At 67.7% G+C, this 221026-nt stretch carries 231 protein-coding genes, 1 tRNA gene and 1 pseudogene (1 of these 233 cut by a window edge); 97 read left to right on the top strand and 136 right to left on the bottom strand.

Annotation, left to right across the window (positions count from 1 at the left end; translation table 11 throughout):
* Both C474_RS20875 and C474_RS20870 read left to right on the top strand, forming a co-directional pair.
* Window positions 1-289: the 3' portion of a redoxin domain-containing protein gene (locus C474_RS20875; protein WP_008390375.1), read on the top strand. 191 nt of this gene lie to the left of the window's left edge; the window shows 289 of its 480 coding nt (coding positions 192-480); its start codon lies off the left edge, out of view; it ends in the stop codon at window positions 287-289.
* Between the two features lie 87 nt (window positions 290-376).
* On the top strand, window positions 377-1183 hold the full coding sequence (locus C474_RS20870) for an HD domain-containing protein (RefSeq protein WP_008390372.1): 807 nt from the start codon (window positions 377-379) through the stop codon (window positions 1181-1183).
* A gap of 22 nt (window positions 1184-1205) precedes the next feature.
* On the opposite strand, the gene C474_RS20865 is transcribed toward C474_RS20870, so the two are convergent.
* The 3 genes from C474_RS20865 to C474_RS20855 form a co-directional block, all read right to left on the bottom strand.
* Window positions 1206-2159, bottom strand: coding sequence for a mechanosensitive ion channel family protein (locus tag C474_RS20865; protein ID WP_008390370.1), 954 nt, complete (start codon window positions 2157-2159; stop codon window positions 1206-1208).
* Complete coding sequence (locus C474_RS20860; RefSeq protein ID WP_008390368.1) at window positions 2156-2404, bottom strand: YhbY family RNA-binding protein; 249 nt, start codon at window positions 2402-2404, stop codon at window positions 2156-2158. The genes C474_RS20865 and C474_RS20860 overlap by 4 nt, the downstream gene beginning before the upstream one ends.
* 81 nt (window positions 2405-2485) lie before the next feature.
* Window positions 2486-2764, bottom strand: a complete 279-nt coding sequence (locus C474_RS20855) for a ribonuclease P protein component 4 (RefSeq protein ID WP_008390366.1) — start codon at window positions 2762-2764, stop codon at window positions 2486-2488.
* A 121-nt stretch (window positions 2765-2885) separates the two neighbouring features.
* Here C474_RS20855 and C474_RS20850 point away from each other — a divergent pair, with 121 nt between their 5' ends.
* Together C474_RS20850 and C474_RS20845 are read left to right on the top strand one after the other, a co-directional pair.
* On the top strand, window positions 2886-3956 hold the full coding sequence (locus C474_RS20850) for a glycosyltransferase family 4 protein (RefSeq protein WP_008390364.1): 1071 nt from the start codon (window positions 2886-2888) through the stop codon (window positions 3954-3956).
* Between the two features lie 77 nt (window positions 3957-4033).
* A complete protein-coding gene (locus tag C474_RS20845) occupies window positions 4034-5155 on the top strand; it encodes a glycosyltransferase (protein WP_008390363.1) in 1122 nt (373 codons plus the stop codon).
* Between the two features lie 49 nt (window positions 5156-5204).
* Here the strand turns inward: C474_RS20845 and C474_RS20840 are convergent, their stop codons facing one another.
* The 4 genes from C474_RS20840 to C474_RS20825 form a co-directional block, all read right to left on the bottom strand.
* On the bottom strand, window positions 5205-5681 hold the full coding sequence (locus C474_RS20840; RefSeq protein WP_008390361.1) for a hypothetical protein: 477 nt from the start codon (window positions 5679-5681) through the stop codon (window positions 5205-5207).
* A 48-nt stretch (window positions 5682-5729) separates the two neighbouring features.
* On the bottom strand, window positions 5730-6476 hold the full coding sequence (locus C474_RS20835; RefSeq protein WP_008390359.1) for a DUF2797 domain-containing protein: 747 nt from the start codon (window positions 6474-6476) through the stop codon (window positions 5730-5732).
* 93 nt (window positions 6477-6569) lie between these two features.
* Complete coding sequence (locus C474_RS20830; protein WP_008390357.1) at window positions 6570-7520, bottom strand: NAD-dependent epimerase/dehydratase family protein; 951 nt, start codon at window positions 7518-7520, stop codon at window positions 6570-6572.
* Between the two features lie 46 nt (window positions 7521-7566).
* Entirely contained in the window at window positions 7567-8544 is a 978-nt protein-coding gene (locus C474_RS20825) for an SDR family NAD(P)-dependent oxidoreductase (protein ID WP_008390355.1), read from the bottom strand.
* 114 nt (window positions 8545-8658) lie between these two features.
* Between C474_RS20825 and C474_RS20820 the strand changes: the two genes are divergently transcribed.
* Window positions 8659-9231 (top strand): tRNA (cytidine(56)-2'-O)-methyltransferase, encoded by a 573-nt coding sequence (locus C474_RS20820; RefSeq protein WP_008390353.1) that lies wholly within the window; start codon window positions 8659-8661, stop codon window positions 9229-9231.
* A 48-nt stretch (window positions 9232-9279) separates the two neighbouring features.
* Here C474_RS20820 and C474_RS20815 read toward each other — a convergent pair whose 3' ends face one another.
* On the bottom strand, window positions 9280-9639 hold the full coding sequence (locus C474_RS20815; protein WP_008390350.1) for a hypothetical protein: 360 nt from the start codon (window positions 9637-9639) through the stop codon (window positions 9280-9282).
* Window positions 9640-9730: 91 nt separating this feature from the next.
* On the opposite strand from C474_RS20815, the gene C474_RS20810 reads away from it, so the two are divergent.
* From C474_RS20810 to C474_RS20800, 3 genes are read left to right on the top strand one after another with little or no spacing between them, the layout of a single operon-like run.
* Window positions 9731-10258 carry a transcription factor TFIIE subunit alpha gene (locus C474_RS20810; RefSeq protein ID WP_008390348.1) on the top strand — a complete coding sequence of 176 codons (528 nt, stop codon included), beginning with the start codon at window positions 9731-9733 and terminating at the stop codon, window positions 10256-10258.
* Entirely contained in the window at window positions 10258-10941 is a 684-nt protein-coding gene (locus tag C474_RS20805) for a DUF2110 family protein (protein ID WP_008390345.1), read from the top strand. Before C474_RS20810 ends, C474_RS20805 begins: the two co-directional genes overlap by 1 nt.
* Before the next feature lie 10 nt (window positions 10942-10951).
* Entirely contained in the window at window positions 10952-11758 is an 807-nt protein-coding gene (locus tag C474_RS20800) for a DUF5803 family protein (RefSeq protein WP_008390343.1), read from the top strand.
* A gap of 6 nt (window positions 11759-11764) precedes the next feature.
* Here C474_RS20800 and C474_RS20795 read toward each other — a convergent pair whose 3' ends face one another.
* A complete protein-coding gene (locus tag C474_RS20795; RefSeq protein ID WP_008390341.1) occupies window positions 11765-12955 on the bottom strand; it encodes a glycerophosphodiester phosphodiesterase in 1191 nt (396 codons plus the stop codon).
* Between the two features lie 227 nt (window positions 12956-13182).
* On the opposite strand from C474_RS20795, the gene C474_RS20790 reads away from it, so the two are divergent.
* From C474_RS20790 to C474_RS20780, 3 genes are all read left to right on the top strand, one after another.
* Window positions 13183-13881 (top strand): competence/damage-inducible protein A, encoded by a 699-nt coding sequence (locus C474_RS20790; protein ID WP_008390339.1) that lies wholly within the window; start codon window positions 13183-13185, stop codon window positions 13879-13881.
* Window positions 13882-14126: 245 nt separating this feature from the next.
* Complete coding sequence (locus C474_RS20785) at window positions 14127-15203, top strand: ATP-NAD kinase family protein (RefSeq protein ID WP_008390337.1); 1077 nt, start codon at window positions 14127-14129, stop codon at window positions 15201-15203.
* Between the two features lie 130 nt (window positions 15204-15333).
* Entirely contained in the window at window positions 15334-16365 is a 1032-nt protein-coding gene (locus tag C474_RS20780) for a phosphate signaling complex PhoU family protein (protein ID WP_008390336.1), read from the top strand.
* A 192-nt stretch (window positions 16366-16557) separates the two neighbouring features.
* Here the strand turns inward: C474_RS20780 and C474_RS20775 are convergent, their stop codons facing one another.
* Window positions 16558-17748 carry an LEA type 2 family protein gene (locus tag C474_RS20775; RefSeq protein WP_008390335.1) on the bottom strand — a complete coding sequence of 397 codons (1191 nt, stop codon included), beginning with the start codon at window positions 17746-17748 and terminating at the stop codon, window positions 16558-16560.
* A gap of 129 nt (window positions 17749-17877) precedes the next feature.
* On the opposite strand from C474_RS20775, the gene C474_RS20770 reads away from it, so the two are divergent.
* The 3 genes from C474_RS20770 (at window position 17878) to C474_RS20760 (ending at window position 18816) form a co-directional block, all read left to right on the top strand.
* On the top strand, window positions 17878-18060 hold the full coding sequence (locus tag C474_RS20770) for a DUF7525 family protein (RefSeq protein WP_008390334.1): 183 nt from the start codon (window positions 17878-17880) through the stop codon (window positions 18058-18060).
* A gap of 68 nt (window positions 18061-18128) precedes the next feature.
* Window positions 18129-18353, top strand: coding sequence for a DUF7123 family protein (locus C474_RS20765; RefSeq protein WP_008390333.1), 225 nt, complete (start codon window positions 18129-18131; stop codon window positions 18351-18353).
* A gap of 40 nt (window positions 18354-18393) precedes the next feature.
* Window positions 18394-18816, top strand: a complete 423-nt coding sequence (locus tag C474_RS20760; protein WP_008390332.1) for a CoxG family protein — start codon at window positions 18394-18396, stop codon at window positions 18814-18816.
* Window positions 18817-19316: 500 nt separating this feature from the next.
* Here C474_RS20760 and C474_RS20755 read toward each other — a convergent pair whose 3' ends face one another.
* A complete protein-coding gene (locus C474_RS20755) occupies window positions 19317-20846 on the bottom strand; it encodes an aldehyde dehydrogenase family protein (RefSeq protein ID WP_008390331.1) in 1530 nt (509 codons plus the stop codon).
* 150 nt (window positions 20847-20996) lie between these two features.
* Between C474_RS20755 and C474_RS20750 the strand changes: the two genes are divergently transcribed.
* Window positions 20997-21737: a helix-turn-helix domain-containing protein gene (locus C474_RS20750; RefSeq protein WP_008390330.1), complete on the top strand. Its 741-nt coding sequence runs from the start codon at window positions 20997-20999 to the stop codon at window positions 21735-21737.
* A 45-nt stretch (window positions 21738-21782) separates the two neighbouring features.
* Here C474_RS20750 and C474_RS20745 read toward each other — a convergent pair whose 3' ends face one another.
* Window positions 21783-22613 (bottom strand): proline dehydrogenase family protein, encoded by an 831-nt coding sequence (locus tag C474_RS20745; RefSeq protein WP_008390329.1) that lies wholly within the window; start codon window positions 22611-22613, stop codon window positions 21783-21785.
* A gap of 75 nt (window positions 22614-22688) precedes the next feature.
* Window positions 22689-23006, bottom strand: a complete 318-nt coding sequence (locus C474_RS20740; RefSeq protein WP_008390327.1) for a hypothetical protein — start codon at window positions 23004-23006, stop codon at window positions 22689-22691.
* Between the two features lie 151 nt (window positions 23007-23157).
* Here C474_RS20740 and C474_RS20735 point away from each other — a divergent pair, with 151 nt between their 5' ends.
* The gene (locus C474_RS20735; RefSeq protein ID WP_049917228.1) at window positions 23158-23517 is read left to right on the top strand and encodes a DUF4112 domain-containing protein; all 360 of its coding nucleotides are present in this window, start codon (window positions 23158-23160) and stop codon (window positions 23515-23517) included.
* Window positions 23518-23668: 151 nt separating this feature from the next.
* On the opposite strand, the gene C474_RS20730 is transcribed toward C474_RS20735, so the two are convergent.
* Window positions 23669-24466 carry an RIO1 family regulatory kinase/ATPase domain-containing protein gene (locus C474_RS20730; RefSeq protein WP_008390324.1) on the bottom strand — a complete coding sequence of 266 codons (798 nt, stop codon included), beginning with the start codon at window positions 24464-24466 and terminating at the stop codon, window positions 23669-23671.
* 62 nt (window positions 24467-24528) lie between these two features.
* Window positions 24529-24969 (bottom strand): universal stress protein, encoded by a 441-nt coding sequence (locus C474_RS20725; RefSeq protein ID WP_008390321.1) that lies wholly within the window; start codon window positions 24967-24969, stop codon window positions 24529-24531.
* Between the two features lie 114 nt (window positions 24970-25083).
* On the opposite strand from C474_RS20725, the gene C474_RS20720 reads away from it, so the two are divergent.
* The gene (locus C474_RS20720) at window positions 25084-26226 is read left to right on the top strand and encodes an acyl-CoA dehydrogenase family protein (RefSeq protein WP_008390319.1); all 1143 of its coding nucleotides are present in this window, start codon (window positions 25084-25086) and stop codon (window positions 26224-26226) included.
* On the opposite strand, the gene C474_RS20715 is transcribed toward C474_RS20720, so the two are convergent.
* Together C474_RS20715 and C474_RS20710 are read right to left on the bottom strand one after the other, a co-directional pair.
* Window positions 26201-26665: a DUF7500 family protein gene (locus tag C474_RS20715; RefSeq protein WP_008390317.1), complete on the bottom strand. Its 465-nt coding sequence runs from the start codon at window positions 26663-26665 to the stop codon at window positions 26201-26203. The genes C474_RS20720 and C474_RS20715 overlap by 26 nt on opposite strands.
* A 154-nt stretch (window positions 26666-26819) precedes the next feature.
* Window positions 26820-27218, bottom strand: coding sequence for a hypothetical protein (locus C474_RS20710; protein ID WP_008390315.1), 399 nt, complete (start codon window positions 27216-27218; stop codon window positions 26820-26822).
* Between the two features lie 98 nt (window positions 27219-27316).
* Here C474_RS20710 and C474_RS20705 point away from each other — a divergent pair, with 98 nt between their 5' ends.
* Window positions 27317-28312 (top strand): carbohydrate kinase family protein, encoded by a 996-nt coding sequence (locus C474_RS20705; RefSeq protein ID WP_008390313.1) that lies wholly within the window; start codon window positions 27317-27319, stop codon window positions 28310-28312.
* 5 nt (window positions 28313-28317) lie between these two features.
* Here C474_RS20705 and C474_RS20700 read toward each other — a convergent pair whose 3' ends face one another.
* From C474_RS20700 to C474_RS20670, 7 genes are all read right to left on the bottom strand, one after another.
* Window positions 28318-29388, bottom strand: a complete 1071-nt coding sequence (locus C474_RS20700; RefSeq protein ID WP_008390312.1) for an acetate and sugar kinases/Hsc70/actin family protein — start codon at window positions 29386-29388, stop codon at window positions 28318-28320.
* Between the two features lie 87 nt (window positions 29389-29475).
* The gene (locus tag C474_RS20695) at window positions 29476-30408 is read right to left on the bottom strand and encodes a FlaD/FlaE family flagellar protein (protein ID WP_008390310.1); all 933 of its coding nucleotides are present in this window, start codon (window positions 30406-30408) and stop codon (window positions 29476-29478) included.
* A 153-nt stretch (window positions 30409-30561) separates the two neighbouring features.
* Window positions 30562-31905, bottom strand: coding sequence for a HAMP domain-containing protein (locus C474_RS20690; protein ID WP_008390309.1), 1344 nt, complete (start codon window positions 31903-31905; stop codon window positions 30562-30564).
* An 80-nt stretch (window positions 31906-31985) separates the two neighbouring features.
* The gene (locus C474_RS20685; protein WP_008390307.1) at window positions 31986-32495 is read right to left on the bottom strand and encodes a chemotaxis protein CheD; all 510 of its coding nucleotides are present in this window, start codon (window positions 32493-32495) and stop codon (window positions 31986-31988) included.
* A 40-nt stretch (window positions 32496-32535) separates the two neighbouring features.
* Window positions 32536-33741, bottom strand: coding sequence for a chemotaxis protein CheC (locus tag C474_RS20680; RefSeq protein WP_008390305.1), 1206 nt, complete (start codon window positions 33739-33741; stop codon window positions 32536-32538).
* The gene (cheY, locus tag C474_RS20675; RefSeq protein ID WP_008390303.1) at window positions 33738-34106 is read right to left on the bottom strand and encodes a chemotaxis protein CheY; all 369 of its coding nucleotides are present in this window, start codon (window positions 34104-34106) and stop codon (window positions 33738-33740) included. The genes C474_RS20680 and cheY overlap by 4 nt, the downstream gene beginning before the upstream one ends.
* A 102-nt stretch (window positions 34107-34208) precedes the next feature.
* Entirely contained in the window at window positions 34209-34772 is a 564-nt protein-coding gene (locus tag C474_RS20670) for a DUF7500 family protein (protein WP_008390302.1), read from the bottom strand.
* A gap of 175 nt (window positions 34773-34947) precedes the next feature.
* On the opposite strand from C474_RS20670, the gene C474_RS20665 reads away from it, so the two are divergent.
* The 3 genes from C474_RS20665 (at window position 34948) to C474_RS20655 (ending at window position 36851) form a co-directional block, all read left to right on the top strand.
* A complete protein-coding gene (locus C474_RS20665; protein WP_008390300.1) occupies window positions 34948-35286 on the top strand; it encodes an ArsR/SmtB family transcription factor in 339 nt (112 codons plus the stop codon).
* 233 nt (window positions 35287-35519) lie between these two features.
* Window positions 35520-36194, top strand: a complete 675-nt coding sequence (locus tag C474_RS20660) for an archaellin/type IV pilin N-terminal domain-containing protein (protein ID WP_008390298.1) — start codon at window positions 35520-35522, stop codon at window positions 36192-36194.
* 12 nt (window positions 36195-36206) lie between these two features.
* Window positions 36207-36851 carry an archaellin/type IV pilin N-terminal domain-containing protein gene (locus C474_RS20655; protein ID WP_008390296.1) on the top strand — a complete coding sequence of 215 codons (645 nt, stop codon included), beginning with the start codon at window positions 36207-36209 and terminating at the stop codon, window positions 36849-36851.
* A gap of 124 nt (window positions 36852-36975) precedes the next feature.
* On the opposite strand, the gene C474_RS20650 is transcribed toward C474_RS20655, so the two are convergent.
* Window positions 36976-37722 carry an RAD55 family ATPase gene (locus C474_RS20650; protein ID WP_008390294.1) on the bottom strand — a complete coding sequence of 249 codons (747 nt, stop codon included), beginning with the start codon at window positions 37720-37722 and terminating at the stop codon, window positions 36976-36978.
* A gap of 307 nt (window positions 37723-38029) precedes the next feature.
* Between C474_RS20650 and C474_RS20645 the strand changes: the two genes are divergently transcribed.
* From C474_RS20645 to C474_RS20615, 7 genes are read left to right on the top strand one after another with little or no spacing between them, the layout of a single operon-like run.
* Window positions 38030-39424 (top strand): FlaD/FlaE family flagellar protein, encoded by a 1395-nt coding sequence (locus C474_RS20645; RefSeq protein WP_008390292.1) that lies wholly within the window; start codon window positions 38030-38032, stop codon window positions 39422-39424.
* Window positions 39408-39863, top strand: coding sequence for a flagellar protein f (locus C474_RS20640; protein WP_008390289.1), 456 nt, complete (start codon window positions 39408-39410; stop codon window positions 39861-39863). The genes C474_RS20645 and C474_RS20640 overlap by 17 nt, the downstream gene beginning before the upstream one ends.
* Complete coding sequence (locus C474_RS20635) at window positions 39864-40313, top strand: flagellar protein g (protein ID WP_008390287.1); 450 nt, start codon at window positions 39864-39866, stop codon at window positions 40311-40313. It abuts the gene before it with no gap.
* The gene (locus C474_RS20630; RefSeq protein ID WP_008390285.1) at window positions 40314-41063 is read left to right on the top strand and encodes an ATPase domain-containing protein; all 750 of its coding nucleotides are present in this window, start codon (window positions 40314-40316) and stop codon (window positions 41061-41063) included. It abuts the gene before it with no gap.
* Window positions 41063-42730, top strand: a complete 1668-nt coding sequence (locus C474_RS20625) for a type II/IV secretion system ATPase subunit (RefSeq protein ID WP_008390283.1) — start codon at window positions 41063-41065, stop codon at window positions 42728-42730. Before C474_RS20630 ends, C474_RS20625 begins: the two co-directional genes overlap by 1 nt.
* Window positions 42731-42732: 2 nt before the next feature.
* On the top strand, window positions 42733-44490 hold the full coding sequence (gene flaJ, locus C474_RS20620; RefSeq protein WP_008390281.1) for an archaellar assembly protein FlaJ: 1758 nt from the start codon (window positions 42733-42735) through the stop codon (window positions 44488-44490).
* The gene (locus C474_RS20615) at window positions 44487-45590 is read left to right on the top strand and encodes a CheF family chemotaxis protein (RefSeq protein WP_008390280.1); all 1104 of its coding nucleotides are present in this window, start codon (window positions 44487-44489) and stop codon (window positions 45588-45590) included. Before flaJ ends, C474_RS20615 begins: the two co-directional genes overlap by 4 nt.
* A 76-nt stretch (window positions 45591-45666) precedes the next feature.
* On the opposite strand, the gene C474_RS23460 is transcribed toward C474_RS20615, so the two are convergent.
* The 6 genes from C474_RS23460 to cheB form a co-directional block, all read right to left on the bottom strand.
* The gene (locus tag C474_RS23460; RefSeq protein ID WP_049917227.1) at window positions 45667-45936 is read right to left on the bottom strand and encodes a cation transporter dimerization domain-containing protein; all 270 of its coding nucleotides are present in this window, start codon (window positions 45934-45936) and stop codon (window positions 45667-45669) included.
* Complete coding sequence (locus C474_RS23455) at window positions 45933-46373, bottom strand: cation transporter (protein ID WP_049917226.1); 441 nt, start codon at window positions 46371-46373, stop codon at window positions 45933-45935. Before C474_RS23455 ends, C474_RS23460 begins: the two co-directional genes overlap by 4 nt.
* An 86-nt stretch (window positions 46374-46459) precedes the next feature.
* Window positions 46460-47344 carry a CheF family chemotaxis protein gene (locus C474_RS20600; RefSeq protein ID WP_008390277.1) on the bottom strand — a complete coding sequence of 295 codons (885 nt, stop codon included), beginning with the start codon at window positions 47342-47344 and terminating at the stop codon, window positions 46460-46462.
* A gap of 8 nt (window positions 47345-47352) precedes the next feature.
* Window positions 47353-48186 carry a CheR family methyltransferase gene (locus C474_RS20595; protein WP_008390276.1) on the bottom strand — a complete coding sequence of 278 codons (834 nt, stop codon included), beginning with the start codon at window positions 48184-48186 and terminating at the stop codon, window positions 47353-47355.
* Entirely contained in the window at window positions 48186-50735 is a 2550-nt protein-coding gene (locus C474_RS20590; protein WP_008390274.1) for a chemotaxis protein CheA, read from the bottom strand. The genes C474_RS20595 and C474_RS20590 overlap by 1 nt, the downstream gene beginning before the upstream one ends.
* Window positions 50736-50738: 3 nt before the next feature.
* Window positions 50739-51872: a chemotaxis-specific protein-glutamate methyltransferase CheB gene (cheB, locus tag C474_RS20585; RefSeq protein ID WP_008390272.1), complete on the bottom strand. Its 1134-nt coding sequence runs from the start codon at window positions 51870-51872 to the stop codon at window positions 50739-50741.
* A 300-nt stretch (window positions 51873-52172) separates the two neighbouring features.
* Here cheB and C474_RS20575 point away from each other — a divergent pair, with 300 nt between their 5' ends.
* Window positions 52173-52649 carry a chemotaxis protein CheW gene (locus C474_RS20575; protein WP_008390268.1) on the top strand — a complete coding sequence of 159 codons (477 nt, stop codon included), beginning with the start codon at window positions 52173-52175 and terminating at the stop codon, window positions 52647-52649.
* A 54-nt stretch (window positions 52650-52703) separates the two neighbouring features.
* Here the strand turns inward: C474_RS20575 and C474_RS20570 are convergent, their stop codons facing one another.
* Window positions 52704-54038 carry an MFS transporter gene (locus C474_RS20570; protein WP_008390267.1) on the bottom strand — a complete coding sequence of 445 codons (1335 nt, stop codon included), beginning with the start codon at window positions 54036-54038 and terminating at the stop codon, window positions 52704-52706.
* Between the two features lie 129 nt (window positions 54039-54167).
* Between C474_RS20570 and C474_RS20565 the strand changes: the two genes are divergently transcribed.
* Entirely contained in the window at window positions 54168-55745 is a 1578-nt protein-coding gene (locus tag C474_RS20565) for a uracil-xanthine permease family protein (protein WP_008390264.1), read from the top strand.
* A gap of 102 nt (window positions 55746-55847) precedes the next feature.
* Window positions 55848-56651, top strand: a complete 804-nt coding sequence (locus C474_RS20560; RefSeq protein ID WP_008390263.1) for an aldo/keto reductase — start codon at window positions 55848-55850, stop codon at window positions 56649-56651.
* A gap of 4 nt (window positions 56652-56655) precedes the next feature.
* Here C474_RS20560 and C474_RS20555 read toward each other — a convergent pair whose 3' ends face one another.
* The gene (locus C474_RS20555; RefSeq protein ID WP_008390262.1) at window positions 56656-56889 is read right to left on the bottom strand and encodes a hypothetical protein; all 234 of its coding nucleotides are present in this window, start codon (window positions 56887-56889) and stop codon (window positions 56656-56658) included.
* 24 nt (window positions 56890-56913) lie between these two features.
* Window positions 56914-58202: pseudogene (locus C474_RS20550) on the bottom strand (mechanosensitive ion channel family protein).
* A gap of 122 nt (window positions 58203-58324) precedes the next feature.
* Between C474_RS20550 and C474_RS20545 the strand changes: the two are divergent.
* Window positions 58325-58837, top strand: a complete 513-nt coding sequence (locus C474_RS20545) for a metal-dependent hydrolase (RefSeq protein ID WP_049917225.1) — start codon at window positions 58325-58327, stop codon at window positions 58835-58837.
* Window positions 58838-58864: 27 nt separating this feature from the next.
* Here C474_RS20545 and C474_RS20540 read toward each other — a convergent pair whose 3' ends face one another.
* Window positions 58865-59734, bottom strand: a complete 870-nt coding sequence (locus tag C474_RS20540) for a universal stress protein (protein ID WP_008390260.1) — start codon at window positions 59732-59734, stop codon at window positions 58865-58867.
* A gap of 147 nt (window positions 59735-59881) precedes the next feature.
* Between C474_RS20540 and C474_RS20535 the strand changes: the two genes are divergently transcribed.
* On the top strand, window positions 59882-60460 hold the full coding sequence (locus C474_RS20535; protein WP_193363669.1) for a peroxidase-related enzyme: 579 nt from the start codon (window positions 59882-59884) through the stop codon (window positions 60458-60460).
* Window positions 60461-60464: 4 nt separating this feature from the next.
* On the opposite strand, the gene C474_RS20530 is transcribed toward C474_RS20535, so the two are convergent.
* Window positions 60465-61325, bottom strand: a complete 861-nt coding sequence (locus C474_RS20530) for a hypothetical protein (protein ID WP_008390258.1) — start codon at window positions 61323-61325, stop codon at window positions 60465-60467.
* Window positions 61326-61438: 113 nt separating this feature from the next.
* Here C474_RS20530 and C474_RS20525 point away from each other — a divergent pair, with 113 nt between their 5' ends.
* Together C474_RS20525 and C474_RS20520 are read left to right on the top strand one after the other, a co-directional pair.
* The gene (locus tag C474_RS20525) at window positions 61439-61834 is read left to right on the top strand and encodes a CopG family ribbon-helix-helix protein (protein ID WP_008390257.1); all 396 of its coding nucleotides are present in this window, start codon (window positions 61439-61441) and stop codon (window positions 61832-61834) included.
* Window positions 61835-61897: 63 nt separating this feature from the next.
* Window positions 61898-62092 (top strand): cold-shock protein, encoded by a 195-nt coding sequence (locus C474_RS20520; protein ID WP_008390256.1) that lies wholly within the window; start codon window positions 61898-61900, stop codon window positions 62090-62092.
* Window positions 62093-62339: 247 nt separating this feature from the next.
* Here C474_RS20520 and C474_RS20515 read toward each other — a convergent pair whose 3' ends face one another.
* The 3 genes from C474_RS20515 to C474_RS20505 all read right to left on the bottom strand — a co-directional run bounded on the left by C474_RS20515 (window position 62340) and on the right by C474_RS20505 (window position 66153).
* Window positions 62340-63137, bottom strand: coding sequence for a creatininase family protein (locus C474_RS20515; protein WP_008390255.1), 798 nt, complete (start codon window positions 63135-63137; stop codon window positions 62340-62342).
* Window positions 63138-63216: 79 nt separating this feature from the next.
* Window positions 63217-64914 carry an acyl-CoA synthetase gene (locus C474_RS20510; protein ID WP_008390254.1) on the bottom strand — a complete coding sequence of 566 codons (1698 nt, stop codon included), beginning with the start codon at window positions 64912-64914 and terminating at the stop codon, window positions 63217-63219.
* Between the two features lie 129 nt (window positions 64915-65043).
* Window positions 65044-66153 carry a bactofilin family protein gene (locus tag C474_RS20505; protein ID WP_008390252.1) on the bottom strand — a complete coding sequence of 370 codons (1110 nt, stop codon included), beginning with the start codon at window positions 66151-66153 and terminating at the stop codon, window positions 65044-65046.
* A gap of 244 nt (window positions 66154-66397) precedes the next feature.
* Here C474_RS20505 and C474_RS20500 point away from each other — a divergent pair, with 244 nt between their 5' ends.
* Window positions 66398-67372: an aldo/keto reductase gene (locus C474_RS20500; protein WP_008390250.1), complete on the top strand. Its 975-nt coding sequence runs from the start codon at window positions 66398-66400 to the stop codon at window positions 67370-67372.
* A 37-nt stretch (window positions 67373-67409) separates the two neighbouring features.
* Here the strand turns inward: C474_RS20500 and C474_RS20495 are convergent, their stop codons facing one another.
* Window positions 67410-68612: an MFS transporter gene (locus C474_RS20495; protein ID WP_008390248.1), complete on the bottom strand. Its 1203-nt coding sequence runs from the start codon at window positions 68610-68612 to the stop codon at window positions 67410-67412.
* Window positions 68613-68659: 47 nt separating this feature from the next.
* Window positions 68660-69349 carry an SCO family protein gene (locus C474_RS20490; RefSeq protein ID WP_008390247.1) on the bottom strand — a complete coding sequence of 230 codons (690 nt, stop codon included), beginning with the start codon at window positions 69347-69349 and terminating at the stop codon, window positions 68660-68662.
* 132 nt (window positions 69350-69481) lie between these two features.
* Here C474_RS20490 and C474_RS20485 point away from each other — a divergent pair, with 132 nt between their 5' ends.
* Window positions 69482-70768: a DUF7405 family protein gene (locus tag C474_RS20485; protein ID WP_008390246.1), complete on the top strand. Its 1287-nt coding sequence runs from the start codon at window positions 69482-69484 to the stop codon at window positions 70766-70768.
* A 62-nt stretch (window positions 70769-70830) separates the two neighbouring features.
* Window positions 70831-71223: a CBS domain-containing protein gene (locus tag C474_RS20480; RefSeq protein ID WP_008390245.1), complete on the top strand. Its 393-nt coding sequence runs from the start codon at window positions 70831-70833 to the stop codon at window positions 71221-71223.
* 76 nt (window positions 71224-71299) lie between these two features.
* On the opposite strand, the gene C474_RS20475 is transcribed toward C474_RS20480, so the two are convergent.
* The 5 genes from C474_RS20475 to C474_RS20455 form a co-directional block, all read right to left on the bottom strand.
* Window positions 71300-71962: a cytochrome c biogenesis CcdA family protein gene (locus tag C474_RS20475; RefSeq protein ID WP_008390244.1), complete on the bottom strand. Its 663-nt coding sequence runs from the start codon at window positions 71960-71962 to the stop codon at window positions 71300-71302.
* Between the two features lies 1 nt (window position 71963).
* A complete protein-coding gene (locus C474_RS20470; protein WP_008390243.1) occupies window positions 71964-72479 on the bottom strand; it encodes a TlpA family protein disulfide reductase in 516 nt (171 codons plus the stop codon).
* A 3-nt stretch (window positions 72480-72482) separates the two neighbouring features.
* Window positions 72483-73160 carry a thioredoxin domain-containing protein gene (locus C474_RS20465; RefSeq protein WP_008390242.1) on the bottom strand — a complete coding sequence of 226 codons (678 nt, stop codon included), beginning with the start codon at window positions 73158-73160 and terminating at the stop codon, window positions 72483-72485.
* 125 nt (window positions 73161-73285) lie between these two features.
* Window positions 73286-73477 (bottom strand): hypothetical protein, encoded by a 192-nt coding sequence (locus C474_RS20460; protein WP_008390241.1) that lies wholly within the window; start codon window positions 73475-73477, stop codon window positions 73286-73288.
* A gap of 63 nt (window positions 73478-73540) precedes the next feature.
* Window positions 73541-74104 carry an NUDIX domain-containing protein gene (locus C474_RS20455; RefSeq protein ID WP_008390239.1) on the bottom strand — a complete coding sequence of 188 codons (564 nt, stop codon included), beginning with the start codon at window positions 74102-74104 and terminating at the stop codon, window positions 73541-73543.
* 150 nt (window positions 74105-74254) lie between these two features.
* Here C474_RS20455 and C474_RS20450 point away from each other — a divergent pair, with 150 nt between their 5' ends.
* Both C474_RS20450 and C474_RS20445 read left to right on the top strand, forming a co-directional pair.
* On the top strand, window positions 74255-74461 hold the full coding sequence (locus tag C474_RS20450; protein ID WP_008390237.1) for a DUF1918 domain-containing protein: 207 nt from the start codon (window positions 74255-74257) through the stop codon (window positions 74459-74461).
* A 40-nt stretch (window positions 74462-74501) separates the two neighbouring features.
* Entirely contained in the window at window positions 74502-74948 is a 447-nt protein-coding gene (locus tag C474_RS20445; RefSeq protein WP_008390236.1) for an RNA-binding protein, read from the top strand.
* Window positions 74949-74966: 18 nt separating this feature from the next.
* On the opposite strand, the gene C474_RS20440 is transcribed toward C474_RS20445, so the two are convergent.
* From C474_RS20440 to C474_RS20430, 3 genes are read right to left on the bottom strand one after another with little or no spacing between them, the layout of a single operon-like run.
* Window positions 74967-75530, bottom strand: a complete 564-nt coding sequence (locus C474_RS20440; protein WP_008390234.1) for a thioredoxin family protein — start codon at window positions 75528-75530, stop codon at window positions 74967-74969.
* A gap of 35 nt (window positions 75531-75565) precedes the next feature.
* A complete protein-coding gene (locus C474_RS20435) occupies window positions 75566-75991 on the bottom strand; it encodes an EamA family transporter (protein WP_008390232.1) in 426 nt (141 codons plus the stop codon).
* A 52-nt stretch (window positions 75992-76043) separates the two neighbouring features.
* Entirely contained in the window at window positions 76044-77417 is a 1374-nt protein-coding gene (locus C474_RS20430) for a TIGR00341 family protein (RefSeq protein WP_008390230.1), read from the bottom strand.
* Window positions 77418-77603: 186 nt separating this feature from the next.
* Between C474_RS20430 and C474_RS20425 the strand changes: the two genes are divergently transcribed.
* Window positions 77604-77801: a DUF7501 family protein gene (locus tag C474_RS20425; RefSeq protein WP_049917224.1), complete on the top strand. Its 198-nt coding sequence runs from the start codon at window positions 77604-77606 to the stop codon at window positions 77799-77801.
* 29 nt (window positions 77802-77830) lie between these two features.
* Here C474_RS20425 and C474_RS20420 read toward each other — a convergent pair whose 3' ends face one another.
* The 6 genes from C474_RS20420 to C474_RS20395 are packed head-to-tail and all read right to left on the bottom strand — an operon-like array spanning window position 77831 to window position 85457.
* A complete protein-coding gene (locus C474_RS20420) occupies window positions 77831-78691 on the bottom strand; it encodes a DUF58 domain-containing protein (RefSeq protein WP_008390225.1) in 861 nt (286 codons plus the stop codon).
* A gap of 24 nt (window positions 78692-78715) precedes the next feature.
* On the bottom strand, window positions 78716-79660 hold the full coding sequence (locus C474_RS20415) for an AAA family ATPase (RefSeq protein WP_008390223.1): 945 nt from the start codon (window positions 79658-79660) through the stop codon (window positions 78716-78718).
* Window positions 79661-79688: 28 nt separating this feature from the next.
* Window positions 79689-80708: a DUF7502 family protein gene (locus C474_RS20410; RefSeq protein ID WP_008390221.1), complete on the bottom strand. Its 1020-nt coding sequence runs from the start codon at window positions 80706-80708 to the stop codon at window positions 79689-79691.
* A complete protein-coding gene (locus tag C474_RS20405) occupies window positions 80708-81310 on the bottom strand; it encodes a hypothetical protein (protein WP_008390219.1) in 603 nt (200 codons plus the stop codon). The genes C474_RS20410 and C474_RS20405 overlap by 1 nt, the downstream gene beginning before the upstream one ends.
* Window positions 81307-83661, bottom strand: a complete 2355-nt coding sequence (locus C474_RS20400; RefSeq protein WP_008390218.1) for a vWA domain-containing protein — start codon at window positions 83659-83661, stop codon at window positions 81307-81309. Before C474_RS20400 ends, C474_RS20405 begins: the two co-directional genes overlap by 4 nt.
* Window positions 83661-85457 (bottom strand): vWA domain-containing protein, encoded by a 1797-nt coding sequence (locus C474_RS20395; RefSeq protein ID WP_008390216.1) that lies wholly within the window; start codon window positions 85455-85457, stop codon window positions 83661-83663. The genes C474_RS20400 and C474_RS20395 overlap by 1 nt, the downstream gene beginning before the upstream one ends.
* A gap of 140 nt (window positions 85458-85597) precedes the next feature.
* On the opposite strand from C474_RS20395, the gene C474_RS20390 reads away from it, so the two are divergent.
* From C474_RS20390 to C474_RS20375, 4 genes are all read left to right on the top strand, one after another.
* Window positions 85598-86107, top strand: coding sequence for a cupin domain-containing protein (locus C474_RS20390; RefSeq protein WP_152421722.1), 510 nt, complete (start codon window positions 85598-85600; stop codon window positions 86105-86107).
* Between the two features lie 66 nt (window positions 86108-86173).
* Window positions 86174-86674, top strand: a complete 501-nt coding sequence (locus C474_RS20385; protein WP_008390214.1) for a pyridoxamine 5'-phosphate oxidase family protein — start codon at window positions 86174-86176, stop codon at window positions 86672-86674.
* 102 nt (window positions 86675-86776) lie between these two features.
* A complete protein-coding gene (locus C474_RS20380; protein WP_049917223.1) occupies window positions 86777-87193 on the top strand; it encodes a methylated-DNA--[protein]-cysteine S-methyltransferase in 417 nt (138 codons plus the stop codon).
* Between the two features lie 146 nt (window positions 87194-87339).
* A complete protein-coding gene (locus C474_RS20375) occupies window positions 87340-88032 on the top strand; it encodes a NosD domain-containing protein (RefSeq protein WP_008390212.1) in 693 nt (230 codons plus the stop codon).
* Window positions 88033-88108: 76 nt separating this feature from the next.
* On the opposite strand, the gene C474_RS20370 is transcribed toward C474_RS20375, so the two are convergent.
* The 3 genes from C474_RS20370 to C474_RS20365 all read right to left on the bottom strand — a co-directional run bounded on the left by C474_RS20370 (window position 88109) and on the right by C474_RS20365 (window position 91123).
* Window positions 88109-89353, bottom strand: coding sequence for a glycoside hydrolase 5 family protein (locus tag C474_RS20370; RefSeq protein ID WP_193363666.1), 1245 nt, complete (start codon window positions 89351-89353; stop codon window positions 88109-88111).
* A 107-nt stretch (window positions 89354-89460) separates the two neighbouring features.
* Complete coding sequence (locus tag C474_RS22455; RefSeq protein ID WP_160166854.1) at window positions 89461-89619, bottom strand: hypothetical protein; 159 nt, start codon at window positions 89617-89619, stop codon at window positions 89461-89463.
* Window positions 89620-89725: 106 nt separating this feature from the next.
* Window positions 89726-91123 (bottom strand): arylsulfotransferase family protein, encoded by a 1398-nt coding sequence (locus C474_RS20365; RefSeq protein WP_008390210.1) that lies wholly within the window; start codon window positions 91121-91123, stop codon window positions 89726-89728.
* A 798-nt stretch (window positions 91124-91921) separates the two neighbouring features.
* Here C474_RS20365 and C474_RS20360 point away from each other — a divergent pair.
* Window positions 91922-92410: an Lrp/AsnC family transcriptional regulator gene (locus C474_RS20360; RefSeq protein ID WP_008390209.1), complete on the top strand. Its 489-nt coding sequence runs from the start codon at window positions 91922-91924 to the stop codon at window positions 92408-92410.
* Window positions 92407-93558, top strand: a complete 1152-nt coding sequence (locus C474_RS20355; RefSeq protein WP_008390208.1) for a pyridoxal phosphate-dependent aminotransferase — start codon at window positions 92407-92409, stop codon at window positions 93556-93558. The genes C474_RS20360 and C474_RS20355 overlap by 4 nt, the downstream gene beginning before the upstream one ends.
* Before the next feature lie 155 nt (window positions 93559-93713).
* Here C474_RS20355 and C474_RS20350 read toward each other — a convergent pair whose 3' ends face one another.
* Entirely contained in the window at window positions 93714-95192 is a 1479-nt protein-coding gene (locus C474_RS20350; protein ID WP_008390206.1) for a GntP family permease, read from the bottom strand.
* A gap of 171 nt (window positions 95193-95363) precedes the next feature.
* Between C474_RS20350 and C474_RS20345 the strand changes: the two genes are divergently transcribed.
* The 3 genes from C474_RS20345 (at window position 95364) to C474_RS20335 (ending at window position 98933) form a co-directional block, all read left to right on the top strand.
* Window positions 95364-95810 carry a universal stress protein gene (locus C474_RS20345; protein WP_049917250.1) on the top strand — a complete coding sequence of 149 codons (447 nt, stop codon included), beginning with the start codon at window positions 95364-95366 and terminating at the stop codon, window positions 95808-95810.
* Window positions 95811-95917: 107 nt separating this feature from the next.
* The gene (locus C474_RS20340; RefSeq protein WP_008390202.1) at window positions 95918-96700 is read left to right on the top strand and encodes a DUF7504 family protein; all 783 of its coding nucleotides are present in this window, start codon (window positions 95918-95920) and stop codon (window positions 96698-96700) included.
* 67 nt (window positions 96701-96767) lie between these two features.
* Window positions 96768-98933 (top strand): hypothetical protein, encoded by a 2166-nt coding sequence (locus C474_RS20335; protein ID WP_008390201.1) that lies wholly within the window; start codon window positions 96768-96770, stop codon window positions 98931-98933.
* On the opposite strand, the gene C474_RS22795 is transcribed toward C474_RS20335, so the two are convergent.
* The 4 genes from C474_RS22795 to guaB form a co-directional block, all read right to left on the bottom strand.
* Window positions 98934-99077: a DUF7503 family protein gene (locus C474_RS22795; RefSeq protein WP_169330575.1), complete on the bottom strand. Its 144-nt coding sequence runs from the start codon at window positions 99075-99077 to the stop codon at window positions 98934-98936.
* A gap of 202 nt (window positions 99078-99279) precedes the next feature.
* Window positions 99280-99882: a HalX domain-containing protein gene (locus C474_RS20325; protein ID WP_008390196.1), complete on the bottom strand. Its 603-nt coding sequence runs from the start codon at window positions 99880-99882 to the stop codon at window positions 99280-99282.
* Between the two features lie 194 nt (window positions 99883-100076).
* Window positions 100077-101153, bottom strand: coding sequence for a TrmB family transcriptional regulator (locus C474_RS20320; RefSeq protein ID WP_008390195.1), 1077 nt, complete (start codon window positions 101151-101153; stop codon window positions 100077-100079).
* A gap of 201 nt (window positions 101154-101354) precedes the next feature.
* On the bottom strand, window positions 101355-102854 hold the full coding sequence (gene guaB / locus C474_RS20315) for an IMP dehydrogenase (RefSeq protein ID WP_008390193.1): 1500 nt from the start codon (window positions 102852-102854) through the stop codon (window positions 101355-101357).
* Between the two features lie 329 nt (window positions 102855-103183).
* Here guaB and C474_RS20310 point away from each other — a divergent pair, with 329 nt between their 5' ends.
* The 5 genes from C474_RS20310 (at window position 103184) to C474_RS20290 (ending at window position 105392) form a co-directional block, all read left to right on the top strand.
* Complete coding sequence (locus C474_RS20310; RefSeq protein WP_008390191.1) at window positions 103184-103396, top strand: hypothetical protein; 213 nt, start codon at window positions 103184-103186, stop codon at window positions 103394-103396.
* 6 nt (window positions 103397-103402) lie between these two features.
* Window positions 103403-104338, top strand: a complete 936-nt coding sequence (locus C474_RS20305) for a DUF5794 domain-containing protein (RefSeq protein ID WP_008390189.1) — start codon at window positions 103403-103405, stop codon at window positions 104336-104338.
* A 99-nt stretch (window positions 104339-104437) separates the two neighbouring features.
* Window positions 104438-104662: a DUF5795 family protein gene (locus C474_RS20300; protein ID WP_008390177.1), complete on the top strand. Its 225-nt coding sequence runs from the start codon at window positions 104438-104440 to the stop codon at window positions 104660-104662.
* Window positions 104663-104719: 57 nt separating this feature from the next.
* A tRNA-Trp gene (locus tag C474_RS22255) sits at window positions 104720-104897 on the top strand.
* A gap of 195 nt (window positions 104898-105092) precedes the next feature.
* The gene (locus C474_RS20290; protein WP_008390175.1) at window positions 105093-105392 is read left to right on the top strand and encodes a HalOD1 output domain-containing protein; all 300 of its coding nucleotides are present in this window, start codon (window positions 105093-105095) and stop codon (window positions 105390-105392) included.
* 95 nt (window positions 105393-105487) lie between these two features.
* On the opposite strand, the gene C474_RS20285 is transcribed toward C474_RS20290, so the two are convergent.
* Together C474_RS20285 and C474_RS20280 are read right to left on the bottom strand one after the other, a co-directional pair.
* Window positions 105488-106270: a GTP cyclohydrolase III gene (locus C474_RS20285; RefSeq protein WP_008390173.1), complete on the bottom strand. Its 783-nt coding sequence runs from the start codon at window positions 106268-106270 to the stop codon at window positions 105488-105490.
* Window positions 106271-106355: 85 nt separating this feature from the next.
* Window positions 106356-106634 carry a hypothetical protein gene (locus tag C474_RS20280; RefSeq protein ID WP_008390171.1) on the bottom strand — a complete coding sequence of 93 codons (279 nt, stop codon included), beginning with the start codon at window positions 106632-106634 and terminating at the stop codon, window positions 106356-106358.
* 116 nt (window positions 106635-106750) lie between these two features.
* Here C474_RS20280 and C474_RS20275 point away from each other — a divergent pair, with 116 nt between their 5' ends.
* The 3 genes from C474_RS20275 to C474_RS22790 all read left to right on the top strand — a co-directional run bounded on the left by C474_RS20275 (window position 106751) and on the right by C474_RS22790 (window position 108622).
* Window positions 106751-107545 (top strand): HAD-IIA family hydrolase, encoded by a 795-nt coding sequence (locus C474_RS20275; RefSeq protein ID WP_008390169.1) that lies wholly within the window; start codon window positions 106751-106753, stop codon window positions 107543-107545.
* A 118-nt stretch (window positions 107546-107663) separates the two neighbouring features.
* Window positions 107664-108254, top strand: a complete 591-nt coding sequence (locus tag C474_RS20270; RefSeq protein ID WP_008390166.1) for a DJ-1/PfpI family protein — start codon at window positions 107664-107666, stop codon at window positions 108252-108254.
* A 197-nt stretch (window positions 108255-108451) separates the two neighbouring features.
* On the top strand, window positions 108452-108622 hold the full coding sequence (locus tag C474_RS22790; RefSeq protein WP_008390164.1) for a hypothetical protein: 171 nt from the start codon (window positions 108452-108454) through the stop codon (window positions 108620-108622).
* Between the two features lie 100 nt (window positions 108623-108722).
* Here the strand turns inward: C474_RS22790 and C474_RS20265 are convergent, their stop codons facing one another.
* Window positions 108723-109121: an OsmC family protein gene (locus C474_RS20265; protein WP_008390162.1), complete on the bottom strand. Its 399-nt coding sequence runs from the start codon at window positions 109119-109121 to the stop codon at window positions 108723-108725.
* A 146-nt stretch (window positions 109122-109267) separates the two neighbouring features.
* Between C474_RS20265 and C474_RS20260 the strand changes: the two genes are divergently transcribed.
* Complete coding sequence (locus C474_RS20260) at window positions 109268-110731, top strand: PGF-pre-PGF domain-containing protein (protein ID WP_008390159.1); 1464 nt, start codon at window positions 109268-109270, stop codon at window positions 110729-110731.
* Window positions 110732-111122: 391 nt separating this feature from the next.
* Here the strand turns inward: C474_RS20260 and C474_RS20255 are convergent, their stop codons facing one another.
* Both C474_RS20255 and C474_RS20250 read right to left on the bottom strand, forming a co-directional pair.
* Window positions 111123-112793 carry a sensor histidine kinase gene (locus C474_RS20255; RefSeq protein WP_008390158.1) on the bottom strand — a complete coding sequence of 557 codons (1671 nt, stop codon included), beginning with the start codon at window positions 112791-112793 and terminating at the stop codon, window positions 111123-111125.
* Window positions 112794-112936: 143 nt separating this feature from the next.
* Window positions 112937-113653 (bottom strand): metal-dependent hydrolase, encoded by a 717-nt coding sequence (locus C474_RS20250; RefSeq protein ID WP_008390156.1) that lies wholly within the window; start codon window positions 113651-113653, stop codon window positions 112937-112939.
* Window positions 113654-113806: 153 nt separating this feature from the next.
* Here C474_RS20250 and C474_RS20245 point away from each other — a divergent pair, with 153 nt between their 5' ends.
* On the top strand, window positions 113807-114487 hold the full coding sequence (locus C474_RS20245) for a TIGR00266 family protein (RefSeq protein ID WP_008390154.1): 681 nt from the start codon (window positions 113807-113809) through the stop codon (window positions 114485-114487).
* 72 nt (window positions 114488-114559) lie between these two features.
* Window positions 114560-115291 carry a fumarylacetoacetate hydrolase family protein gene (locus tag C474_RS20240; protein ID WP_008390152.1) on the top strand — a complete coding sequence of 244 codons (732 nt, stop codon included), beginning with the start codon at window positions 114560-114562 and terminating at the stop codon, window positions 115289-115291.
* A 387-nt stretch (window positions 115292-115678) separates the two neighbouring features.
* Here C474_RS20240 and C474_RS20235 read toward each other — a convergent pair whose 3' ends face one another.
* Both C474_RS20235 and C474_RS20230 read right to left on the bottom strand, forming a co-directional pair.
* A complete protein-coding gene (locus C474_RS20235; RefSeq protein ID WP_008390150.1) occupies window positions 115679-116371 on the bottom strand; it encodes a hypothetical protein in 693 nt (230 codons plus the stop codon).
* Window positions 116372-116455: 84 nt separating this feature from the next.
* A complete protein-coding gene (locus C474_RS20230) occupies window positions 116456-116812 on the bottom strand; it encodes a restriction endonuclease (RefSeq protein ID WP_008390148.1) in 357 nt (118 codons plus the stop codon).
* Between the two features lie 227 nt (window positions 116813-117039).
* Here C474_RS20230 and hisC point away from each other — a divergent pair, with 227 nt between their 5' ends.
* From hisC to C474_RS20210, 4 genes are all read left to right on the top strand, one after another.
* Window positions 117040-118137 (top strand): histidinol-phosphate transaminase, encoded by a 1098-nt coding sequence (gene hisC, locus C474_RS20225; protein WP_008390146.1) that lies wholly within the window; start codon window positions 117040-117042, stop codon window positions 118135-118137.
* Window positions 118134-118649 carry an adenylate kinase family protein gene (locus tag C474_RS20220; RefSeq protein WP_008390144.1) on the top strand — a complete coding sequence of 172 codons (516 nt, stop codon included), beginning with the start codon at window positions 118134-118136 and terminating at the stop codon, window positions 118647-118649. Before hisC ends, C474_RS20220 begins: the two co-directional genes overlap by 4 nt.
* A gap of 10 nt (window positions 118650-118659) precedes the next feature.
* Window positions 118660-119262: a CDP-alcohol phosphatidyltransferase family protein gene (locus tag C474_RS20215; protein ID WP_008390143.1), complete on the top strand. Its 603-nt coding sequence runs from the start codon at window positions 118660-118662 to the stop codon at window positions 119260-119262.
* 120 nt (window positions 119263-119382) lie between these two features.
* On the top strand, window positions 119383-119916 hold the full coding sequence (locus C474_RS20210; RefSeq protein WP_008390140.1) for a multiprotein bridging factor aMBF1: 534 nt from the start codon (window positions 119383-119385) through the stop codon (window positions 119914-119916).
* Between the two features lie 12 nt (window positions 119917-119928).
* Here C474_RS20210 and C474_RS20205 read toward each other — a convergent pair whose 3' ends face one another.
* Entirely contained in the window at window positions 119929-120384 is a 456-nt protein-coding gene (locus C474_RS20205; RefSeq protein ID WP_008390139.1) for a hypothetical protein, read from the bottom strand.
* A 78-nt stretch (window positions 120385-120462) separates the two neighbouring features.
* Between C474_RS20205 and tpiA the strand changes: the two genes are divergently transcribed.
* Entirely contained in the window at window positions 120463-121107 is a 645-nt protein-coding gene (tpiA, locus tag C474_RS20200) for a triose-phosphate isomerase (RefSeq protein WP_008390137.1), read from the top strand.
* A 23-nt stretch (window positions 121108-121130) separates the two neighbouring features.
* On the opposite strand, the gene C474_RS20195 is transcribed toward tpiA, so the two are convergent.
* From C474_RS20195 to aroC, 6 genes are all read right to left on the bottom strand, one after another.
* The gene (locus C474_RS20195) at window positions 121131-122966 is read right to left on the bottom strand and encodes an ATP-binding protein (RefSeq protein WP_008390135.1); all 1836 of its coding nucleotides are present in this window, start codon (window positions 122964-122966) and stop codon (window positions 121131-121133) included.
* A 90-nt stretch (window positions 122967-123056) separates the two neighbouring features.
* Complete coding sequence (gene dinB, locus C474_RS20190; RefSeq protein WP_008390133.1) at window positions 123057-124349, bottom strand: DNA polymerase IV; 1293 nt, start codon at window positions 124347-124349, stop codon at window positions 123057-123059.
* Between the two features lie 158 nt (window positions 124350-124507).
* Window positions 124508-124936, bottom strand: coding sequence for an HTH-type transcriptional regulator LrpA1 (gene lrpA1, locus C474_RS20185; RefSeq protein WP_008390132.1), 429 nt, complete (start codon window positions 124934-124936; stop codon window positions 124508-124510).
* Between the two features lie 94 nt (window positions 124937-125030).
* Window positions 125031-125969, bottom strand: a complete 939-nt coding sequence (locus C474_RS20180) for a thiamine pyrophosphate-dependent enzyme (protein ID WP_008390131.1) — start codon at window positions 125967-125969, stop codon at window positions 125031-125033.
* Between the two features lie 3 nt (window positions 125970-125972).
* Entirely contained in the window at window positions 125973-127871 is a 1899-nt protein-coding gene (locus C474_RS20175; RefSeq protein ID WP_008390130.1) for a 2-oxoacid:acceptor oxidoreductase subunit alpha, read from the bottom strand.
* A gap of 207 nt (window positions 127872-128078) precedes the next feature.
* Window positions 128079-129230, bottom strand: coding sequence for a chorismate synthase (aroC, locus tag C474_RS20170; protein ID WP_008390129.1), 1152 nt, complete (start codon window positions 129228-129230; stop codon window positions 128079-128081).
* Window positions 129231-129324: 94 nt separating this feature from the next.
* Between aroC and C474_RS20165 the strand changes: the two genes are divergently transcribed.
* Window positions 129325-129816, top strand: a complete 492-nt coding sequence (locus C474_RS20165) for a DUF6653 family protein (RefSeq protein ID WP_008390128.1) — start codon at window positions 129325-129327, stop codon at window positions 129814-129816.
* Window positions 129817-129819: 3 nt separating this feature from the next.
* On the opposite strand, the gene aroA is transcribed toward C474_RS20165, so the two are convergent.
* Window positions 129820-131121, bottom strand: a complete 1302-nt coding sequence (aroA, locus tag C474_RS20160) for a 3-phosphoshikimate 1-carboxyvinyltransferase (protein ID WP_008390127.1) — start codon at window positions 131119-131121, stop codon at window positions 129820-129822.
* A 142-nt stretch (window positions 131122-131263) separates the two neighbouring features.
* On the opposite strand from aroA, the gene C474_RS20155 reads away from it, so the two are divergent.
* The gene (locus C474_RS20155) at window positions 131264-132436 is read left to right on the top strand and encodes a M24 family metallopeptidase (RefSeq protein WP_008390126.1); all 1173 of its coding nucleotides are present in this window, start codon (window positions 131264-131266) and stop codon (window positions 132434-132436) included.
* A gap of 36 nt (window positions 132437-132472) precedes the next feature.
* Here C474_RS20155 and C474_RS20150 read toward each other — a convergent pair whose 3' ends face one another.
* Both C474_RS20150 and C474_RS20145 read right to left on the bottom strand, forming a co-directional pair.
* The gene (locus C474_RS20150) at window positions 132473-132985 is read right to left on the bottom strand and encodes a hypothetical protein (RefSeq protein ID WP_049917248.1); all 513 of its coding nucleotides are present in this window, start codon (window positions 132983-132985) and stop codon (window positions 132473-132475) included.
* 271 nt (window positions 132986-133256) lie between these two features.
* Window positions 133257-134102, bottom strand: a complete 846-nt coding sequence (locus tag C474_RS20145; protein ID WP_008390124.1) for an SDR family oxidoreductase — start codon at window positions 134100-134102, stop codon at window positions 133257-133259.
* Between the two features lie 190 nt (window positions 134103-134292).
* Here C474_RS20145 and C474_RS20140 point away from each other — a divergent pair, with 190 nt between their 5' ends.
* Genes C474_RS20140 through surE form a run of 3 tightly spaced genes read left to right on the top strand, consistent with a single transcriptional unit; the run spans window position 134293 to window position 137389 of the window.
* A complete protein-coding gene (locus C474_RS20140) occupies window positions 134293-135090 on the top strand; it encodes a prephenate dehydrogenase/arogenate dehydrogenase family protein (protein WP_008390123.1) in 798 nt (265 codons plus the stop codon).
* Window positions 135087-136526, top strand: a complete 1440-nt coding sequence (locus C474_RS20135; protein WP_008390121.1) for a small ribosomal subunit Rsm22 family protein — start codon at window positions 135087-135089, stop codon at window positions 136524-136526. The genes C474_RS20140 and C474_RS20135 overlap by 4 nt, the downstream gene beginning before the upstream one ends.
* Before the next feature lie 59 nt (window positions 136527-136585).
* Window positions 136586-137389, top strand: coding sequence for a 5'/3'-nucleotidase SurE (gene surE, locus C474_RS20130; protein WP_008390119.1), 804 nt, complete (start codon window positions 136586-136588; stop codon window positions 137387-137389).
* Window positions 137390-137438: 49 nt separating this feature from the next.
* On the opposite strand, the gene C474_RS20125 is transcribed toward surE, so the two are convergent.
* The 9 genes from C474_RS20125 to C474_RS20090 form a co-directional block, all read right to left on the bottom strand.
* On the bottom strand, window positions 137439-138782 hold the full coding sequence (locus tag C474_RS20125) for an ABC transporter ATP-binding protein (RefSeq protein WP_008390117.1): 1344 nt from the start codon (window positions 138780-138782) through the stop codon (window positions 137439-137441).
* 4 nt (window positions 138783-138786) lie between these two features.
* Window positions 138787-139713, bottom strand: coding sequence for a carbohydrate ABC transporter permease (locus tag C474_RS20120; RefSeq protein ID WP_008390115.1), 927 nt, complete (start codon window positions 139711-139713; stop codon window positions 138787-138789).
* A 1-nt stretch (window position 139714) separates the two neighbouring features.
* Window positions 139715-140710 carry a carbohydrate ABC transporter permease gene (locus C474_RS20115; RefSeq protein WP_008390113.1) on the bottom strand — a complete coding sequence of 332 codons (996 nt, stop codon included), beginning with the start codon at window positions 140708-140710 and terminating at the stop codon, window positions 139715-139717.
* A gap of 6 nt (window positions 140711-140716) precedes the next feature.
* The gene (locus C474_RS20110; protein ID WP_008390111.1) at window positions 140717-142192 is read right to left on the bottom strand and encodes an extracellular solute-binding protein; all 1476 of its coding nucleotides are present in this window, start codon (window positions 142190-142192) and stop codon (window positions 140717-140719) included.
* Window positions 142193-142482: 290 nt separating this feature from the next.
* Window positions 142483-142656 (bottom strand): hypothetical protein, encoded by a 174-nt coding sequence (locus C474_RS22785; RefSeq protein WP_008390109.1) that lies wholly within the window; start codon window positions 142654-142656, stop codon window positions 142483-142485.
* Between the two features lie 139 nt (window positions 142657-142795).
* Window positions 142796-143815: a DUF7544 domain-containing protein gene (locus tag C474_RS20105; protein ID WP_008390107.1), complete on the bottom strand. Its 1020-nt coding sequence runs from the start codon at window positions 143813-143815 to the stop codon at window positions 142796-142798.
* A gap of 200 nt (window positions 143816-144015) precedes the next feature.
* Window positions 144016-144915, bottom strand: coding sequence for an alpha/beta fold hydrolase (locus C474_RS20100; protein ID WP_008390105.1), 900 nt, complete (start codon window positions 144913-144915; stop codon window positions 144016-144018).
* A gap of 70 nt (window positions 144916-144985) precedes the next feature.
* On the bottom strand, window positions 144986-146011 hold the full coding sequence (locus C474_RS20095) for an SDR family oxidoreductase (protein ID WP_008390104.1): 1026 nt from the start codon (window positions 146009-146011) through the stop codon (window positions 144986-144988).
* A gap of 219 nt (window positions 146012-146230) precedes the next feature.
* Window positions 146231-146914, bottom strand: coding sequence for a haloacid dehalogenase type II (locus C474_RS20090; protein ID WP_049917221.1), 684 nt, complete (start codon window positions 146912-146914; stop codon window positions 146231-146233).
* Window positions 146915-147290: 376 nt separating this feature from the next.
* Between C474_RS20090 and C474_RS20085 the strand changes: the two genes are divergently transcribed.
* Entirely contained in the window at window positions 147291-148091 is an 801-nt protein-coding gene (locus C474_RS20085) for a helix-turn-helix transcriptional regulator (protein WP_008390100.1), read from the top strand.
* Between the two features lie 163 nt (window positions 148092-148254).
* Window positions 148255-149331 carry a class I SAM-dependent methyltransferase gene (locus tag C474_RS20080; protein ID WP_008390098.1) on the top strand — a complete coding sequence of 359 codons (1077 nt, stop codon included), beginning with the start codon at window positions 148255-148257 and terminating at the stop codon, window positions 149329-149331.
* A 473-nt stretch (window positions 149332-149804) separates the two neighbouring features.
* On the opposite strand, the gene C474_RS20075 is transcribed toward C474_RS20080, so the two are convergent.
* Together C474_RS20075 and C474_RS20070 are read right to left on the bottom strand one after the other, a co-directional pair.
* Complete coding sequence (locus C474_RS20075) at window positions 149805-150149, bottom strand: chorismate mutase (protein WP_008390097.1); 345 nt, start codon at window positions 150147-150149, stop codon at window positions 149805-149807.
* On the bottom strand, window positions 150146-151015 hold the full coding sequence (locus C474_RS20070; RefSeq protein ID WP_008390094.1) for a shikimate kinase: 870 nt from the start codon (window positions 151013-151015) through the stop codon (window positions 150146-150148). Before C474_RS20070 ends, C474_RS20075 begins: the two co-directional genes overlap by 4 nt.
* A gap of 112 nt (window positions 151016-151127) precedes the next feature.
* Here C474_RS20070 and C474_RS20065 point away from each other — a divergent pair, with 112 nt between their 5' ends.
* Together C474_RS20065 and C474_RS20060 are read left to right on the top strand one after the other, a co-directional pair.
* Window positions 151128-151568: a DUF5796 family protein gene (locus C474_RS20065; protein WP_008390092.1), complete on the top strand. Its 441-nt coding sequence runs from the start codon at window positions 151128-151130 to the stop codon at window positions 151566-151568.
* Window positions 151568-151798: a DUF7508 domain-containing protein gene (locus C474_RS20060; RefSeq protein ID WP_008390090.1), complete on the top strand. Its 231-nt coding sequence runs from the start codon at window positions 151568-151570 to the stop codon at window positions 151796-151798. The genes C474_RS20065 and C474_RS20060 overlap by 1 nt, the downstream gene beginning before the upstream one ends.
* 11 nt (window positions 151799-151809) lie before the next feature.
* On the opposite strand, the gene C474_RS22780 is transcribed toward C474_RS20060, so the two are convergent.
* Window positions 151810-151950, bottom strand: a complete 141-nt coding sequence (locus tag C474_RS22780) for a DUF7128 family protein (RefSeq protein ID WP_008390088.1) — start codon at window positions 151948-151950, stop codon at window positions 151810-151812.
* Between the two features lie 125 nt (window positions 151951-152075).
* Between C474_RS22780 and C474_RS20050 the strand changes: the two genes are divergently transcribed.
* Window positions 152076-154241, top strand: coding sequence for a CDC48 family AAA ATPase (locus tag C474_RS20050; RefSeq protein WP_008390086.1), 2166 nt, complete (start codon window positions 152076-152078; stop codon window positions 154239-154241).
* 19 nt (window positions 154242-154260) lie between these two features.
* Here the strand turns inward: C474_RS20050 and C474_RS20045 are convergent, their stop codons facing one another.
* Both C474_RS20045 and C474_RS20040 read right to left on the bottom strand, forming a co-directional pair.
* Window positions 154261-154971 carry a class I SAM-dependent methyltransferase gene (locus C474_RS20045; protein WP_008390084.1) on the bottom strand — a complete coding sequence of 237 codons (711 nt, stop codon included), beginning with the start codon at window positions 154969-154971 and terminating at the stop codon, window positions 154261-154263.
* A gap of 76 nt (window positions 154972-155047) precedes the next feature.
* Window positions 155048-157894 (bottom strand): DEAD/DEAH box helicase, encoded by a 2847-nt coding sequence (locus C474_RS20040; RefSeq protein WP_049917220.1) that lies wholly within the window; start codon window positions 157892-157894, stop codon window positions 155048-155050.
* Between the two features lie 244 nt (window positions 157895-158138).
* Here C474_RS20040 and C474_RS20035 point away from each other — a divergent pair, with 244 nt between their 5' ends.
* Window positions 158139-158621, top strand: coding sequence for a DUF7342 family protein (locus tag C474_RS20035; RefSeq protein WP_152421721.1), 483 nt, complete (start codon window positions 158139-158141; stop codon window positions 158619-158621).
* A gap of 28 nt (window positions 158622-158649) precedes the next feature.
* Here C474_RS20035 and C474_RS20030 read toward each other — a convergent pair whose 3' ends face one another.
* Genes C474_RS20030 through C474_RS20020 form a run of 3 tightly spaced genes read right to left on the bottom strand, consistent with a single transcriptional unit; the run spans window position 158650 to window position 162804 of the window.
* Entirely contained in the window at window positions 158650-159444 is a 795-nt protein-coding gene (locus tag C474_RS20030) for a metallophosphoesterase (RefSeq protein ID WP_008390078.1), read from the bottom strand.
* Window positions 159445-159448: 4 nt separating this feature from the next.
* Window positions 159449-161536 (bottom strand): hypothetical protein, encoded by a 2088-nt coding sequence (locus C474_RS20025; RefSeq protein WP_008390076.1) that lies wholly within the window; start codon window positions 161534-161536, stop codon window positions 159449-159451.
* Window positions 161533-162804, bottom strand: a complete 1272-nt coding sequence (locus tag C474_RS20020; RefSeq protein ID WP_008390074.1) for a Single-stranded DNA binding protein — start codon at window positions 162802-162804, stop codon at window positions 161533-161535. The genes C474_RS20025 and C474_RS20020 overlap by 4 nt, the downstream gene beginning before the upstream one ends.
* A 175-nt stretch (window positions 162805-162979) precedes the next feature.
* Between C474_RS20020 and C474_RS20015 the strand changes: the two genes are divergently transcribed.
* Complete coding sequence (locus C474_RS20015; protein WP_008390072.1) at window positions 162980-163357, top strand: DUF7510 family protein; 378 nt, start codon at window positions 162980-162982, stop codon at window positions 163355-163357.
* A gap of 79 nt (window positions 163358-163436) precedes the next feature.
* On the opposite strand, the gene C474_RS20010 is transcribed toward C474_RS20015, so the two are convergent.
* Window positions 163437-164468, bottom strand: a complete 1032-nt coding sequence (locus C474_RS20010) for a glycosyltransferase family 4 protein (protein WP_008390070.1) — start codon at window positions 164466-164468, stop codon at window positions 163437-163439.
* A 139-nt stretch (window positions 164469-164607) separates the two neighbouring features.
* On the opposite strand from C474_RS20010, the gene C474_RS20005 reads away from it, so the two are divergent.
* Together C474_RS20005 and trxA are read left to right on the top strand one after the other, a co-directional pair.
* Window positions 164608-165270 (top strand): 2,5-diamino-6-(ribosylamino)-4(3H)-pyrimidinone 5'-phosphate reductase, encoded by a 663-nt coding sequence (locus C474_RS20005; RefSeq protein WP_008390068.1) that lies wholly within the window; start codon window positions 164608-164610, stop codon window positions 165268-165270.
* A gap of 98 nt (window positions 165271-165368) precedes the next feature.
* Entirely contained in the window at window positions 165369-165707 is a 339-nt protein-coding gene (trxA, locus tag C474_RS20000; RefSeq protein WP_008390066.1) for a thioredoxin, read from the top strand.
* Between the two features lie 27 nt (window positions 165708-165734).
* On the opposite strand, the gene C474_RS22775 is transcribed toward trxA, so the two are convergent.
* Together C474_RS22775 and C474_RS19995 are read right to left on the bottom strand one after the other, a co-directional pair.
* Window positions 165735-165905 (bottom strand): hypothetical protein, encoded by a 171-nt coding sequence (locus C474_RS22775; RefSeq protein ID WP_008390064.1) that lies wholly within the window; start codon window positions 165903-165905, stop codon window positions 165735-165737.
* A gap of 134 nt (window positions 165906-166039) precedes the next feature.
* The gene (locus tag C474_RS19995) at window positions 166040-166363 is read right to left on the bottom strand and encodes a NifU family protein (RefSeq protein WP_008390062.1); all 324 of its coding nucleotides are present in this window, start codon (window positions 166361-166363) and stop codon (window positions 166040-166042) included.
* A 100-nt stretch (window positions 166364-166463) separates the two neighbouring features.
* On the opposite strand from C474_RS19995, the gene C474_RS19990 reads away from it, so the two are divergent.
* Window positions 166464-167189: a ribosome assembly factor SBDS gene (locus C474_RS19990; protein ID WP_008390059.1), complete on the top strand. Its 726-nt coding sequence runs from the start codon at window positions 166464-166466 to the stop codon at window positions 167187-167189.
* Between the two features lie 90 nt (window positions 167190-167279).
* Here the strand turns inward: C474_RS19990 and C474_RS19985 are convergent, their stop codons facing one another.
* Window positions 167280-167612 carry an FUN14 domain-containing protein gene (locus tag C474_RS19985; RefSeq protein WP_049917219.1) on the bottom strand — a complete coding sequence of 111 codons (333 nt, stop codon included), beginning with the start codon at window positions 167610-167612 and terminating at the stop codon, window positions 167280-167282.
* Between the two features lie 279 nt (window positions 167613-167891).
* Between C474_RS19985 and hflX the strand changes: the two genes are divergently transcribed.
* Window positions 167892-169235: a GTPase HflX gene (gene hflX, locus C474_RS19980; RefSeq protein ID WP_008390055.1), complete on the top strand. Its 1344-nt coding sequence runs from the start codon at window positions 167892-167894 to the stop codon at window positions 169233-169235.
* A 63-nt stretch (window positions 169236-169298) separates the two neighbouring features.
* Here the strand turns inward: hflX and C474_RS19975 are convergent, their stop codons facing one another.
* The 3 genes from C474_RS19975 to C474_RS19965 form a co-directional block, all read right to left on the bottom strand.
* Window positions 169299-171011: a PGF-CTERM sorting domain-containing protein gene (locus tag C474_RS19975; RefSeq protein ID WP_160166853.1), complete on the bottom strand. Its 1713-nt coding sequence runs from the start codon at window positions 171009-171011 to the stop codon at window positions 169299-169301.
* Between the two features lie 155 nt (window positions 171012-171166).
* Entirely contained in the window at window positions 171167-171682 is a 516-nt protein-coding gene (gene moaC / locus C474_RS19970) for a cyclic pyranopterin monophosphate synthase MoaC (RefSeq protein WP_008390052.1), read from the bottom strand.
* Window positions 171679-173112: a bifunctional ADP-dependent NAD(P)H-hydrate dehydratase/NAD(P)H-hydrate epimerase gene (locus tag C474_RS19965; RefSeq protein WP_008390050.1), complete on the bottom strand. Its 1434-nt coding sequence runs from the start codon at window positions 173110-173112 to the stop codon at window positions 171679-171681. Before C474_RS19965 ends, moaC begins: the two co-directional genes overlap by 4 nt.
* Window positions 173113-173271: 159 nt before the next feature.
* On the opposite strand from C474_RS19965, the gene C474_RS19960 reads away from it, so the two are divergent.
* Both C474_RS19960 and C474_RS19955 read left to right on the top strand, forming a co-directional pair.
* Entirely contained in the window at window positions 173272-174453 is a 1182-nt protein-coding gene (locus tag C474_RS19960; protein WP_049917243.1) for an MFS transporter, read from the top strand.
* A gap of 58 nt (window positions 174454-174511) precedes the next feature.
* Window positions 174512-176860 carry an ATP-dependent DNA helicase gene (locus C474_RS19955; RefSeq protein WP_008390046.1) on the top strand — a complete coding sequence of 783 codons (2349 nt, stop codon included), beginning with the start codon at window positions 174512-174514 and terminating at the stop codon, window positions 176858-176860.
* Here the strand turns inward: C474_RS19955 and C474_RS19950 are convergent, their stop codons facing one another.
* Together C474_RS19950 and C474_RS19945 are read right to left on the bottom strand one after the other, a co-directional pair.
* Complete coding sequence (locus C474_RS19950; protein WP_008390043.1) at window positions 176861-177043, bottom strand: DUF7576 family protein; 183 nt, start codon at window positions 177041-177043, stop codon at window positions 176861-176863. It lies immediately after the preceding gene.
* 73 nt (window positions 177044-177116) lie between these two features.
* Window positions 177117-178496: a CRTAC1 family protein gene (locus C474_RS19945; RefSeq protein ID WP_008390042.1), complete on the bottom strand. Its 1380-nt coding sequence runs from the start codon at window positions 178494-178496 to the stop codon at window positions 177117-177119.
* A 202-nt stretch (window positions 178497-178698) separates the two neighbouring features.
* Between C474_RS19945 and C474_RS19940 the strand changes: the two genes are divergently transcribed.
* Complete coding sequence (locus C474_RS19940) at window positions 178699-178941, top strand: DUF7511 domain-containing protein (RefSeq protein WP_008390041.1); 243 nt, start codon at window positions 178699-178701, stop codon at window positions 178939-178941.
* Window position 178942: 1 nt separating this feature from the next.
* On the opposite strand, the gene C474_RS19935 is transcribed toward C474_RS19940, so the two are convergent.
* The 3 genes from C474_RS19935 to C474_RS22770 all read right to left on the bottom strand — a co-directional run bounded on the left by C474_RS19935 (window position 178943) and on the right by C474_RS22770 (window position 181324).
* Complete coding sequence (locus C474_RS19935) at window positions 178943-180679, bottom strand: MutS-related protein (protein ID WP_008390039.1); 1737 nt, start codon at window positions 180677-180679, stop codon at window positions 178943-178945.
* Between the two features lie 108 nt (window positions 180680-180787).
* Window positions 180788-181039 carry a UPF0058 family protein gene (locus tag C474_RS19930; RefSeq protein ID WP_008390037.1) on the bottom strand — a complete coding sequence of 84 codons (252 nt, stop codon included), beginning with the start codon at window positions 181037-181039 and terminating at the stop codon, window positions 180788-180790.
* A gap of 123 nt (window positions 181040-181162) precedes the next feature.
* The gene (locus C474_RS22770; RefSeq protein ID WP_008390035.1) at window positions 181163-181324 is read right to left on the bottom strand and encodes a DUF7563 family protein; all 162 of its coding nucleotides are present in this window, start codon (window positions 181322-181324) and stop codon (window positions 181163-181165) included.
* A 232-nt stretch (window positions 181325-181556) separates the two neighbouring features.
* On the opposite strand from C474_RS22770, the gene C474_RS19925 reads away from it, so the two are divergent.
* Window positions 181557-183908 (top strand): PAS domain S-box protein, encoded by a 2352-nt coding sequence (locus tag C474_RS19925; RefSeq protein ID WP_008390034.1) that lies wholly within the window; start codon window positions 181557-181559, stop codon window positions 183906-183908.
* Between the two features lie 108 nt (window positions 183909-184016).
* Window positions 184017-185813 carry a bacterio-opsin activator domain-containing protein gene (locus tag C474_RS19920; protein WP_008390032.1) on the top strand — a complete coding sequence of 599 codons (1797 nt, stop codon included), beginning with the start codon at window positions 184017-184019 and terminating at the stop codon, window positions 185811-185813.
* A 196-nt stretch (window positions 185814-186009) separates the two neighbouring features.
* On the opposite strand, the gene C474_RS19915 is transcribed toward C474_RS19920, so the two are convergent.
* From C474_RS19915 to C474_RS19905, 3 genes are all read right to left on the bottom strand, one after another.
* Complete coding sequence (locus C474_RS19915; protein WP_049917218.1) at window positions 186010-186423, bottom strand: response regulator transcription factor; 414 nt, start codon at window positions 186421-186423, stop codon at window positions 186010-186012.
* A 106-nt stretch (window positions 186424-186529) separates the two neighbouring features.
* Complete coding sequence (locus C474_RS19910; RefSeq protein WP_008390029.1) at window positions 186530-186730, bottom strand: DUF7835 family putative zinc beta-ribbon protein; 201 nt, start codon at window positions 186728-186730, stop codon at window positions 186530-186532.
* A 232-nt stretch (window positions 186731-186962) separates the two neighbouring features.
* Window positions 186963-187766 (bottom strand): N-acyl homoserine lactonase family protein, encoded by an 804-nt coding sequence (locus C474_RS19905; protein WP_049917217.1) that lies wholly within the window; start codon window positions 187764-187766, stop codon window positions 186963-186965.
* A gap of 111 nt (window positions 187767-187877) precedes the next feature.
* Here C474_RS19905 and C474_RS19900 point away from each other — a divergent pair, with 111 nt between their 5' ends.
* Window positions 187878-189137, top strand: a complete 1260-nt coding sequence (locus C474_RS19900) for an MFS transporter (protein ID WP_008390025.1) — start codon at window positions 187878-187880, stop codon at window positions 189135-189137.
* Between the two features lie 55 nt (window positions 189138-189192).
* On the opposite strand, the gene C474_RS19895 is transcribed toward C474_RS19900, so the two are convergent.
* The 6 genes from C474_RS19895 to C474_RS19870 all read right to left on the bottom strand — a co-directional run bounded on the left by C474_RS19895 (window position 189193) and on the right by C474_RS19870 (window position 196746).
* Window positions 189193-190341 carry an acyl-CoA dehydrogenase family protein gene (locus C474_RS19895; RefSeq protein WP_008390023.1) on the bottom strand — a complete coding sequence of 383 codons (1149 nt, stop codon included), beginning with the start codon at window positions 190339-190341 and terminating at the stop codon, window positions 189193-189195.
* Between the two features lie 79 nt (window positions 190342-190420).
* The gene (locus C474_RS19890) at window positions 190421-192082 is read right to left on the bottom strand and encodes a long-chain fatty acid--CoA ligase (protein ID WP_008390021.1); all 1662 of its coding nucleotides are present in this window, start codon (window positions 192080-192082) and stop codon (window positions 190421-190423) included.
* Between the two features lie 79 nt (window positions 192083-192161).
* The gene (gene menE / locus C474_RS19885; protein WP_049917216.1) at window positions 192162-193901 is read right to left on the bottom strand and encodes an o-succinylbenzoate--CoA ligase; all 1740 of its coding nucleotides are present in this window, start codon (window positions 193899-193901) and stop codon (window positions 192162-192164) included.
* A gap of 113 nt (window positions 193902-194014) precedes the next feature.
* Entirely contained in the window at window positions 194015-194398 is a 384-nt protein-coding gene (gene mce, locus C474_RS19880; protein WP_008390017.1) for a methylmalonyl-CoA epimerase, read from the bottom strand.
* A gap of 93 nt (window positions 194399-194491) precedes the next feature.
* Window positions 194492-194806: a hypothetical protein gene (locus C474_RS19875; protein ID WP_008390016.1), complete on the bottom strand. Its 315-nt coding sequence runs from the start codon at window positions 194804-194806 to the stop codon at window positions 194492-194494.
* A 263-nt stretch (window positions 194807-195069) separates the two neighbouring features.
* The gene (locus C474_RS19870) at window positions 195070-196746 is read right to left on the bottom strand and encodes an acyl-CoA mutase large subunit family protein (RefSeq protein WP_008390015.1); all 1677 of its coding nucleotides are present in this window, start codon (window positions 196744-196746) and stop codon (window positions 195070-195072) included.
* Between the two features lie 98 nt (window positions 196747-196844).
* On the opposite strand from C474_RS19870, the gene C474_RS19865 reads away from it, so the two are divergent.
* The 3 genes from C474_RS19865 (at window position 196845) to C474_RS19855 (ending at window position 198809) form a co-directional block, all read left to right on the top strand.
* The gene (locus C474_RS19865; RefSeq protein ID WP_008390014.1) at window positions 196845-197501 is read left to right on the top strand and encodes an O-methyltransferase; all 657 of its coding nucleotides are present in this window, start codon (window positions 196845-196847) and stop codon (window positions 197499-197501) included.
* Window positions 197502-197657: 156 nt separating this feature from the next.
* Window positions 197658-198074, top strand: coding sequence for a nascent polypeptide-associated complex protein (locus C474_RS19860; protein WP_008390013.1), 417 nt, complete (start codon window positions 197658-197660; stop codon window positions 198072-198074).
* Complete coding sequence (locus C474_RS19855; RefSeq protein WP_008390012.1) at window positions 198075-198809, top strand: methyltransferase domain-containing protein; 735 nt, start codon at window positions 198075-198077, stop codon at window positions 198807-198809. It abuts the gene before it with no gap.
* A 51-nt stretch (window positions 198810-198860) separates the two neighbouring features.
* Here the strand turns inward: C474_RS19855 and C474_RS19850 are convergent, their stop codons facing one another.
* The 3 genes from C474_RS19850 to C474_RS19840 all read right to left on the bottom strand — a co-directional run bounded on the left by C474_RS19850 (window position 198861) and on the right by C474_RS19840 (window position 200281).
* Complete coding sequence (locus C474_RS19850) at window positions 198861-199472, bottom strand: hypothetical protein (RefSeq protein WP_008390011.1); 612 nt, start codon at window positions 199470-199472, stop codon at window positions 198861-198863.
* A 150-nt stretch (window positions 199473-199622) separates the two neighbouring features.
* Window positions 199623-199946, bottom strand: coding sequence for a transcription factor S (locus tag C474_RS19845; protein ID WP_008390010.1), 324 nt, complete (start codon window positions 199944-199946; stop codon window positions 199623-199625).
* A gap of 77 nt (window positions 199947-200023) precedes the next feature.
* Window positions 200024-200281, bottom strand: a complete 258-nt coding sequence (locus C474_RS19840) for a DUF5789 family protein (RefSeq protein WP_008390009.1) — start codon at window positions 200279-200281, stop codon at window positions 200024-200026.
* 156 nt (window positions 200282-200437) lie between these two features.
* Between C474_RS19840 and C474_RS19835 the strand changes: the two genes are divergently transcribed.
* The gene (locus tag C474_RS19835) at window positions 200438-201979 is read left to right on the top strand and encodes a methyl-accepting chemotaxis protein (protein WP_083862095.1); all 1542 of its coding nucleotides are present in this window, start codon (window positions 200438-200440) and stop codon (window positions 201977-201979) included.
* A gap of 60 nt (window positions 201980-202039) precedes the next feature.
* On the opposite strand, the gene C474_RS19830 is transcribed toward C474_RS19835, so the two are convergent.
* Window positions 202040-202813: an enoyl-CoA hydratase/isomerase family protein gene (locus C474_RS19830; protein WP_008390006.1), complete on the bottom strand. Its 774-nt coding sequence runs from the start codon at window positions 202811-202813 to the stop codon at window positions 202040-202042.
* A 132-nt stretch (window positions 202814-202945) separates the two neighbouring features.
* On the opposite strand from C474_RS19830, the gene C474_RS19825 reads away from it, so the two are divergent.
* Entirely contained in the window at window positions 202946-203452 is a 507-nt protein-coding gene (locus tag C474_RS19825) for a DUF5797 family protein (RefSeq protein WP_008390005.1), read from the top strand.
* On the opposite strand, the gene C474_RS19820 is transcribed toward C474_RS19825, so the two are convergent.
* Window positions 203442-204482 carry a DUF5787 family protein gene (locus tag C474_RS19820; RefSeq protein WP_049917241.1) on the bottom strand — a complete coding sequence of 347 codons (1041 nt, stop codon included), beginning with the start codon at window positions 204480-204482 and terminating at the stop codon, window positions 203442-203444. The genes C474_RS19825 and C474_RS19820 overlap by 11 nt on opposite strands.
* A gap of 143 nt (window positions 204483-204625) precedes the next feature.
* Window positions 204626-205099: a bis(5'-nucleosyl)-tetraphosphatase gene (locus C474_RS19815; RefSeq protein WP_049917215.1), complete on the bottom strand. Its 474-nt coding sequence runs from the start codon at window positions 205097-205099 to the stop codon at window positions 204626-204628.
* 160 nt (window positions 205100-205259) lie between these two features.
* On the opposite strand from C474_RS19815, the gene C474_RS19810 reads away from it, so the two are divergent.
* Window positions 205260-205592, top strand: coding sequence for an uS10/mL48 family ribosomal protein (locus C474_RS19810; protein ID WP_008389999.1), 333 nt, complete (start codon window positions 205260-205262; stop codon window positions 205590-205592).
* Between the two features lie 50 nt (window positions 205593-205642).
* On the opposite strand, the gene C474_RS19805 is transcribed toward C474_RS19810, so the two are convergent.
* Both C474_RS19805 and C474_RS19800 read right to left on the bottom strand, forming a co-directional pair.
* Complete coding sequence (locus tag C474_RS19805) at window positions 205643-205906, bottom strand: DUF7513 family protein (protein WP_008389997.1); 264 nt, start codon at window positions 205904-205906, stop codon at window positions 205643-205645.
* The gene (locus tag C474_RS19800; protein WP_008389994.1) at window positions 205903-207423 is read right to left on the bottom strand and encodes a Na+/H+ antiporter NhaC family protein; all 1521 of its coding nucleotides are present in this window, start codon (window positions 207421-207423) and stop codon (window positions 205903-205905) included. The genes C474_RS19805 and C474_RS19800 overlap by 4 nt, the downstream gene beginning before the upstream one ends.
* 191 nt (window positions 207424-207614) lie before the next feature.
* Here C474_RS19800 and C474_RS19795 point away from each other — a divergent pair, with 191 nt between their 5' ends.
* Window positions 207615-208886: an amidohydrolase gene (locus C474_RS19795; RefSeq protein ID WP_008389989.1), complete on the top strand. Its 1272-nt coding sequence runs from the start codon at window positions 207615-207617 to the stop codon at window positions 208884-208886.
* Between the two features lie 31 nt (window positions 208887-208917).
* On the opposite strand, the gene C474_RS19790 is transcribed toward C474_RS19795, so the two are convergent.
* The 8 genes from C474_RS19790 to C474_RS19760 form a co-directional block, all read right to left on the bottom strand.
* Window positions 208918-210291 carry a geranylgeranyl reductase family protein gene (locus tag C474_RS19790; protein WP_008389988.1) on the bottom strand — a complete coding sequence of 458 codons (1374 nt, stop codon included), beginning with the start codon at window positions 210289-210291 and terminating at the stop codon, window positions 208918-208920.
* A 113-nt stretch (window positions 210292-210404) separates the two neighbouring features.
* The gene (locus tag C474_RS22765) at window positions 210405-210563 is read right to left on the bottom strand and encodes a hypothetical protein (RefSeq protein WP_008389986.1); all 159 of its coding nucleotides are present in this window, start codon (window positions 210561-210563) and stop codon (window positions 210405-210407) included.
* A gap of 37 nt (window positions 210564-210600) precedes the next feature.
* Window positions 210601-211440 carry a hypothetical protein gene (locus C474_RS19785; protein WP_008389984.1) on the bottom strand — a complete coding sequence of 280 codons (840 nt, stop codon included), beginning with the start codon at window positions 211438-211440 and terminating at the stop codon, window positions 210601-210603.
* A 76-nt stretch (window positions 211441-211516) separates the two neighbouring features.
* Window positions 211517-212569, bottom strand: a complete 1053-nt coding sequence (locus C474_RS19780; RefSeq protein WP_008389983.1) for an ABC transporter permease — start codon at window positions 212567-212569, stop codon at window positions 211517-211519.
* Window positions 212562-213779 carry an ABC transporter permease gene (locus C474_RS19775; RefSeq protein ID WP_008389980.1) on the bottom strand — a complete coding sequence of 406 codons (1218 nt, stop codon included), beginning with the start codon at window positions 213777-213779 and terminating at the stop codon, window positions 212562-212564. The genes C474_RS19780 and C474_RS19775 overlap by 8 nt, the downstream gene beginning before the upstream one ends.
* On the bottom strand, window positions 213776-215371 hold the full coding sequence (locus C474_RS19770; protein WP_008389978.1) for an ABC transporter ATP-binding protein: 1596 nt from the start codon (window positions 215369-215371) through the stop codon (window positions 213776-213778). The genes C474_RS19775 and C474_RS19770 overlap by 4 nt, the downstream gene beginning before the upstream one ends.
* A gap of 45 nt (window positions 215372-215416) precedes the next feature.
* Window positions 215417-216562 (bottom strand): BMP family lipoprotein, encoded by a 1146-nt coding sequence (locus C474_RS19765; RefSeq protein ID WP_049917214.1) that lies wholly within the window; start codon window positions 216560-216562, stop codon window positions 215417-215419.
* Between the two features lie 133 nt (window positions 216563-216695).
* Window positions 216696-218078, bottom strand: coding sequence for a phosphohexomutase domain-containing protein (locus C474_RS19760; protein WP_049917213.1), 1383 nt, complete (start codon window positions 218076-218078; stop codon window positions 216696-216698).
* Window positions 218079-218174: 96 nt separating this feature from the next.
* On the opposite strand from C474_RS19760, the gene C474_RS19755 reads away from it, so the two are divergent.
* Both C474_RS19755 and C474_RS19750 read left to right on the top strand, forming a co-directional pair.
* Entirely contained in the window at window positions 218175-218456 is a 282-nt protein-coding gene (locus tag C474_RS19755; RefSeq protein WP_049917212.1) for an acylphosphatase, read from the top strand.
* 41 nt (window positions 218457-218497) lie between these two features.
* Window positions 218498-218740 (top strand): hypothetical protein, encoded by a 243-nt coding sequence (locus tag C474_RS19750; protein WP_008389972.1) that lies wholly within the window; start codon window positions 218498-218500, stop codon window positions 218738-218740.
* A gap of 9 nt (window positions 218741-218749) precedes the next feature.
* On the opposite strand, the gene C474_RS19745 is transcribed toward C474_RS19750, so the two are convergent.
* Together C474_RS19745 and C474_RS19740 are read right to left on the bottom strand one after the other, a co-directional pair.
* Complete coding sequence (locus C474_RS19745; protein WP_008389971.1) at window positions 218750-219526, bottom strand: inositol monophosphatase family protein; 777 nt, start codon at window positions 219524-219526, stop codon at window positions 218750-218752.
* A gap of 66 nt (window positions 219527-219592) precedes the next feature.
* Window positions 219593-221026: efflux RND transporter permease subunit (locus tag C474_RS19740; RefSeq protein WP_008389970.1), on the bottom strand; the 1434-nt coding region annotated here is incomplete at its 5' end.

The following is a 221026-nucleotide window of genomic DNA, read 5'->3' as shown; positions in this document are numbered from 1 at the left end:
GGACGCGACGGTGTACGGTGTCAGCATCGACACTCCGTTCACCCTCAACGAGTTCCGGCGGCAGAACGACCTCAACTTCCCTCTCCTGAGCGACACCAACCGCGAACTCGTCCACGAGTACGACGTGGCGATGGACTTCTCGGACGCCGGCGTCCGGAACGTCGCGAAGCGCGCGGTGTTCGTCGTCGACGCCGACGGCGAGGTGACGTACAAGTGGGTCAGCGACGACCCGGGCGCCGAACCCGATTACGAAGCGGTCGCGGCGGCCGCCGAGTCCGCCCGCGCCTGAAGCGACGGCCGGTCGAAAGCGCTCCCGAGGCGTGCGAACGTATCACGACCGCAGGTACTTTCACCTCCCGGACGTACTACGGGTGAAATGGCTCACGTAACCGACGACGTCGGTCGACAGTACGACCCCGATGCGAACCACAGTTTTCCCGACGAGAAGCTCAACGAGGTCCTCCCCTCCCTTCTCGACGACCCCGAGGTGAAGACGTACCTGAAGGCGCAGAACGTCAACGCGGTCACCCGGAAGGGGTACAACGACCACGGCGAGAAGCACATCGAAATCGTTCGCAACCGCGCGCTCCGTCTCTACGACCTCCTGAAGGACGGCGACGTCGAGTTCAACGGCGCCTCCCAACAGGGACTCGAAGAGGAAGACGAAGCCGTCATCGTCGCCCTCGCCGCGACGCTGCACGACATCGGCCACGTGGTCCACCGCGACGAGCACGCGTACTACTCGATTCCGCTCGCGGCGGACCTCTTAGATCGTTTTCTCCCCCAGTTCTACGACACCTCCGAGGTCGTCCGGATGAAGGCGGAGGTGCTCCACGCCATCCTCTGTCACCACACGGAGGAGGACCCCCTGACGACCGAGGCGGGCGTCATCCGCGTCTCGGACGCCTTGGACATGGAGCGCGGTCGGTCGCGCATCCCCTACGAGAAGGGCGGGCGCGGCATCAACACGCTGTCGAGTCAGGCGATAGACAGCGTAACGCTGAAATCCGGCGATAACAAGCCCGTTCTCGTCGAGATAGAGATGGTGAACGCCGCGGGCGTCTACCAAGTCGACAACCTCCTGAAATCGAAGCTCCACAAGTCCCTCCTCGAGGACTACATTCGCATAGTCGCCGTCAACACGAAGGCGGAGGACCAACTCGTCGAGCGCATCGAACTGTAAACGGCGGACCGCGAAGTTCGCGTCAGTCGCTGACCGACCCGGCGGATTCCGACTGTCCGGACGGCTCCGATACCTCTCGCAGACCGGACATCGTGAGTTCGCCGCCGAGCGTCCGGTTCGGGTACGGGATGTCGATACCCCGCTCGTCGAACCCCTGTTTGACGCGCTTGACGTACTCCGCTTTCGTCTTCACGAAGTCGGCGCGGCTCGGATTCGATATCCAGAAGCGCGACGTGAGGACGACGGAGGAGTCGCCCAGTTCCGTCAGACGGACCGACGGCGCGGGGTCGTCGAGGATGTCCGAATGGGACTCCGCCTCCGCGACGATGACTTCGGTCGCGGCCTCGATGTCGTCGTCGTAGCCGATGCCGAACGGCACCTGCAGGCGTAGCGTGTCCTTGGCGACGGGGTTCTTGATGACGCCGTCGGTGAGTTGGGAGTTCGGCACGGTGAGCAGTTCGTTGTCGAACGTCCGGACGCGGGTGACGCGGAAGCTGATGTCCTCGACGATGCCGGAGTGACTCTCCCACTCGATCCAATCGCCGATGCGGAACGGCCTGTCGGTGTAGATGAACACCCCGGCGACGAAGTTCTGCAGCACGTCCTGCATGGCGAACCCGATGGCGAGCGTCGCCGCCGCGGCGATGGTCGCGAGCGACTGCAGGAAGTTCGGGAGCCTCGCGGCGCCGAACGCGACGGTGACGGCGATGAAGACGATAACCACGCTGAGCAGCCGTCGGAGGGGCTTCTGCGCGTGCGCTTCGAGTTCCCGCGAGTCCATCACCCGGTTGACGATGGGAAAGAGGAAGACTCGGCCGAGGAGGTAGACGACGAGGAAGGCGACGAGGAAGGCGATGGCCCGCGTGAGCGGTTCGGCCACCCCGTTGGGGATGCCGAGGCTCTGGAGGACTCCGCCGATGAATTCGTACAGCCCCATCTCCGCGGTCTGCAGGACGCCGACCGCCCCGGCGCTCATCTGTGAACGACGCCGGTGTTACCTCTCGTTTCGACGACGTCCGCGTCCACGCGCGCCGCGAGTTCCTCGGTCAGTTCCTCCACCGTCGTCCCCCCGCGCGCCGACCGGAGGAACTTCAGCTTCACGAGGTTCCGCTCCCGCAGTTGGTCCGATAGCTCCTCTTCGACGGCGCCGATTCCGCTCTTGCCGACCCAGACGGTCACGTCGAGATCGTGCGCCTCCTTTCGGAGGTCTTGATTACCCATACGACACTCTATCAGGTCGAACGATTTGAACGTTGATGGTCCGCACCGACGGGAGAGGGGCGACCGGACCCGAACGGTCGCTCAGTCGACCGGGTGGCGCTTCGTCGCGCCGCAGTCGTGACAGCGGACGACGACGCGCCCCCGGTGTACTCGGACGCGCGCGTTCCGTCCGGGTCGGAGGTAGACGTCGCAGGCGTCGCAGGCCGACCGCTGGAGCCCCTTCGGGAGCCCGCACCGGTTCCGCTCGGCGAGGCGGCGCGCGAGGCGGACGTACTCCCGCGAGCGGTCGAACTCGCCGTCGGCCGCGGCCTCTCGCGCGAGGCCGTGCAGGCGGTCGATACGCTCCTCCGCGATGTTCATGCCCGGAGGGGCGGGGCGGGTCCGGAAAGACGTTCCGAACCGCGCGCGGCGCGGTCGGCGCCGCGGGCGTGCCCGCGAGTCGGTAGCGTCAAACCGCCGGCGGCGAAACTCGGGCGCCACCGTGAGTCTCCGCGCGCTGAACTACCTCGAACTCGAATCGCAACTGGAGCGCAGCGGTATCGGCACCGCGGCGAGACAGCAGCGCGCCGCCCTCTCGCGCACCGACGTGGAGGTCGTCACCTCCCCGTGGCGCGGCGGGAGTCTCCCCCGGGCGACGCTGTCGGCGGCGACGGGCCGCGGCGCGTTCGCCGACTTCGACGTCGCCCACTGCAACCTCATCGGCCCCGGCACCGTCGCCGTCGCCCGGCACGCGACGGCCGAGGGGATTCCGCTCGTCCTGCACACGCACGTCACGCGCGAGGACTTCGCGGAGTCCTTCCGGGGGTCGAGCGCCGTCGCACCCGCGCTCGGGCGCTACCTGCGGTGGTTCTACTCGCAGGCGGACCTCGTGCTCTGCCCCTCCGAGTACACGCGGTCGGTGCTCGAATCGTACCCCGTCGACGCGCCGATTCGCTCGATGACGAACGGCGTCGACGTCGACGCGCTGGCCGGGTTCGAGGACCTGCGCGGGGAGTACCGCGAGCGGTACGACCTGGGGGGGATGGTCGTCTTCGCCGTCGGCAACGTCTTCGAGCGGAAGGGGCTGACGACGTTCTGCGAACTCGCCGCGGAGACCGAGTACGACTTCGCGTGGTTCGGACCGTACGACACCGGCCCGCACGCCTCGAAGACGGTCCGGCGCTGGGTGTCTGACCCCCCGGAGAACGTCACGTTCACCGGGTGGGTAGACGACATCCGCGGGGCGTTCGGCGCGGGCGACGTCTACCTGTTCCCGACGAAAAACGAGAACCAGGGCATCGCCGTCCTCGAAGCGATGGCCTGCGGGAAGGCCGTCGTGCTCCGCGACATCCCCGTCTTCGAGGAGTTCTACACGCACGGCGAGGACTGCCTGAAGTGTTCGACCCGCGCGGAGTTCCGTCGGGCACTGGAACTGCTCGAACGGAACCCGGCGCTCCGGCGTCGACTCGGCGAGAACGCGCGGGCGACGGCCGCGGAACACGGTCTGGACCGCGTCGGCGAGCGGCTCGAAGCGACCTACGAGGCGCTGCTCGACGGTCGGGTGCCGGAGTGACGGGGCGCCGCCGCCGAGCGAGTCCCCGCGGGCCGAAGTCACAACCGTTTACAGGTCCGCCCGCACACGACAAACGAATGCAGTCGGTCGCAGCGTTCACGGACACGTATCTCCCCACCGTCAACGGCGTCTCCTACACCGTGCAGACGTGGCGGGACCGCTGGCGAGAGCGCGGCGGCCGGATGGACGTGGTGTACCCCGGCACCGACGACTACGTCCCGACGGACGGCGAGTACCCCGTCCGCAGCGTCTCGTTTCCCTTCTACGACGGGTTCCGCCTCGGCGTCCCGCGCGTGCCGAATCGCGTCGAGGACGTGGACGTGGTCCACGCGCACACCCCGTTCGCACTCGGTCTCTCGGGACTCCGCCTCGCCCGGCGCGAGGACCGCCCGTTCGTCGTCTCCTACCACACGCCGACCGGCGAGTACGCCGACTACCTCACCTCCCGGGAGCCGTTCGAGCGCGGAATCGAGTCGCTCTCGGAGCGCTACGAGCGGTGGTTCTTCGGCCGCGCCGACGCCGTCCTCTGCCCCAGCACGGACGCGCGCGACCACCTCCGAGACGAAGTGGGCGTCGAAGGGGACCTGACCGTCCTCTCGAACGGCGTCGACACCGAGCGGTTCGCCCCCGTCGACGCCGCCGCGGCCGCCGACTTCCGCGAGGCGTACGACCTGCCGGACGGCACGCTCGTCGGCTACACCGGCCGCCACGGCTTCGAGAAGAACTTACGGGAGTTCGTCCGCGCGGCCGAGGGCGTCGACGCGACGGTGGTCGTCGGCGGCGACGGCCCCGCCCGCGGGGAGTTGGAGTCGCTGGCGACGGAGTTGGGCCTCGACGCGCGCTTCCTCGGCTTCCTCCCGCGCGAGGACCTGTCGGCGTTCTACTCGGTGCTGGACGCGTTCGTGTTCCCGAGTCCCGTCGAGACGCAGGGGCTCGTCGCCTTAGAGGCGAACGCCTGCGGGACGCCCGTCGTCGGCGTCGACGAGGGAGCGCTCTCGGACACCGTCGTCGACGGCGTGACGGGCTATCACTACCCGCTCGGCGACGTGGACGCCTGCCGAAAGACGATACGGCGCGTGCTCGACGAACGCGAGACGCTGTCCGCGTCCTGCCTCGCCCGCCGCGAGGAACTCGGCGTCGACCGCGCCGTCGACGAACTCGCGTCGCTGTACGAGCGGGTCGTCGCCGAAAAAGGGTAAGGGTCGGGCCGTCGGGCGGACCGAACGCCCGTTCTTCGAGGCGTCTGCCTCAGTCGTCGATGTCTTCGACGGCCTGCGCGATGCGCTGGAGTTGACGGGTCGCGTCGCGCACCTCGTCGCGGAGCTGTCGCACCTCGCGGACGAGTTCCTCGTTGCCGGCCGACTCGGACTCGCCGCGGCCGCCCGCGCCCGGCGGGCCGCCGCCCATACCGCCCGGACCGCCGCCGCCGCCCATGCCGCCGGGGCCGCCGCCGCCGCCCATCATACCGCTCATCATCTGCGCGAAGGGGTTGCCGCCGCCGCCCATGCCGCCGGGGCCGCCCTCGCCGCCGCCCATCATGTCGTCGGGGGCCGGTCGCTCGCCCTCCTCGCGTTCCTCCTCGCGGCGCTTTCGGATCTCCTCGACTCGCTCCCGGAAGGACATCTCTTCGTCGTCCTCGCCGTCGGGTCCGTTCTCGCCGGCGTCCGGCGATTCGTCGACGTTCTCCGCCGGGTCGTCGGCGGGTTCGTCTGGTTTCTCGGGCATATTCAGCCCCTTCTCGGTCCGACTGGAAAGGATTGTTGGTAGAGACGATTAGCCCCACGCGCCGAGACTCGACTGCAGGTCGCGCGTCGTCGCCCCCGCGGTCACCTCGTGGCCCACGAGGTCCCGGAGGTCGACGGCGTAGGTGCTCCCCGCGCGGTCGAGGACGAGCAGTCGGCCCTTGACGCCGCGGACGGTCCCGGTGGCGACCGTCTCCGCGACCGGTCGGGCGTCGAGGTGGAGGCCGTAGTCGAAGTCGTAGCGGTCGAGCACGTCGAACTCGGCGATGAGCGATTCCCAGGCGTCGTCGTCGACGGCGAGGTGGAGGCCGTCGCGCTTCGTCGGCACCCGAATCCGGTCGGAGATATCCTCGGCGAGTCCGGACTCTATCTCGCGCGCGATGCGGCCGTTGGCGACGGTTCGGACGTGCGCCCCGCGGTCGGCGCCCTGTTCGCGCAGGCGCGTCTCCAGTCGCCACTCCTTCGTCACGCCCACCTTGAACACGTCGGGCGCGAACGCCGCGAGGTAGACGGCGTGGGGGTCGTGGCAGTCCATCTCGTCTTTGAGGCAGGTGCCGGTGCACTTCGCGCACACCCACGTCGACCGGTGGTCGCGGCAGTACGGCGCGGCGTCGTTGCCGCAGGCCGCGTGTCCGTCGTCGGTCGTCACGCCCGCGCAGTGTCGCTCGCCGAGGGTGTAGGCGAGATCGGTGCCCGGGTCGAGGGCGACGTACTCCACGTCGCCGTCGCTGGCGAGGTACAGGCCCGGTCCGGAGGTGTCGTAGGCGACGAACTGCACGTTGTCCGGTAGGAGACGGTCCGGTAAAAGCCGTGTCGCTCGGGGCGCCGCGCGGGTCCGCCGGCCCGCTTCACGAGAGGAGACCGCGGCCGTTCAAGCGTCGTCGCCGTACTCCGCACGGAGTTCCTCGGTCAGTTCGCGCGCCGCCCGCCGCACCGCCTCGTCGCTGGACCCGTCAGCCTCCCAGCCGAGGGCGGACAGTTTCTCGACGGAGAGGCGCATCCGCGGCACGTCGCCCTCCCAGCCCCTATCGCCGCCGGTGTACTCGTACTCGGGGTCGAGGTCCATCACGTCGGCGACGATGTCGGCGATGGCGGTCACGGAGGTGGTCGTCCGCGTGCCGAGGTTGTACGTGTTCATCGACGCTTCGGCGTTCTCGACGACGTGGGAGATGGCGCGCACGCAGTCCTCGACGTGGAGGTAGGACTTCTCCTGTCGGCCGTCGCCGAGGATGGTGAGCGCGTCGGGATTTTCCAGGAGTTTCTCGATGAAGTCGGGGATGACGTTCCCCCGCTGTTTGGGCCCGACGATGTTGGCGAAGCGGAACAGCCAGACGGTGAAGTCCTTCGAGTGGGCGTACGTCGAGAGCAGACCCTCGTCGGCGAGTTTCGAGGCGCCGTAGACGCTGATGGGTTCGAGGGGGGCGTAGTCCTCGGGCGTCGGTCGCGGCGCCTCGCCGTACACCGTCGACGAGGAGGTGAAGGCGAGATTCGAGACGCCGACCTCCTCCATTCGTTCGAGGACGTTGTACGTCATCTCGGTGTTCTCCTCGAACAGTTGCCGGGGGTGGGCGTAGTTCGTGTCCGTGTAGGCGGCGAAGTGGAAGACGACGTCCACGTCCTCGGTGATGGCCTCGGCCACCTCGTCGGCGTCGGTCAGGTCGGCCCGCACGAACTCGACGCCGTCCGGGACGCGTTCGCGCGTGCCCTTCGAGAGGTCGTCGACGACGATCACGTCGTTGTCGTCGCGGAGGTGCTTCGCGAGGTGAGAACCGACGAGTCCCGCGCCGCCGGTGACGACGACTCGCTTCCCTGAGAGATCCATGCGATGGCTCTCTCGCGGGCGAGTAAGTTCGTTCTGGTCCCCGCACCTACTGCGAGCGGTTCCCGCCCGCCGTCCCCGCGTCGTCGTCGGGGCGCGGCGGAATCTGCTCGGCGGGCGAGAGGGCGGTCAGGTCCGCGCTGACCGTCCAGAGTCGCCGCCGGGTTCGCTCGTCCCGCGCCGTCGCCGACGGCCGTTCGACCGCGCGGTCGACGAAGTACTCGCCCGTGACGCCCTCGACTTCGGGCGAGGCGGCGAGGTAGACGGGGGTGTCGGCCCCCTCCGAGACGGTCTTGGCGAACCGCGAGGTGAACGAGTCGGGCAGGGTGTCGAGCACCGAGACGGCCGCGCGGACGGCGCCGCCGTACTCCCGCGAGAGCGACGTGCCCAGCACCGCCCCGGGGTGGAGGCAGTTGGCCGTCACGCCCGTCCCGCGCAGTCGCTCCGCGGCCTCGAAGGTGAACAGCACGTTCGCCAGTTTCGACCGGGCGTACGCGCCGCGTCCGGTGACCTCGTGGACCGAGCGGAGTTTGCGGAACTCCATGCGCGCGTTTCGGTGCAGTTCCGAGGAGACGACGACGACGCGCGCCTCGCCCGCCTCGGCGGCCGTCTCGCGCAGGCGGTCGGACAGGAGGTTCACGAGGAGGAACGGTGCGAGGTGGTTCACCGCGAACGTCGCCTCGACGCCGTCGTCGGTCAGTTCCGGGTCGGCGAACCACGCGCCGGCGTTGCTCACGAAGACGTCGAGTCGGTCCACCTCCCGGTCGACACGCGCCGCGAGGTCTCTGACCTCGGCCTGCGAGGCGAAGTCGGCCGAGAGGAACGAGGCGCCGCCGTCGCCGGTCGCCGCCTCGCGCAGGGCGGCGGCGGCCCGGCCGCCCTTCGCCGGGTCGCGACCGGTCACGACCACGCGGGCGCCGCGGGCGGCGAGTCGGCGCGCCGTCTCGAAGCCGATGCCGTCGGTTCCGCCGGTGACGACGGCCGTCCGCCCGTCGAGTCGCGGCGTCCCGGCGCGCGTCGAGGACATATCCGTAGCGAGGGCCGCGACCGGGTTAACCCTCGCGCACGTCGGGTCGAGGTCGTCCGAACCGGGCCGCCCCGAAGCGAAGCGACTTAGCGCGCGGACCGACTCGCTCGGCGTATGGATGCAGAACCCGAGGTCGCCGTCCTCCGGTACGGCCACAGACCGGGGCGCGACGACCGGATGACGACGCACGTCGGCCTCACGGCCCGCGCCCTCGGCGCGGACCGCGTCGTCTTCCCCGACAACGCGGGCCAATCGAAGGAGACGGTCGAGGACATCACGGGCCGGTTCGGCGGCCCGTTCGGGGTCGAGACGACGGACGCGCTGAACGGCTTCATCCGGAGCTGGGAGGGAGTCGTCGTCCACCTCACGATGTACGGCGAACGCGTGCAGGACGTCCAAGAGGAGGTTCGGGCGGTCCACCGCGAGGAACCGGTGCTCGTCGTCGTCGGCGGCGAGAAGGTGCCGTTCGAGGTGTACGAGGCGGCGGAGTTCAACGTCGGCGTGACGAACCAACCGCACTCGGAGGTGGCCGGCCTCGCGGTGTTCTTAGACCGCCTGTTCGACGGGCGCGAACTCGACCGCGAGTGGTCCGACGCCGACCAGACCGTGATTCCGATGGAGACCGGTAAGCGCGTCGTCGACCCGAGCGAGGCGGAGTCGGCGGCGGACGCCGACGGAGACTCCTAAGCGGAGTCCGGCGCCGCTTCCGGCGGCCGTTCGGGCGTTCCGTGGGCGTCACTCGGCGGTCGACGCCGCGGCGTCGTCGCCGTACCGTTCGCTCGCCTCGTCCCGGCGCACGTCGGCGGCGACCACCTCCGGCACCGCTCGCCGGGCCCGCAGGATGTCGACGCCGACGAGGACGTGAACGAGTCCGGCGCCGAAGAGGCCGAGCACCACCCGCCCTGCGACGACGGCCGCGTACCCGGCCGAAACGAGGACGACGAACCACTTCAGCGCCCGCAAAATCCGCACGCGCCTGCACCGTTCGCGCTCGCGCGTCGCGACGACGCGCGCCCCCTCGCCGGCCGGCACCGCCACGTACCGGTCGGGTTCGCCGGCGCGGGAGAACCGGAGCACGTCGACCAGTTCGGTCATACCGTCTACGAGGTCGGAACCGCCATGAAGATTCGCCCGCACCTCCCCGTATTCGGTGCTTTTAAACTGCTTAGCGACGGAAAGATACCCAATGGCTTTTGAAGGGCTGCTGAACGACCCTGTCATCCAGAAGTACCTCCACGAGTTGGTAGGACCGACGGGGATGCCGGTCGCGGCCGCGCCGCCGGACGGCGAGGTCACCGACGAGGAGTTGGCCGAGGAGTTGGGCCTCGAACTGAACGACGTTCGCCGAGCGCTCTTCATCCTGTACGAGAACGACCTCGCGTCGTACCGCCGCGTGCGCGACGAGGACTCGGGGTGGCTCACCTACCTGTGGACGTTCCACTACGAGAACATCCCGGAGAACCTCGAAGAGGAGATGTACCGACTCCTCGAAGCGCTCGAAGACCGACTGGAGTACGAGCGGACCCACGAGTTCTACCTCTCGGAACCGGCGGGCATCCGCTTCGAGTTCTCCGAGGCGATGGAACTCGGCTTCCAGTGCCCCGAGACGGGCGCGCCGTTGGAACCGATGGAGAACGACGACATGGTCGAGGGGATGGAGCGACGCATCGAGGAGTTGCGGGACGAACTGAACGTCGAGGCGAAGTCGCACTAATGGTCGTTCTCGCCACAAAGTGCTACGTCGAAGGGGACGCGCGGGAACGCGCCCTCGACAGCCTCGACTCGCTCATCCGCAACGACGTGGGCGAGTTGGACGTGACGTGGGATATCGGCGTCCGCGACGACGACTTCGTCTCCGTCACCGTGACGGGCGACGACGCCACGGCCGCGCGGAACCTCCTCGGCGAGGAGTGGGGCGAGGTGACCCCGCACCTGACCGAGGGCGAGACGTACGTCGGCACCCTCGACCAGTGGGACGAAGACGGGTTCGTCCTCGACGTCGGCTTTCAGAACCGCGTCCGCATCTCGACGGACGACCTCGGCCTCGGAACGGGGTCGCCGACGCAGATTCGGGACCGCTTCGGCATCGTCCAGCACACGCCGCTGGCGTTCGTCTACGACGAGGACGGCTCGCGCCTCGCCGACGAGACGCGGGACCGCCTGTACGGATGGACCCGCGAGGAGCGTCGGAGCGGGCGCGTGAACGTCAACAGCGCCACCCGCGGTGAGGTCCGCGCGACGGTCAACCGCGCGGGGCACGCCGAGGACATCGTCACCGTCGAGCGCCTCGGCCTCCTCGAACAGAGCATCGTCTGCCCCGAGGGGACGGACCCGCCGGGACTCCTCGCCAGCATCGGGACGTACCTCCCCTCCGAACTCAAGTGCGTCCTCACCTGAGCCCGCACGAATGAACCGACGACTGCTTCTCGCGTTCGCCGCGCTCGTCCTCCTGGCCGCCACGTCCGGTTGTCTCGGCCTGTTCGGCTCCAACGACGTCCCGGCCGAGCGTCTCGACTCGCAACCGCCCGTCGAGGGCGGCTACGCGTGGGATTCGAACGCGACGGTTCACATCGAGATTCTGGAGAGCACGAAGTTCACCGCGGTGTACGAGCTGAATCAATCGGAGATAGAGCTCTACCGGCGCGACGGCGTCGGCGGCCGGAACCCCCTGTCCGTCGAGTCGGTGCGCTACCGCTACCCGAACGGCACCGTCATCAACGGATCGGAGATTCGGAACCGCGGCGGCGCGGTGCAGCAGAACCGCGACGTGACGACGGTCGTCCTGCCGAACGGAACGAGCGGCGGCCACCTCGCGTTCGCCAGCGGCGGGTCGCCGAAGCGCTTCTCGCTGCCGACGTACGTGCGGGGTTCCTACGAAATCGTCCTCCCGCCGGACCGCAGCATCGACGCACCCATCATCGGACAGGCGAACCCGAGCGGCTACGAGCGTCTGACCACCGACGACGGCCGGAGCCTCCTGCGGTGGCAGAACATCGGGGAGAACGCAGACACCGTCTCCGTGCAGTTCTTCCTCGAACGCGACCTGTACGTGTTCGGCGGCGTGTTCGCCCTGTTCGCCCTCATCGGCGTCGGCGGCCTGCTGTACTACCGCCAGAAGATAGAGGCGCTGCGGGAACAGCGCGAGGAGATGGGTCTGAACGTCGACACCGAGGGCGACGAGTTCGACGACGACCCGCCGCCGGGGATGCGCTGACGGGAGTCAGTTCCCGCCGTCGGTCCCGGTGCCCGTCGACGCGGGAGCGGTCGTCCCCGTTTCTATTTCTGTTCCGTTCGCCGTTCCGGTCGTAGTTTCCGTTTCCGTCTCCGTCCCGGTGGCTGTCTCGGCCTCGGCCTCGGTACTCGTTTCCGTTCCCGTCTCGGTTGCCTCGCCGTCCCCGGAATCGGGGTCGTCCCACTCCATCTCGTCGTTGCCGGACCACAGCAGGTTCGGGTAGTCGGCGATGAGGCCGTCGACGCCGGCGGCGGTCAGTTGTTCGGCTTGATACCACGTTCCGATGGTCCACACGTTCACGGCGCGGCCCTCCTCGTGGGCGACCTTCACGAGGTCGACGTCCGCGAACGGCCCCGACAGATAGTACTCGTCGCCGAAGAACGGCGTCCCCTTGACCATGTTGTACGGCGGGTGGATGGCCTCACAGTCGTACTCCCGCGTGATTTCCAGTCCCGTCTCGATGGAGTCCCAGAACAGGTACGCCACCGGGACGTCGGGGTCGATGTCGCGGACGACGGCGATGGCCGCCTCGGCGAACGACGAGACGAGCACGTCGTTCTCGTAATTCCCGGCGATATCAAGCGCCTTCTCGGCCATCGGCCGCCACACCTCCATCTGCTGGGAGAGTCGCTCCTCGGAGAGTTTCTGGGAGGTGTAGGTATCGGTCGTGTCCGGGTTCTTGAACTCGATGTTGACGCCGACGGAGTCGGGGATGAGGTCGAACACCTCGCCGAGCGTCGGAACCGACTCGCCGCTCTGAAGCACGTCCGCCTCCCGGAGTTCGTCCGCCGTGTACTCCCAGACGTAGCCGTCGAGGTCCGTCAGTCCCCGCGTCCCCTCGTCGCGGCTACTCAGGTCGGGGTCGTGAATGACCATGACCTCGCCGTCCGCCGAGGGGATGATATCCAGTTCTATCATGTCGGCGTCGTCGCCCCACGTCGCCCGGCCGAACGCGCCGAGGGTGTTCTCGGGGTAGACGCCGGCGAATCCGCGGTGTGCGATTATCTCCGGCTCCGAGTGCCCGCCGGACCAGTGTTCGTTCCCGTGGTTCTCCGACTCGGTCCCGTTCGCGTCCTCGTGCGTCGCCGCGGCGACTCCGCCGAGCGACGACGCGCCGAGCAGCGCACCGGTTCCCGCGACGAACGACCGTCGACCGACTTCGTGTTCATCTGATGACATCGTTTTCGAATCTCCCGTCGGTGGGTAAAATGTTTATATTAAGATTATGTATGTGTGGGTTACGGATTGGTCGGAATGAACGAACGGGAGCGCTCGGGAGCGCTCCGGAGTCCGCGAAGACGACAGGTACGGGGCCGACGGTGCCCCGAGTCGATGGCGCGTCGGACGAACGGGTAGCCCTCGCCGCGGGCCGCGCCCTTTTACCCGGCCTGCGCCTACGGGCGGCCATGCGAGTTGCAGTCGTCACCGTCGGGGACGAACTCCTCGCGGGTGACACCGTGAACACGAACGCCTCGTGGCTGTGCGAACGGCTCGCGGCCCGCGGCGCGCGCGTCGAACGCGTGACGACGGTGCCGGACCGCGTCTCGGACATCGCCCGCGTGGTCAACGAGTACCGCGCCGAATACGACGCCGTCGTCGTCACCGGCGGCCTCGGCCCGACGCACGACGACCTGACGATGGCCGGCGTCGCCGCCGCCGTCGGACGGGAGTTGGTAGAGCACGAGGAGGCGCTGGCGTGGTTGACAGAGCACGGCGGCTACATCGCCGACGAACTGGCCGAGGGGACGGCCCACCTGCCCGCGCGGGCGCGGATGCTCCCGAACGAGGAGGGCGTCGCGCCCGGCGCCGTCGTCGAGGGCATCTACGTGCTCCCGGGCGTCCCCGACGAGATGAAGGCGATGTTCGAACTCGTCGCCGAGGAGTTCGACGGCGAGGAGACGTTCACGCGGGCGGTGGTGACGAGCGAACCCGAGAGCGGACTGTTAGACCGCCTCCGCGACGTGCAGGCGGCGTTCGACGTGACCGTCGGGAGCTACCCCGGCGAGAACGTCCGACTGAAGCTCTCCGGCACCGACGAGACGGAAGTCGAGGAGGCGGCGGCGTGGCTTCGCGAACACGTCGACGTCGTCCCGGCGGAGGAGTAGGCCGCGGCGGCTACCGGTACAGATAGAGGAGCCAACCCACGGTCATCAGAATGCCCACGATGAGAATCGTCGCCCCCGTCTCCATAATGGGGAACGGTTCGGCGCTCGCCTGAAGCAGCAACATCATTATTGCCCGACTGTTACCGCGGACCGTTCTTAAACGTTCGAGTTCCGACGCCGCCCGCCTCCGCCGGACCGGCGCGCCGACCGGCGGGCTTTTGCGCCGGCCTCCGCTCCACTCGCCTATGCGAATCGGCGTCGTCGTGAACCCCATCGCGGGGATGGGCGGACGAGTCGGACTGAAGGGAACCGACGGGAAAGTCGCGGAGGCGCGCGCCCGCGGCGCCGACCCGCGCGCCCCCGACCGGGCGCGTCGGATGTTCGAGGCGCTTCGGGACACTGACGCGATTGTCCTCGCGTGGGGCGGCGAGATGGGCGAGTCCGCGGCCCGGGAAGCGGGCCTCTCGCCCGAGGTGCCGGGCCGCCCGTCGGGCGAAGAGACCACCGCGGAGGACACCGGACGCGCCGTCAGGGCGTTCCTCGACGCGGGCGTCGACCTGGTTCTCTTCGTCGGGGGCGACGGCACCGCCGCGGACGTGGCCGAGGCGCTGGCGGAGGCGGACGGAGGCGGCAAGGTGCCGATGCTGGGCGCGCCCGCGGGCGTGAAGGTGTACTCGTCGGTGTTCGCCGTCTCGCCCGAGGACGCGGCCGTCGTGGCGACGACGTTCGACCGGACGGAACGCCGCGAGGTGATGGACATCGACGAGGACGACTACCGCGAGGGCGAGGTGCACCCCGAACTCCGCGCCGTCGCGTCCGTCCCCGTCGCCGACGACATGCAATCCTCGAAGCAACTCGGCGGCGGCACGGTGGACGCACTCGCCGCTGGCGTCGCAGAAGACATCCGGGCGGCGTCCGGGAAGACGTTCGTCCTCGGACCGGGGAGCACCGTCGGCGCGGTGAAGGCCGAACTCGGGTTCGAGGGCTCGCCCATCGGCGTCGACGTCTGGCGGGACGGGGAGGTGCTCGTCCGCGACGCCGCGGAACGGGAGATTCTGGATAGTTTGGGCCCCGACGGCGAGAACGTCGTCGTCGTCTCGCCCATCGGCGGGCAGGGGTTCGTCTTCGGGCGCGGCAACCCGCAACTGTCGCCCGACGTGATCCGCCGGTGCGAGGTGGAGATAGTCGCCTCGCGGTCGAAACTCGACGGTATCGGGAAACTGCGCGTCGACACCGACGACCCCGAACTCGACGCGGAACTCCGCGGGTGGACTCGCGTCCGCGTCGGCCGGTTCGAGCGGCGGATGATGGAGATAGTCTAATCTTCAATACCCTCTCTCTTACTGACAGTGACTAGTGATAGCAATGACCAATCATATGCGTACCCCTTCTGAGTGTACGTATAATCGCCATATAGTGAGGATTAAGGTCATCCCCAACCAGGGGAGTGGTATGGAGACGCGTAAGGTCCAGCGACTGGGTCCGTCGACGCTGGCCATGACGTTACCGGCGGAGTGGGCGAAGGAGCACAACGTGAACAAGGGCGACGAGGTATCCCTCCGGATGGGCGGAAAGGGGACGCTTACCGTCTTGCCCGAGTCGGCGAGTCAGGAGGACGCGCTGGCGACCATCCGAGCGGACGCCCTCAACGCCGACGCCCTCGAACGCGCCATCGTCGCGCAGTACGTGCTCGGCCGGCGGGTCATCCACATCGAGAAGAGCGAGGGGGCCCTCGACTCCGAACACATCAACGCCGTCTACCGCGCGGAGACGCAACTGATGGGTCTCGGCGTCATCGAGGAGACGCCCGAACGCATCGCCATCCGCTGTTCGGTCGACCCCGAGGACTTCACCCTCGACAACCTCCTCGAACGGTTGGAGAACACGGGCAGCACGATGAGAGGGGAGGCCATAAAGGCGCTCGCGCACGGGAACGCGGACTTGGCTCAGCGAGCGCTCAACCGCGAACGGCAGGCGAACAAGATATTCGTCCTCCTGCTCCGTCTCATCTTTACGGCCTATCAGAACCCCAACCTCTGCCGGGCCGTCGGCCTCGAATCCGGTTTCCCCCTCATCGGCTACCGCTCGGTGGCGAAGAACCTCGAACTGACCGCCGACAACGCCGAGGACATCGCCGAAATCGTGATGGATGCCGAGGGACACACCCTCGACGTGGACTCGACGACGATGCGCCGCATCCGCGATTTCACGGATCAGGTCGACGAGATAACCAGCAAGGCGGTGCAGTCGGTGGTCGAACGCGACTACGACCTGACCGTCGAGTGCCGCGAACTGTTCCGCGACATCCGCGACAAAGAACAGGACATCCTCAGCGACCTGCCCGAGATGGACAACGAGCAACTCCTCCAGATACGCGAGGTGCTCGTCAGCCTCCAGCAGACCGCCCAGTACGCCATGCGGAACGCGGAGATAGCGGCGAACCTCGCGCTGAACGAGGAGTCCGATCACGTCACCATCGGCTGAGCGGCCGCGGGGGACGGGGAATTTTTCTCGCCGTATCGTCGGTCTCGACTAGGTTGCAGGTGTCGTCTCCGATTCGAACGAGATGCAGTCGTCCTCTGTTCCCGTATCGTACCGCCACCTCCCCGAAAGAGCGTGCGGATACCTATCGACGCGCCGGACTCACGACGGGTTCCCGACCCCGGCGCCTCGGGACTACCCGACGCGGTCGGCGGCGCTGGTAGGGAAGACGGCGAACAGACCGTCGTCGCCCTCCGCGGCGGCGTCCGTCGCCGTTTCTGTGGTCGGCGTCGCCTCGTCGCCGAGGAGTCCGCCGTCGTCGCTCTCGTCCCCGTCGGCAGGGGTCGCCGTCTCCGTCTCCGTTCGAGTCGACTCCGCCGTCGACGCCGCCGAGTCGTCGCCGGTCGCGTTCTCCGTTTCCGTTGCCGTCGGTTTCGTCCCGAACAGGTCCGTCTCGACCCTCTGCTCGTACGTCAGGGCGTCGAGGGGGACGCGGAGCGTCTCGCCCGCCACGTCGAGGCGGGCGTGGAAGTCTATCCGCAGGTCGCTCACCTGGTTCCGTTCGAGGTGGCTCACCCACCACTCGTCGAGGTTCTCGTTGCGGAGGTGCGTCGTCGTCGCTATCGTCCGCGTCGACTTCGCGGGGACGACGTATCCCGACTCGCTAGTGCCGTTCCCCATCGTCACGTCGTTCATCGCGATGCCGTAGCCGAGGCGGGAGACGGTTATCGGGTACGGCTTCGGGTTGCGGACGACGAACGCCAGTTCGAGCGTCGTCGTCGACTCGTTCACCGCGCCCCACTCCGCGCGCGTCTCCTCGACGTAGAGCACCGGGTCGGAGACGACGGGAGCGTCGGCGTTCACCGGCCGCCTCTCCGTGGAGTTGAACTGCGACAGCATGTCGGTGTCCACCTCGCGCGTGACGTTCGGCGCGTCGAACGCGCGGCCGAGCGTCGCCGACCGGACCGTCGGGTCGACGGCGACGACGGTGTGCTCGCCGTTGCGGACGTGCGACCGCCACCATGGGGCGATGCGCTCGTTCCGCATCTCCGTCGTCGCGTTCACCGTGGCGTTCCCCGCGCCGACGGCGACGCCCGACTTCTCGCCGCTCGCCATCCGCACGTCGTTCATCCACACCTCGTAACCGACGGTCACGCCGCCGAGTTCGACCCCCAGGGGGTTGGGGTTCGACACCTCGATGGTCGTCTCGACGTCCGTCGTCTCCTCGGTCACGTTTCCGAAGCGGTTCTCGACGCCCGAGACGGCGGGTGCGCCGACGACGCCGGCGGCGACCATCCCGCCGCACAGGACGAGGAGGGCCGCGACCACGGTACCGACGACCCGGAACCGACTCCCGAGGAACAGCGGTGCTATCTGTCCGAGCATTGACGACGAGAGACGTTACAGATACAAAAAATATCGCTCTATATTACTTGTATCGCCTCGTCGGAATCTCCCGTTCGGCGTGCCGGAGGCTGTCGAATGAACTAAGTCGGAGCCACCGAACTCCGAGATATGCAGACGCAGGATATCCAATCTGACAAGGGCATCGGCTTTGCGGTGCTGTTCTCCGTCGTCACCGTCATCGCCGCCGCGTGGATGGTCGCCGCGGGCGACCAACTCACGACGGCGATCTCGTTCGCCGTCGCCATCATCGCCGCCTGTCTGGCCGTCGTCGGCGCGCACGCGTTCTGGTGATATTTCGAAGAGTTGACTAATGTCTGACGAAAACGGTTAAGAGCCGAACTCCCTTACCACCGATGAAAATGAGTGAGTACACCGACGAAGAACAGCGGATAGTCGCCTACCTGCGCGAGAGCGTCGGCGCGGGCGAGCGATACTTCCGGGCGAAGAACATCGCCGAGGCCATCGGCCTCTCCGCCAAGCAGGTCGGTGCGCGCCTCCCTCGACTCGCGGAGAAATCCGAGGACGTGGAGATAGAAAAGTGGGGCCGCGCCCGGTCGACGACGTGGCGCGTCACCGTCGGGTAGGTCGGGTGGCTTTTTTACTCTCCTCCCGTAGCCGAGTTACATGACCGTCCGCGTCAGCAGAGCGTTCGAGTTCGACGCCCCGCCGGAGGCCGTCTGGGAGTTCATCGCCGACCCCGGGCGACGCGCGGAGGCCATCAGCGTCGTCGAGAGCTACGAGGTCGACCCCGAGACCAACGAGGCGACGTGGCACGTCTCGCTGCCCATCCCCCTCGTGCGTTCGACCGCGACCGTCGAAACCGAAGACGTCGAGCGCGACCCGCCCCGGTTCGTCCGCTTCGTCGGCACCTCGAAGGTGATGCGCGTCACCGGCGAGCACACCATCGAGAAGACCGAGACGGGGAGCCGACTCCGCAACGAGTTCGTCGTCGACGGCAAACTCCCCGGCGTCGAGAGCTTCTTCAAGCGCAACCTCGACCGGGAACTCGAGAACTTAGAGGCGGCGCTCCGAGCGGATTTAGAGTGACGGCCTGACTGTCGGCGCTCGCTCGTCTCTCTCCCCCCCTTCTCGTTCGATTTTGCGTCCGGTTCCACCGTCTTCCGTCCGTCCGGGACCGTACGGGTCAGTTCTCTCGGTGCGCGTCGTCGACACCGCCCGTCCGGCCGCCGCACATCCCGCCGGTGTGCTGCGTCTTCGCATCACCCGGAGGGTTTATCCTCTTGCCACACTTAGCCGATATTGCCGACGTACAGACGCTTTTCTCGTCTAGTCGGCACGACCCGCCGCACCACGGCCGTAGTGAACGGGGTCCGCTACGGCATCGACGCGCTGCGGCGTCACGCGGGCACGCTCTCGAACCCGGCGGGGGCCGACCGCATCACGACGCCGCTCAACCGCGCGCTCAGAACCGCACTGCGCGGCGTGAGGAAACGCCGCGCGCGGTTCGTACTTCACGCTCTCGAGCCACGCGACCGTCCGGAACGGAAACGAAAGAGGAGCGAAAGCGGACCGCCGGTTCGACCGGTTCAGTCCTCGCGGGTCTTGATGTCCGCCGAGAGTCCCTGCGCCATCTGGATGTCCTTCGAGTTGTTCAGCGTCCACGCCGTCCGCTCGGTGACGGCCTCGATGACCTCGCGAGCGCTGGGGTAGCCGTTACCCGACTTCTTCACGCCGCCGAACGGCAGGTGCACCTCCGCCCCGATGCAGGGGAGGTTGCCGTAGGCGAGACCGATTTCGGCGTTGTCGCGGAAGTAGTTTATCTGCCGGTAGTCCTCGGAGATGATGGCTCCCGCGAGGCCGTAGTCGGTGTCGTTGTGGATGTCGACCGCCGTCTCGATGTCGCCGGAGTACTTCAGGAGGGCGACGTGGGGGCCGAACACCTCCTCGTGCGTACAGCGGAGATTCTCCTGTGCGTCGGCCTCGTAGACGAACGGGCCGACCCAGTGGCCGTCCTCGTGGCCCTCGGGAATCTCGTCGTCGTCGAGTTCGGTTCGGTCGACCAGCACGTTCACGTCCTCTCGCTTCGCGAGTTCGTTGTACTCGGTCACCTTCTCCTTGTGGCCCTCCTCGATGAGCGGACCCATGAACGTCTCCTCCTCGAGGGGGTCGCCGACCGAGACGTCCTTCGCGACTTCGACGAACCGCTCTTTGAACTCGTCGTAGACGTCCTCGTGGACGACGAGTCGCTCCGAGGAGACACAGCGCTGCCCGGTCGTCTTGAACGACGACATGACCGCCGAGTGGACGGCGATGTCGAGGTCGGCCTCCTCGGTGACGACGATGTTGTTCTTCCCGCCCATCTCGCAGGCGGCGAGTTTGCCGGGTTGGCCGCCGACCTTCGAGGCGATCTCCTGTCCGACCTCCGCGGACCCGGTGAACAGCACGGTGTCGACGCGGTCGTCGTCGACGATGGCCTCGCCGGTGTCGCCGAAGCCCTGCACCATGTTGAACACGCCGTCGGGGATGCCCGCCTCCTCGAACATCTCCGCGATGATCTGCCCGCACCACGGCGTCTGCTCGGCGGGCTTCCAGACGACGGTGTTACCCTCGACGAGGCTGACAGCCATGTGCCAGAAGGGGATGGCCACCGGGAAGTTCCACGGGGTGACACAGCCGACGACGCCCCGGGGCTTCCGGCGCATGTAGGCGTCCTTCGCGGGAATCTCGGAGGGGACGACGTCGCCCTTCGGGTGGCGGGCGTCGCCGGCGGCCCACTCGACCATGTGCCACGCCTCGGTGACGTCGGCCTTCCCCTCGCTTATCTCCTTGCCGCACTCCTTCGTGACGACTTCGCCCAACTCCTGGTGGCGCTCTTTCAGTTCGTGGTAGATATCCCAGAGGTACTCCGCGCGGTCGATGTGCGAGAGCGCCTGCCACTCTTCTTCGGCCTCGGTCGCGGCCGCGAGGGCGGTGTCAACGTCGTCCGGTGTGCCCCGGCGGAACTCGCCCAGCGACTTCCCCGTCGCCGGGTTCTCCGACTCGAACGTCTCCTCGCCCGTCCCGTCGGTCCACTCGCCGTCGATGTAGTGTTGGTAGACTTCGTCGTGATTCGCCATACAAGAGGTATTCTCGAACGTCACTTAATAATCGGCCTCCCTCCCATGGACGGCGGAGCGTCGTCCGCCCCGTGCGGTCGAGTCCCGCCCGTAGGGGATCGTGTACCAACAGCGAACGATATATCACCGGGTAGCGCGAGAGCGTGGTGTATGGGCACACGCGGAGCAACGCAGACGGGGACGCGTCTGACTCTCGACCTCTGGCACCCGCGGTGTTGGGCGATAGAGTCGACCAAGAGACGCTCCGGGGGCATCCTCGCGCACGCCATCTACCACGCGCCCGAGACGGAGGCCGAGACGAGCGCGGTGAACGGGCTGTTCACCGCCTACGGCGACTCCGCGGCGGAGGTGGAGGCGCTGTTGGACGAGATTCAGGCCTCCGAGTACGGCGGCGAGGTCAGGGAGCTACAGGAGCGGTTCGGACGGACGGCGGCGCGGGTCGCCCCCGGTCAGGTCGCCCGCGAGTTCTTCTTGGAGTACGACCCCCGAGAGATGATCTGTCCGACGCTGCTCGAACACGGGTTCGTCCACAGCGCACCGACGCGAATCGAGGACGGGACGGAGTACTGGGACGTCTGTTTCACCGGCGAACGCGGCGAGGTGGGGACGGCGCTGGACGCGGTTCGCGAGGCGTCCGGCGCGGAGATAACCGTCGAGCGCATCGCCTCCTCGGAGACGGTCGACTCAGAGCGGGTGCGACGACTCGGGACGCTGACGTCCACCCAGCGGGAGGTGTTCGAACTCGCGCGAAAGCGGGGCTACTACCAGTGGCCGCGCGGCGTCTCGACGCGCGAACTCGCCGCGGAGGCGGGCGTCTCGAAGACGACGCTGCTCGAGCACCTGCGGAAGGCCGAGTCGAAGCTCCTCGACCCGGACGGCGAGGAGGCGTAGAGAGAAAAGAGGAGAGCGGGGACGAGGACGTACGGACGCGGCGATTCAGCCGAGGACGGCGCGCAGTGCGAACAGGGCGTTCTCCTTTCTCTCTCGCACCCGCCGCGCGAAGTAGGAGGCCCACTTCGGTCCGTACGGGACGTACCGGTAGACCGGAACCGAACCGACGAGCCGTCGCTGGACGTTCTCGCGGACGCCCATCAGCATCTGCACCTCGAACGGCGTCCCGTACTCGCGGTGGCAGTCGACGGCGTGGTTTATCATCCCGATGTCGTGGCTGCCGACGGCGACGCCGTCGTCGAACTCCCGGAAGGCGAACTCGATGTACTCGCGGTACTTCTCGTCCACCGTCGACTTCTCGCGGTAGGCCACCTCGTCCGGTTCGTCGTACGCGCCCTTGACGAGGCGGACCTTCCCGGGCACGTCGGCGAGTCGCTCCAGGTCCTCACCGGTGCGCCGCAGGTTCGCCTGCACGCAGACGCCCACGTCGCCGTACTCGCGGGCGTTCTCCTCGAAGGCGTCGAGCGTCGCGTCCGTCGTCTCGTGGTCCTCCATGTCCACCCAGACGAAGACGTCGCGGTCGGTCGCGTGCTCGACGATTCGACCGAGGTTTCGACGGAACACGTCGGCGCCGACGTCGAGGCCGACCTGCGAGGGCTTCACCGAGATGCAGCAGTCGAGGTCCCGTTCGTCGATGCGTTCGGCGAGTTCGACGTACGCCTCCGTGTCCGCGGCCGCGTCCGGTCGCTGGTCGTAGTGCTCGCCGAGGAGGTTCGCGATACCTGCGATGCCCTCCTCGTTCGTCTCGGCGACGTAATCGAGCAACGTCTCGGCGTCCTCTCCGGCGACGAAGTTGTCCGCGACGGGTGGTATCATTACCTCATGGGTAGGTGCGGGGTCCCTTAGAGGCCGACCCGACCATGTACGCCATCGGTTCGATTCGGAGGGGGCCTACCCGCACCGTCGCCAGTGCGCCGACTCCTCGAGACCCGGTAGCGCCTCGCGGATGTCCGTCTGGACGGCCCCGTAGAACCGCTCTCGACCGACCGGCGTGCGGACGCGCAGAACGTCCGTGTGGTTCGTCACGCGGAAGACGGAGAGTCGCCACGGCGCGTCCGCGTGCGTCCACTCGCTCTCGCGAGTCGACTCCTCGTCGTCGACGACGCGCGACCCCAACTCCCAGCTCAGACGGGTCAGACACCGGACGTCCAACGGGACGGCGTCGGGAAGGTCGACGCCGCTGCCACTCTGCGATGCGTGGGTAGCCATATCACGTCACAGACGTCCCCGAATAAAAAGTATATTCGTTCAGGAACGATACGCCGACCGGCAGACGGGGAGCGGGTGAGCGATGGACGGTGCTGGCGTGCATGAGTATACGGCCACCAGAGACACCTTCCCCGACGCCGTACCTTAGCGCGTGTCAGAATCAGGACTCACTCCGCAGGAAGAGGGCGCACTCCGTCGCGTCCGACTCCTCGCGGATCTGATGGACGACGCCGTCACGGTTCCGGGCACGGACAGACGCATCGGCCTCGACGCCCTGGTCGGCCTCGCCCCGGTGTCGGGCGACCTCGTGACTGCAGTCATCTCGATGTACACGGTCGGCGAAGCCGTCCGCGTCGGCGCCGAACCGAACGTCATCGGAAAGATGCTGCTCAACATCCTTCTCGACTTCGGCATCGGGTCGATTCCGGTCCTCGGCGACATCTTCGACGCCATCTTCAAATCGAACGTCCGGAACGCGGAACTGCTCGAAGAGCACCTCACAAGCCGATAGCGCGGTCGGCTTCCCGGGAGTGCAGAACTGTTTGCGGATGACCTCGCGCGCCCGTTCGAGGGCCCGTCGACTCGGTCCGGTCCGTTCGGCGGACAGTACTTCTTCGGCGTGCGCGTCGCTCACTCGTCCGAGCGTCGGGTTCGGCCCCGAACTACGTGGCGCGCTGTCCGATGACGCCTTTCAGCGCCGCGGCGTCGAAGTCGTGGTCCGGCCGGATGTTGACGAAATCGAGGAAATAGATGGCGGCGAGCAGGTCCTCGGGAGTGTGCGATTCGAGCGCGGCGTCCACCGTCGCCTTCGCCCCGATGAGCGGTTCCATCGCGGCGAGGGCGCACGCGAGGTCGTACGACCAGGAGTCCTCGGCGCCCTCGTCGCTCACGTTCGTCGCGTCGATGAAGTAGACGTCGTCGTCGACGATGAGCACGTTCTCGGCGCGCAGGTCGCCGTGCGCGAGTCCGTGTTCGTGCATCGTGTACAACGCCTCGAAGACGGCCGGTGCGAGCTGTTTCTCCCGTTCGCGGTCCAGTCGGTCGAGCGACTGGAAGTGGGGCAGATACTCGAGTACGAGCACGCCGAAGCCGTCCACCTCGAACGCCTCGACGGGTTCGGGGGCGTTCAGCCCTATCTCGCGCATCCGGCGGGTCGCCTCCAGTTCGTGTTCGGCCATCTCGAGGGGCGTCCCGAAGTGCTCGAAGAATCCCTCGGTGCCCGAGGAGAACGCGCCGAGGTTGCGCCCGGTGGTGAACAGGGCGTGGACCAGCGAGTTCTGCTTCGAGATGACTTTAACGAACCACTCGTCGTCGACGACCATGGGGGTGGAGAGCCAGTTGTCGGCTTCGAGGAAGCGCACGTGCAGTTCCTCGCGTCCGTACCGTTCTCGGAGTTCGCGGACGATAGCCTCCAGACGGGGCCAATCCACGCGCCCCCGGACGAGGCGGCGGAGTTCCATGAAACTGAGTAAAGAGCGCGGGGGGTATAACTGTCCTGTCCGATTCTCGCCCGCGGCCGACCTCAGTCCGATCCCGCGGTTCGGATGGTCAACACCGGCACGTCCGACTGTCGGACGACTTTCTCCGTGACGCTCCCGAGGAGGTAGCGGTCCAGTCCGGTCCGGCCGTGCGTCCCCATCACGACGAGGTCACAGCCCTCCTCGTCGGCGTAGTCGTGTATCTCCTCGGCCGGGATGCCGGTCCTGACCGCCGTCGTCACCGATACGTCCTTCGAGCGCACGTAGTCGGCCACCTCGTTGACGACGGCGTCGCCGTGACCGCGGCCCGCCTCGAAGACTGCCTCGGCGTCCAACGCCCACTCGCCCTGTCCGGCCGACCGGATGTCGACGACGTAGAGGACGTGAATTTCGGCACCGTACGTGCTCGCGAGGTTGACGGCGTGTTCGACCGCTCCGTCGGCGGGACCGCTTCCGTCGGTCGGAACGAGGATGCGCTTGTACATACCTCCCAGTTCGCCACCCGGTTTCAAAGCCGCGGCGGCCGTTCTCACTCCCCGGGAACGGATTCCTCACGGTCGTTCGATTGGTTTATTGCGCCGACGGCGGAACTCACCCGCATGGACTTCGAGTTGCCCTCCGAGCACCGGATGATACGCGACACCGTCCGGGAGTTCTGCGAGGAGGAGATTTCGCCCATCGCACAGGAGATAGAGGACGAACACCGCTTCCCCGAGGAGGTGTTCGAGGAACTGGCCGGCCTCGATATGCTCGGCGTCCCCGTCTCCGAGGAGTACGGCGGACTCGGCGGCGACCAACTCATGTACGCGCTCGTCACCGAGGAACTGGGTCGCGTCTCCGGCGGCATCGGCCTCTCCTACGCGGCGCACGTCAGCCTCGGCTCCAAGCCCATCGAGGCGTTCGGCACCGAAGCGCAGAAAGAGCGCTGGCTTCGCCCCCTCGCGGAGGGCGAGCACCTCGGCGCGTGGGCGCTGACCGAACCCGGGTCGGGGTCCGACGCCAGCGACATGGACACCACCGCCGAGAGGGACGGCGACGAGTGGGTGCTGAACGGCACCAAGCAGTTCATCACGAACGCCAACGTCGCCGGCTCCGTGCTCGTAAAGGCCGTCACCGACCCCGGGGAGGGATACGACGGCATCTCCACGTTCATCGTCGACCCCCGGAACGACGACGGTTTCGAGGTGACGACGGTGTGGGAGAAGATGGGGCTGAACTCCTCGCCGACGTGCGAACTCGCGTTCGACGACGTCAGACTCCCCGAGGACCGACTGCTCGGCGAGGAGGGCGAGGGCTGGACGCAGACGATGCAGACCTTGGAGGGCGGCCGCATCTCCATCGCCGCGCTCTCGACCGGACTCGCGCAGGGCGCCTACGAGGCGGCGAAGACGTACGCCGGCGACAGAGAGCAGTTCGGCAAGCCCATCTCGAAGTTCGACGCCATCCGCGACAAGCTAGTCGACATGCACAGGAAAACCGAGCGCGCGCGCCTCCTGACGCACAAGGCGGCGACGCGCTACGACGCCGGCGAGAGCGTCACGACGGAGTCCGCGCTGGCGAAACTCGACGCCTCCGAGGCGGCCCGCGAAGTCGCGGAGGACGCCGTACAGGTGCTCGGCGGCTACGGATACACCGAGGATTTCGCCCCGCAGCGGTTCTACCGCGACGCGAAACTGATGGAGATCGGCGAGGGGACCAGCGAGATTCAACACCTCGTCATCGGTCGGCAGTTGGGGCTGTGAGCGAGAGGGCCGAACGCGAGAGCAGCACCGACAGCACCTCCGCGGGGTCGTCTTCGGGCGAGACGCACCGCGCGTACCACCGGAGCATCGCGGCGAAGACGGCGCCGATGTCGTCGCCGTCGAGGTGCGCGTCGAACGTCCCCTCGTCCGTGCGCGCGGCGATGCTGACGAAGTAGTCCGGTCGCTCTCCCTCCCCGTCGGAGTCGGCCGTCTCCGTCTCGGCGCTCTCGTTCTCCCTCGAACGCTCGTTCTTCGACCGCCTCTGACCGCCCGTTCCGATATCTTCGCCGCGTCGCGTCCGCGGGGTCCGGTCTCGCCGCGCCGTCGCGGGGTCGTCGCGGGCGGTGGCGACGACGTACCGACCGTCGCCGAGGGCGGTCACGCTCGGGTCGCGGCGGAAGTCCAGTTCCTCCGGCGCGAGAGGTTCGCTGTCGTCCATACCTCACGTGGCCTCCCCCCGGGTATCGTTATAGACGGCGTGACGAGCGAACGGGAAGTCGTAACCACCGCTTTCGCGCGTTCATCGAGCGGTTAAATCGACGCCTCCGCCGGCGACCGGTGCGCGGAGCGGCGGGAGGTACCGACGGCGGGACTCAGGGACGAGTCAGGACGAGAGGGACGACGCTCGTGTCTCCGTCCGCGTCGGGGGCGGCGTCCGCGCCCAACGACGCCGCGAACTGCTCGCGGTGGACCGCGCGCAGGGCGTCGCCCTCCCCGTCGGTGACCTCGAGGGCGGCGAGGAACTCTGCCCACACCGACGGTTCGACGGCGAGGAAGTACGCCTCCTCGCGTCGTTCCGCGAGGGGTTCGTACGGCAGCGTCCGTCGCCACTCGTAGACGATGTCGTCCACGCCGGGCAGCGACCGGACGCCTCGCTGATGGTCGGCGACGACGCGGCGGAGTCGGGTCTCTTCGACGCCCGACTCGCGTGCGACGCGGCCGAGGACGGCGTCGTCGAACGCGGCGAGGGGGTCACGCGGGTCGGTGGGCATATCCGTCCGAAGGAAGTCGACCGACTTCAACGCGCGGCTTCCCCGCCTCCGCGGCGCGGTGAGGTGGTTTCAATTACCCGCTCGTCCTACGACGGGCCATGCCCGAAGACACCGTCACGAACGACGGCGACGCGCCGCGCGTCGTCGTCGCCGGCGAGACGCTCATCGACTTTCTCCCGGATCGCGAGGGCTCTCTCCGCGACGTGGAGTCGTTCACGCGACGCCCCGGTGGCGCCCCGGCGAACGTCGCCGTCGGCCTGTCCCATCTGGACGAGACGCCCGCGTTCTCGACGCGGGTCAGCGACGACCCGTTCGGCGACTTCCTCGTGGAGACGCTGGTCGAGGCGGGCCTCGACACCGAGTTGATCGAACGCGACGCCGAGGCGAAAACCTCGCTCGCGTTCGTCGCCCTCGGCGAGGAGGCCGACCGCGGGTTCTCCTTCTACCGCGACCGGACGGCCGACACTCGAATGGAAGTCGGCGGCGTCCCCGACGCGACGCTTGCGGCGGCCGAGTGGGTCCACGTCGGCGGCGTCACGCTGACCGACGAACCCGCGAGAGAGGCGACGTACGACCTGATGCGCCGCGCTCGTGACGCCGGGGCCACGGTGTCGTTCGACCCCAACGCCCGCCCCGAACTGTGGGACGAGTTCGACTACGGCGACTCGGTGGCGACGGCGTTTGGACTCGCCGACGTGGTGAAGGCGACGCCCGAGGACCTCGCGGAACTCGACTACGAGGGCGACCCGGCTGATATCGCCCGCGATATCGCCGAGGAGGGACCGCACACGGTGTTCCTGACGCTCGGCGGCGAGGGGTCGCTCGCGGCGACGACGCCGGCGTCGCCGTGGGCCGGCGAGGGCGAGGAGTCGGTCGTCTCGCACGGCGGCTACGAAGTCGACCCCGTGGACACCACGGGCGCGGGCGACGCCTTCACCGCCGGGATAGTCGCGGCGCTCGTCGACGGAGAGACGCTCTCGGAGTCACTCGAGTTCGCAAACGCGGTGGCCGCGGTGACGACCACCGCGGCGGGCGCGATGACCGCGCTCCCGGACCGCGAGGCGGTCCGGGCGTTCAGAGAAAGCGAGTCCTAACTCGACTACTTCGCGAGTCGTTCGGCGATGCGCCGGGCGCCCTCGGCGGGCGCGAGGTCAGGCCGTTCGGCCGAGGTGGCCTCGACGTCGCGGTTCAGTTCCTCCGAGAGGCGCGTCTCGAACTCCTCGACGATGCCGGGGATGCACGCCATCCCGCCCGTGAGGACGATGGGCTTCGAGAGCGCCAACTGGTAGGGCTTCATGTGGTCGTTGGCCAACTCCGCGAGGAAGTTGTTCGCCACCTCGTCGACGGCGTCGTCGAGGTAGTCGTCCAGGGGTTCCATCACCGAGCGCTCGATGGTGAACTCGTGCGACCCGCCGCCGGGTTGCTGGATGACGTCGGTGAACGCCTCGAAGTCGTCGAAGTCGGCGTGCTCCTCTTTGTACTCGCGGGCCGTCGTCAGGTCGACGTTGACGCGCCCCTGCGTCTCCTCCTCGACGGCGTTGGCGATGCGACGGTCGACCTCGTTGCCGGTGACCGCGCCGGAGACGAACGGCGAGAGCTGTTCGCCGTGTCGGTACGCCGACGCCTCGAGGTTGGTCGATCCCATGTTGACCGCGACGAACACGCTGTCGATGGCCTCCAAGTCGTCGCCGAACGCCGGAATCGCCCCGCAGAGCGACTCGGGGAAACTGCGGACCAGTGCGCCCCCCACCGGACTCTCCTCGATGACCCGGTTCAGGTTCTTCAGACCGGGTTCGTTGTCGATGGTCGGAATCGCGTAGACGACGGCGCTGTCGTCGTCGAGGCCGTTCGCGTTCACGAGTTCGGTGAAGAACTTCTGCGCCGAGGCCGCCCCCTCGTCGTCCTCGGGCAACCCGGAGCGGAGCATGTACTCCACCCTGTCGGGGTACTCCTGTGCGGCCTGCTCCCCGTACAGGACGCGCTCGTCGCCGGTTATCGGGTCCTCGTACGTCGCGAGGCAGGTGAGCGTCCGGACCGTCTTCAGTTCGTTATCGTCGTCGTAAAACTGGAGTATCGTCCGCGTACTTCCCAGTTTCACCCCGACGGGCGTCGGCCCGTCGGCGGTTTCGTCGTCGAACGTTGCGTCTTCGTCTGCTCCATCCTCCGCCATACCCCCTCCGTGGCGTAACTGGGATAAAAGTCTTGTCCGTCATTCGACCAGTCAGCACGGAAGACAGGATTGGAAAGCGACCGATGGTCAGCGGCGTCGGGACCGGGCGGGTCGAATCGTGGGTTCTTCGTCGACTCCCCCCGCCATCGAGGCGAGTTGCGCGACGTGGAGGAGGCTGAGGTGGTGGTCGTCGACGTCGAACTCCGATGTGTCGGAGACGTTACCGGAGAAGCCGATGAGGTAATCGTGCAGTTCCGTCTCCACCTCTTCGGTGATCCAGTCGACGGCGTAGTAGTACCGGAGGGCGTCCATCGTCCGCTTGAAACCGCCCTTCAGGACGAGGAACTCGAGCCAATCGAAGACGACGCGCTCGGCGGCGTACTCCTTCGGCACGTCCGAGAGGTAGGGCTTTTCTAACGACCCGCCGGCGGCCGACGTCTCGTGGATGAGCAGTTGTTCGAGTTGGTTGTTGCGGAGAGCCTCCCCGGCGCGGCCGCGGGGGCGGTCGCGTACGGGTTGGTCGAAGCGGAACTTGCCGACCTCCTCGAAGTCGTACGGCCCGCCCGAGCGGCGTTCGTAGCCGAGTTCGTCGTACCCCCGGTCGCCGTCGTCCCGTCGCCGACCGCCGAGACCGTAGCGGTCGGCGAGGCGGTCGGCGCGGCGGACCTGGTCGTGCGCCCGGGCGTGGTCGCCGTAGCCCTCGTAGGGACGGCGGAGGCCGTCGTCGCGACGCGGCCCTCCGCGTCGGTCGACGTCGTAGTCGTCGTAGCCGTCGCGCCGATCGGCGTCGTCGTAACCGCAGCCCTCGTCGTACCGGTCGCGGCCGTCTCGGTAGCCGAATCCGTCGTCACCCCCGTCTCGGGTCGATCGGTCCCGCGAACGGCGGGAGTTCCCGCGGGGCGGTCGCCCGCCGTCGCGGCCCCGCCGACGCTCGTCGTCGGTGCCGTTTCGGTCGCTGCGTCGTTCGTCGGCGATGCGCCGGAGTTCACGTAAATCGTAGTTGTCGGGATCTATCTTCATGTCCTCACCTCGCACGCAGACGACGCGACGGCGTCGTACGGTCGACTCCGCCGGGTCAGAGACGGGGGCGTGTTGTCGGAAAACAACCACGGACGATTGATAAACTTGCCCCCGAGAATATCACCTTAGATAATATGTGGTGGGTCGTTGCGTTCACTTGTCGGTGGGGCCCACATCGGACGAGACGCGCCCCCCGTCGGCGCTGGGAGTCGGGACCGGGTCGGAGTCGGGTCCGTCGTCGGGGTTGAGCGCGGTATCGCTATCGAGTCCGCTCCCGTCGAACGACTCGCCCGCGGCCGTCCGCTCCATCACCTCGCGGTAGGAGTCCGCGTCGTCGCGCTGGTCGCGCAGGTCGTCGCGCATCTGGGCGACGCCCGCGAACACCTCGCCGAACTCGTCCTCGCGGCCGACTTCGAGCTCCGTCTCCAGTTCTCCCGACCGGAGTCGCGCGACGGCGGTCGCCAGTTCGTCGAGCGGTCTGACGGTGATGCGACGGAGCAGGTAGCCGACGCCGGCCAAAGAGACGACGGCGAGAGCGACGATGAGGAGGACGTGCGTCCCGACGGTGTCCTGCAGGGCGTACGCCGTCGACGTCGGTACGTAGACGAGGACGACCGAACCGTCGCCGGACGGCGCGTACGCCAGGAGGTGCCGCACGTCCATCGCGCCGTCGGCCTCCCGTTCGACGACGCCCGATTTCCCGCTGACTGCGCCCGCGAGAATCGGGCTCTCGGCGTCTAACCCGCCCGCGTCGGACTCGCCGGAAGTGAACATCGGCGTCCCCTTCTCGGAGACCACCGTGACGAACGAGCCGTTCATGTTCGTCTCGAGGCGCGATTCCAGCACCGACACGTCGGCGGTGACGACGAGGACGCCGTTCGACTTGCTCGACACGCTGGAGGCGAACGCGACGACCCGCTCTCCGGACGGCGACGTGTACGGGTCCGACCGCACCACGTCGTCAGCGAAGCGCGACCCGGCGTCCGAGACGAAGGTCGTGTCGCGCCACGGCCGCTCGCCGACCATCGAGTCGTTCGAGCTGGCGATGACCTCGCCCGAGCGTGCGTCCGCGTAGTGGATGGCGGTGTAGCCCAGCGGGAGCTTCGCCCGCTCGGACTTCAGATTCTCGTTCAGGATGTACGACGGGGTGTCGTACATCTCGTAGGACGAGAGCATCCGGGTCGTCTCGCGACGCTGCTGCATCCACTCGCCGAGCTGGTTCGCCTGGAGCCTGGCCGTCTGCTGGACGTCCCCGTGGGCGGTCGACTGCACCTCCGCGGCGACCGTCCGGTACTCGAAGGCGGCGACGCCGGCGAAGAGGACGATGACGACGAGAAACAGCGAGGCCAGCTTCCCGGCGTAGCTCCGCCGAATCTGCCGGGGGAGGAGAGTCCTATTCTCGGAGTCGGTGCTCGGAGTCAGGAACGGAACGCTCGGAACGGAGCGTGCGCGTACGCGCTGGGAGACGCGTCGTACTACGGAACGGAGCCAATTCATGACCGTTTGTCATGTGAATCACGAATAAACCCACCCTACTTAGTATCAAATCAGATAACGTACGGGAACGCGGTCGGGGTTCAGAGCGTCGTCTCGCCGACGTGCGCGCTCCTGACGCGTAACTCGCCGGTCGAGGCGACGAGTTCGAGCGACCGGCCGTGGTTACCGCCGACGTCTTCGGCGACCACGCGGATGCCCTGCCGCGCGAGGGCCTCCTTGGCCGCGGCGACGTTCCGGTCGCCGATGCTGCCGTCGGCGGAGGAGAACTCGAACATCGTGCTCCCGCCGGCGAGTTTGGCCTGCATCCGATTCGGGTCCGCCCTCTCCTCGACCATCGCCCGGACGAGCGCCGGCACGACGGTGTCGGCGTACTTCGCTTCCGTGGCGTCCCCGTCGGCGTAGGGCAGCATCGCGTGCGCCAACCCCGCGACCCCGGACTCCCGGTCGTGGAGGGAGATTCCGACGCACGACCCGAGACCGCTCGTGGTCAGGGTGGCGTCGCCGGACACGACGGCGTAGTCGGCGATGCCGACTTTCGTGCGATCCGACTCCGAACGCGTCGTGGTCGTGGTGCTCGTGTATACTTTCATCGTGGTGCGTTCGGGACGGCGGAATCGCGGTGTCGCGAGCTCACTGCGTCGACTGCGCTTCCACCGATAGGCGATCCAGCGCCTCGCGGAGTTCCGCCTCGTTCGGGAGCGCGTAGATATCGCAGGTGAACTCGTCGTTCGCGGTCCGAATCGCCGAGTCGATGAGGAACGCGTACTCCTGGGCCTGGGCGAGTTCGGTCGCCAGGGGGTCGATGATGGCCGAGCCGATATCGTCGACGTACGTGGGCGGGGAGATGTCGATAGTGGTCTCCAGCGCGTTCGCCCAGCCGTCGATGAACCCCGAGGTGACGATGTTTCCGATCTCCTGGATGGCGCTCTGTTGCATCGCCGAGTCCGCCTCCATCCCGGGCATGAGCGCGTCGGCCACGCTGTCTGCCGACGCCTCGTCGAACAGGATGGCGATGTAGCCCGAGGGCGTTCCCATGAACTCCAAGACGACGCCCTTCCGCGTCGCGTCCGTGAGCTGCATCGGCACCGCCTCGATGGGGACGAAACTGAGTCGGCTGACCTCGACTACCGACTCCATGCCGGTCATCGCCGTCAGGTCGTCGGAGGCCTGTTCGGCCCCGTCGGAGATCATCCCGGAGAACGACGTGAACGTCTCGATGGGGACGCTTCCGACGCCCCCATCGCCCGCGACGTTCGAGATGGTATCGATGGAGTCGTGGGTCGGCAGCATGTAGATGTGAAAGCCCACCTGCTGGTCGTCGGTATCGAGTTGGTTTCGGAACGCGAGGACGTGATCCTCGCCCGTCGCCATCCTGAACCCGGAATCGCCGGTGATGTCTTCGAGCGCACCCTCCGTCTGGATGTCCACGAACGTCGGCGTCGTGATGTCGATGGAGGTGTCGAGGTAGTTGGCCCACCCGTCGAGGAAGCCTCCGAGCATGATGTTGCCGAGCTCCTTCAGCCCGCTCGTGGCCATCTCGCTGTCGGGTTGGTCCGCGGCTCCGGGGACGAGGGCGTCGACGAGTTGGACCGCTTCCTCCCGGTCGAACGCGAGGATCGTTCGTCCGTCGATTCCGCCGTTGAACCCGATGTGGACCGTCACGAGGTCCTGTTCACGGAACTCGCGCTCGACGTCGGAGCGGGTGCTCACTTCGATTTTCGTCACCTTGACGAACGTCTCGATGCCGGTGAGCTGCGAGAGCGACCCGGCCGCTCGCTCCGCTCCCGAGTGAGCGAGACGGCTGAAGGTGCGCAGCGACTGGACGTCGAGATTCATGCCTCGACGCTCACCACGTCGTCTATCGCTTGGAGGACGTTGGGCTTCTGGAACGGTTTCGTGATGTAGCCGTCCGCGCCGGCTTCGACGGCCTCTCGCATCTTCTCTTCCTGCCCGACCGACGTACACATGATGACGGAGGCGTTCGTGTCCAGCGATTTGATCTCCGTCGTCGCCTCGATACCGTTTCGGATGGGCATCACGACGTCCATCGTGACCACGTCGGGTGAGAGTTCGCGGTACTTCTCGACCGCTTCGACGCCGTTCTCCGCCTCGCCGACGACTTCGTGTTCGCCGTCGAGCAACTGCTTCAGCAGGTTTCGCATAAACGCTGAGTCGTCCACGACCAGTACGGTGCTTGCCATGCACCTTCCTTCCGGGAATCTAACTATAAACTCTTCCCCCTCATTATCATCTATGATACGACAGGTTGCTGAGGGGACCGTCCGCCGAGTCGGCTCCCCGCGTTAGTCTCGTTCGGACGGCGGAATACGGAGTCCGTCGCCGGCCAGCGCCTCGATGAGATCCGCGATGGAGTCGTCCGGCGTCAGGTCGTGTTCGCGCAGCACGGGCGCCAACACTTTCGTCGGGAACGTCACGTCGGTGTCCGAGGCGAGAAGGAGGATGCCCAGCACCTCCGAGGTGGACGCGTCGGCGTCGACCTGTCCGGCGTACCACGTCGCGACGTTCCCGAACGCCGCGGCGACGTCGTCGGAGAAACACTCTCGGTGCGCGACGGAGCCGTCGAACGCGGCGGTGAGCGAGAAGCCGTAGGCGGCGTTCCGGTCGGAGACGTATCGATTCGTCTGCTGTGCGGCGAACTTCCCCCGTTCCTCCAGCGAGCGGTCGTCTTCGGCGGCCTCGCCGTCCTCGACCGTCGGCGTGCCGTCCCGGTCGGTGGCGACGACGAACCGTCCCTCGCCGAGGTCCGCGACGCGTTCGCTCGCCGCGTAGTTCAACTCTCTCGGTCCGACGACTCCCTCGCCGTCCCGGCGGGAGGGCTCTTCGTCTGGAGGGTCGTCGGACGCCATGCTCCGTGGTGGCTTCGGCGAACTATTAAGCCCATCGCCGGGTTCGGACCCGCATCGACACCAACGAGCGCCTCACCGCGGAGTGCCTTACGAGCGGATTAATCGACGACCGACCGTCGTCTCGGTAGGATAACCAACACATTCACATTAACTCACGACAGAGGTATCTCCGTCTATGGAGTCTGACAGGACCCTCGCAGCGCTCGGCAACGAATACAACCCCGATATCTTACGCGCCGCGGACGAACCGCACTCCGCCCAGGAGTTCAGTAACATGCTCGACATTCCGATCGCGACGTGCTACCGGCGCATCGAGGAACTGACGGCCGCCGGCCTCCTCGAACTCCACGACAGGGTCCTCTCGGACGAGCACCGGCGAACGAACGTCTACCGACGCGAGGTCGACGAGATTGTCATCCGCTTCGACGGCCAGGAGTGCAACGTGCAGGTGACCGAGCGCCCCGAAGTGAAGAACAAACTCGACGACGTCTGGCGGAAGATCGCGCAGGAGTGAGTCCACGCGTCCGCGCCGAACGCCCTCGTCACTCCTCCCTCTTCTCTCCGAGCTGTTAACGAACTGTTAACTCACACGCGTACGCGTAGGGATATCGGTATCCCGCGATCGGCGGTTTGTTATCATTAAAGATATTCAGGGCCGTAGGATTATGTAGTCATCCCTGATTGTCTGGGTCGTAGGTCGTCACCTCCGGCATGGGGGTGGGGGACCGAACTGGAGATACAAAATACATGTTCGAAAAATTTGAAACCGATCGCGGTCAGGTCGGTATCGGTACGCTCATCGTGTTCATCGCGATGGTCCTCGTCGCGGCAATCGCCGCCGGGGTCCTCGTGAACACGGCGGGCTTCCTGCAGGCGACGGCGCAGGACGCAGGGCAAGAGAGCGTTAACAAGGTCACCAACCGCGTCGACGTCGTCAGCACGCACGGTATCGTGAACGACACCGGCAGCGGACTCGCCGTCGACAGTCTGAACCTGACGGTTCGTCTGGCGGCCGGGTCCGGCAGCGTCTCTCTCGAAGATACGACCATCAAGTACCTGAGCAGCGACACCGCGCGAAATCTCATCTACAAGAATGCGACGACGGATGCCGATGGGACAACGCTTGGACCAGTCCACAAGTACAACAGCAGCGGGAATAGCAAGGGTCTGAACTCGACGGAGTTCACCGCCTACGCGCTCGAAGACGGCGACGACACCTCGTTCCCCGTCCTCAGCAACCAGGGCGACCGCTACGAGCTCATCATCAACACGTCCGTTGTCGAGGCGAACGGTGCGGGCGTCAGCACGGGCGACTCCGTGAAGCTCGAGATTACGAGCCGCTCCGGCGGTTCCAGCCAGGTCATCCTGACGATGCCCCAGCAGCTCGCGGGCAAGGACGACAACGACCCCATCGCCCTCTAAGAAGTGAGTAAAATGTTCAAAAACATATTCAACGAAGAAGACCGCGGTCAGGTCGGTATCGGTACGCTCATCGTGTTCATCGCGATGGTCCTCGTCGCGGCGATCGCGGCGGGCGTCCTCGTGAACACGGCGGGCTTCCTGCAGGCGACGGCGGAGGACGCCGGCCAGCAGAGCGTTAACAAAGTGACGAACCGCGTCGAAGTGCTGAACACGCACGGCGTCGTCGGTAACGAGAGCAACATCCAGGGTATCAACATGACGGTCCGCCTCGCGGCGGGTTCCAGCAGCGTCGACATGAACGAGACATCGATCAAGTATCTGAGCTCGAAAACCGTTCAGACGTTGACGAACCAGACGACCACGGACGGCGACGGTACAAATGAGGTCGCTGACGCCGACGAATTCGGTCTTACTATGGTCACCGATGACGATGGTTCGTTCGGCGTCCTCAACAGCATGAACGACCGCTACGAGGTTACACTTGACACCGCTGACATCGAAACCGGTAACGATGGCGCGGACATCAACAACGGTCTCACGACGGGCGAACAGGTCACCCTCGAGATTACCAGCCGCACGGGCGGCACGACGCAGGTTATCCTGACGATGCCCCAGCAGCTCGCCGGCAAAGAAGTGGACGACCCGGTCGAACTCTAAGTTCACCGATACCCTCCGCATCGTTTTCGACTACTTCTCATTTCTTCGTGAACTCAACCCCCGAGCGGCAGGACTACGGGAACGTCTGAATAGATACTGCAGGCAAACGTGAGAAACGAGCCGTCTACTCTAAGTCGCCTTCCTCACCGAACCACGGCGGCGACTCGCCGACCATGGAGAAGCCCGCGGCCTGCTCGTAGATCTGGATGCCGCCCTCGTTGATCTCGAGGGGGAACATCGAGTTCTTGATGGACTGCTTACGCATCTTCGCCACCCAGACGTACCGGTTGCTCGTCGCGCCTGCGGGGCTCTGAATGAGGTAGATGTTCCCGTCGGTGAGGAAGTTCTCCAGTCCGATTTCGGTCTCGGGGAAGATGGCCGACTGCTCGGTGGTCAAAAGCGAGGTCAGCCCGCTGTCCTTCAGGATGTCGATGAACTTCAGAAGGTAGTGGCGCTGCTCCTTCTCGTCCTCGAAGAACAACTGGAACATCGTCAGCGAGTCGAGGACGAGGCGGTCGTAGGAGGTGTCCTGCAGGTCGCCGAGGATGCGGTCGAGCGTGGAGGAGAAGTCGCCGTCTCGGAGGAGCGTACGCTTGTCGTACACCTTGATCTTCCCCTCGTCGACGTACTCCGACCAGCGGTCGAAGCCGATGGACTCTGCGGCTTCCCGAATGTCGTCTTCGGCCTCCTCGAAGGTGAGGTAGATTCCCCCCTCGTCGTATTTGTCGACGCCGTTGTAGAGATACTGGAGGCCGAGGATACTCTTCCCCGTCCCGGGGTTGCCGCTGATGAGTACCGCGGCGTTCCGTACGATGCCGCCGTTGAGGATGGAGTCGAGGCCTTCGACTCCGGTTTTGACGAGATCTGACATAGATGATGACTCCGTGTAGACTATCGGTTCGCTTATCGGGGTTCCACCCGGATAATTCTTCTCACACGCTCGGTGACACCCGAACGCGGCGTGGAGGCCGGTCCAAAAATATCGTATCACGGCTGATAATTTGGTGGGAACATTCTTGTACCGATGACTGTTCATCTGAGTCAATGCTACCTGTTTCCCCGACGTCGGAGTACTCATCCGGCCGGGAGTCGACGCGACGCCGGTGTGAGGGCCGTACGTCGCCGTCGGACAGAACGCGGGTTGGAACGGCCCGCCGCACGCAACGGAGGCGAGTCGGATGGGAATGACGGACTGGATACACGGCGAGGACGAGGAGACACGGTCAGAGGACGAGGGAACGAGCCTCGCCACCGACGGCCTCGGCTTCGACGAGGACCTCGACGACTTCGGAGACGACTTCGGCGACTTCGACGACGATCTCGAGGGGTTCGACGACGAGGACGACGAGTTCGGCGACGGCGGAGCTGCCGACCCCGGCGCCATCGCCGACCTCGAAGACCGCGTCTCCGACCTCGAAAACGAGGTCAGCGCGACGTCGTCCGGCATGAACACCGTCCGCGAAGAGAACAAACAGATAGGCGAAACCGTCGAGGAACTCGACGACACCATCCGGAAACTGCTCGACATCTACGAGATGGTGACGCGCGGCATCAACCCCTTCGTCGACGACGCCCGCGAGATGGGCGGTCTGGAGGGCGGCGGGTCGTTCGGCCTGTTCGAGGCCGAAGAGGAGGAAGAAGAACACCTCGACCCCGCCGTCGCCAGCGCCGACGCCGAGAGCTTCTTCGACGAGGACTTCGGCGAACTCGACGCCGACGAGGCGGCCCAGGAGGCGGAGTTGGCCGCCGAGGACGAACTCGCAGAGAACGAGCGGGAAGACCCCTCCGAGATACTCGGCGAGGAGGATCCCATCGTCGACGAGGAGGACGAACAGGAGTCCTCCGGCGGCGGGTCGAGCTTCGACGATCTGAAGGCCGAGTACGAGGAGGACGGGTGGGAAGACGACGAAGAGGAGGACGAAGACGAACTGGAGGCGGTCGACGACGGCCCTCTCGACGCGGACGACCTGGCCGTCGGGGACGCCGACGTGCCGACGACCGAGGAACTCCTCGGCGAAGAGGCGGCCGAGGAGGAATCGACCGACGACGCCGACGAGTCGGACGCCTCCGAGGACGACGGACCCGAATCGGAGGAGGCGACGGACGCGTTCGAGTTCGCCGAACCCACCGCCGAGTCGGAGCCGGTCGAAGCGGACGCGACGGCCGCCCGGTCCTCGCAGGACGCGAACGCGGACGCAGATTCGGATGTGGGTGCGGAGGCGAAGGCAGACGCGGACGTCTACCTCGCGACCCTCCCGGCGAGTTACGTCGCCGAGTCGGTGGCGCTGGAGTGGACGCAGTTCCTCGTCTCCGTCGGCGGCGCTATCGGCGCCGCCCGCGCGCTCCGACAGTACCGCGAACAGGAGTGGATCTCCCGTCCCGTCGAACGGCAGATGAACGCGCACGTCCGTAACGCCGCCTCGGCGACGACGGCGGAGGAACCGCAGGACCTGCGCGTCGAACACCACAAAGAGAGCCTCACGTACGTCAGTCGACTCGCCGGCGACGTCGCCGAGGCGCGTCTGCTCGAGGCGCTATCGCACCGAGGAGGGACCCGTGGGATTCGGCGTTAGCGGTTCGGCCGCCATCATCTTCCTCGGTGTTCTCATCTGCACGGGGACGCTGTACACCGCGACTGCCGGGAGCGCAGAGCGACTCACCGACGCGAAACACGCCGACAACGAGCGCCTGCTCGAACGGCGAAACACCGCCGTCGACGTCACCTCCGCGACCTACACGGGCAACGAGTCGAACGGCTACACGGTGAGCGTCCGGATAGAGAACACCGGGACGACGACGCTGTCGGTGAACGACACGTCCGTTCTGCTCAACAACGAGTACGTCGAACCGAGCCAGTTCGACGTCGTCGAAGTCGACGGCGACGGCTCGACCGACATCTGGGCGTCGGGTCGGACGCTCGAACTGGAGTATATGACCGACGAGAAGCCCGAGACGGTCACCGTCGTCACGGGTTACGGCGTGAGCGACACCAACGTCACGGTGGTGGGCTGAATGGCGGACGTCTCCGCACCGACGCTCATCCTGTTCATCGCCAGCCTCGTCATCGCGGCGGGCGTCTCGGGCGTCCTCATCAACACGGTGACGGACATCAGCAGCGCCCTCGACGACCGGGGGGCGGACGTATCGAGCAACATCCGCACGGACGTGGAGATAATCAGCGCCGCCGAACCGAACGTCTACGACGCGACCAACGGGACGCTCACGCTGTACGTGAAAAACACAGGGACTAGGTCTCTCCCAGCGACCGGTCAGACGTTCGACGTCATCGTCGACGCGCGGTATCGAACGAACGTCACCGTCACCATCGCGGACGGCGAGTCGGCGTGGAGACCGCACGGGGTGGTCAAAATCGTCGTCGGCGATCTGAACCTCGACGCCGGCGACCACCGCGCGACGTTCGTCGTCGACGGCGACGAAGAGACGTTCCAGTTCAACATATAAATGAAGTCGAATCAATTCTCACTCGGGCTGCAACAGCACGACCGGCTACAGAAGGAGCTCGGCGGGGGTATCCCCCGCGGCGCTATCGTCCTCATCGAGGGCGACTACGGCGCCGGCAAGAGCGTCCTCTCACAGCGGTTCACCTACGGCTTCAGCCAGGAGGATATCGTCACCTCGCTCATCTCCACCGAGTTGGGCGTCCGCGGCTTCCTCGACCAGATGCACTCGCTGTCGTACCACATGGTCAAGCCGCTGCTCGACGAGGAGGTGCTCTTCATCCCCGCCGAGATAGACGCCTCCGGCGCCCTCACCGGCGGCGCGGCGTCCGAGCGCAAACAGCTCCTTCGGCGGTTGATGGAGGCCGAGACGCTCTGGGAGGCGGACGTGACCATCATCGACACGTTCGACGCCATCCTCCGCAACGACCCGCAGTTCGAGGCGCTCATCCGTCAGAACGAGGAGCGACAGGCCGCCCTGGAGATCATCTCCTTCTTCCGCGAACTGACGACGAAGAACAAGACCATCATCCTCACCGTCGACCCCTCCACGGTCGACGAGGACGCCATCGGCCCGTTCCGCTCCATCGCCGACGTCTATCTCAAATTGGAGATGGTCGAGGTCGGTAACGACGTGCGTCGGAACATCTTCGTCAAGCGGTTCGCGGGGATGGGCGAACAGGTCGGCGACCGCATCGGCTTCTCGGTGCGGTCCGGCATCGGCATCGTCATCGAGAGCAGGAGCGTGGCCTGATGGCGACCGAACACGGCTCCGCGAAGCTCTCGGACGAACTGAAACAGCACGCCATGCGGTGGGGTCACCTGCGCGAGCACCTCAAGCGGTTCCGGCAGATCACGGGCGAGTTCCCGATGCTGGTCGAGGAGGCCTCCGGCGAGTACGAGTCCCGCCGACCGAACATCATCTACCACCTCGGCGGCCCCATCTACGCGCAGGTGTACGGCAACTTCGGCGAGACGACGAAGTACTACGCCATCGAACCCGAACTCGACGAGGGCGAGCGGGAGATATTCGACCAGGTCAAAGACAAACTGCTCGAACGCTCCGTCTCGAAGCCCGCCCCCGAGGCCGACGTGGAGTACGAGGACCGCATCCAGGAACTGCTGGAGGAAATCGTCATGCTGGAGGGCCAAGATCGCGGCCGCGTCCACGAACTCATCCAGCGGCTGGACATCGGTCCGCTCCAGGTGTCCGAGGAGACGTACGAGAAGATACAGTACCGCCTCGTGCGCGACATCGTCGGTCTCGGGCCGCTCGAACCCATCATGCGCGACCCGGCGAACGAGGACATTCACGTCATCGGGCCCAACCAGGTCGACGTCGACCACGGCGTCTACGGCCTGCTGGAGACGACCGTCGAGTTCGACTCGAAGGCGCAGTTCGACAACTGGCTCCGCAACATGGGCGAACGCATCGGGGACCCCGTCTCCGACGCGCACCCCATCGTCGACTCGACGCTCCCGGACGGGTCGCGTATCAACATCATCTACTCCGACGACGTGTCGCTGAAGGGGTCGAGTCTCACCATCCGCCAGGGCGACGACGTTCCCCTCTCCGTGTTCCAGATCTGCAAGTGGGGGACGCTCTCGCCGGACCTGTGCGCGTACCTCTGGATGGCGCTGGAGAACGAGCGGACGATATTCGTCGTCGGCGAGACGGCGTCGGGGAAGACGACGACGCTGAACGCCATCCTCTCGTTCATCCCGCAGGACTCGAAGATCTACACGGCGGAAGACACCGCCGAGGTGCTCCCTCCGCACGACACGTGGCAGCAACTCCTCACGCGCGAGGGGCGCGGCGCCGATTCCGAGGTGGACATGTTCGACCTCGTCGCGGCCGCCCTGCGTTCCCGGCCCGACTACATCATCGTGGGGGAGGTGCGTGGCGAGGAGGGCCGCATGGCGTTCCAGGCGGCACAGACGGGTCACCCGGTGATGCTGACGTTCCACGCCTCCGACATCGTCTCGATGATCCAGCGGTTCACCGGCGACCCCATCCGCGTGCCGGAGACGTTCATGTCGAACTGCGACATCGCCCTGTTCCAAAACCGGGTGAAGCGCGGTAACGACACGCTTCGGCGCGTGACGAGCGTGCAGGAGATAGAGGGCTACTCGAAGGAGATGGGCGGCGTCGTCACCCGCGAGGCGTTCTACTGGGACCCCGTCGAGGACGAGATCGTCTTTCAGGGTCGGAACAACTCCTTCATCATGGAGGAGAAAATCGCGACCCTCCTCGGCTACGACGACACGCGGAAGATCTACGACGACATCGAGTACCGCGCGGAGATCGTCCGCCGGGCCATCCAGGAGGATATCACCGGCTACCACGAGGTGAACGAACTCATCGAGTCCTTCCAGCGCGACGGCGCCGAGGGGCTCCCGTTCGACATGGCGAGGATCTGACGATGGTCGAGACGAGCACCGGTCCCGAGGACGGATTCGGCGCGCAGAGCCGACAGGTTCGCGCGTTCTTCAACTCCGTCTTGGAGTCCTACGAGCGGATGCCGATACCCATGCGGCGGTACGCGCTGACGGTGCTCGCCCCCGCGGGCGTCTTCTTCCTCGTCAGCCTCGCCGGCGCCATCGTGCTTCCGTTCCCGGTGCTCGTCCGCATCCCCATCTTCCTCCTCGGCGCGCTCATCGTCGCGGGCGCGGTGCTGTACCCGCGTCTGCTCGTCGAGGAGCAGCGCCGCGGACTGGAGAACCAACTGCACCTCCTCATCACGCACATGACCGTGCTCTCGACGACGAACATCGACCGCGTCTCCGTGTTCCGCCAACTGGGGCGGGAGGAGGAGTACGGCGAACTCGCCATCGAGATGCGACGCATCACCCAACTCGTCGACACGTGGAACCAGTCGCTCGACGACGCCTGCGAGCGTCGCGCCCGGCAAGTGCCCTCGAAACCGCTCGCGGACTTTCTCGACAGGCTGGCGTACTCGCTCAGCGCCGGGCAGGACATCGACGACTTCCTCCTCGGCGAGCAGAACGCGATGGTCCAAAAGTACATCACCGTCTACGAGAGCGCGCTGGGCAACCTCGAAGTGATGAAGGACCTCTACCTCTCGATGATTCTCTCGATGACGTTCGCCATCATCAACGCCATCGTCCTCCCCATCCTCACGGGGACGGACGCGACGATGACCATCGGCGCCGTCATCATCCTCTTCGTCTTCGTCCAACTCGGCTTCTACTACGTCATCAAAACGATGTCGCCGTACGACCCGCTGTGGTACGTCCAGAGCGAGTATCGGACGAAGGCCGACCGGCAGATAGACATCGCGCTGTACGGCGCCGTCGCGCTGTCGTTCGTCCTCGTCTGCGTCCTGGCTCTCGGGACGGTCGGCATCGGGCCCCTCGGTCGGGCCGTGCGAGGCGTTATGCTGGACACGCCCGTCCCCCTCCTCATCGCCGCGCCGTTGACGCCGCTGGCCATCCCGGGCATCATCGCCCGACGGCACGAGAACCGCATCAAAGAACGCGACGAGGAGTACCCGGGATTCATCCGCGCGCTGGGCGCCTCCGAGAGCGCGAAGCAGAGCACGACGACGGCCGTGCTGAAGACCCTCCGAACGAAGGATTTCGGCGTCCTCTCGCAGGAGATAGACCGGCTGTACGTCCGGCTCAACATGCGTATCGGACCGACCCGGTCGTGGTTCTACTTCACCGCCGAATCCAGCTCCTATCTCATCCAGAAGTTCAGCGAGATGTACAACATCGGCCGGCAGATGGGCGGGCGGCCGAAGCAACTCGGCGAACTCATCTCGCGGAACATGAACGAGATAATCAAGCTCCGCCGCCAGCGCGAACAGTCGACGGTCACCCTCATCGGCGTCCTCTACGGCATCACCGCCTCCGCGTCGTTCGCCTTCTTCATCGGTCTCGAAGTCGTCGAAATCCTCGCCTCCTTCTCGACGAAGATGAACCTCGGCCAGATGCAGTTCGGTCAACTCATCTACGCCGGGGTCTACGACATCCCGTTCATCGAGTTCCTGTTGGCGCTCATCATCCTGTTCAACGCCCTCCTGTCGTCGCTGATGATCCGGATGGTCGACGGCGGGCACAAGGCGAACGCCTACCTCCACTTCGTAGTGCTCGTGTGGATCGGGTGCGCGAGCGCCGTGCTGACCTCCTCGCTCGCGGGAGCACTGATAAGCGTATGACGGACCAGCCTCACTCACCGACGGACGTATCGACGCTCGAACCACCGGGCGGAACCGAAGGCGGCCGCGAGAGCGAACTCCGGACCGACGGGGGGACTGCCTCCCCCGGGAACGACGACCTGCTCGAAGCCTACCGACAGCAGAAAGAAGAACCCGCGGAGAGCGAGGAGGTCGACGACGCGCAGAGTCGAACGGAGCTCCGCCGCTCGAAGAACGGCGAGTCCATCGTCGTCGACTTCGTGGCGAACTTCGTCGCCGGCGGCGACGCGACGTTCGAACCGGTGAAGGGGCGCGTCCTGATGAGCGAACGGCGACTCATCCTCGCCACCTCGCAGGCGAAGACGGTCGTTCCCATCACCTCCATCTTCGACATCGCGGTCGGGCAGGTCCCGCCGGAGGTCGAAGAGTTCTTCGACTACACCATCATGGTCGGGTACATCGTCGGCAACCGCCGGCGGACGACCGTCATCGGCGGCGACCGCGACACCATCGAGAAGTTCTCGCTGCTCTTGTTCCGCGCGACGCTGAACGGGTCGACGACGCTCGTGAAACACCCCGCGAAGGTGGGCGGCCGCGTGATGGACACGCCGAAGCGAAAGACCGGACTCCACCTCGACTACGAGTCGGTGGTGTTCCCCGGCAACGACGTCCTCGGCGAGGGCGACGACCCGTTCGAGATAGACCTCGCGTCGGTCATCTTCTTCGAGGTCATAGAGCGGACGATAGACGACGAGAACCGACTCGTGCTCTCGGTGCAGCACTTCGAGAACGGCCAGACCGTTACCTCCGAGATATCTATGGGGTCGCGCCGGAAGATGAACATCCTCGGGCGCTACCTCCGTCTCATCTACCACTGGATCAAAAGCGACGTGCGCGACGTGGAACTCGAAGAGGAGACGCTGGAGGTGCTCGTCGGCCTCTACTCCACCGGCTCGGAGATAGACCTCGCCTCCCTGCTGGACCTCGAAGAGAGCGAACTCGGAGTCCGCCTCGCCGAACTGTTCGACGACAACCTCATCACCGACGGGGAGTTGCCCTGCGACCTCACGCCGCAGGGCCGATTAGTGGTCAACGAAGAGATAGAGGGCGTCAACGTCTGAGCGTCTCGCGAGGAGCGGACTTCGCTCTTCGACGTTCCGACTACAGCCCGGACGGACCGGTCGCAGATCGTCGCGATTACCCTCCGGCGGAAGTGCGAGCAGCGACATCGGCGTCTTTCCACTCACCGACGCCGGCCGGGTCGAGGTGGATGCGAGCGTCCGAAACCGGTTCGACGCCGCGGACGCGTTCGCGGAGTTCTGATTCGATGTCGTGGGCCTCGACCACGGTCAGGTCCCGGTCCACTTCGGCGTGGAACTCCACCTCGATGACGTGGCCGGAGTAGTAGGCTACGAAATCGTGAACGCCGTGGACTTCGGGATGGTCGCGGACCCGGGATCCGATCACGTCCTGCTCCGACTGGGGGGTGCGCTATCCGCGAGATATTGAACGTTCTCCCGCGAGATGTCGACGAGCGCGAACAGGAGACCGACGACGAGCCAGACGCTGTACTCGGCGGTAACGCCGCTGAGGAGCGAGTGGCCGGAATCGTACAGCAGTTTAAGCCCGAAGAGGACGAGGACTCCACCGACAAAGAGCGCCGAAAGCGGCTCGAACCTGTCGTGGCCGTGCGGATGTGAGTCGCCTGCATCCTCGTGCACGGACCGGCCCACGAACAAGACGACACCGCTCGCGAGAGGGTCGGCGATGGAGTGGGCCGCGTCCGCGGTGAGTGCGAGGCTTCCGGTGAGTAGCCCGATCGACCCCTCGACGACGATCTTGAGGCCGTTCAACAGGACGTTCACCCAAGAGGTTCTGAGGACGGTTTCGCGAGTCCCCGCCATCGCGCACGAATTCGCCCCACTCCCACTTAAGAGCGCTCGTTAAGGGCGTACAATCGACTTTTTGACTGAGTCTAATTCGCGCTCGCTCACATGTTCGCGGCTTGGTCGTCGATGGCGTCCGCGGCGATAGAGCGCCCGCGGGCGTTCAACTCCACCTCGTGGCGGACGCGAACCTCGTCGAGGACGTTGTGGTCGATGAGGCGCATGAATAGCTCTTCGACGTCGTCGACGTCGATGCCGAGAAACGCCGGGATGTCGAACGGTGAGACGCCGGAGTACAGCGCCATCAACACCTGTTTGTCCTGCTTCGACAGTTCGAGCGCCGTCTCGGACTGCTCCTCGCCGATGCGGAGCAGCGACTTCAGGATGTTCACCGCTCGTTCCGGCCCCGAGACGTACGTCTGCACGCTCGTCCCGTCGTCGTAGGAGTGTTCGACTTCGATGACCTCGCGCGTCTCCTCGCGGACCGTCCGCCGACCCATCTCGATGTCGCCGATGTCGTCGAGTCTGACGTGAACGAACGACCCCTTCACGGTGGCGATGCTGACGCCCTCCTCCTCGACTTTCAGTCGCGCGCCGACCCACTCGGTGTTCTGGACGACGCCGCCCTCGACGGCCGGGTGACGGACGAGGAACTTCGTCGCGTTCAACAGCGTCCCGTACAGTTCGAGTTCGAACTCGTCGAGGTCCACGGGCGCCACGAGAACCACGTCCTCGCCGTCGTTGTACCGAACTGCGAGGTAGTCGGAGACGGTGGCGATGCGCTGGTTCACGTCGAACCGGCCGCCGAGCTGTTCGATAGTGGAGAGCTCGAACGTCCGCTTCCCGGCGGTGCCCGCCAGGATGAGCCGCTGGTTCGAGAGGAGGATGCGCCCGTTGGTCCAGTTGGCGTCGTTGAGACTCCGTCCGCCGCGTCGCACCTGCAGGAACCGGCCGTTCGTGTCTGAGACCTTTTTCTCTCCGGGTTTCATCTGTTATCTCACGGAGTCGACGACCCCGTCGCGTTCCGGTAGATTCGGAGTCGCTTTTCGACCGGCTCGAACCAATCGCGGCACGACGGCGGCACCGTCTCGGTCATCCCGATGGTGAGATAGCCGTTCGGACTGAGCGCCGAGCCGAGCGTGTCGAATATCGCCTGTTTCGCCTCGCTGTTGATGTAGATGAACAGGTTCCGGCACACCACGAGGTCGAACGTGTCCGGCGGTCGCTCCTGCACGAGGTCGTGGCGCCGGAACGACACCAGCGACTTCACGTCCTCGCTCACGCGATAGACGTCGCCGTCGCGTTCGACGTACTGGTCGTTGCCGGAGAGCGGTGCGAGTTGTCCCGCGACGTCGTTCGTCTCGGAGGCGCGGTACTCGCCCCCCCGCGCGGCGCGGAGTATCTCGGGTTTGATGTCGGTGCCGAGTATCGACACCTTGCTCGGGTCGATGCGGTCGTCGTCGTGCGCCAGCATCGCCAGCGAGTACGCCTCGCGGCCGTCCGAGCAGGCCGCGCTCCAGACGCGGACCCGGCCGCTCTCGGCGAGTTCGGCCAGCACCTCGCGGAGCGCGTCCCACACCTCCGGGTTGCGGAAGAAGCTGGTGACGTTGACGCTCAGCGAGTTCAGCAGCGCCCGCTGCTCTTCGGAGTCCTCGGTCAGAAGCGACTGGTAGGCGCCGTAGCCGTCGACGCCGCGGCGGCGCATCCGCGCGGAGATTCGACGGTCGAGGTACGCGTCGTTGTACGAACTCGTCGCGAACGACAGCGAGTCCTCGACGTAACCGAGCAGCCGTCGGAACCCGTCGTCCGAGGAGGCTTCGGGTCGAGACATCAGTCGGCCGCCTCCTCGACCTCGGCCGACTCGTCGCCGGACGGCGGCGTCCACTCGCGCAGCGCCTCCCGCCCGCCGGCCGGCAGTTCGAGCGTGCTCACGTCGAGGATGGGGATGACGTTGCCGTCGCCGATGACGGCCGTCCCGGAGAGCCCTCGGGTGCCGCCGAGCGGTCCCTGAAGCGGCGTGACGACTACCTCCTCCTGTCGGGTGACGTGGTCGCAGTGGAGCGCCACCTGTCTGTCCGACGGGCGGACGCGGACGATCATCCCGCCGTCACCCTCCTCGACGTCGATGTCGAGCGCGTCGCGGAGGCGGATGAGCGGGAACAGCGAGTCCTCGTGGAGGACCACTTCCGCGCCGTTGACCGTCTGGACCCGCTGCCGGCGGGATATCTCGTCGATGTACTTGATGGGGACGCCGAACTCCCGGTCGCCGACGCGGACGAACAGCACCTTGATGATGGCGACGGAGACGGGCAGGCGGATGGTGAACACGGACCCCTCGCCGGGCGTGCTGGTGACGCTCGCGGAGCCGTCGAGCGCCTCCACGGTGGTCTTCACCACGTCCATGCCGACGCCGCGGCCGCTGACGTCGGTTATCTCCTCGTTCGTCGAGAACCCGGGGTGGAAAATGTAGTCGTACACCTCCTCGTCGGGCATCTCGTTCAGTTCCTCGCGGGTCGCGAGGCCGTTCGAGACGGCCTTCTCGCGCACGGCGTCGGCGTCGATACCGCTCCCGTCGTCGGAGGCGGTGATGACGACCGTGTCGTGTTCGCGGTGCGCGCCGAGTTCGACCGTCCCGGTGCGCGGCTTCCCGTTGGCCTCCCGCTCGTCCGGTCGTTCGATGCCGTGGTCCACGGCGTTCCGCAGGACGTGCATCAGCGGGTCGGATATCTCGTCGAGGATGGTCCGGTCGAGTTCGATGTCCTCGCCCTCGACGGCGAACCGGACGCGCTTGTCCTGGTCGCGCGCCAAGTCGCGGACCAGACGCGGGAACTTGTCGAACACCTTCTTCAGCGGGATGAGCCGCATGTCCATCACCGTGTTCTGGAGGTTCGTGGATATCTTGTCCAGCTCGTCGAGCGTGTCGAGGCCGCTCGTCAGGTCCGCCTCACCCTCCATCGCCTGCCGGAGTTTGATGCGGCTGGTGACCAGTTGCTCGACCAGTTCGTGCAGTTCGTCCAGTTGGTCCACGTCGACGCGGACGGACTTGACCGCGGAGATGGACTGACCCTTCTCCCGCTTCTTCTCGCGGCCCGCCTTCGGACCGTCGCCCGCATTGCCCTCGTTCGCGGGCGGGTCGGGGTTCTCAGCGGCCTCGTCCGCGCCGCTCTCGGCGGTGGATGTCGGCTCTTCCGCCGCGTCCGCCTTCTCGGATTCGTCGGCTTCGGGAGCCGACTCGGTGGGGCTGGGACCCGACTCGACGCCGCCGGCTTCGTCGGGCGTCTCGGCGTCCGCGGGGTCGGATTCGGCGTCGGCCTCGTCGGCCTCCGGCCCGTCGTCGGACGCATCGCCGTCGGACGGTTCGGCGTCGCTCCCGGAACCGACCCCGGAGTAGGCGGCCTCGACAGCCGCGACGGCCTCCGCCGCCTGCGCGGGGTCGACTTCCTGGGCGGCGCGGTCGTCGTCGCTACTATCGGCGTCACCGTCGGCGTCGCCGCCGTCTTCGAACTCCATCTCCGCCGTCTCCGATTCGGGCGTCTCGACGGGCGCGGCGGCTTCGGATTCGATGTCGGTCTCGTCTTCGCTCGTCTCCGCGTCCGCGGCGGTCGCCTCGGGGTCGTAGTCGTCCGCGAGGACGGCCGACACGTCGGTCAGTTCGACGCGTTCGACCTTCCAGAGGCCGGCGAGCGTCGGACCCAGTTCCGCCTCGGGGACGTTCGCGACGAACAGCGCGAAGCCGTCGCCGAACTCGCCGTCTTCGATGCTGTCGATGTCGGGGACCGACCCGACGACGTCGATATCGTCGGGTACGCCGCCGAGAAACAGGCCGGCGTCGACGCCCTTCATCTCCCCCGCGTTCAGTTCGACGGCGGCGTGGTAGAGCAGTTCCGCGTCCGCGAGCGCCTCGCTTTCGGGATCCACCGTCTCGGCCGCGACGGCGAGCACGCCGTCTTCGGTCGGGGCGTCGTCGTCGGCCGCCGCCGACGGCCCGTCGTCCGCGGCGTCTTCCGCCCGGGCGGCGGCGCGTATCTCCTCGACGAGGTCCGTCGGATCGCTTTTCGATTCGCCGTGCGCTTCGATGTCGTGGAGAATCTCCAGAATCTCGTCCATCCCGTCGAAGACGAGGTCCATGCGGTCCGGCGTCACCTTGAGCCGGTCGTGTCGTATCTCGTCCAGCAGGTCCTCGACGGCGTGCGCCACCGTGGCGGCGTTGTCGAAGCCCATCGCGCCGAAATTGCCCTTCAGCGTGTGCGCCTGCCGGAAGATGTCGTCGATGGCCTCCGTGGCCTCGGGGTTCGACTCCAACTCCAGAAGCGAGTTGTTCAGTTGCGTGATGCTCTCTTCGGACTCCGTGATGAATGCTTGGTAAAGTTCCTCGTCCATCGTTCACTCCTCCTCCGTCAGTCCCGCCAGAATGTGCGAGGCGATGTCGTCGTCGGGGGCGACGGCGTCGACGCATCCCGTCTCGATGGCCCGCTTCGGCATTCCGAAAATCGCCGACGTCTGCTCGTCCTGTGCGACCGTGTACCCGCCCGCGGCGTGGATGCGTCCCATGCCGTCGACCCCGTCGCGCCCCATCCCGGTGAGGAGCGTTCCGACGAGGGGTCCCTCGACGGCTTCGACGGCCGAGGCCATCGTCAGGTCGATTGCGGGTTTGACGCCGTGGACCGGCTTCGTGTCCGTGAGTTTCAACGAGAGTCGCCCCGCGCGGTCGCGGTCGACCACGAGGTGCGACCCGCCGGGGGCGACGCGCGCCTCGCCGACGCCGATGCGCTCGCCGTCCGTCGCCTCCGCGACGCCGTACGCCGAGCGCGCGTCGAGTCGGTCCGCGAAGCGCTTCGTGAACCCCGCGGGCATGTGCTGGACGACCACGATTCGGAGGTTCGCCGCCGTCGGCAGGTCCGCGAGGACCCGTTCGACCACGTTCGGCCCCCCGGTCGACGCGCCGAGTATCAGCGTCGACACGTCCGGGTACGGCGACGCCGACCCCGTCCGCGGACTCGACGTCCGGGCGGTCTTCGTCCGGGCGTCGCTCTCGCGGCGACTCAGTGTCCGTCGTTCGGTGCGCGTCCCGTCCCGCCGGGGCGTCTCCCGACGACCCAGCGCCTCCGTCCGTCGCGTCGCCGAGAGGTCCACCGCCGCGGCGGACCGAACCTTCTCGACGAGTTCGCGCTTCACCCGCGGCATCGAGGAGGTGACCTCGCCGCCGGGTTTCGTCACGAAGTCGACGGCGCCCTTGTCGAGGGCCTCGAACGTCACGTGGGCGTCGTCCTCGGCGTGGGCCGAGAGCATCAACACCGGCGTCGGACACGACTCCATGATGGCCTCGACGGCCTCGATGCCGTTCATCTCGGGCATCTCGATGTCCATCGTCACCACGTCGGGGCGGTGCTCGGCGACGACGTCGACCGCCTCAGCCCCGTTTTCCGCCTCGGCGACGACGTCGATTCCCCCGTCTTCGAGGAGGGTGCGGATGAGCGTCCGCATGAATCGCGAGTCGTCGACGACGACGGCGCGCATCGTGCTCTCCGCCGTGTTCGACTCGGATGCGGCGCTCACTGCGACCCGCCCCTTCCCCCTCGTTCTCGACGCGCGCGCCCGGCGCACGGAGAACGGCACCGATGACCAGCGGGCGGTGCGCGACCGGTCGGTGACGTTCTGTTTTTCTGACCGCTCATCTCTACCCGTTCTTCCGGAGTAGGGGTCTTAAACGCTCCCCGACGATATTCACGTCTGATAATCAGGTACGTAGCTTTATGGCCGATTTGGCGCGAAAGTTCTGGTAAGCCGGTGACGCTCACCCGTCACGGGGGATTCACTATGTCGCAGGAACCACAGACCGCTGCCGTGCCCGACGCCGACGAGACCGACGACGTCCGAGAGATACAGGTACTCGAGTTCAAACTCGGCGAGGAGACGTACTGCGTCGACATCGAGTACGTCTCGGAGATCGTCGACAAAGGCTCTCTGACCGCCGTCCCGAACGCGCCCGACTACGTCGACGGCGTGATGGACCTTCGCGGTCGCACCACGTCCATCGTCAACCCGAAAGCCCTCCTGAACCTCGATACGGGCGAGGGCGAATCGAAGCGCATCATCATCTTCGACTCCAACAAGTTCGAGGACGACGCCGCCGTGGGATGGCTGGTCGACGAGGTGTACCAGGTCGTCCGCGTCGCGAGAGAGGAGATAGAGGAACCGCCCTTAGAGAAGGACGACTCCATCGAGGGCATCATCAAGCGCGACGGCGAACTCGTCATCTGGATTTCGCCGGTCGGCGCCGCCACGGCCCCCTGAGCGTGCGACCCGCTTTCGTTTCGTTCTCTCCGCGTCGAGCGCAGCGTCCGCACCTCAGAACCCGCCGCTCCGCCCCGACCGTCGTCCGCGGACGACGGCGCCGGCGGCCACGACGATGCAGCAGGCGGCGAACACGAACGCGGACTCGTAGCCGAAGCCGCCGGCGACGACGCCGCCGAGGGCGCTCCCGACGCCGCCGCCGAGGCTCCCGAGCGCCGTGTACGCGCCGAGCGCCTCGCTCCGCACCGGTTCCGCCGCGAGGTCGGCGACGATTCCCGTCGCCGTCACGGCGATGAACGCCCACGCGAGTCCGATGACGGCGAACAGGACGCCGACGACGAGCAGTCCGCTCGGCGGGGCGAGAATGCCCCCGACGACGGCGACGAGGGGGAACACGACGACCCGAGAGAGCAGCGCGCCCGTCTGTAGCTGAAAGCGGTCGAACCGGGCCGCAAGCGACCCGACGGGCGCGTACGCGACGGCCGAGGCGGCCGCGGAGACGACGTTCAGCGCGAACACGTGGTCGGTGGTGTAGCCGGCATCCGTCAGGAACGCCGGAAGCGGTGCGAAGAAGACGGCGAAGCCCGCGAAGAACAGCGTCGCCGCCGCGAGGTAGCGCGTCAGCTCGCCCGAGAACCGCTCGGTCAGGGGTTCGGGCCTCCGCCTCGTCCGTCGGAGCGAGCGGAGCGCCCAGTACACTCGCGAGGGGCCGAACGGGACGGCCCGCGTGGACCGACCGCCGCCGAGGCCGTCGTGCTGGACGCGGCGGAGCAGGCGGACGTACCGTCGCTCCGTCAGCCGCGGCCGCTCCGGGTAGCGAACGTACACCGCGACGAATCCGAGCAGGGCGACGACGCCTGCGGCGACGAAGAACAGGCGCTTGGCCGGGAGGGGAGCGATTCCGAACACCGACCCCGCGAGGGCGGACCACACCGCGCCGGCGACCAGCCCCGCCAGCCAGCCGTAGCCCTGATACTGGTTCAGCTTACCGAACCGGACCGACCACTCGTGCGGCTGGTAGCCGTCCACGACGACGAGGTTCAACACTGGCGCGGCGGCGGCGACGACGAACCAGAGGGCGGCGTTGGCGACCAGCACCGTCCACGGCGACGACAGGAACGGTGCGATGAGGAGGACGGCACCGGTCAATCCGAGGGCGACGAGGATGAACGGCCGTCGTCGTTGGGTCCGGGAAACCGCCTTCCCCCAGAGAATCGCCCCGGGGACGCCCGCGAACGCCGCGGTGGCGGCGATGAGACTGACGAGGAATGCGCCCGACCCGAGGTCGATGGCGTACAGCGGAACCAACACCGACGCCGCGCCCACCGAGGCGTACCCCGCCGCCCACCCGTACAACCACGCGTCGCTCGGCCGTCCCGTCTGACTCACGGACTACCGCACGAAATCGTGGGTGAAATTGTTACCGATACGGAACGTCGTTGGAGCGCGTCGGTCCAGAACGGCGGATATTTGTGCGTCGACGGAGGACAGGACGACGAACATGGACGGGGATTTCTCGTGAGTCGGTCCGACGACTCCTTCGTGGCCTACGGCATCGAAGACAGACCACCGCTCGGCACCTCTCTTCTCCTCGGCGTCCAACACTATCTGACGATGGTCGGCGCGAACATCGCCGTTCCGCTCATCCTCGCGGGCGCCCTCGGCATGCCCGCCGAGATTATCCCGCGCTTCGTCGGGACGTTCTTCGTCATTTCCGGTGTCGCCACGCTGGCGCAGACGACGTTCGGCAACCGCTACCCCATCGTGCAGGGCGCGCCGTTCTCGATGCTGGCGCCCGCACTGGCCGTCGTCGGCGTCGTGACGGCGAGCGACCCGGCCGGCCCGGCGTGGCAGGCCGCCCTCCTCCAGTTGCAGGGGGCGATACTCGTCGCCGCCCTCGCCGAGATCGCCGTCGGCTACTTCGGCCTCCTCGGGAAACTCCGCTCGTTCCTCTCGCCGGTCGTCATCGCGCCCACCATCGCCCTCATCGGCCTCTCGCTGTTCAACACCCCGCAGGTCACCGCGGCGACGACCAACGTCCCCCTCCTCGCTCTGACGCTGCTTCTCATCGTCCTCTTCTCGCAGTATATCGACACCGCCCACCGCGTGTTCGGACTGTTCCCCGTCCTCCTCGGCATCGTCGTCGCCTACGGCATCGCGGCCGTCCTCTCGGCCGTCGGCGTCTACGCGCCCGACACCTCGGGATACGTCGACTTCGGGACGGTCCTCTCGGCGCCCGCGTTCGTCCCCATCTACCCCCTCCAGTGGGGCTTCGCCGGCGGGCCGAACAGCGTCACCGTCGCGTTCCCCCTCCTCGGCGAGGTGGCGTTCGGCGTCCCGCAGGTCACCTCCGCGTTCGTCGTCGGGATGCTCGCCGGCGTCGGCGCGTCGATGATCGAGAGCCTCGGCGACTACCACGCCGTCGCGCGCCTCTCGGGAATCGGCGCTCCTTCCGAGAAGCGAATCAACCACGGTATCGGGATGGAGGGCCTCATGAACGTCTTCTCCGCGCTCATGGGCGGGTCCGGGTCGACCTCCTACTCGGAGAACATCGGCGCTATCGGCCTCACCGGCGTCGCCTCGCGCTACGTCGTCCAGATAGGGGCGGCCGTCATGCTGGTCGTCGGCTTCGTCGGCTACTTCGGCCAACTCGTCGCGACCATCCCCGACCCGGTCGTCGGCGGCCTCTACATCGCCATGTTCGGCCAGATAGTCGCCGTCGGCCTCTCGAACCTGAAGTACGTCGACCTCGACTCCTCGCGCAACATCTTCGTCGTCGGCGTCTCCCTGTTCGTCGGCCTCGCCGTTCCGACCTACATGGCGAACGTCGGGTCCGCGGGGGCGTTCCAGGAGGGGATGCGGGGCGTCGCCTACCTCGGTCCGATACTCGGCGCGCAGGTGGTCTCGAACACCGTCTTCGTCATCGGGTCGACGGGGATGGCCGTCGGCGGCCTGTTCGCGTTCGTCCTCGACAACACCATCGAGGGGACGCGCGAGGAACGCGGCTTAGAGGAGTGGGAGGAGTCCGCCGAGGCCGACGAGGACTTCGCCTCCGCGTACGACCGCTTCGTCCGCGGCGGGACGAAGGGCGACTGAGCGTCCGCCGTTCGACTCCTCGGACCACACCGTATTCCGCCTCGCATCACACCGTTTTCCGCCTCGCACACGTCTTTCACCGACCCGTCCTTCGCACCGGACGTGACAGACCTCGACCTCCCCGAGATAGGGTACGGCACCTCCGGCGACGAGGACGGAGACGAGTGGACCGACAACGTCGCCGCGGCGTTGGACGCCGGTTACCGCTTCGTCGACACGGCGCAGATGTACGACAACGAGGCGGAAGTCGGCGCGGGCATCGCCGAGAGCGACGTCGACCGCGACGACATCGTCCTGGCGACGAAGATAGAGCCCGGAAATCTCGCGCCCGAGGACGTTGAACGCACGGCGAAGGAGAGTCTGGATCGACTCGGCGTCGAGAAGGTCGAGATGCTGTACGTCCACTGGCCCGCCGATGCCTACGACGCCGAGGAGACGCTTCCCGCCTTCGACCAACTGCGCGAGGAGGGCCTCGTCGACCACGTCTGCCTCAGCAACTTCGAACCGGACCTGCTCGACGAGGCGCGAGAGATTCTGGACGCCCCCGTCGCGGCCCACCAAGTCGAGTGCCATCCGCTCCTCCCCCAAGAGGAACTTCGCGCGTACGCCGACGAACACGACCACTACCTCGTCGCCTACTCGCCGCTCGGACGGGGGAAGATTCTCGACCACCCCGTGCTCTCCGAGGTGGCCGAAAAGCACGGCGTCTCGACCGCCGAGGTGTGCATCGCGTGGGCCGTCGAACACGGCATCGTCCCCATCCCGAAGTCCTCGGGCGACCACGTGGCCGACAACCTCGCGGCCGCCGAGATGGAACTGGACGAGGAGGACCTGGCGGCCATCGACGACATCGAGGAACGGCGGCGCGTCATCGACCCCGACATGGGGCCGTGGAACCGGGACTGACCGCTCACCGTTGCCACTTCTCGTCGCCGTCGTTCGGACTGTCGGGCGGCGACTCCCCCCACCCCAACTCGTCGGTCTCGACCAGTTCGTCCGCGATGCCGGCGCGGCCGGCAGCGACGAGGACGAGGTAGCCGACAGAGCCGATAGCGAACAGGAGCACCGGAATGACGAACGGGCCGTACGACCCGACGAGCCAATCGAGAAAGCGGGCAACGACGGTCTGTAGCAGCACGGCCATACCGGCGATTCGGACTCCGCGGGGTTACCGTTTCGGGCTGGCGTCGGCGTCCGACTCCGACCCCGACACCGAGTGTGCGCCGCCGTCGTTATCGTCGTCGGCGTCTCCCTCCGCGCATCCACTCGCCGCTTCGCCCACACCCGCGCCGTCCGTCGCCACTCGCTCGTCCGCCTCCGACCGGGCGTCGCTCGGTTCGGACGCCCCCGTCGTCGCGGACGCGGCGGCCGTCGTCAGCGTCACGTCGCGCTTCGGGAACGGAATCTCTATCTCGGCGTCGTTCAGCGCCACATACAGCGCGCGATTCAGTTCGTGTTGGGCGCGGCGGCGCGTGGGCGCGCACACCCAGCAGAGCAGTTCGTACTCCAGGGCGCTTTCGCCGAACCGGCGGAAGCGCATCCGCGGCTTCGGCGAGTCGAGGACGAGCGATTCCGCCTCGGCCACATCGAGGGCCAACGCCTCGAAGTCGTCCAGGTCGGTTCCGTAGGCGACGGAGAGGGGCACGCGGATGCGCCGCCGTCGCTGCGGGGCGGAGTCGTTCGTTATCTTCGCCGCGTTGAGCACCGAGTTCGGCACCGTCACCATCAGTTCGCCGGGTGAGAAGCGTGGTCGAGCGGATGCCGACTTTCACGACGGACCCCGAGGTGCCGTCGTCGAGAACGATGAAGTCGCCGAGTTTGTACGTGTCGTCGAAGTACAGCGCGATTCCGTCGTCAGACTGCGTCTGACGGGCCGCCAGGCGTGGCCCGGCGACGCCCGAAGAAGTTGGCGACGGTGTCCTTCGCGGCGAAGCCCACCGCGATACCCGCGACGCCCGCCGCGCCGAGCAGCGGCGTCACCTCGATGTCCCAGACGTACAGCAGGGTGGCCGCGCCGCCGAGGAGGACGACCAGCGTCCAGACGTTCGAGAACACGGGCGCGAAGTCGAACCGGCCGCCCTCGTCGTTCACCCGTTCGACCAGTCGGTTCACCGCGCGGTTGGCCGCGTACGCCCAGACGACCACGATGACCGATATCGACGGCCGGCCGAAGAAGGTGTCGAGGGTCTCCGACGGGAACACCGTCGACGCCCGCACGGCCGGCACCTGCGTGAGGAGGAAGACGCCCGCGAGGGCGGCGGTGACGACCAGGGGCGCTCGTAGTTCCGAGAGGACGATGTCGTCGTAGGCGCTGTCGGTGTGGACGACGTAGCGGCGGGCCGTCCGGAGGACGACGAACTCCAAGGCGAGGGCGGCGACCACGGAGACGAGGAGGAGGGCGACCGTCGCTTCCACCGCGGAGAGGCCCGCGAGCGCGTCCGCGAGTGGGCCGAGCACGACCGAGACAGGACGCCTCGGGAGATAACAGTTTCCCGTACGGTCGCTCGTGGCGATCGGTTGTGAAGGCGGACCGGTCGCCCGACCAATCGCTTTTTCCGAGTTCCGGAGAGAGCGAGGGTATGTACTGGAAGGGACACTGCGGCGTCTCGCTCCTCGTCTTCGCGCCCGTCGGGTTCGCCCTCGTCCGTCTCGGCCGCCCGGACCTCGCGTTCGTCGTCGGCGCGACGATGCTGTGGCTGACGATGCTGCCGGACGCGGACCACAAAATCCCCGGCCTCCCGCACCGCGGCCCGACGCACTCGCTGCTCTTCGCGGCCCTCGTCGGCGGTATCTTCGCCGGCGGCGTCCGCGCGCTATCGTCCGTCGGCATCGGCGTCGCCGACGCCGGAATCGTCGCCCTCGCGGGCGGGAGCCTCGCCGTCTTCGCGTTCCTGCTCGGCTTTCTCACCGTCCTCGCGCACCTCCTCGGCGACGCTCTCACGCCGATGGGCGTGAACTTCCTGTGGCCGCTCTCCGGTCGCCGCTACACCGTCTCCGCGTGGCGCGCGGACAACACCGTCGCCAACTACGCGCTGTTCGGACTGGGCGTGTTCGCCGCCGCGGGCGCGCTTTACGCGGCCGTCGCGGTCTGAGGGGTTCTCCCGCTCACCGGTCCGGCGTCACTCCGAGGCGTTGTGGACGGTGACGACCGGTACCGGTGAGGTGCGGACCGTCTTCTCGGCGACGCTGCCGAGGAGGATGCGGTCGACGGCGCCCTTCCCCGTCGTCCCCATCACCACGGCGTCGATGTCGTAGGACTCGATGGCGTCGAGCATGGCCTCGTGCGGCGACCCGTGCTCGACGTGGGTCTCGACCTCGACGTCGCGCGACTCGGCCGCGATGACGACGTTCTCGACGGCCTCTTCGGCGGCCTCCTCCGCTTCGGCCCCCGAGAGCGCCGAGCGCACGTCGAGTCCGAGCAGCGAGTCGTCGACGACGCTGAGCACGTGCAGCGTCGCGTCGAGCGACGCCGCCAGGTCGACGGCGTGCTCGGCCGCGTACGTCGCCGCAGAACTCCCGTCAGTCGCGACGAGAACCCGTTCGTAGGGGAACGACAGCGACCGCTCGGTTCCCGTGCGGACCGTGACGACCGGCCGCTCCGAGAGGCGGACGACCTTCTCCGTGACGCTCCCGAGCAGTTGCTTCGAGAGCCCCGCCTTCCCCTGCGTCGGCATCACGACCGCGTCGTAGTCGTACCGCTCCGCGTAGTCGACGATGGTGGGAACCGGGTCGCCCTGCACCACGTCCGTCGAGTAGCCGACACCCAGCGAGTCGAGTACCTCGGCGGCGTCGTCGACGACGCCGCTTCCTTCCTGTTCGAGGGCGTCGACCACGTCGTCCTCGACGACGGTAACGCTGTCCCTGCTCGTATCGGCGACGAACAGCAGCGTGACTTCGCCGCCGGTCCGCTGGGCCATCTCGCCCGCGTGGTACAGTACCTCCTCGGAGCCCTCGCTGCCGTCGACCGGCACGAGTATACGCTCGTACATGATGAGTCTACATGCGTACGACGGGGGCTAATCGCTTTTCCCCGGACGGCCGGGTCGCTCCCGACGGGAACAACCACAGCGAGGTCAGTATCGGACGAACGAGCGAGAGTATAAGGGTCGACCGGGACAGTTTCCGGTATGACGGAACTGGCCGACGACGCGATGACCCGATTCCCGGTGCCCGACTACGAGGACCTGCCCGAGGACCTGCGCGAACGAATCGACGAGGAGACCGAGCGCGCGGGGTTCACGCCGAACGTCTTCTCGGCGTTCGCGTACAAGCCGAGCCACTTCCGCGCGTTCTTCGCGTACCACGACGCCCTCGTCGAGGACTCCGCCCTCGACCGCGAGGAGATAGAGATGATAATCGTCGCCGTCTCGGGCGTCAACCACTGCTACTACTGCAACGTCGCCCACGGCGCCCTCGTCCGCATCTACGCGAAGGACCCGACGCTCGCGGACCAACTCGTCGCCAACTACCGGCAGGCCGACGTCTCCGAGAGGCGCATGGCGATGCTCGACGTCGCCGTGAAACTCACCGAATCGCCGCGCGAGGTGACCGAGGCGGACGTAGAGCGACTGACCGCGGCGGGGTACTCCGAGGAGGCCGTCTGGGACATCGCCTCGGTGACGGCGATGTTCAACCTCTCGAACCGCATGGCGATGTTCGCGGACATGCGGCCGAACGAGGAGTTCCACACGCTCGGGCGCGAGAAGCGGGAGTGAGTCGTTAGAACAGTCCGAACAGGAACCCGAGGCCCATCAGGATCAGAATCGCGGCCGAGATAGTCGGGAAGTGCTGGGCCAGCGACTCCACCCGGTCCTCGTAGCGGTAGTAGCCCGCGACGAGCAGCAGCGTCAGCGAGACGATGCCGACGACGACGGCGAGGGCGTACGCGCTCATGAGTTCCAGACAGTAGTTCGACCCCGTACACAGGAGGAGAATCTCGAACTCCTCCTCGTGGGCGAACCCGAGGACGAACGCGAACCACGCCAGACTCCACAGGGTCGTCCCCGAGGCGTCGCCGTCGAACTCGTGAGAATGCGAGTGCGAGTGATCGCCGACGAACGGGAGCGCGGACTTCAGGCGCGCGACGACGCCCTTCTCGCCGTGGTCGTGGTCCGTACGGTGGCCGTGGTATTCGGAACGGCCATCGGCGTGGTCGTGACCGCCGTTACCGTCGTGAGTGTGGTGACCGTCCGGTTCGTGGTGATGGTGGTGACCGTCCGGTTCGTGATGACCGTGCTCCGCCCCGTCGTCCCCGTTGCCCTCGTGGTCGTGGCCGTGCCCGCCGCCGCGGAGTTCGTTCAGGCCCAGTAGAATCAGCAGGACGCCGGCGACCTGTGATATCCACGGCAGTTGCGTCAGGTCGAAGTACGACTTCGCCGCGAAGAAGACGAGCACCATGGCGATGCTGCTCACCAGGTGGCCGACGCCGAGAATCGTCCCGGCGGCCGCCCCGGACACCCACTTGTTCTTCTTCTCCATCGCGTAGGAGGCGGCGATGGGCCAACCGTGACCCGGTTCGACGCCGTGGACGACCCCGAGTGCGACCGCGCCGCCGAACAGTCCGAGTAGGTCGCTCGCCATAGTCGGACGGACTGCTCGACCGGGTATAACGGCTGTTAAGACGAAACCGAGGGTTCCGTAATAACGCCGCCCGGATGCGACGATTCATACGGGTCGCTCGCGGAGTGAGGACCATGCGAACGAGTCTGAACGTCCCCGACGACGTCCTCGCGGAGTTCGACGCGGTGTGGGAGGCCGAGGGCCTCGACTCTCGCTCGCGGGCGATACGCGAGGCGATGCTGGAGTACGTCGAATCGCACACGCGACTAGAGGAGGCCGAGGGGGACATCGCGGCCGTCGTCGCGTTCGACTACGAACACGAGGCGGTCATCCGGGAACTCCACACCGTCCAGCACGACTTCGAGGACGTCATCGAGGCGACGAGCCACACCCACCACGGTCACTGGTGCTTCGAGGTGGCGTTCTGCGACGGGCCGGCCGAACGCGTGCGCCGACTCGTCTACCGCCTGCGCGACTTCGACGCCGTCCGCCGCGTCTCGGTTCTCTCGCTGACTCTGTCCGGTACCTGACTCTCAGGTGCGCGAACCAACTGCGGAAGCCTTATGAACTCGGTCGACCACTGTCAACTCGCAATGGCGAAAGGTAAGGTTGCGTTCTTTAACGACACTGGCGGTTACGGATTTATCGAAAGCGACGATGCGGACGAAGACGTGTTCTTCCACATGGAAGACGTCGGCGGTCCGGACCTCGAAGAGGGTCAAGAAGTCGAATTCGACATCGAGCAGGCGGACAAAGGTCCCCGCGCGACGAATCTTCAGCGCCTGTAAGAACGCAACACGGTAGCGGTACTGCGGTCGGCGGTCACGTCGATTCTCATCACGATTCTCGGTATTTTTACCCGCCGCGAGCGACCGCGCTCGGATTCGAGGACGCGCCCGCGAAGTCGAGCGCGGTCGCTCTTCGTCTAGGTGCCGCGTACCTGAGCGTATCGCTGGCGAACGCGGCCGTCGTGTTGGTCGCCGAGGCGGACGGAGCGCCGTTCTGGCCCGGAGCGGACCCGCCGCCCGGAGTTCCCTACCGCCGACTGCCGGGTTGGGGGTCGACGTGTGCGGGCGCCATCAGGTCCTCGAACTCGCGCGCGTCGAGCCACTCGACGAGGTTGACCAACTGCTCGGTCGCCGCCTCGAACAGCCGTTCGCCCTTCTCCGGTGTCGCGCCCGTCTGGTCGCCGAACGCGCCGTTCGGGGAGTTCTCGAGGGCGTCGAAGAAGGTGCGTGCGCCGTGCGTCATGTAGTTCGGCGAGTCGTCGAGGTCGACGCGGCCGCCGTCGCGGGCGTCCTCGAGTCGGTCCTCGCGGACGAGTTCGCCCGCGACGTGCATGATCATCGCCGTCTCCTTCGGGCCGGCGTGCGGGCCGTTGCGCTCGAACACCTCGTCGACGAGGTCCGGGATGGACTCGTCCCACATCCACTCGATGGCGTACATCGTCCCGTCGTCGCGGAGTCGGCGGCCCACCTCGCGCAGATGCTGGACGTTGCCGCCGTGGGCGTTCACGTACACCACGCGGTCGACGCCGTGGTACGCGAGGTTGCGCGTCATCGACTCCACGTAGTCGCGGAACTGCGGCGGGTCGACCCACATCGTCCCGTGGAACTGTCGGTGGTGGGGGCTGACGCCGACGTTCACCGTCGGCGTGCAGAGCACGTCCGTCCGGTCGGCCGCCTCCCGCGCGAGCGATTCGCCGATGAGGTGGTCGGTGGCGAGCGGTAGGTGCGGGCCGTGCTGTTCGGTCGAACCGAGCGGAACGAGCGCGACGGACTCCTCGGCCACGTACTCCCCGAGTTCGGGCCACGTCTGGTCTGCGACGTACATCTACTCGGAGAGACTGTGAGAAGGGAGAAGAAAGTACGTGAGTCGGCGCGGCTGTCGGGGTTTCGATACCCGATGCCGGCTACTGCCCGAACGTCTCCTCCTCCATCCGCCGCAGTTCGATGCGGCGTATCTTCCCCGAGGACGTCTTCGGCAGTTCGTCGACGAACTCGACCCGTCGCGGGTATTTGTACGGCGCCGTCTCCTCCTTCATGAACTCCTGTATCTCCCCTGCGAGGTCCTCGGAGCCCTCGTACCCCTCTCCGAGGACGACGTACGCCTTCACCACGTCGCCGCGTTCCTCGTGCGGGGAGGCGACGGCGGCCGCCTCCGCGACGGCCGGATGGGAGACGAGGGCGTCCTCCACCTCGAACGGCCCGATTCGGTAGCCCGCCGAGATGATGATGTCGTCGGCGCGGCCCTCGAAGAAGAAGAACCCGTCCTCGTCGCGGGAGGCCAAATCGCCCGTGCGGTAGAACTCCCCGGAGAACGTCGAACGGTCCAAGTCGTCGCGCTGGTAGTAGCCGTCGAAGATGCCCGGACAGCCGACGGGGACCGCTATCTCGCCTATCTCGCCCGGTCCGAGTTCCTCCTCGTCCTCGCCGATTATCGTCGTCCCGAGGCCGGGCGTCGGCCGGCCCATGCTCCCCGGTTTGACCTCGACGCCGGGGTAGTTCGTCACGAGGGCCACCGTCTCCGTCTGGCCGTACCCGTCGCGCGGGGTGACGCCGAACGCGGACTCGACGGCCTCGATGGGTTCGCGGTTCAGCGGTTCGCCCGCCGAGAGCGCCGCGCGCAGGTCGATGTCGTACTCCGAGAGGTCGACCTGCGAGAACATCCGGTACTGCGTCGGCACGGCGCACAGGCGCGTGACGCCCTCCTCCTCCATGACCGAGAGGAACGCCTCGGGGTCGAACTCGCCGTCGTAGAGCAACTGCGTCGCGCCCGTCGTGAGGCCGACGCCGACAGGACTCCAGAACCACTTCGCCCACCCGGTTCCCGTCGTTGCCCACAGCAGTTCCTCGTCCAAGTCCGCGGGCTCTTCCGTCTCGCCGGGCGGGACGGTGCCGTCGGCGGTGACTCCCCACCAGTACGGCGCGTTCACGAGTTCGAAACAGCGCATCCACCGGTGGCGGTGCACCACGGGCTTGGGTTGTCCCGTGGTTCCCGAGGTGTAGTTGATGGACATCGGGTCCGACGCGCCGAGTTCCGGGCCATCGTGCGTCGTCTCCCGCCCTTCGACGAGGGAGGCGAACGACCGCCAGTCGCCGGTGTCGGCGTCGCTCCCGTCCTCGCCGCCGTCGTCGTCTCCGCCCGTTCCGTCGCCGAGGCGGACGAACCGTTCGAGCGGCGTCTCGCCGCGCACCGCGTCGACCATCCCCGTCAGCGACTCGTGGGCGACGACGGCGGACGCCCCGCAGTCGTTCGCGCGGTAGGCGATATCCTTGGGCTTCAGCATCGACGAACAGGAGACGAGGAGGGCGCCGCGCTTCAACGCGCCGAGTTGCACCGCGAACACGTCCGGGTGCCGCGGGACGAGGTGCATCACCCGGTCGCCCTTCCCGACGCCCATCTCGGCCAGCGCGTTCGCGAAGCGGTTCATCCCGTCCCGCAGGTCGGCGTACGTCCGTTCCTCGCGCGCGCCGTCGGCGTTCCGGAAGCGGAGGGCCACCCGGTCGCCGAACGACGCCGCGTGCGACTCCACGACCGCCGGGAGGGAGTAGTCCTCGGGTACGTCCCACTCGAACTCGCCGACGGCGTCGTCGTATGAGAGTGCCATGCACACCAATCACGAACGTACTGAATAATTATTTGGGTCCCGGACGGCGGCGACACGGTCCGGAGACGGATTTCGATGGCGATGAACGACCCGCCCCACGCGGGCGGGAAACGAGGACCGACCGGCGACTCAGACCGTCGGGGTCTCGTCCCCGCCGACGGTACCGGTCGAATCGCCGCCCTCCTCGCCGCCCTCGCCGCGGAGCGCCAGGGCGAACGCCCCGAGACCGACGAGGAGGACGAGGAACTGGAGGACGCCGCCCGCGAACGGGACGACCCCGACGAGGGTCACGAGGAACAGGCCCGCCGCGAGGGCGGCCCAGCGGTTCTCGTACCCGCCGAGCGACAGCAGCCACGTTCCGAGGACGAGCGCGCCGTACACGGAGGTCACCCACAGCACGAGGGCGAACAGGACAAACCCCGCTATCGACAGCGGGATGCCGACGACGGTCAGCAGCGTCAGCACCAGCGCCACGGGGACGCCGACCAGTGCGAGGAGGCCGACGCCGCCGCTTCTGACCGCCCGCTTCGTCCCGACGCTCGTCACGCGCGCGGCGAACCGGGGAGCGACCGCGAGGAGGACGGCGCCGAGGGCGAGGTTGACGAGCAACCAGTAGACGGCGACGACGCTATCTGGGACGACGAACCCCTCGAAATCGCCGACGACGGGCGTCGCCGTCACGAGGTTCTCGTCGCGGGTGACGGTCCCGGCGACGGACGCGCCGTCGGCGACGGCGAACGTCTCGGCGTCGTACGTGATGCTCCCGCCGACGACGGCGGTGCTCCCGACGAGGAACGTGTCGGCGCCGACGGTCACGTCGCCGTCGACGGTGCCGTCGAGTCTGACGTCGCCCGCGCCGGCTTCGAGGTTGCCGACGACGACGGCCGACGCGCCGACGAGGAGCGTTCCGCTCGCCGCCTGCACGTCGCCGTCGACGGTCCCGTCTATCGTGACGGACCCGGCGGCGGCGCTCACGTCGCCGGTGACGCGGCCCGTCTCGGTGACGACGACGTTGCCCGCGAGGGCCTCTACGTCGCCGTCGACGGTGCCGGCGACGACGACGGTGCCGCCGACGGCTTCGAGCGTTCCGACGTGCGTTTCGCCCTCGGCGACGACGATAGCGCCGCCGAAGGGGGCTTCCTGTGCGCTCGCGACGCCGACGGCGCTCCCCGTGAAGACGAGTAGCGCGACGAGGACGGCGAGCGACCTGCGTACCGACGAAGTGGACGTGATGGACATGATTGACACCCGAGCGAACGCTCTCGCGGACCGGTTCGCGCGGAGCCTACGGCCCCCACCGGGCCGGTTCGCTCACGGTTGATAGTACGACGCATCTGGAGATAAAGGGGGTGTGATGCCCTGTATCGTGAGAATCTCGTAGCGCAGCCAATCCCGCGAGCGGCGAGTGCTCGCGGCGGAGAACCCGGCCGTCCCCACCGCCTCGCGTGGGTTTTTCCGCCGCGCGGTCGTGGCTAGCGATGACATGGAGTACACGACGCTCGGCGACACCGGGATGGAAGTGTCCAAAATCTGTCTCGGCTGCATGAGTTTCGGGACGAGCGACTGGCGCGAGTGGGTGTTAGACGAGGAGGAGGGCAAGGAATTGGTGGACCGGGCCATCGAACTCGGCATCAACTTCTTCGACACCGCGAACATGTACTCGCGGGGCGAGTCCGAACGCGTCCTCGGCGAGGCGTTGGAGGGCCGCCGCGAGGAGGCCGTCGTGGCGACGAAGGTGTTCTTCCAGATGGACGAGGAAGACCCGAACTCCGGCGGCCTCTCGCGGAAGGCCATCGAACAGGAGTTGGACAACTCGCTGGACCGACTCGGGATGGACACCGTCGACCTCCTGCAGATTCACCGCAACGACCCCGAGACGCCGATGGAGACGACGCTGCGCGCGTTGGACGACGCCGTCCGTCGGGGAAAGACCCGGTACGTCGGCGCGTCGTCGATGTGGGCCCACCAGTTCGCCGACGCTCTCCACGCCTCCGAGTCGCTGGGACTGGAGCGCTTCGCGACGATGCAGAACCACTACAACCTCCTCTACCGCGAGGAGGAGCGCGAGATGCTGCCGCTCTGCGAGAAGAAGAACGTCGGTGTCGTCCCGTGGAGTCCGCTGGCGCGCGGCGTCGCCGCCCGCCCGCACGAGGAGGCGCGGTCGACCACGCGCGGCGAGACGGACGATTACGCGCACGAGCACCCCTACCTGGAGGGCGGCGGCGAGGCGGTGAACGAACACATCCAGGAGTTAGCCGACGAGAAGGGCGTGAAGATGGCTCAGATCGGCCTCGCGTGGCTGTTCCACAAGGACTGGGTCGACGCGCCCATCGTCGGAACGACGAGCATCGAACACCTCGAAGACGCCGTCGAGGCCCTCGACATCGACCTCTCCGAGTCGGAGATGGAGTACCTCGAAGAGCCCTACGAACCGGTCCGCGTCAGCGGGCACGAGTAGTGCTGCCCGTCGGCGCTGTCGCCGTCGCTCCCTTTCTTCAGTCGCCCGCCGATTCGACGAACCCCGCGCCGAACCCGCCCGAGGAGAGGCGTTTCACCGCTCGACCGGCGACGAGGGCGATAGCCACTTCAGAGAGACCGACGACGACGAACGCGGCGAGATAGCCCGCGGTGGAACTGGCGACGCCGCCGACGACGAACCCCGCGAGGAATCCCAGGCTTCCGAAGACGTTGAACCCGCCCAGCGCCGCCCCTCGTTCCTCGGGCGAGGCCACGTCCGTCACGAGCGCCATCGTCGCCGGGGAGACGAGGGCGCCGAAGACGCCGACGAGCACCATCAGAGTGACGGCGACGGCGAGCGACGGTGCGAGGCCGACGGCGACGATGGAGAGGCCGAAGCAGACGGACCCGGCGACGACGGGGACGAACCGCCCCACCCGGTCCGAGAGCATCCCGAACGGGTACTGCAGGAGGGCGAACGGGAAGAAGAAGGCGAACAGCGCCATCCCCGCCAGCGAGGCGTCGAGGCCGAACGTCTCGCGGAAGTACGCGACGCCGACCAGCGCGAAGAACCCGGCCGTCATCCGGTCGATGAAGCCGAAGGCGTAGGGGACGGCGAGTTGCGGGCGCGCGCGGAGGCGTCCGAGGGCGGCGCCGAGGCGGACGCGGACGCCGTCCGGCGTTCGGTCGGGGACCGTGGCGGCGAGAACCGCGGCGGCGGTCAGGAGCACCGCCGCGCCGTACAGCGGGTACAGCGGGTCGACGTCGGTGAGGAAGCCGCCGGCGACGGACCCGAGTGCCGCGCCGAAGCCGATAGCGATGCCGGCCGCGCCCATGTTCTGCCCGTTGTCCGAGGAGAGGTCCGCCAGCGCCGTCATCGACAGCGAGAACGCGCCGATAGTCGCCGCGCCGCCGACGAGGCGGACGGCGAGGACGGCGGCGAACGGGAGGCCGAGCGACGGGACGGCAGCGAGGGCGAGGTAGCCGAGGGCGCCGCCGAGAGCGCCCGCGACGATGAGCGGGCGGCGGCGGCCGAGCGAGTCGCTCACCGCGCCCCAGACGCCGGCGAAGGTGACGAAGGCGGCGTACTCGGCGACGAGGAACAGCGTCCGCGTTCCGGTGGTGTTCTGGACGCCGAACGCCTCCACGAGGTCGGAAAGGCCGGGATAGAGGAGCACCTGAGACACCAGTACCGTCCAGACCGCGAGCGCGAGTCGCCTGCGCTCGGTCCGCCTGTCCATACCTCCGAGTCGGCGCGACGGGGGAAAATCGCGTCGCTCCGCCCGACTCACTCGGAGGCGCGTCGAACCCGCTTCAGGTCGTCTATCATCGTCCCCTCGTCGGGTTGCGTGCCCCGGTAGGAGCGTTCGACGTAACCGTCGCCGTTCACGAGGAGGACGACGCTCGTGTGCGCGAACATGTACGGGTCGTCGCCGTTCGCCTGCTTCTGGAAGAAGACGCCGAACTCGTCGTCGACGATGCGCCGCGCCTCGCTCTCGCCGTCGGGACGGAGGAAGTGCCAGTTGCCCGCGTCGATGTCGACGTTCATCTGCTCGGCCTCTTTTCTGAAGGCGGCGGCGTCGTCGCGCGCCGGGTCGAACGATATCGGGTAGAACGACACCTCGTCGGCGTAGCCCTCGTTCACCGAGTGCACCTGCACCTCCCGGAGGGCGCTGATGAGAACCGGACACACCGTCATGCAGTTCGTGAAGAAGAACGTGTGAAAGTGCGGTCCGTCGATATCTCGTACCGAGACGTTCCCGTTCGAGAGCGCGTAGGGAACGGTCACGTCCGGGACCCGTTCCCCCCACGCGGGGTACGGCAGGTCCGAACTCTCCAACTGTTCGTCTCTATCGGGTTCGCCGAGGGCGACGTTCGGGTCCGCGTCGCCGAACCCGGCTACCGACTCGCCGACGCACCCCGCCAACCCCGTCGCGCCCGCGAGTCCCGCGGCGCCGAGGAACGACCGTCGATCCATGACGTTCGGGTTGAGTTCATCTGTGAAGAACGATGCGATTCGCCGACCGGCGTTCGACGGATGGTTCGCGACGAGGGGGCTCCCGACGGGTGCACCAGAACCCACTTCACCGCGAGACGCCTAGCCGACTTTATGTTCGAGCGTGGCGCGTCGCGCCGGGAGTTCATGAAGGCCGCCGTCGCCGTCGGCGGCGCCACGGCCCTCGCGGCCTGCACCTCGCGCGCCGAGGAACCGATTCCGACGGGGACGGACCACCCCTCCTCGCTTCCGACCCGACAGCACGCGTGGAACGACCTGCTCCCCGAGGACGACGCCGGCAACACCGTCCTCCCGCGACATCAACTCCTTCTCTATTTGACCCTCGACGGCCGGCCGAACGCCGGCGACCGGGAAACCGTCGAGGCGGCACTCTCGACGCTGGACCGGGCGTACGAGCGGAGCAACGAGGGTCTCGTTCACTCCATCGGTTACTCGCCGCGGTACTTCTCGCGGTACGACGCACCGCTCCCGGAGAGAGTCGACCTGCCCGAACCGCGGGCGCTCTCGTCGTTCGAGACGCCCGAGTTCGACCGGCAGGACGCCCTCCTGCACCTCGCCTCCGACCGCCCGGACGCGCTCCTCGGCGCCGAGGAGGCGCTGAAAGGCGAGACAGAGACGGTCAACGGCGAGGAGGTGGCGGCAGCCCTGACGGACGCGTTCACGGTCGCCGACCGGCGCACCGGGTTCGTCGGCGAGGGGATGCCCGCCGAGCGACAGGGGGACCTGAAGGGCATCCCCGACTCCGGCCCGGTCCCCGAGGCGTCGCCGCTGTTCATGGGGTTCAAGGCGGGGTTCGCCGGGAACCAAGCTACCGAGGAGTACGTCACCATCTCGGAGGGGCCGTTCGCCGGCGCGACGACGAAGACGGTGGCGAACATCCGCCAGCGTCTGGACGACTGGTACGACGAACAGGACTTCGAGGAGCGCGTGATGGAGATGTTCTCCCCGGAGCACGCCGAGCAGAATCTCGTCGAGGGCGTCGGCGAGAACCTCGGCGACGACAGCGGCATCGAGGCGATGCTCGACTCGATTCGCGACGACGCGAGGGAGTTCGGCCGCGTCGGTCACGCGCAGAAGGCCGCGCGCGCGAACCGCGACGAGGGGGGCAACGTCCGCCTGCTCCGCCGGCACTTCGAGTCCACCGACCAGGGGGAGGCGAACCTGCACTTCCCGAGCCTCCAGCGCGGAATCACCGCCTTCGAGGAGGTTCGGGAGGCGATGAACGGCGCGGACCTCACCGACGTGCCGACCGTCCGCCAGCGGGTGAACAACGGTATCTTAGAGTATATCTTCGTCCAGCGACGCGGCAACTTCCTCGTCCCGCCCCGGGACCTGCGGACGCTACCGACGCCGACCGGCGAGACGCCGGGACTCGACTGAGCGCCCGCCGAACAGCTAAGGGTCTGCTCGCCCTCTCGACGGCCGCTCCGGTATGCAAGATAATGAGTTCGCCCGTGGTGACCGTCGACGCCGGGGGGACCCTCCGCGACGCCGTCGGCGAGATGCTGGACCGGCGAGTGGGCAGCGTCGTCGTCGTCGACGCGGGACCGGTCGGCATCGTCACCCGCACGGACGCCCTCCGCGAGACGTACCGTGGCGACGGATCGCTCTCCGCTCTCCCCGTCACCCGAGCGATGAGCCGCGACCTCGCCACGACGACGGAGAAAGCGAGCGTCACGAGCGCGCTGGAGGAGATGAAGCGGCACGGCGTGAAGCGACTGCCCGTCCGCGACGGCATCGAACTCGTCGGCACCGTCACGGTGACCGACGTCGCCCGACACCAACCGCAGACGGTCGACGAGGTTCGGAGACATCTCTCCGGAAGCGGAGACTGACGGGGCTGAGAGCGTCGGCGGCGGGCCGCAGGCCGTGGCCCCGCGGACCCGCCGAGTCCGAAAACGGGTCGCCGGTTCAGACGAGGCCGAGAAAGCGCGCCGAGACGGCTAACTGCCAGAGGCCCGCGAGCACCATCACCACGCCGGCGACGCGTTGAACCGACCCGACGCGCCCCGAGAGGCCGCCGACGGCGTCGCTGCCGAGGGCGCCGAGGACCGTCACCGCGGCCAGCGGCACCGCCGCGGCGAGGACGTACGCGAGGAGGGCGACGGCCGCTCGGGGGGCCGGAAGCGTCAGCGACTGCGCGAGGACGCCGACGAAGACGGGGACGACGCATCCGGCGGCCGCGAGGGCGTAGACGGCACCGAAGACGGCGAACCCGCTGACGGAGGCGCGTCGCGCCGGGAGTCGGAGGTGGAGCGTCGGCCCGCGGTCGAGGGCGAACAGAGTCCCGAGGACGACCAGTGCGGCGCCGGCAAGCGGTTCCAGCAGGGCGAGTCGGGAGACGACGGCTGCCCCGGCGGTGAACAGGAGGGCGGCGACGGCGCCGAGCGCCGAGAGCGCGCCGACGGAGGCGGCGGTGCCGCGGACGACGGCGCCGCGCAGGTCCGCGTCCTCGCGGCCGACGTAGTAGCCGACGTAGCCCGGGAGGAGGGGGTACGCGCAGGGGGCGAGGAAGGTGGCCACGCCCGCGGAGACGGCGAAGGCGACGGTGCCGACGAACGGGGCGGCGGTCATCTCACAGGACCGCCCGAATCTCCTCGCGCAGGACCGACTCCTCGGCGAGTCCGCGGTGCGTCCACGTCACGGTCCCGTCGGCGTCGGCGACGGCGAGGAAGGGGAGGCCGCCGGCCTGCAACTCGCGCATCAGGTCGCTCTCGGGGTCGTGTCCGACGGTCCACGCGCCGTCGTGGTCCGCCCACCACGCGCGCACGTCGGCGGCCGAGAGGCCGCCGCCGAACCGTTCGTTCGTCACCGAGGCGAACGCGACGCGGTCGCCGAACTCCTCGTGCAGCGCCGTCAGCGACTCCATCTGCTCGGAGCACGGCGCACACCACGTGGCGAACAGGTCGAGCACCGTCGGCGAGTTCGGGACCGGGAGCGCCCGCTCTCCGGCCGTCGACCCCGGCGCGTCGAGCGTCCGGACGGTGAGCGGGAGTCCGCCGCGGGGTCCGACCCCGTTCAGGGCGACGTACCCCGCGCCGACGACGACGCCGAGACCGCCGAGACCCGCGAGGAGTTCGCGTCGCTTCACGGCTTACGACTTCGAGGCGGACTTGAGATGTCCGTCGATGGCCTGTTTCACCGTGCTCCAACTGGGGTCGGCGGTCGTCTCGCCGTTGACGACGATGGTCGGCGTCGACTGGAACCCCGCGTCGACGGCGCGCTGTCGGTCGCTCTCGACGACCGACTTGTAGGTCTCCTGGTCGACGGACGCGGCGACTTCGCAGCCGTTCACGTCGAACTCCTCGGCGGCGTCGTGGACGACGGAGTACCCCTCGCTCGTCAGGTCGCCCTGCCGTTCGAAGAGGGTCTTGCCGTACTCGAAGAACGTCTCCGCGTCCGCGCGGTCCTGCACGGCGCGGGCGGCGACGGCGCCGCCCCACGACCACTGCTCGTTCACCGGGAGGGGAAAGTCGAAGAAGCGGTAGCGAATCTTCCCGGTGTCGATGTAGTTCTCCTTCACCTTCGGGAAGACGTTCAGACTGTAGGTGGCGCAGTGGGGACAGGCGTAGTCCTCGTAGGCGCTGACGGTGACCGCGGCGTCGTCGGGGCCGAGCGACGGACGGGGGAGGGAGTTCACCTGGTCGAGTTGGCCCACGTCGCAGGAGAGGTCGGCCATCCCGGCGGTTCCGCTCCCGCCGCCGAGACATCCGGCGGTGGCGGTGACGGCGCCGCCGGCCGCGGCGAGGTACGCTCGTCGGGTCGTTCGCATAGGTGCGTGGAAGGAGTCTGGCTATTTATGCTCACCGTGAACCGGAAGCCGTCACAGAGGCGAACCACGGCGTAGCGACGGCGGTCGGCGGCGGTTCCACTCCGCCCCGGCCGCGATTCGGCGAATCAGCCGTTCGCGGGGCCGTGGAGCGCCGGGAACGTCGACCCGCAGTCCTCGCACGTCAACGTCTCCTCGGTCAGGTCGGTCCGGTCGCCCTCGCCCTCGCCCGGTTCGGTCGTGACGAAGCGGTTGCCGTCGGGAATCGAGAGATACGTCGACGCGCCGCAGGCGGGACAGGGAACGCTCACGAGGGGCATCGTGACGGGAGGACGGCTCCGAGGAACAAAAGGAAAAGGATGGCCGGGAGGGCGCCTCTCCTTCTAGGGCGCCGCCCGGTCGCGCCACGCGAGGAGGTCCGCCCGGTCCCGGGTGTCGGCGGGCAGGTCCTCGAAGGGGAACCACCGCGCGGCGGATATCTCGCCGTCGGGGTCGCGCACACGGAGGGTCGTCTTCTCCGCGGCGGCGGCGAACACCGGGAGGACGCCCCACGTCTCACACTCCGAACAGCGGATGTCGACGCGTCTCGCGACGGCGAGGCCGCCGTAGTCGGCCGTGATGCCCGCCTCCTCGTGCAGTTCGCGGACCGCCGCCTCGCGGTACGTCTCGCCCTCGCGCACCTCGCCGCCGGGGAGGACCCACAGGTCCACGCCCTCGTGGCGGACGAGGAGCACCTCACCGTCGTCGCGGCGGACGATGGTCTGCGCGCCGTAGGGTGCGCCCGTGCGCTTCACGCGGCGCGCGAGCGTCCGAAACCGTCTCCGGGAGACGCGGCGCGTGCAGCGGTCGTCGAGGTAGCCCGAGTACCGTTCGCGGAGTCGCTGGTGGGCTTGTTCGGCGCGCTGACTCGCCTCCTCGGCCAGGAACCAGAGGTCGCTTACGACCATCGTTCGCGGCCGGGCGGTCGCGTCGGTCGCGCGTCGATACGGGTCATGCGCTGCCGTTCGCGGGCGCGGCTAAAGATGCCTTCGGCACCGCGAACGCCGTCGTCGCGGCGAACCAGTCTACTTTTCACCTCCGCGGACGCCATCCGTGATATGGAATTCGACGAAGGCGACGCCGTCGTCCTGCACGACAAGCACAGCGAGTTCGACGGGCAAGTCGGTAAGATCACGCAGGTCGTAGAGACGATGTTCGGCGACGAAACGTACGTCGTCAGCTTCGACGAGGGTCAGGAGGTCGGCATCTCGCCCGACCAACTCGACGAGGCCGACGACGACGAAGCCGAACTCGACGAGGAATAAGACGGACTTTTTCCGCCGGGGCGCGAAGACGGAACAGAAGATGGCTCGCGTCCCCTTCCACTACATCGACCTGCGGACCTTCTGCTACGAGACCGAAGACGAGAAGCGCGTCGAGGCGGCGCTTCGAAACTTTCTGCCGCCCGAGTTCGAGGTCGAACGCGCCGAGAACGCCGGCCACCACGGCGACCGAATCGTCGTCCTCTCGGCCCGCGTCGAACGCGCCGACGAGGTTCGGCACGTCCTCTCGGCGCTGTCGGAACTGTCGACGTTCGACCGACTCCTCGAGGAACTCGACCAGCGCGTGACCGACAACTGCGAACTGTTCCTCCGGTTGGACAAGCAGGCGGCGTTCGGCGGCGACGCCCGCCTCGGCGACGGTATCACCTTCCGCGCGAAGGTGGAGGCGTACCCCGCGAAGAAGGAGGCCGCCGTCGAGAACGCGCGGGAGGCGCTGTTACAGGCCGCGGAGATGCACGAAGGCGAATAGCTTCGCTCGCCCGTTAGCTCACTCGTCTTTCCACTTGATCGAACAGCCCTGCGAAGGGGTCTCGTCCAGCGGAATCTCCTCGCCCGCGATGACCGCCTCGACGGCCGTCCGCATCTCGTAGTCGGTCACCTCGTCGTCCGGACTCATCGCGTCGTCGATGCGCGAGTGGAACGCCAGTCGGAACTCCCCCTCTTCCCGTCCGAAGAGGAACGGGTCGGGCGTGCACACAGCGCCGTACTCGCGGGCCGTCTCCTGGGAATCGTCGCGGAGGTACGCCGTGTACTCGATGGTCCCGTCCTCGACGAGTTCCTCCATCCGTTCGAGGGAGTCCTCGGGGTACTCCTCGGCGTCGTTGGCGTTGATGCCCACGACGGCGAGTTCGTCGTACGAGCGCGCGAGGTAGTTCAGTTCGTCGAACTTCGCCTTCGCGTACGGGCAGTGGTTGCAGGTGAACACGACGAGCAGCGCTTCGCGGTCGGCGAACGACGCCGGGGAGTACGTCCCCCCGTCCGCGCCCGGCAGCGAGAACTCGGGCGCGGCGTCGCCGCGCGACAGTTTCGAGTCGGATTCCTTCAGTACCATATCGGCCGAGAGTACGGCAGCGAGGCGGAAAGACGTTACTCGACGGAGACGAGGTAGACGGCGACGACGGCCAGCGCGATGCCCAGCCCCTTTCGCGCGGTGAACGACTCGTTCAGGAAGACGATGCCGACCAGCGAACTGAGCGCGAGGAACATTCCGAAGATGGGCGCGACGACGCTCACCGGCCCCATCGACAGCGCGCGGTAGTACGAGAGGATGCCGACGGTGAGACAGAGGCCGGCCGCGAGGACGAACTTCGTCTTCGGGTGCGTCACGTACGAGAGGGCGTCCGCGTCGTTGTAGACGACGACGCCCGCCGTCACGACGACGAGGACGGTGTTGGCTATCAGGGCGGCGACGTTGCTCGGAATCTTCGGCGTCCCCGTCGTCGCGACGCTCATCAACGGCGCGACGAACGCGTACGCGCCCAACGCGAGGAGGGCCCACGGCAGATAGTTCATCGTCGTGCGGTTTCGACGGGGCGGAGTTGACGGTTTCGACCCGCGGTCGCGGTCAGAGCGCCGGCGCGCCGCGTCCGCCCGGACGCACCGCCCCGCCCTCGACGTTCGAGCGGTTCTTGGTTCCGGGCTCTAAGGGGGTGCGCTGACTCGCCACGAACTCGACGACCACAGTCGGCTCGCGGTCGCTCTCAGCCACCATCTGCTTCCTGATTCGCTCGCTCAGCCTCGGATAGCTCTCGTCGGTCGGACGGCGGACGGTGACCGTCACCTGCTGCGATTCCGCGAACCGGGGGCCCGGGTTGAATCCGACCTGCACCCCCACGAGTTCGAGCCTGTCGTACTGATCCTGCGAGAGCGTTTCCTCGACGGCGACGTTCGCCGAGTAGTTGAACGCGACGTGCGTCCACACGGCGCCCCCCGCGGTGACGAACACCACGAGGAGGGCGACTGCGACGACGAACGAGGGCGCGTATTGTCGTATCGAGATGCTCGACAGCGGACTGCCCGGGTTCCACCCGGTCGGCCGGTAGCCGAGGAACCAGAAGACGGCGACGCCGGAGACGTGTATCGACGCGGCGTTGACGGCGAGGAGTACGAGCGCTCCGAGCGCGATGGTGGGCTCCGCCCAGACCACCCCGACGGACACCGCCGCGGCGGCGGGGATGAGGGCGGCGGCGATCATCACGCCGACCAGCGCGGCCGAGATACCGGTGGCGATGCTGACGGCCCCCGCGGCGCCGGCGCAGACCCCGATGACGAGCGACAACAGCCCCGGCGAGATGCGCTGTGCGATCTGCGCCGTCGTCGAAGGGCGCAGCGAGGGCGGGAGCAGGACACCGCTCTTGAGGGCGTAGCCGAAGGCGATAGAGCCGAGTATCGCCAGTCCCAATCCGAGCAACTGCGTTCTGAACCCCTTGATTATCATGTCCCGCTCTGCGAGGACGGTCCCGAGACTCGCGGTCAGCGCCGACCCCACCAGCGGCGCGATGACCATCGAACCGACGACCAGCGCCGGCGCGTCGAGGAGCAGGCCCGCGGTGGCGACGATGGCGCTGAGACACGTCAGGAGGTAGTAGGTGAATGCGTCCGGCAGGAGACCGAGAACCTGCGAGCGGAGTTCCTCGACGGCGATGCTGCTGTCCTCCTCCTCGCCGACGACGAACCGGTCTTCGACCTCACCCATGTTCTCCGAGAGCGCCGACGTGGCGTCGGCGGCGACGGTGTAGGCGTGTTCGTCGTGCCCCGCCTCGTCGAACCGCGCGAGGACGACTTCGAGCGCCTGCTCGGGCACGGGAAACTCGACGACGAGCAGGTCTCCGCGGCCGCTAGATTCCTCGTAGATGACGTAGTCGATGTTCTCGTCTTCGAGGACGGCCACGACGTTCTCGCGGTCGTTCTCGTGGATGAGGGTCCGGATTAATCTCACTCCGTGGAAGTTCGAGAGAGCCACGGATAAGGCGTGTTGCCGCCGAAATGACGGGTTCGAGCGCTAACAACACGAGCGCGTTCTGAAGTTTGTATTTTCAACCTTCTGAGTCCTCGAACAGATATCCGTTATTCTCTGGTACGAATAGGGGCAGATTTTAACTAATTTGATGCCATGGATGAGCTCATGTCGCAACCACAGCCACCGTCGGAGATCGCGTACACGTGGGAGAACCCGAACCGCTGTCCGTTCTGTCGGACCGAACTCGACGACCCCGGCGCCGGCTTTCTCGCCCACATAGAGCGGAGTCCGGTCTGCGAGCGCGGGTTCGAGACGTGGCGGACCAGCGTCGCCGACGACATGCGCGGCGAGTGGTCCGGGTAGAAGGAGGTACGAAGACTGCACAGAGCCGCTCAGCCGACCCAAACGTCGGAAAAGGCGTCGAAGAAGTCGTCGCCGGTGTTCACGAGGACGTGGTCCGCGCGGAGCGTCTCCCCCCGGTCGGCGACGGCGTCGACGTGCGCTTCGAGGCGGCGGCGGTACCGCTCGGCGAGCGACCCGCCGAAGTACGACCGCCGTGACTCCTCGGATTCGGGGTCCTCGAAGATGGTGTCCCCGGAGACACTCGGGTCGAGTTCGTCGGGCGCGAGCGTCTGGAGCAACAGCACGTCGTTGTTGCCGAGTGCGGCCACGGCGGCCTCCACCTCCTCGGGGTCGACGAGAAAGTCGCTGACGACGACGACGAGCGACCGCGACCGGATGCTGCTCTCGTACTCCTCCAGCGAGGAGACCAGGTCGGCCTCGCCGCTCAGTTCCGTCTCGTTCAACAGGTCGACGACGTGCAGGAGGTCGCCGCGACTCGACCGCCCGGTGTCGAGGCGGAGCGGTCGGTCGCGGAACGTCGAGAACTGGAATTCGTTGTTCTCCTCGACGGTGAGATAGGCGAATCCGAGACCGAGTTTCGCGCCGAACTCGAACTTGTGGGCGTCGCCCTCGCCGTAGTCCATCGACGCCGAGGTGTCGACGAGGACGTGGACGGTGAGGTTCCGCTCCTCTTCGAACTGCTTGACGTAGTACTCCTCGGTGCGGGCGTACACTCGCCAGTCGATGAGTCGGGTGTCGTCGCCCGGAGCGTACCGCCGGTAGTCGCTGAACGTCAGTCCCTCGCCGACGCTCGGGGACTCCTGTTCGCCCTGCTGGAGGTCCTCTGAGACGCGCTTCAGCGAGGCGTCGAACCGCGCGAGTTCCGCGAAGAAGCCCGGGTCGATGGTCATTGGTGGTCTGTCATCCGTCTCCCGTCATAGCTCCGCGACGAGTCGCTTCACCACGTCGTCCGGCGTCGTCCCCTCCCGTTCGGCGCGGAAGTCGAGCAGGATGCGGTGCCGGAGGATGGGCGGCGCCATGTCCGTCACGTCATCCCAACTCACGTGCGACCGACCGGCGAGGAACGCGCGCGCCTTCGCCGCGAGGACGAGACCCATGCTCGCGCGGGGACTCGCGCCGTACTCTATCATCTCCTCCTCGCGCGTCGAGCGGACGAGTCTGACCGTGCGTTTCCGGATGTCGTCGGCGATCGGCATCTCGCGGACGAAGCGCTGCGCCGCCTGCAACTCATCGCGCGAGAGGACGCGTTCGACCACGGGGTCCGGCGCGCCGCCCGTGTAGCGGGTGACGATGTCGTTCTCCTCGGGTTCGGAGGGGTAGTCGACGAGTATCTTCATCAGGAAGCGGTCGGTCTGCGCCTCCGGCAGCGGGTAGGTGCCGCCCTGGTCGATTGGGTTCTGCGTGGCGAGGATGAAGAACGGCCGGGGGAGTTCGTACGTCTCGCCGGCCGCCGTCACCTGCCGTTCCTGCATCGCTTCGAGGAGGGCGGCCTGCGTCTTCGGCGTCGCGCGGTTTATCTCGTCGGCGAGGACGATGTTGGCGAACACCGGCCCCTTCTCGAAGACGAACTCCCGCCCCTGCGCGGACTCGCGGATGATTTCGGTGCCCGTGATGTCCGAGGGCATCAGGTCCGGCGTGTTCTGGATGCGCGAAAAGGAGAGGTCCGTCACCTCGGCGACGGTGCGGACGAGCGTCGTCTTCCCGAGACCGGGGTTCGACTCCAAGAGGGCGTTGCCGTCGCAGAGGATGCAGACGAGCAGTCGCTCGATTACGTCCGACTGGCCGACGATTCGCTTGCCTATCTCGCTGCGGACGCGGGTCAGTCGCTCCTGTACTCGGCCGATGTCGTCTACTGGCATTGTCGTGCTGGCATGGTGTCAGATGTCCTCAGGTGTCGTCTTCGTCGTCCGCTTCGTCGTCGTCGCGTATTCGCAGGTTGTACTCCCGGATGAGTTCGGCGTCTTCGATGTTCTCCGACGGGGCGTAGCCCGCGTCCTGCCCCTCGACGGCGGCGTCGGCGAATCCGCCGTCGTCGTACGAGGAGGGCGGCGAGACCGACCCGCCCTCACCCTCCCCCTCGTCGGAGCCCTGGACGGAGGCGTTGATGCTCTCGTCGCCCGCGGAGACGTTCTCGGCGTCGCCGAGTATCTCGTCGCCGTCCCGCAGTTCGTCCTCCGCCTCGGTCCGTTGCGGCTGTTCGACAGGCGCGTCGTCGTCGTCGCCGTCGAGGGCGTCGGTCAGGTCGAGGTCGACCACGGCGACCTGGATGCTGGCGAGGCTCACGAGGACGATGAGAAGCGTCGTGACGACGACTCGGCGCGTCCCGACGAGTTCGAAGCTGGACGTCTCGCGCAGGTCGGCGAGGACGTCCTCGTAGAGCCGACGCGCCATCTCGGTGTTCGCGCCGTCTTCGACGGTGTCGCGGGCGGTCCGGAGCGCCTCGGCGACGCTCGGGTTGCCCGCCTCGAACTGCTCGACCAGCGGGCGCCGCGTCCGGAGGAGGTACTCCCCGGCGAACGCGGCGACGCCCAGGAGGAGGCCGACGATGGACGCGGTGTGAATCGTGTTCGGGACGACGCCGCCCGCGCCCGCGAGGAATCCGGGGAGGTCGACGGCGTCGCCGAGAGCGGCCGGACGGAACAGTCGCAGGAGGACGTTCACCGCGAGGGCGACGAGGCCGGCGTCGAGGAGGGCGTGGAGGAAGGCGACCTTCCGCGCCTCCTCGCGGACCTCCGAGAGCGCTCCGCGCATCCGGGAGGCGGCGTCGTCGCCGGCGGCCGGTCCGAGGGCGTCGGCGTCGTCGCCGAAGTCACCGCCGCCGTCGACCGACCCGGCCGCGTCCGGACCCGGGCCGAACCCCGAGTCCGCGTCGAACTCGCGTCCGTCGTCGCGGTCACCGTCACTCATCAGGGACACTCCGGCGGCTTGTCGTCCGCGCTCGTGTTCCACTGGTTGCAGACCGCTTGGAGGTCGTCTTCGAACTCGTTGCGTTCGGCCCGCAGGTCGTTGGCCTCTTCCTGCAGTTGTTCGTTCTCGGTTTCGAGGTCCTCCACCTCGGCGGCCAACTCGCGGTTCTCCGCTTCCAGCGCGTCCGTCTGCTCTTCGAGGTCGTCTATCTCCGCCTGCGCCTCTTCGAGGTTGTCGCGGACGATTCCCAACTGCTGGTTGCGCTCTTCGAGCGACGACTCCGCGCGCGCCAGTTTCTGTTGGGTCTGGTTCAGGAGTCGCTCGGTCCGCTGGAGTTCGGTGGAGACCTGCCCCACGTCGCCCTCGGAGCGCTCGACGCTCTGGTTCAGGTCGTCGACGCGCTCTTGGAGCGACTGGAGTCGTTCGCGGGTCTCGGTCAGCTCCTGCTGGAGCTCTTGGTTCCGCTCTCTCAACTGTTCGTTCTGCGCCTCCAGATCACCCGCCGACGACTGATAGACGACCGTCGCGCCCACCGTTCCGGTGAGGAGGAGGGCGACGACGGCGACGAGGGCGAGGTTTATCGGGCGGCCGATGAAGCTCATGTCAGGCCTCCTTCACCCGCGCTACTGCTCCGACGAACTTGAACCCGCCGATAGATGACGTCGAGGCTGAACAGCGCCAACGCGAGCGCCAGCGCCAGCCACGTCCAGTCGGTGCGGACCGACCGCACCCGCCGGGACTCCTCGCGCGTGAACTCGGCTATCTCGTTGGCCTGCGTCGCGGAGAACTCCCGGCCGCCGGTCGCCTCCACCAGCGTTTCGAGCGCCGGGTCGGGGCCGAAGGCGGCGTACTCCTCCCGGTAGTTCGCCGCGTAGGCGGCGTCCAGCACCTCGTGGTAGCCCGCTTCGTCGGGCGTCGCCGTCGCGCGGTACGTCTCCTCGCCCACCTGCCGGAACGAGACGTCCGCGGCGGCCGGTCGCTCGCTCCCGCGGTAGGTCACCGTCGTCGGCGACCCGACGCGCGTGTCCGAGATGGCGACGATACCCGTCGCCTTCCGCTCGGGGTCGCCGATGACGTAGTTCGTCGACTTCGTCACCAAAAGCGAGTCGGGTCGGGAGAGCAGTCCGTCGAGGCTGCCGTCGGCGGCGTACGTCGTGATGGTGCCGACGCGGCCCAGTCCGTAGCGCCACGTGGCGACGGCGGGCGTCCCGTCGTCGCTGGCGACGAGGAAGTTCGCGCCGCGCCGGATGGAGACGTCGTTCGTCGACCCCGGGTTCGCGGTCAGTTCGACGCCCGAGGTGACAAAGTTGTTCGGGTCGACGACGACGAGTCCCTCGCCCTCGTAGGACTGCGCGCCGCCGAACAGGATGTTGAGCCGGTTCGTCTGCGTCGCGCGGAAGTAGCTGCCGCCGGACGTCTGCGCGATGGTTCGGAGGGTGTTCTCGTTGACCCGCTGGCCGGCGCCGATGGTGATGACGCGTTGCCCCTCGGCGCGGAGTTGGCTCGCGTAGCTGACGGCCTCGTCGGGTCTGTCCTGTCCGTCGCTGATGAGGATGATGGTTCCCGGGTCGTCGCCGAGCATCTTGCCCGCGCCGCGCAGGCCGGCCGCGATGTCCGTGGCACCGCCGGCTTGGAGGCGACGGACTCTGTCCGAGAGGACTTCGCGGTTCGGCCCGAGCGGTTGCAGGTCGGCGACGCTGTAGGCGCGGTAGTTGAACCCGACGATGCCCACGTCGTTCTGGTCGCCGAGTTGTTCGAGCGCCGACAGCGCCACGGCCTTCTGCACGCGCATGCCGCTGTCGGCGCTTCCGGAGACGTCGACGGCGAGGACGATGTTCGTCGACTGGCCCGTCCCCTCACCGGTGGTGACCGGCAGCATCGACGCCAGCGAGGTTCCCTCGTAGCCCCCGTTCTCGAAGGAGTTCGGCCCGCCGACGACGAGCAGTCCGTTGCCGTCGATGACGAACTCCTGAAGCGCGTCGACGTCGCCCGCCTGCGAGGCGGGCATATCCTGCACCACGACGGCGTAGTACGGCGAGAGGTCCGACGGCACCTCAGAGGTCGTCTCCACGTCGTACACCTGTTCGAGGTAGTCTTCCAGCGGGTACGAGCGCTGAGAGACGTACAGTATCTTCGGTCGCTCGACGGCGCGGACCGTCTTGCGGAACACGTCGTTCTGGTCGAACTCGTCGTCGCTCTCGACGCGCGCGGTGACGCGGTGCGTCCCCGTCTCCTCGAACGTGTAGGAGAACTCCCGCGCGTCGGAGGCGTTCGCCACCGTCCCCTCGAACACCTGTTCGCCGTCGACGTCGACGGTCACCGTCGCGGGCGAGTCCACCTCGACGCCGCCGACGCTGACGAGGAACGCGCTCTCGACGCCGACGCTGGTCTTCGAGGGGCCGTTGAGCGTCACGTACCGCTCCGTCTCGCTCGCCTCCGGCGAGACGACGGAGACGCTGGCGTTCAGCGAGCGGGCGAGTTCGCTCACCTCCTGCAACGACCGTCCCTCCGTCACCCGCCCGTCCGAGACGACGACGACGCTCCCGTTCTCCTGAAGGTTCGCCGCGATGCCCTCGCCGACGGGCGAGGAGTCGTCGTTCGCGATGGTCGTCGTCGTCACCGGCAGCCCCGTGTCTTCGATGGCCGTCGCCAACTGGTCGGCCCGTTGCGGCGAGACGTTCGTGCTGTCCGAGCGGTCCACGAGGAGGTTCACGCGCGGGTCGCCGAGCGTCTCCGCCGATTGGACCGTGTACGGCCCCGCCGCGCCGACGACGATGAGGGCGACGGTAACGACGCGGACGGCGAAGAACAGCCGTCGGCTCCGCTCGGAGGCGGTGCCGCGGGCGTTGTACCAGATCAGCGCCCAGAGGACGGCCACGGCGCCCGCGCCCGCGAGGAGAAACCGCGGCCGTTCGAGTCCGAGCGTCAGCCCCGAGAGTTCGACGCCGACCATCAGAGGTCACCCCGTCGCCGCAGATAGGCGACTTCGAGGACGACGCCCCCCAAGACGGCGAGTGCGACCCATTCGGTCAGCGGGTCGGGGACGGTCCGCTCCTCCTCGCGCGCCGCCACGCTCTCGTTGCCCGCCGCGTCGAGGTCCGCGGCGGCGACGGACGACTCCGACTCGCTGAGGAGCGACGCGCTGTAGCGGGTCTCGCCCGCCTCGTAGAAGCCGGCGCCGTCGAGGGGGACGGCGGCGGCGGTGACGGTTCCCTCGGGGGTCGAGACGGTCGTCTCGTTGCCGAACGAGAGCCGTCCGCCCGTCTCGGCGTTCAGTTCGGTCAACGGCGGCCGCCCGGCGAGTTCGTATATCGCGCGCTTCCAGAACACGGGGTACTGGTAGTCGTACTTGAACGCCGACTCCTCCTCGATGTAACCGTAGTAGAGGATGCGGCCGTTCCCGCGCTCTGCGGTCGCGATGAGCGGCGACCCGTCGGCCGTCGACACCAGCGCGCGCCCCTCGCGGAGGCTCCCCGTCAGGTACACCTCCGGCGGCGGGAAGCCGATGTCGCGCGTCAGTTCGGCCTCCGCGGGCGTCTGCAGCGTCGGGTTCGTCCCCGTTCCGTTCGGTTCGAGCAGGAGCAGGTCGCCGTAACTGTCCGGCATCGGCTCCTGCGCCTGTATCGCGACGCCGCCGCCGTTTTCGAGAGTCTCGCGGCCCGCCTCGACGTTCGTTCGGAGCAGTCGGCCGCCGTCCACGTTCGAGTAGACGATGGCGTCGTACTCCTCCGTCACAGAGGTGGGCGGGTTCTTCACCGTCACCTCGACGCTGTCGACGACGGACAGCGCCGTCGTGAGATAACGGTTCTCGTCGTTCGTCAGGACGAGCACGTCGACGACGGCGTCGGAGGGGGCGGCGACGTAGGAGACGTCGTCCGCGGCGAAGTCGTCCCCCGGCGAGAGCCTGACGGTGCCGCCGCCGGCGGGAATCCCGAGCGTCACGGTGCGGACGTCGCCCGGCCCGAGCGACAGGGACTTCCGCTGGCCGCCGAGCGAGACCGACCGCGTGACCGACTCCTCGCCGTAGTTCTTCAGCGACACCGTCACCTCGTCGCCGGAGAACGACCGCTCGACGATGCCGACGTTGCTCGCGCCGCCGTCGGCGAACTGGCGGAGTTCGACCGAGAGGCCGCGGGAGCGGGCGACGCGGACGGCGTCCTCCCAGGCGCTCTCGTCGGCGAAGTCGCTCACGACGACGATTCGGGAGCCGTCGCCGGCGATGGACGCCGCCGTCGAGATGGCCGAGCGGAGGTCGCCCGGGGCCGCGGTGGCCGAGAGGTCCGACAGGAGCGCCCGCGTCTCGTCGGGGCTGCCGTCCCGGAGGGCGACGGTCGCGTCCGACCCGCTGAGGACGACGGAGGTGGTGCCGGTGACGGCGTCCTCGGCGCCGTCAACGGCGCGCGAGAATCGCGTCGCGCCGCCCGACTCGACGGTCATGCTGGCGCTGGTGTCGACCACCAGCACCGTCTCTTCGACCGTCGAGGACTCCGATACGGGGACGTACGGCGACGCCAGCGCCGTCGCGAACAGCAGGATGGCGAGCAGTTGCAGGATGAGCAGCGTGCTGCGCTTGAGGCGTTCGAAGAGCGGGTGGGACGTGACGTCACGGCGGTCCTCGGAGAGAAACCGGTACGTCGGCAGGCGGACCCGCCTCGGGTCCGGTCGGACGAGATACAAGATGAGTATCGGAATCACCACTAGGAGGGCGGCGAACCCGAGTGGGGTGAGAAAGGCGTCGGAGAGGGCCATCGAAAGAGAAGGCGTTCGCACCCCTAATGGGTCTTTTCCAATGTCATGACGACGCACGGAACAGTTCCACAGAGCGACCGGTCGCCCTCGGACGACGCGCCGTCACCGAACTTATCGGTCGGCCGCCCGAGGAGACGGGCATGGTGAAGCGAGTCTCCGTGTCGGACCTGCCCGACGCTCCGAACCCGACGAGTGGAAAGAAGGAGGTCGACGAAGCCGTCGGCGCGTCGGCGTTCGGATTCAACGTCTACGAGGTGCGGCCGGGCGAACGGGTGCCGTGGGGCTACCACTCTCACCCCGACCACGAGGAACTGTTCTACGTCGTCTCGGGGACGATAACCGTCGACACCGAGGACGGTCCCGTCCGCGCGGAGGCGGGCGACGCCGTCTTCGTCTCGCCCGGCGAGAAGAACCGCGCGCGCAACGACGGCGCGGAGGCGGCCGAAGTCATCGCCGTCGGCGCGCCGAAAGACGAAGACGGCGCCGTCATCGAGGAGGAGTGCCCCGCCTGCGGCGCGGTGACCGACCGGACGTACGAGTCGGTGGAGTCGGGCGGGCGGACGGAGTACGTGCTCTCCTGTGCGGCCTGCGGCGCGGAGACGGACCAGTTCGGCGCCGGACCCGACGACGGAAACGAGACGGGCGCGTAGTCGAACCGCGTCGGTCCGCCTCGCCCGCGCGCGAGGTTCATCGTCGCCGGACGCCTCTCGCGAGGTATGGACGACGACCGAACGCCCGACGCCCGCCGCGACAGACCCGAGACCGAGGAGAGTTACGGCATCCCCGACTCCGAGGAGGGGTTGCTCCCGTGGTCGTTCGTGACCGAGCGACTGGCCGCCGACCGGACGCTCTGGGTGTCGACGACGCTCCCGGACGGGCGGCCGCACGCCCGACCCGTCTGGGGCGTCTGGGTCGACGGCCGCCTGCACTGCGGCGGCGGCGGGCGGACGCGGTGGGTCCGGAACGCCTCGCGCGACCCGCGCGTGGTGGTCCACCGCGAGAGCGGCGAGGAGGTGGTGATTCTCGACGGAGCGGCGGAGCGATTGGACGAGGACGCCGACCCGCGCCGGTTGGACCGAATCAACGACGCCTACGAGGAGAAGTACGGAATCCGCCACGGGACGCCCGTGTTCTCGATTCGACCGACGCGGGTGCTGGCGTGGTCCGACTACCCGACGGACGCGACGCGGTGGACGTTCGGGGACGACGGCGCGTGAACGGGCGCGTCGACCGCCTCCCGCCCGCGTCGACGCCGGCGCGGCGCCCGCCGTCGACCCCGGACGCGCGGAGTTATCACCTCGCGGCGAGTAGCGGGGCGCATGCGCGCAGAGGTTCATGGGGCGGCGCTGGAATTGGACGAGTCGTACCTCGACGCGGACCCGGAGACGGTCCGCGAACGGGTCCGGGAGTACGAACGCGGCGACCGGACGGCGTTCGACGTCGAGGTGGCCTACCCCGACACGTTCACCGGCCGCGTGATGCGGGCGATGAGCGAGATTCCCTACGGCGAGACGCGGACGTACGGCGAACTCGCGGCCGAGTTGGACACCAGTCCGGTCGCCGTCGGACAGGCGTGCGGCCGGAACCCGGTTCCGCTGGTCGTCCCCTGCCACCGCGTCGTCGGCGCGGGCGGCCGACTCGTCGGGTTCTCGGCCGAGGGCGGCGTCGAACTGAAGCGCCGACTGCTCGACGGGGAGGCGGCGAACCGGCAGACGAAACTCGCGACGTTCGAGTGATATATCGGGGTTCGCCGTCTCCAACCATGGGAGACGCGCTGACTCGCGGGACGCCGATTCTGACCGCGCCCGGACACATCAGCCGTATTAACATATCAGCCGTCGGCCGACGAATATAACAACCTCTCCGGAAATGGTCGAACAACGTGACTCGCACTTCGACCGGCCTCGTCGTGGCCATCGCCGTCCTCCTCCTCACGCCGGCGGCACTCGGCACCGCGGCGTCGGGCCAATCCGAGCAGGTACGGGAGATAGACAACTGCGGCGTCATCTCCGAACCGGGACGCTACGTACTGACGACCGACATCACGAACGGCGGGGGCGGCGACCACTTCACCTACTCCTCCCAGTCGTGTATCGTCGTCGAGAGCGACGACGTACACATCGAGGGCAACGGCCACCGGGTCGACGCTCTCGGGAACAGCGACACGACGGGCGTCGCCGTCGTCGGGAACGAGGTTGACCCCATCGAGAACGTGACGGTGTCGAACGTCACCTTCACCGACTGGAACCGCGCCGTCTACTTCCGCCACGTCGAGAACGGGACCGTGCGGGAGTCGGCGCTCCGCGCGAGCGCCTACGGGATGTCCATCGAACACTCCGAGGGCACGCGGGTGGTCGACTCCATGGTCGTCAACAACCTCCTCGGAATCTACGAGAACGACAACACCGGTACGGAACTCACCGACCTCCGGTACGCCAGCAACTACGCCGGCGACCACGTGACCGAGAACGAGACGGACGCCGGCGCGGCCGAGGAGACGCCGACGGCGACTCCCACCGCGACGCCCACGCCGACGCCGACACCCACCCCGACCGAGGAAGAAGACGACTACTGAACGACTCGAACCGAACTGAACCGAACGCCGAACGACTCTTTCTCTCCGTCGCCGACGCGAGACCGAAAAGGGACGGCTACGCGTCGGACGCCTCGGCGCTCTCGGAATCGCCGCTCGGCGTCTCGTCTTCGGCTTCGGCCTCGGTCGGCGTGTCCGCCGTCGACTCCTCGGGCGTCTCCGTGCCGACGGATTCGCCGTACACCTCCTGCTTTATCGGTTCGGTCCACTTCGGCCATAGCTGACGTTCCTCGAGTCCCTCGACGGAGTCCTCGCCGGACATCGCCTTGATGGCTCGGGCGTCTTCGAGACTCCAGACGGCGCCGTCCTCGTGAAACAGTCCGTTGAGGATTCCGACCTCCCGCTGTGAGGAGAAGTACGCCGGCTGGAGCATCAACGACCAGAAGAAGTTTCCGACGCCCATCTCGGTGATCGTCGGCGCCATCGAGGCGTAGTCCGGCGTCCGCTGCTCGCGCGGCGGGGCCGTGTGGAACCCCGCGCCGGACCGGACGCGCTGCCACTCGGTGAGCATCACCGGTTGGTCCATGTTCTCGTCGAGCGTCACCACCTGTCGGAGGGCGTCGCGGAAATCCTCCTGCGTCGTGGGGAAGTTGTAGTGGAACTGGAACAGATCGAGGTTCCAGTCGGCGTACTTGGCGTTCTTCGCCATGCTCGTCGCGCCGATGGTGAGCGGGACGGACCCGCGCATCTCCCACATCGTCTCGTACATCGCCTTCGAGAACGCCACCCGCCGGGAGTTCCAGCCGGGTTCGTTCATCACCTCGATGGCCAGCAACCGGTCGTCGTCGGCGTAGCGGTCCATGAACTGCCGGGTGAACTTCCGAGTGTCCTCCCAGCGGCTGCGGTCGCTCAACACCTTGTTCGACGGCGAGGCGACGCCGGTGGCGGTCATCAGGTCCTCGTCTTCGAGGTTCGCGCGCGTGGGCTGGTTGCCGATGCCCTCGAAGAGGCCGATGAGCACTCGGATGCCGTGGTCGTCGGCCGTCGACGCGAGGTCCTCGAACGCCTCGAAGAACCCCTCGGGATCCTCCTTCCAGAACTCGTAGCTACCCCACGTCCGAATCGCGTTGAGGTTCACCTCCTCGGCGTAGCCGAGGTCGCGGTCGGTTATCTCGTGGTCGTAGTCCCGCCACATCTGATAGAAGTTGAACGCCCGGGCGGGGATGTAGATGGCCCCGCGCACGTCGACGGGAGCGTCGGTGTCGGGAGCGACGGTGACGTCCCGCGTCGCCGTCTCCGGCGGGGTCGCTGCCTCCCCGTCGGTTGCCGTCGCCGTCTCCACCTCGTCGCTCAGTTCGGTCACGGAGTTGTCGTCGCCCGAGTCGTCGAACCCGAGGGACGAACAACCCGCGAGGCCCGCTATACCACTCGCCGCGCACCATCGGAGAAACCTCCGTCGCGTGTTCCGTGTCATTGCGTGCTCCAGTGTGAGTCGTCGTTTCCGCTGTCGTCGCCGTCTCCGCCGTCGGTCCGTCCGGGGCGTCGCTGCGGTCGACGCGCGCCCGGCGTCGGCGGCGCACCGCTCTTGGCCGCACCGTTCGTCGTGCGGTCCGTCGCGCCGCCCGTCATCGTCCTCCTCGGTCGGTCATCGTCGTTGTCATCGGTATCGTGGTGCCGTCCGTTATGCGTTGTCGCCGGCCGCACTCGCTGTCAGTCGTCCTCAGTTCCCGCTACGCTACGCTCCGCCTCGTCGCCGCCACGCCGCCTCCGCCCCGCCCCAGGCGAGTAGGGTGACGACGGCGAGCAGCGTCGCGAGTATCTCCGGCAGGCCCATCCAGACGGGCGTGATGTACATCAGCCCGTTCAGGTACCGTCCGGGGACGATCTGTTTGACGAGGATGGACGCCCGGTCAGCGAGGCTCGGGTCCTTCGATTGCAGGTTGGCGGACGCGGCGCTCGGTCCGCCGGCGCTCTCGTCGCCCGTCCCCAGTCGCTCCGCCTCGTAGGGGAAGGCGATGTCGACGCGCCAGACGACTTTGCCGTCCTCGTTCACCTCGAAGACGCGGTTGGCGTTCGAGTCGCTGATGAGGGTGTGACCGTTCGGCAGGCGGTCGGCGTCGCGCGGCCACTGCATGCGGCCGTCGCGCCAGTGCCAGGACTGCTCCCACGTGCCGTTGGTCCGCTGGTACTCGATAACGCGGTTGTTCTCCGAGTCGGCGACGAGCACCGCCGGACCGCCGCGCGACTCGGGGATGTAGTCCGGGTTGTGCTGCTCGTAGAGGACGCTCGTGTCGTCCTCGGCGCCGAGCGTCCAGTTCTCGTCCAGACCGTTCTCGTCGACGAAGACGACGCGGTCCTGGTTCCGGGCGCTGACCATGATTCGGCCGTCGTCGAGTATCTCGACGTCGTTGATGTGGGTCCAATCTCCCGGGGAGTCGTCGCCGCTGTCGGGGGCGAACGACTCGCTGGCGTTCCACGTCCACTCGGTCTGCCCGTCGCGCGTGTCCACGACGAACACGCGGTCGAGGTAGATGTCGGCGACAACGAGGTGCGTCTCGTTCAGTCGGTCGGCGTCGTGGTACCGCGTCGCCTCCTTACCCGGCGTCACGCGGTTCCACACCTCGGTCGTCTCGCCCGTGGAGAGGTTGACGCGCTCGAAACCGTTTCGCGTACAGGCGTCCGAGGAGCGGCCGGACTGGTAGCGGTCCCACTTCTCCTGGCTCACCCCTCGCTTCGAGAGGTTCCACTCGGCGGGGCACTGGTCGGGTTCGAGATGGTCGGCGTACATGTACTCGACCGTCGCCTCGGTCCCGGGCACGGGGTCGACGTCCCAGTAGCGCGTGTGGGTGTCGTTGTAGTAGAGCGTCGTCCCGTTCGGCGCGAACGCGACGAGTTCCGCTCTCGCCCGCGGTCCCTCGCTGGCCCGGCCGCGCCAGGAGTTCGAGTCGGTGGCGACCACGGTGATACCGTCCCGCGGCGGGACCACCTGCTCGCTCCCGTCGACGGTCCCCTCTGAGATGTGACTCTCGAAGGTGCTGCCCGACGACCCGGCGGCGTACCCGAAGGCGACTCCGGCGGCGGACAGACAGAGGACCACGGCGAAGAAGGCGCGAACGGCCCGCTTAGAGACCATATGCGTACAGACTGCGGTCGACACTCATATGCGTCACGGCCGTCGTGTCGGAGCGCTGTCTCGACGGTCGAATCGGCGGGGACGGCGACGTCTCGGACGGGTCCGGCGGGTTTCCGGACCGCTCGGAACCGCGCGCCGTTCTCTTTCGTATCACGTGTAGTCGGGTGCGCTCCGCCCGAAATACTTTTTCGACACGCGCCCGCCGGCCCGCGGAGTTGACAGGTTTCGCCGAGGGTCGTCCGCGTTCGCCGGAAGGGATGCGAACGACCCGGCTCTGTTCATACCTCTCAAAAGTGATAGAATGGATGTCTGACTAGAGGGTGTATTCAACCGTGAATTGCTGTTCGTTTCGCGCCTTAGGGTGTGATGCAGCTGTTCAGTAGAAGTGTGCGTAGTGAGCATCCGGGAGCGACCGCAGGAAGCGAGCGGTTCTCCGATGGAGCCGTCTCTGACGGCGGAGTCGGTCTTTTTTCGTCCAGGTTTTTGCGAGGAGTGGTCGCGCGGAGCGCGACCCGACGAAGTAAAAAAGGTGGGCTGTTCTGAGCGATTCGACTCTCTCAGATTGGGTGCTGGTCACCGACCGATTCGCGCCCTCTATTCAGCACGGCCTCGACGAATTGTCAGCGCCCGCAGATTTCAACGGAGTCGACGACCCCACGTCGGAGCGACGCCGCCGGTCCGCATCCGCACAGCCCTCCAAAATCCCGTTTTCGTATCGCGGTATCCGGTTCACGCCACCCTCGACCCCAAGCTTGCGCCGTGAGCAAATCATTTCACGGGGGACCGCAACCCCGTAGTATGGACGACAAGCGGGAACTGCTCGACCTGTTGCTGCGAGACGCTCGCGAGAGCCCAGAAGACATCGCCCGGCAGACTGGCCTCGACGCGGCGGCGGTCGAAACGCTCCTCACGGAGTTAGAAGAGGAGGGCGTCGTCCGCGGCTACCAGGCCGTCGTCGACTGGGACCGCGTGGACGAAGAGCACGTGCAGGCGCAGTTGGAACTCAACGTCGAACTCGACCGCGAGACGGGGTACGAAGAGATAGCCCGCCGCATCGCCAAGTTCCCCGAGGTGTCCTCGCTCCGGTTGGTCTCCGGCGACTTCGACTTCGCCGTCGACGTCGAGGGGAAGTCGATGCACGACGTCTCGCAGTTCGTCTCCGAACGCATCGCCCCCATTCCGGAGGTGACCCAGACGGTGACGCACTTCGTCATGGAGACGTACAAGGAACGCGGCATCGAGATGGGCGATACGGACGAGGACGACCGACTCACGTTCTCGCCATGAGCCGTCACCTCTCGACGCGCGCGCAAGAGACGCCGCCGTCCGGTATCCGGCGCTTCTTCGAGGTGGCCGAGGAGATGGACGACGTCATCTCCCTCGGCGTCGGGGAACCCGACTTCTCCGCGCCGTGGGCCGCCCGGACCGCCGCCATCGACTCGCTGGAACGCGGTCGCACCTCCTACACGTCGAACCGCGGGCGCCGCGACCTGCGGGAGGCCATCGCCGACCGGGTCGAGCGATACGACCACTACTACGACCCGGACGACGAGATACTCGTCACCGCGGGCGCGAGCGAAGCCGTCGACCTGGCGATGCGCGCCCTCGTCGACCCCGGCGACACCGTCGCGGTGCCGGAACCGTCGTACATCTCCTACACGCCGACCGTCTCGTTCGCCGGCGGGGACTCCCTGCCGGTGCGGACGCGCGCCGAAGAGGAGTTCGCCCTCCGGTACGAGGACCTCGAACGCGCCGGCGCGGCCGACGCCGAGGCTCTGGTCCTCTGCTACCCGAACAACCCGACGGGCGCGGTGATGTCCGAGGACGGACTCGCCGAGGTGGCGGAGTTCGTCGAGGAACACGACCTGTTCGTCCTCTCCGACGAGATTTACGCGGCGCTCAGATACGAAGACGACCATGCCTCCATCGCCACGATACCGGGGATGCGCGAGCGAACCGTCGTGTTCAACGGCTTCTCGAAGGCCTACGCGATGACGGGGTTCCGCCTCGGCTACGCGCTCGGTCCCTCGGAGGTCATCGGCGCGATGAATCGCATCCACCAGTACACGATGCTGTCGGCGCCGACGACGGCGCAGTACGCCGCCCTGGAGGCCATCGAGGCGTGCGACGACGCCGTCGAGGACATGCGCCGCGCCTACGACCGACGGCGGCGGTTCGTCATCTCGCGGTTCAACGAACTGGGGATGGACTGCTTCGAGGCGAAGGGCGCCTTCTACGTCTTCCCGAAGTGTCCCCCGGGGTGGGAGGACGACGAGGCGTTCGCGGAAGCCTTGCTCGAAGAGGAGAGCGTCGCCCTCGTACCGGGTCGCGTCTTCGGCGAGGGCGGCGAGGGTCACCTCCGCGTCTCCTACGCTACGGGGATGTCGGAGTTGAAGACGGCGCTGAACCGCATCGAATCGTTCGTGCGAGAGTAAACCCCCGGTCGCGATATCGATTTTTCGAGAGACCGCGAGCGCCGCGGATGCAGACGCGGAGAGTCGCACTGAACCACCTCGTCGTGGAGCGGTTCCGCGTCGGCGACGACGTGCGCTGGTAATCGGTCGAAAAGAGGATTCGGACGGCTGCCGGCCTACGCGAGGGGGAGCACCGTCGAGTAGGCGAGCACGGCGACGATACCGGTGATCGAGATGATGGTCGTCAGCACCGTCCACGTCTTCAGCGTCTCCGCCTGCGTGAGACCGCCGATCTCCTTGACGAGCCAGAATCCGGAGTCGTTGTACCACGAGCAGATGTTCCCGCCGGCGCCGATGGCCATCACGAGGTACGCCGGGTGGACGGCGAGTTGACCGGTCAGCGGCGCCATGATGCCCGCGGTGGTGAGCATCGCGGCCGTCGCCGACCCCTGCGCGATGCGGACGATGGCGGCGATGAGCCACGCGGTCACGATGAGCGGGATGCCGATACCCTCCAGACTGCCGGCGATGTAGGAACCGATTCCCGAGGCGGCCAACAGCGCGCCGAACGCGCCGCCCATCGCCGTGATAGCCGCGATGTTACCACCGCTCTTCAGCGCCTCCGTCAGTTCGTCCTCCCACTGCGAGCGCGTCAGTTCGGACCACCGCAGGTAGGTCAGCGCCGCCGCGATAGCNTTCAGCGCCTCCGTCAGTTCGTCCTCCCACTGCGAGCGCGTCAGTTCGGACCACCGCAGGTAGGTCAGCGCCGCCGCGATAGCCGCGATAGTGAGTGCGACGTTCTTGTCGCCGATGAAGGCCACGACGGGCCTGATGCTCTGAAGAATCGGGTACGAGGACTGGAACGTGTCGACGACGGTGTAGGAGGCGACGAGGACGACGGCGAGGAGTATCGGGAGCGCCGACTCGAAGACGCCCGGGATGTTCTCGGAGGAGCGGTTCGCACGCTCCATCAGCTCCTCGGTGGAGGTCCCCATCGCGTCGCGGAGGGGGATGTCGAGACGTCGGTTTATCCAGCGACCGTAGACGAGTCCGGCCATCGTCGCCGCCGGGAGGGCGACGGCGACGCCGACGGCGATGGTCATCCCGAGGTTGACGCCGATTTCGCTGGCGACGGCCAGCGGACCCGGCGTCGGGGGGATGAACACGTGAGCCGTCGCTCCGCCGGCGCCGACGGCGACGATGTACAGCGCGTAGTCCTTCCCGCGGCGTGCCCGCATCGAACGGGCCAGCGGCGCGAGCAGGTAGAAGACGCTGTCGAAGAAGACGGGAATCGCGAGGACGGTACTACTCCCCCACAGCGCGATGTCGGAGTTGTCCTCGCCGAGAACCGACTGGAAGCCGCGCACGATGCGCTGTGCGGACCCGGCCTCCAGCATCGCCTTGCCGATGACGGCCGCCATCAGGATGGGGATACCGATGCCGGCCATCCCGTTCCCGAACGCCGTCGCCGTCCGCGTCGCCGCGTCGGCCAGCGAGAAGTCGGGCACGAAGGCGGCGTTGACGAGTCCGACCGTGAACGCGGCGATGGTCAGGCCGACGAACGCCGGAAGGTCCCAGACGACGAGTAACAACACGACCACGATGAGCCCGACGATGAACGCCAGAAGCGGGCTGTGTGCGAATTCGATTGCCATGTGAGTTCCGATAGATGTCACCCACGTCCGTTGAAAATATTTTCCATTACAAAATATGTACCAATAGATACTGAGGAATATTTTATATCATTTCGATATTTTTAATTATCGAAAGTGGGGGTCGTCGAAACCGGCCCCGCGTTTATGATCCTCGACGTGGACGGGGTGAACGTGAAACGAGCACTCGCCGTCGTCGAACCGACCGACGCATCGAAGGACCTGCTCCGCGAGGCGGGAAGTCTCGCAGAGGGCGTCGACGCCGAACTGGTCCTCGTCCACGCGACCACCGACGAGGAGTACAGCGCCCGCCGAAAGGCGATGGAGTCGCTCTCGAACGCCTCGGGCAAGTACACGCCCGGCGAGGCCCGGGCGGGCGCGGCGGAGTTCGCGCGCGATCTCGGCGAGGAAGTTCTCGCGTCGTTCGACGTCGAGTACGAGGTCACCAGTTCGGTCGGCGACAAAGCCGACGGAGTTCTCGACGCCGCCGAGGCGTACGACTGCGACCACGTCTTCTTCGCCGGACGACAGCGGTCCCCGACCGGGAAAGCCCTGTTCGGCGACGCGACCCAGCGGGTCATCCTCGAGTTCGAGGGTCCTGTAACCGTCCTCACCGCCTAACCGGGGTTCCCGCTCCGTGCGGGTGACACGCACGGATAGACACTCGCGTGCAGAAACTCATCAAATACACAAAGTATTATTTGGGATGGTTGCGTGAGTAAAGACGAATGGATCAGGGAGGTGGGGCCGGTGGCGCGCCCGGAGACGCGCCGGGGCTCGCCGCTGCGCTCGACGGTCTGAAACAGCGCGGAAGCGCGCTTCTGATCGTCGGTTCGGTGCCCGCAGACGTCTACCGACAGGTGTCCGTGCGGATGCTCGGCGACGGCGACGCGGCGCCCAGGCGTCGTCTCCTCGTGACGAACGCCACCGACGACGAGCGGGATTCGCGGCTGGATGGGGTCGAGCGCCGGACCCCCGAGTGGACCCGTATCGTTCGGTTTGCCGCCCCGTCCCGGGGGTCCGCGGCCGCGTCGAGCGGACAGACTTCGACCGTCTCACCGGCGGAACCGGAGACGGCGACGAACTCGAACCGGGAGTCGGAGTCGGATGCCGACACCGATGCCGGAGGCGACCCCGTCGCCCACTGCGTCGATGGGGACGTGACCGAGTTGGGCGCGGAAGTGACGAAGACCGTCGAGCAGTTCGACGCCATCGCCGGGGGACTGACCCCGGCGGAACTCCGGGTCGCGTTCGACTGCCTGCCGGTCATCCTCGCCGAGTACGACCTCGAGACCGGATTCCGGTTCGCACACATCCTCGCGAACCACGTCCGCGCCGTCGACGGGATGGCGCACTTCTGGCTCCCGCGCGAGCGCGACGACGAGGCGGTTCGCGTGCTCGAACCGCTGTTCGACGCGACGGTCGAACTCTGTCTCGACGGAACCCAGTTGCGACAGCGCTGGCACTTCCGCGACCGCAACCTCTCGTCGGATTGGCTCACGCTGGAATGACCCGCGGAGTCAGCGCGTCGAGTGCGACCGACCAACACGCTTTTGCTCGCAAACGACGACGGAGGAGATGATGGAACGGTTCGAGAATCCTGAGAGTTGGTCGCTCACGACCCCCGAGACGCACCTCGAACTCTCGCTCGAACCGGTCCCCGGCGGCGACGGGATTCTCGTCACCGACCCGATAGAGCGTCACCAGTTCGCGCTGTCGACGCCCTCGGTGCTCGACCCCGAACCGGCCGACCCGGACTCGTTCTGGTTTCCGGCCGACGCCGCCGTTCGCTTCCGCACCGACAGCCTCGACCTCCAGTCCGTCGTCTCGGTCTGCGTCCGCGACGACGAGGGGCAGATGCTGGGTCAGACCGAACACTACGCCTCGGAGTCGTTCCCGCGCGCGACGTACAGCCTGGAACTGTTCGCGCCCGTCAAGACGTACGTCCGCGTCACCGCGCCGCTGACGATTCGCTCGGACGCCGAGCGAACGACGCTTTCGTTCGGCGAGGAGGCGGAGGTGCTCGTCGGCGCGCGCTCGCACCACAAACGCCCCGCGGCGACCATCACGACCCCGGACGACCCGCGGTCGATGATGCGGGCGGTGTCGCTGCTCGGGTCGGCGCTGAAGACGACTTCGCCCGAGCGGTCGTACCCGACGCTTCGGGGGCACCCGCCTCTCATCGAACGGGGGGAGACGTTCCGCGCGCCGCCGACTATGACCGCGCCCGAGACGGGGGTCACGTTGGAACTCCCGGCGACGTACCGACACGTGTACGTCGCCGCGCCGCTGGCGTACTACCTCGGCGCCACCGTCGTAGAGGGCGAGACGCCGCGACTCCGGACGGAGGACGGCTTCACCTACGACCTCGACACGGCAGCGGGCTACGAACGGGCCGTCGAACGCGCCCTCAAACAGACGTTCTTCCTCGACTGTCTCACCCGCACGGAGGGGTACTACCAGGTCGACCTTCACGAGCGTCGGGCGGTCGAGGAGCGGCTCGACCTCGACTTCGCCGACTTATACCACCGGTCGCTGGCCGAACGGGTCGCCGCCTACCTGCGGGTGCCCTACGACGCCGTCGCCGACCACGTCCCGGAGTGGAAGCTCACGACGCACGTGACGCCGACGCCGGACAACGTCGAACTCCTGCCGTTCGTGGCGAACGACCTCGCCATCGTCCGGACTCCCCGGGCGAAACCGGCCGCGAGTTCGGAGACGCAAGCAGCGGCGGTCGGCGATTTCCTGCGGTCCTCGTCGGCCGGCGTCGACGGAGTCGCCTCTGGCGAGGACTTCACTCGAAGTGCGGCTGGAACGACCCCGCTCCCGGAACGGACGTACGTCCAGCCCGAGGAGACCGATTCGCTCGAGCAGGCGTGGGTCGGGGAAGGGACTCCCATCGGCGCGAGTAAGGCCTCCCTGCAGGCGTACCGCAACCGGCTGTATCGGTCGCCGACGGAGGGCGACATCGGAATCACCGTCGTCTGCAACGACCCCAAGATGGCCGACGAACGGGAGGACGTGGAGACGGTGTACGGCTCGCGCGACTCGCTCCCGTTCGACGTGCAGGTGCAGTACGAGTTGACGCGGGCGGAACTCCGCGACGCGCTCGCCAGTGAGACCGATTTCTTCCATTACATCGGCCACATCGACGGCGACGGCTTCCAGTGTGCAGACGGGACGCTGGACGCCTCGTCGCTGACCGACGTCGGGATGGACGCGTTCCTGCTCAACGCCTGCCGGTCGTACGAGCAGGGGATGCACCTCATCGACGCGGGCGCCATCGCGGGCATCGTGACGCTCGACGACGTGATCAACTGCAGCGCCGTCGAAGTCGGATCGATGCTCGCGCGGTTGCTTAATAGGGGGTTCCCGATTCGGACAGCCTTAGAGATAGCCAGTGAGACGAACGTTCCAGATAGCGATTATCTGGTCGTCGGAGATGGAGGACACCCCATCGCACAAGTTCAAGGGGCGATCCCGAATTCCATCGATATCGAATCGAAGAGCGAGAGCGAAGTCAGTCTCCGTTATCACACCTATACTGCAGCCGGCTACGAACTCGGGACAATAGTCAAACCCATGATTACGGGCGATTCTTCGTACTATCTCTCGTCGGGCGTTGCAGATACGTTCACCGTCAGTCACGACGAGCTACGGGATTTTCTCGCCGCAGAAGTGATTCCGGTCTTCGAAAATGGCACCTTTTACTGGAGTAACAATCTCGAGCTGAGTCAGCTGTAGTTACGGGCCGTTAATCGCGACATGGTTCCCCGCCGCAACGGAGCCCGCCTGCGACAGCAACAGCAGCGCCGTAAACAGGACGCCCATCATGCGCGGGTGTTCGGTCAGGTACTGTGCGACAGCGTTCGCGTCATCTTCGGACATGACGTATAGTGCATAGACCCGGCCATAAATGAATATTTTCGAGAACATCTGATACTAAATTAAATCAATTTAGTCGGGCATTTTTATAAAGAAATACGGAGACGTAGTCAGAGAGAATATAATCGTCGTACGACCGTTCTCGCCGGGAGAACGTCGTCACTCGGAGTAAGATGCTGCGAGGAGAGTGCCGACCGGGAGTTCGTCAGTTCTCGCTTTCGAGGTCCTCGAACGCGGAGGTATCACCGAGATCGCGGTAGACGGCGGCGATGTCGCGTTCCTCGTCGAACTGGCGGAGCGTCTCGTCGAGGTTCGCGCGGAGTTCAGAGAGGCGCGCGTCGAGTTCGCGGTACTCGTCGTTCTCCTCCAAAGCGGCCGCCTCCTTCTCCGATTCGAGGAGCGCCTTCTTCGAGGCGAGCGAGAACAGTTCCTGCACGCCGTCGTTGTAGGAATTCCTGAGGAGAAGGTTGTCGACCGTCTCTTCGAGCGCCTCTTTCGAGACGGGTTTGACGAGATAGTCGTCGAATCCCATGGCGACGATGTCGAAGTCCGGTTCGACGGCCGTCACCATAGCGACGCGGCACTCGAAGCCGCGGCTCCGTATCTCGGTGAGGGCTTCGTCCCCGGAGAGGTCCGGCATGCGGCGGTCGAGGAGGACGACGTCGACGTCATCGTCGAGTTGGTCGAGCGCCTCGTGACCGCCGTAGGCGACGCGGACACGGCAGTTCTCTCTGAGCCACGTTGCGTACAGGTCGGCGAGGTCCGGCTCATCTTCTACGATGAGCACGAGCGGCTGGTCAGCACTCATTTGTATGTCCGTGGTGTTCCCGGAACACGCACGTCATCGAATGAATCGCGTGGGCATATCAAGATACCCCTTATTCCGTCTGACGTGAACGTATTGGTTCCGGTCCACATGGATATTCAGTCAGAAGTTCGCAACTACTTAGATTTATATGTTTCGGCCTATTTCGCACGGAATGATACGCGAGCGCAAACAGCTCACTCCACCACGCCGGTGATAGTCACGCGCGTCGCTTCCACCTCTTCGAGGACGGCCCCCCAACCGCCGACGCTGTAGGACCCCTCGTCGGTTCGGAGGGTGAAACACACCTGCCCGGCCAACTGCGAGAGGGCGGGCGTCCCGTCTGTCTCCGCCGCGCCCGAGTAGTGGAGTTCGACGATGTCTCCCGAGAGCTCGACGGCCGCGCCGGTCGCAGTGTCGAACCCCGTCACCGACGCGCGGACGGTCGCCCCCGCGGAGAAGGAGGGTTCGATGGTGCGGACACACCGACGGATGTCGGCGAAGACGAACGGCGGGTCGTCGTCCCCCTCGGCGTAGACGACGTCCCACACCTCCCACAGACAGGTCTGAAAGTACCAGTGGAAGACGTACGTGAGCGTGTAGTCGTTGACCAACACCCCGTACTGGTTCAGCGAGTTCGCGTGGGGCGCAAAGCAGGTCCCGGTCCGGTCGACGAGGAGGACGAACGGCGTCGGCAGCGTTCGGTGGCGGGCCTCGGTGACGACGCCCTCGAAGTCGGCGACGTCGAACGCCGAGGGGTCGGCGTCGGGGTCGGTGTGCAGCGACACCTTCACGATGGCGTCGTTCTCGTACGCCTCCCGGAGTGCGGGCCGGAGCTTCTCGTACTGTTCGGGCGTCGCCGACAACTGCACCTCGTTCTCCGCGTCGCGGATGAACGACGCGGCGCGTTGGAGCACCGTGTCGAACCGCTTGACGATGCTCAGCATGTGCCGGTCGACTTCGGGTTCTTCCCAGCGGTCCTCTATCTCGTCGGCCGCCGTCTCCAGCATCGTCGCGCGGTCGCGGAAGTCGTCGAGGACGGTCTCCGGGTCGCACGCCCGCGCGTGCAGGCTGTCCTGCTCGTACGTCTCGATGTACCCCTTCGCTTCTAAGTCTCTGAGCACGTCGTAGATGCGCGCGGTGGGGACCGCGCAGGCGTCGGCCAACTCCGTGGCGCTGGCGGTGCCTAACTGCAGGAGGGTGTTGTACGCCTCCGCTTGGTACTGCGAGAGCCCCGCGTCCTCGAGGGCGTCACGCAACTCCGTGGAGTTCATGCACTCCGTCGTGATTGAACCGCATTAATCATCATTGTTCCGGAGGACCACTACAGGAGATGTAACACAGTCAGCGTGAACGCGGGAAGAGGTGAACCACGGCGTCGAGCCTCGAACGGTCCGTTTCGAGACGGGGACACCGCCGGTGTGGTCGGCGGGCGGAGGAAGGCGGGGAAGAGCAGCCGGTTCGGGCGAGAGAATCTACTCGTTCTGCGGGCTGTAGTTGGGCGCCTCGTCGGTGATCATCACGTCGTGGGGGTGGCCTTCGGTCTGTCCGGCGCTGGAGACGCGGACGAACTCGGCGCGCTCTTTGAACCCGGGGAGCGTCTCGGCGCCGACGTAGCCCATGCCCGAGCGCATCCCGCCGACGAGTTGGTGGAGTTCGGAGGCGAGCGTACCCTTGTACGGCGTCGCCGCCTCGACGCCCTCGGGGACGAACTCCTCGTCCTCGTCGGCGTCCTTGAGGTAGCGGTCGCCGCCGCCGGATTTCATCGCGCCGACGGAGCCCATGCCGCGGTACTGTTTGTACTTCTTGCCGTTCATCGTGATGACGCGACCGGGCGCCTCCTCGGTTCCGGCGAAGTACGAACCGAGCATGACGGCGTCGGCGCCGGCGGCGATGGCTTTGATGGCGTCGCCGGAGTAGCGGATACCTCCGTCGGCGATGACCGGCACGCCCTCGGGGGCGGCCACGTCGGCGACTTCGGCGACGGCGGTTATCTGCGGCATTCCGGCGCCGGAGACGACGCGGGTCGTACAGATGGAGCCGGGACCGATGCCGACTTTGAGACCGTCGGCGAAGTCGACGGCCGCCTCGGCGGCCTCGCGAGTGCCGACGTTGCCGACGACGACGTCAGCCTCGACGGACTGCTTTATCTCGCGGGCGCTGTCGAGGACGTTGAGGTTGTGCGCGTGCGCGCAGTCGATAAACAGCACGTCGGCGCCGGCCTCGTCGGCCGCCGTCGCGCGGTCGGACTCGAACGGGCCGACGGCGACGCCGCAGACGAGGCGGCCGTCGTCGTCGCGCGCGGCGTTCTCGTGTTCGCGACGCTGGAGGATGCTCTGCATCGTCACCAGACCGACGAGGTGGCCCCCCTCGTCGACGACGGGGACCCGCTCTATCTTGTGGTCGTACATGAGTTCCAAGGCGTCGCGGGCGGTCACGTCGCGGGCGGCCGTGATGACCTCGTCGGTCATCGCCTCGCGGACGGCGTCGGACTCGCCGACTTCGAGGTACGGGCGGATGTCGGTGCCGGAGATGATGCCGAGGACCTCGTCGTCGTCGTCGACGACGGGAGCGCCGGAGACGCCCTGACGCTCCATCATCAGGTCCACCTCGCTGATCGTCTGAGAGGGACGGGCCGTCACGACGTTCTCGCGGCGGATGACGAGTTCGTCGGCGCGCTTTACGCGCTCTATCTCTGTGATCATCGTCTCGACGTCCATGTTCTGGTGGAGGACGCCGAGACCTCCCTCGCGAGCCATCCCGATGGCCATGCCGCTCTCGGTAACGGTGTCCATCGCCGCAGAGAGCACGGGGAGATTCAGTTCGACGTTCTTCGAGACGGCCGTCGACACGTCCGCTTCGTCGGGTTCGACCCGGCTCTCCATCGGGCGGAGCAGTACGTCGTCGAACGTCAGTGCCTCTGGAACGCGCAGTTTCTCGGAGAAGGATTCTCGGTCCGGAACGTCGTTCGCCATGTAAATCGTCCAGACTCCTGCGACAAAAGAGTTGCGAGACAACACGGCCGTGCAGTTCAGTGGCATTCCAGTGAGCCAGATATCCACGTCCGAGCATATCTGTCGCTCCGCGAAGAACTCGTCGCGTCCACCGGAAACCGAGCGACGGCGGCGGGAGCCGCATCTCGCAAGAATCACCCGAACCACCACGCAGTGCCGATAAATGGTCGGTGAAAATCTCTATCAGCGAAGAAACGTAGCCTTCTTCAAGTAGCCTTCAGAGAGATATTGATTCCCGTGCCGCGGAGTCTCACACAAATTTTAATAGTTTAGTACGGCTGTTTACAGATATGGACTCCGAGTGTCCCGCTGCATCGCGCATCGCCGGCCAGACGAGCTTCGATTCCGGCATTTTCTTCGGCTTTACAGCGATGTGGCGGACATTCGCGTTCGGGAAACCGACTCTCCCGACTCTCGCGGCGCTCGGAGGACTCGCGGCCACCGACGACGGGTCGACTGGCTTGCGTTCGTATCACCGCTTGGCCGATGGTGACGGCCGCTAGCGCTGGATGAGCGTCTCACAACACCCCGTCGCGCTTCGCTTAGAGCAGCAGGTGGGGGGAGCGACGCGCCTCCTCGCGACGGTCATGGCGCTGCCCCTCGTCGACGGTATCTTCCCCGCGCTCGTCATCGCGGGCGCGATGAGCGGGCCCATCGGCATCCTCCAGACCGGACTGCTCATCTTCGGCGGGTCGGCCACCGTCGCGGTCATTCTCGCCGAGATGGAGGGAACCCGCCGCGAGCAGGTGACGTCGATACTCCTCCTCGGCGCCGTTCTCCTTCCGGTCGCCGGACTGGAAGCGATGTTCGCGAGGACGCTGCAGACGGTGTTGAACTTCGACGTGTTCCACCGCTTCGCCGGGCTTGTCATCCTCGCCGTCGCGGCGAAGACGGCCTCCTCGGAGGTCGGCGAGAAGCTTCCGTCCCCGAGCGTCATCATCGGCCTCGGACTGGTCGCGAGCTTCGACCCCTCGAACCCGAAGCTGATACTGAACCTCGGCGGGGAGATGCTGACGACCGTCTCGCACGCCGTCGCGGCGGCCGGAACGGGCGTCGCCTTCGCGCTCGCCGTCGCGCTGCTCGCGCCGCGTCTGCGCGGCGCGGTCGACATCGACCGCTTCCGCTTCGGCAGTTCCGTCGCGCTCGGGATGCTGGCGCTGGACGTGCTCGGGGTGCTCCCGACGCAGCGTCCCATCGCGCTGGGCGTCCTCGCCGTGACGGCGCTGTTCGCCTACGACCGCTCGGCCGGCGAGTCGGCCGAGGAGGCGGCCACCGACGACGACCCGTCCGCCGCGGAGGACGCGCCCGCCGCCACCGCCGCCGCCACCGTCGCCGACGGGGGCGACCGCTCGAAGTCGACCCGTGATGACTCCGGCGGCGACACCGCGTCGGACGCCGGCTACGGCTACCCCAGCGACAGCGATTCGCGCGCCCCGTGGCTCTGAGCCCGCCGGATCGCCACTCTCCGTTTCTTCCCGTTCGTTCCGTCCCCGACAGCCCCCGCAACGCGGAGGACTTACCACGGTCCCGTTCGTCCGCCCGGTATGAGCAACCGCGTCGTCGAAGGACGGATGGTGACGCCGGAGCGACTCGCAGAACTCGTCGAAGGGGAGAAACCCCTGGAGGCGGAGTCCATCGAAGACGCCGACAGGGAGTGTCCCGAGTGCGGCGGCAACGTCATCTCGGTGGGCTACATGCCGAGCGTGACGGAGTTCGTGACGGCCTACAAATGTCAGGACTGCGAGTGGGCCGAGACCGACCGCGACTGACGGGAGCCAATCGAAATTCCTTTACGTGGAATCGCCATACGAGGAGACGCAGACAGCGGGGTCGTGGCCAAGCCCGGCATGGCGACTGACTCCAGAGGCGACGCGCCCGGGACGAAACTCCAGACTGATATACCGAGCGACCGACTGATCATCGGTCGCGTTGACGACCCTCTGGAGTTCCGAGGCGCACACCGGAGATATCAGTCGATCGGGGGTTCAAATCCCTCCGACCCCACTACTATCTTAACTCACTCCTCTGAGCGTCCGCTCTCCACCTCTCCTTCCGTACTCACTAGATCGAGGTCGAGCGCTCGGTGAATCCGGTCGACGATATGTGCTTGTCAGCACTCGTGCGAAGTTCGCAGGCGGAACTCCCACCGAGCGAGAATCCACTAGTGAGGTCATAGGTCGCCGTCGCATAGAGGCTGCAATGGCAGAAATCGGAGCCGTAGACGCACACGGAGGGGCCATCGGCGAACTCGACCGGCGTACTGACGAGGAAAACCTCGTCGTGACGCTCGTCGAACGGGTGGCCGCGACGCTCGGTCGGGACCCGATCGACCTCCCGTCGCTGTCGAAGGAGGTCGACCTCGAAGCGGTCGCGACGCTCGGGGCGGCCCCGGGCGCGACGGTCAGCTTCCAAGCCTGCGACTGCGCGGTGTTCGTCGGGAGCAGCGGCGACGTCTCCGTCTCGCGACTCGATGCAGAGCCGTTCGAGGGGGCGGCGTAGATACGGTCCTCGGAGAAACGGGAATGTCCCTCTGCCGTCGAACCGAGCCGAACTGGACCGAGCCGAACAGACGGGATTTCTGCCTCGCGGTCGGGTCAGTCGGCCAGTTCGGCGTGGGGGCGGTCGAACTCCACGTCGGTCCCGTCCTCGCGGCAGACTTCGAGGGCGTGCTTCGCCGCGAACCCGGCGTCGTGCGCGGTGGCGCCGGTGCCGACGCCGACTTTGAGTTCGACGCCGGCCTCCTCGGAGACGTGGCGAATCGCGTCGCGGTAGTCTCCCTCGGTCATGGCCGGACAGACCGAGATGATGTTGTCGCCGCCGACGAAAAAGGAGAGCGCGTCGTCCTCCTCGCGGAGGTAGCGCATCAGCGTCGCGTAGCCCTGCTCGATCTGGATGAACGAGTCGAACTCGTTGAGCCGGTCGGTGTACTTGCCCGTCGCGTCGTTCACGTCGAAGTGGGCGATCTGAACGTCCTCGCCCGCCCGTTCGGCGTCCGAGAGGGTGCTTCCCGAGAGCACCTCGCGCCGGTCGCCGTCCTGTGCGCTACCGGCGGTCTGGAGGCCGGCGGTGCCCGATTCGAGCGCCTCGATGGGCGAGGGGTCGACGCCGACGCCGAGGCTTATCGTCACCGGATAGCGGTTGCCGATGGAGTCCTGCAGCAGTTCGTGGTCCGCGTCGTCGAGGCCGTTCGTGACGGCTACCATGTTGTCGAAGCGGGTGAAAAAGACGTAGCCGTTCCGGCTCCCGACGAACTGCGCGAGGTCCGCGAACAGCCGCGACTGAAGCGTCTGGAGGTCCATCTCTCGGCGCGGCTCCGGGGTGACGGTCCACGGACCGTAGTTGTCTATTTGAACGAGCGAGAGCTGCGTGTTCGTCACGTTCGGAGACAGGAAGTTCGAGCATATCGTTCTTTGGTTATGCGCGCGGACGCGCCGCTATTCGACGTTCCCGACGCGGACTCGTTCACTTCGCGCTCGCGCGCCTCCGGCGGACGTACCTGTCGTGCGCCACGTCGAGCGTTATCCAGACTACTACCCACGTCAGGATGCCGACGAACGTGACCACCGTCGTCGAGAGCAGCGGAACGAGGCTCGCGACGCCGACCAGCACGGAGTAGGTGAGGAACACCGAGAGCACCGCAACCGCGAGTCCGACCGCGCCGAACGCGTAGTGGCTCCGCGCCCCGGGCGTGTACGGCCCCGTCGACGCCCCATCTTCCGCTCGCACCACGAGTACGTTCATAATTAATAGTCAACCCCATCCCACATAATTGTTACCGAGGCACACGGATATCGTAGTTCGCAGCAAGGGGAGCGCTCCCCCATCGATTAAACCCGGACGCCGCCCAAGTGAGAGCGATGAACTTCCGAGGCGTCGTCCTCGACGTGGACGGCACGGTGGTGCGCGGGGACGAACTGATTCCGGGCGCGGGAGACGGACTGGATGCGCTCGCGGCCGCCGGCGTGAAACGCGTGTTCGTCTCGAACAACCCGACGAAACCGCCCGGGGCGTACGTCGACCGGTTCGCCGGCGTCGGCCTCGAAGTATCGCCCGAGGAGGTGATAACCGCCGGGTCGGTGACGGCCCGGTACCTCCGCGAGGAACGACCCGACGACGACCTGTTCGTCGTCGGCGAGTCGGGGTTGGTGGACATCCTCACCGACGCCGGCCTCTCGGTGGTCGGCGCCGACGACTCCCCCGACGCGCTGGTCGCGTCCGTCGACCACGAGTTCGACTACGACGCGATGTGTCAGGCGCTCTGGACGCTCTCCGATGAGTCCGTCGGCTTCGTCGGCACCGATCCGGACGTGGTTATCCCCGCCGTCGGACGGGACGTGCCGGGGTCGGGAGCGGTCATCAACGCCATCGCGGGCGTCGCCGAACGCGAACCCGACGCGGTGCTGGGTAAGCCCTCGGAGACGGCGCGCGAGATGGCGCTCGAACGCCTCGGCGTCCCCGCGGCGTCCGTTCTCGTCGTCGGCGACAGACTGAACACGGACATCGCTCTCGGCGAACGCGCCGGCATGACGACGGTGCTGGTGAAGACGGGCGTGACGGACGACGCCACCCTCGCGGAATCGTCGGTGACGCCCGATTACGTCCTCGATTCGCTGGGCGAAATCGGCGGTCTGCTGGACGAACTGGCGGAGTAGCCGCACGCCCCGGCCGGGCATCGGAGTCGGCGGATCGAGGAAACGTTCAACGGACGGAGTCTCGACGGGGACGAACCGTTAAGCCTGCACCGACCGTATCCCTTGGTGAGAGACACCAATGGGCAAGAAAATTCTCATGCTCGTCGGCGACTTCGTCGAGGACTACGAGACGATGGTACCGTTTCAGGCGCTTCAGGCCGTCGGCCACGAGGTGGACGCCGTCTGTCCGGAGAAAGAGGCCGGCGAGACGGTGAAGACGGCTATCCACGACTTCCGGGGCGACCAGACCTACTTGGAGGAACGCGGCCACGACTTCGAGGTGACGGCGACGTTCGACGACGTAGACCCCGCGGCGTACGACGCCCTCGTCGTCCCCGGCGGCCGGGCGCCCGAGTATCTCCGGACGTACGAGGCGGTGCTCGATATCGTCCGACATTTCTTCGAGGAGGACAAGCCGGTGGCGTCGCTCTGCCACGGGCCTCAGATTCTCGCCGCGGCGGGCGTCCTCGACGACTACGAGATGACGGCGTACCCCGCCGTCCGCGCCGAAGTCGAGGCGGCCGGATGCGCGTGGACCGACGAGGTGACCGTCGACGGCAACCTCGTCACCGCGCAGGCGTGGCCCGACCACCCGGAGTGGTTGGCGGAGTTCTTCGACCTCCTCGGAACCGAGGTGACCGACCGGGAGGTCGCCACCGCCGACGACTGAGGTGGGACGATCGAAGGGTGGATGGACCGAAGGCCCGACACACCGACCGGCGCGACGACGGCCGGAGGCCGTCCGACCGGAATGGTGGTTCGTCCCCGTTTTCCGGCGACCGCGGTCGGACACGCAGCGTGTGCTACGTTTCCCCGATTGTGAATGTCTGACAAAGACTTATATCGGATAGTGCGGTATAGAGTAGCATGGAAGGTCAGCCGAACAGCCCGTACGTCTTCGACGACGACGGAGAACTACACGGACCGTACGTCTCGCGCGACGAGGTGGAAGAGAGCCCTATCGACGACCCCGAAGAACGGGAGGTCGTCATCGTGGAGGGACAGGCCATGAGTTACCGAGCGTATCACCGACGCTGATCCTCCCGCCCCGGACGGCCGGGGCGTCTCCAGTTCCTAACGCCGTCGCTCCGCGGAGTGACGGCCGTAAAGAAGAGCGGGTCGGAGGCGCGCGCGGCGGTTAGAAGGCGTCGCCGTGGGCTTCGATCTCGGCGTGCAGTCCCTCGCGGAGCGCCGAGTGGACGTGACAGATGTCCTCGGCGCGGGAGACGATCTCCTCGAGGTCGTCGTCGTCGACGTCCTCTTCCACGTGGACCGAAAAGCGGATGGCTTCCAGGTCGTCGTCGTCGTCGATGTCGGCGTCGGCGTCGATCTGGACCTTCCCGAGGTCCTCGTGACCCGTCTTGTTGGCGCCGACGCGGAAGGCCGGCAGGAAGCACGACGCGTAGTCCGCGACGAGTACCTGGTTCGGGTCGGGACCCTCCTCGCCCGTGGCGTCGATGGTGAGTTCGAAGTCGCCGACCTGACTCGTCGAGGCGAAGCCCTCTTCGCTAACGGTAGAAGTTTCGATATCGCTCATGCGTCTCTACGGTCGGGACGCCTCGTCCCTAAATGTTGCTCAAGCGGGTGTGCGGCGTGGCAGCCCTCGACATATTCCGAGTATCAGTTTCGATATTCATCTTCCATAGGTATATATCCTTTAGGCGTAGTTTCTCGAGTTAGAATATGAAGGGGAAATCCAGCAGGGACGGGATATCGATCCACGGGGGTGTCGTCGTCGTCCTCGTCCTGGCGATGGCGATATCTCACGGTATCATATCTGCGAGCGCAGCGGCGTGTCCGACCGCGGGCGCGGCGGACTGCCGACTCGTCGGCGGTGGGTCGGCGGCCGTCGAATCCGCCGTTCGGACGGCGTCGCTAACCGGACCGGCGGGCATCGTCGGCGCGCCGCCACCGTGGGGGAACGGCCTGTCGAACGAGCGGAGGGATGACGACCGAGGCGACGCCGGTTCGGGGTCGTCGAAGTCCGACGACACGTCGAGGAGCGGACCCGGAGCGGCCGACAGAGGCGAGACCGCAGAGGACGGCGCTGGCGCTCACGGAGGCAGCGACGGCGCCTCCGGTCGGAACGGAACCGCATCCGGGCGCCCGACGAACGCGACCCATCCGGGCGACGGCGCCGGGAACAGTTCCGCCAACGCGACCGGTCGCGACCCGCTCGCGGCCGTCCCCGCGGCGGTGAACCTCACGGCCCGCGGAAAGTCGAAGGGCCGCGGCGAGACTCTCGTGAACGCGTCCGTCGACGAGGTTCGGAAGGGCCAGCGCGTGCGTATTAACCTCGATGCGCGCCGGAACGCCCTCCTGAACCGCTCGAACGCCTCGGACGTGGCCATCTCGAACATCGACCTGACGCCGACGCGGAACGGGTCGTTCACGATGAACCTCACCACGGCCGAGCGCATCGAAGGCTCGCCCGAGTTCCAGACCGACGACGGGGCGGAGACGCTCTCGCACGTCCGCGTCGAGCACTCCATCTCGAACGCCGAACTGAACGGCACCGTCGGCATCGGGTTCGAAGTGTCGAAGGCGCGCCTCGAAAACGGAAGCGTCGCCCCCGAGAACGTGGCGCTCTACCGATACGAGAACGGTTCGTGGACCGAACTCCCGACCGAAGTCGTCGACGAGACGCACGAGACGGTCCGCTTCCGCGCGCAGTCGCCCGGCCTCTCCGAGTTCGCCGCCGGCGCGAAGCGTGCGCGGTTCAGCGTCGAGACGGTCGACGTGGCCGTCGAGGAGATAGCCGCCGGCGACAACGTCCAAGTTCACGTCACTATCGGCAACGACGGGGGCGCCGACGGGGAGTTCGTCGCCCAACTCATCCTCGACGGAACGGCCGTCGAGGAGCGCTCGCTCACCATCGCGGCCGGGGGACAGCGACAGACGCTGTTCGACCACACCGTCGCCGACGCCGGCGAGTACGAGGTCCGGGTGAACGACGTCGTCGCCGGGTCCGTCGTCGTCCGCCAACCCGTCGCGGGAACGTCGGCGACCGAAGCGGAAACGACCGAACCGGGCACCGAACCCGCGCCAACGGTGACCGGAACCGACGTCGCCAGTCCCCTATTCCATCCGACGGCGCTCGTCCTCGTGATACTCGTCGCCATCGTGGCGCGGGTCCGCCGCCGCTGAGCCGGCGCGCTCGCTTCTCTCTCTCTCTCGGTCGAGAACGATACTGTTGCGCCGTTCGTCGTCCGAAACGGCCGATGTACGGGGCGCGCGTTCGACGCTTGACGACGCTACCGCGTGTCCCGCATTCGGTAGAGTAGCGACACGGCGGCGGCGAGCTATCGGGACGACGACCATCGCCTCCCTTCTCGACGGTTGGTCTCGGCAACGCCCGCTTCGCCCTTCTCGGTCTGATGTGCGCTTCGGTCGGCGTCGCGTACGTCCGGTTCGAGGGGTGCGTTTTCGAGTACTAGACTCACCTGGTCGATGACTCGGTCGTTCCGGTTTCACGATTCGAGCCTGGCGAAAGAGACGCGCTCCCGGCTACCGTTCTCCGACTGCTCTCGGGTGGCGACTACCGCGGCTTCGACCCGTCCCCGCCGCTCGCCTCGCCGTCCTCCACGGCCTCCATCTCGTCCGCGAGTGGCAGTCTGAGCGTGACGACGCTCCCGCGAGGGTCGTTCTCCTCGAACGCGACGGACCCGCCGGAACGGCCGACGAGCCACTTCGTCACCCACAGGCCGATACCGCTGCCGTGGTCGAGGGCCGTCTCCTCGCCCTCGGCGAGCACCGACCGCTCGTGCTCGGGGATTCCGGGCCCGTCGTCCGCGACGGCGACCGTCGCCTCGTCGCCGTCGGCGCCGACGACGACGGCGACCGACGGGGTCCCCTCGTGGTGGACGCACGCGTTCTCGACGACGTTCCGAACCGCGTCCCCGATACCGGGAACGACGCGGACGGCGAGGGAGTCGGGCGTCGTCGGCGTCAGTTCGGCCTCGGGGTGATCCGCCGCGACGTCCGCGAGGGCGTCCTCCACGACCGTCACGAGGTCGAGCGTCGCGGGGTCGGTCTCGTCGAGGCGTCGGTCGAACACGCGCGCCTTCTCGCTGACGGCGACGAGCCGTTCTCCCCGCCGAAGTATCGTCTCGGCCGCCCGCGCCGTCTCCGGGTCCTCCGCTCGCGAGGCGACGACGTCGGCGTAGCCGAGGACGACGTTCATCTCGTTTCTGACGTTGTGCCGGAGGACGCGGTTCAGGACGCCGAGTCGCTGCTCGCGCTCTCTGAGTGCCGTCTCGCGCTCGTCGAGTCCGGTCGAGAGCGCGTTGAACCCGTCGCTGATCCGCGCCCACTCCTCGGCCGACCGCAGGTCGAGCGTGCGGTCGTACTCGCCCACCCGAAGCGCCTCGAAGCCGTCGAGCAACTGTCGCGTCTGTCGGAGCGTCGTGCGGTGTTCGGTCCACCACAGCAGTCCGACCAACAGCAGCACCGACAGCAGGCCCACGCCCTGCGCGGCGCCGAGCGTCCGAATCCGCGCGTCGAGGGTCGCCCGGTCGCGTTCGACGGTGACCGTCCACCCGTACGGCACCACGGCGGCCCGTCCCGTCATCGCGCGCTCGAACGGCCCCCGGCTCTCGTACAGCACCGCATCGCCGACGCTGACGGTGACGCGCTGGTCGTGGCGCACCAGCGGCACGACCGGTTCGAGAAACGTGTCCGGTGAGACGTACATCGAGGCGGCCAGCACGCCGACGACGCGTCCCTCGCGCAGTACCGGCGCGCTGACGACGACGAGATACTGGTCGTGCGAGGAGACGTACTCGGGGGTGGAAACGGACGACCCGCGGTAGCGGGCGGCGGTGAAGTACTCCTCGTCGCTCACGTCGGACCCGAGCGTCGACTCGCGGACCGCTTCGTCTATCTGCCCGCCGAACGCGAGGACGGTCCCGTTCGCGTCGATGACCTGTACCGCCGAGAAGCGGCTGTTGTCGACGATGCCGTCTATCACCGCCGAATTGTCCGAGAAGTTCGCCACCTCGGGCTGGGAGGCGACGTAGCCGAGGTAGTCGGCGCGTTCGTCGAGCGAGGAGGCGAGTTGGGACGCGCCGAGCGTCGCCGACTCTTCGACGGCCGACTCGCTGCGCTGGAGCTCCTCCTGTTTGTACAGCTCTAACCCGCCGTAGGTGGCGGCGCTCAAGATGAGCGTGACCGCGACGAGTACGACGGCCAGCTTGGTCTGTAGTTTCACCCGTCGCTTTCCCCCTTCGTTCTCGTACGGTTTGATTTCAGTTCACGTATACTTATCGGGTTTATATAATTTCAAGAGAGAGGTAGTGACTCGGCTCCGAGTTCGCGACGGCTCGTTCGGAAAATCGGGGTTGCGGCCGGCAATTACTCCAGCGTGAACGTCTCGTCGCCGTCGAGGACGTGCACCTCGGCGTCCGAACCGGTCGCCTTCACCTCTCGCTCGAAGTCGTCGACGTCGATTTCGACGGGCGGGAAGGTGTCGTAGTGCATCGGGAACGCGTGGTCGACGTCCAACCAGTCGACGGCGATGGCGGCCTGCACCGGCCCCATCGTGAAGTGGTCGCCGCAGGGGAGTGCGGCCGCGTCGGGTTCGAGATACGGACCGATGACGTCTTTCATCTCGGACATCAGCCCCGTGTCGCCGGCGTGATAGAACGTCGTCGCGTCGGCGTCGGACTCCTGTGTCGGCTTCTTGTCGCTGAGGAGGAAGCCGACGGGCACCCCGAAGTCGTTCTCGTAACTCGTGTTGAGGCCGTTCGTGTGGTCGGCGCGGTGCATCGTGACGAACGCGTCGTCGCACTCGACGGTGCCGCCCATGTTCATGCCGATGCTGTCGGTGAAGCCCTCCTCGTCCTCCATGTACCCCGTGAGTTCGGGGACGCCGACCACCGTCGCGTCCGTGAACGCGCCGGCGTCGGAGATGTGGTCGGCGTGGCTGTGCGTCAACAGGAGGTAGTCGGGGTCCTCCACGTCGGACGGCGAGAGGTCCGTGAACGGGTTGTCGAAGAACGGGTCGATGAGGAACGTCGTGCCGTCGACGTCGACGTGCCAGGTGGAGTGGCCGTGCCAGGTGAGTTCCATCGTCATAATCGTGTGCCACTTGTGCCCTCGGGCGCATAAATCCAACAGTCCGGAGACAGGTCTGCTCGTTTCGTCGGATAGAGATAGTCGGCAGTCGAGGACATTCCTACCGACCGAAAATAGTTTCTTGAGATGACACGTGCTCCGTTCGGTATGGAACACGAGATATCCGCCGGACCGTCGTTCGCGCTGCTGACCGTCTCGCTGGCGGAGAGCGAGTCCCTCCGCGCCGAGTCGGGCGCGATGGTGAGCCACGACACGGCCATCGAGATGGAGACGAATGCGACGGGCGGGTTTCTGAAGTCCATCAGGCGCGCGTTCGGCGGCGAGAGCTTCTTTCAGAACACCTTTCGCGCGACGGCGCCGGGGGACGTCCAGTTCGCCCCGCCGCTGCCGGGCGACATTTCCCACGTCGAGTTGACGGGGGAGACGCTGTACGTGCAGTCGGGGTCGTACCTCGCGGGCGACGCGGGCCTCGATGTGGACACGGAGTTCGGCGGCGCGCGGACGTTCTTCGGCGGCGAGGGCCTCTTTCTCCTGAAGGTGACGGGGAGCGGTCCGCTGTTCCTGTCGAGTTACGGCGCCATCGAGGAGATATCGCTCGACGACCGGGAGTCGTTCGTCGTCGACACGGGCCACGTCGTCGCCTTCGAGGACACCGCCGAGTTCACCGTTCGACGCGTGGGCGGCCTCCGGTCGACGCTGACCAGCGGCGAGGGCCTCGTCTGCGAGTTCGGCGGCAGCGGCACGGTGTGGGTGCAGTCGCGGAGTCCCGACGCGTTCCTCTCGTGGCTCATCCCCAAACTCCCGCGGCCGGCCCCGAACACGCAGTAATCGAGCGGAGGGGAAACCGGGCGATTTTCCGCGAAGGAAAGAACGAAACCGCCGCGGAGTGACACGGCGTCCATGCACCGCGTACGCTTCCGCGACCCGGCGGGTTCGGTCCGCGACGGCCAGTGGCACGACGACGGCGTCTCCTTCGCCGACCGAACGTACTCGCTCGACGAAGTCGACGTGCTCCCGCCGTGCGAACCGACGAAACTGGTCTGCATCGGCCGCAACTACGCCGAACACGCCGACGAGATGGACAACGACCTTCCGGACCGACCGCTCCTCTTTCTCAAACCGCCGAACGCGCTGGCCGCCCACGGGGACACGGTGACCGTACCCGAGGGGAAAGACCGCATCGACTGGGAGGCCGAACTCGCCGTCGTCATCGGCGCGCAGGCCCGCGACGTCGACGCCGAGGATGCGATGGACTACGTCGCCGGCTACACCTGCATGAACGACATCTCGAATCGGGACGACCAGAACGAAGAGCAAAACTGGGTGCGCGGGAAGGCGTTCGACAACTCCGCGCCACTCGGTCCGACCCTCGCCACCGTCGACGAGGTGCCCGACGACGCCGCCATCGAACTCCGCGTGAACGGCGAGACGAAGCAGTCCTCGACCATCGAGCACATGATATTCTCGGTGCCCGAACTCATCGAGGAGATAACGGCGTACGTGACGCTGGAACCCGGCGACGTGATATCGACGGGCACGCCCGCGGGCGTGGGCGCCCTCTCCGACGGCGACAGCGTCGAAGTCGAAGTGGAGGGCGTCGGCGTCCTCGAACACGACGTGCGCGTTCCGTGAGATAGGAGCCAGAACGAGGTTTTTTGGCCGTCTCCGCGATGATTTTAGTCGAGTTAGCGTTTCCACGAGTGCTCTCGCCGATACAGATACACCGCGCCGGGGACGACGGCGAGGAGTGGGACCGCCGACGAGAGAACGTAGACCAACGACTTCCCTCTCGAAGACTCGAACTTTCCCGTTTTTCGAGAGTCCATCAGTATTGACGTCGGAAGGAGTGGCCAAGAGACCAGTACCAGCAGACCGGCGAGGGCAGTCGCGACGTTGAGTATCGCTAGTAACCAAACGAGTCCCCAACTACCTGTCGCTACTGCGATGCCGTAGAACCACTTGGACCGAGACAGGTCCAAAGTTGAGGGTTCCGTCCCGGCCACGGACTGCCTGACGGATTCAGAACCGCGCTCTTCCGCCTGTCGGTTCGTTTTCACTCCGAACGTCGGTCGGAGCAACCGTTTCACTCTCTGAATCGGGTCGGTCGGTGTTTCCTACCGACGACACCGAGTCGTTCGTCTGTCTCGACTCCTCTTCGATGGTCAGTTGTTCTTCCCTCGCTGATGGAGAGGAGGCACTCGAATCGACAGCCGACGGTTCGTCGTTCGAGTCGAGCACCGACGAGAGGACGTTCTTTCCTTTTTTCTTGAACCGCCGAAGTTGTTGGTGGGTCTCCCAGTACTCTCTCCCTTCCTCCGAGAGCCACGCACCGTCCCTCACACCGCGCTTGATGACTCCGACGACGCCGGTCGACTCTCCGCCCTCGATAGCGCTCGGCTTGATGTAGTCGGTGAGGTCCGCAACGTACACCTCGCCGTCGTCGTTCGTGTGGATGTCCTCTTTCAGGAAGACGAGCTGGGTTTTCCGCTCATCAAACTCTCGCTCGAAGCCGTAGAGGTCCACGTCCTCGAAGACGCCCAACTCCTTTGCGTCGTGCGGATTCAGTTCGACAACCGTACGGGCGCGCTCCATCGCCCGCGTCGCCAGATACTGTTCGTCCCGTATGCAGTCGTCGAAGTCCTTTCCGAGAGCATCCTCGATTTCGGTCCGTTCTTCGGCCGTGAGACGGTGCAGAGTAGGAGAATCGTTCATCTGATGACCCTTCTGACTCCGGCGGTCCGTTTGGTCCCGCTCCTCGGTTCTTTGTGGTCGGCCGATGTACTCTTCGACAACGCCCTAGGCACCGAGACCGCCGATTAAATCCACCAGTCCCTTCCCGTCGATGAGTTTCACGTTGAGGTCCTTCGCCCGGTCTTCGGCAGAGCCGGTGAAACGACCGGTGGTGACGATTATCGACTCGTCGGTGTCCGGTTCCTGTTGTTTCAACGCAGCATACTGCTGGACGTTCGGTCCAGTAACCGGGTTATCGTCGCTGTATCGCTTCGCCTGAATCAGTACCTTCCTCCGATACGGAGACGACTGCGTCGCACGCACGTCGACACCTGCGTCAGCGGACTGCTGCTCCACGTCGGCGTCCCAGCCCTGAAGTTCCCACAAGTCGGCAACGAGATGTTCGAATTCGTAGTCGTCCATCGCTTGTAACCGTCGTCGAAGCCGCTCTGGGTCCCAGCCTTCGGCTTCGTGCCCCGATTCCATGCTCGTTCGTGACACTGTATCATCAAAAGTGCATCTTTCGTCGTTTTCGCCGAAGGCCGTTTCTGTGGAGACATCGTTTCGTTCCCGTCGGTCTCGTCGACCTCAGGCGATGACGCTCGGCCGGTGTAAGCACCCTTAAGAACCGGCGGCGGCATCGTTCGACCATGCGACCGAGGGACCTCTCCGCGCACCAAGCGTACGTACCCGGACGCGGCGCCGAGGAGGTGGCCCGCGAACTCGGGATGGACCCCGACGAGTTGACGAAGCTATCCTCGAACGAGAACCCGCACGGGCCGAGTCCCGACGCGGTGGCCGCCATCGAGGGCGCCGCCCCGGAGGTGCACGTCTACCCGAAGTCCGCGCACACGGACCTCACGGACGCCCTCGCGGACCGCTGGAATCTCGCCTCAGAACAGGTGTGGGTCAGCGCCGGCGCCGACGGCGCCCTCGATTACCTCTCGCGGGCGTTCCTCGAACCGGGCGACCGCGTACTCACGCCGAATCCGGGCTTCGCCTACTACCCGATGTCCGCGCGCTACCACCACGGCGAGGTGGCCGAGTACGGACTGTCGAAGGCCGACGACTTCGCGCAGACGGCCGACGTCGTCCTCGACGCCTACGACGGCGAGCGCATCGTCTACGTCACGACGCCGCACAACCCGACGGGGTCGGAGATGGGGCGGGACGATATCGTCGACCTGCTCGAATCCGTGGCGGACGACACGCTCGTCGTCGTCGACGAGGCGTACGGCGAGTACAGCGAGAAACCGTCTTCTATCGACCTGCTCTCCGAGCACGACAACCTCGCCGTCACGCGCACGTTCTCGAAGGCGTTCGGCCTCGCGGGCCTCCGCATCGGCTACGCCGCCGTGCCCGAGTCGTGGGCCGATGCCTACGCCCGCGTCAACACGCCGTTCGCGGCGAGCGAGGTGGCCTGCCGGGCCGCCCTCGCCGCCCTCGGCGACGAGGCGCACGTCGAGAAGTCGGTGGAGACGGCGAAGTGGGCCCGTCAGTACTACCGCGACGAACTCGACGCGGAGACGTGGCCCTCCGGGGCCAACTTCGTCCTCGCGTCGGTGGGCGACGCGTCCGCCGTCGCCGAGGCGGCCCAGCGTCGCGGCGTCATCGTCCGCGACACGAGCAGTTTCGGCCTCCCCGAGTGCATCCGCGTCTCCTGCGGCACGCGCGAGGAGACGAGGCGCGCCGTCGAGGTGCTGAACGAGGTCATCGCCGACGCGGACGCGGGGGTCCCCGAAGCGTGACGCGCCGAATCGTCCTCACCGGCACGCCCGGCACGGGCAAGACCACCGTCTCCGAACTCGTCGCCGAACGGACCGGCCTCGACGTGGTCCACCTGAACGACGAGATACGCGACGAGCGACTGTACACCGAACGCGACGCCGAACGCGACTCGCTCGTCGCCGACGTCGAGGCGATAACTGAGTGGCTCGGCGAGTGGGACGGCATCGTCGAGTCGCACCTCTCGCACCTGCTCGACGCCGACGTCGCCGTCGTCCTGCGCTGTCACCCGGAGGAACTGGAGCGGCGACTCCGCGACCGGGGCGAGTCGGAGGCGAAGGCCCGCGAAAACGCGGAGAGCGAGGCGCTGGACGTCGTCCTCTCGGAGGCCGTCGACCGCTTCGGGACGGAGGCGGTGTACGAGATAGACACGACCGACCGCTCGCCCGACGCCGTCGCCGACGACGTGGTGGCGGCCGTCGAGGGCGAGACGGACCCCCGCGCCGGGACCGTGAACTTCATCGACTACCTATGAGGGCGACCCGATGACGCTCGACCGCTACCGCTCCGTCGCGGACCGCCTGCTCGACCCGTTCGTCGGCGCGGCCGACCGACTCGGCTTCTCGCCCGACGGCGTGAGCGTCGTCGCCTTCGCGTTTGCCGTCGCCGCCGGCGTTGCGTTCTACCTCGGGACTCCCCTCTGGTACGCCCTCGGCGGCGTCTTCGTCTTCCTGAACGGGTGGCTCGACCTCGTGGATGGCGCCCTCGCCCGCGCCCAGGGCGTCTCCTCGGACGGCGGCGACCTGTTGGACCACGTGCTCGACCGCTACGCGGACATCGCCATGCTCGTCGGCCTCGCCGCCGGTATCGACTCCTACGCCCTCGGCCTCGCCGCGGTCACGGGCGTGCTGATGACCTCCTACCTGGGAACGCAGATACAGGCGGTCGGCCTCGGACGCCAGTACGGCGGCCTCGTCGGCCGCGCGGACCGTCTGGCGCTCATCGGCCTCGTCGCGTTCGTCGCCGCCGCCGTCCCCCGGCCGGTGTTCGGACTCACCCCGGTCGGGTGGCTCCTGGTGTTCTTCGCGGTCATCGGCCACTTCACCGCGCTCCAGCGGTTCTGGGGCGCGTGGTCGGATCTCTCCTGACCGACCGGGTTCGGCGCGCGTCCGCCCCTGTCGCTCCCGTTTCGCCGACGCCCGCCTCGTCGGCCCCAACGAATCGCCGTCGTCGCACGTTTTATAAGCCGCCTCCGACTATCACGCACCATGCCCCAGTGCGAAATGTGCGGCAAGGAGCGACCGTCGCTCACGACGGTCAAAGTCGAAGGGGCCGAACTCGAACTCTGTGACGACTGTTCGCAGTTCGGAACCGAAGTCCGCACCGAGTCGAGTTCATCGGGCTCGACGAAGTACTCCACGTCGAGTTCGTCGGGGTCGTCCTCGTCGTCCGACTCGTCGGGCTCCGGGTCCTCGGGCGGCGGCGGTGGCTCCTCCCAGCGCCGGCGCGACATGTTCGACGACATGGACGAGATAGCGGGCGACTACGACGACCGCATCCGCGACGCCCGCGAGGAACGCGGCATGAGCCAAGAAGACCTCGCGAGCGCGCTCAACGAGAAGGCGAGCCTCATCCGCAAGCTCGAACGCGGCGACATCCTCCCGCCGGACAAGGTTCGGAAGAAACTGGAACGGAAGCTCGAAATCTCGCTCGTCGAGGGCGGCGACGACGAGGAGAACGAGTGGTCCGGCGGGTCCTCGACGACGACCACGCTCGGCGACGTGGTCAAGCGGAAGGACTGACGCTCTCGCTCTTCACTCTTCGGTGAGAAAGCGCGCGCGAACGTCGAGCGACAGGTCCGCGACGATACCGATGGTCACCGCCGCTCCCTCCAGCAGCGACGACGCCTCGGCGTGCGAGAGCGGTTCCGCGCGCCCGGAGGCGGCGCCGCCCTCGCCCTCGCTTCTCTCGGGGTCGGCGGCGAATCGGAACGGCTCCGGGTCGACTCGGTCGCCGGTCACCGTCGGCCGGTGGCGGAGGACGCCCTCGTCGGTGCGCAGATAGAGCACGTCCGGCGTCGCCTTCAGCGCCGCCAGCCAGTCGTCGGGGGCGACCGAGTCGGCGTCGCGCCACCCGGCGACGGCCTCGACTACGGGCTGGAGCGCGCCGACGCGTTCGGTGTCCGACTCGTCTTCGAGGTGCCGTTGGAGGGTCTCGGCCACCGTCGCGGGGTCGCCGGCGACCGGCCCCGATCCGTCCGGGTCGTCCATGCGGGACCCCTCGCGCTCCGCCCTCAAAAGAGAGCGGGATGCTGAACCTATTTTGCATCCCACCGTTAACTCCCACTCGTGTTCATCCTCGTCAACCTCAAGGCGTACCCGTGCGACCCCATCGAAGTAGCGACCGCGGCCCGCGACGTGGCCGAGGACTCCGACGTCCGCATCGCCGTCTCGCCGCAGGCGGCGGACCTGCGCCGCGTCGCCGACACCGGCGTCGAGACGTGGGCCCAGCACGTCGACCCGAACGACTACGGCAGCCACACCGGCAGCACGCTGGCCGAGTCCGTCTCGGAGGCGGGCGCCGCGGGAACGCTCGTCAACCACTCCGAGAAGCGCATGAAACTCGCCGACATCGACGGCTCCGTCCGGGCCGCCGAGCGCGCCGGACTGGAGACGTGCGTCTGCGCGAACAACCCGGCGCAGATAGGCGCCGTCGCGGCTCTCGGCCCCGACTCGGTCGCCGTCGAACCGCCGGAACTCATCGGCGGCGACGACTCCGTGGCCTCGGCCGACCCCGACATCGTCCGCGACGCCGTCGAGGCGGCCGCGAACGTCGACGAGGACGTCGAGGTGTTCTGCGGCGCCGGCATCTCCACCGGCGACGACGTGGCGGCCGCCGGCGACCTGGGCGCGACGGGCATCCTTCTCGCCTCGGGTGTCGCCAAGGCCGACGACCCCCGTGCGGCGCTGGAAGACCTCGTCGAACCGCTGTAGAGAGAAAAAACGCGCGAGAGCGCTCAGTCGTCGGCTTCCGCCTCGTCCCCGTCGACCCGCCCGCCCTTTCTGTCTCCTTCGGCATCCGCGTCCGTCGTCGGCACGAACGCCGACTCGACGGCCGAGACGACCGCCGAGAGCTCTGCTTCGTCGAGTCTGTCCGCGAACGTCTCGCGGACGAGTTCGGGGATGACGTAGGCGTAGCGCCCGCGACCGACGTGCTCGATGAACCCGGCGCGCCGGAGCGGACCGTTACGGCTGTAGGCGAGTTGCTTGTCGCCGACTTCGCCGGCCCCGACGTGCGCGTCCACCGGGTCGCAGGCGTCCGTCCCGCGGTAGAAGGCGAGCATGCGACGGGACGCCTCGGGCAGACCGGCGACGACGTCCGTCAGTCGTTCGACCACGTCCTCGCGGCCGGTGAGGCCGCCGACGTCGCTGTGGGCGCGTTCGGGGGCGACCGAGGACTCCTCGGTTCCCGTGTCGGCGCCGATATCGACGTTGTCGACGCCGACATCGGCGAACGCGTCCGCGTCAAGGCCGGGGTAGGCGTCTCCGGCGGCCGACGCGACCGCCTCTTCTTCCTCGGAGGCGTCGTCCCGTCCGTCGGCGTCCGTCTCGTCCGTCTTTTCTCTCTCCGTCTCCTTGACCGCTCCCGACGTGTCCGCCCTCGGCGCGTCCGCCGCTTCGCCGTTCGCCGCCGCGCCGTCCGGCGTCGCCGCCTCCGCGGCGTCGTACTCGGCCAGGGCCGACTGCTCCTCCTCGGGTCGCCCGAGGTTCCGCCCCTGTCCGCCGCGGTACGGCGACTCCGACTTCCGGAACATCGCCTGCGCGAACTGGTCGGCCATGCGCGAGAGGTCACGGGCCTCCTCCAGTTCGCGCTCTAAGTCGCGTATCCGCGCCTCCTTGCGCTCTAACTGCTGTCGCAGGTCGGCTATCTCGGACTCGCGGCGCGCCTTCTCGTCGGAGATGTCCTCCAACTCCGAGACGAGGGTGCCGTCGACGGACTTCAGGTCGGGGCGCTCGAAGTCGTCGAGGCCGGGCGTCGCGCCGGCGTCGAACGTGTTCTTTTTTCTGAACTGCACCCTCCGAATCGACTCGGACCAGTCGGTGGCGAGGAACGCCTCCCCGTTGGCCATGTCTTCGATGGCGTCGGCGTATTCCGATCCCAGAATCCTGCCGACGACCTTCGTGTCGTTGTTCCACGTCAGGCGGTGCCAGCAGAGCCAGTCGCACTGGGTGATGAAGTCCTTCTTCACGTCGGCGGGTCGCTGGGAGATGCCCACAATGCCGAGGCCGTGTTTCCGGCCCCGCTTGCCGATTTTGATGAGCATCTTGCCCGCCTCGTCCATCCCGCCCCCCTCGGGGATGTACTCGTGACACTCCTCGACGAGCATCAAGAACGGCTTTTTCAGCTTCTTCTCCTTGGCGAAGAGGTTCTTCGCCACTTCGGTGAGCAGTTTCTGCGCGTCTCCGTCGTCGAGGTAGCCGGAGACGTCGAGGATGATGGGAACGTTCTGCTCTAAGGCGAGGTGCGCGAGTTTCTCCGCGTGTTCGGGGCTGACCTGGATGTCGCACTCGTCGTCGGCGCCCGCGTGCAGGAGTTCGAACTGCTCTTTTAATCCGTAGTACTCCCCGTCGGTGTCGACGATGAGCACCGGGAAGTTGTTCGACAGCAGTTTCTCGATGACCACCGACGCGGTGTTGGACTTTCCGGACCCCGACTTGCCGGTGATGAACCCCCGGCCGGTCAGGATGTCGACCACCGGCAGTTCCACCGGCGACCCCGGGTCCGCGCTCGCGTCTCCCCCCACGCCGTCGCGCACGTCCGCGACGGTGATAGTCTCGGTTTCCTCGCTCATCTACCGGTTCGTCCGCGCGCGTCCTCATAGTTCCTCCCCTCGCGTCCGTCGCGCGTCGGACGCGACGCGGTGAACGGCCGGAAGAGAGGCTCAGTCGAACTCGCCGAGAGAGACCTGCCCGTCCGTCGCGTCGCCGACCTCCCGCCCGCCGTCGCCCTCCGCGCCCGCCGACCCCTCGCCGGCCCCGTCGGTCGACACCGCCGCGGCCGACCCCTCCCAGCCGTCGAGTCGGGACTGGTCGGCGTCGGCGAACGAGAGGTTGGAGACGCGGACGCCCACCTTTCGTGCGGCGTCGCCGTCGAACTCCGTCAGGAGGTCGAGCGCGACCTCTCGCACGAGTTCGGGGTCGTCGACGGGGCCGGAGAGCGACCGCGCGCGCGTGTTCACGTCGTACGGCGGGCGGACCACCTTGATGCCGATGGTGCGGTACATCGCGCCGCGACTCCGCGCGCGGTCGGCCACGTCGGCCGCGAGGCCGGTGACGACGTCGGCCTTCTCCGCCGAGTCGGCCGTCGCCTCGGCGAACGCCGACTCCCGCGAGAGGCTCTTGGGTCGCCCCGTCGGCGTCACCTCCCGGTCGTCGACGCCGCGCGCCCGGTCGTGGAGTTCGCGCCCGCGCGACCCGAACCGCTCCTCCAATCGGTCGGGGTCCGCGGCCGCGAGGTCGCCCGCCGTCCGAATCTCCATCTCGCCCATCTTCCGCGCCGTCACGGGACCGACGCCGTGAACCTCCGTGACGGAGAGAGGTGCGAGAAAGTCGCGGACCGACCCGGGCGGGACGACGACCAGTCCGTCGGGTTTGTCGTGATCGGAGGCGACCTTCGCGGCCGACATGTTGGGCGCGACGCCGACGCTGGCCGGGACGCCCACCTCGCGGGCGATGCGCTGTTTGAGGTGGCGGCCGACGCCCTCCGCGAGCGTTCGCTCCCGTTCCCCGTCGCCGCCGACGGTCCGCCACGCGGTGCTGTCGGTCACGTCGAGATACGCCTCGTCGATGCTCACCTCGCGCACCACGTCGGCGCACTCGTGCAGAATCTCGCGCACCTCCTCGGCGACGGACTCGTAGAACTCGATGTCGACGGGGCGGTAGTGCCCGCCGGGTTCCTCGTCCGACTCCGTAATCGGCGGGAGGCGTTCGAGAGCCTGCGAGATGGGTTGGGCGCTCTCGATGCCGAACTCGCGCGCCTCGTAACTCGCGGTGGCGACGGCGCCGAACGACTCGCCGTCCTCGTAGCCCATGCCGACGACGAGGGGTTCCCCGCGGAGGGCGGGTTCGCGCAGGCGTTCGCAGGAGGCGTAAAAGCAGTCCATGTCGACGTGGAGGACGACGCGCGCGTCGGTGCGTTCCTCGCGCGTCACGCCGGGTAGCGTCTCGCCCGCCATACCGGCGTTCGGTCCTCCGGACTCGTTAGTGTTCGCAAAGCGGAGCGAAAGTGAACCCGGAGCGTCGACGGCGAGAGCGAGAGGGACGCCGACGTTCGTCGGCGCGGGAGGAAACGGAGGGACGGTGAGGACGGTCGGTTCCGCGGGACGCGACTATCTCACTTCAGCCGTTCTTGGAGGAACGACGGGTGCGCGGCGGTGACGCCGTCGATGGAGAGTATCTGTTCGGCGATGACGTCCCCGAGGGCGTCGCCGTCGGCGGCGCGAACCTCGGCCATCAGCATGTGGTCGCCCGAGGAGGAGTACAGCGACTCCACGTCCTCTAACTCCTTCAGGGCGCGCGTCGCCTCGACGTACCGCTCGGAGGCGATGTCGATGCCGACGAACGCGATGGACTGCCCGGAGAGTTTCTTCGGGTCCACGTCGGCGGAGTAGCCGACGATGACGCCGTCGGACTCCAGTTTCTGGATGTACTTGCGGACCGTCGGTTTCGAGACGTCCGCTCGTTCGGCGATTTCCGCGTAGGACGCCTGCGCGTCCTGTTCGAGGACGGCGAGGATGCGTCCCTCCGTGGAGGTTGCTTCCATAGCTAACTGTTTTGCTTCGCTGAAAAAATATCTTCCGAATCGGAAAACAGAATCGGCGGCGGATTCGGACGCCGAAAACGGCGCCTCGTGGGCGTTACTTGTGCTTGTCGAGGAACATGTCGTACGAGCGCTCCCACTCGTAGTCCTCGTCGAAGTAGCGCTCCGCGAGGGGTTCCTCGGGCATCTCGCCGATGTTCTGCTTCTCCTGCTGGTAGGACGGGCGGTCCTCGTCGTGGTAGTACCGACCGGTGAGGACGGTACCCTCGTTGAGGGCGTTCTCAGTCTCGTACATCAGGTCGGAGGCGGACTTGCGGTCGGAGACGTCGATGTCGTAGTCCTCCGAGTCGTTGATGTCGATGTAGGGAACGTACTGCTTTGCGTCCTTGTTCCAGGTCGGACACTGGGTCAGGAAGTCGATGTGGCTGAACCCGTCGTGCTCGATGGCCTCGACGATGATGTCCTTCGCCTGGTTCGGGTTGACGGCGGCGGTGCGGGCGACGTACGACGCGCCCGCGTTGAGGGACATCGACAGCGGCCGAAGCGGCTGTTTGGCCGAGCCGTGAGGCTGGGTCTTCGATTTGTGACCCATCGGCGACGTGGGCGAGGTCTGGCCCTTCGTCAGGCCGAAGATCTCGTTGTTGAACACGATGTAGGTCATGTCGTGGTTCTCGCGGGCGGAGTGCATGAAGTGGTTTCCGCCGATACCGTAGCCGTCGCCGTCGCCGCCGGCGGCGACGACCGTCAGGCCGGGGTTCGCGAGTTTCGCGGCGCGCGCGATGGGGAGCGAGCGACCGTGGATGGTGTGGAAGCCGTAGGAATCGAAGTAGCTGTTCAGCTTACCCGAGCAGCCGATGCCCGTGACGACGAGCATCTCCTCGGGCGACAGCCCGAGTTCCGCCGCGGCGCCCTTCAGGGCCTTGAGGACCCCGAAGTCGCCACAGCCGGGACACCACGTGGGCTGGGGTTCGAGTCCGGGCGTGTACTCGTTGCGGTCTCGTTCGACGTTCTCGCCGATTGCGTTGAATGCGCTCATTAGTTAATCACTCGCTGCGGGGACGAATTTGGTCTCGTGGGTGGGCAGTTCCTCACCTTCGACGATGCTCTTGACGAAGCCCTCGGTGATCTCGTCGGGTTCGAACGGGTTACCGTTGTACTTGAGGAGACTCGAGAGCTTCTCGCCGTACTTGCCGATTTCCTTCTGCGTGAGGCCGCGGAACTGCGCCGAGGCGTTCATCTCGACGACGAGACACTCGTCGACGCTCTCGAGGAACTCCGACACCTGCTCGACCGGGTACGGCGCCATCTCGGAGACGCCGAAGGCCTTCACGGAGTGGCCGTCGTCGTTGAGTCGGTCGACGGCCTCCTCGACGGTCCCCTGCTGGGAGCCGAACGTCATGATGCCGTACTCGGCCTCGTCGGGGCCGTAGTGCGTGTTGTTCGGCACGTCGCCCTCGTCGAGTTCCGCGCGGATGGCCTCGAGTTTCTCCATGCGACGGTTCACCTGGTAGACGCGGTTGTCCGGGTCCTCGGCGATGTGACCGGCGGGCATGTGCTCGTTGCCGGTCGCGAGGTAGCGACCGCCCTTCTGACCGGGGATGGACCGCTGACTGACGCCGTTCTCGCCCTCGTACTGGAAGCGGTTGTACTTCCCGGAGGGGTCGTGCGGCGCGTCCGCGAGGTCCTCCTCGGAGATGACCGAGCCGATGTCGCCGTTCGGTTCCTCGTCGAAGACGCTGGCCGGGACGTTCCGGAGTTCCCCGCCGTTCTTCTGGTCGTAGAGGACGATGGACGGGATCTGGTACTCGTAGGCGATCTGGAACGCCTTGCGCGTCTGGCGGTACGCCTCGGCGGCGTCCGAGGGCGCGAAGACGACGCGGTGAGAGTCGCCCTGCGAGGTGTACAGGACGTGTTCGAGGTCGCCCTGTTCGGGCTTGGTCGGCATACCCGTCGAGGGACCGGCGCGCATGGCTTCGACGAGGACGACCGGCGTCTCGGTCATCTCGGCGAGGCCGAGCGGTTCGGACATCAGCGCGAAGCCGCCGCCGGAGGATCCGGACATCGCCTTCGTGCCGGCGTGGGAGGCGCCGATGGCCAGCGCCGCCGCCGCGATTTCGTCCTCGACCTGCTCGGAGATACCGCCGACCTCGGGCAGGTTCTGGGACATGATGGTGAACACCTCGGTCCACGGGGTCATCGGATAGCCCGCGATGAACCGGCAGCCCTCGTCGAGGGCGCCGTAGGCGATGGCGTCGGACCCCGACAGGAGCACCTGCTCCTCGTCGTGTTCGCCCTCGGGCACCGAGATGTCGGGGGCGTCGACGTCGTACTCCTCTCGGACCATCTCGTGGGCCGCTTCGAGGATTTCGAGGTTGGGGTCGAGGATCTTCTCGGGCATCGCATCGCGCATGAGGTCCTCGATCCACTCGGTGTCGATGCCGGCGATGGCGCACGTGACGCCGACGCCGGCCGTGTTGCGCATGACCTCGCGCCCGTGCTCGCGAGCCATCGTGCGCAGGTCGATGTCGTAGACGTGCCAGTTGTTCTCCTCGACGCGTTCGTCGAAGTCCTCTATCTCGCTGGTGTCGAGCAGCCCGGAGTCGTAGACGATGACCCCGCCTTCGCGAAGTTCGTCGAGGTTCTCCGACAGCGGCTTGACCTCCTCGTTACCGTAGTACGCGTTCTCCTGCGGGTTCCGGGCGAACGAGTCGCCCAGCGCGAGCAGGAAGTTGTAGCCGTCCCCGCGGGACTTGACGGGGTCGGCGGAGGCGCGAATCTCCGTGTACGTGTGGCCGCCGCGAATCCGCGACGGGTAGTGACGGTGTGTGAATACGTGAAGCCCCGAACGCATCAGGGCCTTCGCGAAGTTTTGGCTCGTCGAGGCGATACCGTCCCCAGAACCGCCTGCGATTCGCCAGATAAGTTCATCGTCAGTCATATCTTCCACTCAGGCCCGCGAGGGCCATTAATACATATTTTCGTGAGGAGGAGATTAAAGCCTTTGCTATGAGTTAACAAGGAAAGATGATGATAGACCTAATATTCATAGTACACTCCGCGGAAGTCGTCCATTTGTGGACACACGACCAGTTTTCCCGTCGGGGCGAGGCAAGAATCGCCTCCCCGTCGGTTCCCCGGAACGGCGTTACTCGTTCCCCGGACTACGGGGGTGGTAATCGGTGTCGTACTCGCCCGCCTTCCCGTCCATCCGGTCGGGGTTGACGCGTCCGCCGAGGAGCATGAAGTCGACGATGGTGAGATACAGCATCGCCTCGACGACGGGGACGGCCCGCGGCGGGAGCACCGGGTCGTGTCGGCCGACGACCTGAATGTCCTTCTCCTCGCCCGTCTCCCAGTCGACCGTCGTCTGCGCTTTCGGAATCGAGGTGGGCGCGTGCCACGTCACCTCGCCGAATATCGGCTGACCGGTGGTGATGCCGCCCTGGATGCCGCCGTGTTTGTTGCCGACCGGCGTCGGGTCGCCCTCCTCGTCGAACTCCCAGTCCTCGTTTCGGTCCTTGCCGGTCCACTCGCGCGCCTCGCGGCCGAGGCCGAACTCGAACCCCGTCGTCGCCGGGATTGCCATCATCGCCTGCCCGAGTCGCGCCGGGAACGAGTCGAACCGCGGCGCGCCGAGGCCGCGCGGGACCCCGCGCGTCTCGAAGTAGATCGACCCCCCGATGGAGTCGCCCTCCTCCTGGTACCGCTCTATCTTCTCGAGCATCTTCTCGGCCGTCTCGGGGTGCGCACAGCGCACCTCGTTCTCCTCGGCGTGTTCGACCATGTCCTCGAACGTCACCGGCGGCGCCTCCACGTCGCCGATCTGGTTCACGTGGGCTTTGACCTCGACGCCCTCCGCTTCGAGAACCTTCTTGGCCACCGCGCCGGCGGCCACCCAGTTCACCGTCTCGCGCGCGGAGGACCGGCCGCCGCCGCCCCAGTTGCGCGTACCGAACTTCGCGGAGTAGGTGAAGTCGCCGTGAGAGGGCCGCGGCGCCGTCACGTACGGTTCGTACTTGCCCGAACGGGCGTCCTTGTTCTCGATGACCATCCCGATGGGCGTGCCCGTCGTGTAGCCGTCCTGCGTCCCCGAGTTGATGGCGACGGCGTCGGGTTCGCCCCGGGAGGTGGTTATCATCGACTGGCCCGGTTTCCGTCGGTCGAGTTCCGCCTGCACGTCGTCCTCGTCGAGTTCGAGGCCGGCCGGGCACCCCGAGACGGTGACGCCCATCGCGTCACCGTGGCTCTCGCCGTAGGTCGTCACCTGGAAGAGTCGGCCGAAACGGTTGCCGTTCATTACCCGTCGCTCTGTGACGCGGGCATTTAGAGGTTGCAGAAAGGCGCAAACGGGGCGACGGGAGAGCTACGTCGTTTCCCCGCTTATCGATCCCATGACCGACTCAGACCCGACGCTCCGCGAACGCCTCGAAGAGACGTTCTGGGCGCGTCACGCGAACCCGTGGAGCGCCGGCACGCGCTTCCTCGCGCTCCCCGCCCTGATGACCGCCGTCTACCGCCGCGACCGGCGCCTCCTCCTCGCGACGCTCGCGTTCACGCTCGTCAACCCGGTGGTGTTCCCGGCGCCGGAGCGGACGGACTCGTACCTCAGCCGAATCGTCCTCGCCGAACGCGAGTGGCTGAGCGAAGGTAACGGAACGATGGGGACGGACTACCCGAACGTACTCAACCTGTGCAACGCCGTCGCGACGCTCTACGCCCTCGTCTCGGCCGTGCGCCGCGACCGCTTCGGGACGGTCCTCGGAACGCTCTGTGCGATGGAGTTCAAGCTCCGGTGGGTCGACGCCGTCGTTCGGGAGACGGGCGTGACCGGCGAGGGACCCACCGGGCCGGCGGCGTCGAGTGCGGAATCGAGCGCCGAGTAGCGCCTACTCGTCGCGCCGGACCGACGTCCCCAGCGACTCCAGCGTCTCGAAGAAGTTCGGGAACGACACGTCGACGTGTTCGGCGCCGGTCACCGTCGTCTCGCCGTCGGCGACGAGTCCGGCCAGCGCCAGCGACATCACGATGCGGTGGTCGTGCCTGCCGTCCACCGTCGCGCCCGTCAGGTCCGTCTCGCCGCCGTGGACCGTCAGCCGGTCGGTCTCCTCGGTGACCGAGGCGCCCATCTTCTCCAACTCCTCGGCCATCGCGCTCACGCGGTCGGTCTCCTTGTAGCGGACGTGCTCGCAGTTCTCGATGACGGTGTCGCCGTCGGCGACGGCGCCGAGGACGGCGATGGTCGGCAGGAGGTCCGGCGTGTCGCCCACGTCCACCGTCGTCCCCGAGAGGTCGGCGCGCGAAACGGTCAGTTCGCCCGCATCGCGGTCCCACTCGACGTCCGAACCCATCTCGCGGACGATGTCGATGATGGCGGCGTCGCCCTGCGCGCTGGGTCGGGCGCCCTCGACGACGACGGACTCGCCCTCGGCGCCGGCCGTCGCGCCCGCCGCGAGGAGATAGGAGATGGAGGAGAAGTCGCCGGGCACCTCGTACTCCCCGCCTTCGGGGTCGTAGGACTGCCCGCCGGCGACGGAGAACCCCTCGTCGGTTTGCTCGGCGTCGACGCCGTACTCCTCCAACAGTTCGAGCGTGATGTCGACGTACGGCGCCGATTTGAGCTCCGTCTCCAGTTCGACGTCGATTCCCTCCTCGGTGACGGCGCCGGCCATCAGGAGCGCGGAGATGTACTGCGAGGAGACGTCGCCGGGGATGGAGACGCTCCCGCCGGTCATTCCGCCGCCGAGGACGAGGGGCGCCTGCCCGTTCCCGCGGGTGGACTCGCCGCGGGCGTCGAGCGACTCGACGGCGTCGAGAAGCGGACCCTGCGGGCGCGAGCGGAGTGAGTCGTCGCCCGTGAGGACCGTCAGACCGTCGCCGAGGGCGGCGCAGGCGGTCACGAGGCGCATCGTCGTCCCCGAGTTCTCGCAGTTCACCACGTCCTCGGGCGTCTCGGGTCGGCCGTCGAACCCCGAGACGGTCAGCGACGATTCGTCCTCAGCCAGCGTCGTCTCGCCGCCGGAGGCGTCCACGAACCGCATCGTCGCCCGCGTGTCGGCGCTGACGAGGGGGGTCCGGACCGTCGCGTCCCCGCCGTAGCCCGCGGCGAGGATGGCGCGGTGGGTGTAACTCTTCGACGGTGGGGCGCGCGCGCGTCCCTCGACGCGAGACGGCGAGATGGTGACGTCCATGCTCTCCGATGGCGCGGGGGTCCGTATGAGGGTACCGGAGGCGGCGAGGATTCCGCTCCGGTCGGTCGCGCTCGGCGGTCCGACCCTCCCGCGCCGTTCCGGGACGCGTGCGCTTATGAGCCGCCACGTCGAAGCCGGGGCCATGGATCCGGACCTCTCGTCGCTCGACGCCCTCCTCGACGAGGAGGACGCCGACGGCTATCTCGTCGACGACACGAGCCACAACTCGACGCAGAAGTACCTCTCGGGGTTCGAGGCGCACGACCCGTTCGTGACGCTGTACACCCCCGAAGAGACGGTGCTTCTCGTCTCCGCGCTGGAGTACGGTCGGGCGAAAAAACAGAGCCGCGCCGACGAGGTGCGCCGCGTCGCCGAGTACGACTACCGCGACTTGGCCGCCGAGTACGGCCCCGCCGAGGCGAAGGCGCGCGTCCACGCGTCGTTCCTCGACGACTACGGTACCTCGTCGGTGCTGACCCCCGAGCGGTTCCCCCTCGGCCCCGCCGACGGACTCCGCGACCGGGACGTGTCCGTGACGCCCGACCACAGCGACCGGGTGACGGAGATTCGCGCCGCGAAGACCGACGAGGAGATAGCGCACGTCCGCGCGGCCCAGGAGGCCAACGAGGCGTCGATGCGCGCCGCCGAGGACCTCATCGCCGCCGCGGACGTCGAGGACGGTATCCTCGTCCACGACGGCGAACCGCTGACGAGCGAACGCGTCAAAGAGGAGATAGAGGTGACGCTGCTCCGACACGGGTGCGGACTGGACGACACCATCGTCGCCTGCGGCGCCGACGCCGCCGACCCGCACGACCAGGGCAGCGGACCGCTCCGCGCCGACGAGGCGATAATCATCGACATCTTCCCGCGGTCGAAGTCGACCGGCTACCACGCCGACATGACGCGGACGTTTCTGAAGGGTGAACCCTCCGCGGAGATTCGCGAGTGGTTCGACCTGACCCACGAGGCGTTAGCGGCCGCCCTCGACGCCGTCGAACCCGGCGTCACCGGCGAGGAAGTGCACGACGCCGTCTGCGACATCTACGAGGGGGCCGGTCACGACACCCTCCGGGCGAACCCGACGGCCGAGACGGGGTTCATCCACTCGACGGGCCACGGCGTCGGCCTCGACGTGCACGAACTGCCGCGCCTGGCGCCCACCGGCGGGGAACTGAAGCCCGGTCACGTCATCACCGTCGAACCCGGTCTGTACGACCCGTCGGTCGGCGGCGTCCGCATCGAGGACATCGCGGTGGTGACAGAAGACGGGTACGAGAACCTCACGTCCTATCCGGTCGAGTTAACCGTCTGAGCGGGGGCGGACAGCGGGCAAGAAAAGGGAGGGAACTTAGCCGCCGGAGGACTCTTCGGCGGCTTCTCCGGTCGCCTGCGACCACTGACTCTGTGCGCTCTCGTACTCCGAGAGGAGCGATTCGAGGGCTTCGGCCGTCGTTGAGTTGAGGACGCCCGCCGCCTGTCTGACCACCTCGCCGTCCTCGACGAGGAAGGCGTAGATGGTCTGTTCGCCGAGGATGCCGAGTCGGCGCTGGAAGGCCTGTTTGTCGACGGGAACGAACACCGTGTTGTCGGCCAGTTTTCGACGCGCGTTCTCCGGCGAGAGACCGCCCATCACCGACGGCGGGAGCATCCCGCTCCGGCCGCCCGTGATGAACAGTTCGTAGTAGTCGAAGTGGTCGTACTCCTCGCGGAGTTGGTTGGCGAACCCGCGCCAGGAGTCGACCAGCGTCTGCTGTCGCGTGTGGAAACTGAGAACGACGAGCGTCTGTTCCCCCTCGAAGTCGACGGGGAGGTGGACTCGGCGACCGTCACTGGTCCGCCCGGGAACCGAGGGGAATTTCATCGGTGAGAACATCTGTCTAATCCACTATAAACCTACGCAATTATCAAAACTAAAGAACTAGTCAGACGGTCGTTAGACGCCGAGTAACCGTTAGAATCCCCAGGGAGCCGATACACTCGGGGATAAATAAACCGTGTAACGTTTCTGAGAATTCTGTTCGTAGCCGCGTCTCACGGACGCGCCCGGCGCTCCGTGGCAGTCACGTATCGACGGCCCCATATAATGGTACGGCTCCGAGAATCAAAGATGATATTCGAGGACGCCGCGCGCGTCAGTTAGGCTGTTCGTAGTCGGGGTCGAACAGGTGCGCGGACATCGGGCCGGGGGAGGAACCCTCCACGACGTTGTACCGGTCGAAGTCCTCCACGCCCGCCTCCCGGAGTATCTCCTCGTCGTAGAACGAGTTGCCCGTGCAGTCGGCCGGGTCGCGGCGCAGAATCTCGGTGACGGCGTCGCAGACGATCTGCGGCGTCCGCCAGTCCTCGGGCGACCCCATGCCGAAGTGCCGCGTCGCCTCGGACTCGATGGCGGCGACGGGCCACAGACTGTTGACGCCGACGCCGTCTCCCGACAGTTCCCCCGCGAGCGACTGCATCACGACGGTCATCCCGTACTTCGAGACGGCGTAGGCGGCCATCCCCGGCCGCGCGGGGTTCGTCACCGGCGGCGAGAACGCGATAACGTGGGCGTGGTCGCTCTCCCGCAGGTGCGGCAGCGCCGTTTGCGTCGTGACGTACGTCCCGCGCACGTTCACGCCCGTCAGGAGGTCGAACCGCCTCGGCGGCGTCTCCTCGAACGGCGCCATGTGGATGGCGCCCGCGTTGTTGACGAGGAAGTCGATACCGCCGAACTCCTCGACGGTGTCGGCTATCGCCGCCTCGACGGACTCCTCGTCGCGCACGTCCAGTTGCTTCCAGATGGACTCGCCGCCGCGTTCGCGTATCTCCTCGGTCGTCTGCGTTATCGTCCCCGGCAGTTCGTCCCTCGCCTCGACGGTCTTTCCGGTCGAGACGACTTTTACCCCCTTGTCGGCGAGTTCGAGGGCCAACGCCTTGCCGATGCCGCGACTCGTTCCCGTGATAAACGCTACACGTCCGTCGAGTTTACTCTCGGCCATAGCGCCCCTACCGCGGCCGAGTACTTCACGTTTCCTCACGGACGCGGACGGGACGTTCGTGATTCGGCGGCGCCGACTCGATGTCGGCCCGCGGCGACGGCCGGTCTCGGGGCGGCGAGAGCGGAACGGCGCGGCGGGCGCGCCCCGTCACCGAACCCCTTTTGACGCCCCCGGCGCGTAGTCGGCGGCGATGGAGGTACTGGTCGTCGGCGCGGGCGAGATGGGTCGGTGGGCGGGCGCGACGCTCGCTTCCGAGTTCGACGTGGCGTACGCGGACCGCGACCCCGAGGCCGCGCGCGCCGCCGCGGCGACGACCGCCGACGCCCGAGCGGTCGCGCTCGACGCATCGGAGACGTTCGACGCGGTCTGCCTCGCGGTTCCTATCTCGGCCGCCGCCGACGCCGTCGCCGACCACGCGCCGCGCGCCGACCGCGCGGTGTTCGACGTGACGGGGGTGATGGCCCCGTCCGTCGCGGCGATGCGCGAGGCGGCCGCAGAGGCGGAGCGGTTGAGTCTCCACCCCCTGTTCGCCGCGGCGAACGCCCCGGGGAACGTCGCCGCCGTCCGCGACGCCCCCGGCCCCGTCACGGACCGCGTCTGCGACGCCCTCGCGGCGGCCGGCAACCGCGTCTTCGAGACGACGCCCGCTGAACACGACGAGGCGATGGAGACCGTACAGGCGGGGGCGCACGCCGCCGTCCTCGCCTACGCGCTGGCGGCCGAGGACGTGCGCGAGGAGTTCGCCACCCCCGTCTCGGAGGCCCTCTCGGCCCTCTCGAGGACGGTGACCGGCGGCAATCCCCGGGTCTACCGCGAGATTCAGGAGTCGTTCTCCGGCGCGGACCGCGTCGCCGACGCCGCCGCCGAACTCGCCGCGGCGGACGGCGAGACGTTCGAGCGACTGTACCGGGAGGCGAACGCGAATGCGGATGCGAACGCAGACGCGAACGCGGGCGGCGACGGGGCGGAGGAGAACGAACCACCATGATAGACAGAGACGCCGTACGGTCGAACGCGAAGTACCTGCGAAACGTCCGGCCCGTCGACCCCGAGGAGATCTGCGAGTACATCGAAGGGACGCCCCACCCCGCCGTCGTCCGCGAGGCGTTGCGGAAGGAGGCGTTCGACCTCGGCTTGGTCGAACGCGACGACGGGACGTTCGTCCCCGTCGACGACGACCCGGTCCCCTACCGGGACTGGGCGCCGACCGAGTTCCCCGAGGCGCACGCCTTTCGGTTCGAGGACCTCCTCGCGGAACGCCACGGGGCGAACTGGCACCGCGGCGAGTCCGGCGACCGACTGCGCGAGGAGATTCGCCGCCTCAAGGAGGACTACTACTACCAGAACGACGTCGAGTACGACGACGACGCCGCCCTCGGCTACGGCATCTACCACCTGCCCGACTACTACGCGGCGGTCGGCTACGTCCTCGACGACCTCGCGGAGAACGGACTCCTCCCGCGGACGCTCCGCGTCCTCGACGTGGGCGCGGGCACCGGCGGCCCCGCACTCGGTCTGCACGAGTACCTCCCCGAGGACTCCCTCGTCGAGTACCACGCCGTCGAACCGTCCGCCTCGGCCGACGTCCTCGAACGTCTGCTGGACGGGACGCGGTCGAACTTCGGAACCCGGGTCCACCGCGAGACGGCCGAGGCGTTCGACCCGTCTTCGGTGCTCCCCGAGGGCGAGGGGTTCGACCTCGTGCTGTTCGCCAACGTGCTCTCGGAACTCGACGACGCCGTCGCCGTCGCGGGGCGCTATCTCGATTTCGTCGCCGAGGACGGGTCGTTCGTCGGCCTCGCGCCGGCGGACCTCAACACGAGCACGCACCTCCGCGAGGTGGAACGCGCCCTCGCACCCGCCGACGGCGGCGCGACCGTCTACGCGCCGACGCTCCGCCTGTGGCCCGGACACGTTCCCTCCGACCGCGGGTGGTCCTTCGACGTGGGCGCGGACGTCTCCGCGCCGGCGTTCCAGCGGCGACTGGACGAGGCGGGCGAGGCGACGGAGGGGCGGACGCCCGGCGACGGCACGTTCGCGAACGAGACGGTGCAGTTCTCCTCGACGGTGCTCCGCCGCGACGGACGGCGGCGCGTCGACGTGACCGCCGACGGGGACCGATACGCCAAGATGGCCGAGATGGAGCAGCACGTCACGAACCGCATCGACCTCCTCGCGGTGAAACTCAGCGGCGACCTCTCGGCGGGCGAGGGGTCGAATCCGCTGTTCAAGGTCGGCGACGGCAGCGAGGCCGTCGAGCACTACGCCGTCCTGACCAAACGGGACGCCCTGAACGAGGCGGTCGCCCGCGCGGGCTACGGCGACGTGCTCGCCTTCGAGAACGCCCTCTGTCTCTGGAACGGCGACGAGGGGGCGTACAACCTCGTCGTCGACGCGGAGACGGTGGTCGACCGGGTCGCCTGAACGTCGCTCGGGACCGCGGCGAGCGGTAGACATTTGCGTGGTCCGCCGAACGGACGCGCATGAGCGAGTCGCTCTCTCTCCTCTTGACGAACGACGACGGCGTCGACAGCACCGGGTTTCGCGCGCTGTACGACGCCTTGGACGCCGTCGCCGACGTGACGGCCGTCGCGCCCGCGGACGACCAGAGCGCCGTCGGCCGGCAGTTATCGGCGGACGTGGACGTGGCCGAACACGAACTCGGCTACGTCGTGCACGGGACGCCCGCGGACTGCACCGTCGTCGGGTTGGAGGCGCTCTGTCCCGACGTGGACATGGTCGTCGCCGGGTGCAACAAGGGGGCGAACCTCGGCGCGTACGTCCTCGGCCGTTCGGGCACCGTCAGCGCCGCCGTCGAGGCGGCGTTCTTCGACGTGCCGGCCATCGCCGTCTCGATGTACGTCCCGCCCTCCGGCGACACGCCGTGGAACGAGACGGCGGAGGACCCCGCGGATTACCGGCACGCGACGGCGGCGGCGACGTACCTCGTCGACCGCGCCCCCGAGGCGGGCGTCTTCGAGGAGGCGGAGTACCTGAACGTGAACGCGCCGATGGCGACCGACGACGAGGACGAACCCGCGTCCCTCGAAGTGACGACGCCGTCGACGCTGTACGAGATGACCGCGAAAAGGAACGAGGAGAACGAGCGTATCACGCTCCACGACGGCGTCTGGGAGATGATGCGCGGCGGCGACCTGCCCGACCCCGAGGGCACCGACCGCCGCGCCGTCGTCGAGGGGCGGGTGTCGGTATCGCCGCTGACCGCGCCGCACACGACGAGACATCACGACGCGCTGGACTCGCTGGCGGAGTCGTATCAGGCCTGAGTCGGGGGAGGATTCCTCCCCCGCCCGACTACCGGCGACAGCCCGAACCTCAGCGAGCGTTGCTCTCGGAGGCGCTCGGACCGCTCTGTCCGGTCCGTTCGACCGGTTCGCCCCGGTTCCGTCGGCTTTGGCCCGCGCCGGACTCCGTCGTCAGGCCGTGGACGATGGCGTCGCCCGTCTCGCCGTCGAACAGGTGGACCATGGTGCGGTCGAGGACGACCTGCGTTCGCTGTCCCTCGGCCGCGTCGGTGTCCATGTCCGGAATCGGCGGCATGCTCATCAGCAACGTCGACTCGCCCATCGGGCCGCCCTCGTCCGCCGCCCCCTCGTCATCGGTGGCGGGGCCGGATATCCCGCCGTCGTCGACGGACGACTCCCCGGTCCCGTCGCCGAACTCCGCGTAGACGTAGATGTCGTCGCCGACGGGTTCGAGCACCGTCGTCGTCACGTCGATGGGCGCCGACGGCTGACCGTCCATGTCGGCGGCGTCGGCGGCGCCGACCGGTCCCTGGTCGTCCTCGATGTCTGCCCCCTCCGCGAGGTAGATATCCTCGGGGCGGACGCCGACGGTGACGCGCTTGCCCGTCTCGACGTCGCCGAGGACGCCGTCGTCGACGTCGAGTGAGAACTCGTCCGTCTCGACGCCCTCGTCGGTCACGCGCCCGTCGATGAAGTTCATCGACGGCGACCCGATGAAGCCCGCGACGAACTCGTTCGTCGGGCGGTAGTAGCACGTCAGGGGGGCGTCGAACTGCTGGAGTTCCCCGTGGTTCATCACCGCGATGCGACTCGACATCGTCATCGCCTCCTCCTGGTTGTGCGTGACGTAGATGATGGTCGCGTCCAGTTGTTTGTGGAGTTCCTGCAGTTTCGTCCGCATGTGGACGCGGAGTTTCGCGTCGAGGTTGGCGAGGGGTTCGTCCATCAGGAACACCTCCGGGTCTCGAACGATGGCGCGGGCGATGGCGACTCGCTGTCGCTGCCCGCCGGACATCTCGTCGGGCATCCGGTCGAGCATGCCGCTCATCTGGACGAGTTCGGCCGCCTCCTCGACCCGACGGTCTATCTCCTCTTTCTCGAAGTCCCGCAGGCGGAGGCCGTACGAGATGTTGTCGTAGACGTCCATGTGCGGGAACAGCGCGATGTTCTGAAACACCATCGCGATGTCGCGGTCTTTCGGCGGCAGGTCCGACACCTCCTCGTTGTTGATGTACAGGTTCCCCGAGGTGGGTTCGGTGAGTCCCGCCGCCATCTCCAGCGACGTGGATTTGCCGCACCCCGAGGGGCCGACGAGCGTGACGAACTCGCCGTCCTTGATTTCGAGGTTGAGGTTGTCGACGGCCGTTACGTCATCGTACTTCTTCGTGATGTCTTCGTAAGTTACGTCTCCCATTGTGTTACTCCTTGAGCGCACCCGAGGTCAGACCGCTGACAATTTTCTCCTGTGCGACGACGACGAGAATCGCGATGGGGATGACCCCGAGGATGCTCGCCGCCGCCATGAGGTTGTACGACGTGGCGTAGCGCCCCTGATAGCTGAGGAGGCCCCAGACGATGGTCGCCCAGTTCTGGACCCGCCCGTCGGTCATCAGGAACGCGAAGAAGAACTCGTTGTACACCGAGATGAACGTCAGCACGCCCGCGGTGGCCACGCCGGGGGCCGAGAGGGGCATGATGACTTTGAACAGCGCGCCGAAGCGGGTGTTGCCCTCGACGCGTGCGGCGTCCTCTAATCCGTCCGGAATCTGGCTGTAGAACGTCGTCAGGATGAAGATTGCCAGCGGCATGAACAGCGCCGTGTACGGCAGCATCATCGCTCCCGGTCCGTTGAACAGCATCGGACTGTTCACCGTTCCGACCCCGGGAAGGGTGAAGAACGTGATGTTCGCCGTGAACAGGCGGAACAGCGGCAGCAGGAACGCCGCCGGCGGGAAGTACGAGATGGCGAGGAAGACGAGCATGAGCGGTCTGCGGCCGGGGAACTCGAAGCGCCCGAACGCGTAGCCCGCGAAACTCGCCAGCACCAACACGATGGCCGTCGTGACGACGCCGATGATGAGGCTGTTGAGGATGTAGAGGTGGAACGGCACGCGCGTGAACACCGTCACGAACGCCTCCGGGTTGAACCCGTTCGGCAGCAGCCCCACGTCTATCATGTTTCCGCTCGGCGTCAGCGCCAGCACCAACAGCCAGTAGAACGGGAACAGCGTGGTGAACAGGAACACCCCGGTGAGGACGTAGAACAGCGCCTTGTACGTCCGCTCGGGGTTCGAGATGGACCGGCTGGCCCACCGCTGAAGCGCGTTCCCTTCGCTGTTGCTCATCTCAGATCCCCCCCGAGCCCTGCACGTCGGCGAATTTGACGATGTACACCATCACGACCAGTCCGATGAGCGCCGCGGTGACGAACGCGACGGCGGCGGCGGCGGCGTACCGACTCGTGCTGAACGTCTGGACCACCAGACACGACAGCGACGGCACCGTGTTGCACGAGGACACCGTTGTGATGAGACCGTAGACGCGCATCGCGCCGATGGTGCGGAACAGCATCGCGACCAGCACCGACGGGAGCACCAGCGGCAGCGTCACCGTCTTGAACGCCTCGAACTTCGAGGCGCCCGACACTTTCGCCACGTCGTACAGCGAGCGGTTGACGCTCTGGAGACCGGCGAGGATGATGAGCGCCATGAACGCCGACGTCTTCCACACGTCGGCGACGATGACGATGATGAGCGAGTCCATGCTGTTGGCCTGCGGCGTCGTCGAGAAAAGCCCCAACTGGTGGAGCGGTTCGACGAGGAACCCGACCGTCGGCTGGAACAGCAGGTAGAAGATCATCCCTTGGATGACGATGGGCACGGCCCACGGGAGGATGATGGCGACGCGGACCCAGCGCCGACCGCGGAAGTCCTGGTTCAGGATGATCGCCTGCCCGAAGCCGATTATCGTCTCGAAGACGACGCTCACCACGGTGAAGATGAGCGTGACGGTGACGGCGCTCGTGAACGGTTGGCTCAGGTCGAGAAACGGCCGGGGGAGCGAGGAGTTCAGGTCGCCCGTCAGGAGCCTCACGTAGTTCGAGAACCCGACGAACTCGCCCAGTCGGTCGGCGCCGTACAGCGAGTTGGCGTACAGCGACATCTGGAACGTCCGCGCCAGCGGCCAGAAGGCGATGACGGCGAACAGCAGCAGCGACGGCGCGAGCAGCAGGTAGGCGAACTGCGTGTCGCTGAGGTTCTCCACCCAGCGCTGACCGCTGGCGAACATCCCCGAGGAATCGCTCCTCGATTGCGACTGCGACCCGCCGGTTTCGGCCGACATCGAGAGTCACCGTCCTCCGGTCGCAATTCGGCCGCTGTTTTGCGACTGTTCTTCTCGTTTGGAGGCCTGCTCTATCTCCTCGATCTGTCGTGCTAGCTGGTTCATCGCTCGTTGTGGTGCTTTGAGACCGCTGAAACTCGCGTTCGCCTGCTGTGCTATCTTCGACGACTCGGGGGGCCACGCGACGGTGACCGGGCGGGGGATGGAGTGTGCGATGGTGTACTTCAGCGTCTCCAAGTACCGCCCCATCACCGGGACCTGCTTGGCCCGTTGGGACTCGAACAGCGACCGGCGCGGCGGGAGGTAGCCGAGCGTCTCGAAGAGGAACAGTTGGAACTTCTCCTTGGTCATCGCCCGGAGCACCTCCTTGGCGGCCTCGGGTTGCTTCGCGCTCGGATTCAGCGCCATGTGCCATCCGCCGAGCGACGAGACGGACCCGCCGTAGCCGTCGAACTTCGCCTCCTCGGGCTTGACGGCGTACGGGATGGGCATCACGCCCAGGTCCTTTCCGAAGGCGTCCTCGGCGCCGCTGATGGCGATGGCGTAGGGCCAGTTGCGGTGCATGACGGCGTTGCCCGCGGCGAACGGCTTCCGGGAGGACTCCTCCTCCCACTGCAGCACCGTCCGCGGGGAGATGCCGCCCGTCACCGACTTCAGGGCGTTGTCGGCGTCCGCCTCGATGAACGTCCGAACCATTCGCGTGGCGTCGACCACGGGTTTCGAATCGACCGTGACCGGTCGCCTGCCGACGGGACCGAACAGGTTCTTCTTCGGACCGAAGTACGACCCGCCCCAGGTGCCGGTGAACTCCCGGAAGTCACAGCAGGACAGGCCGGCGTAGGATTTGCCCTGGAAGGTGAACCCCAGTCTCGTGTCCGTCTGCTTTTTGGTGTCTTTCGTCACCTTCGAGAACTTCTTCCAGGTGAGGGGGTTCGTCGCCCACCCCTCCTTTTCGGGGCTGTATCCCGCCTCTTTCACCAAATCCTTCCGATAGAGCATGTTCCCCGTCGTCGGGAACAGCGGGACCGCGTGCAGATTCCCCTGTTCGCTCGTCGCCGTCTGGGTGAACGTCTGGAAGTAGTTCGATTTGACCATCTCGGCGATGTCGGGCATCACCTCCGAGAGGTTCGCCAGTTGGTCGCGGACGATGAACGGAATCGTCCACCCGCTGTCCATCATCAGGAGCGACGGCTGTTCGAGGTTCGCCGACAGCCACCGGTTGTACTGCTGCTGACGGGCGCCGGTCGAGGCCGTGCCGGCGATGATCTCTATCGAGATTTCGTCGGGCATCCCGGCCCGTTTCAGCTGTTTTTCCACCTGTCCGGAGATGTTCTTGAGGTCCGTGTTGGCCGCGATTTGGACCGTGTTCGGATCCGACTGCGCCCGCGCGATACAGCCGGAAACGCTGGACGCCGCGACGGCGCTCCCGGCCCCGACGGCCTTCACGAACCGGCGTCGGCTGACGCTCTGCTCTTCGCTCATCGGCCGGTCCGTTCGGCGCGACGCACTCGGCGGCGACGGTTCATCGGCTACCACCTCCCGGTCCGCGGGGAGCGCTATCAGGCGGGCGTTTCGGCCGGTCTGTGACCCTGTTCGCGGTCCCGCGACTATCCGTCAGTTGGGACGCCATACGTTGGCCGAGTATCCATAATCAATAATCGCTTGTGGCCACCGATGGTGAAATAAACGTTCGAACGAACGTCGGCCGAGGGCGCGTTCGGAAGCGTTCTCGACGGGTGGTCGGTCGGCCGACCCGTCGCGGCGACCGCCCGTCAGTCCCGAGAGTACCCCGACGGGAGAGCGCCGAGCGCCACGATGCCGGCCGGGACGAGGGCCGCGACGCCCCACATGACCGCCTCGGAGAGTTCGCCACCGGTCGTCGCCACCGAGGCGACGCCGGCGAGGGCGACGAGGACGCCGACGGTGACCGCGAGTTTCCCACGCATGCGCCTCCTACTGCGATCGAGCGCATAAATATTCCTTTTTTATTGAATTATCACTCTAAAACCAGTTTTCCGCTTGTCGCCGGATGATGCGGACGCCGGCAGCGACACGGCGGGATAGCGCGGTGCGACGCGACGAAACTCAGACGACGGGTTCGGGGTCCCCCCCGCGGACGGCGCGTCGCTGGTCGGGAATCAGATCGAAGGCGGGTGCCACGTCGCCGAGGACGAGGAGCGCGTAGTAGCGCAGGTAGGTCTGAACGGGCGCCTGTGCGAGGGCGGCGACGGCGACGACCGCGAGCGCGTAGAGGACGCCGAAGACGACGAGCACCGCGATTCCGAGCGGTTCGGCGACGAAGGCGAACAGCGCGGCGCCGAGGGCGAACAGGAGGCCGAAGGGGACGAGCAGTGCGAACGCCAGCACCGCGGTAACGACGGCGACGAGGAGGCCGCCGAAGAGCGAGAGGAAGAACCCCGTGACGACGTAGGCGAGGTACTGCGTCCACTGCGCCGGTATCGTGGGCCAGAGGCGCCGCCAGCCGTCGAGGACGCCGCAGTCTTCGAGCACCATTATCGGGACGACGAACGCGGTGGTGAACCCGTCGACCAGCGACACGACGACGGCGAGGACGACGAACACCGGGAGGAGGACGAACAGCAGTCCCACCCACGCACCGCCGTTCAAGGCGACGCCCGCGTCGAGGCCGAGAAGCGGGAGGACGAACGGCGCCGCGAACAGGAGCACGGCCCCGAGAGTGAACAGCGCCAGCACCAACCGGAATCCGAAGAGTCGAGCGCCCTGACGCCATCGGCGGCCCCAGTAGCGGCGGACGGTCACCGTGCGGTTCCGGAGCGATTCGACGAAGACGAACTCCATCACCGACCCCACGAAGGCGAACGCGAACGCGAGTAGTGCGACGACGCCGACGACGCCGGCCACGAGCAGCCACGTCCGCGGGCCGAGGTCGGTCAGCGGGACCGTTCCGGGGCCGCCGCCGTTCCCGCCGGCGGTGTACTGGGACCCGCCGAAGTTCGCCCCGGGACCGCTGACGAACAGCGTGACGAGCGCCAGTTTGACCCACGTCGTGCGGTCGACGGGCGTGAGGAACGCCCGAGTCGCGTCCAACGCGTCGTCCACGTTGTCGAGTGCGTACAGAGCCATGTCCCTACTCGGCGCTCGGACACCTTAGTACGGTAACATGACTCCCGCGACGCGAGACGCTCCGACCGAGGAGCGGACGTCGCGAACTGCTGCCGACCGCCGGTCGGAGGACGTCGTCCGTCGCGGTGAGCCCCCCTCCGTCGGAGAGTTCGGCGGCGACCGAGCGGTGACCGCCGGTGCGGAGGGGTGCATTCCGTTCGCTACGCGGCCGAACCGCCGTTCCCTCCGTTCGCGCCGTCCGAGTTCCCGTTCGAGTCGGTCGAATCCGCGCTCCGGTCCGTCGTCCCGGCGTGCGCTTCGAGAAAGTCGCGAATCGCGCCGGTGACGTACTCGGGGGCGTCGAGGTTCGAGGCGTGGCCGGCGCCGGGTACCTCGCGCACGTCGACGGTCGGAACGTGGGCGGCGAAACGCGCGGCGTGGAGCCTGACGAACGGGAGGTCGCGTTCGCCGTAGAGGACGAGCGTCGGCGCCGACACCGTCGAGAGGTCGACCGGGGGGTCCCGGGGTCGCGCCATCGACCGGACCACCTTCGCGAACTCCTCGGTGGCCATCCCCGGCCCCCCCTCGCGGAGGCGTTCCACGCTTTCGTAGTCGCCGTCCGCGCCCGGGAAGAGCCGCGCGGTCAGCCAGACGTTCGCCCGTTCGACGCGTTCGAGTCCGAGAAGTCGAACCGGCGGCACCAGGGCGCTCAGCGCGACGCGACGCAGGAACCACTCGCCGCGGGAGCGAAACTCCGGGGCGAACGCGTCGACGAGCACCAGTCCGGCCAGGTCGTCGGGGTAGGTCGCCGCGTACGTCAGCGCAACCGTGCCGCCCATCGAGAGTCCGCAGAGGACGGGATTTCGAATATCCAGTTCGAGGAGGAGGGCGCGCAGGTCCGCGACGTAGAGGTCCACCGTGTACTCGGACTCCGCGGACCGACCCGTCCGGCCGTGCCCGCGCAGGTCGTACGTCACCGTCGAGTAGTCCGTCGACAGGGCCTCGACCTGTTCGTCCCACACGGCGTGGTCGAGCATCGAGGCGTGGACGAACACGACCGTCGGACCGTCGCCTCGACGTTCGTAGTAGGTGTCGACCCCGTTCGCGCGAATCGTCGGCATGAGAGGAGAGAGACGCTTCGAGGGGATGAACTCGCGCCCGGTGGGGAAACTCCGCAGGCGCGCGTTCGGTTCAGCGCTCGCCCCCGACCGCACGGCGCGCGTAGAGGTACGCCGCGAGGAGTCCGATACCCGCGAGGAGCGCGCCGGTCCTCGCTCGACCCTGGCCCTGTACGAGCCGCGTGTACAGGCTGGAGTCGCTGACGTGCCCCTCGTAGTCGCCTCGCCGTTCCAACTCGCCCGACGCTCCGTCGATGCCGTTCTCCCCCTGCGGACGCGGGGGGCGGTCGTTCCGCTGGAGGGGGAAGACCACCGTCTCCATCAGCGTGTCCATCAGGCCGGGGGCGACGCGCCCGAGGACCGTCATCGCCTTCCCGCCGAAGCCGACGGTCACGTCGCGTTGCGGGTGCGCGGCGGCGTGCAGAATCGCCTCCGCGACCGGCTCCGGGGCGTACAGCGGCGGCGGGAGGGTCGCCTCCTCGTCCATGTGGTTCTTCGCGTGCTCGGGGTACGGCGTGTCTATCGCGCTCGGTTTCACGAGCGTCACCGATATCGGCGCGCCGTCGTCCGCGAGTTCCATGCGCAGCGTGTCGGTGAACGCCTTCACGGCGTGCTTCGACGCCGAGTAGGCGCCCTGCAGTCCCAGCGCGCGTTCGGAGACGATGCTCCCGATGTTGATTATCGCGCCGCCGCGGTTCTCCAGGCGGTCCGCCGCTTCGAGCGACCCGTACAGTAGCCCCCAGACGTTCGTCTCGAACAGTCCCCGCATGTCCTCGACGGGCACGTCGCGCAGTTTGCCGTAGGCCGAGACGCCGGCGGCGTTCACCCACGTGTCGAATCCGCCGTACGCCTCCTCGGCGCGGTCGGCTATCTCGCGGATATCGTCCCTGTCGCGGACGTCGGCGACGACGTACGTCGCCTCGCCGCCGTCGCGCGCTATCTCGTCGGTCAGTTCCCGCAGGGCGTCCTCGCTCCGCGCGGCGAGGACCAGACGGACACCGCGCTCCGCCGCCATTTGCGCCGTCGTCAACCCGATACCGGACGTCGCGCCGGTGAGGACGACGACCTGTTCGTCGAGGGGTTTCAGGTCCGCGCTCACCGGACCTCACCCCCGCGTCCGGCGGGCGGCCTCGCGTTCGGAGCGGTGGTCGGGCGATGCTCGGCGGTCGTCGCTGTCGTGCGGGGTATCGCCGTTCGAAGCATGGTATCTCGGCTCCCTCGGTCGAGCGTCAGAGGCGGCAGACGGTTAGTCTCGGGGGCCGTGTTCTCGAGGCGTTTTCCCTCGGCGTCCGCACGCGTTCGAACTCGACGAGGCGAGTCAGACGCCGAGTTCGTCGGCGAGGTCGCCGAACGTCTCGATGGTCAGGTCGGGGTCGGTCTCGTACGGCCCCCAGAGCGTGTCCTGACGGTTGATCCAGACGCCCTGCATGCCGGCGTGAATCGCACCCGGCACGTCCCACCACCCCGCGGCCACGAACCCGACGTTCTCTATGGGCACGCCGATTTTCTCGGCGGCGTGGCGATACAGGCCGGCGTCCGGTTTGAACTGCTCCACCTCGTCGGCGCTGACGGTGTCGGTGAGAAAGTCGCCCAGGTCTCCGTGCTCGACCATCGATTCGAGCATGTCCTCGCTGCCGTTCGAGACGATGTAGAGGTCGTACCCCGCCTCGTGCAACCGCTCCATTCCCTCGCGCACGTCGTCGAACACCGGCAGTTCGTGGTACGTCGAGAGGACGTCCTCGCGTTCGTCCTCGTCGAGGTCGACGCCCACCTCGTCGAGGGCGTACCGAAACGCGTGGCGGTTCATGGCGTAAAAGGAGTCGTACTCCTCGATGGCGTTGCCCACCATCGCGTACTGCAGCGAACGCTCCCGCCAGAGTTTCGAGACGTCCTCGGCGCGGTCGGTGTACTCGGACAGCGGTTCCTCGACCGCCGTGACGTCGACGACCGTTCCGTACGAGTCGAACGCAATCGTCTCCACCGCGTCAGGGTCGAAAGACATGGATGTGTTGGGGTGGCACGGAGCGAAGTAGCTTGGGGCCTCCGCGGGGGAACGCCTCGTGGTGGCGCCCTCGCGACCCGGGAACGGATTGTCTCTACCGAACGGCCGAGTGCGAGAACGTCAGTCGAACGTCGAGGTACGGTTGACGCATCGCGGTTCGCGCGGCACCGCTCGTCGGTCGACCGCTACCCCGATTCTCGCTGTTCGGCCTTGTCCAGGTAGACAAAGTCCGCACCGAATTCTGACGGGGTTTGGGAATTTATCGACCGAAAGCCGCTACGATCGGGGGATAGATGACCGGACTCAGTTCCGTATGCGAACGAACAGCGCAGTGACCGCACGGTAAGCGTATGGTGTGGTATCTCGTATCATAGATATGAACACACCGCTCGATGAAATCGAGTTTCTCGCACGCTCGGACCACCGGGTCGAGGTGCTCAACGCGCTGGCAGAACGTCCCTGTGATCGCACTGATCTGCGCGCCGCGACGGGTGCATCGTCGCCGACCATGGGACGAATTCTCACCGACTTCGAAGATCGACGCTGGATCGACCGAGACGGGCGAACCTACGTGCTGACGCGACTGGGCGAATTCGTCACAGGGCGATTCACGGAACTCCGCGAGGCGATGGCGACGGAGCGGAAATTACGCGACGTCGTTCCCTGGCTTCCGTGCGAGATGGACGGATTCACCGTCGACATGTTCGCCGACGCCACCGTCTCCTACCCGGGTCCGGGGTATCCGTACGAACCCGTCGAACGCGTCACGCAACTCATCGAGAACGCCGAGTCGATGCGGGGGTTCGGGACCACAATCGTGAAATCGAGCAATCTCGAGGCGGCGTGCAGAGCCATCATCGACGGAATGGAGTTCGAGTTCATCTATTCGCCCGGCGTCCTCGAAACGATCATCGCATGGGACCCCGAGAAGGTCGCCGAAGCGGACGCCTGCGGGAACTGCACCACCTTCGTACACGACTCGTTGCCCGACAGCGACTGGTGCGGACTCGGTATCTACGACGATCGCGTCGGCATCTGCTGTCACGACCTCGATACGGGCATGCTCACGGCAGTTGTCGATACCGATTCACCGGCGGCGCTCGCGTGGGCCACGTCAGTCTACGAGCGGTACCGAAACGAGGCCCGACGTATCGACGACGGGATAGCCGTCACCTGAGGGGTCTGCCTCGGCCGGCGTTTCCGCGACCGCCGCGCGCTTTCACCTGGTGAAATCGTTTCACTAGGAATTTACATTCGCACTTCGGTCGTACGGCCTTTCGCGGAGAAGTCACCGCAGAACCGAAATCAGCGGCTTTACACACAGAACCGAGACAAGAACCATGTCTATCGAAGAATCCACCGTCGACGAAGAACGGCTGAACGAACTCGTCGGAACGGCTGTAAACGACCTCGGAGGAACGTTCCAGACCGCGCTGGCCGAGATCGGCGACAGACTGGGCCTCTACACGGCGCTGGCCGACGCGGGGCCGCTGAACGCCGAAGAACTGGCTGAACAAACCGATACGCACGAACGCTACATCCGCGAATGGCTGCGCTCGCAGGCCGCCGGCGGCTACATCACCTACGATCCGAAGACAGAGCGCTACAGCCTCTCTCCCGAACAGACGCTTGTGTTGGCTGATGAGGACAGCCCGGCGTTCATGCTCGGCGGCTTCCAGGGGACCAACACCATCATCGCAGACGTACAGGACGATATCGAAACGGCCTTCCGGACCGGCGAGGGCGTCGGATGGCACGAACACCACCCGGAGCTGTTCTCTGCCACGGAGCGGTTCTACAAACCCAGCTACGCCGCCAGTCTGGTAGACGAGTGGATCCCCGCGCTCGGCGGTGTGGACGCGAAACTGAAACAGGGTGGGCGCGTCGCCGACATCGGCTGTGGCCACGGCGCATCGACCATCATCATGGCCGAAGCCTACCCGAACTCGACGTTCGTCGGCGTCGACTATCACGAACGCTCGATCGACGTCGCGCGCGAACGTGCCGAGGAGGCCGACGTCGCGGACCGCATCAGATTCGAGGTGGCGACGGCGAAGGAGTACAACGGGTCCGAGTACGACGTGGTGACGATGTTCGACTGCTACCACGACATGGGCGATCCGATCGGCGTCGCCGCGCACGTCCGGAAGACGCTCGCCGAGGACGGCACGTGGATGCTAGTCGAACCGTTCGCCAACGACCGGGTCGAGGACAATCTCAATCCGGTGGGTCGGGTGTTTTACGGCTTCTCGACGATGTTCTGTACGCCGAACTCGCTCGACCAAGGGGCCGACCCGGCGCTGGGTGCACAGGCCGGCGAAACCAGACTGCGCGAGGTAGTGACGGAGGGCGGATTCAGTCGTTTCCGACGGGCCGCGGAGACTCCGTTCAACCTCATCCTCGAAGCACAGCCCTGACGACGAGGCACCATCCCGGTCCGACGCAGGCGGAATGGGCCGGCCGTAAGAACGGCTGAGACACACCGACAGGACTCACCGCGCAGGTACTCGAATGTGAGAACCGCACGATACTCCGTTACGACGACCGCCCGGATATCGACCGATGCGGCCTCAATATCACGGACGACTACAGCGGTATTTGCGGCCGCAATCTCGAGACAGCACGGCTCGAAGCGGTGATCGACGCGGAGTCCCGGGAAGCGTACGACTGGGCAGAAGTCGTCCACGAGGAGTGTCGGAGCGGGGCGCGTCCGTTCGATGGAGACGGGACGGCCGCCGCCGACCCGAGCGTTGGCGGCGTTCGACTGAGGGGGGAACCCGAAACATCGATCCGCGTCCTCCCGTATCCAGCGAGGAACGAGGGAGCAACCGCCGGAAGAGGAGGAAGCTGATCGACTGGCGGTAGAACGCCTGAAACGGCTAAAGCTCGGCTATCTGCTCTCCCGCTGTTCCACCTTGTTCAACTCGATGAGCAGCCGGAAGATAGCCTTCACGAGGTTCGAGTCCACGTCGAACCGCTCGGCGTTCTCGCCGGCTCGGTCCATCACGACGTCCTCCTGGCCCTCGTCGGTCGTCGGCAGGTCGCGCTCGTCTTTTACCTGCGCCACCGTATCGGCGACGTACGTCCGTCGGGCGATGAGCTCGACGATTTCGCGGTCGATGTCGGCTATCTCCCCGCGGAGTTCGTCGAGCGTCATGTCGTCGGGTCGCTTCGCTAGCTGGTCGTCGGTCTGTGGTGCGTCCGCGTCTCTGTCTGTGTCTGTCTCTCGTGTCATCGTACGCGTGCTCCGTCGTTTCGGGTCGTGGTCAGCCACGTCTCTCCCTCCCGCTCGGCCCACCGGTCGCGGACTCGCTCCAAGGGGTCGCCGTCGGCGTCCCTGTCGGCCACCGCGACGACGCTCGGACCGGTGCCGGAGAGGGAGACGCCCGCAGCGTGCGGCATCGCCTCGACGGCGGGGTCGGCGGGGAACCCGAGCGCCGCCGAGAACGCGAGGCCGTTGACCGTCATCGCCTCGGCGTATCGGCCGTCGAGCGCCAGTTCCGCGACGAGTTCGGCCATCGGCGCGACGTTCGCGCAGGCCGCCGCGTCGGCGTCGGCGCTGTAGGCGCGCTCGTCGGGCGTCCAGACGAGCACGTCCCACCCGACGGGTTCCCGCGAGAGCAGTTCGTCCGCGTCGTTGTTCGTCACCGTCGCGCCGCCGAGCATCGACGCGGAGGCGTCGTCGAACGCCCCGGTGACGGTGACGCCGGCGTCGCGGGCTGCTTGCACGCCGATTCGACACGCCTCGGTCCGGTCGGGGTCCGCGCCGAGGGCGTCCGCCGTCGCCAGCACCGTCGCGTTCGCGGCGGCGCTGGAACTCTTCAGACCGGCGGCCATCGGCACGTCGCTCTCGGTGCGGACCGTCCCGCCGTACTCGCCGTCGTCGCCGTCGCCGTATCGCTCGGCCGCGAGTTCGACGCATCGCTCGATGAGGCGCGTGTCGGCGTCGACGTCCTCCGCGACGGACCCGGTGACCGTCCCCGAATCGTCGAGTTCGACGGTGGCGCTCGTCTCCGCGTCGATGGCGAAGGCCGACCCGAACCCCGTCGAGAGGGCGTTCAGAATCGTCCCCGCTCCGAGTGCGACTGCGCGGCCGTGCATACCTGTACGGAATCGAGCGGAGGCAAAGGTGTAGCGGTCTCCGCCGTATTGGCCGGCCGGTCGAACCGTCGCTACCGCGCACCTTTTCACCGTACCCGCGCAACGCCGAGGTATGAGCGCGCGAAACGACGTGGCGCCGAGCACGCTCGGCGTCGAACTGCTCGACCACGGCGTGCAGGTTGAGTACCTCGACGGCCGGACGACCCTCTACCGCGGCGTGCCGGAGGCCGTCACCGGGACGCTCACCACCGCGCCCGGCCGGGAGACGCACGTCCTCGTGACCGACCCGACGGAGACTGAGGGCGTGATGATGTACGTGAACGACCTGAAGACCCACGAGGACATCCTCGAAGCCAGCGGCGTCGGCCGGGTCGTCCTGGACGAAGACGAGGAGGAGGAACTGTTCCCGGGCGTCCGCGTCCGCCGGACCAAGAGCATGCGCACCGAAATCGAGGCCGACCCGGAGGTGGCCCGCGGCCGCGTGTTCGTCTTCGAGGAGGACGACTGGGCGGAGACCTCCTACGAGTTCGTGAACGACGCCGAAAGCGACTGATGGCGCTCGGAAAGCGATGGAAACCGCTCGAACGGAAGACCGTCGGGTCGGCTCCGGACGCCTACGGCGTCGTCGAGTTCGGGGACGGCGACGGAACGGTGCTCCGCGCCGCCGCGGGGTTTCTCCCCGACGAACTCCGCGAGGAACTCTCCTACGGGGAGGCCTCGCAGGTACGCTGGAAGCGCGCACAGTCGCGCGACCACGCCGAGCGACTGCTCGAAGAGCGATAGCTTCCGACTCCTCACTGCAGGTACGACGGACTGTCGTCCTCGCCGTCGCAGTTCTCCTCGTGCGTCTTCGCCTCGGACTCCGCGTCGAACAGCATCTCGCACTCCTCACAGCGGTACCACGTCGTTCCGTCCTTCTGCGTCGTGGAGACCATACGAAGTGATGTGCTATCGTGGAACATAACGTTTCTGCCGGACGGGAGGCGGACGGACGAGCGGACGGGCGGGGGACGAGAGCCGTCGGGCAAGGGTAAAGACCGGGGCACCCCAAGCCGGGGGTATGCCAGACGACGAGGGCCTCGAACTCACCGTTCGCGGCGCGGAGAAGCGAGACGCCGGCCGCGGCATCGCCCGCCTCCCCGAGTCCGCGCGCCAGCGTCTCGGCGTCCTCAGCGGCGACACCGTCGTCGTCGAGGGCGGCCGCGAGACGGTCGCGAAGGTGTGGCCCGCCGGCGGCGGCACGCCGGACGGCGTCGTCCTCGTCGACGCCGACACGCGCGCGAACGCCGACGCGAAGATAGGCGAGACGGTGCGGGTCAGGCAGGTGGACGTCGAGGACGCGCGCTCGGTGACGCTGTCGATGCCCGACGACGTGGCGTTCAGCGACGACGACCGGGCGGTCGAACTCATCAAGCGGGCGGTGCAGGACCGACCCATCCAGTCGGGCGGGCAGATTCGCTTCGAGACGCTGAGTTCGGACCCGTTCGTCGTCAAGGAGACGAGTCCCGACGGGATGGTCCGCGTCACCGCCTCGACGAAACTCAGGCTCTCGAAGCAGGGGACCGTGAGCCGCGTCGTCACCAGCGTCTCCGGCGGCGACGAGGACGAAGAGCGCGACGGCCCGACGGGCGTCGCCTACGAGGACATCGGCGGACTGGACGAGGAGTTGGACCTCGTCCGCGAGATGATCGAACTCCCCCTGTCGGAACCGGAGGTGTTCGCCCACCTCGGCGTCGACCCGCCGAAGGGCGTGCTCCTGCACGGTCCGCCGGGCACCGGGAAGACGCTCATCGCCAAGGCCGTCGCCACCGAGGTGGACGCGACGTTCATCACCGTCTCCGGCCCGGAGATCATGTCGAAGTACAAGGGCGAATCGGAGGAGAAGCTCAGAGAGAAGTTCGAGGAGGCCAGGGAGAACGCGCCGGCCATCGTCTTCTTCGACGAGATAGACTCCATCGCGGGCAAGCGCGACGACGGCGGCGACGTGGAGAACCGCGTCGTCGGCCAACTGCTCAGCCTGATGGACGGACTCGCCGCCCGCGGCGACGTCATCGTCATCGGCGCGACCAACCGCGTGGATTCCCTGGACCCCGCCCTCCGCCGCGGCGGCCGGTTCGACCGCGAAATCGAAATCGGCGTCCCCAACGAACAGGGCCGACGCGAGATTCTGGAGGTCCACACCCGACGGATGCCCCTCGCGGAGGGCGTGGACGTCGACCGCCTCGCCGCGCGGACCCACGGCTTCGTCGGGGCCGACCTCGAATCGTTGACGAAGGAGGCGGCGATGACCGCCCTGCGCCGCGCCCGCCGCGGCGGGAGCGGCGAGAAAATCGAGTTCTCCGAGTTGGAGGTGACCCGCGAGGACTTCGAGGCGGCGATGGCGAGCGTCGAACCCTCCGCGATGCGCGAGTACGTCGCCGAGGCGCCGACGACGACGTTCGACGACGTCGGCGGGCTGGAGGAGGCGAAACGTACCCTCGAACGGAGCGTGACGTGGCCGCTCACCTACGCGCCCCTGTTCGAGGCGGCGAACACGACGCCCCCGTCGGGCGTGCTCCTCCACGGTCCACCGGGGACGGGCAAGACGCTCCTCGCGCGAGCCATCGCGGGCGAGAGCGGCGTGAACTTCATCCACGTCGCCGGTCCTGAGTTGCTTGACCGGTACGTTGGCGAGTCCGAGAAGTCGGTCAGAGAGGTGTTCGAGCGCGCGCGGCAGGCCGCGCCGGTTATCGTTTTCTTCGACGAGATAGACGCCATCGCGGGCAACCGCGACTCGATGGGGTCGGACTCGGGCGTCGGCGAACGCGTCGTCTCGCAGCTTTTGACCGAGTTGGACCGACTGGCCGACAACCCGAACGTGGTCGTCCTCTCGGCGACGAATCGAAAGGACGCCCTCGACCCGGCCCTGCTCAGACCCGGCCGTCTGGAGTCGCACGTCCTCGTGCCGAACCCCGACGTGGACGCCCGGCGGGCCATCCTCGGCGTCCACACCCGCGAGAAACCGCTCGCCGACGACGTTGACTTGGACGAACTCGCCGCGCACATGGACGGCCTCTCCGGGGCCGACATCCAAGCCGTCTGCCGCGAGGCGACGATGCGCGCCATCGAGGAGGTGGCCGAGGCCTACGACGGCGAGGAGGCGAACGAGCACGCCGACGAGATTCGCGTCACGCAGGCGCACTTCGACGCCGCCCTCGGCGTCGTCCTCGACGCCAGCGAGGAGTAGCCGAGAGCGGCAGTACGCCTCACTTCGTCAGTCTCGCCCTGTAGTAGCCGAACTCCCCGGAGTACGCCGTCTCCGCGACGGACCACGTCGTCCCCGCGCAGACGGTCCGGAGCCTGTCGGGCGAAACCGTCCGGAACTCGAGGAGCGGTCCGACCAGGTCGCGCCCGCGGTACTCCACGCGGAACCGACGGCGTCCGACGCCGTCCTCCCCGGCCGGGCGGTGACCGTGCGACTCGTCGACCCGTTCGGGGTCGTAGGAGTCGACCCACGCCGTTCCCGTCTCGGTCGTGACCCGAGCGAGTTCGGCGAGAAATCCCCTGAGTTCGGCATCCGTCCGGGCTAACGTCGCCTGCGTGCCGTTCACGAGCGCCGTCTCGAACCGGCCTTCGGGAACGGGCGGGCGGAACATGTCGGCGACGACGGCGTCGACGCCGCGGGCGCGAGCGGTTCGGACGGCCATCGGACTCGCGTCGAAGGCGACGACGCGGCCGTGCAGGGAGACGACTCGGGCGTGGTTGCCGGCTCCGCAGCCAACGTCCAAAAACGGCGTCGCCAGTCCGTCGACGAACGCTCGTTCCTCGGCGGGCCACGCGGCGTACGGCGCGAAGTAGAACTTCCGGATGTTCGCATCCCACGTCTCCCCCGTCTCGGGGTCGCGGTGGACGCACGACCCGTCGTACTCCTCGTGCAGAAAGTCCCACATCGCCGCGCCGAGGGCGTCGTCCGGCATGGTCGGGCCGTCGGAGAGGGAGGGGATAAATCGCTCGTGGGTCCGCGACGCGGCAGCGCTTCGGTCGAGAACGGCGTCAGTCCCAGAACGACTGCGTCCGCGCGTACTGTCGCTCCTGTTCGAGGATGTCGCGGTAGAAGTCGTCCTCGTCCTCGCGGAGTTTCCCGATGACGCGCGCGGCCGTCTGCGGGCCGACGCCGCGGGCGGCGAGAGCGACGACGGCCTTGCGACCGTGGCTCTGGACCAGGCTGGCCGACTTGTACGCGCGGCGCTTCAGTCGCTCCTGTTCCTCGTCGGGGTCGGTCGCGCGGACGGCCTTCACCGTCTCCTCGTCCCACGGGTTCAGGCAGGCGATGCGCGTCGCGCCGCACTCGGGGCACTCGGGTTGGTCGCGGACGCGGCGCACCTTCCGCGTCGTCTTCCAGTCGGTGCAGTGCAGACACAGGAGGATGACCCGGTCGTTCTGGATGCGCTCTCTGACCGCCTGGATGACGCTCGCGTCGGCGTTCTCGGGGACGAGGAGGTCCCGGCCGCTGGAGCGACCGTCGATGCCGATGGGCGTGCGCTCCCGCGCCGTCTCTAAGGCCACCTCGCCACCCTGAATCCGCCGCAGGAGGTCGGCCGTCTCCGGCACCGCGAGGTCGACGTGGAACACCTCCCTGACCGCCTCGTCGTAGACGGGAGTGCCTTCGAGCGCCGCCAGCAGTCGGTCGCCGCCGAAGCGTTTGTTCCCCTGATACCGCTTGAGCGCGCCGAACTTCGCGGCCACCTGCGCGAGGGTGAACTTGAGCGACTCGGAGTGCTTCAGGGCGAGTTCGAGGACGCCCTCGACGTGTTCGGGGTCGGTCGTCTCCAACACGCCGGTGAAGTCGTGGACGGAGGCGTTCGGCGGCACCTCGAATTTGACCCGGTACGCGTCCGTCTCGATGCCTATCGACGACCCGGTGCGCTGACCGACGAGGGCGGCCAGCATCCGCCCGAGCGTCTCGTTCACCCGGTGACCGTACGGGGAGTTGAGCACCACCTTCCGCCCCTGCCCCTCGACGACCAACCGGTCCGCCGTCGGCACCGGCAACCCGGCTTCGACCTGTCGCTCGGTCGGCTTCAGCGACTCCGAGACCGTCCGCTCGTCGGTGGGGTAGCGGCCGAGGAAATCGCGGGCGACGGCGCCTCGCTCCCCGCCCGCCGCGAACTGCCGGGCGGCGGTTTCGCGTATCTCCCCCACCTCGCCGGCGACGTGCGCGGGGACGGGAATCTCCGACCCGGTCCACGACGGCACCTCGCCGCCGGGGTCCTCGATGGGCGTGACGTTCACCTCCGCCTCGTCGTCGTCGATGTCGTTGATGCGCCACATCTCGCCGCGCTGGATGAACGACGCGCCGGGTTCGGCGAAGTTGACGACGAACCGCTCGTCGAGCGTCCCTATCTGCCGCCGGGAGGACATGTCGTAGACGTCGTACGTCTCCTCGTCGGGTATCATCGAGAGGTTGGCGTAGAAGTACTGCCACGTCCCGCCCGACTTCTCCAACACGTCCTTCTCCTCGTCGACCCACAGCAGGTGATTTCCGGACAACTCGCGGACTATCTCCCGGAACGTCTCCTCCGCCAAGTCGCGGAACGGGTACGCCGCGGTGACGAGGTCGTACGTCTCCCTGGCCGACACCTCGCCGTAGTCCATGACGACGCCGACTATCTGGTTCGCGACCGTGTCGAGGCTGGCGTGGTGGATGCGCGCGGGTTCGACCTCCCCCGCCTCCGCCTTCCGCGCGATGGCGAGGGCCTCGTGGGTATCGTCGGCCGAGGAGGTGACGACGGTCCCCCGCGAAACCTGGTCGCGGCGGTGGCCCGCGCGGCCGACTCGCTGGAGGAGTCGGGCCACCTCGCGGGGACTGCCGTACTGGACGACGTGGTCCACCCGCCCCACGTCGATGCCGAGTTCCATCGAGGAGGTGCAGATGAGGCCGTCCAACTCGCCGGCTTTGAACCGGTCTTCAACGTCGATTCGCACGTCCTTCGAGAGCGACCCGTGGTGAACCTCCACGGGCGCGTCGAGCGCTTTGAACCGCGAGCCGAGGGCTTCGGCCGTCTGACGGGTGTTGACGAAGACGAGCGTGGACTCGTGGTCGCGCACGATGTCGCGTATGAGGCGGACGTGGCTGGCCATCTCGTCCTCGGAGGCCAACCGCCCGGCCAACTCCCGGTCCTCGCGGGTTATCTCGGGGTGGACGACGGTGAACTCCACCTTGCTCCCGGCGTCGACCTCCACGATTTCGAACGCCCGGTCGCCGGTGAGGAACTTCCCCACCTCCTCGGGGGACCCGACCGTCGCCGAGAGGCCGACCCGCTGGAACGGGCCGGCGAGGGCGCGGAGGCGCTCTAAACCGATAGTCAACTGCGCGCCGCGCTTGGCCGAGGCGAGTTCATGCACTTCGTCGACGACGACGTGGCGCACGTCCGACAGCGCCTTCCGGAGCTTCTTCCCCGTCAGCATCGCCTGCAGCGTCTCCGGCGTCGTCACGAGCACGTCCGGCGGGTCGTTCGCCTGCTTTCCTCGCTGGTACTGCGTGGTGTCGCCGTGGCGGACGTCCACCTCGATATCGAGTTCCTCGCCCCACCAGTCGAGGCGCTCCCGCATGTCGCGGTTGAGGGCGCGCAGCGGCGTGATGTACAGCGCCGAGATGCCCTCCCGCTCCTCGGGGTCGGACTCGACTATCGCGTCGAGCACCGGCAGCATCGCCGTCTCCGTCTTCCCGGTTCCCGTGGGGGCGAGGACGAGGGCGTTCCGCCCGGCGGCTATCGGCGGAATCGCCCGTCGCTGCGGCTCCGTGGGCGTCGTGAATCCCCGTTCGGAGAGCGCCGCGCGGACCCTCTCGCCGAGCGTCGTGAACGCGTCCATACCCTGCGCGGCCGTCGCGTCTCGCATCGACAGCACTAGCGGTGCAAGCGGATTAAGCGCACCGCTCACGGGGGTCGGCGGATTCGTCGGAAGACCGACCAAGCCATCCCTCGCATCATCCGCCAGTCGTTCGGCGACCCGCCCGCCCCGGACGCGCGGTCCCCCGGTTCGTTGAACTCACCCGCCGAGACCGTTGTTCGTAGGCCGCTGAAAGATGAAATATAACAAATCTGCCATCACAGTCATAAGTGGTTCCGCCTAGCGGGAACGTATGAAGCGGTCACGGTGGTCCCCTGGCTCGTGGACGCACGTGTTCACGCTGCGCGAACGTGTCGTCTCCGCGGTCGAGATTTTGGACGAACCTCGGAGCGCCGAGCACGTCGCCGTCCTCGCGGACGGGACGCCGGCCCAGACGCGGGACGTGCTCGACCGACTGGTCGAAGAGGGCGTCGTCCGGGTCGATGACGGCGAGTACGAGATGGACCCGTCCGAGTCGGCGCCTCGCCCCGACGCGCACTACGGCGGCGTCGACGCGGGCGAGTTGGACTCCCGGACGCTCGCCCGCGTCGAATCCGTCGTTCGGGAGGCGGACGGTGCCGACCCCGACCGCCCGTACGCGGCGCTGAGCGAGTACGAGAAGGGCCGTCTGGAGGGGTATTCGACCGTCCTGTCGATGCTCTCCGAACTGCGGACCGAAGCCGAGGGAGAACGAGAGGACGACTCCGGTCGAGGCGGTCGGTCGAGAGCGAACTGACCGTCGGGCGTCGGCCCGCCTCCGCCCGTCACACGGAGCGGTACGGGCCGAGTCGCGTTCCGTCGAGCAGGTAGGCGTCCGCGTCGAAGACGCCCGCCGGGAGGAACGGCGAGAGGAAGCCCTGTCCCTCGACGTTCGCCCACGTCCCGCCGGAGCGGTCGTTGAACGCCGGGAAGACGACGAGTTCGGGCGATTTCCAGTCGAGGTCGGCCACCTCCAGTCCCAACTGCGCCGCGAACGGGTCGGGGTTCATCGGGCCGCGAAGCCACGCACGCTCTTTTCGGCCCCCGCCGACGCTGTCTTCGAGTCGCACCGCGGGGTGTTCGTGCGCCGCGCAGACCGCCTCGCTCTCGACCACCTCGCGCGCCGGCCACGTGTGGCCGTGGACGAAGCCGACGCGGCCGAGTCGGACGCCCGCCCCTTCGGTCACGTCGATGCGGTCACCGAACGCCTCCGCGATGCCGCCGTCGTGGTTGCCGCGGACGAGCGTCACGGGCACTCTCTCCGTGATTCGGTCGACGAGCGTCTCCAACTCCTCGGTCTCGTCGCCGCGCGGGTTGCCGATGCGGTGTCCTAAGTCCCCCAGCACGACCAGTCGGTCGGGGTCCGTCTCGTCCAGCAGTCGGGTGAGGCGGGCGAGTCGCACGTCCGCGTCGCTGTCGAGTTCGACGCCGCGTTCGTAGCGCAGACCCGCCTCGATGCCCGCGTGGTAGTCGGCGACGACGAGCGCTCGCTCCCTTTCAGCGTCGGGGCCGAGGCGCGCGACGGCCGCCGGGTCGCCCGGCACGGGTTCGACTATCGGTTCGTCGCGTCGGCGCGCCATCGGCTCAGATGGACTTCAGCGTGCCCTCGTTCGGCTCGTAGCACTTGCCGCTCATGAGGGCGTCCTGAATCGCGTCGTCCACGTCGTCGGGGTCGGCGCCGTAGCGGTCGGCGATGGCCTCGACGACCGCCTCGCGGTCCGCGCCGTCGCCGTCGTCCAGGTCGGCCATCACCTCCACGACGGCGTCTTCGAGGTCCACGTCCTCGGCCTCGGCGTCCGCGCCGTCGGCCGCCTCCGTGGTATCGACCGATTCGGCCGCCTTCGTCCCGGCGTCGTCCGCCGTCGGCGCCTCCGTCTCGGCGTCGGACGGGTCGACCGTCTCGGGCGAGTCCGCGGCCGCCGCGTCGGGGGCCTGCGTGTCCGGACGGGGGTCGTCCGGCGACGCCGCCGGTTCCTCCGTCGCCGCGTCGGATTCGGACGCCGCCGACTCGGCGGGCGACGGGGACTCCCCGTTCGTCGTCGCGTTCGCCTCGGCCGCCTGCGCCTCCACCTCGTCGGCGTCGGGCACGTCGATGTCGGCCTCGCCGGCGTCGTCGACCTCGTTCCCGGTGGAGAACTCCGCGCCGAACTCCTCTTCTAACTCGGCGCGTTCGTCGTCTCCCATCTCGTACATCTCGCCCGAGGACGCGGCCGTCTCCTCGTCTCGGGCCTCGGCCGCCGCCAGCGATCCGTCCTCGGCGGCGTCGGACTCGGTGGTACCCGACTCCATTGCATCCGACTCGGCGTCTTCCGTCTCGTCGGGTCCGGCGTCGGCCGCGTCGAAATCGCCCAGTCCGCCCGCCGCCCCGTCTTCGGATTCGACCGTCTCGTCTCCGGGTGCTTTCGAGGCCGCGGACGACCCCTCATCGAAGTCGCCCAGTCCGTCCGTCGACCCGGACGGCTCCGAGTCGCTCCGCGACCCGCCGGCGTCCGCCGTCGCGGAGGCGGCGGTCCGTTCGGTCGAGTCCGACTCCGTTTCGGTCTCGGTCTGACCGGACGCCTCATCCGACTCCGACGCGGCGTCGGGCGCCTCCGTCGACGGGTCGGGTCCGGACGGGTCAGTTGCGGACGAGTCGGGCGCCGACGCCGCGTCGGCCGCCGTCTCCATTCCGGGTTCGGTCGTCTCTCGTTCGGTCTCGGACGACTCGGCGGCCGCGTTCGCGTCGGCGTCCGCGTCAGCGTCAGCGGTCGTCCCCGTCGTCGGGTCGTCGGCGACGGACTCGGATTCGGGGTCGGATTCGAGTTCCGAGTCGGCGCCCGCCCCGGTCGGTTCCGCGCCGTCGCCGGTCCCGCTCTCCGCGTCGTCGGAGTCGGTCACGGCATTCTCCGCCGTTTCACCGCCCTCGCGGACCTCGGTGAGGGCCGCGTCGCCGCCCTCGGGTTCCGTCGCCGCCGGGACCGTCGGAAGCGGACCGAGTTCGTCCGGTCCGACTTCGTCGGGGTCGACCGCCAGGGAGTCGACGGCGTCGCGGTCGCCCGCGACGAGTTCGAGCGCCTGCACGGCCATCGCGCGGACCGCTTCGAGGTAGTGCTCGGTCGTGCCGTAGTGGTCGATGGCGAGGGGGACGCCCGCGGCCAGCGACTCGTCCACGCCGCGCGCTTCGAGGGCGACGCGCAGGTCGTCGCCGCGGCGGTCCATCGCCAATGCGGCCCGCATCGTCGCCACGCGTTCGAGCGTCGCTCTCGCGGCGGCGACGACCCAGCGGTCCCGCGTGCCGGCGTCGACTTCGTTGATGCTCTCTGGGCGGACCGAGGTGAACACCCGGTCGCCGTCGTCGGGTTCGTACGTCCGCGCCTTGCCCGTGATGGAGACGAACATCGGCGGCGTCGCGCGGTCGAGGAAGTTCATCGCCTCCGGTTGGTACTGCCCGGCGTAGGTGACGAACACGCCCGTCGGGTCGGCGATTCTCCCCCGCAGCACCTCTTCGTTCACCGATTCGACTTCGGTGAGGGCGCCGACGGCGAACAGGCGGTTCACGCGCGCGCCGGTCGGCGTGACGACGTAGTTCGGCGCCCGCTCCTCGTCGCCCTCGGAGTACGAGAGCGTCGCGTCGTCGAACTCCGCGGCGAACACGCGGTAGGCCACCTCGCGGCGGTTCTCGATGACGCTCATGCCGACACCTCCGAGAGGACGGCCGCGGCGCGGTCGGCCGGGTCGTCCTCGGTCTCCTCGAACTCGGTCGCTTCGAGGTTCGCCCCGTAGTCGTCGACCGAGAGGTTGCCGCGGACGCGGAACTCCCGCCCCACGACCCGCCGCCGAATCTCGTCGGCGACGACCTCTTTGTCCATCGCCTCGCGGGCGGCCTCCATCGCGTCGTCCATCGGCGCGCCGTACAGTCGCTCGGTCAACTCGCGGTCCAGCACGGCCGTCACGGTCCCGTTCCCGTCGTCGAGGATGGCCTTCACGCGCATGTCGTCCTCACCGTCCACGTCGCCGTGCGTGCGGCACTGGCCGTTCTGCAGGACGCGCCCGCAGTCGGGACAGCGCTCGATGAGGCCGGAGCCGTCGCGCACTTCCAGAAGGTTGCCGACGACCTCCACGTCGAACATCCCGCCGGAACCGACGGCCTCGCCGATCCGCATCCGCGGGGCGTTCTCGTTCACCTCCACCTCCCGGGAGAGGGGGGTGACCGTGGTGAACTCCGAGAGGTTCACCTGCGGGACACCGCGGAACTCGCGGACGTACACGTCCTCGAAGCGGAACGCCTCGCCCTCGCGGAGTTCAGGGCGCGCCCCCCAGTCGGTGAAGGGCAGTCGGGCCGACTCGTCGGCGACGACGCCCGACCGGATGGTGGTGTCGCCGTCGCGTCCGGAGATGACCCGCTCCTCGGATTCGAGGACGCGGACTTCGACGTTGCGCCCCCGGTCGCCGGCGCGCAGGTCCACGAGGTCCGTGTCGCCGCCCGTCTCGTGGGCCGTCTCGACGGGGTTCGTTTCCACCGCGACGGTGGTGCTCTGCCCGAGGTTCAGTTCGGGCTTGCCGTCCCACTCGCGGACGTTGGCGTTGCCGACCGTCACGGAGTCGCCGGCCTCGAAGCCGAAGTCCTGCCACGCCGTGTAGGATATCTTCCCGGTCGCGTCCGCGAATTCGCCCTCGCGGATGGTCTGCTCTTCGCCCTGATAGCGGATGGAGCGCTTGCCCACGGTCAGCACTTGGACGGTGACGGTGACGTTGCCGTCGTCGGTGTCGATGTCGGCCACGTCCTTCGAGGTGGGCGCGGCGCTGGCGCCGGAGTCGCCGCCGTGCTTCCGGCGAATGCTCTGTTTGGCCTCGTCTATCGGCACGCTGTACGACAGCAGGTTCTCCAGGTCGGATTTGACCTCCGCTTTGTCTACTCCGAGGGTGGAGGCGAGTTCCTCGGCGTGTTCGTCGACGTTCATCGTCGTAAACTACTGCCTCGTCCCGTAAAAAGGGTTCCCGGCGGGGGCTGTCGGGGACCGTCTCGGGAGGTGCCGGAACGGCGGAGGGGGCCTCAGAGCACGCGACTGCGGCCGCTCCGCCGAGGCCGCCGTGAGAGCACGAACTGCTAAGTGCGAGGCCGTCGCAGGACGGGGTATGAGCGACGCCGAGGCAGAGAGAGAGGAGGACGTCTCGTTCACCCTGACCGTCGACGACGAGGAGACGGTCATCACGATGCGGGGGGACCGGGACACCGCCGTCGTCGTCGAATCGGAATCCGGCGAGCGCATCTACCTGCCGCCCGAGGACTTCGAGCGCGGGGCACGCCAACAGAGTGACAGCCCGTACCAACCGGCCGACCGGGACAGCCCGTACCAGTCCTCGCGCAGCGACAGTCCCTACCAGTCCGCGAGCGACGATTCGCCGTACCAGGCCGCACGGCAGAGTCTCCCCCGCGAGGGGATGGTCCCGACCGCCGACGGCTATCGGATCCGTCACCCCGAACCGGTCACCGACGTGCGACTGCTGCGATAAGAAGTCGGACCAGCGCGGGCCGTTCGGCGGTTCAGCCGCCCGCTCTGCCGTTCGTGGCTCGTTCGCCCCCCGTTCGTTCTCACTCGGGAGCGATGCGTTCGTAGAAGTCGATGGTCTCGTCGACGACGTCCTCCCAGGTGACGGGGTCGTACTCCGGCGGCCCCTCCAGCGAGAGTCCGTAGTCGATGCCGTCGGCGATGGAGTCGGAGGCGGGTTCGACCTCGATGACGCAGTCCTCGGGGAGCACCTCGTTGACGCCGCTCTCGGTGGCGACGACGCGCGTGCCGGCCGAGAGCGCCTCCGTGATGGTGATTCCGAACGGCTCCGACAGGGAGGGAGAGACGAACAGATCCGCCGAGGCGTAGTAGTCGCCGAGTTCCTCTTCGGGGATGTAGCCGGCCCACTCCAGTTGGTCCTCCACGTCGAGCAGTTGGGCGAACTTCTTCAGTTGCGCGGTGAGGTGTCCCGACCCGCCGACGACGAGCGTCACGTCGTCGCGTCGGAGCCTCTCCATCGCGTAGACGAGGTGCGAGATTCCCTTCTGGTCGGTGTGCCGGCCGACGAAAAAGAGCATGTCGCCGTCGATGTCGAACTCCTCCTTCAGGTCGCGGCCCGTCGTCTCGCACTTCGAGAACCCGTTGTAGATGACCTCCGGGTCGCCCCCGTACAGTTCCTTGACGCGGCCGGCGGTGAGTTCGCTCACCGCCAGCAGGTGGTCGCAGCGCTCGGCGATTCGGCGCTCGGTCTCGACTTCGCGCTTCGGCGGGTCGAGGTTGCGGTCCGACGACAGCGAGTGGAACGTCGTCACCCACTCCACGTCCGCGTTCGACTTCGCGCGGGAGCCCGGACCGTAGCCGAACCAGTCGTGGGTGTGAACGATATCGGCGTCCTCGGCGCGTTCGGCGAACGCCGAACTGAGTCGACCGATGCGGGTGATGATGTCACCCTGCCCGGTCGGGACGCCGTGGATTCCCTCTCGGTCCTCCGGCGCGTACTCCGCCGGAAGGACGAGTTCGATGTCCACGTCCCGCGCTCTGAGTCCGTCGAACATCTCCCCGACGTGCGTGTCGAGACCTCCGCTCACGTTCGGCGGGAAGCCCCAACCTAGCATCAGCACTTTCGGCGGCATTCTGCAGGGAACTACCACCGAGGCGTATATATAACTCCTGTCTGCCTTCGTCGGATAGTCTCGCAGTCCGACCGGCGCCGTCGACCGAAACCCGTTTTCGGCCCTCCCGCTATGAGACGGTATGCACGTCGTCGTCAACGCCGCCGCGAGCGTCGACGGGAAACTGTCGACGCGGCGGCGCGAACAGGTGAAGATAAGCGGCGCGGACGACCTCGCCCGGGTCGACCGCGTCCGCGCCGACAGCGACGCCGTCCTCGTCGGCGTCGGCACCGTCCTCGCGGACGACCCGCATCTCACTCTCGACGGCGACGACTACCGGGACGAACGGCGGACGGCCGGCCGCGACCCCTCCCCCGCGCGCGTCGTCGCCGACTCCCGGGCGCGGACGCCGACGGACGCCCGAATCCTCGACGACGCCGCGACGACGTACCTCCTCGCGAGCGAGGCCGCCCCGGCGGAACGGCTGTCCGCCCTCCGCGAGGCGGGCGCGGAGATTGTCGTCGCCGGCCGGACGCGCGTTTCCTTCCCTGACGCCCTCGCGGAACTCGAATCGCGCGGGGTGGAGCGACTCATGGTCGAGGGCGGCGGCGAGGTCATCTTCTCGCTGTTCGAGGACGGTCTGGTCGACGAACTCACCCTGTACGTCGGGTCGGTGGTGTTCGGCGGCTGCGACGCCCCGACGTTGGCCGACGGCGACGGGTTCGTGGAGTCGTTCCCCCGACTCGAACTCAGGGACGTCGAACGAATCGACGACGGGGTCCTCCTCGGGTACGACGTCCGGTGACCGACGCCGCGGGCGCGCGGGCCCGCCCCCGGACGGTCGTGCGGTCGACCGACATTTCCTCTCAATAGTTAAGGGCGTCCCGCGAGTATCGTCGGGTAATGAGTACGCCCGAAAGCAAGGGAAGTCCCGTTCACGTCGAGAGCCAAGACCACCTCGAACAACTCGTCTCCGAGCACGACGTGGTGCTCGTGGACTTCCACGCGGACTGGTGCGGACCGTGCAAGATGCTCGAACCGACCGTCGAGGAGATCGCCGCCGAGACGGACGCGCTGGTCCTGAAAGTCGACATCGACGAACTGCAGGAACTCGCCCGCGACGAGGGCGTCCGCTCGGTGCCGACGCTGCAGTTCTATCAGGGCGGCGAACAGGCCAAGCGCGTCATCGGCGTGCAGGACAAAGACGACCTGCTCGACATCATCGACGAACTGTCGAACTGAGCGCGTCCGCGACGCGACCGCTTTTCGTTACTCGCTCGAGAGCGCGCCGACGACGACGCGGTGCCCCGTCTCGGCGACGTGTTCGCTGCGCATCTGCGCGGCCGCCACGCCGGTCCGTTCGACGGACTCGGTCGGGCAGTCGCGGCAGACGACGTGGTAGCGCGCGGTGTTCGAGCGGTGGGGTGCCGGTTTAGACATACTCCGAGAAAGTCGGCGTTACCATATAGGTACGACTCGCCTAGCGAGCGTTTAGCGGCACCGTTCGCGCGGTAAGCGGGTCATTAACGGCGGGGTTCGCGTCCCGCGGCTCGAACGGAGGTCCCGTTCAGAACTCAGAACGGCGCGTCGTCGCGACTGCGCGCGAAGGGGTCCTCGGGGGTATCGTAGTCGAACGACCCACCCGTCGTCGCGTGCACCTGCGATATCTCCTCGAACTCCGTGACCATGCGGGACTTCAGCGCCTGCACCGTCATCGGGGAGATGCCGCACCCCGAGCAGGCGCCGCCGAGGGATATCCACACCTCGCCGGACTCCTCGTCGATGGCGTCGATGCCGGCGGTCCCGCCGTGCATCTGTATCTGCGGGAAGTTGCGCCGCATGAACCGGGCGAGTCGGTCTTCGAGGGTCGCGGCGTCGTCCGCAGTGTCGATGCTCATATCCGAGCGGAGGGGTGGGGTCGATATAGCGCTTCGCTCCGAGGCCACGCGCGCCGACGTTCGGGGAGGGCTTTTTAATTCGGAGCGAGTATCACGTCGTATGATTTCACTCGACGAAGCGGTGACCGCCCGACTGGAGTCCCACGGCGAACGCTTCGAGGTGCTCATCGACCCCGACGCCGCCCTCGCCATGAAACGAGGCGAGTTCGAGGGCGAGTTGGAGGACGTCATCGCGGCGGAGGACGTCTTCGAGGACGCCTCCCGCGGCGACAGACCGGCCGAGGAGGACCTCGAAACCGTGTTCGGCACGACGGACCCGATGGAGATAATTCCGGAGGTCGTCAAGCGCGGCGAGATACAGATCACGGCCGAACAGCGCCGCGAGATGCAGGAGCAAAAGCGCAAACAGCTCATCAACACCATCACGCGCAACGCCGTCAACCCGCAGATGGACAACGCGCCGCACCCGCCGGACCGCATCGAACGCGCCCTCGAACAGGCGGGATTCAAAGTCGACCCGATGGAGACGGTGGAGTCGCAGGTGGACGAGGCGCTCGACGCCCTCCGTCCCGTCATTCCCATCCGCTTCGACGAGGTGACCGTCGCCGTCCAGATTCCCGCGCAGTACGCCGGCAAGACGCAGGCGCAGGTGCGCGAGTACGGCGACTTAGAGCGTGAAGAGTGGCAGAACGACGGGTCGTGGGTCGGCGTCATCACCTTCCCGGCGGGGATGCAGAACGAGTTCTACGACATGGTGAACGACTACACCTCCGGCGAGGCGGAGACGCGCATCGTGAAGGACAAAGACGAACTGAGCACCCGGTGAGCGAAGCGGGGACGCGCGGGCGGTGACGGCGACGGGCGGACGGTAACGAGCGGACGGCGAGGAAAAGAGAGACGCCTCGCGCGTCTCGAGTTATCCTTTCTTGAAACCGACGAGGAACCCGCCGGTGAACCCCGCCGAGACGGAGAGCGTCGAGAGGAGCGTCGACAGCCAACTCGGCGGCGTGCCGGACGCGGCCGCCTCGGTGGTCTTCAGCATCCCGGCGGTGAGTTTCTCCCAGTCGACCGACAGTATCCCGCGCGATTCGAGGAACTTGAACACCGCCAGTTCGAGACCGACGATGACGGCGAGCACTTTGGCCACCTTCTTGGCCGCGAAACCGATGATGCCGCCGACGGCGGCGCCGCTCCCGAACTCCAATCCGAGGGAGGTGGGGTCTATCGATAGTTGTAGCGGGTCGGGCATACTCTCCACTGTTACATCAGATGTTATAACCTTTGTGAATATAGACAGGTCAGAGACAGCACCTGTCCGCGGCGGTGACGGTATTCGTCGCCGCGGGGAACTTACAAGTCCCGCGGCGTCCAACCCGGGGGTATGGACTGCGAACAGACCGCAGGCGGGACAATCGGGGTGACGGACCGGCATCTCCCCTGATTCGCTCCGAACAGCGTTCACGTGCGTCGGCGGCGGCATCTTCGCACGCGTGCGAGTGAACTACCGGCGAACGGTCGAGGGCCACCGATGAGCGACGGCACCCCCGCCGTCATCGCCAAGCGCGTCGACGCCGGCGAGTCGGCCGACCTCTCGGAGATAACGGACCTCGCGCACGCCGCGGGGTACGAGGTGGTCGGCGAACTCTCGCAGTCGCGCGAGGAGGACGCCGCCTTCCACTTCGGGGAGGGAAAGGTGGACGAACTCACCGCCCTCGTCGTCGACACGGGCGCCGCGGCGGTCATCGTCGACAACAGCCTCGGCCCCTACCAGACGTACAACATCGGCGGCAAACTCCCGGAGGGCGTCGAGGTCATCGACCGCTTCACGCTCATCTTGGAGATATTCGGCCAGCGAGCCAACGCCCGGAAGGCGCAACTGCAGGTCGAACTCGCGGAACTCCGCTACGAACTCCCGCGGGCGGAGGCGAAAGCCTCCCTCGCCAAGCGCGACGAGCGTCCGGGGTTCATGGGCCTCGGCGAGTACGACGAGTCCCGCGAACAGGACATCAAGGCCCAGATATCGCGCATCAAGAACGAACTCGACTCCATCGCGGACAAAGAGGAGACGCGGCGCGAACAGCGCCGCGAGTCCGGGTTCGACCTGGTCGCCCTCGCCGGCTACACGAACGCCGGGAAGTCCACGCTGATGCGCCGCCTCGCGGAGGACCTGGAGGTGGGCGAGAACGACGACTTGCACCCCGACTTGGATCCGACCGCCGAGTCCGAGGACCGCCTGTTCACCACGCTCGGGACGACGACGCGCCGCGCCGAGACGGGGACGCGCGACGTACTCCTCACCGACACCGTCGGCTTCGTCTCGGACCTGCCGCACTGGCTGGTCGAGTCGTTCAAGTCGACGCTCGACTCGGTGTACCGCGCCGACTTGGTCCTCCTCGTCGTCGACGCCTCCGAACCGGTCGAGGAGATGCGCGATAAACTCGTCACCTGTCACGACACGCTGTACGAGCGGAACGAAGCACCCATCGTGACGGTGCTGAACAAGATAGACCTCGTCGACCCCGACGAACTCGAACGGAAGACGGACGCGCTCCGCGCCCTCGCGCCCAATCCCGTCGTCGTCTCGGGACTGACCGGCGAGAACGTCTCCGGACTCGCCGACCGCATCGAGGACGAACTGCCCGACTGGCGCGAGGAGCGCCTCCTCCTGCCGATGTCGGACGACTCGATGAGCCTCGTCTCGTGGCTGTACGACCACGGGCACGTCGAGAACGAGGAGTACGACGGCGAGAACGTCCTCGTGGAGTTCGAGGCCCGACCCGCCATCGTCGAGAAGGCGCGAGCGAAAGCCGCCGACGTGCGGACGGGCGGCGCCGGGGCGGAGGCCGAGACGGACGGCGGGCGTCGGAACTGACGGCGTCGCTGCCGAACCGACTCTGTTCGCGAAAGAAAGAACGAACCGAAGGGTCGTGAGGTGTTACGATTCGCGCCGTGCGAGGAGCGCGGCGGCGAGGAGCGCCACGACGGTGACGAGGGCGCCGAATCCGGGCACGCCCGTGGCCGTCGTCTCGCCGTCCGCGTCGGTCGCGTCCGAGACCTCGGTCGCGGCGGAGGTGCCGGTCGATTCCGCCGTCGGGCCGGCCGTCGTCACGTCGTCGGCCGCTTCGGTCGTCGAGGGGGTCGACTCGTCCGACCCGTCGTCGTTGTCGTCGGCCGCCGAGTCGTCGGATTCGGTCGTCGTCTCCGACGGCTCCTCGGTCGTGTCGTCGTCGCGGCCCCAGTCGTCGTCGGAACCGCTCTTCTTGTCCGCCGCGTCGACGGTGAAGTTCCAGACGTGCGTCGCGGCGTTGTCGAGGCCGTCGTTGACCGTCACTTCGACGGTGACCTGCTTCTCGTCGAGCGTGACGCCCGCGGACGAGAGGTCGACGCTGAGGCGATTCGAGGAGTAGCTCACGCCCGTTTCGGACGTGCCGACGCCGTCGAGGTACGTCTTCGAGCCGTCGGTGTTGTTCACCGTGACGGAGACGGCGGAGGCGTTGACGCTGGTCGCGTCAGTGAGATCGACGCCGAGCGTCGGTTGCTTCGTCGTCACCGTCTCGCCGTCGGCGGGGTCGAAGTTCGACGCCGCGGGACCCGTAGTGTCGAGCGTCACCGAGTCGGATTCGGTGTCGTTGAAGTTTCCGTTGTTGTCGGTCGCGTTCACGGTCAGCGAGACCGCGCCGTCGTCCGCGGTCGGACTGCTGACTTGGAACGTCGCGTTGTACGTACCGTCACTGTCGGCGTCGTTCAGCGTCAACGCGCTCGAACCGCCGAGCGCGGAGGCGTTGAGGGTCACCGACCCGACGCCGGAACCGCCGTCGGCGACGGACGCCGTGACGTTCACGGTGTCGCCCGTCGCGACGGTGTCGTCGCCGCCGTCCCGCGTGACGGTGACAGAGGTGACTGCCGGCGCGACGCCGTCCATGTTGTTCGCGGTGACGGCGATCGCCGTGTCGTCCAGCGTGTTGCCCGCCGTGTCGGCGATGCTCTGACCGGACGCGATGCTGACGTTGACGGAGTCAGCGTCGACGGGGTTCGCTAGGGTGAGCGTCACCGTCGTTGTCGTCCCGGAGTCGGACGCCGAGGCGTCACTGACGGATCCCGTTGAAAGGGCAAAGTCGCTTGCCGCGATGGACGACTCGTTGATGTTCACGTTGTCGCTGATGGTGACGTCGATATGCGTGTTATCCACCTTCGATGCGCTGTCAAGCGTCGGAGCGCTGTCGTCGACGGTGAACGTCGCACTCTCGTCGTAAAACGTGGACGGGTCGGCGACTGAGTACGTCGTGTCGTCGCTGGCGTCGGCAGTGGTTTCCTCAATGACGTAGACGGTGTAGTCACCGTCCGCGCTGACGCCGAAATCGGCCGCCGAGAACGTGACTGTCGCTTCGCCGTTCGTTGGCACCACCGTGTCAATGTACTCGCCCGATTCGATGCTAGTGCTCTGGTCGGCGTCGATGGCGAACGTGAGGTCGTTGCCGCTCTGTGCCGTCGCAGTGAATGATACCTGTTCTGTCGACTGTGCCGAGCCGCTCGGGGTAGACGAAAATGCTGCTGTCGCGGAGACCGAACCGACGATTCCTCCGAAAACGACGAGGAACGCCATCAGGACCAAACCTGCTCTGCGCGTCGTGTTATTGTTGTCTGTCATGTAATGTCTGGTACGCCCGACGCCAAACGAGGTGCGTTCGGGAGTTTCATACCTTGTGACAGGTCTGGGAAGACGATGTATACCTGTTGCTCTCAAAAAATCAACCGTGAGAACCGAAGTCGAAAGTTCGGAACGACCGACCATCGAGGGGACGGTCAGCCCGTCCGTTTCTCCTTCTCCACCACGCGCACGTCCGAGATGCACGTCTCCGGATACTGCCCCTCCGCGTCCTTCTCGGCGGCTTTCACCATGTCCCAGACGACGTTCAGACCGGTGGTGACGCCCTGCAGCGCCTCCATCTCGCAACCGGTCTTACCCGTGGTCTCGACGGCGACGGAGAGCGTCACGTCGTCGTCGCCCACCTCGAACTCGGTGTCGACGTTCGTGACGGGAATCTGGTGGCACATGGGGATGGTCTCCCAGGTGTGCTTGACGGCTTGAATCGCGCCGATTCTGGCAGTCGACAGCACATCGCCCTTGCCTATCTCGTCGGCGTGAATCGCGCCGACGGTCGGTTCGGTGAGGTGAATCGTCCCGCGGGCGACGGCGCGGCGGCGACTGTCGGGTTTCGTCCCGACGTCGACCATCTGCGCGTCGCCGTCGTCGTCGACGTGGGTCAGGTCCGTATCGTCGTCTCCTCCGTCCGGGTCGGTGCCGTCTCGGTCGCTCACTCCGCCTCACCCCGAATCGCCCGCGGGATGGTCTGCAGGAGGTCCGAGGCGAGGAGTCCGCCGGCGCGTTCGTCCTCGAGGAGTTCGGCCGCGCGACCGTTGACGAACGGGCCGGCGCAGGCCGCGTCGAACGGTTCCTGCGTGCCGAGGAGGCCGGCGACGATGCCGGCGAGGACGTCGCCGGTGCCCCCGACGGTCATCGCCGGCGTGCCCGCGCGGACGAGTCGGGTTCGCTCCCCGTCCGAGACCACGTCCTCGGCCGCCTTGGCGACGACGACGTGGCCGAGGTCGGCCGCGAACGACTCGATGTCCTCGCGGGCGTCTCGGAGCGGTCCGTCGACGTCCGGGCCGCCCATCTTCGCCAGTTCCTTGCGGTTCGGCGTGCAGACGAGTGTCGCGTCGGTGTCCACCTCGGAGACGACGGCGAGGGCGTCCGCGTCGACCACGGCCTTCCCCTCGAACCGCTCTAAGAACGCCTTCGCGGCCTCCAGCGTCTCGTCGTCGTTGCCGAGGCCCGGACCGAGGACGACCACGTCGTCGTAGTCGTGCGCCGTCTCGACGAGGCCGTCGACCTGGTCGGGCGTCAGGTGGTCGCCCTCGTAGTCCTGCACGATGAGGTCCTCGGCGTACCCCTGTATCTGCCCGGACACCTTCGACGGCGCGGCGACGAACGTGAGGTCCGCGCCGGCCCGCAGGGAGGACTGCCCGGAGAGGGCGGGCGCGCCGGTGTACGGGCCGCCGCCGACGACGAACACACGCGAGTCGCCGCCGCGGACGCCCTCGCGAACCGAGCGCAGGTCGCCGGGGCCGACGAACTCCTCGGCGGCCGGGGGGATGCCGATGTCCGCGACGGTCACCTCGCAGTCGAGGTCCGCGAGACCGGGTTTTCCGTCGTGGAAGGTGACGGTCCGGTCGGCGTCGACGGCGACGCCCTCCGACTCGCCCGTGTCGGCGTCGACGCCGGAGGGGACGTCCACGGCGAGGACCGCCGCGTCGAGGTCGTTCATCTCCCTCGCCGCGGTCGCCTCGGGTTCGCGGAGCGACCCGGTGACGCCGGTTCCGAGCATCGCGTCGACGGCCACGTCCGGGTCGTCGAACGAGAGGTCCTTCGAGTCCGTCACCGCCTCGGCGTCGTACTCGGCCGCCCGCAGGGCGTCCCAGTTCTCCCGGGCGATGTCGGTCGAGATGCTCTCGGGGCGGCCGAGCAGTCGAACCGACACGTCGTAGTCGTCGAGGAAGCGCGCGGCGACGAACGCGTCGCCTCCGTTGTTGCCGCGTCCGGCGACGACGACGACGCTCGCGCCGGGGTCCGCGAGTTCGCGGACCGCGCGGGCGACGGCGTTCCCGCTCGACTCCATCAGCTGTTTCCGCGGGACGCCGAGCGCTTCGCTGTTCTCGTCCACCGCTGCCATGCGGTCGCTCGAAATCATACGCGGGCGTTCGTCCGGTGCCGTGGTAAAGGAGGTGGCCTGACGGCTCCCGCTCAGCGACCCCGCCGGCCGCCGGTCGTCGGCCCCGGTCCTCGCCGCCCACCTCCCCCGTTCGCCCCTTCCGGTACCTTCCTCACCCCGGTGACCGAATCGGCCGGCGTGACCACACGACTGTTCGGCACGCTCTGCGGGTTGGTCTTCCTCGTCAATCTCGGTCGGACGGTGTTCGCGCCGCTGGTCGAGACGTTCCAGACGCAGTTCGGCGTCGGACCGGCGACGGTGGGGCTGGTGACGACGCTCGTCTGGATGGGGACGGCGGTGCCGCGCATCCCCGTCGGCTACCTCCTCACGCGCGTCGCCCGCCACCGCGTCGTCCTCGCGACGGGGGCGCTCCTCTCGCTCGCCGCCGCGTTCACCGCCCTCGCCCCGTCGATTCTGGCGGTCCAAATCGGCGCCCTCGGCATCGGTCTCGCCTCGGGAGCGTACTTCGTCGCCGCCGTCCCCCTCGTCGGCGAACTCTACCCCGACGCCGTGGGGCGCGCCATCGGCATCCACGGCACCGCCGCCCAACTCGCCGCCGTCGGCGCCGCGCCCGTCGTCGTCGGGTTCGTCGCCGTCGCCGACTGGCGCGCGACGTTCTGGCTCCTCGCGGTGCTCTCGGCCGTCATCACCGCCGTTCTCGCGTACACCGCCCGCGACAGCGACGCCGTCGTCGAGGCGGACGTCGACCGGGATTTCGTCGGCGCCCTCCGCTACTGGCGACTGCTGCTCGTCGGGATGTTGATGATATCGACGGCGGGGTTCGTCTGGCAGGGGCTGTTCAACTTCTACGTCACCTACCTCGTGGCGGCGAAGTCGTTCTCGACGACGCAGGCGAGCACGATGCTCACCGTCGTCTTCGCGGCGGGCGTCCCCGCGTTCTGGCTCTCGGGCCGCCTCGCGGACCGCTTTCCCACGGTGCCGTACATCCTGACCGTGCTCGCCGCGTACGTCGCCTCGCTGTTCGCCCTGACGGAGGTCACCGGCTTCCTCCCGGTACTCGCCGTCACCGCCGTCCTCGGCTACACCATCCACAGCATGTTCCCAGCACTCGACGCGTGGCTGCTCGGTACGCTCCCGGCGGAGGTGCGCAGCAGCGCGTACGCCGTCTTCAGCGGCGCCTCCCTGCTCATCGAGGCGAACGGGAGCGGCGTCGTCGGCGTCCTCACCGAAGCGGGCTACGCTTTCGACGACGTGTTCCGGACGTTCGCGTTCGGCCTCGCGGGCGTCGTCGCGGTGCTCGTCGCGCTGTACGTTCTCGGCCGGATTCCCGGGACCGACCGCCGCGCCATCTCCTCGTGACCGGGTCGCCGCGCCGCGAGGGTTCAAATACGAGCGCGGGCCCATCACCGACATCCCTATGACCGCCGCGACGCGAGTGAGGCGCGTGAACTGGCAGGCCGTCTTCGGCCACCCCGAACCTTACGCCGAGCAAGCCGACGGCATCGACGCCGCCGTCGACGCCGCCGAGGACGGCGGATTCCTTCTCGTGGAGGGCGCGTGCGGGACGGGCAAGACGATGCTCGCGCTCACGGCCGGCATCGACCGGGTCCGCGACCCCGACTCCGACTACGAGCAAGTGCTCGTGCTGACGAGCGTGAAACAGCAACTCAGGCAGTTCGAGGCGGACCTGCGAACCATCAACGACAACCTGCCCGACGACTGGAACCCCATCTCCGGGCTGACGCTCGTGGGGAAGGCCGATGTCTGCCCCTACAGCAGGGAGAACGTCGCCGGTATCGACGACTCGACGGTGTACGACCGCTGTGAGGGCCTCAGAGAGCGCACGCGCAACCTCGTTGGGGACGGCGGCCTCGCCTCCACCGGAACGCTCGTGAAGGAGGCGCGCGCGGCGCAGACGGGCCTGCTCGACTCGGGGGCGACCGGCGGGCCGGACTACCTCGAAACCGCCGGCGAACCGACGCCGTACCTCCCCGAGACAGCGGAGTACGAGGACACCGAGTACTGCCCCTTCTACGCGACGTTCCTCGACGACCTGCCGGAGGACGGCGACCCGATAGAGGCCGTCCCGTTCGACGTGACCGAGTCGGGACTCATCGACACCGAGGAACTCGTCCGCCTGTCTGCCGGGTACGGCACCTGCCCGCACTCGGTCATGGGCGCGGTCCTGCCGCACGTGGAGGTGGTCGTCGGCAACTATTACCACGCATTCGACCCGACGACCGTCGGATCGTTCACGGGTGCGCTCCTCGACGAGTCGACGTTCGTCGTCTGCGACGAGGCGCACATGCTCGAACCGCGCGTCCGCGAACTCGTCAGCGACGGCGTGGGCGACGCCACCCTGCGCGACGCCGAGAACGAACTGACGCGCGTGATTCAGCCCGTCGAGTTCGACGACGGCGGGAAGGGAACGGCGGACGCCGACCTGGTGCGCGGCGAACTCGAGGAGTCGGACGTGACGCTCCGCGAACTGAAGGAGACGCGCGACTTCCTGCGGGACCTGCGGGAGGAACTCGACCGGCGCGTGACGGCGCATCTGGACGGGAAACTCCCCGACTGGCGCGCCGACCTCACCCGACTGGACGACGACGAGATTCCCCTGCGCGACCCGGAGGAACCCGCCGAGGACGAACTGACCGCGTGGGCGACCGATGAGGGCTACGACGAGGGGACGTGGGTCCGGGCGGAGGGGGTCGGCGCCGTCGTCGCCCGCGTGCTGAACAGCGCCGAGGAGGAGGACGTGCGCCGCGCCGCCCCCGGCGTCGGGCGGACGCTGGCCAACTGGGCGCGCGCGGACCACACCGGCTACTTCCGCGAGATAGAACTCGACCGGACGTGGGACGAGAGCGAGCGAGAAGACTCGTGGCGCCGCGCGTACAACGCGCACCTCGCCCTGCACAACTGCATCCCCGGCGACGCCATCGCCGAGCGGTTGGGGGAGTTCGGCGGCGGCGTCCTCATGTCCGCGACGCTCGCCCCCCTCGACGTCTTCCGGGAGGTGACCGGCTTGAACGCCCTCGAATCCGAGGGGCGACCCGTCGTCGGGCGGACGTACGGCCTCGCGTTCCCCGAGGAGAACCGCGCGTCGTTCGCCGTCGACGCGCCGAAGTTCACCTACGAGAACCGCGGGCCGCCGGGCGAGGAGAACGGGACGCGGCGCGCGTACGTCGACGCCTGCGCCGAGATAGCCCGGTCGCCGGGCAACGTCCTCGTCGGGATGCCGAGTTACGCCGAGGCGGAGTGGATGGCGGGCGAACTGGAGACGCGACTGTCGAAGACGGTCCTCTTGGACGAGGCGTCCGACGACGGCGCGACCGAGCGTCTGAAGGCCGACTTCTTCGGCGGCGAGGAGAAGGTGCTCGTGACGAGTCTGCGCGGGACCTTGACGGAAGGAGTCGACTACCGCGGCGACCGACTCGCCGCGGCCGTCGTCTGCGGCGTCCCCATCATCAACACGTCGAGTCCGCGCACGCGAGCGGTGAAGACGGCGTACGACCGTGAGTTCGGCGACGGATTCGAGGCCGCGTTGACCGTCCCCGCGGTCAGAAAAGCCAGACAGGCCGTCGGCCGCGTCATCCGCGGGCCCGAGGAGGTGGGTATCCGCGCGCTGGTCGACGCGCGCTACGCTCGCGACTCGTGGAACGGCGTGCGGGAGTACCTCCCCGAAGAGGAACGAGCGGAGTTCTCGCCGGTCAGCCCGGACATGCTCCGGTTCGGCGTCGACCGCTTTTGGTCGTCGGTGGAGTGACTACCCGTCGTACTCCTCGCGGCACTCGTCCGAGCAGAAGTGCCGGCGTCGGGCCTTCTCGTCTTCGACCCACGTGACGACGCGGTGCGTAGGCGAGTTGAGTATCGGTTCGTCGCAGTTCGCGCAGGTGGGAGCGTTAGATTCGTCGACGTCCTCCCCGAGACTAGAGGTCGGGTCTACCATCTTTCGCGGAGAAAACGGCCCGACGCACTTCACTCCGACCCAGGTGGCGGAACTTGCCTCGGCGCGGTCCGAGTTACGCGTCGCGGTTCGCCGGGTGGTCGACCGCGAGTTCCGTCTCCGCGTCGGCCCCTTCGACCTCGACGCGCCGTTCGCGCCCGTCGGGCCAGCGGACCCGGACTTCCCGGGGCGTCGCCGCCGGCGCGGTGTCGCCGCCGAGGCCGAAGTGCGCGACCGGTTCGGTCTGACAGAGGTAGCCCGACCCGCCGTCGACGAGGCGGGTCTGGGTGCCGCGGTCGGTTCGGAGCGTCACCACGGCGTTGCGCGCGGGCGCGCCGTGTTCGGTCAGCGGTCGGACGCGGAGCCATCCGTTGTCGTTCGGGGCGGCGTACAGCGACAGCGGTTGCGACCCGATTTCGCCGTGGACGACGAGCAGTTCCAACGTCCCGTCGCCGTCGACGTCGCACACCGTCGCGCCGGTGCCGAGGCCGCGCGGTTCCGCCGCCGCGCCGGGGTCGCCGATGACCCACCGGCCGTCGCGGTGCCGGAGGAGTCGGTTCGGCGCGCCCATCGCGTTGACGAACACCTCGCAGGTCCCGTCGTTGTCGAAGTCGGCGGCGAGGACGGTTCGCGTCCGCGTGGGTTCCGCCCACTCGGCGGGGGCGACGTCGACGAACGCTCCGTCCCGACGCTCGAAGACGCGGTTCGCCCCCTCCCAGTTGCCGACCACGAGGTCGAACACGCCGTCGCCGTCGGGGTCGACGAGGGCGACGCCGCGGGCGTGTTCGCCGGGCGCGTCGAGGTCGAACTCGTCGGCAACGTCGGTGAATCGGCCGCCGTCGTTGCGGAGGAGGTAGTTCGGCCCGCGTTCGTTGCCGACGAACACGTCCGTCCGGTCGGTGACGATGGGCCCCGAGACCAGCGACCGGCCGCCGGTGAGGAAGTCGACGCCGACGTCCTCGGCCATGTCGGTCACCTCGCCGTCGTCGCCGAGTTCGTAGAAGCGCATCGGCGCGCCGTAGCAGGCGAGCAGCAGGCCGTAGCGGCCGGTTCCGAGTCGGTCGACGGCCGCGACGGACCGGCCGGCACGGACGTTCTCCCGGCCGGCGTTGACCGGGAGGCCGAACAGGTCCCGCCACCCGACCGCCGTCCGGTCGAACAGGCGGTCCCGCTCCGTCGAGATGCCGCCGTAGGCGTCGCTGTTGTGGACGTACACCTCCTCGTCGCCGTCGGCGTCGACGTCGGCGGCGACCACGCCGAAGGCGTGCCCGAGGGGGTCTCTGACGGGGTCCGGCGTCACGTCCGCGAGTCCGTCGTCGCCGGCCGCCAGCATCCGGTTGTCGGTGCCGTACCCCCCGACGAACAGGAAGGGACCGCCCGGGCCCGTCGTGACGGCCGTGCCGTACCCCTTGAGCGGCCGCCTGTCGGGGAGACGGCCGGAGCGGTCCTCGAACATGCCCCCACCTCGACGGCCGACGCCGAAAAGCATCCGGGTCTGACGCCGATACTGACGCCGACACACGCCCGACGCGACGCGGCCGCGTACCGGACCGATTCGGAGACTGTCCGTAGGGAATCTATATTTCCGAAACGTGAACTATTGAGCGCAGTTAGTAGAGGTTATGTAGGGTGGAGAAGCGTTCTTCGAACGAAGCGTCATGTCCGACTCATCCGCCGGTCCCGACGGGACGTCAGAGGCGCGGAACATCACCGGCGCCGACGTCGGTCGGTCGCACGGTATCGACGGCCAGGACTTCGAACTCCACAGCGTGGTCGTCAGCTACGAGGACGGACCCGACCGATGCACGGTGTACCCGCGGCGGGACCGCTGTCTCGAACGCGTCGAGGCGTGGATATCGGCGGACCTCGACTCCTTCGTCGGTCTCAACGAGATGCGCTGAGTCACTGAACCGCGTCGGACAGCGTCCGCTGGACCGCCTCCTCGCCGACGGCGGCCGCCAGCGCCTCGAACCCCTGTCGCTCCGAGCGGTCGCGGGCGTTGGCGACCAGTCGCGAGACGATGAACTCCGGCGTCGACTTGCCGACGGTGCCGAACCGCGGTTGGTAGTCGACCCGGAGCGCCAACTCCTCGGTCAGCCCCTCCGCGAAGATGCCGTCGATGCGCGCCGCCTCCGGGAGCGGACTCAGTTCGTCCGCGAGGTGCGTCACGTACACTCCTAACGCGTCCTGTCGAACCGTGAGCGACACCAGCCCTTCGAGCAGGTCGGCCGCCCGCCCGGGTTCGGTGATGGCCTCGAACTCGTCGACCAGCATCAGCGTTCGTCCGCCGGAGGCGAGGGGCGGCACGATGGACTTCAGCGTGGATTCGAGTACGCCCGCGTTGAAACTGGCGTGCCTACGGTGGAAGACAACGGTGTCGAACGTCCCGACTTCAGCCTCTTCGGCCGGCACCGGGAGCCCCATCGACGCGAGCAGCGCCACCTGACACAGCGTCTCCAACAGGGTGGTCTTCCCGCCGGAGTTCGCGCCGGTCAGCACGGCCACCCGGTCGCCCGACGGCGGAGTCGGGTCGCCGCCGGTCAGCCCGTGGGTGCCGACGGCGTAGGAGACGGGGTCGACGTCCCCCGGAATGGTCAGGTTGCGCGCGCCCGTGACGGCCAGTCCGTCCTCGACCAGTTTCGGCCGCACGAGGTCGTGTTCGGCGGCGAACCGGCCCAACGAGAGCTCGAAAGCGATGTCTGAGACGGCGGCGACGGCGGCGTCGACGTCCGCGCGGGCAGCCTCTACGTCCGCGCGGAGGTCCGCGGCGACAGATTCCTCGCGGGCGTCGGCGTCGGCTTCGAGTTCCGTGACGAGGTTCCGGAGCGTCGTGGAGGCGAAGTCGGCCTCGTCGTAGGCGTCGTCGGTCGTCGCCGACTCGACGCGCCCCCGCCGGAGGTCGGTCTCTTCGGTGACGTACTCGACGAACGCCGACTGGAACTCCGCGAGGCTACGGACGCCGCGCGAACGGACGGATTCGAGCGCGTCGAGGGCGCCGCTCTCGAGGTCCCTGACAGAGTCGAGGCGGGCGCGCAGGCGGTCGAGTTCCTCGTCGACGCCCGCCGACACGGAGCCGTCGTCCCCGACGTAGCCGAGGGCGCCCGCGGCGTCGCGGAGGGCGTCGTCGTCGATGCCGTCGAGGGCGGCGAACGTGGCCCCCCTCAGCCCCGCCTCGCGGAGCGAGAGTGCCGCCTCGACGGCCGCCCGGTCGGAGCCGCCCGCCTCGTCGTAGCGCGCGAAGGCGTCGAGGACGGCGTCCCTCGCGTCGTCGTCCAGCGACTCCCACGCCTCGCGGGCGTCGAGGACGGCGTCGAGACGGGTCTCGCGGTCCTCGACGCGGTCCAACGGCGTCAGCACGCGGATGCGGTCGGCCGCGTGGTCGGTGACGGCGTACTCGCTGGCGAGCGTCAACAGTTCGTCGTACACCTCGTGGACGTCCCGCGTGCCGAGAGCGTCCATCCCGGCGGCGCCGTTCGCGCGCCGGAGGATGCGGACGGCCCGCCCGCGGGGCAGTCCCGCGTCGGCGAGCGTCCTGATGTCGGCACCCTCGATAGCCTCGACGGCCCGTTCGACGCCGAGCGATTCGCGGAGTCGCTCGCTCGTCTTCGGGCCGACCCCCCAGTAGTCCTGCAGTCGCATACCGGAGACTGGGCGCGGCCGGCCTTGTAGGTTCCTCGTCTCCGTCACCGGAGTCGGCGCGGCGGCGACCGACCGTCCCCGGTCGTTTCGGCGGCGAGAAGACGTCGACTACGGGGGCGAGAGATGCGTGTCGCCCGGGGCCCCGCAGTCCGGGTCCTCGGCGGCCGCGGACGAGAGCGTCTCGGCGAGGCGACGGACGGCGGTCTCGTGGTCCTCGCGCGAGGCGCGGAGCGACCGAGAGGAGATACCGAGCGCGCGGTACTCCGCGAACGCATCGGCGTCGACGACCCCGCGATCGACGAAGTCCTCGGCCACGCACGTCAGGAGGGCGTGCAGATGGACCAGTTCGTTCTTCTTCATCCGAGCGACCTAGGGGCTCGGGGCGGGTAAGTTTCCCGCCCGCGTGAGAACGCGGCGACGCGGGCGGGGCGTCGGGGACGAAGGCGAGAGAAGCGGCCGAAGCGAGGGGGGCCGCTCGCCGGTTCAGGAGGAGACGCGTTTCGCCCGCGCCTCGCGGACGTCCGCGCCGTCGCGCAGTTTGTCCTCGCAGTGGGGGCAGACGCGCGGGTCGTCCGCGTCGTTGGGAGCGAACACCCGGACGTAGTCTCTCGTCACGAACGATTCGCAGTTCTGACACCTAGGCATCCCGCGTCACCTCGACGGGGGCCGATGCCTGCTTCGGGGCGGTCGACTCGCCGGAAACCGGAGTTCGGTCTGACATGCTCGTTCTCCGAGAACCTTGGAGCGGCCGTAAGTCGCCTTCCTACGTGGTTAGGGCGGCGGCGGGGGAATTGGGAAAGGGGTATACGTTTTGGCCGAGGACACGAAACAAGCAACGACGCTCCGGCGGCGAAGTCCGCGGGGCGTCACGACAACCATGGAGGACTCTACGAAACGGCCGACGGGCGACTTCGAGACGAGCGTTCGCGAGCACCTCGAACGCGTCTCGGACGCCGTGTTCACCGTCGACGCCGACTACCGGTTTACCTATCTAAACAGCAAGGCGGCGGAGGTGTTGGACCGAGAGCGGGACGACCTGGTCGGCGCAACGGTCACCGACGTGTTCCCGGACGCGGAGGGCTCACGGTTCCTCCGGGAGTGCGAGCGAGCGTTCGCCGAGGGAGAGCCGGCGACGTTCACCGACTACTACACCCCCCTGCAGAAGTGGTTCGACGTGAGCGTCTTCCCCGAAGAGCGGAGCATCACCGTCTACTTCCACGACGTGACCGACCAGCGACGCCGCGAGGAGCGCCTCGAACGCCAGCAGGACCGCCTCGACATCTTAGAGACGTTCACGCAGGTCATCAGCGAGGTGAGCAGCGCCAGCGAGGACGCCATCTCGCGGGCGCACATCGAGCAGTTGGTGTGCAGTCGGTTGGTCGAGACGACGCCGCTGACGTTCGCCTGGATCGGCCGCATCGACGACGACATCATCGAACCCTCGGCGTGGGCCGGCGCCGAGCACGGCTACCTCTCGGAGTCGTCGTTCTCCGTCGACGCCGAGAAGATGACCGGTCAGGGACCGGTGGGTCGGGCGTTCAGACGGAACGAGGTGCAGATAACGTCGAACATCGAGGCGGACGACGCGTGGGGGCCCTGGCGCGAGGCGGCCCTCGAACGCGGGTTCAAATCCTGCGTCTGCGTCCCGTTGGAGTACCGGGGGTCGAACTACGGCGCCCTCTCCCTCTACTCCGAGCGGGAGGGGGCGTTCGGCGACGAGGACGGTCCGAAAGACCCCCTCAAGCAGCTCGGCGACGCCGTCGCTCACGCCATCGACACCGTCGAACGGAGAGAGGAGGAGCGCGAACTGAAGCGTCGGCGCGAGGAGTTCAGCACGTTCGTCAAGGACGTCGAGGAGTACGCAATCTTCCGACTGGACCCCGACGGCCACGTCGCTAGCTGGAACCGCGGCGCCGAGAACATCAAAGGCTACGAGGAGTCGGAGGTGCTCGGCAAGCACTTCTCGATTTTCTACCCCGAGGAGGACGTCGCGAACGACTACCCCCTGGAGATACTGGAACAGGCGCGCACGGAGGGGCAAGTCAAGGACGAGGGGTGGCGCGTCCGCAAGGACGGCACGCGCTTTTGGGCGCTGGTGACGATCACCGCGCTGACCGACGACAGAGGGTCCTGCCGGGGGTTCGTGAAGGTCGTCCGGGACATGACCGACCGGAAGCGCCGCGAGCGACGCCTCGATGCCGTGTTTAATCGCACCTTCCAGTTCATGGGGCTGATGGACCCCGACGGGACGGTGGTGAAGGTGAACGACGCCGCCACGGAGTTCGCGGGCGCCGACCGCGAGGAACTCATCGGCAAGCGCTTCTGGGAGGCGCCGTGGTGGGACGCCAGCGAGGACACCGTCGCCGGACTGAAAGACGCCATCAGGTGGGCGGCCGCGGGCGAGTTCGTCCGCTACGAGGCCACCGGGGCGGACCCGCGGACGGGCGATGAACTCGTCCTCGATTTCTCCATCACGCCCGTCACCGACGAGATGGGCGAAGTCGTCCTCTTAGTCCCGGAGGGGCGCGACATCACCGAGCGCAAACAGCGCGAACGCGAACTCAGACAGGAGCGCGAGCGACTGGAGTTCATGAATCGCATCCTCCGGCACAACCTCCTCAACGGTCTCAACGTCGTCAGCGCGCGAACGGAGATTCTCGAGGACTTCGTCGACGAACCGGGCCGGACGCATCTCTCGACGGTGCGCGACCGCATCGACGAGATGGTCGACCTCGTGGAGACGATGCGCTCGTTCACGAAAGCCATCGTCCACAGCGAGGCGCACGAACTGGAGGCGATGCCCCTCGGAAAGACGCTCGTGCGCGAACTCGAACACATCGACGACGACAACGAGCACGTCGTCATCTCGACGGAGCGGCCCATCCCGGACGTGGACGTCCTCGCCGACGACCTGCTGCCGCAGGTGTTCGAGAACCTCCTCACGAACGCCGTCCAGCACAACGACAAGGCCGTCCCGCGCGTCGCCGTCGACGTCGAAGATCTCGACGACGGCACCGTCGCCGTCCGCATCGAGGACAACGGTCCGGGCGTCCCCGACGAGGAGAAACGGCACATCGTCGAGAAAGGCGTCGAAGGGCTGTCGACGCCCGGCGGCGGGTTCGGCCTCTATCTCGTGAAGGAACTCGTCAACAGTTACGGCGGCACGATCGACGTGAGCGACAACGACCCCACCGGCGCCGTCTTCACCATCACGCTCCAGATAGTATAAACCCGAACCCGGTGCGTTCTTTACGTTCGTTAGTGTCCCCCGGCGGATAAATTCGACCGACGAGGGGCCAGATATATATTAGTGGGGGCAGTTCGAAAAGTTATCAGCATGTCCACCGAACGCTCGCTGGGTGAGGAGAAGGACGGTCGCTCAGCGAAGCCGGTCGTCTTGGTCGTCGACGACGACGAGGACTTAGCGGACACCTGCGAATACTGGCTCCGAGACGACTACGACGTCCGCGTCGCGTACGGAGGCGAGGACGCTCTAAACCAGATCGACGAGACGGTCGACGTGGTCCTCCTCGACCGTCGGATGCCTAACCTCTCGGGCGACGACGTCCTCGAGGCCCTCCGCGACCGCGGCCTCGACTGCCACGTGGCGATGATGACCGCGGTCGAACCCGACACCGACATCGTCGACATGCCGTTCGACGACTACCTCGTGAAACCCGTGACGAAGACGGACGTCCGCGAGGCCGTCGACGAACTCGTCGTCCGATCCGACTTCGACGAGGAGGTGCGGGAGTTCTTCGCGCTCGAATCGACCCAGGAAGCGCTCAAGACGCGCGACGTCGACGACCTGCGCGACCCGGCGGTTCTGAACGAACTCCGCGAGCAGGTCGAGACGGTCCGCCGCGGACAGGCCGACGAAATCGAGAAGCGACAGCGGCAACTCGACCGTCTGCACCACATCAACGACCTGCTCCGGAAGGTCGACCGGGCGCTCGTCGACGCGACGACCCGCGAGGAGATAGAGGAAACCGTCTGCGAGTCGCTGGCGTCGTTCGACGCCTACGCCGCCGCGTGGGTCGCCCGCTACAGCGACGCCGTGGACGCGGTCACCTGTCGGACCTCGGCGGGCGTCGCGCCGCCGCAACTCAACGGCACGGCGGACGCGGTCACGCCGGTCGTCCGCTCGGCCCTGCAGGAACGGCAGGTCCAGTTGGTCGATGAGGTGAGCGCCGAGCACTTCGCGGCGGTGTTCGAGACGAACGGGACGGCTCCGCCGGACCTCGACCGCGAGAGCCTCTCGGCCGTCGTCGTTCCCGTCACGTACCGCGATACCGCCTACGGCGCGCTCGTCATCTACACCGACCGGGCGGACTCGCTCGACGAGGACGACCGGACGGTGTTCGAAGAACTCGGCGCGACCATCGGCCACGGCATCAACGCCGCGGAGTCGAAGCGCCTCCTGTACAGCGACACCGCGGTCGAACTGGAGTTCTCCCACGAGGACAGAGACGACCTGTTCGTCGACCTCTCGGCGACCGTCGACTGCCGCGTCACGCTTCAGGGGTTCTCACCCGCCGCGGACGGGGGCATCTCCTGCTACGTGAGCACCGAGGGCGCCGATACCGAAGCGGTCCTCGAGTATCTCACCACCCACGACTCGGTCGAGAGCGCCCGGACCATCACGGACGGCCCCGAGGAGTCCATGTTCGAGGTGCGGATCACGGGCTCGACGGTGCTGGGTCCGCTGATCGAGTTCGGCGCCAGCGTCAACACGCTCACCGCGACGAACGGCGACGGGTCGCTGGCCGTCACCGTCTCGCCCGACGCGGACCTCCGCGTCCTGAGCGACACGGTGCAGTCGGCGTTCCCCGCCATCGAAGTCGTCGCCAAGCGCGAAGTCGAACAGTCGGTCCAATCGACGGAGACGTTCAAGCGCGAACTGGAGGACAAACTCACGAGCAGACAGCACGACGTGCTGGAGACGGCGTTCGTCTCGGGGTACTTCGACTGGCCGCGGGGGAGCACCGCCGAGGAGGTGGCCGAGTCGCTCGGCATCTCCGCGCCGACGTTCCACGAGCACCTCCGCTCCGGCGAGCGAAAACTGATGGAGACGTTCTTCGAGGAGACGACGGAGACGGCGACGACCGAGAAGCGCCGCGTAACCAACAACTGACCGCGAACGTGTCGCCTGTTGCGTTCTGCCGCGTACTCCGAGTCGCGTAGTGACATCGCACACCGCCTCGCGAAGCGGAGAGAGGCGTCGCTCGTTGGGACGAGAGAGCGGGGAGAATCAGGGCCACCACACATCCGCGGTGGGGTCGACGGCGGGGGCACCGTCGGGGGGGGGAAATCGCAGTCGTCAGGTCGGGTCAGCGCCGTGCGGGTTCGGAGGCCGACGACGCCGACACCAGCGCCGAGACGGCTTCGAGAAGCTCGTCTCGGGAGATGGGCTTCGTGAGGTGCTCGTCGAAACCGAGCTCCTCCAGTTCGGGCCCGAGGTCGTCCGCGCACGTCGCCGTGAGAAGCGCGACGCGCGGCGTCACGTCCGTCTCGTTCAACTCTTCCATGACTCGCTCTCCCGAGAGACCGGGCATGTGCCGGTCGAGGAGGACCACATCGACGGTCGGGTCGAACTCCCTGAGCGCCTCGTGGCCGGTGTACGCCGTCCGCACTTGGTAGTGGTCGGACAGCCACACGGCCATGCTATCTGTGAGAGCGGCCTCGTCGTCCGCGATGAGGACGGTGGGGCGCTCCGAAGGCACGTCAGCGGAAGTTACGGTCATGGTTTTGGTTAGTCCGTCGAATGGCCGGTCTCGACCCCGGGGGTCACCCGTCTGCCTAGCGGGTTCGGGGGCGAGTGGTCGCCGAACGACACGGACGCGTCGTCGCTCACGCGTCGTTCATTCGCTGGAAGCTCTCGTCACCGCACGACGCGCACTCGGTGACGCGGTACGGTTCGCGCGAGAACTCCTGGTTCGTCTGCTTCGAACTCTCCGTCTTCAGCTCGATAGAGACGTTGTGGGGCGTCCGTCGCCCACAGTCGTCACAATACTCCGTCAACTCGGTGAGTCCCGGTTCACTCTTCGACATTGTGGTTCGCCACTTACTGGTAACGGCGTCACGGGCATAGACAGTGAGCCTAATCCGTTAGGGCGCCCCGAATCGGCGGCGAGACGACCGGCAGACCGGACCCGCTTACCGCGGGGCGGCGACTTCGTCGCGCGGCGTCTCGGCGTCGGACTCGTCGCGGAACTCCCTGACAGCGTCTGAGACATCCGCTCGCCGAGTCGTCACCTCCGACGCGTCCGCATCCCGACGCTGTTCAGAGGTTCCAGCCGTCGCCGAACGACTCGAACCGTGCTAAGTCGTGCCCGTACAGCACGTCGCCGCCGGTCCGGCGTTCCAGTTCCTTCACCGTCTGGAGGCTCTCGAACCAGTCGCGCTCCGACCAGAGCAGTCCCGGCCCCAACGGCACCTCGTCGGCGTAGTTGGCGTCGACGTAGCACTCGTCGCCGGCGATTATCACCGTCTCCCCCGGCAGGTCGATTCGCGCCCCCAGCACGCCCGGCGTGTGGCCCGGCAGGTGGTACAACTCGACGCCCTCGGCGAGGGTGTGGCGGTGCCGGTGGACCACCTCCCAGTTCAGGTCGCGGTCGAAATCCTTCGCGAGGTAGGCGATGGAACCCTCCGTCGTCTTCGCGGAGTAGTAGGCGAACTTCAGTTCCTCTTCGTGGACGTATATCGGCACGTCCGTCCCCTCGAAGTGACGGAGGCCGCCCGCGTGGTCGAGGTGGAGGTGGCTCATCACCACGGCGTCGATGTCCGAGCGGTCGTAGCCGACCGCGTCCAGGTCCGATTCGAGGTCGTGATCTGCGGCGTCGACGTGCTCGAACGCCTGGTAGAGGGGGTCGGGCCAGTAGCCGTCGCCCGCCTCGGGGTGCGACCCGGTGTCCCAGAGGAACGTCCCTTCGGGGTGGTCGACGACGGCGTTCCAGACGACGAACTCGACGCGTTCGCGGTCGGGGTTCGGATTCGACGCGGTTCCCATCGCCGCGCCGTCGACGACGTAGCCCTCGTCGGCGAAGACGCGGCCTCGGTCCACCAGTCTGACTGCTGCATCGACCATGGTCGAACTACGGAGAGACCGGCGATAACTGTTCGTTCGGACGGCCGGCCTCGCGGCGCGTCGCTCACCGCGTCCGGGGGACTTTCCACCCGACCCGTCGAACCCTTCCCCGTGCCCCGTCCGTCGCTCTCGCTCGACGCTCTCCGCGGGTTCCCGCGGCCCGTCTACGCCGTCGCCGTCGGCCAACTCGTCAACCTGTTCGGGTCCGGACTCGTCTACCCGTTCGCCACCGTTCACTTCCACCTCGCGGTGGGTATCTCCCTGGCCGTCGTCGGCGTGGGCCTCCTCGCCAACAACGTCGCCACCGCCGCCGGCACCGTCGTCGGGGGGTACCTCGCGGACCGCCGCGGGCGGAAACCCGTCATGGTGGCGAGCATGGCGCTGTCCTCCGTCACGCTCGCCGCCTACGCCCTCGTCGACACCGGCGCCCAGTTCGTCGCCGTCGCCGCGGCGGCCGGCCTCACCCTCGGTCTCTACACGCCGGCGAGTCACGCTACCGTCGCGGACCTGACCGAGGGCGGCGACCGGGACAGGGCGTTCGCCCTCCTGAAAGTCGGCAACAACGCGGGCTTCGGCGCAGGGTTCGTCGTCGGCGGCGTCCTCTACGAGGCGGCGAAACTGTCGGTGTTCGTCCTCGACGGCCTCACCTGCGCCGCCGTCGCGGCCGTCCTCTGGTACGCCCTGCCGCGTCTCCACGAGGGGAACGCCGACGCCTCCCTCCGCGACGCCGTCGGCGACTGGGGCCGCGCGCTCTCGGAGCGCCGACTCCTGGCGCTCTGTCTGCTCAACGTCGGCTTCGCCGTCATGTACGCGCAGATGCAGACGACGGTGCCCGTCGTCGCCGAGGCGGTGTTGGGACTGACGAGTTCCGAGTTGGGGACGCTGTACGTTCTCAATCCGCTGGTCATCGTCCTCTTCCAACTCCCCCTCGTCGCCGCCGTCGCCCCGTGGCGGCGGACGCGCGGGTTGGCCGTCTCGGCACTCCTGTGGGCCGCGAGCGTCCTCGCCGTCGGCCTCGTCGGGTCGGTGTCGACGACGCTCGGAATCGCCCTCGTCGGCGCGTTCCTCGTCCTCAGAACGCTCGGGGAGATTCTGCACGCGCCGCTCATCACGTCTCTGGCGTCGTCGCTCGGGCGCGCGGAGGACCGCGGGTCGCAGTTGTCCCTCCTCGAAGTGGCCAAGCGCCTCGGCTTCGGCCTCGGGTCCGTCGTCGGCGGGGCGTTCTTCGACGCCGGGCTTCAATCCCTGCTGTGGCCGACGCTGGCGGTCGTCTGCGGGTTCTTGGCCGTCGGCGTCCTGTTGTTAGAGCGTCGGGTGACGCCGGGAGAGAACGGCGCGGCGGCGGGGTCGCAACGCCGGCGCGCTCAATAGACAGATAAATGATCTATTCGAGCGGTCCCGACCGCGCGGGACGGGCGGGTCCCGCTTACTTCGACTGCCGGTAGATGAGGTTGCGCTGAATCTCGTTTGCGCCCTCGTAGATGACCGGGATGCGCACGTCGCGGTAGACGCGCGAGATGGGGTACTCGTTGAGCACCGAGCGGCCGCCGTGCAGTTGCATCCCGCGTTCGGCGCAGAACACGGCCGTCTCCGTGGACTTGGTCTTCGCCGACGCCGCCCAGAAGCCGGCGTTCTCGTCGTCGGCCACCTTCTTCGCGGCGCGCCAGTTCAGCGAGCGAGCGGCCTCGAACTCCATGCGCATGTCCGCGAGGATGTGCTGCGTCGACTGGAAATCGGAGATGTTGCGGCCGAACGCTTCGCGGTCGTGAACGAACTCCCACGTCTCCTCGATGGCGCGCGCGGCGAGGCCGATGCCGTGGCCGCCGACGACGATGCGCCCGTGGTTGAAGAAGTCCGCGAGCATGTAGAAGCCGCCGCCGGCCGTGCCGATGACGTTCTCCTCGGGGACGACGCAGTCGTCGAAGACGATGTGGCCCTGCTTGGAGGCGCGCATGCCCATCTTCTCGGGGATGTGCTCGGCCTCGTACCCCTCGCGGTCCGTCTCCACGATGAACATCGTGTAGTTCGAGTAGCGGTCGTCGCTGTCGTCCGTCTTCGCGTAGACGGTCAGCCAGTCGGCCTCGACGGCGTTGCCGACCCAGTACTTCTCGCCGTTGAGCGCCCAGCCCTCGTCGGTCTTCTCGGCGCGGGTCGTCATCCCGGCCATGTCGGACCCGGTCTGCGGTTCCGACACGGCGAGCCCCGAAATCTGCTCGTTCGCGGCGACGGGACGCAGGTACTCGTCCTTCTGCTCTTCGGTGCCGTAGTGTTCGACCATCTCACACCCGAACGAGGCGAGCATCATCGTCAGCGCGATGCCCGCGTCCGCCCGGTACAGTTCCTCGTTGATGGCGAGGACCTGCAGGAGGTCGTAGCCCTTCCCGCCGTACTCCTCGCCGATGTCCTGCGCGACGAGGCCGGCGTCCATGCCGGCCTCCAAGATGTCCCACGGATACTCCCCGCTCTCGAAATACTCCTCCGCGTTGGGGCGAATATGCTCGTCTGCGAACTCGCGCGCCGTCTGCTTCACGTCTCGGGCGTGCTCCGGGACGACGCTCTCCTCTAGAAGGTCCATACCCGGTGAAAGAATCGTGAGGTAAAATAATCCTCGGAACTGTGGAAACCTTGAAACGAGTTTATCGTTTCGAGAAGCGTCAGTCGTTGGCGTCGGGCGCGGCGTCCTCCGGCGCCTTCCCCTCGACCAGCGATTCGTCGTCGTACTGGTTTCTGAGCACCTTCTTGTCGAACTTCCCGGTGGCCGTCTTCGGCACCTCCTCGATGAAAACCACCTCGTCGGGCGCCCACCACTTCGGGAACTCCGATTTCACCATCTCGACCAGTTCGGTCTTCAGCGACTCCTCGTCGGCCGACGCCGCGGGGACGACGAACGCGACGGGGCGTTCCTGCCACCGTTGGTGGGGGACGCCGACCACCGTCGCCTCGGCCACGCCGTCGTGGGCCATGAGGGCGTTCTCCAGTTCCACCGAGGAGATCCACTCTCCGCCCGATTTGATGACGTCCTTCGCCCGGTCGACTATCTTCACGTACCCCTCCTCGTCGACGGTCACCACGTCGCCCGTCTTCAGCCACCCGTCCTCGAAGTCCTCCTCGGTGGCCTCGGGACGCTCGAAGTACTCCGTCGTCACCCACGGCCCGCGGACGTGGAGTTCGCCGAACGCCTCGCCGTCCCACGGGAGTTCCTCCCCGCCGTCGCCGACGACGCGCATCTCCAAGCCCGGAATCAGGAGGCCCTGCTTGGCCTGCTTGTCGTACCGTTCCTCCGCCGGCAGCGACTCCATGCCGGGTTTGAGACGCGCGACGGTGCCGATGGGCGACATCTCGGTCATCCCCCACGCGTGGAGGACGTCCACGTCGTACTCCTCGTCGAACCGGCGGATGACCGACTTCGGCGCGGCGGACCCGCCGATGACGATGGTCTCGAGGGAGGAGAGGTCGGCGTCGTTCTCCTCTAAGTACTCCAACAGTCCGAGCCACACCGTCGGCACGCCCGCGGTGAGCGTCACGCCCTCCTCCTCGATGAGCGAAGCGAGGTCGGCGGGCGACGGGGACGGCCCGGGGTAGACGTGCTTCGCGCCGGCCGCGGTGGTCGAAAAGGGCATTCCCCACGCGTTGACGTGGAACATCGGCACGACGGGCATCACCACGTCCGAGGAGCGGAGGTCCAGACCCGCCTCGGGGAGCGTCGCCATCGTGTGCGACCACAGCATCTCTTGGGTGTACTCGACGCCCTTCGGTTTCCCCGTCGTCCCCGAGGTGTAGCACATCCCCGCCGGTTGGTCCCCCGGCAGGTCCGGCCAGTCGTACGTCGCGTCCTCGTCTCCGATGAACGACTCGTAGTCGACGACGTTCTCCAGGGAGGTGTCGGGTACCTCACTGCCCATCACGACGAACTGCTCTACGGACGCGAACGCCTCCTCGTCGTACGCGCCGGCCAATTTCTCCACCAGCGACGGGTCGACGAGGATGATTCGGTCCGCCGCGTTCTCCACGATGTACTGCACGTGGTGGTCCGGAAGCAGGGGGTTGATGGTGTGCAGTTGCCCGCCCATCGACGGCGCGGCGAAGTACGTCTCGTAGTGGCGGTGGTGGTTCCAGCAGAACGTCCCCACTCGGTCGCCGCGTTCGACGCCCGCCCCGTCGAGGGCGTTCGCCAACTGTCCCACTCGGTCGGCGTACTCGGCGTACGTGTAGCGGTGAATCCCCTCGTGGGTCCGAGAGACCACCTCTCGGTCGGGAAACATCCGCCGTGCGCGCCACAAGAACGGTCGAAGCGTCTGGGCCGTTGCACCAGGCATACTGTGAACGGACGCACCCGACCATCATTATCGTTTGTGAACTGCTGGCCCTACGCGGACGAGTTGGTTCCGCCGATAGTCAGGGGTCGGCGTTCGAGTCCGACGGCCGGTCGGCGTCCTCGGTCGAGTCGACCGTCTCCGCGTCCGTATCCGCGTCGTCCGCCTGCTCGTCGTCCTCGGTCTCCGCGCCCGCGTTCGTCCCGTCGGTGACCCTCTCGTCCGCGCGTTCACCCGCCCCTTCCCCGTCGCTCTCGGACGGCGCGGGTTCGGCATCGTCGTCCGGTTCGGCGCCGCGAGCGCCGCGTTCCGTCGCCTCGTCGCTTCGCTCTACCTCCCGGTCCGCGAGCAGTTCGCGCACCGCGTCGCGCTTCACGGTGCCCGAGACGGTCCGCGGGAGTTCGTCGGCGACGGCGACGAGGCGGGGAATCTTGAACCCGGCCAGTCGCTCCCGGGCGAACGCGACGAGGGCGGTTCGGTCGAGTACGTCGCCCGCGGGGACGACCAGCGCGGAGACGCGTTCGCCCCACTCGTCGTCCGGGACGCCGACGACGGCGACGTCGCGCACGTCGGGATGCGAGCGGAGCACGTCCGCCACCTCGCCGGGGTCGACGTTCTCACCCCCGGTGATGATGCGGTCGTCCACGCGGTTGAGGACGTACAGGCGGCCGCCGTCGTCGACGTATCCCACGTCGCCGGTCCGCAGGCCGCGTTCGCCGAACGCCTCGTCCGTCGCCGCCGGGTTCCCGTAGTAGCCAGGGGAGACTGTCGGGCCGTCCACGACGAACTCGCCCGTCTCGCCCGGCGGCAGTCGCTCGCCGTCCTCGCCGACGACGGTCACGTCCGTCCAGAACAGGGGTCGGCCGACGGTGCCGGCGTGCTCGAACGCCTCCTCGGGCGTCGCCGTCGCCATCTGCGAGGCCGTCTCGGTCATCCCGTAGGTGGGGTAGACGGGGACGGAGTAGTCCCGACACCGCGCGACGAGTTCGCGCGGGGCGGGCGCGCCGCCGAGCAGAACCGTCCGGAGCGACGAATCCAGCGTCCCGCGACTGTCCAGCATCCGGCGCAGCATCGTCGGAACGAGGGAGACGGCGGTCACGTCGAAGCGGTCCACGTCGTCGGCGGCGCCCCCGGCGTCGAACTCCTCGCGGAGGACGACCGTCATCCCGTACAGCGGCATCCGCAGGACGGGCGCGATACCGCCCATGTGGTGCAGCGACAGCGTCACCAGCCAGCGGTCCTCGGGGTCGAAGCCGAGGCGGAACACCGAGGCGACGGCGCTGGCGAGGAGGTTCCCCGTCGTCAGTTTCACCGCCTTGGGGTCGCCGGTGGTCCCCGAGGTAAAGAGGAGGAGTTGCACGTCTTCGAACGACCACGACGCCGGCGTCACCAGGTCGGGTGGCACCGCCGAGAGGCGGACGGCGTCGTCCGTCGTCGGGTCGTCGACACTGACAACGGGGGCGGCGGCGGCGTCCGCGACGTCGGCGGCGACGGCCTCCGTCTCCGCGTCGCAGACGAGAGCGGTCACGTCCGCCGTCTCGACCTGCTCCCGGAGTTCCGGAACGGTGAGCGCGTCCCCCATCGGCACGAGCGTCACGCCGAGGCGCATCGCCGCGTGAATCAGCGCGACGTACTCCACGCGCGGGCCGAGAACGGTCCCGAGGTGGTCCCCCGGTTCGACGCCGAGGGCGGCGAGTCGCCCCGCCGTCTCCTCGACCAACCCGTCCAACTCGGCGAACGTCCACGACTCGCCCGTGGCGGCCCGGACGAGCGCCGTCTCGTCGGGCGACGCCCGAACGCGGTGAGAGAGCCAATCTCGCATCGTTTCCACCTCGCGGGCCGCGGTGAACTACCTTTCGCGATTCGCCCGGGACGGCGGGGGACGGTGCGTGCACGGTGCAGCGCCGAACCTCTCGGGAGCGGAGTCGCCCGCCGTCAGTGCTCGACGAACTCCACCAGCACGCCGCCGGTCGATTTCGGATGTAAGAAGGCCACCTCGTGACCCCACGCGCCCGGCCGGGGGTCCTCGTCGATGCACTCGACGCCCGCGCCGCGCGCCGTCTCCAGCGCACCCGTGACGTCGTCCGTCCGAAGGGCGACGTGGTGGATGCCGGGACCGTTCTCGTCTAAGTACCTCGATATCGCGCCGCCCTCGTGCGGTTCGAGCAACTCGAAGTAGCCGGACCCCAGTTCGAGGAACACGACGCTCATCCCGTCGAACTCCTCCTCGTGCGCGACGGGCGCGTCGAACAGTTCTGCGAACAGGGCGGCGAGGCCGGTGGCGTCCGCCGTGGCGACGCCGATGTGGTCGAACTCCATCGTGCGCGTGGTCGACGGGCGCACGAATAAATCCGGAGGCTGGGAAGCGGGGCAGGAGCGAAGCGGGGGCGTCGGTTCGTCGCCTCGAACGGACTACTCGCCCGACCGGGCGACGGTCAGTTCGACGCCGGCGAGGGGGACGCGAACCGTCGTCTCGCGGACGGCAGCGCGCCGCACCGCGCGGCCCGCGGCCGTGACGAGCAGTCCGACGACGGCGGCGGTGACCGCCGCCGCGGCCGCCGCGGCGGGGTACGAGAGGACGACGACGCCGGCGACGACGACGCCGAGGAACCCGACCTGAACGGTCAGCGGCGGGGCGTCGCAGGGGGCCCGGCGGTAGACGCGCGGCGCGACGAGCGAGGGGGACGAGCGGTTGCGGTGCGAGTCGTCTGATGGTTTTCGTGACATGGATGTCTCTGAGGGTTCGGTCGGAGAACGAGACGACGACGCGGGCGGCGCCGGTGGGCAGCGCGGCCGCGTCCGAATGCGACGGGCGGCGAACCGGACGGACCGCCCGCCCGCCTCCCAATCCGCGAGGGCCGGCGGGCGAACGGGCCGAAGGGTGGCCGGTCAGGTGCGAAGGAGCATCGTACCGCTACCACAGAGTGTCGGACAATCAACATTTTTGAGGCACGATAACACGTATCGCGGTCGGGGCGGCGGCCGGACAGTCAGGCCGACGGGCGGTACTCGCCGAACTCCTCGCGGAGCGCGTTCGATATCTCGCCGACCGTCGCGTACGTCTTCACGGCGTCGACGATGGGCGGGACGAGGTTGGCGTCGCCCGCGGCGGCGTCCCGGAGGGCGGCGAGGGCCTCCTCGACGGCCTCCTCGTCGCGTTCTTCTTTCACCTCGGCCAGCCGCTCCTTCTGTCGCCCCTCGTTTTCTTCGTCCATATCTTCGACGTCGGGGTCGGGTTCCTCGTCGACCTGGTACTCGTTGACGCCGACGATGACGCGCTCTCCCTCCTCTATCTCCTGCTGGCGTTCGTACGCCACGTCCTGAATCTGCCGCTGGACCCACTGGGACTTCACGGCGTCGAGCATGCCGCCCCGGCGGTCGACGTCCTCTATAATCTCGAACGCCTCCTCCTCCAAGTCGTCGGTCAGCGACTCGACGTAGTAACTGCCGGCGAGGGGGTCGATGGTGTCCGCGGCGCCCGACTCGTGCGCGAGAATCTGCTGGGTGCGCAGGGCCGTCCGGACGGACTTCTCGGTGGGGAGCGACAGCGCCTCGTCTTTCCCGTTCGTGTGGAGGCTCTGAGTCCCGCCGAGCACCGCCGCGAGCGCCTGATACCCCACGCGGACGACGTTGTTCTCCACCTGCTGGGCCGTCAGGGTGGAGCCGCCCGTCTGCGTGTGGAACTTCAACTGCTTGGACTTCGGGTTCTCCGCGCCGAATCGTTCCTCCATGATCTTCGCCCACATGCGCCGGGCGGCGCGGAACTTCGCCACCTCCTCGAAGACGTTGTTGTGCGCGTTGAAGAAAAAGGAGAGCTGCGGGGCGAACTCGTCCACGTCGAGGCCGGCGTCGAGGGCGGCCTGCACGTACTCGATGCCGTCGCCGAGGGTGAACGCTATCTCCTGTGCGGCGGTCGACCCCGCCTCGCGGATGTGGTAGCCCGAGATGGAGATGGTGTTGAAGTTCGGCGTCTCCGTCCCGCAGAACTCGAAGATATCCGTGATGAGGCGCATCGACGCCTCCGGTGGGTAGATGTAGAGGTTGCGCGCGATGTACTCTTTGAGGATGTCGTTCTGGATGGTCCCGCGCAGGTCCTCGCGCGGCACGCCCTGCTGGTCGCCGATGGCGATGTACATCCCGAGAAGGACCGCCGCGGGCGCGTTGATGGTCATCGACGTGGACACCTCGTCCAGCGGGATGCCGTCGAAGACGACTTCCATGTCGCGCAGGGTGTCGATGGCGACGCCGGCCTTGCCGACTTCGCCCGCCGCCATCGCCGCGTCGGAGTCGTAGCCCTTCTGCGTCGGAAGGTCGAACGCCATCGACAGCCCCGAGGAGCCGTTCTCGATGAGGTACTCGAAGCGCTCGTTCGTCTCCGCGGCGGTGCCCATCCCGGCGTACTGCCGCATGGTCCAGAGGCGGCCGCGGTGCATCGTCGGGTAGACGCCGCGGGTGTACGGCTCCTCGCCCGGGAAGCCGGCGTCCTCGCGGTAGTCGTGGTCGGCCACGTCGTCAGGGGTGTACAGCCGTTTGACCTCCTGACCCTGGGTGTCGGTCGTGAACTCCTCTTGGCGCTCCCCGAAGCGTTCCAGCGTCGGCGCGAGCGTCTCCTCCTCCCACTCGGCCTTGGCCTCCCTGATCCGCTCTAATTCGTCGGGGTCGAACATGGTCGAAGATGACGGTCGGCTCCGACTTAACGGCGTGGATTGGGGGGCCAAAGGTACGTAGGGGGTAGACTGAGGTGCCGGCCTCCTAAAGCGAACGTATGGACGAACTCCTCGGTCGATACCTCGACGGAATGGCGCCGGAACACGACGACGTGCAGGCGGAGATGGCCGACCACGCCGACCGGGAGGGGTTCCCCAACATCGGACCGGCGGCCGGGGGAACGCTCCGCGTCCTCGCCCGCCTCACCGACGCCGAACGCGTCTTCGAGTTCGGGTCGGGGTTCGGCTACTCGGCGACGTGGTGGGCCCGCGGGATGGACGCCGGCGAGGTGATACTGACCGAACACGACCGCGAGGAACTCGACATGGCGTACGACTGGCTCTCGGAAGCCGACTACGCCCCGACGTTCGACTGCCAGGTGGGCGACGCCCTCGAACTGGTCGGCGAGTACGAAGGACCCTTCGACTGCGTCCTCATCGACCACGAGAAGGAGCGCTACGTCGACGGGTTCCACGAGGTGGCCGACAAAGTCGCCCTCGGCGGCGTCGTCGTCGCCGACAACGTAGTGCGCGGGCCGGCGGACTTCGAGACGTTGGTCGAGTACGCGGAGGGAGAAGGGGTGCCGGACGACGCCTCCGCGGCGACGCGGGGCATTGCCGCCTACCTCGACGCCGTGCGGGCGGCGCCGGACTTCGAGACGACGGTCCTCCCCGTCGGCAGCGGTCTCACGGTGAGCGTCCGCACCGGCGAGTAGCGCTCCCTCGCCCGCGGGTCCGCTTCCGCGGTCACGGTCCTACGGCCCGCCTCCCGCGGCGCCTCCGTCCGCCCGCCGTTTTCGAGTTCGAGTCGTAGACGCGACGACGGCGGCGGTCCGCCACCCTTTTTGGCGCTGGGGGACGTCCGTGCGAGTATGTTTGGCGGAGGCGGCATGAACCCGCGGAAGATGCAGCAGATGATGAAACAGATGGGAATCGACGTCACCGAACTCGACGCCGAGGAGGTCGTCATCAGGACGGCCGACGAGGAACTCGTGTTCTCGGACGCCCAGGTCACGCGCATGGACGCGCAGGGCCAGGAGACCTACCAGATCGTCGGTCAGCCCGAATCGCGCGAACCCGGGAGCGGCGGCGGTGCGACGAGAGTCGAGGGCGGCGACGGCGACGACGCCCTCGCGGTCGAACCGACCGACGACGACGGCGAGGCGGAGATTCCCGAGTCGGACGTGGAACTCGTCGCCCAACGCGCCGGCGTCCCCAAGAGCGACGCGCGGGAGGCGCTAGAGGCCGAGAACGGCGACCTCGCGGCCGCCATCTCGCGTCTCGAGTAAGTGTATCTGCTCGTCCACGAGAACAGAGAGTACCTCCGCGCACCGGGGGACGAACTCCAGACTGACCTCGGCGTGCTCACCGTTCCCGAGGACGCCGAACCCGGCGACACCGTCGAGACGCATCTCGGCGAACCGTTCGTCGTCCGCCGACTCCGCGGTCCGGACCTGTTCAACCACCTCGAACGCACCGGCGCGCCGATGATGCCGCGCGACATCGGCCTCATCGTCGGCCACACCGGCGCGGCCGCCGGCGACCGCGTCCTCGACGCCGGCACCGGCACGGGCGTCCTCTCGGCGTACCTCGGCCGGATGCGCGCCGAGGTGACGACGTACGAGCGCGACCCCGAGTTCGCCGACGTGGCGCGCGAGAACATGCGCCTCGCGGGCGTCGAGGAGTACGTCGACGTCCGCGCCGGCGACGTGACCGAGGAACTCGACGCCCTCGGCGAGGAGGGACAGGAGCCGTTCGACCTCCTGACGCTCGATACCGGCGACGCGGCGGACGTGGTCGCCCGCGCCCCCGACCTCCTCCGCTCGGGCGGCTACGTCGCCGTCTACTCGCCGTTCGTCGAGAACAGTCGCGCCGCCGTCGAAGCGGCCCGGGAGGCGGGGCTGAGCGAGGTCGAGACGTTCGAGACCATCCAGCGGCGGATGGACTTCGAGGACCGCGGCTCCCGACCGTCGACAGCGGGCGTCGGTCACACCGGCTACCTCGTGTTCGCGCGCTACGAGTAGTCCGTCCCTCCGCGGGTCGGTCGGGTCGGACCGGCTTCACGACGCGTCGGTTCACTCGACGGAACGAATCATCTCGAACAATTCTTCTCTATGTCGCTCCGGTTCCAGCGACGGCGCTAACGCCTCCGAGAGCGCGCCGTCGACGCCTACCGGGTACGCGCCGCCGGCCGCCAGGAACTCGCCGTCGGCGGGCCACACCGCGAGGTACGCCTCGGCGGTCACCGTCGTCGACTCTCGACCGTCGGGTCCTTCGCTGGTCGCGCCGTCTCCGACGGCGTCGACGGCGGCGCGGTACCGCGTCAGGTTCGCCTCGGTGCGGCCGACGGCGAAGCGACGGGACTCGATACGCTCGACGTCGCGGAACCCCCGGTCGCGCAGTCGGTCGACGAAGCCGTCGTCTGCCCGGTCGGTGACCAGTTCGGTCAGCGCCTTCGACCCGCCGGTCTTCGGTCGGAAGCGGAGGCGACTGGCGAAGAAGAAACGCCACGTCCCGTCGGCGCCCGTCCGGTCGCGGACGCGGTCCGCGAGGCGGGCGTCCTCGAAGACGACCGTGTGTGCCTCGACGGTGACTACTCTGATATCGAACACCGTCTCCGTCGTCGAGGCCGTCCGGTCCCATCCGTCGGGGACGCGGACCGACGGCGGCGCGCGTTCGCTCGTCACTGTGCGTCGCTACGGCGGCGACGCCCTTATAGTGACGTCCGCGACCGAGTACGCATCCGACCGTACGGCGTCGTGCGGTCGAGCGAGCGAAGGGGGGGACGCCACTATCGTTCGCCTCATCGCCGAGGGGGCGACCCGCCGCGTCGCCGTTCAGTGGTCGTCCTCGCGCCACTTGTGGCCGCACTCGACGCAGGTGAAAAAGCGCGTCTCGGACTCGTCGGCCGAGCGGATCTGTTTCATCTCGTACCGGGCGCGGTCGTGACCGCACTCGGGACACTTCACCGTGGTCGTGGGTCCGATTTCGGCGTCGTCGACCTCGGACATGTCGACGACCTCGCTGTCCTCGCGGGCCGCCGTCGACGTCATGTGGTCTTCCTTCGCCGAGTCCCGCGCCTTCTCGAAGCCGCAGTTCCCGCAGACCCAGACGCCGCCGTCCGTCTTCATCATCGAACCGCACTCGTCGCAGAACTCCATGTTACCGAACGCAGTCGCTTCTCGTACTTAAGCGTCGGGGAACCCGTCCGCGCGCCGTCGCCTCCCTCCCTGGGGAATTAGGCGTCGCCGTCGGACTGTCCGGGTTCGCCGACGGCTTCGATGGGCATTACGTTCTGCAGTTCCTCGAACAGGTCCGTCGCGGAGGAGAAGGAGTCGCTCCCCACCTCCGAGACGAGGGCGCCGAGGTTCTCCTCGCCGTCGGCCAAGAGCACCGTCACGTCCGACAGTTCCATCGCCGCATCGTCACGCGTAACGGGGTACGAAAGCTCCTCCAGACGGGGCTCGACGCGACTCAGTTTTATCTGTTCGGTCATATTTTACTGTCGTCGTCCGTGCACTTATCCTTGCGGGGAGCCGGTCGGTCCCCAGAGACGACGCCGTTCGACGGCGACGACCGCCAAATCTCCACTGGTACCATCTTTGATATTCGGGATACGGGATTTATTACGCGGCGGCGGCCCCACTGTCACATGAGGGATTTGATAAGCGCGGTACGGAGAGCGGTGAGAGGAACGGACGAACCGGCGAAACGGACCGACGGGGGCGTCGCCGAGGAGTCGGCGACGGCGCGCGGCGCGTCGGCCGGCGGCGCGTCGTTGGACGGACACACCGCCCCAACGGGCGGACTGCGGCCGGAACCCGACGCGACGGACGAGATGGAACGGGTCCGCTACGAACGGGACTACTGGCGCGGGCTCTTCGAACAGGTCGTCGAATCGCACCCCGAGTCGGCGTTCGTCGTCGACGACGACGACGTCGTCGCGTATCTCAACCCCGCCGCGGAGGCGGCGTTCCAAATGGAGGGAACCGATGTCGTCGGCACGAACGTCTACGATGCGTTCCCGATTCCCGCCGACGTCGAGACGTTCGCACAGACCGTCGCGCGCGAGGGGGAATCGCGCAGTGAGGACGAGTTCCGACACGTCACCACGGGCGACGCGGACGGGTGGTTCCGCTCGACCGGCGTCGCCCTCCGGAACCCCGAGGGAGAGGTCGTCGCCGGGTTGGAGATGGCTTCGGACGTCACGGACCTCGTCGAGCAGAACAGGGCGATAACGGGCGCACAGAGCCAGGTCTCCGAAGAGATGCGGACGACCGCCGACGAGGCGACGCAGGTCGCCGACCGCGTCGGCGAGGCCGTCCACGAGGCGCGGACGCTGGCCGGCGAGCAGGCCGAGAACATGGACGAGGTGTCCGGCGAGGTGGGGTCGCTGTCGGCGACCGTCGAGGAGATAGCCGCCTCGGCAGACGAGATAAACGAGCGCTCCGAGGAGGCCGAGACACTGGCCGCCGAGAGCACCGAGTCGGGCGAACGCGCGGTCGAGCGAATGGAGAACGTCGCCGTCTCCGGCGAGGAGGCCGCCGAACAGACGCGCGAACTCGCCGACCAGGTGGCCGAAATCGACGACATCGTCGAGGTCATCAACGACATCGCCGACCAGACGAACATCCTCGCGCTGAACGCCAACATCGAGGCCGCGCGGGCGGGCGAGGCCGGCGAGGGGTTCGCCGTCGTCGCCAACGAGGTCAAATCGCTCGCCAACGAGGTCCAGACCGAGTCCGAGCGCATCGAGGAGATAATCCACGAGACTCGCGAGGACGCCGGCGAAACGGTCCGGAGCATCGAATCGGTCACCGAAGAAGTCCGGAGCAGCGCCGAGGCCGTCCGCGAGATGGTGGACAACCAAGAGGCCATCGTGGACGCCGTGAGCGCCACGTCGACCGGGATGGAAGACATCGCCGGCGCGACGGACGACCAGGCGGTCCGCACCGAGGAGGTGGCGAGCATGATAGACACCGCGACCGAACGCTCCAAACAGGTCTGCGCGGAGGTCGAGACGGCGGCAGAGGCGAACGAGGAGCAGGTCAGACTCGTCGGCGAAATCGCCGCGTCGCTGGAGCAACTCGGAGCAGCTATCGCCGACATCGACGTGAACGCCTCCGGCGTCGACGTCCGAAACGACGTCTCGGAGGCAGCCGAGGCCCCCCAGACCGCTCCGGGCGCGGAGTAACCCCCGTCGGTCGGGCGTTCTCTTTTCAGCGATTCGGTCGTTCGCTGTTCGCTCGCTCCGTCACTCGAACTCGGCGTCCCGCTTGTCGAGGAAGGCGTCCATCCCCTCCCGCTGGTCGTGGGTGCCGAACAGTCCGCTCCACGCCCGCGTCTCCAAGTCGAGGCCGGTCGCCCGCGGCGCCTCGTGGACGGCGTTCATCGCCTCCTTCGCCGCGCGGAGGGCGAACCGCGGCTTCCCTGCGAGTTCGGCCGCCATCTCCGCGACGTGCCCTCTGAGTTCGTCGTGCGCGACCACCTCGCCGACGAGTCCGCGCTGGTAGGCGTCCGTCGCGTCGACGCGTTCGCCGAAGAATATCATCCGCCGGGCCGTCTCGTCGCCGACCAGCGCCGGGAGGCGCTGCGTACCCCCCCAGCCGGGGATGATGCCGAGGTCTATCTCCGTCTGCCCGAGGAGGGCGCGCTCGGAGGCGACGCGCAGGTCGCAGGCGAGGGCGAGTTCGCACCCGCCGCCGAAGGCGTAGCCGTTGATGGCGGCGATGGTCGGCGCGGGGAACGATTCGATGGCCGCGGCGATGCGGTGGCCCTGCTCGGCGTACGCCTGCGCCTCGACCGTCCCGAGGTCCTTCATGTGGCCGATGTCCGCGCCGGCGACGAACGCCTCGTCGCCCTCGCCGGTGACGACGAGACACCGCGCCTCCGCCTCGCGCGCCTCGTCGAGAGCCTCCTCGATGGCGTCCAACGCGTCGGCGTTCAGGGCGTTCATCCGGTCGGGTCTGTCGACGACGAGGGTCGCTACGTCGCCGTCCCAGTCGAGTCTGATGGTATCCCACGACATGGCCGAGGCGACGCGGGGCGGGAGGGTAAACGTTCGCCCGGACGGCGCCTCCCCGGATGGGGTCGCGGTCCTCCGGTCAACTCGCGTCCGGCATGAAACAGGTCTATTACGTCCCGGAAGAACCACCCCGGTATGACCCTCTCTGAGAAGGCGAAAGAACGGTTGGCGGACGTCGTCCGTCTCCAACCGACGAAGAACAAGGAGTTGCAAGATAGCTGGGGGTTGGAGTCCGGCAGCGAGGTGCACCAGTACCTCGAGAACGAACTGAAGGAGTACTACTACCGCGACGACAACAGCCTCATCCGCGCGACGGCCGACGCCGCCGAGTTGGTCGACGTCGAACCCGGCGTCGAGGTGGACGACGCGGAGGAGGGAGGGGTACCGTCGGTCATCCGCGTGCCCGCCCTCGAAGCGCGGGTGTTCGAGGTGCTCGCCGGACCGGACGAACGCTCCGAGAGCGTCGTCAGCGTGTTGAACAAGGTCCGCGAGGCGTACGACGCCGACCCGGAGGTCGACGAGGTCCGCCGCGCCCTCCAGAGCCTCCGTCGGAAGGGCGTCGTCGAAGTCGTCTATCGGACCGTTCCGACGTTCCGCCTCGCCGTCGAACGCGACGAAGTCGACGTGGAAGTCACCGACTGAACGGTCGCTCTTTCCCCTCGGCGGCGGCCTCGCACTCTCTGACCCGTGTTCGCCGGTCGCCGAGGAGACGCTTGATACCCTTTCCCGGGCCGCCCTCGATGGGCCACCCGCGGGTGCGCCAGACGGGCGGTTCCGGTTCGAACTCCGGGCAGGACCCGGCGCACTCGGCGGCCGTCTGCGACCGCTCCTTCGCCGCACAGTGGGGCACGAGGGCGCGGCCGAACCGCCGGAGTTCGAAGTGCCGGCAGTCCGGACGCATCGTATCGTGGTACGAGCGCCAACCGGACCCGTAGGCGCGTTCGGCGAGTTCGAGGCGCGTCGTCCGTCGCTCCTCGTCGCTCTCCGCGTCCGGCGGCGTCACGTCGCTCGGGTGCCACTCGACGGCGGCGTCGGCCCACCCCTCGCCGGGCGCGTCGGCGTCGAACGCGAAGGCGAGGATGCCGACTTCGACGGGCACGTCTTCGAGGAGGGCGGGTTCGACCCGGTTCCCGGTCGCGTGCGTCGCCACCCACACCTCGTCGGCGAGGGCGTCCTCGACGTCGCGCGTGAGTTGGTCAGAGAGGGCGCGCGCCGCCGACGCGTCGAGGTCAGGCTTGTTCTCTATGGCCACGATGCGCCGCACCCAATCGGGGTAGGGCGCGACGCGGCGAATCTCGATGCGGTTGCCGCGTCGGCGCTTCTCCACGACCCCGCGCCCGGCCGCGCGGTGGACGGCGGCGCGGACGTAGCGCCACGGGTAGCCGGGGTGCGGCAGGGCGTCGCGGTACCACGCCCACTCCGCGGGCGCGTTACGGACGACGTGCAGGAGGTCCGAGTCGAGTTCGCGGTCGCCGAAGCGCGCGCGCGCCGTCAGTCCGGCCGGGTCACACTCGACGACGACGGTGTCCCAGCGCCGCCGCTTGGTGCCGAGTTGCCGGGCGACGAGGACGGCGCTCCCGTCCTCGCTCCGTTCTCCGTCTGGGGGCCACGCTTCCTCGGCCCACCGACAGACGAGCAACTCGAAGCCGAACTCGGCGTCTCCGGGGTACACGTGGGTCGGTCGGCGCCGCGTCAGCAAGTGGATTTCGGGTTCGACGTTCGCGTCCGCGCGGGGCGTCGTCGACGGAGCGGTCACTACCGACGGCCCCGACGGAGCGGACGGGGACGAACGCGACCACCGCGACGACGCGGAACTCAGGCGAGGTACTGGCGGGAGCCCTCCTCGTCGTCGTCGCCGTCGCCGTCGCTGGCGACGTCGTCGAGGTACTGGTGGGCCTTCTTCAGGATGTTTCTCGGCCCGTCCTGCGTGATGGTGTTGAGCGCCTGTTCGTAGTCGCGCCACTGGAGGTCGCGGTGCTCGGTCGACAGTTCGGCGCTGGCCTCGAACGACCGGGCGATGAACAGGTGTACCGTCTTGTGGATGGTCTTCCCGTTCGCCTCGAACACGTAGTCGTAATCTTCGCGGAAGCCGTCGACGAGGCGGAACTCTTCGATGCCCGCCTCCTCTTTGACCTCGCGGATGGCAGTCTGCTGGAGTTCCTCTTTCCCTTCGACCCCGCCTTTGGGGAACTCCCAGTCCCCCGGTCGGCTCTTCAGGAGCAAGTACTCCCTTCGGCCGCGGGTGTCGCGGAAGAGGATGGCTCCAGCGCTCACCGCTTGCACTGGCATTACTATACGTAACCGTGTCGGGTTTTAAGAGGCTATCGGTGCCTGTAGCGGCTTCGCGCGTCCGTTCATCAGTCGGGGGACGTGAGTGAACGGCACGGAGACGACGTGTAGGTGCGTTTTTACGCCTCGGTATCCTCTCACGTCCTACGCGCACCCAGCCATGACCTTCGTAACCAAACTCACGTTCCAAAGCGGGAATCGCTACGAACTGGAGGACCAACTGTCCGACCTGCAGGAGATGATCGAACGCAAGGGCGCCGAGTGCAAGGGGCCGCACGCCGCCCCGACGGAGCACCACACCGTCCCGCAGTACCGAAACCTCGCCCCGGGCGACGAGTTCTCCTCGTGGGACTACACCGTCTACTCCCGGAAACTGGAGATACACGGAAACGACCACATCGCCCGCGAGGTGGGCCACATGGACTTCCCCGAGAGCCTGCACGTCGAGATAGAGGTCGAACAGAAGAAACCGCTCGGCCACCGCAACAAGTAGCGGCGTCGGTTCGACCTACGTCTCGTCTCTCTCCCGTTCTCCGCCGCGTCTCACTCCGCTTCTTCGACGACTTCGAGCAGTCGCCCGCGGCCGCGGTGCGTCCCGGCGTCGAAGGACTCCACCTCGAACCGGACCGTCGCGTCCACCAGCGCCGGGTCCCCGTCGGGCAGTTCGATGACGGAGTCGCCGATGCGGACGAGGAGCGTCGACCCCTCGGCGCCGGTGACGAACGCGACCAGTTCCTCGCCCGGTTCGTACGTCGGCGTCGCCGTGCGGAGGTGGAGGCCGGCGGTTAGCTTGTTCCAGAGGCTCATACGCGCTTCACCTCCTCGCTGACGCGGTCGGGAACGTACTCCAATCCGTAGCCGGTCCACGCGGCGAACAGGAAGACGCCGACGAGGAACCAGCCGTGGAACACGTACGGCCAGACGCTGGCCGGGTTGACGACCATCGCCTGCGTGAACCACTCGTACTCTTGAGGGAGACTCTGCATCGAGGTATAACCCGCCAGCAGACCGCCGCCCCACGGGAAGATGTACCCCAGCGCGGAGGTGTTGGCGTCGAGGATGTTCGCGCGGCGGTAGCCGTTAATGTTGAACCGTCGACCCAGGGTACGGATGTACGGGGCGATGGCGATTTCGGCGGCGGTGTTGATGGTTATCATCGCGTTGACGAGGGCGGTGCCCAGCACCATCGTCGTCTCCGCGCGGCGGACGGTGGTGGCGACGCTGTCGAGCAGGAAACTCAGGATGGCGTCGAACGCGCCGCCGCGCTGCATCACCTGCGCGCCGGCGACGATGAGCAGGACGAGGACGATGAGCGGGAAGAAGCCGGACGCACCCGCGTACAGGCTTCCGGCGACGGCCGTCTCGCCCGGCGCGACGGGGACGACGAACGCGCCGATGACGGGAATCGAATCCACGGTCTGAACGAGCCCCGACTCCTGCGACGCCCGGAACGCGAGCATCGCCGACGGTTCGGCGAGGCCGAGGGCGACGTTGAGGACGGCGGAGACGAGCAGTCCCCACGAGACGGCCTCGATGATGTGCCGACCGGCGACGGCGGTGGCGATGACGATGGCAATGGAGACGAGGTGGACGAGTCCGAGCGCCGATACCCCCTGTCCGACCGTGCCCGCGTTGACGGGGTCGCCGCTCATGGCCTGCCCGGCCACGAGGTACGCGGCGAACGCGAGGACGGCCGCGACGAGGGCGTACTTCAATCGTGAAGCGACCACGCCGCCGATGTCGGCGTTCTGCGTGACGGCCGAGACGATGGTGGTGTCGCTGACGGGCGCGAGGTTGTCGCCGAAGACAGCCCCCGAGAGGATGGCGCCGAACAGGAGCACCGGATTGGCCCCGAGGGCGACGCCCGCGGGGAAGACCAACGCGGTGAACGCGATGGCGGTGCCGTAGCCGGTGCCGATGCCCGTCGCGAGGAGGGCGGCGAGCAGGAACGTGAGCGCAGGGAACAGCGACGGCCCGACGCTGACGGCGTCGGCGGCCCAGACGAGGCCGTCGACGAAGCCGCCGACCTGGATGGTCTCGGCGAACATGCCGGCCCACAACCACGCGACGATGGCCGTCGCGGCGACGCGTTCGGTCATCCCGTCGAAGACGGCGTCGGCGTAGTTCTTCCACGGCCCTTTCACGAGGAACATCCCGACGACGAGTCCGACGAGCATCCCGATGACGAGTCCGGTCGTGTCGCCGACGCCGAGCACTCCGCTCTGGACGATAGCCCAGACGATGAAAAACGCGATGGGGACGGCGCTGGCGAGGCGGCCGCCGCGGAACCGCAACTCGCCGCCGTCCTCGGTCAGTTCGGTCATTCGCTCGCACGGTCACGACGGACCATGATAAACCGCCCGCTCTCGTCCGAGTAGACGACCCCTGAGACGTTCTCGTCGCCGTGAACGAACGGCGGAACGCGAGCGCCGAGGAACCCGAACCCGGACCCTGACCTCCCGGTAAACCCCCCGGGGTTACCGAGATTTATCACGGCGCACGTCGACCCCTGGGTATGACGTCCTCGGACCTCGTCGAACTCCGACGCGACCTGCACCGCCATCCCGAACCCGCCTGGCGCGAGTTCTACACCACCGCCCGCCTCGTCGACGAACTGGAGACGCGCGACCTCGACGCCCTCTACGTCGGCCCCGAGGTGCTCTCGGAGGAGGACCGGATGGCCGTGCCCGGCGAGGAGGAACTCGAAACGTGGTTCGACCGCGCCCGCGAGGCCGGCGCGCGCGAGGACATCCTCGACCGTCTCCGGGGCGGGTACACCGGGGCGGTGGCGGTGTTAGAACGCGGCGAGGGACCGACCGTCGCCCTCCGCGTCGACATCGACGGCCTCCCGATCACCGAGTCCGATGGCGACGACCACGTCCCCTTCTCCGGCGGGTTCCACTCGGAGAACGAGGGGTACATGCACGCCTGCGGGCACGACGCCCACGCGACCATCGGCGTCGGCGTCCTCGACGCGGTGGCCGAGAGCGACTTCGCGGGCACGCTGAAGGTGTTCTTCCAACCCGGTGAGGAGCAGATAGCCGGCGGAAAGGCGATGGCGAAGTCGGGACACCTCGACGACGTGGACTACCTTCTCGCGGTGCACGTCGGCCTCGACCACCCCTCCGGCGAAATCGTCGCCGGCGTCAACGGCTTCCTCGCCGTCTCGCACTTCGAGGCGACGTTCACGGGGGCTCCGGCGCACGCCGGCGCGAAACCCGAGGAGGGGGACAACGCCGTGCAGGCGATGGCGACGGCGATACAGAACCTCTACGGCATCCCCCGCCACGCCGACGGCGCGACGCGCGTGAACGCCGGCGTCGTCGAGGGCGGCACCGCCTCGAACATCATCCCCGAGGAGGCGTCCATCGGCGGCGAAGTGCGCGGTGAAACCACCGAACTGATGCAGTACATGGAGGAGAAGGGGCGTCGAGTCGTCCGGTCGGCCGCCGAGATGCACGGCTGTGAGGTGGACGTCTCCACGGAGGGGAAGGCCCCCTCGGCGAGGAGCGACGAGGAACTCGTCTCCATCGTCTCGGCCGTCGCGAGGGCGAACGGCGGCGTCGAGTCGGTCATCGAAACCGACGCGCTCGGCGGGAGCGAGGACGCGACGTACCTCATGCAGGAGGTCCAAGACAACGGCGGCCTCGCGGCGTACGTCGGCGTCGGCACCGACCACCCCGGCGGCCACCACACCCGGACGTTCGACGTCGACGAGGAGTCCATCGGACTCGGCGTCGAAGTGCTCGCGGGAGCGGTTCTCGACATCGCGTCGTCGCGTCCGTAATCCGACGGGGCGACGGCGGGCGGTTCGCGACTCAGTACTTCGGGTCGGCGCCGGTGACCGCGTACGCCTCCTCCATCAGGCGGTCGCGTTCGGACTGCCACCCGTCGAGTGCGCCCGGACGGCGCGGGTAGCGGTTGTAGTGGCCCATCAGGTCGTCCGCGACGTTCTTCGTCTGGTAGAACTGATAGATCTCCTCCCAGAACCCGTAGGACTCCTTGGCGGTCTTCGCGACGAGTCGCGGACTGAACGAGGTGGTCCCGGAGTAGAGCGCCTCGGCGAGTTTCTCGCCCGGCAGACGGGCCAAGAGTCCCGTGAGGCCGTTTACGTCGATGGCCGTCGAGAGGATGTTGTAGACGTCGAGGCCGGCGTAGCGGGCGCCGAAGTGGTCCATCACGCGCTCGTTGTAGTGCCAGAGGGCCTCCTCGCTCACGTCGCCCTCGCCGATGGCGCGGACGGCCTGTTCGCCCGCGTACTTGCCGGCGTAGGCGGCGCCGGCGATGCCGCCGCCGGTGGTGGGGTTGACGTGGCCCGCCGAGTCGCCGACGGCGACGAACCCGGGCGCGACGGCGGAGTCGTAGGGGCGGCGCGTCGGCAGGGCCGCGCCGAGTTTGTCCGTCACCGTCGCGTTCTTGAACTCGGGTCGAGACCGGAGGTCCTTCTTCAGGTCGTCGACGAGTTTCATCGGTTCCTCGGTCATCTGGAAACCGAGGCCGGCGTTGATGGTCGTCTCCGTCCGCGGGAAGTACCAGATGTAGCCGGCGGCGACCTCCGCGGGTTTGAACACGAGGGCGTCGGACCAGTCGACGGGCTCTTCGACCTCGATGATTTCGCGGTACGCCGAGCAGAACTGCGAGTAGGCGACGTTCGTGTCGAACGTCGCGTCCGCGAGGTCCGCCTTGTCCTGCAGGATGGAGAGCGCGCCCGCCCCGTCGACGGTGACGTCGGCTTCGTACTCGACGACGTCGCCCTTCCGCTTGGCGCGGACGCCCGTCACCCGGCCGTCGTCGTCCTGCGTCACGTCCTGCACGACGGTGTCGTAGTGGAACTCCGCGCCCGCGTTCTCCGCGCCGTCGATGAGGCGGCGGCCGTACTCCCAGCGGTCGATGACCGCGAGTTCGCCCGGAACCGGGATTTCGAGGACGGAGTCCTCCTGCGGAATCTCGAAGCGGCCGTGGTCGACGTCCGTGTTCGTGAACGCGGGCTGAATCTGCTCTTTCGGGATGGCGTCGGGGAACGCGTTCGCCCCCTTCAGCGCGTCGCCGCAGGCGATGTGTCCCGCCTCCTCGGCGGTCTTTCGCTCGACAACGACGACGTCGAGGCCCTCGCGAGCGATGGTCGCGGCGGCGTAGCACCCGGCGGTGCCCGCGCCGACGACGGCGACGTCGTACTCGTGGGTCGTGCTCATTGGTTCAGACTCTCGTGGGCGAGCGGAAAACTCTTTATTTGTCGTTTGCGCGGTGGCGCGGTTCGGCGGTCGCAGCGGCGGGCCACGGACGCCGACCGAACCGCGTCGCCGACTCAGAAGAACAGGTCGTCCGCGTCCGGTATCGACGCCGTCGCGCCGCGCTGCCACTCGCCACTAAACTCCGGGAGGGCGGCCAGTCGCGTCTCGTTCCGCCGGATCTCTCGCTCGATGCGGCGCGCGAGGGCGTCGATATCCGAGTCGAGTGAACTCATGGCACGCTGTTCGGACCGCGTGGCGATAGGTGGTTCGTTACGCCCCGTCGGTCTCGGGATCCCGGACGTCGCCGCCGAACACCATCTCGTTCCCTTCGGCCTCCTCGCCGTCGCCGTCGATGATGACGGCGTCGTCGCCCCCGGCGGTGCCGTCCGGCAGACCGCCCTCCGAGCGGTCGCCGTCGAGAATCTCCGCGCCGTCTGCGGGCGCGGCGCCCGCGGACGTGGCACCGTCGGAGGCGGCGGAAGCGACACCGTCGGCGCCCTCGGCGAGTCCGCGGAACGCTCCCGCGTCCCCCTCCGCGAGGTAGGACTCGACCCGTTCGCTCGCGCGGCGGGTGGCGTCGGCGAGCGAGTTCGGTCCGGAGGGGTCCGACGCCGCGAACGCGTCGAGGGCGTCGGCGCGAGAGGCGGCGTCAGCGCGGGAGACGCCGTCGCCGTGATTCGAGTCGGGTCGAGCGTCGGGCGAGGGTTCGGACTCCGCGGCGGCGCGGTCGACAGCGTCGACGACGCGCGCCTCTATCTCCGCGGCCGCGCCCTCGAATGACGCGGCGACGGCCCGGTCGGTGGCGATGGCAACGGTCTCCCGCAGGTCGTCCTGGTCGAGGCTATCTCCGCCTCCGAGGCGGTCGGAGACGGCGGCGGCCGTCGCGTCGATGCGGACGGCCGTCCGGCCGACGGCGGCGACGGCGGTACCGACGAGGACGAAACCGAGCGTCGGCGCGAGACGGCCGCTCCCGACCAGCGCCGACGCGGAAGCGCCGGCGCCGACGCCGTACCAGACGCCCGCGCCGGCGATGCCGAGGCCCGCGAGCGTCGGCGGGACCGCTCCGAGGTGGTAGCCGACGGCGCGTCGAACGGCGTCTCGCAATCGCATGCGCGGTGGTCGTCGAGTCGGTAGTTAACTCTCCCGTCCCGGTTACACGAATTGAGAACCGGCCCGTCCGGCGAACTCAGTCGTCGCCGGACTCGTAGTGGTCGCCCGCGGCCTCCGGCGTGCGCGTCCGCCCGAACAGCGCGAGGACGACGATGACCGTCACGTAGGGGATGGTCCGGACGAGCGGTTTCGGGACGGCGAACACGTCCCGCGCCTGCAGCGTCAACTGCAGGGCGTCCAGGCCGGCGAACAGCATCGTCGAGAGGAGCGCGCCGACCGGGTTGTAGTTGCCGAAGAGGTAGGCGACGATGGCGATGAACCCCTTGCCGTTGACCATCGTCGCCCCGTTGCCCGTGAACTGTCCGAGGCTCAGAGAGAGCGCCGCGCCGCCGACGCCTGCGAGGACGCCCGACAGCAGCACGGCCGCGTAGCGCACGCGCTGGACGTCGACGCCGGCGGTATCGAGCGCCTTCGGGTTCTCGCCGCTGGCGCGGACCCAGCGACCGAACGTCGTCCGGTTGATGGTGTACCACGAGAGGGCAACGGCGACGAACATGAGGTAGACGAACGGCGTCGCGTCGAACAGCGCGCCGAAGAACGGAATCCTCGAGAGCAGGGGAATCGTCAGCGTTCCCACCGTCTCGACGCTGGTCGTGTTCGGTCCACCGTACACCACCTGCGAGGCGAACGGGGCGAGTCCGAGCGCGATGAGCCAGACGGCGAGGCCGGCGATGACCTGGTCGGCGCGGAACTCGATGCAGACGACGGCGAACAGCGCCGCGAGGACGGTGCTCGCGACGACGCCGCCGAGGACGCCCATCCAGACGCTGCCGGTGACGTCGGTGAGGTAGACGCCGGTGAACGCCGCGATGATGAGCAGACCTTCGAGCCCGATGTTGATGACGCCGCTCTTCTCCGCGAAGATTCCGCCGAGCGCCGCGAACGCGATGGGGACCGAGAGGCGGAGCGTCGCCGCGAGCGTGGTCTGCGCCGTCAGGATGTCGAGCAGTCGACCGGCGTCGGACTCGGGGGCGACGACGCCGGCGACGGCGAGGACGGCGAGTCCGAGAACCGCGGCGCCGCCGACGACGCGGCGCCACGACAGGTCGCCGAACGAATCGCTACTCATCGGTCTCACCCCCCGAACCGCCGTCGGCGACCGGACGGGAACTCGGGTCGTCCTCGAACGTCCACACGCGCCGTCCGATCATCCGGAAGAACTCCGGCATGGCGACGAACAGGATGATGAGACCCCGGAGGACGCCGACCAGTTGCGGCGGCACGTCCGTCCCGACGTCGACGACGATGGAACCGCTCTTGAGGACGCCGAACAGCAGGGCCGCGAAGCCGACGCCGAGCGGGTTGTTCCCCGCGAGGATGGAGACGGTGATGCCATCGAAGCCGTACGAGGGGATGCCGGTCTGGAAGTTCCCGAGAATCATGAGCACGTACACCGCGCCGCCGAGGCCGCCCAGCGCGCCCGACAGCGCCATGCTGGTAACGACGGTTCGCGGCGCGTCGACGCCGCCGTACTCGGCGGCCTCGGGCTGAATTCCGCTCGTCCGGAGGTCGTAGCCGAACGAGGTCCGTTCGAGGAAGACGTAGATGCCCACGAGGACGGCGGCGGCGAAGAGGAAGGCGAGGAGCGAGAAGTCGTCGCGCGGTCTGAACACGGTGCTCGGAAACACCGCGTAGTCCGGGAGCGGAACCGTCTGCGTTGCGGCGCTCTCGGGGTCCGCGAAGTGGTCCTGCACGAGATACAGCGCCACGGAGGTGGCGACGAAGTTCAGCATGATGGTCGTGATGACCTCGTTGGCGTCCGCGTAGGCCTTCAACAGCCCCGGAATCGCCCCGTAGGCGGCGCCGAAGAGGGCGCCGACGAGGAGGCCGAACGGGACGAGAAGCACCGTCCCGAGGAGGCCGCTGACGAGCGTCGAGGCGGCTAACACGGAGACGGCCGTCGCCAACGCGCCGACCACGAGTTGCCCCTGCGTCCCGATGTTGAAGATGCCCGCGCGGAAGGCGACGGCGACGGCGACGCCGGTGAACATCAACACCGTCGTCTCCGACAGCGTCGTCGCGAACTGCCCGTTCAGCGGGTCGGCGAAGACGTTGCCGAACGCGCCGAGGAACAGGCGGTCGTAGACGGTGATCGGGTCGTAACAGAAGCCGACGCCCAAAAAGGAGGTAGCCGCCGTCCCGCACGTCGTCATCCGCCCCGCGGCGAGGATGAGGACGAAGCCGACGGCGATAGACAACAGGAGCGCCGCGGCGCTGATGAGGAAGCGCTCGAACGCCGAGGCGCGGACGAGTCGTTCCGCGCTGTCGCGGAGATTCACGACCGCTCACCCGCCACGTTCGTGTTCGTCGCGTCGTCCGCGGACGCGTCCGCCGCGAGGGCGGCGCGCTCGTAGGAGTCGGGGTACTCGCCGGCCATCAACAGTCCGAGTTCCTCCTCGGTCACCGTCTCGGGGTCGACGACGTCCATCAGTTCCCCCTCGTACATGACCCCGAGGCGGTCGGAGAGCCCCTGCACCTCGTCGAGTTTGGAGGAGACGAGGAGGACCCCCCGTCCGTCGTCCCGCAGGTCGAGCAGTCGCTCGTGGATGAACTCGGTCGACCCGATGTCGACGCCGCGCGTCGGATGCGTCGCGACGACGAGCGACGGGTCGCGTTCGAACTCGCGGCCGACGATGAACTTCTGTTGGTTCCCGCCGGAGAAAGAGTGGGCCTCCGCGTCGGCGTTCGGCGGGCGGACGTCGTACCGTTCGATGACGTCTTCGGCGTGCTGACGCGAGCGCTTCCAGTCGATGCGGCCGCCCTCCGCGAACGGCTCGCGGTGTTGGCTCCCGAGAATCGCGTTCTCGACGAGGTCGAACTCCATCACGAGGCCGCGTTCCTGTCGGTCCTCGGGGATGTAGGCCATCCCCTCCCGGATGCGGCGGCGGCGCGACCAGTCGTCTATCTGCTGGCCCTCGAAGGAGACGGAGCCCTCGGTCTGTTCGCGGAGGCCGGTGACGGCCTCGACGAGTTCGGACTGCCCGTTCCCGTCGACGCCGGCGATGCCGAACACCTCGCCCTCGCGCACGTCGAACGACACGTCGCGGACGACGTCGACGCCGCGTTCGTCCTCGACGCCGACGTCGCGGACGGAGAGCACCGTCTCGCCGGGGGAGGCGGGCGACTTGTCGAACTGCATCAGCACCTCGCGGCCGACCATCAGCGTCGCCAGTTCCTCGCGGTCCGTCTCGGCGGTGGGGAGCGAACCGACGTTCTTCCCGTTGCGGAGGACGGTCACCTCGTCGGCCGCTTCGAGCGCCTCGCCGAGCTTGTGCGTGATGAAGATTATCGTCTTACCCTGCGCGGTGAGTTCCTCCAGGACGGTGAACAGTTCTTCGACCTCCTGGGGGGTCAACACCGCCGTCGGTTCGTCGAGGATGAGGACGTCCGCGCCGCGGTAGAGCGCCTTCAGAATCTCCACGCGCTGTTGGACGCCGACGGAGACGTCCTCGATTCGCGCGTCGGGGTCGACGTCGAATCCGTAGCGACCCGACAGGTCGGTGACCTCCTCGCGGGCGCGTTCGCGGTCCACGGCGAGGCCGCCCCACTTCCGCGGTTCGTTCCCCAGGGTGATGTTCTCGGCGACGGTCATCGGGTCGACCAGCATGAAGTGCTGGTGGATCATGCCGACGCCGGCGTCGATGGCGTCGCGCGGCGAGTCGAACTCGCGCGCCTCGCCGTCGAGGGACACCGTTCCTTCGGTCGGTTCGTACAGGCCGTAGAGGACGTTCATCAGCGTGGTCTTCCCGGCCCCGTTCTCGCCGAGAAGCGCGTGCACCGTCCCAGCCTCTACGGTGAGGTCGACGTCGTCGTTGGCGACGACTCCCGGGAACCGCTTGGTTATCCCGTCGAGTCGGACGGCTGGTGGCATCGTTGGTGAAATGAGTGAGGAATCGTTTATCTCCGCCGATTCGATTTAGACGTTCGAGGGGTCGGTCGGGACGGAGACGGACCCGCCGACGACCTCTTCGCGGGCGGCGGAGACGGCGTCTTTGACCCCGGAGGGAATCTCCGATTCGAGCGTGTCCCCGTAGACGAGGTCGACCCCGTCCTGCTCTAAGCCGAGCGTCGTGACGGCCCCGCCGTCGAACGAGTCGTTGGCGATGGCCTCGACGGACGTGTACACCGCCGTGTCGACGCGCTTGACCATGCTCCCGAGGATGACGTCGGCGTACGACGGCTTCGTGACGGACTGAGCGCGGTCGACGCCGATGGCGTAGTTGCCCTTCTCCTGGGCGGCCTGGAACACGCCGGTCCCGGTGTTACCGGACGCGTGGAAGATGATGTCGGCGCCGCTGTTGTACATCGCGATGGCCGCCTCGCTCCCGGCCGTCGGTTCGTTGAAGCTGCCGACGTACGTCGATTGGACCTCGATGGAGTCGTCGACGTATTTGACGCCGGCGGTGTACCCGGCCTCGAACTTGCCGATGAGGTCGCCCTCCTCGCCGCCGACGAACCCGACGACCTTCTCGTCGGGCTTCGTCGACCCGCCGCCCGCGCTGAACTCCATGGTCGTGAGTTTCCCCGCCATGACGCCGGCGAGGAACGACCCCTGCTGCTCTTTGAACACGTAGCTCGACACGTTGTCGGCTTCGACGGCGCTGTCGACGATCATGAACCGCTGGTCGGGGTAGTCCGAGGCGGTCTGCGAGAGGGCGTCGGCCTGCAGGTAACCGATACAGCTGACGAGGTCGTACTCCGGGCTGGTCGAACTGGCGAACTGCTGTTGGAAGTTCTGGAACTGCGAGACGGAGTCGGGTTGCGCCTCGTCGTACTGGACGTTGAACTCCTTCGCCGCCTGCTGGATTCCCTGCTGCGCCTGGTCGTTGAACGACCCGTCGCCCAGTCCGCCGGTGGCGTACACCATCCCGACGTTGATGGTCTGGCCCGACCCCGCGGTCGACTCCTCGCCCGTTCCCGTTCCCGTCGACTCCCCGTCGGAGGACGTCTCCGTGCCCTCCGCGGTCGTTCCGTCGCCCTCGCTCGTGGGACCGCCGGAACAGCCGGCCAGTCCCGCGATACCTGCCACACCCGTCGCCTTTAAGAATCTGCGTCTATCCATGACTGTGGACACCTACCAGATAACCGAGGAGAGGTGGCCATAAGTGCGTCGTTTCCGTTCTCATTCCGTGAGTGAAACAGCCGTACGCGGACGAACGCTGTTCTCGCCGGCGGAATCGCGCACGTCCGTACAGTTACGCGGCCGCGTCGACGGCCGCCGCCACCACGTCGGTGACGGCGTCGACGAACGCGTCCACGTCGTCGGCCTCGGCGTACACCCGGACGTACGGTTCCGTCCCCGAGGGCCGGACGAGCGCCCACGACGCGTCCGCGCGTTCGATGCGGACGCCGTGCTCGGTGTCCACGTCGGCCTCGGGGAACGCCTCGGGGAGCGCCTCCGACACGCGCGCCATGGCGGCCTGCTTCGCCTCGTCGGGACACTCGACGCTCACCTTGCGGTACGGGCGTTCGGTGACGGGTTCGCGTAGGTCGTCGAGACCCCGTTCGGCGACGAGACGGGTGAAGACGGCCGCGGAGGCGACGCCGTCTATCCACCCGCCGAGTTCGGGGTGGACGTGCTTCCAGGGTTCGGCGGCGAACACCACGTCGCCGCCGGCGGCGCGCGCCGACGCGATACCCTCGTGGAGGGCGCCGAGTCGGACGCGTTCGACCCGGCCGCCCGCCGCGCGGACCCGTTCGTCGATGCGGCCCGAGGCGTTCGGCGTCGTCACCACCACCGGGTCGTCGGCTTCGGCGTCGCGCACGAACTGTTCGGCGAGGATGGCCACGACGGTGTCCTCGTGGACGATATCGCCGTCGGAGTCGACGACGACGATGCGGTCGGAGTCGCCGTCGTGGGCGATGCCGAAGTCGTAGTCGCCGCCGGGTTCGGTCTCCTCGTCGGCGAGGAACGCCCGGAGGTCAGAGAGCGTCTCCGGCGTCGGCTTCGACCCCCGGCCGGGGAAGTGACCGTCCACCTGCCCGTTGAGGGTGACGACGCGCGCGCCCAGTCGGCCGAGGACCTGTGGCGTCCCGAGCGCGGACATCCCGTTGCCGCAGTCGACGACGACGTTCAGGCCCTTGGGGTCGGCGCCGAACCCGCGGGCGTAGCGGACCACCGCCTCGCGGTAGTCCGCGAGCACGTCGACGGATTCGCCGTCTCCCCAGAGTTCCCACGGCGCCGGCGAGGGGTCGGCGGCGACGCGCTCCTCGACCCCTCGTTCGAGGCCGCGGTCGTACTCCTCGCCGTCGACGAACACCTTGATTCCGTTGTCCGTCGGCGGGTTGTGCGAGGCGGTGAGCATGACGCCGCGGCGACCCTGCGAGGCGAACGCGAGGGCGGGCGTGGGGAGGGTGCCCGCGCGGCGCACGTCGGCGCCGGCGGATTCGAGGCCCGCCTCGACGGCGGCGGCGAGCGCCGGCCCCGTCGTCCGACCGTCGCGTCCGACGACGACTTCCGCCCGCCTGTTCGACTCCACCGCGTCCAGACCCACCGCACGACCGACCGAGAGCGCCAGTTCGGGCGTGACGCGCGTCGCCGCGTCCCCCCGAATCCCGGCGGTTCCGAAGAGTTCCATGTGGGCGAGTCGGCGGCCCGTCACTTAGATGGCTTCGGTTCTCGGGGCGGTTCCGCGGCCGGCCGATACTTGACGGTGGCGCCTGAACGCGTGGGTATGACAGACGAGCGAACGCGCGCCCACGTCTTCGTCACCGGCAGGGTGCAGGGCGTCTACTACCGGGCCAGCACGCGCGACGCCGCCCGCGAACGGAACCTCGACGGCTGGGTGAAGAATCTCGACGACGGCCGCGTGGAGGCCGTGTTCGAGGGCCCCGAAGGCGACGTCGAAGAAGTGGTCGAGTGGTGTCACACCGGCAGCGACGCCGCCGAGGTGGAGTCCGTCGACGTCGAGTACGGCGACCCCGAGGGCGAGTCGGGGTTCCAAATCGAGTGGTGAGAGAGGGCGAAGGCTAAGTCGCTGAGAGCGTCTGGGAGGGTATGAGTAATCGCCCGAGAACGGACCGCGGCGGGTTCGGCGTCCTCGCGTACGTCTACGGGTTCGTGACGCTCGTCGGCCTCGCCGTCACCGCCGGCACCGGCTACCTCCTCGTCCGCGGCCCGTTCCTCGGCGGGGCGCTTCTCGAACCCGTTCCGTTGATGGTCGCCCTCGGGGGATTCGTCGTCGGCGTCGTCGTCCTCGCGTGGGGGGCGACGCGCGCCGCGCGGGTCGGCCGGTTCTGACTGCCCGACTCAGAAACCGAGCATCTCCAGGACGTCCTCGTGGGCCTCGCCGTTCGAGGCGAGGATGCCGTCGCTGTCGTGCCGCCAGCGGTTCCCGTCGAGGTCGGTGACGGTGCCGCCCGCCGCCCGGACCATGTGGACGCCCGCGACGGTGTCCCACGGGTGCGCCTGACCGATGCCGAGGGCGGCGTCTATCGACCCCGCGGCGACCATGGCGAACGTCACCTGCGCCGACCCGATGCGCCGCATGTCGCCCAGTTCCTCGAAGCAGGTCTCGATGACCGACATGTACTGTCCGCGGTTGTCGTCGCTCACCTTCAGCGTGGGCGAGACGACGAAGCGCTCGGGGTCCGTCTCGTCGCTCACCGTCGTCTCCTCGCCGTTCTTGCGGAGGGTGTCCTCGTCGGCGACGAACGTGTGCCCGACGGCCGGCCGCGTCACCGCGGCGGCGACGGGTTCGGCGTCGCGGACGGCCGCCACCGCCTGACACCACGCGGTGAAGCCGTGGAGGTAGTTCGACGTGCCGTCGATGGGGTCGACGATCCAGGCGTCGCCCTCCTCGGGGGCCTCCTTCGGCGTGTCCCCCTCCTCGCCGACGACGGCGTCGTCGGGGTAGTGCTCGGCGATGACGTCCAGTATCTCGTCCTGGGCGGCGGCGTCCGCCTCGCTCACCACGTCCGTCTTCGAGGTCTTCTCTTCGGTCGCGATGTCCTCCTCGAACATCCCCATCGCTACGTTCGCGCCTGCGGTCGCCGACTCCTCGGCGACCGTCGCTCTGTCGGTCATGGTCGGGCAGTCGGCGGCCACCGAGAAATAGCCTCGGGCGGTGGCCGAGACGGCTCGAGTCGGTCGTTACCGACCCTCGCGGTTCCGGCCGCCGTCGGTGGCGAGGCGGTCCGAATCCGACCCCGAATCTGCATCCGCGTCCGCGCCCGCCGGCGCCCCGCCCATCGGCACGTCGGGGCTCTCGTTGGCGAAGCGGTCCCAGATGACCAGCGCCGAGGGGAGGATGACGAGCGACGTGAGGAACGAGTAGACGATGGAGACGGCCGTGAGCACGCCAAACTGCCCCAGCACCGAGAGCAGCGAGAGGACGAGGACGCCGATGCCGAACGCCGTCGTGAACATGCTCCCCATGAGGGCACCGCCCGTGCCGACGACGGTCCGCCGCAGCGCCGTGTGCAGGTCCGCCCCCTTTCGCTCGTCGACGAAGCGGTGGACGACGTGGACGGAGTAGTCGATGCCCAACCCGATGGTGAGCGAGAGGATGGTTGCGGTGAACGCGTTGAACGAGATTCCCAGGAGGCGCATCGTCGCCGCGACGCCCGCCACCGACACCACGATGGGCAGGAGGTTGGCGAGGGCGATGGAGGGGAGGCCGTCGAGGAGCCAGTAGCTGAACACGAGGAACACCACCGTCCCCCCGAGGGCGAGAGCGAGACTCGTCACCGCGGAGTTGAAGATGAGATCCGACACCGCCTGGAAGACGACGATGTCGCCCGTCGCGACGGCCTCGTACCGGAAGCGCTCGGCCATCTGCTCGCCGTCCTCGGTCGCCTCGGCGTCCGCCACGTCGGCCGAGACGGTGTAGACGACGCGGGCGCTGCGATGATCCTCGGCGAGGTACCGGTCGACCTGCGAGGACGCCGGCGACGTCTCCAAGTAGTCGTATATCTCTCCGAGGTCGTCGTCGGGGATGCCGTTATCGTTCGCGTCGTTCCGGGCGACGAGGCGGGCGAACTCGGGGTCCTGCTCGGCGTAGTCGCGGATGACGGTGACGACGCTCGTCGACTCGGCGCGGCCGTCCGTGACGACGAAGGAGTCCGGCGGGTCCTCGCCGGCGCGGTGTATCTCTTCGAGCGCCGAGTCCTGCTCCATCGGCCGCTCGACGTATATCGTCACCGACCCCCCCTGCGAACTCGTGAAGCGCTCTTCGAGGAAGTTCAGCGTGGCGACGACGGAGTAGTCGCTCGGCGCGAACGGTTCCGGCAGCGACCGCAGGTAGGAGGGCACCTCCTCGGGCGGGAGGAAGTCCTCCTGCGTGAACGAGGTGTCGACGCCCGTCGCGTAGCCCGCCGCGCCGGCGCTGAACAGGAGGGCCGCGAGGACGAACAGCACGGGAATTCGGTCGGCGATACCGACGCCGACGCCGAGCACCTCGCCGAGCGAGGAGCCCTCGCGCCCGAGCGGTTTCTGACTGAACGTCGGAATCGGCCACGACTCCTTGCGGCGGTCCATCCACACCTTCGCGGCGGGGAGGAACACGCCGAAGATGAGGAACGTGAA

The sequence above is a fragment of the Halogeometricum pallidum JCM 14848 genome (genome assembly GCF_000337095.1).
GTDB classification, from domain to species: Archaea; Halobacteriota; Halobacteria; order Halobacteriales; family Haloferacaceae; genus Halogeometricum; species Halogeometricum pallidum.
Note: the sequence above shows the minus strand (reverse complement) of the source record. Positions and strands in the feature narration are given on the sequence as shown.

What these genes read in the sequence shown, in the direction of transcription:
- C474_RS20870 (WP_008390372.1), top strand. Translation starts at nt 377, where the DNA reads ATGGCTCACGTAACCGACGACGTCGGTCGACAGTACGACCCCGATGCG.
- C474_RS20865 (WP_008390370.1), bottom strand. Translation starts at nt 2,159, where the DNA reads ATGAGCGCCGGGGCGGTCGGCGTCCTGCAGACCGCGGAGATGGGGCTG.
- C474_RS20860 (WP_008390368.1), bottom strand. Translation starts at nt 2,404, where the DNA reads ATGGGTAATCAAGACCTCCGAAAGGAGGCGCACGATCTCGACGTGACC.
- C474_RS20855 (WP_008390366.1), bottom strand. Translation starts at nt 2,764, where the DNA reads ATGAACATCGCGGAGGAGCGTATCGACCGCCTGCACGGCCTCGCGCGA.
- C474_RS20845 (WP_008390363.1), top strand. Translation starts at nt 4,034, where the DNA reads ATGCAGTCGGTCGCAGCGTTCACGGACACGTATCTCCCCACCGTCAAC.
- C474_RS20840 (WP_008390361.1), bottom strand. Translation starts at nt 5,681, where the DNA reads ATGCCCGAGAAACCAGACGAACCCGCCGACGACCCGGCGGAGAACGTC.
- C474_RS20830 (WP_008390357.1), bottom strand. Translation starts at nt 7,520, where the DNA reads ATGGATCTCTCAGGGAAGCGAGTCGTCGTCACCGGCGGCGCGGGACTC.
- C474_RS20825 (WP_008390355.1), bottom strand. Translation starts at nt 8,544, where the DNA reads ATGTCCTCGACGCGCGCCGGGACGCCGCGACTCGACGGGCGGACGGCC.
- C474_RS20820 (WP_008390353.1), top strand. Translation starts at nt 8,659, where the DNA reads ATGGATGCAGAACCCGAGGTCGCCGTCCTCCGGTACGGCCACAGACCG.
- C474_RS20815 (WP_008390350.1), bottom strand. Translation starts at nt 9,639, where the DNA reads ATGACCGAACTGGTCGACGTGCTCCGGTTCTCCCGCGCCGGCGAACCC.
- C474_RS20810 (WP_008390348.1), top strand. Translation starts at nt 9,731, where the DNA reads ATGGCTTTTGAAGGGCTGCTGAACGACCCTGTCATCCAGAAGTACCTC.
- C474_RS20805 (WP_008390345.1), top strand. Translation starts at nt 10,258, where the DNA reads ATGGTCGTTCTCGCCACAAAGTGCTACGTCGAAGGGGACGCGCGGGAA.
- C474_RS20800 (WP_008390343.1), top strand. Translation starts at nt 10,952, where the DNA reads ATGAACCGACGACTGCTTCTCGCGTTCGCCGCGCTCGTCCTCCTGGCC.
- C474_RS20795 (WP_008390341.1), bottom strand. Translation starts at nt 12,955, where the DNA reads ATGTCATCAGATGAACACGAAGTCGGTCGACGGTCGTTCGTCGCGGGA.
- C474_RS20790 (WP_008390339.1), top strand. Translation starts at nt 13,183, where the DNA reads ATGCGAGTTGCAGTCGTCACCGTCGGGGACGAACTCCTCGCGGGTGAC.
- C474_RS20785 (WP_008390337.1), top strand. Translation starts at nt 14,127, where the DNA reads ATGCGAATCGGCGTCGTCGTGAACCCCATCGCGGGGATGGGCGGACGA.
- C474_RS20780 (WP_008390336.1), top strand. Translation starts at nt 15,334, where the DNA reads ATGGAGACGCGTAAGGTCCAGCGACTGGGTCCGTCGACGCTGGCCATG.
- C474_RS20775 (WP_008390335.1), bottom strand. Translation starts at nt 17,748, where the DNA reads ATGCTCGGACAGATAGCACCGCTGTTCCTCGGGAGTCGGTTCCGGGTC.
- C474_RS20770 (WP_008390334.1), top strand. Translation starts at nt 17,878, where the DNA reads ATGCAGACGCAGGATATCCAATCTGACAAGGGCATCGGCTTTGCGGTG.
- C474_RS20765 (WP_008390333.1), top strand. Translation starts at nt 18,129, where the DNA reads ATGAGTGAGTACACCGACGAAGAACAGCGGATAGTCGCCTACCTGCGC.
- C474_RS20760 (WP_008390332.1), top strand. Translation starts at nt 18,394, where the DNA reads ATGACCGTCCGCGTCAGCAGAGCGTTCGAGTTCGACGCCCCGCCGGAG.
- C474_RS20755 (WP_008390331.1), bottom strand. Translation starts at nt 20,846, where the DNA reads ATGGCGAATCACGACGAAGTCTACCAACACTACATCGACGGCGAGTGG.
- C474_RS20750 (WP_008390330.1), top strand. Translation starts at nt 20,997, where the DNA reads ATGGGCACACGCGGAGCAACGCAGACGGGGACGCGTCTGACTCTCGAC.
- C474_RS20745 (WP_008390329.1), bottom strand. Translation starts at nt 22,613, where the DNA reads ATGATACCACCCGTCGCGGACAACTTCGTCGCCGGAGAGGACGCCGAG.
- C474_RS20740 (WP_008390327.1), bottom strand. Translation starts at nt 23,006, where the DNA reads ATGGCTACCCACGCATCGCAGAGTGGCAGCGGCGTCGACCTTCCCGAC.
- C474_RS20730 (WP_008390324.1), bottom strand. Translation starts at nt 24,466, where the DNA reads ATGGAACTCCGCCGCCTCGTCCGGGGGCGCGTGGATTGGCCCCGTCTG.
- C474_RS20725 (WP_008390321.1), bottom strand. Translation starts at nt 24,969, where the DNA reads ATGTACAAGCGCATCCTCGTTCCGACCGACGGAAGCGGTCCCGCCGAC.
- C474_RS20720 (WP_008390319.1), top strand. Translation starts at nt 25,084, where the DNA reads ATGGACTTCGAGTTGCCCTCCGAGCACCGGATGATACGCGACACCGTC.
- C474_RS20715 (WP_008390317.1), bottom strand. Translation starts at nt 26,665, where the DNA reads ATGGACGACAGCGAACCTCTCGCGCCGGAGGAACTGGACTTCCGCCGC.
- C474_RS20710 (WP_008390315.1), bottom strand. Translation starts at nt 27,218, where the DNA reads ATGCCCACCGACCCGCGTGACCCCCTCGCCGCGTTCGACGACGCCGTC.
- C474_RS20705 (WP_008390313.1), top strand. Translation starts at nt 27,317, where the DNA reads ATGCCCGAAGACACCGTCACGAACGACGGCGACGCGCCGCGCGTCGTC.
- C474_RS20700 (WP_008390312.1), bottom strand. Translation starts at nt 29,388, where the DNA reads ATGGCGGAGGATGGAGCAGACGAAGACGCAACGTTCGACGACGAAACC.
- C474_RS20695 (WP_008390310.1), bottom strand. Translation starts at nt 30,408, where the DNA reads ATGAAGATAGATCCCGACAACTACGATTTACGTGAACTCCGGCGCATC.
- C474_RS20690 (WP_008390309.1), bottom strand. Translation starts at nt 31,905, where the DNA reads ATGAATTGGCTCCGTTCCGTAGTACGACGCGTCTCCCAGCGCGTACGC.
- C474_RS20685 (WP_008390307.1), bottom strand. Translation starts at nt 32,495, where the DNA reads ATGAAAGTATACACGAGCACCACGACCACGACGCGTTCGGAGTCGGAT.
- C474_RS20680 (WP_008390305.1), bottom strand. Translation starts at nt 33,741, where the DNA reads ATGAATCTCGACGTCCAGTCGCTGCGCACCTTCAGCCGTCTCGCTCAC.
- cheY (WP_008390303.1), bottom strand. Translation starts at nt 34,106, where the DNA reads ATGGCAAGCACCGTACTGGTCGTGGACGACTCAGCGTTTATGCGAAAC.
- C474_RS20670 (WP_008390302.1), bottom strand. Translation starts at nt 34,772, where the DNA reads ATGGCGTCCGACGACCCTCCAGACGAAGAGCCCTCCCGCCGGGACGGC.
- C474_RS20665 (WP_008390300.1), top strand. Translation starts at nt 34,948, where the DNA reads ATGGAGTCTGACAGGACCCTCGCAGCGCTCGGCAACGAATACAACCCC.
- C474_RS20660 (WP_008390298.1), top strand. Translation starts at nt 35,520, where the DNA reads ATGTTCGAAAAATTTGAAACCGATCGCGGTCAGGTCGGTATCGGTACG.
- C474_RS20655 (WP_008390296.1), top strand. Translation starts at nt 36,207, where the DNA reads ATGTTCAAAAACATATTCAACGAAGAAGACCGCGGTCAGGTCGGTATC.
- C474_RS20650 (WP_008390294.1), bottom strand. Translation starts at nt 37,722, where the DNA reads ATGTCAGATCTCGTCAAAACCGGAGTCGAAGGCCTCGACTCCATCCTC.
- C474_RS20645 (WP_008390292.1), top strand. Translation starts at nt 38,030, where the DNA reads ATGGGAATGACGGACTGGATACACGGCGAGGACGAGGAGACACGGTCA.
- C474_RS20635 (WP_008390287.1), top strand. Translation starts at nt 39,864, where the DNA reads ATGGCGGACGTCTCCGCACCGACGCTCATCCTGTTCATCGCCAGCCTC.
- C474_RS20630 (WP_008390285.1), top strand. Translation starts at nt 40,314, where the DNA reads ATGAAGTCGAATCAATTCTCACTCGGGCTGCAACAGCACGACCGGCTA.
- C474_RS20625 (WP_008390283.1), top strand. Translation starts at nt 41,063, where the DNA reads ATGGCGACCGAACACGGCTCCGCGAAGCTCTCGGACGAACTGAAACAG.
- flaJ (WP_008390281.1), top strand. Translation starts at nt 42,733, where the DNA reads ATGGTCGAGACGAGCACCGGTCCCGAGGACGGATTCGGCGCGCAGAGC.
- C474_RS20615 (WP_008390280.1), top strand. Translation starts at nt 44,487, where the DNA reads ATGACGGACCAGCCTCACTCACCGACGGACGTATCGACGCTCGAACCA.
- C474_RS23455 (WP_049917226.1), bottom strand. Translation starts at nt 46,373, where the DNA reads ATGGCGGGGACTCGCGAAACCGTCCTCAGAACCTCTTGGGTGAACGTC.
- C474_RS20600 (WP_008390277.1), bottom strand. Translation starts at nt 47,344, where the DNA reads ATGAAACCCGGAGAGAAAAAGGTCTCAGACACGAACGGCCGGTTCCTG.
- C474_RS20595 (WP_008390276.1), bottom strand. Translation starts at nt 48,186, where the DNA reads ATGTCTCGACCCGAAGCCTCCTCGGACGACGGGTTCCGACGGCTGCTC.
- C474_RS20590 (WP_008390274.1), bottom strand. Translation starts at nt 50,735, where the DNA reads ATGGACGAGGAACTTTACCAAGCATTCATCACGGAGTCCGAAGAGAGC.
- cheB (WP_008390272.1), bottom strand. Translation starts at nt 51,872, where the DNA reads ATGCGCGCCGTCGTCGTCGACGACTCGCGATTCATGCGGACGCTCATC.
- C474_RS20575 (WP_008390268.1), top strand. Translation starts at nt 52,173, where the DNA reads ATGTCGCAGGAACCACAGACCGCTGCCGTGCCCGACGCCGACGAGACC.
- C474_RS20555 (WP_008390262.1), bottom strand. Translation starts at nt 56,889, where the DNA reads ATGGCCGTGCTGCTACAGACCGTCGTTGCCCGCTTTCTCGATTGGCTC.
- C474_RS20545 (WP_049917225.1), top strand. Translation starts at nt 58,325, where the DNA reads ATGTACTGGAAGGGACACTGCGGCGTCTCGCTCCTCGTCTTCGCGCCC.
- C474_RS20540 (WP_008390260.1), bottom strand. Translation starts at nt 59,734, where the DNA reads ATGTACGAGCGTATACTCGTGCCGGTCGACGGCAGCGAGGGCTCCGAG.
- C474_RS20530 (WP_008390258.1), bottom strand. Translation starts at nt 61,325, where the DNA reads ATGGCGAGCGACCTACTCGGACTGTTCGGCGGCGCGGTCGCACTCGGG.
- C474_RS20525 (WP_008390257.1), top strand. Translation starts at nt 61,439, where the DNA reads ATGCGAACGAGTCTGAACGTCCCCGACGACGTCCTCGCGGAGTTCGAC.
- C474_RS20520 (WP_008390256.1), top strand. Translation starts at nt 61,898, where the DNA reads ATGGCGAAAGGTAAGGTTGCGTTCTTTAACGACACTGGCGGTTACGGA.
- C474_RS20515 (WP_008390255.1), bottom strand. Translation starts at nt 63,137, where the DNA reads ATGTACGTCGCAGACCAGACGTGGCCCGAACTCGGGGAGTACGTGGCC.
- C474_RS20510 (WP_008390254.1), bottom strand. Translation starts at nt 64,914, where the DNA reads ATGGCACTCTCATACGACGACGCCGTCGGCGAGTTCGAGTGGGACGTA.
- C474_RS20505 (WP_008390252.1), bottom strand. Translation starts at nt 66,153, where the DNA reads ATGTCCATCACGTCCACTTCGTCGGTACGCAGGTCGCTCGCCGTCCTC.
- C474_RS20500 (WP_008390250.1), top strand. Translation starts at nt 66,398, where the DNA reads ATGGAGTACACGACGCTCGGCGACACCGGGATGGAAGTGTCCAAAATC.
- C474_RS20495 (WP_008390248.1), bottom strand. Translation starts at nt 68,612, where the DNA reads ATGGACAGGCGGACCGAGCGCAGGCGACTCGCGCTCGCGGTCTGGACG.
- C474_RS20490 (WP_008390247.1), bottom strand. Translation starts at nt 69,349, where the DNA reads ATGGATCGACGGTCGTTCCTCGGCGCCGCGGGACTCGCGGGCGCGACG.
- C474_RS20485 (WP_008390246.1), top strand. Translation starts at nt 69,482, where the DNA reads ATGTTCGAGCGTGGCGCGTCGCGCCGGGAGTTCATGAAGGCCGCCGTC.
- C474_RS20480 (WP_008390245.1), top strand. Translation starts at nt 70,831, where the DNA reads ATGAGTTCGCCCGTGGTGACCGTCGACGCCGGGGGGACCCTCCGCGAC.
- C474_RS20475 (WP_008390244.1), bottom strand. Translation starts at nt 71,962, where the DNA reads ATGACCGCCGCCCCGTTCGTCGGCACCGTCGCCTTCGCCGTCTCCGCG.
- C474_RS20465 (WP_008390242.1), bottom strand. Translation starts at nt 73,160, where the DNA reads ATGCGAACGACCCGACGAGCGTACCTCGCCGCGGCCGGCGGCGCCGTC.
- C474_RS20460 (WP_008390241.1), bottom strand. Translation starts at nt 73,477, where the DNA reads ATGCCCCTCGTGAGCGTTCCCTGTCCCGCCTGCGGCGCGTCGACGTAT.
- C474_RS20455 (WP_008390239.1), bottom strand. Translation starts at nt 74,104, where the DNA reads ATGGTCGTAAGCGACCTCTGGTTCCTGGCCGAGGAGGCGAGTCAGCGC.
- C474_RS20450 (WP_008390237.1), top strand. Translation starts at nt 74,255, where the DNA reads ATGGAATTCGACGAAGGCGACGCCGTCGTCCTGCACGACAAGCACAGC.
- C474_RS20445 (WP_008390236.1), top strand. Translation starts at nt 74,502, where the DNA reads ATGGCTCGCGTCCCCTTCCACTACATCGACCTGCGGACCTTCTGCTAC.
- C474_RS20440 (WP_008390234.1), bottom strand. Translation starts at nt 75,530, where the DNA reads ATGGTACTGAAGGAATCCGACTCGAAACTGTCGCGCGGCGACGCCGCG.
- C474_RS20435 (WP_008390232.1), bottom strand. Translation starts at nt 75,991, where the DNA reads ATGAACTATCTGCCGTGGGCCCTCCTCGCGTTGGGCGCGTACGCGTTC.
- C474_RS20425 (WP_049917224.1), top strand. Translation starts at nt 77,604, where the DNA reads ATGTCGCAACCACAGCCACCGTCGGAGATCGCGTACACGTGGGAGAAC.
- C474_RS20420 (WP_008390225.1), bottom strand. Translation starts at nt 78,691, where the DNA reads ATGACCATCGACCCGGGCTTCTTCGCGGAACTCGCGCGGTTCGACGCC.
- C474_RS20415 (WP_008390223.1), bottom strand. Translation starts at nt 79,660, where the DNA reads ATGCCAGTAGACGACATCGGCCGAGTACAGGAGCGACTGACCCGCGTC.
- C474_RS20410 (WP_008390221.1), bottom strand. Translation starts at nt 80,708, where the DNA reads ATGAGTGACGGTGACCGCGACGACGGACGCGAGTTCGACGCGGACTCG.
- C474_RS20405 (WP_008390219.1), bottom strand. Translation starts at nt 81,310, where the DNA reads ATGAGCTTCATCGGCCGCCCGATAAACCTCGCCCTCGTCGCCGTCGTC.
- C474_RS20400 (WP_008390218.1), bottom strand. Translation starts at nt 83,661, where the DNA reads ATGGTCGGCGTCGAACTCTCGGGGCTGACGCTCGGACTCGAACGGCCG.
- C474_RS20395 (WP_008390216.1), bottom strand. Translation starts at nt 85,457, where the DNA reads ATGGCCCTCTCCGACGCCTTTCTCACCCCACTCGGGTTCGCCGCCCTC.
- C474_RS20390 (WP_152421722.1), top strand. Translation starts at nt 85,598, where the DNA reads ATGGTGAAGCGAGTCTCCGTGTCGGACCTGCCCGACGCTCCGAACCCG.
- C474_RS20385 (WP_008390214.1), top strand. Translation starts at nt 86,174, where the DNA reads ATGGACGACGACCGAACGCCCGACGCCCGCCGCGACAGACCCGAGACC.
- C474_RS20380 (WP_049917223.1), top strand. Translation starts at nt 86,777, where the DNA reads ATGCGCGCAGAGGTTCATGGGGCGGCGCTGGAATTGGACGAGTCGTAC.
- C474_RS22455 (WP_160166854.1), bottom strand. Translation starts at nt 89,619, where the DNA reads ATGACGGGCGGCGCGACGGACCGCACGACGAACGGTGCGGCCAAGAGC.
- C474_RS20365 (WP_008390210.1), bottom strand. Translation starts at nt 91,123, where the DNA reads ATGGTCTCTAAGCGGGCCGTTCGCGCCTTCTTCGCCGTGGTCCTCTGT.
- C474_RS20360 (WP_008390209.1), top strand. Translation starts at nt 91,922, where the DNA reads ATGGACGACAAGCGGGAACTGCTCGACCTGTTGCTGCGAGACGCTCGC.
- C474_RS20355 (WP_008390208.1), top strand. Translation starts at nt 92,407, where the DNA reads ATGAGCCGTCACCTCTCGACGCGCGCGCAAGAGACGCCGCCGTCCGGT.
- C474_RS20340 (WP_008390202.1), top strand. Translation starts at nt 95,918, where the DNA reads ATGGATCAGGGAGGTGGGGCCGGTGGCGCGCCCGGAGACGCGCCGGGG.
- C474_RS20335 (WP_008390201.1), top strand. Translation starts at nt 96,768, where the DNA reads ATGATGGAACGGTTCGAGAATCCTGAGAGTTGGTCGCTCACGACCCCC.
- C474_RS22795 (WP_169330575.1), bottom strand. Translation starts at nt 99,077, where the DNA reads ATGTCCGAAGATGACGCGAACGCTGTCGCACAGTACCTGACCGAACAC.
- C474_RS20325 (WP_008390196.1), bottom strand. Translation starts at nt 99,882, where the DNA reads ATGAGTGCTGACCAGCCGCTCGTGCTCATCGTAGAAGATGAGCCGGAC.
- C474_RS20320 (WP_008390195.1), bottom strand. Translation starts at nt 101,153, where the DNA reads ATGAACTCCACGGAGTTGCGTGACGCCCTCGAGGACGCGGGGCTCTCG.
- guaB (WP_008390193.1), bottom strand. Translation starts at nt 102,854, where the DNA reads ATGGCGAACGACGTTCCGGACCGAGAATCCTTCTCCGAGAAACTGCGC.
- C474_RS20310 (WP_008390191.1), top strand. Translation starts at nt 103,184, where the DNA reads ATGGACTCCGAGTGTCCCGCTGCATCGCGCATCGCCGGCCAGACGAGC.
- C474_RS20305 (WP_008390189.1), top strand. Translation starts at nt 103,403, where the DNA reads ATGAGCGTCTCACAACACCCCGTCGCGCTTCGCTTAGAGCAGCAGGTG.
- C474_RS20300 (WP_008390177.1), top strand. Translation starts at nt 104,438, where the DNA reads ATGAGCAACCGCGTCGTCGAAGGACGGATGGTGACGCCGGAGCGACTC.
- C474_RS20290 (WP_008390175.1), top strand. Translation starts at nt 105,093, where the DNA reads ATGGCAGAAATCGGAGCCGTAGACGCACACGGAGGGGCCATCGGCGAA.
- C474_RS20280 (WP_008390171.1), bottom strand. Translation starts at nt 106,634, where the DNA reads ATGAACGTACTCGTGGTGCGAGCGGAAGATGGGGCGTCGACGGGGCCG.
- C474_RS20275 (WP_008390169.1), top strand. Translation starts at nt 106,751, where the DNA reads ATGAACTTCCGAGGCGTCGTCCTCGACGTGGACGGCACGGTGGTGCGC.
- C474_RS20270 (WP_008390166.1), top strand. Translation starts at nt 107,664, where the DNA reads ATGGGCAAGAAAATTCTCATGCTCGTCGGCGACTTCGTCGAGGACTAC.
- C474_RS22790 (WP_008390164.1), top strand. Translation starts at nt 108,452, where the DNA reads ATGGAAGGTCAGCCGAACAGCCCGTACGTCTTCGACGACGACGGAGAA.
- C474_RS20265 (WP_008390162.1), bottom strand. Translation starts at nt 109,121, where the DNA reads ATGAGCGATATCGAAACTTCTACCGTTAGCGAAGAGGGCTTCGCCTCG.
- C474_RS20260 (WP_008390159.1), top strand. Translation starts at nt 109,268, where the DNA reads ATGAAGGGGAAATCCAGCAGGGACGGGATATCGATCCACGGGGGTGTC.
- C474_RS20250 (WP_008390156.1), bottom strand. Translation starts at nt 113,653, where the DNA reads ATGGAACTCACCTGGCACGGCCACTCCACCTGGCACGTCGACGTCGAC.
- C474_RS20245 (WP_008390154.1), top strand. Translation starts at nt 113,807, where the DNA reads ATGGAACACGAGATATCCGCCGGACCGTCGTTCGCGCTGCTGACCGTC.
- C474_RS20240 (WP_008390152.1), top strand. Translation starts at nt 114,560, where the DNA reads ATGCACCGCGTACGCTTCCGCGACCCGGCGGGTTCGGTCCGCGACGGC.
- C474_RS20235 (WP_008390150.1), bottom strand. Translation starts at nt 116,371, where the DNA reads ATGAACGATTCTCCTACTCTGCACCGTCTCACGGCCGAAGAACGGACC.
- C474_RS20230 (WP_008390148.1), bottom strand. Translation starts at nt 116,812, where the DNA reads ATGGACGACTACGAATTCGAACATCTCGTTGCCGACTTGTGGGAACTT.
- hisC (WP_008390146.1), top strand. Translation starts at nt 117,040, where the DNA reads ATGCGACCGAGGGACCTCTCCGCGCACCAAGCGTACGTACCCGGACGC.
- C474_RS20215 (WP_008390143.1), top strand. Translation starts at nt 118,660, where the DNA reads ATGACGCTCGACCGCTACCGCTCCGTCGCGGACCGCCTGCTCGACCCG.
- C474_RS20210 (WP_008390140.1), top strand. Translation starts at nt 119,383, where the DNA reads ATGCCCCAGTGCGAAATGTGCGGCAAGGAGCGACCGTCGCTCACGACG.
- C474_RS20205 (WP_008390139.1), bottom strand. Translation starts at nt 120,384, where the DNA reads ATGGACGACCCGGACGGATCGGGGCCGGTCGCCGGCGACCCCGCGACG.
- C474_RS20195 (WP_008390135.1), bottom strand. Translation starts at nt 122,966, where the DNA reads ATGAGCGAGGAAACCGAGACTATCACCGTCGCGGACGTGCGCGACGGC.
- dinB (WP_008390133.1), bottom strand. Translation starts at nt 124,349, where the DNA reads ATGGCGGGCGAGACGCTACCCGGCGTGACGCGCGAGGAACGCACCGAC.
- lrpA1 (WP_008390132.1), bottom strand. Translation starts at nt 124,936, where the DNA reads ATGGAAGCAACCTCCACGGAGGGACGCATCCTCGCCGTCCTCGAACAG.
- C474_RS20180 (WP_008390131.1), bottom strand. Translation starts at nt 125,969, where the DNA reads ATGAGCGCATTCAACGCAATCGGCGAGAACGTCGAACGAGACCGCAAC.
- C474_RS20175 (WP_008390130.1), bottom strand. Translation starts at nt 127,871, where the DNA reads ATGACTGACGATGAACTTATCTGGCGAATCGCAGGCGGTTCTGGGGAC.
- aroC (WP_008390129.1), bottom strand. Translation starts at nt 129,230, where the DNA reads ATGAACGGCAACCGTTTCGGCCGACTCTTCCAGGTGACGACCTACGGC.
- C474_RS20165 (WP_008390128.1), top strand. Translation starts at nt 129,325, where the DNA reads ATGACCGACTCAGACCCGACGCTCCGCGAACGCCTCGAAGAGACGTTC.
- aroA (WP_008390127.1), bottom strand. Translation starts at nt 131,121, where the DNA reads ATGGACGTCACCATCTCGCCGTCTCGCGTCGAGGGACGCGCGCGCGCC.
- C474_RS20155 (WP_008390126.1), top strand. Translation starts at nt 131,264, where the DNA reads ATGGATCCGGACCTCTCGTCGCTCGACGCCCTCCTCGACGAGGAGGAC.
- C474_RS20150 (WP_049917248.1), bottom strand. Translation starts at nt 132,985, where the DNA reads ATGAAATTCCCCTCGGTTCCCGGGCGGACCAGTGACGGTCGCCGAGTC.
- C474_RS20145 (WP_008390124.1), bottom strand. Translation starts at nt 134,102, where the DNA reads ATGGCCGAGAGTAAACTCGACGGACGTGTAGCGTTTATCACGGGAACG.
- C474_RS20140 (WP_008390123.1), top strand. Translation starts at nt 134,293, where the DNA reads ATGGAGGTACTGGTCGTCGGCGCGGGCGAGATGGGTCGGTGGGCGGGC.
- C474_RS20135 (WP_008390121.1), top strand. Translation starts at nt 135,087, where the DNA reads ATGATAGACAGAGACGCCGTACGGTCGAACGCGAAGTACCTGCGAAAC.
- surE (WP_008390119.1), top strand. Translation starts at nt 136,586, where the DNA reads ATGAGCGAGTCGCTCTCTCTCCTCTTGACGAACGACGACGGCGTCGAC.
- C474_RS20125 (WP_008390117.1), bottom strand. Translation starts at nt 138,782, where the DNA reads ATGGGAGACGTAACTTACGAAGACATCACGAAGAAGTACGATGACGTA.
- C474_RS20120 (WP_008390115.1), bottom strand. Translation starts at nt 139,713, where the DNA reads ATGAGCAACAGCGAAGGGAACGCGCTTCAGCGGTGGGCCAGCCGGTCC.
- C474_RS20115 (WP_008390113.1), bottom strand. Translation starts at nt 140,710, where the DNA reads ATGTCGGCCGAAACCGGCGGGTCGCAGTCGCAATCGAGGAGCGATTCC.
- C474_RS20110 (WP_008390111.1), bottom strand. Translation starts at nt 142,192, where the DNA reads ATGAGCGAAGAGCAGAGCGTCAGCCGACGCCGGTTCGTGAAGGCCGTC.
- C474_RS22785 (WP_008390109.1), bottom strand. Translation starts at nt 142,656, where the DNA reads ATGCGTGGGAAACTCGCGGTCACCGTCGGCGTCCTCGTCGCCCTCGCC.
- C474_RS20105 (WP_008390107.1), bottom strand. Translation starts at nt 143,815, where the DNA reads ATGGCTCTGTACGCACTCGACAACGTGGACGACGCGTTGGACGCGACT.
- C474_RS20100 (WP_008390105.1), bottom strand. Translation starts at nt 144,915, where the DNA reads ATGCCGACGATTCGCGCGAACGGGGTCGACACCTACTACGAACGTCGA.
- C474_RS20090 (WP_049917221.1), bottom strand. Translation starts at nt 146,914, where the DNA reads ATGTCTTTCGACCCTGACGCGGTGGAGACGATTGCGTTCGACTCGTAC.
- C474_RS20085 (WP_008390100.1), top strand. Translation starts at nt 147,291, where the DNA reads ATGAACACACCGCTCGATGAAATCGAGTTTCTCGCACGCTCGGACCAC.
- C474_RS20080 (WP_008390098.1), top strand. Translation starts at nt 148,255, where the DNA reads ATGTCTATCGAAGAATCCACCGTCGACGAAGAACGGCTGAACGAACTC.
- C474_RS20075 (WP_008390097.1), bottom strand. Translation starts at nt 150,149, where the DNA reads ATGACACGAGAGACAGACACAGACAGAGACGCGGACGCACCACAGACC.
- C474_RS20070 (WP_008390094.1), bottom strand. Translation starts at nt 151,015, where the DNA reads ATGCACGGCCGCGCAGTCGCACTCGGAGCGGGGACGATTCTGAACGCC.
- C474_RS20065 (WP_008390092.1), top strand. Translation starts at nt 151,128, where the DNA reads ATGAGCGCGCGAAACGACGTGGCGCCGAGCACGCTCGGCGTCGAACTG.
- C474_RS20060 (WP_008390090.1), top strand. Translation starts at nt 151,568, where the DNA reads ATGGCGCTCGGAAAGCGATGGAAACCGCTCGAACGGAAGACCGTCGGG.
- C474_RS22780 (WP_008390088.1), bottom strand. Translation starts at nt 151,950, where the DNA reads ATGGTCTCCACGACGCAGAAGGACGGAACGACGTGGTACCGCTGTGAG.
- C474_RS20050 (WP_008390086.1), top strand. Translation starts at nt 152,076, where the DNA reads ATGCCAGACGACGAGGGCCTCGAACTCACCGTTCGCGGCGCGGAGAAG.
- C474_RS20045 (WP_008390084.1), bottom strand. Translation starts at nt 154,971, where the DNA reads ATGCCGGACGACGCCCTCGGCGCGGCGATGTGGGACTTTCTGCACGAG.
- C474_RS20040 (WP_049917220.1), bottom strand. Translation starts at nt 157,894, where the DNA reads ATGCGAGACGCGACGGCCGCGCAGGGTATGGACGCGTTCACGACGCTC.
- C474_RS20035 (WP_152421721.1), top strand. Translation starts at nt 158,139, where the DNA reads ATGAAGCGGTCACGGTGGTCCCCTGGCTCGTGGACGCACGTGTTCACG.
- C474_RS20030 (WP_008390078.1), bottom strand. Translation starts at nt 159,444, where the DNA reads ATGGCGCGCCGACGCGACGAACCGATAGTCGAACCCGTGCCGGGCGAC.
- C474_RS20025 (WP_008390076.1), bottom strand. Translation starts at nt 161,536, where the DNA reads ATGAGCGTCATCGAGAACCGCCGCGAGGTGGCCTACCGCGTGTTCGCC.
- C474_RS20020 (WP_008390074.1), bottom strand. Translation starts at nt 162,804, where the DNA reads ATGAACGTCGACGAACACGCCGAGGAACTCGCCTCCACCCTCGGAGTA.
- C474_RS20015 (WP_008390072.1), top strand. Translation starts at nt 162,980, where the DNA reads ATGAGCGACGCCGAGGCAGAGAGAGAGGAGGACGTCTCGTTCACCCTG.
- C474_RS20010 (WP_008390070.1), bottom strand. Translation starts at nt 164,468, where the DNA reads ATGCTAGGTTGGGGCTTCCCGCCGAACGTGAGCGGAGGTCTCGACACG.
- C474_RS20005 (WP_008390068.1), top strand. Translation starts at nt 164,608, where the DNA reads ATGCACGTCGTCGTCAACGCCGCCGCGAGCGTCGACGGGAAACTGTCG.
- trxA (WP_008390066.1), top strand. Translation starts at nt 165,369, where the DNA reads ATGAGTACGCCCGAAAGCAAGGGAAGTCCCGTTCACGTCGAGAGCCAA.
- C474_RS22775 (WP_008390064.1), bottom strand. Translation starts at nt 165,905, where the DNA reads ATGTCTAAACCGGCACCCCACCGCTCGAACACCGCGCGCTACCACGTC.
- C474_RS19995 (WP_008390062.1), bottom strand. Translation starts at nt 166,363, where the DNA reads ATGAGCATCGACACTGCGGACGACGCCGCGACCCTCGAAGACCGACTC.
- C474_RS19990 (WP_008390059.1), top strand. Translation starts at nt 166,464, where the DNA reads ATGATTTCACTCGACGAAGCGGTGACCGCCCGACTGGAGTCCCACGGC.
- C474_RS19985 (WP_049917219.1), bottom strand. Translation starts at nt 167,612, where the DNA reads ATGCCCGACCCGCTACAACTATCGATAGACCCCACCTCCCTCGGATTG.
- hflX (WP_008390055.1), top strand. Translation starts at nt 167,892, where the DNA reads ATGAGCGACGGCACCCCCGCCGTCATCGCCAAGCGCGTCGACGCCGGC.
- C474_RS19975 (WP_160166853.1), bottom strand. Translation starts at nt 171,011, where the DNA reads ATGACAGACAACAATAACACGACGCGCAGAGCAGGTTTGGTCCTGATG.
- C474_RS19965 (WP_008390050.1), bottom strand. Translation starts at nt 173,112, where the DNA reads ATGATTTCGAGCGACCGCATGGCAGCGGTGGACGAGAACAGCGAAGCG.
- C474_RS19955 (WP_008390046.1), top strand. Translation starts at nt 174,512, where the DNA reads ATGACCGCCGCGACGCGAGTGAGGCGCGTGAACTGGCAGGCCGTCTTC.
- C474_RS19950 (WP_008390043.1), bottom strand. Translation starts at nt 177,043, where the DNA reads ATGGTAGACCCGACCTCTAGTCTCGGGGAGGACGTCGACGAATCTAAC.
- C474_RS19945 (WP_008390042.1), bottom strand. Translation starts at nt 178,496, where the DNA reads ATGTTCGAGGACCGCTCCGGCCGTCTCCCCGACAGGCGGCCGCTCAAG.
- C474_RS19940 (WP_008390041.1), top strand. Translation starts at nt 178,699, where the DNA reads ATGTCCGACTCATCCGCCGGTCCCGACGGGACGTCAGAGGCGCGGAAC.
- C474_RS19935 (WP_008390039.1), bottom strand. Translation starts at nt 180,679, where the DNA reads ATGCGACTGCAGGACTACTGGGGGGTCGGCCCGAAGACGAGCGAGCGA.
- C474_RS19930 (WP_008390037.1), bottom strand. Translation starts at nt 181,039, where the DNA reads ATGAAGAAGAACGAACTGGTCCATCTGCACGCCCTCCTGACGTGCGTG.
- C474_RS22770 (WP_008390035.1), bottom strand. Translation starts at nt 181,324, where the DNA reads ATGCCTAGGTGTCAGAACTGCGAATCGTTCGTGACGAGAGACTACGTC.
- C474_RS19925 (WP_008390034.1), top strand. Translation starts at nt 181,557, where the DNA reads ATGGAGGACTCTACGAAACGGCCGACGGGCGACTTCGAGACGAGCGTT.
- C474_RS19920 (WP_008390032.1), top strand. Translation starts at nt 184,017, where the DNA reads ATGTCCACCGAACGCTCGCTGGGTGAGGAGAAGGACGGTCGCTCAGCG.
- C474_RS19915 (WP_049917218.1), bottom strand. Translation starts at nt 186,423, where the DNA reads ATGACCGTAACTTCCGCTGACGTGCCTTCGGAGCGCCCCACCGTCCTC.
- C474_RS19910 (WP_008390029.1), bottom strand. Translation starts at nt 186,730, where the DNA reads ATGTCGAAGAGTGAACCGGGACTCACCGAGTTGACGGAGTATTGTGAC.
- C474_RS19905 (WP_049917217.1), bottom strand. Translation starts at nt 187,766, where the DNA reads ATGGTCGATGCAGCAGTCAGACTGGTGGACCGAGGCCGCGTCTTCGCC.
- C474_RS19895 (WP_008390023.1), bottom strand. Translation starts at nt 190,341, where the DNA reads ATGGACCTTCTAGAGGAGAGCGTCGTCCCGGAGCACGCCCGAGACGTG.
- C474_RS19890 (WP_008390021.1), bottom strand. Translation starts at nt 192,082, where the DNA reads ATGCCTGGTGCAACGGCCCAGACGCTTCGACCGTTCTTGTGGCGCGCA.
- menE (WP_049917216.1), bottom strand. Translation starts at nt 193,901, where the DNA reads ATGCGAGATTGGCTCTCTCACCGCGTTCGGGCGTCGCCCGACGAGACG.
- mce (WP_008390017.1), bottom strand. Translation starts at nt 194,398, where the DNA reads ATGGAGTTCGACCACATCGGCGTCGCCACGGCGGACGCCACCGGCCTC.
- C474_RS19875 (WP_008390016.1), bottom strand. Translation starts at nt 194,806, where the DNA reads ATGTCACGAAAACCATCAGACGACTCGCACCGCAACCGCTCGTCCCCC.
- C474_RS19870 (WP_008390015.1), bottom strand. Translation starts at nt 196,746, where the DNA reads ATGTTCGACCCCGACGAATTAGAGCGGATCAGGGAGGCCAAGGCCGAG.
- C474_RS19865 (WP_008390014.1), top strand. Translation starts at nt 196,845, where the DNA reads ATGGACGAACTCCTCGGTCGATACCTCGACGGAATGGCGCCGGAACAC.
- C474_RS19860 (WP_008390013.1), top strand. Translation starts at nt 197,658, where the DNA reads ATGTTTGGCGGAGGCGGCATGAACCCGCGGAAGATGCAGCAGATGATG.
- C474_RS19845 (WP_008390010.1), bottom strand. Translation starts at nt 199,946, where the DNA reads ATGGAGTTCTGCGACGAGTGCGGTTCGATGATGAAGACGGACGGCGGC.
- C474_RS19840 (WP_008390009.1), bottom strand. Translation starts at nt 200,281, where the DNA reads ATGACCGAACAGATAAAACTGAGTCGCGTCGAGCCCCGTCTGGAGGAG.
- C474_RS19835 (WP_083862095.1), top strand. Translation starts at nt 200,438, where the DNA reads ATGAGGGATTTGATAAGCGCGGTACGGAGAGCGGTGAGAGGAACGGAC.
- C474_RS19830 (WP_008390006.1), bottom strand. Translation starts at nt 202,813, where the DNA reads ATGTCGTGGGATACCATCAGACTCGACTGGGACGGCGACGTAGCGACC.
- C474_RS19825 (WP_008390005.1), top strand. Translation starts at nt 202,946, where the DNA reads ATGACCCTCTCTGAGAAGGCGAAAGAACGGTTGGCGGACGTCGTCCGT.
- C474_RS19815 (WP_049917215.1), bottom strand. Translation starts at nt 205,099, where the DNA reads ATGCCAGTGCAAGCGGTGAGCGCTGGAGCCATCCTCTTCCGCGACACC.
- C474_RS19810 (WP_008389999.1), top strand. Translation starts at nt 205,260, where the DNA reads ATGACCTTCGTAACCAAACTCACGTTCCAAAGCGGGAATCGCTACGAA.
- C474_RS19805 (WP_008389997.1), bottom strand. Translation starts at nt 205,906, where the DNA reads ATGAGCCTCTGGAACAAGCTAACCGCCGGCCTCCACCTCCGCACGGCG.
- C474_RS19800 (WP_008389994.1), bottom strand. Translation starts at nt 207,423, where the DNA reads ATGACCGAACTGACCGAGGACGGCGGCGAGTTGCGGTTCCGCGGCGGC.
- C474_RS19795 (WP_008389989.1), top strand. Translation starts at nt 207,615, where the DNA reads ATGACGTCCTCGGACCTCGTCGAACTCCGACGCGACCTGCACCGCCAT.
- C474_RS19790 (WP_008389988.1), bottom strand. Translation starts at nt 210,291, where the DNA reads ATGAGCACGACCCACGAGTACGACGTCGCCGTCGTCGGCGCGGGCACC.
- C474_RS22765 (WP_008389986.1), bottom strand. Translation starts at nt 210,563, where the DNA reads ATGAGTTCACTCGACTCGGATATCGACGCCCTCGCGCGCCGCATCGAG.
- C474_RS19785 (WP_008389984.1), bottom strand. Translation starts at nt 211,440, where the DNA reads ATGCGATTGCGAGACGCCGTTCGACGCGCCGTCGGCTACCACCTCGGA.
- C474_RS19780 (WP_008389983.1), bottom strand. Translation starts at nt 212,569, where the DNA reads ATGAGTAGCGATTCGTTCGGCGACCTGTCGTGGCGCCGCGTCGTCGGC.
- C474_RS19770 (WP_008389978.1), bottom strand. Translation starts at nt 215,371, where the DNA reads ATGCCACCAGCCGTCCGACTCGACGGGATAACCAAGCGGTTCCCGGGA.
- C474_RS19765 (WP_049917214.1), bottom strand. Translation starts at nt 216,562, where the DNA reads ATGGATAGACGCAGATTCTTAAAGGCGACGGGTGTGGCAGGTATCGCG.
- C474_RS19760 (WP_049917213.1), bottom strand. Translation starts at nt 218,078, where the DNA reads ATGGAACTCTTCGGAACCGCCGGGATTCGGGGGGACGCGGCGACGCGC.
- C474_RS19755 (WP_049917212.1), top strand. Translation starts at nt 218,175, where the DNA reads ATGACAGACGAGCGAACGCGCGCCCACGTCTTCGTCACCGGCAGGGTG.
- C474_RS19750 (WP_008389972.1), top strand. Translation starts at nt 218,498, where the DNA reads ATGAGTAATCGCCCGAGAACGGACCGCGGCGGGTTCGGCGTCCTCGCG.
- C474_RS19745 (WP_008389971.1), bottom strand. Translation starts at nt 219,526, where the DNA reads ATGACCGACAGAGCGACGGTCGCCGAGGAGTCGGCGACCGCAGGCGCG.